Annotated in this window: 218 protein-coding genes, 7 tRNA genes, 2 rRNA genes, 3 pseudogenes and 2 other annotated features (1 of these 232 running past the window's edge); of the genes and pseudogenes, 127 read left to right on the plus strand and 103 right to left on the minus strand. The window is 50.7% G+C overall.

Annotated features, from left to right (window positions below; genetic code table 11):
- The first annotated feature begins 297 nt into the window (after positions 1–297).
- From BN3911_RS08790 to BN3911_RS08825, 8 genes are all read left to right on the plus strand, one after another.
- Positions 298–1,837, plus strand: a 16S ribosomal RNA gene (locus BN3911_RS08790).
- Between the two features lie 146 nt (positions 1,838–1,983).
- A tRNA-Ala gene (locus BN3911_RS08795) sits at positions 1,984–2,059 on the plus strand.
- A 124-nt stretch (positions 2,060–2,183) separates the two neighbouring features.
- Positions 2,184–2,260 (plus strand) — tRNA-Ile (locus tag BN3911_RS08800).
- Between the two features lie 309 nt (positions 2,261–2,569).
- Positions 2,570–5,406, plus strand: a 23S ribosomal RNA gene (locus tag BN3911_RS08805).
- Together the 16S and 23S rRNA genes with 6 tRNA genes alongside form the textbook arrangement of a ribosomal RNA operon.
- A gap of 127 nt (positions 5,407–5,533) precedes the next feature.
- A tRNA-Lys gene (locus tag BN3911_RS08810) sits at positions 5,534–5,609 on the plus strand.
- A gap of 28 nt (positions 5,610–5,637) precedes the next feature.
- Positions 5,638–5,712: transfer RNA gene (locus BN3911_RS08815), tRNA-Glu, on the plus strand.
- Positions 5,713–5,746: 34 nt separating this feature from the next.
- Positions 5,747–5,822, plus strand: a tRNA-Asn gene (locus BN3911_RS08820).
- 47 nt (positions 5,823–5,869) lie between these two features.
- Positions 5,870–5,946 (plus strand) — tRNA-Ile (locus tag BN3911_RS08825).
- Between the two features lie 97 nt (positions 5,947–6,043).
- Here BN3911_RS08825 and BN3911_RS08830 read toward each other — a convergent pair.
- The gene (locus BN3911_RS08830) at positions 6,044–7,174 is read right to left on the minus strand and encodes a hypothetical protein (RefSeq protein WP_066864397.1); all 1,131 of its coding nucleotides are present in this window, start codon (positions 7,172–7,174) and stop codon (positions 6,044–6,046) included.
- A gap of 187 nt (positions 7,175–7,361) precedes the next feature.
- On the opposite strand from BN3911_RS08830, the gene BN3911_RS08835 reads away from it, so the two are divergent.
- Both BN3911_RS08835 and BN3911_RS08840 read left to right on the plus strand, forming a co-directional pair.
- Complete coding sequence (locus BN3911_RS08835) at positions 7,362–7,718, plus strand: VOC family protein (protein WP_066864400.1); 357 nt, start codon at positions 7,362–7,364, stop codon at positions 7,716–7,718.
- A 103-nt stretch (positions 7,719–7,821) separates the two neighbouring features.
- Positions 7,822–8,301 (plus strand): GNAT family N-acetyltransferase, encoded by a 480-nt coding sequence (locus tag BN3911_RS08840; RefSeq protein ID WP_066864401.1) that lies wholly within the window; start codon positions 7,822–7,824, stop codon positions 8,299–8,301.
- Between the two features lie 161 nt (positions 8,302–8,462).
- Here the strand turns inward: BN3911_RS08840 and BN3911_RS17775 are convergent, their stop codons facing one another.
- Entirely contained in the window at positions 8,463–9,371 is a 909-nt protein-coding gene (locus BN3911_RS17775) for a DNA-3-methyladenine glycosylase I (protein ID WP_082942338.1), read from the minus strand.
- A 157-nt stretch (positions 9,372–9,528) separates the two neighbouring features.
- Here BN3911_RS17775 and BN3911_RS08850 point away from each other — a divergent pair, with 157 nt between their 5' ends.
- From BN3911_RS08850 to BN3911_RS08880, 7 genes are all read left to right on the plus strand, one after another.
- Positions 9,529–10,332 carry an ABC transporter ATP-binding protein gene (locus tag BN3911_RS08850; RefSeq protein ID WP_066864406.1) on the plus strand — a complete coding sequence of 268 codons (804 nt, stop codon included), beginning with the start codon at positions 9,529–9,531 and terminating at the stop codon, positions 10,330–10,332.
- Positions 10,333–10,344: 12 nt separating this feature from the next.
- A complete protein-coding gene (locus tag BN3911_RS08855; protein ID WP_066864409.1) occupies positions 10,345–11,148 on the plus strand; it encodes an ABC transporter permease in 804 nt (267 codons plus the stop codon).
- Between the two features lie 66 nt (positions 11,149–11,214).
- Positions 11,215–11,991, plus strand: a complete 777-nt coding sequence (locus BN3911_RS08860) for an ABC transporter permease (protein WP_066864415.1) — start codon at positions 11,215–11,217, stop codon at positions 11,989–11,991.
- A 63-nt stretch (positions 11,992–12,054) separates the two neighbouring features.
- The gene (locus BN3911_RS08865; RefSeq protein WP_066864417.1) at positions 12,055–12,810 is read left to right on the plus strand and encodes a class I SAM-dependent methyltransferase; all 756 of its coding nucleotides are present in this window, start codon (positions 12,055–12,057) and stop codon (positions 12,808–12,810) included.
- Between the two features lie 195 nt (positions 12,811–13,005).
- A complete protein-coding gene (locus tag BN3911_RS08870) occupies positions 13,006–13,446 on the plus strand; it encodes a LytTR family DNA-binding domain-containing protein (protein WP_066864420.1) in 441 nt (146 codons plus the stop codon).
- Positions 13,447–13,465: 19 nt separating this feature from the next.
- On the plus strand, positions 13,466–13,924 hold the full coding sequence (locus BN3911_RS08875) for a hypothetical protein (RefSeq protein ID WP_066864422.1): 459 nt from the start codon (positions 13,466–13,468) through the stop codon (positions 13,922–13,924).
- A gap of 67 nt (positions 13,925–13,991) precedes the next feature.
- On the plus strand, positions 13,992–14,480 hold the full coding sequence (locus BN3911_RS08880; RefSeq protein WP_066864425.1) for a SprT-like domain-containing protein: 489 nt from the start codon (positions 13,992–13,994) through the stop codon (positions 14,478–14,480).
- Between the two features lie 130 nt (positions 14,481–14,610).
- Here BN3911_RS08880 and BN3911_RS08885 read toward each other — a convergent pair whose 3' ends face one another.
- The 5 genes from BN3911_RS08885 to BN3911_RS08905 form a co-directional block, all read right to left on the minus strand.
- The gene (locus tag BN3911_RS08885; protein ID WP_147578569.1) at positions 14,611–15,690 is read right to left on the minus strand and encodes an ABC transporter permease; all 1,080 of its coding nucleotides are present in this window, start codon (positions 15,688–15,690) and stop codon (positions 14,611–14,613) included.
- Positions 15,691–15,836: 146 nt separating this feature from the next.
- The gene (locus BN3911_RS08890; protein ID WP_066864431.1) at positions 15,837–17,558 is read right to left on the minus strand and encodes an efflux RND transporter periplasmic adaptor subunit; all 1,722 of its coding nucleotides are present in this window, start codon (positions 17,556–17,558) and stop codon (positions 15,837–15,839) included.
- 161 nt (positions 17,559–17,719) lie between these two features.
- The gene (locus tag BN3911_RS08895) at positions 17,720–18,559 is read right to left on the minus strand and encodes a carbohydrate ABC transporter permease (protein WP_066864434.1); all 840 of its coding nucleotides are present in this window, start codon (positions 18,557–18,559) and stop codon (positions 17,720–17,722) included.
- 58 nt (positions 18,560–18,617) lie between these two features.
- A complete protein-coding gene (locus BN3911_RS08900) occupies positions 18,618–19,469 on the minus strand; it encodes a carbohydrate ABC transporter permease (RefSeq protein ID WP_066864436.1) in 852 nt (283 codons plus the stop codon).
- Position 19,470: 1 nt separating this feature from the next.
- Positions 19,471–21,900 (minus strand): ABC transporter substrate-binding protein, encoded by a 2,430-nt coding sequence (locus BN3911_RS08905; RefSeq protein ID WP_066864439.1) that lies wholly within the window; start codon positions 21,898–21,900, stop codon positions 19,471–19,473.
- A 200-nt stretch (positions 21,901–22,100) separates the two neighbouring features.
- Here BN3911_RS08905 and BN3911_RS08910 point away from each other — a divergent pair, with 200 nt between their 5' ends.
- Complete coding sequence (locus BN3911_RS08910; protein WP_066864441.1) at positions 22,101–22,787, plus strand: response regulator transcription factor; 687 nt, start codon at positions 22,101–22,103, stop codon at positions 22,785–22,787.
- Entirely contained in the window at positions 22,780–24,066 is a 1,287-nt protein-coding gene (locus BN3911_RS08915; protein ID WP_066864443.1) for a sensor histidine kinase, read from the plus strand. The genes BN3911_RS08910 and BN3911_RS08915 overlap by 8 nt, the downstream gene beginning before the upstream one ends.
- A gap of 108 nt (positions 24,067–24,174) precedes the next feature.
- On the opposite strand, the gene BN3911_RS08920 is transcribed toward BN3911_RS08915, so the two are convergent.
- The 8 genes from BN3911_RS08920 to BN3911_RS08955 all read right to left on the minus strand — a co-directional run bounded on the left by BN3911_RS08920 (position 24,175) and on the right by BN3911_RS08955 (position 29,616).
- Positions 24,175–24,585: a hypothetical protein gene (locus BN3911_RS08920; RefSeq protein ID WP_066864445.1), complete on the minus strand. Its 411-nt coding sequence runs from the start codon at positions 24,583–24,585 to the stop codon at positions 24,175–24,177.
- 68 nt (positions 24,586–24,653) lie between these two features.
- Positions 24,654–25,454 (minus strand): amidohydrolase family protein, encoded by an 801-nt coding sequence (locus BN3911_RS08925; protein ID WP_066864448.1) that lies wholly within the window; start codon positions 25,452–25,454, stop codon positions 24,654–24,656.
- A gap of 87 nt (positions 25,455–25,541) precedes the next feature.
- Positions 25,542–25,793: a 30S ribosomal protein S18 gene (rpsR, locus tag BN3911_RS08930; protein ID WP_066864455.1), complete on the minus strand. Its 252-nt coding sequence runs from the start codon at positions 25,791–25,793 to the stop codon at positions 25,542–25,544.
- Positions 25,794–25,840: 47 nt separating this feature from the next.
- The gene (locus BN3911_RS08935; RefSeq protein ID WP_066864457.1) at positions 25,841–26,311 is read right to left on the minus strand and encodes a single-stranded DNA-binding protein; all 471 of its coding nucleotides are present in this window, start codon (positions 26,309–26,311) and stop codon (positions 25,841–25,843) included.
- A 32-nt stretch (positions 26,312–26,343) separates the two neighbouring features.
- Positions 26,344–26,769, minus strand: a complete 426-nt coding sequence (gene rpsF / locus BN3911_RS08940; RefSeq protein ID WP_066864459.1) for a 30S ribosomal protein S6 — start codon at positions 26,767–26,769, stop codon at positions 26,344–26,346.
- A 156-nt stretch (positions 26,770–26,925) separates the two neighbouring features.
- Positions 26,926–27,570 carry a hypothetical protein gene (locus tag BN3911_RS08945; protein WP_066864462.1) on the minus strand — a complete coding sequence of 215 codons (645 nt, stop codon included), beginning with the start codon at positions 27,568–27,570 and terminating at the stop codon, positions 26,926–26,928.
- A gap of 37 nt (positions 27,571–27,607) precedes the next feature.
- A complete protein-coding gene (gene galU / locus BN3911_RS08950) occupies positions 27,608–28,483 on the minus strand; it encodes a UTP--glucose-1-phosphate uridylyltransferase GalU (protein WP_066864464.1) in 876 nt (291 codons plus the stop codon).
- A 62-nt stretch (positions 28,484–28,545) separates the two neighbouring features.
- Entirely contained in the window at positions 28,546–29,616 is a 1,071-nt protein-coding gene (locus tag BN3911_RS08955) for an RING finger protein (RefSeq protein ID WP_066864467.1), read from the minus strand.
- Positions 29,617–29,907: 291 nt separating this feature from the next.
- Between BN3911_RS08955 and prfB the strand changes: the two genes are divergently transcribed.
- From prfB to BN3911_RS17780, 6 genes and pseudogenes are all read left to right on the plus strand, one after another.
- Entirely contained in the window at positions 29,908–31,035 is a 1,128-nt protein-coding gene (gene prfB / locus BN3911_RS08965) for a peptide chain release factor 2 (protein WP_066864474.1), read from the plus strand.
- A 56-nt stretch (positions 31,036–31,091) separates the two neighbouring features.
- A complete protein-coding gene (locus BN3911_RS08970; RefSeq protein ID WP_066864476.1) occupies positions 31,092–31,604 on the plus strand; it encodes a GNAT family N-acetyltransferase in 513 nt (170 codons plus the stop codon).
- Between the two features lie 208 nt (positions 31,605–31,812).
- Positions 31,813–33,072 (plus strand): diaminobutyrate--2-oxoglutarate transaminase, encoded by a 1,260-nt coding sequence (gene ectB, locus BN3911_RS08975; RefSeq protein WP_066864477.1) that lies wholly within the window; start codon positions 31,813–31,815, stop codon positions 33,070–33,072.
- A 58-nt stretch (positions 33,073–33,130) separates the two neighbouring features.
- Positions 33,131–33,217 (plus strand) — tRNA-Leu (locus BN3911_RS08980).
- Between the two features lie 213 nt (positions 33,218–33,430).
- Positions 33,431–33,937: a hypothetical protein gene (locus BN3911_RS08985; RefSeq protein ID WP_066864479.1), complete on the plus strand. Its 507-nt coding sequence runs from the start codon at positions 33,431–33,433 to the stop codon at positions 33,935–33,937.
- Between the two features lie 192 nt (positions 33,938–34,129).
- Positions 34,130–34,378: pseudogene (locus BN3911_RS17780) on the plus strand (DUF6809 family protein); the annotation flags it as partial.
- Between the two features lie 156 nt (positions 34,379–34,534).
- Here the strand turns inward: BN3911_RS17780 and BN3911_RS08995 are convergent.
- Positions 34,535–36,040, minus strand: coding sequence for a catalase (locus tag BN3911_RS08995; protein ID WP_066864481.1), 1,506 nt, complete (start codon positions 36,038–36,040; stop codon positions 34,535–34,537).
- 361 nt (positions 36,041–36,401) lie between these two features.
- Here BN3911_RS08995 and BN3911_RS09000 point away from each other — a divergent pair, with 361 nt between their 5' ends.
- From BN3911_RS09000 to BN3911_RS09010, 3 genes are all read left to right on the plus strand, one after another.
- Complete coding sequence (locus tag BN3911_RS09000; protein WP_066867659.1) at positions 36,402–37,277, plus strand: D-psicose 3-epimerase; 876 nt, start codon at positions 36,402–36,404, stop codon at positions 37,275–37,277.
- A gap of 210 nt (positions 37,278–37,487) precedes the next feature.
- Positions 37,488–38,867 carry a glycoside hydrolase family protein gene (locus BN3911_RS09005; protein ID WP_066864483.1) on the plus strand — a complete coding sequence of 460 codons (1,380 nt, stop codon included), beginning with the start codon at positions 37,488–37,490 and terminating at the stop codon, positions 38,865–38,867.
- 27 nt (positions 38,868–38,894) lie between these two features.
- Positions 38,895–39,902 carry a LacI family DNA-binding transcriptional regulator gene (locus tag BN3911_RS09010; RefSeq protein ID WP_066864485.1) on the plus strand — a complete coding sequence of 336 codons (1,008 nt, stop codon included), beginning with the start codon at positions 38,895–38,897 and terminating at the stop codon, positions 39,900–39,902.
- 122 nt (positions 39,903–40,024) lie between these two features.
- Here BN3911_RS09010 and BN3911_RS09015 read toward each other — a convergent pair whose 3' ends face one another.
- Positions 40,025–40,483 (minus strand): Lrp/AsnC family transcriptional regulator, encoded by a 459-nt coding sequence (locus tag BN3911_RS09015; protein WP_066867662.1) that lies wholly within the window; start codon positions 40,481–40,483, stop codon positions 40,025–40,027.
- A gap of 140 nt (positions 40,484–40,623) precedes the next feature.
- Here BN3911_RS09015 and BN3911_RS09020 point away from each other — a divergent pair, with 140 nt between their 5' ends.
- The 10 genes from BN3911_RS09020 to BN3911_RS09065 all read left to right on the plus strand — a co-directional run bounded on the left by BN3911_RS09020 (position 40,624) and on the right by BN3911_RS09065 (position 49,698).
- Entirely contained in the window at positions 40,624–42,009 is a 1,386-nt protein-coding gene (locus tag BN3911_RS09020; protein ID WP_066867665.1) for an MATE family efflux transporter, read from the plus strand.
- Between the two features lie 156 nt (positions 42,010–42,165).
- Positions 42,166–42,684, plus strand: coding sequence for a GNAT family N-acetyltransferase (locus tag BN3911_RS09025; protein ID WP_066867668.1), 519 nt, complete (start codon positions 42,166–42,168; stop codon positions 42,682–42,684).
- Between the two features lie 174 nt (positions 42,685–42,858).
- Positions 42,859–44,016 (plus strand): DUF3089 domain-containing protein, encoded by a 1,158-nt coding sequence (locus tag BN3911_RS09030; RefSeq protein WP_082942212.1) that lies wholly within the window; start codon positions 42,859–42,861, stop codon positions 44,014–44,016.
- Between the two features lie 205 nt (positions 44,017–44,221).
- Positions 44,222–44,419 carry a helix-turn-helix transcriptional regulator gene (locus BN3911_RS09035; RefSeq protein WP_066864487.1) on the plus strand — a complete coding sequence of 66 codons (198 nt, stop codon included), beginning with the start codon at positions 44,222–44,224 and terminating at the stop codon, positions 44,417–44,419.
- Between the two features lie 34 nt (positions 44,420–44,453).
- Positions 44,454–44,909, plus strand: a complete 456-nt coding sequence (locus tag BN3911_RS09040) for a hypothetical protein (RefSeq protein WP_066864489.1) — start codon at positions 44,454–44,456, stop codon at positions 44,907–44,909.
- Positions 44,893–45,105 carry a hypothetical protein gene (locus BN3911_RS09045; protein ID WP_066864491.1) on the plus strand — a complete coding sequence of 71 codons (213 nt, stop codon included), beginning with the start codon at positions 44,893–44,895 and terminating at the stop codon, positions 45,103–45,105. Before BN3911_RS09040 ends, BN3911_RS09045 begins: the two co-directional genes overlap by 17 nt.
- Positions 45,106–45,175: 70 nt before the next feature.
- Positions 45,176–46,177, plus strand: a complete 1,002-nt coding sequence (asnA, locus tag BN3911_RS09050) for an aspartate--ammonia ligase (RefSeq protein ID WP_066864493.1) — start codon at positions 45,176–45,178, stop codon at positions 46,175–46,177.
- 16 nt (positions 46,178–46,193) lie between these two features.
- A complete protein-coding gene (locus tag BN3911_RS09055) occupies positions 46,194–46,904 on the plus strand; it encodes a SanA/YdcF family protein (protein ID WP_066864497.1) in 711 nt (236 codons plus the stop codon).
- 213 nt (positions 46,905–47,117) lie between these two features.
- Positions 47,118–48,728: a PASTA domain-containing protein gene (locus BN3911_RS09060; protein ID WP_066867674.1), complete on the plus strand. Its 1,611-nt coding sequence runs from the start codon at positions 47,118–47,120 to the stop codon at positions 48,726–48,728.
- A 19-nt stretch (positions 48,729–48,747) separates the two neighbouring features.
- Entirely contained in the window at positions 48,748–49,698 is a 951-nt protein-coding gene (locus BN3911_RS09065) for a helix-turn-helix transcriptional regulator (protein WP_066864501.1), read from the plus strand.
- 37 nt (positions 49,699–49,735) lie between these two features.
- Here BN3911_RS09065 and BN3911_RS09070 read toward each other — a convergent pair whose 3' ends face one another.
- From BN3911_RS09070 to BN3911_RS09080, 3 genes are all read right to left on the minus strand, one after another.
- Positions 49,736–50,098 (minus strand): metal-dependent transcriptional regulator, encoded by a 363-nt coding sequence (locus tag BN3911_RS09070; protein WP_066864510.1) that lies wholly within the window; start codon positions 50,096–50,098, stop codon positions 49,736–49,738.
- Positions 50,099–50,185: 87 nt separating this feature from the next.
- Positions 50,186–51,499: a redoxin family protein gene (locus tag BN3911_RS09075; RefSeq protein ID WP_066864512.1), complete on the minus strand. Its 1,314-nt coding sequence runs from the start codon at positions 51,497–51,499 to the stop codon at positions 50,186–50,188.
- Positions 51,500–51,603: 104 nt separating this feature from the next.
- Positions 51,604–52,017, minus strand: a complete 414-nt coding sequence (locus BN3911_RS09080) for an RrF2 family transcriptional regulator (protein ID WP_066864515.1) — start codon at positions 52,015–52,017, stop codon at positions 51,604–51,606.
- A 183-nt stretch (positions 52,018–52,200) separates the two neighbouring features.
- Here BN3911_RS09080 and BN3911_RS09090 point away from each other — a divergent pair, with 183 nt between their 5' ends.
- From BN3911_RS09090 to BN3911_RS09125, 8 genes are all read left to right on the plus strand, one after another.
- Complete coding sequence (locus tag BN3911_RS09090) at positions 52,201–52,581, plus strand: DUF3783 domain-containing protein (protein WP_066864520.1); 381 nt, start codon at positions 52,201–52,203, stop codon at positions 52,579–52,581.
- Positions 52,581–53,366 (plus strand): peroxide stress protein YaaA, encoded by a 786-nt coding sequence (gene yaaA / locus BN3911_RS09095; RefSeq protein WP_066864522.1) that lies wholly within the window; start codon positions 52,581–52,583, stop codon positions 53,364–53,366. Before BN3911_RS09090 ends, yaaA begins: the two co-directional genes overlap by 1 nt.
- 110 nt (positions 53,367–53,476) lie before the next feature.
- Positions 53,477–54,175 carry a transglycosylase domain-containing protein gene (locus BN3911_RS09100; RefSeq protein ID WP_066867677.1) on the plus strand — a complete coding sequence of 233 codons (699 nt, stop codon included), beginning with the start codon at positions 53,477–53,479 and terminating at the stop codon, positions 54,173–54,175.
- Between the two features lie 203 nt (positions 54,176–54,378).
- Positions 54,379–55,335 carry an AraC family transcriptional regulator gene (locus BN3911_RS09105; RefSeq protein WP_066867680.1) on the plus strand — a complete coding sequence of 319 codons (957 nt, stop codon included), beginning with the start codon at positions 54,379–54,381 and terminating at the stop codon, positions 55,333–55,335.
- A gap of 126 nt (positions 55,336–55,461) precedes the next feature.
- Complete coding sequence (gene rhaB / locus BN3911_RS09110; RefSeq protein WP_066864524.1) at positions 55,462–56,871, plus strand: rhamnulokinase; 1,410 nt, start codon at positions 55,462–55,464, stop codon at positions 56,869–56,871.
- A gap of 16 nt (positions 56,872–56,887) precedes the next feature.
- On the plus strand, positions 56,888–58,138 hold the full coding sequence (locus BN3911_RS09115; protein WP_066867683.1) for an L-rhamnose isomerase: 1,251 nt from the start codon (positions 56,888–56,890) through the stop codon (positions 58,136–58,138).
- A 20-nt stretch (positions 58,139–58,158) separates the two neighbouring features.
- Positions 58,159–58,983: a rhamnulose-1-phosphate aldolase gene (gene rhaD, locus BN3911_RS09120; RefSeq protein WP_066864526.1), complete on the plus strand. Its 825-nt coding sequence runs from the start codon at positions 58,159–58,161 to the stop codon at positions 58,981–58,983.
- 94 nt (positions 58,984–59,077) lie between these two features.
- Positions 59,078–59,959, plus strand: coding sequence for a serine hydrolase domain-containing protein (locus BN3911_RS09125; RefSeq protein WP_066864530.1), 882 nt, complete (start codon positions 59,078–59,080; stop codon positions 59,957–59,959).
- 138 nt (positions 59,960–60,097) lie between these two features.
- Here BN3911_RS09125 and BN3911_RS09130 read toward each other — a convergent pair whose 3' ends face one another.
- The gene (locus BN3911_RS09130; protein WP_066864533.1) at positions 60,098–60,475 is read right to left on the minus strand and encodes a hypothetical protein; all 378 of its coding nucleotides are present in this window, start codon (positions 60,473–60,475) and stop codon (positions 60,098–60,100) included.
- A gap of 245 nt (positions 60,476–60,720) precedes the next feature.
- Here BN3911_RS09130 and BN3911_RS09135 point away from each other — a divergent pair, with 245 nt between their 5' ends.
- Positions 60,721–61,626 carry a helix-turn-helix transcriptional regulator gene (locus BN3911_RS09135; RefSeq protein ID WP_242871105.1) on the plus strand — a complete coding sequence of 302 codons (906 nt, stop codon included), beginning with the start codon at positions 60,721–60,723 and terminating at the stop codon, positions 61,624–61,626.
- A 123-nt stretch (positions 61,627–61,749) separates the two neighbouring features.
- On the opposite strand, the gene asnB (BN3911_RS09140) is transcribed toward BN3911_RS09135, so the two are convergent.
- The 5 genes from asnB (BN3911_RS09140) to BN3911_RS09160 form a co-directional block, all read right to left on the minus strand.
- Positions 61,750–63,603 (minus strand): asparagine synthase (glutamine-hydrolyzing), encoded by a 1,854-nt coding sequence (gene asnB / locus BN3911_RS09140; RefSeq protein WP_066864536.1) that lies wholly within the window; start codon positions 63,601–63,603, stop codon positions 61,750–61,752.
- Between the two features lie 26 nt (positions 63,604–63,629).
- Entirely contained in the window at positions 63,630–64,346 is a 717-nt protein-coding gene (cuyB, locus tag BN3911_RS09145; RefSeq protein WP_066864537.1) for a cysteate racemase, read from the minus strand.
- Positions 64,346–65,581, minus strand: a complete 1,236-nt coding sequence (locus tag BN3911_RS09150; RefSeq protein WP_066864538.1) for a carboxylate--amine ligase — start codon at positions 65,579–65,581, stop codon at positions 64,346–64,348. The genes cuyB and BN3911_RS09150 overlap by 1 nt, the downstream gene beginning before the upstream one ends.
- A 77-nt stretch (positions 65,582–65,658) precedes the next feature.
- Positions 65,659–67,497 carry an asparagine synthase (glutamine-hydrolyzing) gene (gene asnB / locus BN3911_RS09155; RefSeq protein ID WP_066864539.1) on the minus strand — a complete coding sequence of 613 codons (1,839 nt, stop codon included), beginning with the start codon at positions 67,495–67,497 and terminating at the stop codon, positions 65,659–65,661.
- A 206-nt stretch (positions 67,498–67,703) separates the two neighbouring features.
- Positions 67,704–68,390 carry a helix-turn-helix domain-containing protein gene (locus BN3911_RS09160; protein ID WP_242871106.1) on the minus strand — a complete coding sequence of 229 codons (687 nt, stop codon included), beginning with the start codon at positions 68,388–68,390 and terminating at the stop codon, positions 67,704–67,706.
- Positions 68,391–68,614: 224 nt separating this feature from the next.
- Between BN3911_RS09160 and BN3911_RS09165 the strand changes: the two genes are divergently transcribed.
- The 3 genes from BN3911_RS09165 to leuB all read left to right on the plus strand — a co-directional run bounded on the left by BN3911_RS09165 (position 68,615) and on the right by leuB (position 72,581).
- Positions 68,615–69,313 carry a histidine phosphatase family protein gene (locus BN3911_RS09165; RefSeq protein ID WP_066864540.1) on the plus strand — a complete coding sequence of 233 codons (699 nt, stop codon included), beginning with the start codon at positions 68,615–68,617 and terminating at the stop codon, positions 69,311–69,313.
- A gap of 78 nt (positions 69,314–69,391) precedes the next feature.
- Positions 69,392–69,632: a binding site (T-box leader), on the plus strand.
- Positions 69,633–69,735: 103 nt separating this feature from the next.
- Positions 69,736–71,421 carry a 2-isopropylmalate synthase gene (gene leuA / locus BN3911_RS09170; RefSeq protein WP_066864543.1) on the plus strand — a complete coding sequence of 562 codons (1,686 nt, stop codon included), beginning with the start codon at positions 69,736–69,738 and terminating at the stop codon, positions 71,419–71,421.
- A gap of 74 nt (positions 71,422–71,495) precedes the next feature.
- Positions 71,496–72,581, plus strand: coding sequence for a 3-isopropylmalate dehydrogenase (gene leuB / locus BN3911_RS09175; protein WP_066864546.1), 1,086 nt, complete (start codon positions 71,496–71,498; stop codon positions 72,579–72,581).
- 122 nt (positions 72,582–72,703) lie between these two features.
- On the opposite strand, the gene BN3911_RS09180 is transcribed toward leuB, so the two are convergent.
- Complete coding sequence (locus tag BN3911_RS09180; protein WP_066864553.1) at positions 72,704–73,612, minus strand: acyltransferase domain-containing protein; 909 nt, start codon at positions 73,610–73,612, stop codon at positions 72,704–72,706.
- Between the two features lie 36 nt (positions 73,613–73,648).
- On the minus strand, positions 73,649–74,104 hold the full coding sequence (gene dtd / locus BN3911_RS09185; RefSeq protein WP_066864556.1) for a D-aminoacyl-tRNA deacylase: 456 nt from the start codon (positions 74,102–74,104) through the stop codon (positions 73,649–73,651).
- A 261-nt stretch (positions 74,105–74,365) separates the two neighbouring features.
- Between dtd and BN3911_RS09190 the strand changes: the two genes are divergently transcribed.
- The 5 genes from BN3911_RS09190 to BN3911_RS09210 all read left to right on the plus strand — a co-directional run bounded on the left by BN3911_RS09190 (position 74,366) and on the right by BN3911_RS09210 (position 79,599).
- Complete coding sequence (locus tag BN3911_RS09190) at positions 74,366–75,244, plus strand: aldose 1-epimerase family protein (RefSeq protein ID WP_066867691.1); 879 nt, start codon at positions 74,366–74,368, stop codon at positions 75,242–75,244.
- 140 nt (positions 75,245–75,384) lie between these two features.
- Positions 75,385–75,687: a nucleoside triphosphate pyrophosphohydrolase family protein gene (locus BN3911_RS09195; protein ID WP_066864559.1), complete on the plus strand. Its 303-nt coding sequence runs from the start codon at positions 75,385–75,387 to the stop codon at positions 75,685–75,687.
- 383 nt (positions 75,688–76,070) lie between these two features.
- Positions 76,071–76,436, plus strand: a complete 366-nt coding sequence (locus BN3911_RS09200) for a BlaI/MecI/CopY family transcriptional regulator (protein ID WP_066864563.1) — start codon at positions 76,071–76,073, stop codon at positions 76,434–76,436.
- Between the two features lies 1 nt (position 76,437).
- Complete coding sequence (locus tag BN3911_RS09205; RefSeq protein ID WP_066864566.1) at positions 76,438–78,093, plus strand: M56 family metallopeptidase; 1,656 nt, start codon at positions 76,438–76,440, stop codon at positions 78,091–78,093.
- A gap of 81 nt (positions 78,094–78,174) precedes the next feature.
- Positions 78,175–79,599 carry a hypothetical protein gene (locus BN3911_RS09210; RefSeq protein WP_066864569.1) on the plus strand — a complete coding sequence of 475 codons (1,425 nt, stop codon included), beginning with the start codon at positions 78,175–78,177 and terminating at the stop codon, positions 79,597–79,599.
- 122 nt (positions 79,600–79,721) lie between these two features.
- On the opposite strand, the gene BN3911_RS09215 is transcribed toward BN3911_RS09210, so the two are convergent.
- On the minus strand, positions 79,722–81,248 hold the full coding sequence (locus BN3911_RS09215) for a helix-turn-helix domain-containing protein (protein ID WP_066864571.1): 1,527 nt from the start codon (positions 81,246–81,248) through the stop codon (positions 79,722–79,724).
- A 17-nt stretch (positions 81,249–81,265) separates the two neighbouring features.
- Entirely contained in the window at positions 81,266–83,017 is a 1,752-nt protein-coding gene (locus BN3911_RS09220; protein WP_066864575.1) for a sensor histidine kinase, read from the minus strand.
- Between the two features lie 206 nt (positions 83,018–83,223).
- On the opposite strand from BN3911_RS09220, the gene BN3911_RS09225 reads away from it, so the two are divergent.
- From BN3911_RS09225 to BN3911_RS09260, 8 genes are all read left to right on the plus strand, one after another.
- Entirely contained in the window at positions 83,224–83,913 is a 690-nt protein-coding gene (locus BN3911_RS09225; RefSeq protein WP_187127718.1) for an HAD family hydrolase, read from the plus strand.
- Between the two features lie 25 nt (positions 83,914–83,938).
- Positions 83,939–85,441, plus strand: a complete 1,503-nt coding sequence (locus tag BN3911_RS09230; RefSeq protein ID WP_147578572.1) for a type 2 periplasmic-binding domain-containing protein — start codon at positions 83,939–83,941, stop codon at positions 85,439–85,441.
- A 522-nt stretch (positions 85,442–85,963) separates the two neighbouring features.
- Positions 85,964–86,917 (plus strand): ABC transporter permease, encoded by a 954-nt coding sequence (locus tag BN3911_RS09235; protein WP_066864589.1) that lies wholly within the window; start codon positions 85,964–85,966, stop codon positions 86,915–86,917.
- Between the two features lie 39 nt (positions 86,918–86,956).
- Positions 86,957–87,859, plus strand: a complete 903-nt coding sequence (locus BN3911_RS09240; protein ID WP_066864591.1) for a carbohydrate ABC transporter permease — start codon at positions 86,957–86,959, stop codon at positions 87,857–87,859.
- Positions 87,860–87,971: 112 nt separating this feature from the next.
- Positions 87,972–89,642: an extracellular solute-binding protein gene (locus tag BN3911_RS09245; protein ID WP_066864593.1), complete on the plus strand. Its 1,671-nt coding sequence runs from the start codon at positions 87,972–87,974 to the stop codon at positions 89,640–89,642.
- Positions 89,643–89,767: 125 nt separating this feature from the next.
- Entirely contained in the window at positions 89,768–90,844 is a 1,077-nt protein-coding gene (locus BN3911_RS09250; RefSeq protein ID WP_066867693.1) for a Gfo/Idh/MocA family protein, read from the plus strand.
- A 176-nt stretch (positions 90,845–91,020) separates the two neighbouring features.
- The gene (locus BN3911_RS09255; RefSeq protein ID WP_066864596.1) at positions 91,021–92,136 is read left to right on the plus strand and encodes a glycoside hydrolase family 172 protein; all 1,116 of its coding nucleotides are present in this window, start codon (positions 91,021–91,023) and stop codon (positions 92,134–92,136) included.
- 138 nt (positions 92,137–92,274) lie between these two features.
- Positions 92,275–93,198 (plus strand): DUF1848 domain-containing protein, encoded by a 924-nt coding sequence (locus BN3911_RS09260; RefSeq protein WP_066864599.1) that lies wholly within the window; start codon positions 92,275–92,277, stop codon positions 93,196–93,198.
- Between the two features lie 57 nt (positions 93,199–93,255).
- On the opposite strand, the gene BN3911_RS09265 is transcribed toward BN3911_RS09260, so the two are convergent.
- Positions 93,256–93,585, minus strand: coding sequence for a branched-chain amino acid transporter permease (locus BN3911_RS09265; protein ID WP_066864602.1), 330 nt, complete (start codon positions 93,583–93,585; stop codon positions 93,256–93,258).
- A complete protein-coding gene (locus tag BN3911_RS09270; protein ID WP_338086362.1) occupies positions 93,582–94,310 on the minus strand; it encodes an AzlC family ABC transporter permease in 729 nt (242 codons plus the stop codon). The genes BN3911_RS09265 and BN3911_RS09270 overlap by 4 nt, the downstream gene beginning before the upstream one ends.
- A 150-nt stretch (positions 94,311–94,460) precedes the next feature.
- Here BN3911_RS09270 and BN3911_RS09275 point away from each other — a divergent pair, with 150 nt between their 5' ends.
- On the plus strand, positions 94,461–94,970 hold the full coding sequence (locus tag BN3911_RS09275) for a flavin reductase family protein (protein ID WP_066864608.1): 510 nt from the start codon (positions 94,461–94,463) through the stop codon (positions 94,968–94,970).
- Positions 94,971–95,065: 95 nt separating this feature from the next.
- Here BN3911_RS09275 and BN3911_RS09280 read toward each other — a convergent pair whose 3' ends face one another.
- A complete protein-coding gene (locus tag BN3911_RS09280) occupies positions 95,066–95,623 on the minus strand; it encodes a phosphatase PAP2 family protein (RefSeq protein WP_066864611.1) in 558 nt (185 codons plus the stop codon).
- Between the two features lie 219 nt (positions 95,624–95,842).
- On the opposite strand from BN3911_RS09280, the gene BN3911_RS09285 reads away from it, so the two are divergent.
- On the plus strand, positions 95,843–98,479 hold the full coding sequence (locus tag BN3911_RS09285) for a calcium-translocating P-type ATPase, PMCA-type (protein WP_066867695.1): 2,637 nt from the start codon (positions 95,843–95,845) through the stop codon (positions 98,477–98,479).
- 223 nt (positions 98,480–98,702) lie between these two features.
- Here the strand turns inward: BN3911_RS09285 and BN3911_RS09290 are convergent, their stop codons facing one another.
- The 4 genes from BN3911_RS09290 to BN3911_RS09305 all read right to left on the minus strand — a co-directional run bounded on the left by BN3911_RS09290 (position 98,703) and on the right by BN3911_RS09305 (position 101,147).
- A complete protein-coding gene (locus BN3911_RS09290) occupies positions 98,703–99,554 on the minus strand; it encodes a deoxyribonuclease IV (protein ID WP_066864613.1) in 852 nt (283 codons plus the stop codon).
- A gap of 25 nt (positions 99,555–99,579) precedes the next feature.
- Positions 99,580–100,104 (minus strand): NUDIX hydrolase, encoded by a 525-nt coding sequence (locus tag BN3911_RS09295; protein ID WP_066864614.1) that lies wholly within the window; start codon positions 100,102–100,104, stop codon positions 99,580–99,582.
- Positions 100,105–100,180: 76 nt separating this feature from the next.
- The gene (locus tag BN3911_RS09300) at positions 100,181–100,618 is read right to left on the minus strand and encodes a GNAT family N-acetyltransferase (protein WP_066864616.1); all 438 of its coding nucleotides are present in this window, start codon (positions 100,616–100,618) and stop codon (positions 100,181–100,183) included.
- A gap of 1 nt (position 100,619) precedes the next feature.
- A complete protein-coding gene (locus BN3911_RS09305; RefSeq protein ID WP_082942218.1) occupies positions 100,620–101,147 on the minus strand; it encodes a TetR/AcrR family transcriptional regulator in 528 nt (175 codons plus the stop codon).
- A gap of 277 nt (positions 101,148–101,424) precedes the next feature.
- Between BN3911_RS09305 and BN3911_RS09310 the strand changes: the two genes are divergently transcribed.
- Positions 101,425–101,793, plus strand: coding sequence for a nuclear transport factor 2 family protein (locus BN3911_RS09310; protein ID WP_066864620.1), 369 nt, complete (start codon positions 101,425–101,427; stop codon positions 101,791–101,793).
- 66 nt (positions 101,794–101,859) lie between these two features.
- Positions 101,860–102,276 carry a hypothetical protein gene (locus BN3911_RS09315; protein ID WP_066864622.1) on the plus strand — a complete coding sequence of 139 codons (417 nt, stop codon included), beginning with the start codon at positions 101,860–101,862 and terminating at the stop codon, positions 102,274–102,276.
- A gap of 98 nt (positions 102,277–102,374) precedes the next feature.
- On the opposite strand, the gene BN3911_RS09320 is transcribed toward BN3911_RS09315, so the two are convergent.
- From BN3911_RS09320 to BN3911_RS09535, 45 genes and pseudogenes are all read right to left on the minus strand, one after another.
- Complete coding sequence (locus BN3911_RS09320) at positions 102,375–103,826, minus strand: hypothetical protein (protein WP_066864625.1); 1,452 nt, start codon at positions 103,824–103,826, stop codon at positions 102,375–102,377.
- Between the two features lie 11 nt (positions 103,827–103,837).
- Positions 103,838–106,624, minus strand: coding sequence for a DNA methyltransferase (locus tag BN3911_RS09325; RefSeq protein WP_066867697.1), 2,787 nt, complete (start codon positions 106,622–106,624; stop codon positions 103,838–103,840).
- A gap of 29 nt (positions 106,625–106,653) precedes the next feature.
- Positions 106,654–106,866 (minus strand): annotated as a pseudogene (locus BN3911_RS17875) (23S rRNA methyltransferase); the annotation flags it as partial.
- 303 nt (positions 106,867–107,169) lie between these two features.
- Positions 107,170–107,904 carry a 23S rRNA (adenine(2058)-N(6))-methyltransferase Erm(G) gene (erm(G), locus tag BN3911_RS09335; protein ID WP_014387027.1) on the minus strand — a complete coding sequence of 245 codons (735 nt, stop codon included), beginning with the start codon at positions 107,902–107,904 and terminating at the stop codon, positions 107,170–107,172.
- A gap of 21 nt (positions 107,905–107,925) precedes the next feature.
- A pseudogene (locus tag BN3911_RS09340) lies at positions 107,926–108,096 on the minus strand (MFS transporter); the annotation flags it as partial.
- A 433-nt stretch (positions 108,097–108,529) separates the two neighbouring features.
- Entirely contained in the window at positions 108,530–110,101 is a 1,572-nt protein-coding gene (locus tag BN3911_RS09345; RefSeq protein ID WP_014387031.1) for a recombinase family protein, read from the minus strand.
- Entirely contained in the window at positions 110,088–110,519 is a 432-nt protein-coding gene (locus BN3911_RS09350; protein WP_014387032.1) for a recombinase, read from the minus strand. The genes BN3911_RS09345 and BN3911_RS09350 overlap by 14 nt, the downstream gene beginning before the upstream one ends.
- Complete coding sequence (locus BN3911_RS09355; RefSeq protein ID WP_066864632.1) at positions 110,516–112,078, minus strand: recombinase family protein; 1,563 nt, start codon at positions 112,076–112,078, stop codon at positions 110,516–110,518. Before BN3911_RS09355 ends, BN3911_RS09350 begins: the two co-directional genes overlap by 4 nt.
- A gap of 60 nt (positions 112,079–112,138) precedes the next feature.
- Complete coding sequence (locus BN3911_RS17785; protein WP_341440912.1) at positions 112,139–112,540, minus strand: SHOCT domain-containing protein; 402 nt, start codon at positions 112,538–112,540, stop codon at positions 112,139–112,141.
- Positions 112,541–112,680: 140 nt separating this feature from the next.
- Positions 112,681–114,180, minus strand: a complete 1,500-nt coding sequence (locus BN3911_RS09365; protein WP_014387035.1) for an N-acetylmuramoyl-L-alanine amidase — start codon at positions 114,178–114,180, stop codon at positions 112,681–112,683.
- 2 nt (positions 114,181–114,182) lie between these two features.
- On the minus strand, positions 114,183–114,611 hold the full coding sequence (locus BN3911_RS09370) for a phage holin family protein (RefSeq protein ID WP_066867703.1): 429 nt from the start codon (positions 114,609–114,611) through the stop codon (positions 114,183–114,185).
- An 80-nt stretch (positions 114,612–114,691) separates the two neighbouring features.
- A complete protein-coding gene (locus tag BN3911_RS09375; protein WP_341441375.1) occupies positions 114,692–117,166 on the minus strand; it encodes a glycosyl hydrolase family 18 protein in 2,475 nt (824 codons plus the stop codon).
- Positions 117,163–117,747, minus strand: a complete 585-nt coding sequence (locus BN3911_RS09380) for a hypothetical protein (protein ID WP_066864638.1) — start codon at positions 117,745–117,747, stop codon at positions 117,163–117,165. Before BN3911_RS09380 ends, BN3911_RS09375 begins: the two co-directional genes overlap by 4 nt.
- On the minus strand, positions 117,740–117,937 hold the full coding sequence (locus tag BN3911_RS09385) for a hypothetical protein (protein WP_066864641.1): 198 nt from the start codon (positions 117,935–117,937) through the stop codon (positions 117,740–117,742). Before BN3911_RS09385 ends, BN3911_RS09380 begins: the two co-directional genes overlap by 8 nt.
- 15 nt (positions 117,938–117,952) lie before the next feature.
- The gene (locus tag BN3911_RS09390; RefSeq protein ID WP_066864643.1) at positions 117,953–120,478 is read right to left on the minus strand and encodes a phage tail spike protein; all 2,526 of its coding nucleotides are present in this window, start codon (positions 120,476–120,478) and stop codon (positions 117,953–117,955) included.
- Positions 120,479–120,484: 6 nt separating this feature from the next.
- Positions 120,485–121,261: a distal tail protein Dit gene (locus BN3911_RS09395; RefSeq protein WP_066864646.1), complete on the minus strand. Its 777-nt coding sequence runs from the start codon at positions 121,259–121,261 to the stop codon at positions 120,485–120,487.
- Between the two features lie 15 nt (positions 121,262–121,276).
- Positions 121,277–123,940 (minus strand): phage tail protein, encoded by a 2,664-nt coding sequence (locus BN3911_RS09400; RefSeq protein WP_066864649.1) that lies wholly within the window; start codon positions 123,938–123,940, stop codon positions 121,277–121,279.
- Between the two features lie 206 nt (positions 123,941–124,146).
- Positions 124,147–124,527 (minus strand): hypothetical protein, encoded by a 381-nt coding sequence (locus BN3911_RS09405; RefSeq protein WP_066864652.1) that lies wholly within the window; start codon positions 124,525–124,527, stop codon positions 124,147–124,149.
- Between the two features lie 14 nt (positions 124,528–124,541).
- Positions 124,542–125,156 (minus strand): major tail protein, encoded by a 615-nt coding sequence (locus BN3911_RS09410; protein WP_066864655.1) that lies wholly within the window; start codon positions 125,154–125,156, stop codon positions 124,542–124,544.
- A 102-nt stretch (positions 125,157–125,258) separates the two neighbouring features.
- Positions 125,259–125,594 (minus strand): hypothetical protein, encoded by a 336-nt coding sequence (locus BN3911_RS09415; protein ID WP_066864658.1) that lies wholly within the window; start codon positions 125,592–125,594, stop codon positions 125,259–125,261.
- On the minus strand, positions 125,591–126,022 hold the full coding sequence (locus BN3911_RS09420) for an HK97-gp10 family putative phage morphogenesis protein (protein WP_066864661.1): 432 nt from the start codon (positions 126,020–126,022) through the stop codon (positions 125,591–125,593). Before BN3911_RS09420 ends, BN3911_RS09415 begins: the two co-directional genes overlap by 4 nt.
- Positions 126,015–126,347 carry a phage head closure protein gene (locus BN3911_RS09425; RefSeq protein ID WP_066864664.1) on the minus strand — a complete coding sequence of 111 codons (333 nt, stop codon included), beginning with the start codon at positions 126,345–126,347 and terminating at the stop codon, positions 126,015–126,017. Before BN3911_RS09425 ends, BN3911_RS09420 begins: the two co-directional genes overlap by 8 nt.
- 2 nt (positions 126,348–126,349) lie before the next feature.
- Positions 126,350–126,661, minus strand: a complete 312-nt coding sequence (locus tag BN3911_RS09430; RefSeq protein ID WP_066864667.1) for a head-tail connector protein — start codon at positions 126,659–126,661, stop codon at positions 126,350–126,352.
- Positions 126,662–126,679: 18 nt separating this feature from the next.
- Positions 126,680–127,882, minus strand: coding sequence for a phage major capsid protein (locus BN3911_RS09435; protein ID WP_066864670.1), 1,203 nt, complete (start codon positions 127,880–127,882; stop codon positions 126,680–126,682).
- 14 nt (positions 127,883–127,896) lie between these two features.
- Positions 127,897–128,649, minus strand: coding sequence for a head maturation protease, ClpP-related (locus BN3911_RS09440; RefSeq protein WP_147578573.1), 753 nt, complete (start codon positions 128,647–128,649; stop codon positions 127,897–127,899).
- Positions 128,534–129,913 carry a phage portal protein gene (locus BN3911_RS09445; protein WP_009320807.1) on the minus strand — a complete coding sequence of 460 codons (1,380 nt, stop codon included), beginning with the start codon at positions 129,911–129,913 and terminating at the stop codon, positions 128,534–128,536. The genes BN3911_RS09440 and BN3911_RS09445 overlap by 116 nt, the downstream gene beginning before the upstream one ends.
- 19 nt (positions 129,914–129,932) lie before the next feature.
- Complete coding sequence (locus BN3911_RS09450) at positions 129,933–131,534, minus strand: terminase large subunit (protein ID WP_187127719.1); 1,602 nt, start codon at positions 131,532–131,534, stop codon at positions 129,933–129,935.
- A 96-nt stretch (positions 131,535–131,630) separates the two neighbouring features.
- On the minus strand, positions 131,631–132,185 hold the full coding sequence (locus BN3911_RS09455) for a P-loop nucleotide/nucleoside kinase family protein (RefSeq protein WP_009320805.1): 555 nt from the start codon (positions 132,183–132,185) through the stop codon (positions 131,631–131,633).
- Positions 132,186–132,257: 72 nt separating this feature from the next.
- The gene (locus BN3911_RS09460; RefSeq protein ID WP_009320804.1) at positions 132,258–132,467 is read right to left on the minus strand and encodes a hypothetical protein; all 210 of its coding nucleotides are present in this window, start codon (positions 132,465–132,467) and stop codon (positions 132,258–132,260) included.
- Complete coding sequence (locus tag BN3911_RS09465; RefSeq protein ID WP_066864676.1) at positions 132,457–132,933, minus strand: gamma-glutamylcyclotransferase family protein; 477 nt, start codon at positions 132,931–132,933, stop codon at positions 132,457–132,459. Before BN3911_RS09465 ends, BN3911_RS09460 begins: the two co-directional genes overlap by 11 nt.
- Positions 132,934–133,030: 97 nt before the next feature.
- On the minus strand, positions 133,031–133,981 hold the full coding sequence (locus BN3911_RS09470; protein ID WP_066864679.1) for an amidoligase family protein: 951 nt from the start codon (positions 133,979–133,981) through the stop codon (positions 133,031–133,033).
- A 129-nt stretch (positions 133,982–134,110) separates the two neighbouring features.
- Complete coding sequence (locus tag BN3911_RS09475) at positions 134,111–134,359, minus strand: DUF4314 domain-containing protein (RefSeq protein WP_066864681.1); 249 nt, start codon at positions 134,357–134,359, stop codon at positions 134,111–134,113.
- Positions 134,343–135,053 (minus strand): virulence protein, encoded by a 711-nt coding sequence (locus BN3911_RS09480; protein ID WP_066864684.1) that lies wholly within the window; start codon positions 135,051–135,053, stop codon positions 134,343–134,345. The genes BN3911_RS09475 and BN3911_RS09480 overlap by 17 nt, the downstream gene beginning before the upstream one ends.
- 99 nt (positions 135,054–135,152) lie before the next feature.
- Positions 135,153–137,075 (minus strand): DNA cytosine methyltransferase, encoded by a 1,923-nt coding sequence (locus tag BN3911_RS09485; protein WP_066864687.1) that lies wholly within the window; start codon positions 137,073–137,075, stop codon positions 135,153–135,155.
- Positions 137,068–138,327 carry a site-specific DNA-methyltransferase gene (locus BN3911_RS09490; protein WP_341440921.1) on the minus strand — a complete coding sequence of 420 codons (1,260 nt, stop codon included), beginning with the start codon at positions 138,325–138,327 and terminating at the stop codon, positions 137,068–137,070. Before BN3911_RS09490 ends, BN3911_RS09485 begins: the two co-directional genes overlap by 8 nt.
- Positions 138,324–139,109: an S-adenosylmethionine synthetase N-terminal domain-containing protein gene (locus tag BN3911_RS09495; protein WP_066864692.1), complete on the minus strand. Its 786-nt coding sequence runs from the start codon at positions 139,107–139,109 to the stop codon at positions 138,324–138,326. The genes BN3911_RS09490 and BN3911_RS09495 overlap by 4 nt, the downstream gene beginning before the upstream one ends.
- A gap of 4 nt (positions 139,110–139,113) precedes the next feature.
- Positions 139,114–139,662 (minus strand): P27 family phage terminase small subunit, encoded by a 549-nt coding sequence (locus tag BN3911_RS09500; protein WP_066864696.1) that lies wholly within the window; start codon positions 139,660–139,662, stop codon positions 139,114–139,116.
- A 140-nt stretch (positions 139,663–139,802) separates the two neighbouring features.
- Positions 139,803–140,150: an HNH endonuclease gene (locus BN3911_RS09505; protein WP_066864699.1), complete on the minus strand. Its 348-nt coding sequence runs from the start codon at positions 140,148–140,150 to the stop codon at positions 139,803–139,805.
- 121 nt (positions 140,151–140,271) lie between these two features.
- On the minus strand, positions 140,272–140,697 hold the full coding sequence (locus BN3911_RS09510) for a hypothetical protein (protein ID WP_066864701.1): 426 nt from the start codon (positions 140,695–140,697) through the stop codon (positions 140,272–140,274).
- Positions 140,698–140,751: 54 nt separating this feature from the next.
- Positions 140,752–142,110 (minus strand): DEAD/DEAH box helicase, encoded by a 1,359-nt coding sequence (locus BN3911_RS09515; protein WP_066864704.1) that lies wholly within the window; start codon positions 142,108–142,110, stop codon positions 140,752–140,754.
- Entirely contained in the window at positions 142,100–142,393 is a 294-nt protein-coding gene (locus BN3911_RS09520; RefSeq protein ID WP_066867708.1) for a VRR-NUC domain-containing protein, read from the minus strand. Before BN3911_RS09520 ends, BN3911_RS09515 begins: the two co-directional genes overlap by 11 nt.
- On the minus strand, positions 142,359–142,595 hold the full coding sequence (locus BN3911_RS16825; protein WP_074039131.1) for a YozE family protein: 237 nt from the start codon (positions 142,593–142,595) through the stop codon (positions 142,359–142,361). Before BN3911_RS16825 ends, BN3911_RS09520 begins: the two co-directional genes overlap by 35 nt.
- A gap of 122 nt (positions 142,596–142,717) precedes the next feature.
- The gene (locus tag BN3911_RS09525) at positions 142,718–144,955 is read right to left on the minus strand and encodes a phage/plasmid primase, P4 family (protein WP_187127720.1); all 2,238 of its coding nucleotides are present in this window, start codon (positions 144,953–144,955) and stop codon (positions 142,718–142,720) included.
- Complete coding sequence (locus BN3911_RS09530) at positions 144,946–145,365, minus strand: DUF7768 domain-containing protein (RefSeq protein WP_066864707.1); 420 nt, start codon at positions 145,363–145,365, stop codon at positions 144,946–144,948. Before BN3911_RS09530 ends, BN3911_RS09525 begins: the two co-directional genes overlap by 10 nt.
- Positions 145,352–145,594 (minus strand): hypothetical protein, encoded by a 243-nt coding sequence (locus tag BN3911_RS09535; protein WP_066864710.1) that lies wholly within the window; start codon positions 145,592–145,594, stop codon positions 145,352–145,354. Before BN3911_RS09535 ends, BN3911_RS09530 begins: the two co-directional genes overlap by 14 nt.
- A 296-nt stretch (positions 145,595–145,890) precedes the next feature.
- Between BN3911_RS09535 and BN3911_RS09540 the strand changes: the two genes are divergently transcribed.
- The 8 genes from BN3911_RS09540 (at position 145,891) to BN3911_RS09575 (ending at position 151,208) form a co-directional block, all read left to right on the plus strand.
- Positions 145,891–146,262 carry a DUF3796 domain-containing protein gene (locus BN3911_RS09540; protein ID WP_066864713.1) on the plus strand — a complete coding sequence of 124 codons (372 nt, stop codon included), beginning with the start codon at positions 145,891–145,893 and terminating at the stop codon, positions 146,260–146,262.
- Positions 146,249–146,446 carry a helix-turn-helix transcriptional regulator gene (locus BN3911_RS09545; protein ID WP_066864716.1) on the plus strand — a complete coding sequence of 66 codons (198 nt, stop codon included), beginning with the start codon at positions 146,249–146,251 and terminating at the stop codon, positions 146,444–146,446. Before BN3911_RS09540 ends, BN3911_RS09545 begins: the two co-directional genes overlap by 14 nt.
- Before the next feature lie 303 nt (positions 146,447–146,749).
- Positions 146,750–146,920, plus strand: a complete 171-nt coding sequence (locus tag BN3911_RS17385; protein ID WP_187127721.1) for a hypothetical protein — start codon at positions 146,750–146,752, stop codon at positions 146,918–146,920.
- Positions 146,886–147,215: a hypothetical protein gene (locus tag BN3911_RS09555; protein ID WP_066864724.1), complete on the plus strand. Its 330-nt coding sequence runs from the start codon at positions 146,886–146,888 to the stop codon at positions 147,213–147,215. Before BN3911_RS17385 ends, BN3911_RS09555 begins: the two co-directional genes overlap by 35 nt.
- Positions 147,208–148,368, plus strand: a complete 1,161-nt coding sequence (locus tag BN3911_RS09560; protein ID WP_066864727.1) for a DUF2800 domain-containing protein — start codon at positions 147,208–147,210, stop codon at positions 148,366–148,368. The genes BN3911_RS09555 and BN3911_RS09560 overlap by 8 nt, the downstream gene beginning before the upstream one ends.
- Positions 148,349–148,912: a DUF2815 family protein gene (locus tag BN3911_RS09565; RefSeq protein WP_009269281.1), complete on the plus strand. Its 564-nt coding sequence runs from the start codon at positions 148,349–148,351 to the stop codon at positions 148,910–148,912. The genes BN3911_RS09560 and BN3911_RS09565 overlap by 20 nt, the downstream gene beginning before the upstream one ends.
- Before the next feature lie 65 nt (positions 148,913–148,977).
- Entirely contained in the window at positions 148,978–149,157 is a 180-nt protein-coding gene (locus BN3911_RS09570; RefSeq protein WP_187127722.1) for a hypothetical protein, read from the plus strand.
- A gap of 68 nt (positions 149,158–149,225) precedes the next feature.
- On the plus strand, positions 149,226–151,208 hold the full coding sequence (locus BN3911_RS09575; RefSeq protein WP_341441376.1) for a DNA polymerase: 1,983 nt from the start codon (positions 149,226–149,228) through the stop codon (positions 151,206–151,208).
- A gap of 41 nt (positions 151,209–151,249) precedes the next feature.
- Here BN3911_RS09575 and BN3911_RS09580 read toward each other — a convergent pair whose 3' ends face one another.
- The 9 genes from BN3911_RS09580 to BN3911_RS09620 form a co-directional block, all read right to left on the minus strand.
- A complete protein-coding gene (locus BN3911_RS09580) occupies positions 151,250–151,855 on the minus strand; it encodes a sigma-70 RNA polymerase sigma factor region 4 domain-containing protein (RefSeq protein WP_066864736.1) in 606 nt (201 codons plus the stop codon).
- A gap of 467 nt (positions 151,856–152,322) precedes the next feature.
- Positions 152,323–152,808, minus strand: coding sequence for a hypothetical protein (locus tag BN3911_RS09585; protein WP_066864739.1), 486 nt, complete (start codon positions 152,806–152,808; stop codon positions 152,323–152,325).
- A 31-nt stretch (positions 152,809–152,839) separates the two neighbouring features.
- Positions 152,840–154,705 (minus strand): helix-turn-helix domain-containing protein, encoded by a 1,866-nt coding sequence (locus BN3911_RS09590; protein WP_082942219.1) that lies wholly within the window; start codon positions 154,703–154,705, stop codon positions 152,840–152,842.
- A gap of 12 nt (positions 154,706–154,717) precedes the next feature.
- A complete protein-coding gene (locus tag BN3911_RS09595; RefSeq protein WP_066864742.1) occupies positions 154,718–156,220 on the minus strand; it encodes a hypothetical protein in 1,503 nt (500 codons plus the stop codon).
- Complete coding sequence (locus tag BN3911_RS09600) at positions 156,217–157,290, minus strand: DNA cytosine methyltransferase (protein ID WP_066864745.1); 1,074 nt, start codon at positions 157,288–157,290, stop codon at positions 156,217–156,219. Before BN3911_RS09600 ends, BN3911_RS09595 begins: the two co-directional genes overlap by 4 nt.
- Positions 157,277–158,338 carry a DNA cytosine methyltransferase gene (locus BN3911_RS09605; protein ID WP_066864748.1) on the minus strand — a complete coding sequence of 354 codons (1,062 nt, stop codon included), beginning with the start codon at positions 158,336–158,338 and terminating at the stop codon, positions 157,277–157,279. Before BN3911_RS09605 ends, BN3911_RS09600 begins: the two co-directional genes overlap by 14 nt.
- 36 nt (positions 158,339–158,374) lie before the next feature.
- Positions 158,375–158,569: a helix-turn-helix domain-containing protein gene (locus BN3911_RS09610; RefSeq protein ID WP_066864751.1), complete on the minus strand. Its 195-nt coding sequence runs from the start codon at positions 158,567–158,569 to the stop codon at positions 158,375–158,377.
- 571 nt (positions 158,570–159,140) lie between these two features.
- A complete protein-coding gene (gene rlmD, locus BN3911_RS09615) occupies positions 159,141–160,508 on the minus strand; it encodes a 23S rRNA (uracil(1939)-C(5))-methyltransferase RlmD (RefSeq protein WP_066864754.1) in 1,368 nt (455 codons plus the stop codon).
- Positions 160,509–160,854: 346 nt separating this feature from the next.
- Positions 160,855–162,438 (minus strand): amidohydrolase, encoded by a 1,584-nt coding sequence (locus BN3911_RS09620; RefSeq protein ID WP_066867717.1) that lies wholly within the window; start codon positions 162,436–162,438, stop codon positions 160,855–160,857.
- A gap of 183 nt (positions 162,439–162,621) precedes the next feature.
- Between BN3911_RS09620 and recJ the strand changes: the two genes are divergently transcribed.
- The 23 genes from recJ to BN3911_RS09740 all read left to right on the plus strand — a co-directional run bounded on the left by recJ (position 162,622) and on the right by BN3911_RS09740 (position 189,603).
- Positions 162,622–164,670: a single-stranded-DNA-specific exonuclease RecJ gene (gene recJ / locus BN3911_RS09625; RefSeq protein WP_066867720.1), complete on the plus strand. Its 2,049-nt coding sequence runs from the start codon at positions 162,622–162,624 to the stop codon at positions 164,668–164,670.
- Between the two features lie 15 nt (positions 164,671–164,685).
- Positions 164,686–166,890, plus strand: a complete 2,205-nt coding sequence (locus tag BN3911_RS09630) for a RelA/SpoT family protein (RefSeq protein WP_066864757.1) — start codon at positions 164,686–164,688, stop codon at positions 166,888–166,890.
- Positions 166,891–166,932: 42 nt separating this feature from the next.
- Complete coding sequence (gene hemZ, locus BN3911_RS09635; RefSeq protein WP_066864760.1) at positions 166,933–168,405, plus strand: coproporphyrinogen dehydrogenase HemZ; 1,473 nt, start codon at positions 166,933–166,935, stop codon at positions 168,403–168,405.
- A complete protein-coding gene (locus tag BN3911_RS09640) occupies positions 168,377–169,321 on the plus strand; it encodes a uridine kinase family protein (protein ID WP_066864763.1) in 945 nt (314 codons plus the stop codon). The genes hemZ and BN3911_RS09640 overlap by 29 nt, the downstream gene beginning before the upstream one ends.
- Before the next feature lie 158 nt (positions 169,322–169,479).
- The gene (locus tag BN3911_RS09645) at positions 169,480–169,842 is read left to right on the plus strand and encodes a zinc ribbon domain-containing protein (RefSeq protein WP_066864765.1); all 363 of its coding nucleotides are present in this window, start codon (positions 169,480–169,482) and stop codon (positions 169,840–169,842) included.
- Positions 169,843–170,001: 159 nt separating this feature from the next.
- Complete coding sequence (locus tag BN3911_RS09650) at positions 170,002–172,056, plus strand: beta-galactosidase (RefSeq protein ID WP_066864768.1); 2,055 nt, start codon at positions 170,002–170,004, stop codon at positions 172,054–172,056.
- A gap of 318 nt (positions 172,057–172,374) precedes the next feature.
- Positions 172,375–174,150 carry a putative polysaccharide biosynthesis protein gene (locus tag BN3911_RS09660; protein WP_066867723.1) on the plus strand — a complete coding sequence of 592 codons (1,776 nt, stop codon included), beginning with the start codon at positions 172,375–172,377 and terminating at the stop codon, positions 174,148–174,150.
- A gap of 116 nt (positions 174,151–174,266) precedes the next feature.
- The gene (locus BN3911_RS09665) at positions 174,267–174,545 is read left to right on the plus strand and encodes an HU family DNA-binding protein (RefSeq protein ID WP_066864775.1); all 279 of its coding nucleotides are present in this window, start codon (positions 174,267–174,269) and stop codon (positions 174,543–174,545) included.
- 115 nt (positions 174,546–174,660) lie between these two features.
- Entirely contained in the window at positions 174,661–174,906 is a 246-nt protein-coding gene (locus BN3911_RS09670) for an RNA-binding S4 domain-containing protein (protein WP_066867726.1), read from the plus strand.
- A gap of 52 nt (positions 174,907–174,958) precedes the next feature.
- A complete protein-coding gene (locus BN3911_RS09675; protein ID WP_066864778.1) occupies positions 174,959–175,234 on the plus strand; it encodes a YabP/YqfC family sporulation protein in 276 nt (91 codons plus the stop codon).
- Entirely contained in the window at positions 175,231–175,671 is a 441-nt protein-coding gene (gene yabQ, locus BN3911_RS09680) for a spore cortex biosynthesis protein YabQ (protein ID WP_066864781.1), read from the plus strand. Before BN3911_RS09675 ends, yabQ begins: the two co-directional genes overlap by 4 nt.
- 68 nt (positions 175,672–175,739) lie before the next feature.
- A complete protein-coding gene (locus tag BN3911_RS09685; RefSeq protein ID WP_066864784.1) occupies positions 175,740–176,042 on the plus strand; it encodes an FtsB family cell division protein in 303 nt (100 codons plus the stop codon).
- A 45-nt stretch (positions 176,043–176,087) separates the two neighbouring features.
- On the plus strand, positions 176,088–176,585 hold the full coding sequence (locus BN3911_RS09690) for a S1 RNA-binding domain-containing protein (protein WP_066864787.1): 498 nt from the start codon (positions 176,088–176,090) through the stop codon (positions 176,583–176,585).
- Positions 176,586–176,730: 145 nt separating this feature from the next.
- Positions 176,731–177,570 carry a fumarate hydratase gene (locus tag BN3911_RS09695; protein ID WP_066867729.1) on the plus strand — a complete coding sequence of 280 codons (840 nt, stop codon included), beginning with the start codon at positions 176,731–176,733 and terminating at the stop codon, positions 177,568–177,570.
- Between the two features lie 160 nt (positions 177,571–177,730).
- Positions 177,731–178,258, plus strand: coding sequence for a ribosome hibernation-promoting factor, HPF/YfiA family (gene hpf, locus BN3911_RS09700; RefSeq protein WP_066864790.1), 528 nt, complete (start codon positions 177,731–177,733; stop codon positions 178,256–178,258).
- Between the two features lie 173 nt (positions 178,259–178,431).
- Positions 178,432–179,556, plus strand: a complete 1,125-nt coding sequence (locus BN3911_RS09705) for a THUMP domain-containing class I SAM-dependent RNA methyltransferase (protein WP_338086365.1) — start codon at positions 178,432–178,434, stop codon at positions 179,554–179,556.
- 19 nt (positions 179,557–179,575) lie between these two features.
- Entirely contained in the window at positions 179,576–180,175 is a 600-nt protein-coding gene (locus tag BN3911_RS09710) for a GNAT family N-acetyltransferase (RefSeq protein ID WP_066864793.1), read from the plus strand.
- Between the two features lie 136 nt (positions 180,176–180,311).
- Positions 180,312–181,862 carry a response regulator gene (locus tag BN3911_RS09715; protein ID WP_066864796.1) on the plus strand — a complete coding sequence of 517 codons (1,551 nt, stop codon included), beginning with the start codon at positions 180,312–180,314 and terminating at the stop codon, positions 181,860–181,862.
- A complete protein-coding gene (locus BN3911_RS09720; RefSeq protein WP_082942222.1) occupies positions 181,859–183,643 on the plus strand; it encodes a sensor histidine kinase in 1,785 nt (594 codons plus the stop codon). Before BN3911_RS09715 ends, BN3911_RS09720 begins: the two co-directional genes overlap by 4 nt.
- 131 nt (positions 183,644–183,774) lie before the next feature.
- Positions 183,775–185,553 (plus strand): extracellular solute-binding protein, encoded by a 1,779-nt coding sequence (locus BN3911_RS09725; RefSeq protein WP_066864802.1) that lies wholly within the window; start codon positions 183,775–183,777, stop codon positions 185,551–185,553.
- 58 nt (positions 185,554–185,611) lie between these two features.
- Positions 185,612–186,553, plus strand: a complete 942-nt coding sequence (locus BN3911_RS09730) for an ABC transporter permease (RefSeq protein WP_066864807.1) — start codon at positions 185,612–185,614, stop codon at positions 186,551–186,553.
- Between the two features lie 30 nt (positions 186,554–186,583).
- Positions 186,584–187,474 (plus strand): carbohydrate ABC transporter permease, encoded by an 891-nt coding sequence (locus BN3911_RS09735; protein ID WP_066864810.1) that lies wholly within the window; start codon positions 186,584–186,586, stop codon positions 187,472–187,474.
- A 32-nt stretch (positions 187,475–187,506) separates the two neighbouring features.
- Positions 187,507–189,603 (plus strand): ADP-ribosylglycohydrolase family protein, encoded by a 2,097-nt coding sequence (locus tag BN3911_RS09740; RefSeq protein WP_066864813.1) that lies wholly within the window; start codon positions 187,507–187,509, stop codon positions 189,601–189,603.
- Positions 189,604–189,729: 126 nt separating this feature from the next.
- On the opposite strand, the gene BN3911_RS09745 is transcribed toward BN3911_RS09740, so the two are convergent.
- The 3 genes from BN3911_RS09745 to BN3911_RS09755 form a co-directional block, all read right to left on the minus strand.
- Complete coding sequence (locus tag BN3911_RS09745) at positions 189,730–190,827, minus strand: hypothetical protein (protein WP_066864816.1); 1,098 nt, start codon at positions 190,825–190,827, stop codon at positions 189,730–189,732.
- A gap of 231 nt (positions 190,828–191,058) precedes the next feature.
- The gene (locus tag BN3911_RS09750) at positions 191,059–191,832 is read right to left on the minus strand and encodes a heparan-alpha-glucosaminide N-acetyltransferase (RefSeq protein ID WP_242871107.1); all 774 of its coding nucleotides are present in this window, start codon (positions 191,830–191,832) and stop codon (positions 191,059–191,061) included.
- A complete protein-coding gene (locus BN3911_RS09755; RefSeq protein ID WP_066867735.1) occupies positions 191,829–192,317 on the minus strand; it encodes a deoxycytidylate deaminase in 489 nt (162 codons plus the stop codon). Before BN3911_RS09755 ends, BN3911_RS09750 begins: the two co-directional genes overlap by 4 nt.
- Positions 192,318–192,649: 332 nt before the next feature.
- Here BN3911_RS09755 and BN3911_RS09760 point away from each other — a divergent pair, with 332 nt between their 5' ends.
- From BN3911_RS09760 to BN3911_RS09770, 3 genes are all read left to right on the plus strand, one after another.
- Positions 192,650–194,764 (plus strand): hypothetical protein, encoded by a 2,115-nt coding sequence (locus tag BN3911_RS09760; protein ID WP_066864821.1) that lies wholly within the window; start codon positions 192,650–192,652, stop codon positions 194,762–194,764.
- A 1-nt stretch (position 194,765) separates the two neighbouring features.
- Positions 194,766–195,626 (plus strand): 16S rRNA (adenine(1518)-N(6)/adenine(1519)-N(6))-dimethyltransferase RsmA, encoded by an 861-nt coding sequence (rsmA, locus tag BN3911_RS09765; RefSeq protein ID WP_066864823.1) that lies wholly within the window; start codon positions 194,766–194,768, stop codon positions 195,624–195,626.
- A gap of 88 nt (positions 195,627–195,714) precedes the next feature.
- Positions 195,715–195,900: a hypothetical protein gene (locus tag BN3911_RS09770; protein WP_066864826.1), complete on the plus strand. Its 186-nt coding sequence runs from the start codon at positions 195,715–195,717 to the stop codon at positions 195,898–195,900.
- Positions 195,901–196,304: 404 nt separating this feature from the next.
- Here the strand turns inward: BN3911_RS09770 and BN3911_RS09780 are convergent, their stop codons facing one another.
- The 5 genes from BN3911_RS09780 to BN3911_RS09800 all read right to left on the minus strand — a co-directional run bounded on the left by BN3911_RS09780 (position 196,305) and on the right by BN3911_RS09800 (position 201,065).
- Positions 196,305–196,853 carry a GNAT family N-acetyltransferase gene (locus BN3911_RS09780; protein WP_066864832.1) on the minus strand — a complete coding sequence of 183 codons (549 nt, stop codon included), beginning with the start codon at positions 196,851–196,853 and terminating at the stop codon, positions 196,305–196,307.
- A gap of 43 nt (positions 196,854–196,896) precedes the next feature.
- Positions 196,897–198,588, minus strand: a complete 1,692-nt coding sequence (gene argS / locus BN3911_RS09785; RefSeq protein ID WP_066864835.1) for an arginine--tRNA ligase — start codon at positions 198,586–198,588, stop codon at positions 196,897–196,899.
- 24 nt (positions 198,589–198,612) lie between these two features.
- Positions 198,613–199,062: a YwiB family protein gene (locus BN3911_RS09790; RefSeq protein WP_066864838.1), complete on the minus strand. Its 450-nt coding sequence runs from the start codon at positions 199,060–199,062 to the stop codon at positions 198,613–198,615.
- A 29-nt stretch (positions 199,063–199,091) separates the two neighbouring features.
- On the minus strand, positions 199,092–199,901 hold the full coding sequence (gene murI, locus BN3911_RS09795; protein ID WP_066864841.1) for a glutamate racemase: 810 nt from the start codon (positions 199,899–199,901) through the stop codon (positions 199,092–199,094).
- Between the two features lie 75 nt (positions 199,902–199,976).
- The gene (locus BN3911_RS09800) at positions 199,977–201,065 is read right to left on the minus strand and encodes a D-alanine--D-alanine ligase family protein (RefSeq protein ID WP_066864845.1); all 1,089 of its coding nucleotides are present in this window, start codon (positions 201,063–201,065) and stop codon (positions 199,977–199,979) included.
- 219 nt (positions 201,066–201,284) lie between these two features.
- Between BN3911_RS09800 and BN3911_RS09805 the strand changes: the two genes are divergently transcribed.
- From BN3911_RS09805 to BN3911_RS09870, 13 genes are all read left to right on the plus strand, one after another.
- Complete coding sequence (locus BN3911_RS09805; RefSeq protein WP_066864848.1) at positions 201,285–202,067, plus strand: DUF7674 family protein; 783 nt, start codon at positions 201,285–201,287, stop codon at positions 202,065–202,067.
- Between the two features lie 244 nt (positions 202,068–202,311).
- On the plus strand, positions 202,312–202,461 hold the full coding sequence (rpmG, locus tag BN3911_RS09810; RefSeq protein WP_066864851.1) for a 50S ribosomal protein L33: 150 nt from the start codon (positions 202,312–202,314) through the stop codon (positions 202,459–202,461).
- Between the two features lie 12 nt (positions 202,462–202,473).
- Positions 202,474–202,737 (plus strand): preprotein translocase subunit SecE, encoded by a 264-nt coding sequence (gene secE / locus BN3911_RS09815; RefSeq protein WP_066864854.1) that lies wholly within the window; start codon positions 202,474–202,476, stop codon positions 202,735–202,737.
- Positions 202,738–202,780: 43 nt separating this feature from the next.
- A complete protein-coding gene (gene nusG, locus BN3911_RS09820) occupies positions 202,781–203,305 on the plus strand; it encodes a transcription termination/antitermination protein NusG (protein ID WP_066864857.1) in 525 nt (174 codons plus the stop codon).
- 189 nt (positions 203,306–203,494) lie between these two features.
- Positions 203,495–203,920, plus strand: coding sequence for a 50S ribosomal protein L11 (gene rplK / locus BN3911_RS09825; RefSeq protein WP_066864860.1), 426 nt, complete (start codon positions 203,495–203,497; stop codon positions 203,918–203,920).
- Between the two features lie 56 nt (positions 203,921–203,976).
- A complete protein-coding gene (rplA, locus tag BN3911_RS09830; RefSeq protein WP_066864863.1) occupies positions 203,977–204,669 on the plus strand; it encodes a 50S ribosomal protein L1 in 693 nt (230 codons plus the stop codon).
- Positions 204,670–204,714: 45 nt separating this feature from the next.
- Positions 204,715–204,881: a sequence feature (ribosomal protein L10 leader region), on the plus strand.
- A 24-nt stretch (positions 204,882–204,905) separates the two neighbouring features.
- Positions 204,906–205,436 (plus strand): 50S ribosomal protein L10, encoded by a 531-nt coding sequence (rplJ, locus tag BN3911_RS09835; protein ID WP_066864866.1) that lies wholly within the window; start codon positions 204,906–204,908, stop codon positions 205,434–205,436.
- Positions 205,437–205,509: 73 nt separating this feature from the next.
- Positions 205,510–205,887 carry a 50S ribosomal protein L7/L12 gene (gene rplL / locus BN3911_RS09840; RefSeq protein ID WP_066864868.1) on the plus strand — a complete coding sequence of 126 codons (378 nt, stop codon included), beginning with the start codon at positions 205,510–205,512 and terminating at the stop codon, positions 205,885–205,887.
- 716 nt (positions 205,888–206,603) lie between these two features.
- Complete coding sequence (locus tag BN3911_RS09845) at positions 206,604–206,972, plus strand: hypothetical protein (RefSeq protein ID WP_066864871.1); 369 nt, start codon at positions 206,604–206,606, stop codon at positions 206,970–206,972.
- A 532-nt stretch (positions 206,973–207,504) separates the two neighbouring features.
- Positions 207,505–208,653, plus strand: coding sequence for a spermidine/putrescine ABC transporter ATP-binding protein (potA, locus tag BN3911_RS09855; RefSeq protein ID WP_066864877.1), 1,149 nt, complete (start codon positions 207,505–207,507; stop codon positions 208,651–208,653).
- Positions 208,643–209,467, plus strand: a complete 825-nt coding sequence (locus tag BN3911_RS09860; protein WP_066864879.1) for an ABC transporter permease — start codon at positions 208,643–208,645, stop codon at positions 209,465–209,467. The genes potA and BN3911_RS09860 overlap by 11 nt, the downstream gene beginning before the upstream one ends.
- A complete protein-coding gene (locus BN3911_RS09865) occupies positions 209,464–210,282 on the plus strand; it encodes an ABC transporter permease (protein ID WP_066864882.1) in 819 nt (272 codons plus the stop codon). The genes BN3911_RS09860 and BN3911_RS09865 overlap by 4 nt, the downstream gene beginning before the upstream one ends.
- Positions 210,279–211,463, plus strand: coding sequence for an ABC transporter substrate-binding protein (locus tag BN3911_RS09870; protein ID WP_066864885.1), 1,185 nt, complete (start codon positions 210,279–210,281; stop codon positions 211,461–211,463). Before BN3911_RS09865 ends, BN3911_RS09870 begins: the two co-directional genes overlap by 4 nt.
- Before the next feature lie 121 nt (positions 211,464–211,584).
- Here the strand turns inward: BN3911_RS09870 and BN3911_RS09875 are convergent, their stop codons facing one another.
- Positions 211,585–212,472 (minus strand): carbon-nitrogen hydrolase family protein, encoded by an 888-nt coding sequence (locus BN3911_RS09875; protein WP_066867739.1) that lies wholly within the window; start codon positions 212,470–212,472, stop codon positions 211,585–211,587.
- Positions 212,473–212,656: 184 nt separating this feature from the next.
- Positions 212,657–213,511 (minus strand): patatin-like phospholipase family protein, encoded by an 855-nt coding sequence (locus BN3911_RS09880; protein WP_066864888.1) that lies wholly within the window; start codon positions 213,509–213,511, stop codon positions 212,657–212,659.
- 323 nt (positions 213,512–213,834) lie between these two features.
- Between BN3911_RS09880 and trmB the strand changes: the two genes are divergently transcribed.
- The 3 genes from trmB (at position 213,835) to BN3911_RS09895 (ending at position 216,769) form a co-directional block, all read left to right on the plus strand.
- A complete protein-coding gene (gene trmB / locus BN3911_RS09885; protein ID WP_066864891.1) occupies positions 213,835–214,488 on the plus strand; it encodes a tRNA (guanosine(46)-N7)-methyltransferase TrmB in 654 nt (217 codons plus the stop codon).
- An 85-nt stretch (positions 214,489–214,573) separates the two neighbouring features.
- Positions 214,574–216,517, plus strand: coding sequence for a sensor domain-containing diguanylate cyclase (locus BN3911_RS09890; RefSeq protein ID WP_066864894.1), 1,944 nt, complete (start codon positions 214,574–214,576; stop codon positions 216,515–216,517).
- Between the two features lie 3 nt (positions 216,518–216,520).
- A complete protein-coding gene (locus BN3911_RS09895) occupies positions 216,521–216,769 on the plus strand; it encodes a hypothetical protein (protein WP_066864897.1) in 249 nt (82 codons plus the stop codon).
- Positions 216,770–217,094: 325 nt separating this feature from the next.
- Here BN3911_RS09895 and BN3911_RS09905 read toward each other — a convergent pair whose 3' ends face one another.
- Positions 217,095–218,231: a hypothetical protein gene (locus BN3911_RS09905; protein ID WP_066864902.1), complete on the minus strand. Its 1,137-nt coding sequence runs from the start codon at positions 218,229–218,231 to the stop codon at positions 217,095–217,097.
- 135 nt (positions 218,232–218,366) lie between these two features.
- Here BN3911_RS09905 and BN3911_RS09910 point away from each other — a divergent pair, with 135 nt between their 5' ends.
- The 8 genes from BN3911_RS09910 (at position 218,367) to BN3911_RS09950 (ending at position 226,961) form a co-directional block, all read left to right on the plus strand.
- On the plus strand, positions 218,367–218,591 hold the full coding sequence (locus BN3911_RS09910; RefSeq protein WP_066864905.1) for a YabP/YqfC family sporulation protein: 225 nt from the start codon (positions 218,367–218,369) through the stop codon (positions 218,589–218,591).
- 11 nt (positions 218,592–218,602) lie between these two features.
- Positions 218,603–219,805, plus strand: a complete 1,203-nt coding sequence (locus BN3911_RS09915) for a sporulation protein YqfD (RefSeq protein ID WP_066864907.1) — start codon at positions 218,603–218,605, stop codon at positions 219,803–219,805.
- Between the two features lie 114 nt (positions 219,806–219,919).
- Positions 219,920–220,876 (plus strand): PhoH family protein, encoded by a 957-nt coding sequence (locus BN3911_RS09920; protein WP_066864910.1) that lies wholly within the window; start codon positions 219,920–219,922, stop codon positions 220,874–220,876.
- Positions 220,877–220,963: 87 nt separating this feature from the next.
- Positions 220,964–221,464 carry an rRNA maturation RNase YbeY gene (gene ybeY / locus BN3911_RS09925; protein WP_066864913.1) on the plus strand — a complete coding sequence of 167 codons (501 nt, stop codon included), beginning with the start codon at positions 220,964–220,966 and terminating at the stop codon, positions 221,462–221,464.
- Positions 221,451–221,963 carry a diacylglycerol kinase family protein gene (locus BN3911_RS09930; protein WP_082942225.1) on the plus strand — a complete coding sequence of 171 codons (513 nt, stop codon included), beginning with the start codon at positions 221,451–221,453 and terminating at the stop codon, positions 221,961–221,963. Before ybeY ends, BN3911_RS09930 begins: the two co-directional genes overlap by 14 nt.
- A 201-nt stretch (positions 221,964–222,164) precedes the next feature.
- The gene (era, locus tag BN3911_RS09935) at positions 222,165–223,085 is read left to right on the plus strand and encodes a GTPase Era (protein WP_066864919.1); all 921 of its coding nucleotides are present in this window, start codon (positions 222,165–222,167) and stop codon (positions 223,083–223,085) included.
- A gap of 453 nt (positions 223,086–223,538) precedes the next feature.
- Complete coding sequence (gene recO, locus BN3911_RS09945; RefSeq protein WP_066864925.1) at positions 223,539–224,282, plus strand: DNA repair protein RecO; 744 nt, start codon at positions 223,539–223,541, stop codon at positions 224,280–224,282.
- Between the two features lie 327 nt (positions 224,283–224,609).
- On the plus strand, positions 224,610–226,961 hold the full coding sequence (locus tag BN3911_RS09950) for an endonuclease MutS2 (RefSeq protein WP_066864928.1): 2,352 nt from the start codon (positions 224,610–224,612) through the stop codon (positions 226,959–226,961).
- Between the two features lie 122 nt (positions 226,962–227,083).
- On the opposite strand, the gene BN3911_RS09955 is transcribed toward BN3911_RS09950, so the two are convergent.
- Entirely contained in the window at positions 227,084–227,926 is an 843-nt protein-coding gene (locus tag BN3911_RS09955; RefSeq protein ID WP_066864931.1) for a hypothetical protein, read from the minus strand.
- Between the two features lie 145 nt (positions 227,927–228,071).
- Between BN3911_RS09955 and BN3911_RS09960 the strand changes: the two genes are divergently transcribed.
- Entirely contained in the window at positions 228,072–228,803 is a 732-nt protein-coding gene (locus BN3911_RS09960) for a class I SAM-dependent methyltransferase (protein ID WP_066864934.1), read from the plus strand.
- A gap of 109 nt (positions 228,804–228,912) precedes the next feature.
- Positions 228,913–229,994, plus strand: the 5' portion of a protein-coding gene (gene htpG / locus BN3911_RS09965) for a molecular chaperone HtpG (protein WP_066864937.1). 811 nt of this gene lie beyond the right edge of the window; 1,082 of the gene's 1,893 nt are visible here — the first part of the coding sequence; the start codon lies at positions 228,913–228,915; its stop codon lies off the right edge, out of view.

Genomic DNA, 229,994 nt, shown 5'->3' on the forward strand with positions numbered 1-229,994 from the left:
AAAAAGTAGTTGACAAAAGGATAAGGATTTGATATTATAGTCAAGCGCTCGAGAGAGAGGGCGGAAGCGGAAGGGAGCTCGAGAGAGCTTGAAGCCGCATAGAAGCTGGATTTCGAGAGAGCAGAGGACCTTGAAAATTAAACAACGAGAAGAAAGATAGGACCCGTAATTCCTTGAGGGAACTCGAGGGAGAACAAAGGAAACAGAACCTAAAATCTGTGACAGACGTCAGAGACGTCAAATGAGCTACAAAAGCTCTAAAGATGATTTGAGACCCGAGAGGGTTTTAGATACCATATTTTAGAGAGTTTGATCCTGGCTCAGGACGAACGCTGGCGGCGTGCCTAACACATGCAAGTCGAACGGAGATAGACGCTGAAAGGGAGACAGCTTGCTGTAAGAATTTCTTGTTTATCTTAGTGGCGGACGGGTGAGTAACGCGTGAGTAACCTGCCTTTCAGAGGGGGATAACGTCTGGAAACGGACGCTAATACCGCATGAGACCACAGCTTCACATGGAGCGGCGGTCAAAGGAGCAATCCGCTGAAAGATGGACTCGCGTCCGATTAGATAGTTGGCGGGGTAACGGCCCACCAAGTCGACGATCGGTAGCCGGACTGAGAGGTTGAACGGCCACATTGGGACTGAGACACGGCCCAGACTCCTACGGGAGGCAGCAGTGAGGGATATTGGTCAATGGGGGAAACCCTGAACCAGCAACGCCGCGTGAGGGAAGACGGTTTTCGGATTGTAAACCTCTGTCCTCTGTGAAGATAGTGACGGTAGCAGAGGAGGAAGCTCCGGCTAACTACGTGCCAGCAGCCGCGGTAATACGTAGGGAGCGAGCGTTGTCCGGATTTACTGGGTGTAAAGGGTGCGTAGGCGGCTCTGCAAGTCAGAAGTGAAATCCATGGGCTTAACCCATGAACTGCTTTTGAAACTGTAGAGCTTGAGTGAAGTAGAGGTAGGCGGAATTCCCGGTGTAGCGGTGAAATGCGTAGAGATCGGGAGGAACACCAGTGGCGAAGGCGGCCTACTGGGCTTTAACTGACGCTGAGGCACGAAAGCATGGGTAGCAAACAGGATTAGATACCCTGGTAGTCCATGCCGTAAACGATGATTACTAGGTGTGGGGGGTCTGACCCCCTCCGTGCCGGAGTTAACACAATAAGTAATCCACCTGGGGAGTACGACCGCAAGGTTGAAACTCAAAGGAATTGACGGGGGCCCGCACAAGCAGTGGAGTATGTGGATTAATTCGAAGCAACGCGAAGAACCTTACCAGGTCTTGACATCCAACTAACGAAGCAGAGATGCATTAGGTGCCCTTCGGGGAAAGTTGAGACAGGTGGTGCATGGTTGTCGTCAGCTCGTGTCGTGAGATGTTGGGTTAAGTCCCGCAACGAGCGCAACCCTTACTGTTAGTTGCTACGCAAGAGCACTCTAGCAGGACTGCCGTTGACAAAACGGAGGAAGGTGGGGACGACGTCAAATCATCATGCCCCTTATGACCTGGGCCTCACACGTACTACAATGGCCATTAACAGAGGGAAGCAAGCCCGCGAGGTGGAGCAAAACCCTAAAAATGGTCTCAGTTCGGATCGTAGGCTGAAACCCGCCTGCGTGAAGTTGGAATTGCTAGTAATCGCGGATCAGCATGCCGCGGTGAATACGTTCCCGGGCCTTGTACACACCGCCCGTCACACCATGGGAGCCGGTAATACCCGAAGTCAGTAGTCTAACCGCAAGGGGGACGCTGCCGAAGGTAGGATTGGCGACTGGGGTGAAGTCGTAACAAGGTAGCCGTATCGGAAGGTGCGGCTGGATCACCTCCTTTCTATGGAGACCAAAAGGAGACGGAAGTCAGCCTTTTAACATCCAAGGTCAGGACGAGTCTTAGAAATCTAATCGTTGTTTAATTTTGAGGGTCCTGAAAGGGAACCTCAGGAGAGAAAGGGAACACTTCTTTTCTGAAAAGAATATGGGGGTGTAGCTCAGCTGGGAGAGCACCTGCTTTGCAAGCAGGGGGTCATCGGTTCGAACCCGTTCATCTCCACCAGACCTGCGGAAGGCAAGCTGCGATAGGGAGCAAGGTTGAGAAATTGGCATTGCGCCCGTATTGTTGACAAGTCGGAGGCAGGAAAAGGGCAGAGTGGTAGAAACCACCTCTCAAACCAAGAAATGGGCTTATAGCTCAGCCGGTTAGAGCGCACGCCTGATAAGCGTGAGGTCGGTGGTTCGAGTCCACTTAAGCCCACCAGCACCGAGAGGTGCGGGGATTAAGAAAAGAGAAGCAGTGTCGGAAGCTTATACGAAGTATAAGCCAAAAGGCAGAGAGTGACTCGGTTCTTAAGCCCAAGAAGAGTACCTTGAAAACTGAATAAAGCGAAGCAGATAAGAAATCGAGAATGTTATTTAGATTTAATTTGGTCGAAAGATCTGGTTAAAGGTAAATGACTACAATTTCAAAGAAGCGAAGAAGCAGGAAGGGAAGAGACGCCTTTTCTGCAAAGTTAAGTCTATTCAAAGAAATGCGAAAGATTTAGCTACTCAAAAGAAAGAATCACATGGTCAAGCTACAAAGAGCGCAAGGGGAATGCCTTGGCACTGGGAGCCGAAGAAGGACGCGACTAACTGCGAAAAGCTACGGGGAGCCGTAAGTAGGCATCGATCCGTAGATATCCGAATGGAGCAATCCGTCTGGAGTCATGTCCAGACATCATACACTGAATCCATAGGTGTATGAGGGGAACCGCCTGAACTGAAACATCTAAGTAGGGCGAGGAAGAGAAATCAACCGAGATTCCGCTAGTAGTGGCGAGCGAACGCGGAAGAGGCCAAACCGGGGGTAGTAATATCCCCGGGGTTAGGACAGCAACAAGTATCAGGGAATCTAGCAGAACGGCATGGGAAGGCCGACGAAACAGTGTGAGAGTCACGTATGCGAAAGAGGAACTGAGCTAGCTGAATCCAGAGTACCGCCGGACACGTGAAACCCGGTGGGAAGATGGGGGGACCACCCTCCAAGCCTAAATACTACCCAGTGACCGATAGTGTAAAGTACTGTGAAGGAAAGGTGAAAAGAACCCCGGGAGGGGAGTGAAAAAGAACCTGAAACCTTGTGCTTACAAGCACCGAGAGCCCGTCAATGGGTGATCGGGTACCTTTTGTAGAATGGTCCGGCGAGTGAATGCATCTGGCAAGGTTAAGGACTTAAGGTCCGGAGCCGAAGCGAGAGCGAGTCTGAATAGGGCGCATAAAGTCAGATGTATTCGACCCGAAACCGGGTGACCTACCCATGTCCAGGTTGAAGTGGAGGTAAAACTCCATGGAGGACCGAACCGACTCCCGTTGAAATGGTAGCGGATGAGGTGTGGGTAGCGGAGAAATTCCAATCGAACCCGGAGATAGCTGGTTCTCTCCGAAATAGTTTTAGGACTAGCCTCGTATTAGATTACCGGAGGTAAAGCACTGAATGGCCTAGGGCCCGAGAGGGTACCGAAGCCTATCAAACTCAGAATGCCGGATAATTGATGTACGGGAGTCAGACAGTGTGAGATAAGTTTCATTGTCGAAAGGGAAACAGCCCAGACCCACAGCTAAGGTCCCTAAGTACACTTAAGTGGAAAAGGATGTGGGGTTGCACAGACAACCAGGATGTTGGCTTAGAAGCAGCCACTCATTAAAAGAGTGCGTAATAGCTCACTGGTCGAGTGACCCTGCGCCGAAAATTTAACGGGGCTAAAGTGTATACCGAAGCTTGGGATTCATACGCAAGTATGGGTGGTAGGAGAGCGTCGTATGAGGGGTGAAGTCAGAGCGGAAGCGCTGGTGGACTTCATACGAGTGAGAATGCCGGAATGAGTAGCGAGAAATATGTGAGAATCATATTGGCCGAAAGTCTAAGGTTTTTGGAGGAAGGTTCGTCCGCTCCAAGTTAGCCGGGAGCTAAGGTGAGGCCGAGAGGCGTAGCCGATGCACATACGGTGGAAATTCCGTAGCCGCCAAAAGATTTAAGCAAGGGGACACCTTGAAAGAGCATAACCCGGGCGATGGTTGCCCCGGGCGAAAGGGACCGAAATCAAGTAGGGAAGTATGCTTAGACGAGGGCGAGAAAAGCCTTGTGTATATCTTAGGCGCCCGTACCGCAAACCGACACAGGTAGATAGGAAGAGGATTCTAAGGCCAACGGGAGAAGGGTAGTTAAGGAACTCGGCAAATTGATCCCGTAACTTCGGAAGAAGGGATGCCACAGCGATGTGGCCGCAGAGAATAGGCCCAGGCGACTGTTTATCAAAAACACAGGTTTCTGCTAAATCGAAAGATGAAGTATAGGAGCTGACACCTGCCCGGTGCTGGAAGGTTAAGAGGAGATGTGCAAGCATTGAATCGAAGCCCCAGTAAACGGCGGCCGTAACTATAACGGTCCTAAGGTAGCGAAATTCCTTGTCGGGTAAGTTCCGACCCGCACGAATGGTGTAACGATCTGGGCACTGTCTCAATTACCCGCCCGGCGAAATTGTAGTACCGGTGAAGATGCCGGTTACCCGCGACAAGACGGAAAGACCCCATGGAGCTTTACTGCAGCTTAATATTGGGTTTCGATAATTTATGTACAGGATAGGTGGGAGACTAGGAAGCACGGGCGCTAGCTTGTGTGGAGTCAACCTTGGGATACCACCCTTAGATTGTTGGAATTCTAACCTGCGGCCGTGAATCCGGCCGGGGGACATTGTTAGGTGGGCAGTTTGACTGGGGCGGTCGCCTCCAAAAGAGTAACGGAGGCGCTCAAAGGTCCGCTCAGCACGGATGGAAACCGTGCTTTAGAGTGTAAACGCATAAGCGGGCCTAACTGCGAGGATGACGGTCCGAGCAGTAACGAAAGTTGGAGTTAGTGATCCGGCGGTATGAGAGTGGAATTGCCGTCGCTCAACGGATAAAAGCTACCCTGGGGATAACAGGCTGATCTCCCCCAAGAGTTCACATCGACGGGGAGGTTTGGCACCTCGATGTCGGCTCATCACATCCTGGGGCTGTATTCGGTCCCAAGGGTTCGGCTGTTCGCCGATTAAAGTGGTACGCGAGCTGGGTTCAGAACGTCGTGAGACAGTTCGGTCCCTATCTGTCGTGGGCGCAGGATATTTGAGGAGAGCTGTCCTTAGTACGAGAGGACCGGGATGGACACATCTCTGGCGCACCAGTTGTCACGCCAGTGGCATAGCTGGGCAGCTATATGTGGAACGGATAAACGCTGAAAGCATCTAAGCGTGAAGCCGCCTCCAAGATTAGATATCCCATAGCGTAAGCTAGTAAGGCCCCTTGTAGACTACAAGGTTGATAGGCTGCGTGTGTAAGCATGGTAACATGTTCAGCTTGGCAGTACTAATAGGCCGAGGGCTTGACCATAGCTTTCTTTTAGGTCAGGCTTCTTTGAGACATTTTCTTCTGATTTTGTCTCCCCACTTCGATCTCTTTCTCGCTTCTTCCTTTATTCAGTTTTTAGGGTATTCTGTTTTACAGTTTCCCTTTGAATGCACCATTAGCTCAGTTGGTAGAGCACCTGACTCTTAATCAGGGTGTCCCGGGTTCGAGTCCCTGATGGTGCACCATACAAACTGGCTGCGAGCCAGTTTCTTTGGCCCGTTGGTCAAGCGGTTAAGACAGCGGCCTCTCACGCCGTTAACGTGGGTTCGATTCCCGCACGGGTCACCAAGAACTGCGGCAGTTTAGTAAACTGCCGAGATATTCCTCCTTAGCTCAGTCGGTAGAGCATGCGGCTGTTAACCGCAGGGTCGTTGGTTCGAGTCCAACAGGGGGAGCCAAAAATGAAGAGCCGCCGTTAAGTTATTTAGCGGCGGTTCTCTTTTATGGACCATTAGCTCAGTTGGTTAGAGCAACCGGCTCATAACCGGTCGGTCCGGGGTTCGAGTCCCTGATGGTCCACCAAACGAGATGCAGCCAACCTTTGAACTTATAACAGTTCAAAGGTTGGCTGCTTTTTTATTTGGGCCTAAAGTTTTAACGGATAATATATACCCTTAAATTAATTCCTTTCATTATTAATAAAATTTTCCATCGAATGATACACTTCTAAAGGATTCCCATTGTATTCGATTGCATAACAAGAAGGTAAATTTTCGCAGATTTCATGAAATGCCTGATTAGTCGCTTGTTCCAAATCACCTATTTCGTTAAATGGCAGCCAATTCACTTTATGATCAGAATCCTTGATGCATCCTGCTAATTTCTCTATCCCCTCCTCTCTTGATAAAGGCCGAATTGTATTGTACTGTTTATCGACAGAAAGTTTTGGAAATACGATATAGTCCAAAGGACACATATCTTTTGCTATTGAAGATTCACCAAATATATGTTTTAAGGCAGAAGGGACAATCTGTACTTTACCATTTATAACAAGTTCTGCATACAACATTTTTGACTGACTGATATTGGCTGTGTTTGCTAAATAATTTTTCAGGTTATCATTATGTTCGACCGTTTCAAGACCTAGGCGCAAACAATGGGGGTTTTTGCTGAGGAACAGTCTCTTTCCTTGTACAAAAACAAACGAGGAGTCATTGCCAATATATTTGCCCCCATAACTTAGAAGACTCGTGACAATCGTTGACTTTCCAGCTCCTTTTTGAGCGGGAAATAAGAAGCTCTTACCTTCGAAGACACAAGAAGAAGAGTGCAGCAATATTGTGTTTTGCATCAACCTTTGTGAATTTATTGGATCTTTTATAAGTTGACTCAGGTGTATCGTATCAACCTTGTCTGAGCTTCGTAAAAAATACACTTCTCTTCTTCTTTTATCAAAAATTGTGATACTATCTGATGGATTTTTCGCTACAACATAGAATAGATCATCGTTGTATAAAAAGCCTGACGTTCTATCATAAAATAAATCATTTTGCGGCCTAAAATGAAACATGGAAACTGTTTCGTCATAATGCTCCAGTTTAAGACTAATAATCCGAGTAAGAAGAAGCTCGCTACCCAAAAAATCTTTTGATTCCCATATATCCCAAATAGTATTGAAATACTGTTCTACTGCAAAGTATTCATTTTGATTGTCTGTAACAAATTTAACCGTATTGCATCCGTCTGTGGCATAAAGTGAAGAGGCAAAACTTTCTTTTCGAATTTTTCTTATTACGTCATTAAGTGTCATAAAAATCTCCTCTCCAATATTTTAATGATATGTATGGTATTATTCTTTTGCTGCAATGTTTCGTATTAATCCAACGTGAGAACTTATTTGTTGAAGGAAGCCGATTGTTGTAAATCAGTCGACTTCTTTTAACTTGTATGATAAAATAAGAACGGTGTTAAACTTGTGGACAAGGAGATATTTCAAAATGAAAATCGGCGAGGTTTCTCTTTCAACGAATGATGTAATTAGGCTAGCGAATTTCTACAAAATGCTTTTTAATATTGATAATGACAGTGAGGATGATATTCACCAGGTTATTTTAACAGAAGGAACCGGTTTCACTATTTATAATGATGGGAAGAGAAGAGAAAATAACTCTCAACATATTTGTCTTGCGTTTACAGTCACTGATGTGGATATGGAATTTGAGCGGCTAAAAAAGCTCGGTGTACAGATAGCAGAGTTTCCGACACTAAGACCATGGGGCGCAAAAAATATGTATTTTAACGATCCCGATGGAAATTCTATTGTGTTTCGAAGTTTTCCAATCGAACACAACTGATAAGTGCATGTACAATGGTTACTATCAATTATTTCTTATAGTCCCATTGCCTGGGACGCAGTGCATCTGTTTTATAGGCTTGTAATAAGGGAGAGAAGATTGAATGAATGTGGAATTGAAAGCCAGAACGGCTGATCATGTAAAGACTTACTGGGAGAGAACGAAGGATCCGGAAATCCGGGCCTTAATCCCTATAGCAGAACTTACCTTTGAAGAATCCCTGCGGCAGTACGAAGAATCTCTTTTCCCGGGGGCTTCCAGCTTTGGCCGCGTGATTTACGCAGATGGTTGCTATGTCGGCGATGTCTGGTGCTATGGAATTGATGAACGGGAAGAAAAAATGGCAATGTTCAGTTTTTTGATATTTGAAAAAAAACTATGGGGGAAAGGGATAGGCTCCCAAGCGGCCAAACTGTTTCTTCCAGAGGTCTTTTCCCGTTATCAGATCAATAAAATGGGAGCTTTTACCTATGCGGATAATCTGTCATCCATCGAGGCCTTGAAAAAAGCCGGGTTTCGAGAAGTGGAACGCTTTGAGGAAGAGGGAAGGATGTCTGTCTATTTGGAAGCACAAAGGGGATAAATTGTATTTTATCTTTCAAGTATTCTCAAGAAGATGGGCTTGCGGTCTGTAGAGAGCAGATGCAAGCCTTTTTTATTGCCAAGGAACCTGCCCCGATTTGCGGCGGGTTCCTTGGCAATAGCATTGGATGACGCGGATCGGAATCGGATCCCTTCATTTGCTTATTCGTCCACCATGATAAGCTCGGAATCAAAGTACTGTTCCTGAAACCATACTTGTTCCCAAATAGCTTCTTTGGAAAAAGTATACCTCTCCGGCGCGGCAATCCATTTGTCCTCGTTATCGTCTCTCCGATGGACAACTGCCAGGATTACGGCACGACAGCTTGGCACAGGCTGGTCTACTCCTAACAGGTATACATCCTGCGCTTCTCCATCCCCACCCAAGATACCGGGAACATAGCCGTAATTGACAGGATACACGATGTCGGGATGCGATGGGTGGACGGAACCGAGAGGACGGTCGACTGCAACCAACACAGTTGAACCTAGTATTTCAGCTGGTTTCACCGCTTGCCCTTCCCGGATTTTGAAGCAGGCGGCGTCATGATCGTTAATGATTCCTGCTGCCTGCAGATGCGAATATGTTGTTACCCGGCCAAGGAATTTGAAGCCCCTCTTTTTCAAGTCTGTACTGATCTGTTCTGAGAGCTCATTATAGGGCCTGTTCCGTTCTCCATCAGGATAGCGTTGGGGAACTCCATTCACAAAAGACCAAAGATATTTGCTAAAACTGCCTTCTGCTTCCTGAATCTTCAGGAAGCATTTCGCGTTATGGATGATCGCTTCTATTTTTTTCCGGGAACGAATGATTCCTGGATTCTCCAATAGTTCTGCGATTTTATCATCCCTATAGCAGGCGATCTTTTGGTAATCAAATTGATCGAAAGCAGCCTGCATAGCGGCACGCTTCCGCAGTATGGTCATCCAACTCAAACCACATTGCATGACTTCCAAACTTAGAAATTCAAATTGCTTTTGGTCGTCGCACAGAGGATTTCCCCACTCCTCATCATGATAGCGCTCTAAAAGTGGGTCTCCGTTTGCCCAGACACACCGATGCTGTTCCATAAGCTCCTCCTGTTTTTTTGATTTTAACATGATTTCACAAAAAAATCAAATTTTGTTTGACTTTTTTAAACTAGAAGGCTATAATAAATTTCCGTGCCGAATTTTGGCGCGAAGACAGCAATTTGAACGATACAGGAGAAGGGAGTGTGTTTTGAGTATGATCGAAGTGTCGCACCTGAGGAAAACCTTTCGTGTAGCAAAGCGGAACGCTGGTTTTTCGCAGGCCCTCAAAGCCTTGTTTCACAGGGAATACGAGGAAATACATGCTTTGGATGGAGTATCTTTTTCTATCGGAGAAGGAGAAATGGTAGGTTATATCGGTCCCAACGGCGCGGGAAAAAGCAGCACAATTAAGGTACTAAGCGGAATTTTGACACCGGACAGCGGAGAATGCCTGGTTGATGGACAAGTTCCCTGGAAAGACCGGGTTAACCATGTACGGCAGATTGGCGTGGTATTCGGGCAGAGATCGCAGCTTTGGTGGGATGTGCCTGTAATTGATTCTTTTGAGCTGCTAAAAGAAATCTATGCGGTTCCAGAAGATTTGTATCGCAAAAATCTTTCTGAACTGACAGAGCTTCTGAACTTGTCGGAGCTGCTTCGTACTCCTACACGGCAGCTTTCCCTGGGCCAGCGGATGCGGTGTGAAATGGCTGCATCCCTGCTTCACAGCCCGCGAATCCTGTTTTTGGACGAACCCACTATCGGCCTGGATGCTGTGTCCAAGCTGGCGGTGCGGGACTTCATCAAACAGCTGAACCGAGAACACAAAACCACGGTAATCCTGACTACCCACGACATGCAGGATATTGAAGCCCTAGCCAGCCGTGTACTTCTTATCGGCAAAGGGAGGATTTTGCTGGACGGTACGCTGGAGGATATCCGCTTGGCTTCCAGCGGAGACGGCGGAAAGAACATCGATGAGACGCTGGCTCAACTTTACAAGCAGTATGAAATTTAGGAGGGAGAGGGCATGAAAAAATATCTGAGTTTTTTCCGTCTGCGGTTCTCTATGGGACTTCAATACCGGGTAGCGGCTTTTGCCGGCCTGGTGACCCAGTTCGCCTGGGGCGGCATGCTGATCCTTGCTTACCGAGCCTTTTACCGGGCGGACCCCAATGCCTTCCCCATGACCTTTCAGGCGACTGCTACATATGTCTGGCTGCAGCAAGCCTTTTTGATGTTGTTTCAACCCTGGGGCTTTGAATATGATATTCTGGAAGCGATCAGCAGCGGGAGTGTGGCTTATGAACTCTGCAGGCCGGTAAGCGTTTACAATATGTGGTTTGCAAGAACTGTAGCCACTAGGGCTTCTGCCACGTTCCTGCGCTGTTGGCCTGTGCTGATTCTGGGCGCACTTCTGCCAGCGCCCTATGGAATCTCTGCGCCTTCCTGTGTACAGCAGCTCCTGTGGGCACTGCTGTCTGGCATTTTGGGAATGCTGGTTTCCTCGGCGATTTGTATGCTGGTATATTTCAGCACGTTCTATACTGTCAATTCCACAGGCGTACGGACCATATCTGCCTGTCTTACAGATTTTCTCCAGGGATCTGTCATCCCCTTGCCCTTCATGCCGGATGGGATCCGCCAGGTCTTGGAGCTTCTGCCCTTTGCCGCCACCTTGAATGCTCCCCTGCGGATCTATTCCGGAGATATTGCCGGAATTACACTGATACGCACGGTGGTTCTGCAGTTTTTTTGGCTTGGGGTGCTGGTGGCGGCAGGAAAGCTCTTGGAAAGAAACGCCATGAAAAAGACCGTGATTCAGGGCGGTTGACAGAGAACTCTTGTGCCCTGGCTTTGGAACAGGTCAAGCTTTAAAAAGGGAAGGAAGGTGCGTCTTGTGAGACTCTACAGAAAATATTTCTCCGTCTTTTTAAAAGGCGCTATGCAGTATAAGGTATCTTTTTTTCTTACCATGTTGGCACAGTTCTTTGTGTCCTTTGAAGTGTTTTTAGGCGTCTATTTTATGTTTCAGCGCTTTCATTCTGTGGAAGGCTTTACTTACAGTCAGGTATTGTTGTGCTACAGTGCAGTGCTGTTTCAATTCTATCTGGCGGAGTTTTTCTTTCGCGGCTTTGACCGTTTTGCCTCTATGTTGGGCAACGGTCAATTCGACCGTATTTTGGTTCGCCCCAGGAATACGGTATTTCAAGTGATTACAAGCCAGATGGATTTCACTCGTATGGGCAGGTTGCTGCAGGGATTTGTTCTGCTGCCCTATGCGATGGCTACTGCCGGGGTGGAGTGGAATTTTCTCCGGGTACTGACGCTTCTTTTCATGATCCTGGGGGGGACTCTGCTGTTTGCTGGAATCTTTGTCCTGGGAGCCACCCTTTCCTTTTTTACTACCGCCGGGCTGGAAGTGGTAAACGTCTTCACCGATGGCGTAAAGGAGCATGGCAAATATCCCTTGAGCATTTATGGAAAGCGTGTATTGGAGTTCTGTACTTTTGTGATCCCTTATGCTTTGGTGCAGTATTATCCGCTTTTGTATCTGCTGGGAAGAAGTACTGATCTACTCTATGTTTTCCTGCCGCTGATAGCCTCTGCTTTTTTAATTCCCTGCTGGCTGCTGTGGCGGTTTGGCGTTCGTCATTATAGATCTACAGGTTCTTGAGCAAGGGCATATAAGATTATTTCCCAACAAGGGAAGGAAAAACACGGAAAGGACTGCGGTAAAATGGATTTCAGAAAAACTTATGACCAAATTCCGGAAAAGTTCGATCAGTGGAGGCCCCGTTACTGTGATGAATTATTTGCCGCAGTAATTGAGTATACCAAACTGGAGGATGGAAAAGCAGCGCTGGAGATCGGTCCAGGAACCGGTCAGGCAACTGAGCCTTTTTTGAAGACCGGGTGTGAGTATTGGGCCATTGAACTGGGAGAAAATTTTACGAAATTCATGAAGGATAAATTCAGCTCTTACCCCCGTTTCCATATAATGAATGGTGATTTTGAGACATATGATTTTGGCGATCAGAAATTTGACCTGGTGTATTCGGCAGCGACGATTCAGTGGATTCCTGAAAAAATAGGATTTCCAAAAGTGTATGACCTGCTGAAAAGCGGAGGCGCCCTGGCGATGTTTATGACATTGTCAGATGAAAAATCAGGCAATGAAATTTTGTATGAAAAGATAGAGGAAGCGTATCGGCGCTATTTCCGTGTGGAAACAAAATACAACTGTAAGCTGGATTACGGCAATGCGGTCAATTATGGGTTTGTCGACTTTCATTATCTCGATTGGAAAAGGACAAGGATACTTACGGCAGACGAATATGTGGAATATTTGGTCAGCACTCAGGTGGAGCACATTACACTGCAGGAGCCTTACCGGTCACGGTTCCTGAATGCTGTTCGTGACGCGGTTCTTGATGCGGGTGGAAGGATTATGATCCATGATACGATAGCTCTGTATCTGACAAGAAAGCCATGAACACTGTGGAAGATCAGAATGAGAACAGACAGAATGGTAATTTGAATCGAGAAGTATTTGCGGGAGATCCGATGCATTTTGCATCGGGTCTCCCGCAGTTTAGTAGGGAAATTCTGCTTCTTGGTAAAAAACGGTTGTAAGTACCGGAATCGGAGGTTATACTGAGGCGGTAGCTACGGAAAGGAGGGGCGGAACATGAAGTTATTCGTAGAGGAAGGAGCGGAGTACCGGGAGATTGAGGTTATCATACGGTGTCAAAAGACAGATTCACAAGTGATGAAGTTGATCTCCGCCCTGCGGGTATTTGAGCGAAAGATCACCGGGTACAGAGATGGGCAGACATTTTTGCTGGAAGCGGAAAAGCTTCTCTATATAGAAACAGTGGATAAGAAGACTTTTCTTTATACTTCTGAAGGAGTCTATGAAACATCCCTGCGTCTGTATGAGCTGGAAGACCGTCTGGCTGCCTGTGATTTTTTTCGTGCGTCAAAATCCATGGTAATCAATTTTAACGAGATTAAATCTATGAGACCCGATTTTGGAGGAAGGATGCAGCTTGCTATGAGCAACGGCGAGACAGTTTTTGTCTCCCGTCAGTATGCCTGGTACATTAAAGAGAAATTGGGCCTGAAATGACAAGAAGGAGGTCATTACTGTGAAAAAAATATTGGAAGCCGCGGTGGAACTTAAAACTTGGGCGTGCTTATCTTTTACTGCCGCCGTACTGATCTATACCGTCTGCAGTCTGGCTTTCGGTGAGAGATCGATGGACCTCGTGATGGTGTTTGAGTTGTTGGGTCTTTCGGTAGGGGCGACGCTGCTGCAGTTCGTCTGTTTCTCCGGCAAGGTGATCAAAAAAATGCGTTATTCGGTCCGCATGCTGGTGTTTTCAATCCCTATGTTCGGAGTGGCTGGCCTCTGTGCTGTACTATTCCGTTGGTTCCCTATTCAAGACCCCTGGGCCTGGATCAGCTTTGCGGCTTTCTATCTTTTAGGCTTTATTGGAATTACGTTGGGGTTTGAAATATATTATTGGGCTACAGGTAGAAAATACAACGGCTTGCTGGGCCAGTATAAGGCAGGAAAAGAAAGGAATGAAGAGGGAAAAGTTTGAGATTGTCTGTCTTTTCCGTTATACTATATAGAGTGAAAATGAGAAAAGGCAGGGCGGAACAGATACAATGTCATATGAAACAGATTGTCTGATGGCAGAATTAGAAGAGAACCTGCGTGAATTGGGAATTCCTCTTTCACGAAATATCGTACCTCAGGTGCGCATCAATACACGGGCCAAGCGGCGGCTTGGATGCTGTTATTATCAGGACGGCGTTTACGCGGTAGAGGTATCGGCGGCCCTGCTGGAGCAGCCGGAGCGGCTACGTCAGACTCTGGTTCACGAGCTGCTGCATACTTGTCCTGGATGCAGAAATCATGGAAAACGGTGGAAAAGCCATGCGGCGCAGGTAAATGAAGCGTTTGGATACTCCATAGAAAGAACAGTCCAGCTGGAGGATGACGAAAGCGGCCCACTTCGAAAGGAAACGGTCAAGTATGTTCTGGAATGCCAGAGCTGCGGCATCCGGATCAGCCGAACCAGAATGTCAAAAGCAGTGAAATCTCCCTGGCAGTATCGATGTAAATGCGGAGGAAAGCTGAAACGCATCCAGTAATCCTTTTGTATGTTGAAAAGGACCGGAGACGTGGCAGGGACTGGAACCGAAGAAAACAATAGAAAGCAGCGGTATGGTCGGAATGACGATACCGCTGCTTTTGAAATTAGTAGAAATGGGATCTCATAGTTTACAGGCGCCTGATTCTATACCTCCGTTTGGCGGGGAGGGCAGTATCGGCGCACTCTTTATCCAGACAGCGGATCCAGAGCCTGAGACGAAGAGAGAGCGCCTGCTGCCATAGGTAGGCGCTGGGAACCAGCCATAGTAATTTGTTTTCAGCAAAGGTTGGAGTCCCTGTGAAGACGACGCTACAGAAAGCCAGCAGCAGAAAAAACACAGTGGTTCCCCAAAGCCCCCGATTTTGCTGCATGGAGAGGCGGGGCAGAGAGATGGGATAGAGGAAAACAGCTAGAAGGCCGAACCCTATAGCTTTTAGAGAGTTGAGAAAGAGCGGCAGCTCCGGCCCAAGCTTTTCCGAGGTGAGCAGCAGAACCAGCTCATCTCCTTTGCTTTTCCAAAGCCTGCTCCAAAATTCAAAATCTGACCACTTGGTGGGAATAAAGTCTTCGGGAAGCTGGAAAGAGAATTCGCAAAGCCAGAGCAAGAGAAACCAGGACAGCCCGCAGAGCAGGAGGCAGGCCAGAAAAGGAAGGGGGAATTCCAGGGCGGTGAAAGTTGTTTTCAAAAGGGAGAACAAAGCAGACAGCAGCAGAACTGCTGGGGCAAGCAGCGTTCCGGCATGGGCTAGTTCGCTCCAAAAGCGCAGGGAAGACCATTGGCCTGAAAGTCCATGGCGGTTTACAAATTCTGTCAAAAATTTGTGTGGAGCAGTTCCGGATGGTATGCTGAGACTGACCCGGGACATATCGGAATCCTCCGGCAAAGCCTGTAAAAGAAGTATTGGAGCGTCTCCTTCCAGGATGCCGCGTACCGTCAGGATCCTGTTCTGGTAGTTCAGCGTATTTCCAACGGCTTTTGAAGTTCCAAACAGCTCCTGTGCAGTAGTGCGGTCCAGGAGACAGCCCTCCGTATCTTCGGTGAGAAGCGGTGCGGAAGAGGAATAGAGAAGGAAAGAAGGGCCGCACAGCGTCAAAACAGCAGGATAAGCAGTCCGTCCCAAGCTAGGGTTTGACACTGGTTTCTCTGACTCCTGCCCCCAAACTGCAAAGGGGACAGGGTCGCTTTCCATCGCCTCTTTCCTCTGCATTTCAAGTGCTTCCTTTCCGGTGAAAGTACGCTCTTCCTGAATCAGCGTATACAAATTTGGGAGCTCTTGAATTTGCTGGGAGGCGGTGCTGGAGAGAAACAGACAAAGAAAGAAAAGGCCGGGTAAAAGGAGGCGGCGCAGCGCTTTCACGGCTGATTCAGACGCACCCGGTCGCCTGCCTCCAAGGGCTTGTTGGAATCTGCGATGAATTCTTGACCTGCGACGAGGCTTCCTCCGTCAATAGCTGCATAGCTTTCATTTTTTTCCAAAATTTCCACGTTCAGCCGGGCTGCGGTAAGCTCTGGCCCCAAAAATCCTGCATCTTCCTGGATAATCAGGAGGTAATAGCCCCCGTTTTCTTCCTGCAAAGCGCTGAGCGGAACACAGTAGGGATAGGGTTTGGAGGGCTGGACTGCTTCCATTTCCGCGGAGCTGCCCAGTTTCAGAGAATTTTCGGGCAGTTTTACTGTAATCTCCAGCAGTTCGGAATCCTTCTGGACCTTTTGAATGGATTCTACGGTCAGGCCGGTAAGTTCTTTTTGATCGCCGCCAGGTTTCAGCGTTACTGTGCTGCCTACAGAAATATATTTTTCCTGCTCCGCAGGAATTTGCGCTATAAAAGCAGTTCCCTGAGAGAGGTCGGAGATCAATACGGCAGTGCCGTCCGGTGTGGGATTTCCCACCTCAATATTCAGCTTGTCCACCACGCCATCGAAAGCGGAACGGACGACGCCTCCGTTTTCCAGCAATTTTTGAAGCTCTTCTATTTTTTCTGACAACTTTTGCCATTCCATCTCCATCTTTTCTGCAGAACTGTCGGCGGACGGGGATTTCTGGGCGTCTTCTATGGCTCTGGCGGCGGCCTTCAGAGCAGAATCCCTAGCGGAAACTGCTTGGTCAAAGTTTTGCTGGGCAATGGAGACGGCATCTAACAGTTCCTGCTCCTGAGAGCTGGATTCCTGCTCTGAAGCCGCCGCCAAATCATGATCGGCAGTCTGTTTTTCAGAACGAGCGGTTTCTGCTTTTTCAGCAGCGGTATTCAATGCCTGTTCATAGGATGCCCTGACAGAATTTTCAGCCTCGTCCGGATCGACTCCCGCTGTTTCAGCCTGCTGGCGTGCCTCCTGCACCTGCTGATCGACGGTCGTCTGCAGCGCATCCAGAGCGGAAAGGGCCTCTTCCAAGGCCTTTTCCCGTGCTTCACAGATAAGCTGAAGAGATTCCAAGTCCGCGTGAGGCGGAGGATTCTCCCGGTACTCTTCCAACCTGTTCTGTGCCTCAGTGAGAATTTTTTGCGCCTGCTCTACTGCTTTTCCAGTCTCGCTTTTCATGTCGTTATAATCCTGAAGGGCTCGGGCAAGCGCGGTACTGCGGCTGTCGGCTTCCGTCTTCTCCCTGCTTTTCTGATCCCGGATATCCAGGTTCAGTTTTTCCAATTCCAATTCTGTTTCCTCCAATTTTTGCTGAAGGTCTTCCAGGCTCAGGGAAAACAGCGGGTCATTTTCCGCTACCGCTTCGCCAGGCTTGACCGCTAGGGAAGCCACTCGTATTCCGGGAAAGGAGGTTACGGTCTTTGCTCCATTTGCAATTACCTGGCCGGAAGCAGTGATTTTATGATCGATTGACCTTTTTTGTGTTTCCTGCAGATCTACCCGGGCGATGGTCAGGCTGTCTGCGACCCGGGAGAGAACTGTGAAGAATATCATCAGGCTCAGGAAGCCTGCAAGGGCTCGCAGAGCCTTGGCCTGCAGTGTAAACGGCTTCTTACGGCGGCGTCCAATCAGGCTGTGTAAATCTATCTCAATCAGTCGGGCTGGGCTGCCGGGGTGTGGCCGCGGCAGTTGATTCTTACTGTGGAGTCGTTCCATGCAGATTGTTCCTTTCTGTGTTTCTGAATCCCTTTCTGCGGCATGCAAAGCTGTGCGCTACCTGCCAGATCTGAGTGTGCGAGATTATACGGAATCGCTAGAGGTGTTATACAGTCCTGCGTCCAATCTGGTACGATGCAGTGGGTGAAAGTTTCAGCCCCTCAGCCTTTTATTGCGGCTGCGGTGATCCCCTGCTCCAGATAATCCTGTCCGCTGAGAAAGACCAGAAGAGCGGGCAGCAGGGTCACTACCGATCCGGTAAATGCCACCCCTGCCTTTGCCAGGTCAATGTTGGGAAGATAGAGGGAGAGGGGCCAAAGCGTCTTGTCTTTTAAAAAAGCCAGGGGCTGTTCAATCAGATTCCAGTTTTCTAAAAATCCGAGTACCAGCGCAGATACGATCCCAGCAGAACCCAAAGGCAGACCGATGTTCAGGAAGATTTGAAAGGCACTCCCAGTATCCAGCTTGGCAGATTCTAAAATAGCCTCTGGAATGGAACGGAAAAAACGATACATTAAAAATACTGGAAAGGTGGAAAAAACAGCGGGCAGGATGACAGACCACTGCGTGTTGATGAGATGAATGCTGTCCAGCACCAAAAAGCTGGACAGCATGGTGACCTGGAAGGGCATCAGCATCAGGATGAGATAAAGGGTAAAAAGAGTTTTCCGAAAACGGAACTGAAACCGTGCGAATCCCCAAGCGGCCGGCGCACCTACCAAAAGCTGTCCGACAAGGATCAGGGCTGTAATGCGCACGGAGTTCCAAAACATGGCAAAAAACTCGGGAGAATCCAGCAGCAGCTCTACATAAGAGCGCAGACTGGGGGATTGGGGGACCAGCCGCCAAGCGACATAGCCTTTGCCCTGAGAGAGTATAGGGGACAAATACTGTGACAGCTCACCGGGATCCATCAGTGAACCTGTAAGAAGAAACAGCACAGGGCTGCAGACCAGAAAAGCAAGTGGAAGGAGCACAAACAGTGCCAGTTTCCAGCGCAAGGAAGCACCTCCTCTTTGAAGATTGGAGATATGGGGAGTCCTGAAATAGGACAGATATTCACTCTTCCCAGTTCCAGATTCGCTGCAGAAGCAGGATCAATCCCAGGATAACGGCAGCTACCAGAACCGCTCCTGCAGAGAGTTTATCGAAGGAGAGATCCCGAAACCAATTGTTAAACAGATGCTGGAGCAGGTACATACTCTCGTTTGGATAATCCCCTGCCACCAGATAGGCTTCGCGAAATACCTTGAAGGAATTGAGGAAGGAAAGGACGGAAATAGTGTAGAGGGACGGGAGCAGGGATGGAAAAGTAATCTTGCAGAAAATTTTCCATTCTCCGGCTCCGTCTACCTGGGCGGCCTCGTAAATCTGAGTGGGGATTCCCGAGAGCCCTGCCATCCACAGTACAATGTCATACCCTAGGTTTTTCCATAGGTAACTGCCGCAGAGCACCCAGAATGCGGCGGGGCTGTTCATCCAGTCTTCGGGGACTGCACCTAACCGGCAGAGCAAACTGTTCCAAAGCCCGCTGTTTTCAAACAGGACCCGCCAGACCAGCGCAACAGAGGCTACCGGGATGGCCATCGGAAAAAGAAAGGCAGTTTTCAAAATACCGCCCAGCCGGCCTAAACGCTGCAGAAACACAGCGAGTAGCAGAGAGATGGCGAGCAGAGAAGGGATACATACCCCCACAAATCGCAGGGTATTCCAACAGGCCAGCCGGAAAGCAGAATTGTGAAGGATAGACCAATAATTTTGAAAACCTGCCCACTCCTCGGAAACAGAACTGGATAGCGAACGCCGAAGAACATCGAGAAACGGCAGAAGAACAAAGAGGCATACCCCGGTCAAGCTGGGGAGGAGAAAGCACAGCCCAATATTTTCTCCTTTGATTCTGTTTTTTTTCATATCATTCAGAAAGATAAAGGGCTACCTTTTTCAGAATCTCTTGAACGGCATCGTTCAACTCCAGCTTTCCTTCCAGATAGGCTTGACCGGACTGCAGCACTGCATCGAGGATTATAGTATCCTGGGTCGCCGGAATTTCCAACCCTTCTACGGTTTCCCGCAGCGCGTCATATTCCTCCTCGGTAGGTTTGCGGAAGGTTAAATTTATGCTGTATGAACTGTCGGAGCTGATTACAGCAATGCCGCCCAAGGAACTGTCTTTGACTTGACAGAGCTGCTCAAAGGTTTTCTTGTTGACCGGCATACCCAGTCCCTGATCGATAGCCTGTACTTCAGAGGACAGGAGAAACTTCACAAAAGTTTTTGCCTCCTCCTGCTGAGAACTTTTGGCGTTGATACCAACTACGCCGGCGGGCAGAAAAACGTTGCCTGCCTGACCAGGCTGAGGAGCATATCCATAGTTTTGCATCTTATCGTTAACCGATACCAGGCTGGGAAGACCGCCGATGGAGGAGAAATTCTCCAAGGAGATCAGGCTGTTCCCTGACGTCAGCTCGGTACCCATGGCCATACCGTTTTTGCCGAAAGAGACACTGGCATATCCGAGCCCATCTTGAGGATCTCCGCCGTCTTCATCGGGAAGATTCGTGTCGAAAATACGTTTGGCCTGCTGAAGAAATTCGGAGAGGGCATCCTGTTTAAGTGTTCCGTCTGTCTGAAACCATGCGGGGGAATTGGCGGGATAGAGGGCTTTCAGGAGAGAAGCGGCGTCAGTAAGGCCTGTAACGCTTTTCTGGTCAGGATGTTCCTTCCTCAGCTTATCTACAGCATCTGCCAGGGAAGCGAGATCATGGACAGAGGAAAGCGACTCTTTATCCGCATCTAGAATGGGGAGGACAAAACGGGTGGGAACGGCATAATAGCCTTCATCGGTTTTGTAAGCGGACAAAATATTTTCAAAGAGGCCATCGGAATCCTCGACTTCCTTTACCAAGTCTCCGATCTCTGTGAGCAGGCCTTTTTGTAGGTAATTCTGCACAGGCATTCCATCCAAAAAGATGACGTCCGGGCCTTTTCCTGCCATGATGTTGGTATTTAGGGTGCGAAGGGCATCTGAAACGGTCATGGCGTCGCTTCCGCTTAGGGCCAGTTCCAGATTGATATAGATATCTGGATTTGCCTTCTGATACATGGCGATAGCTTGGCGCAGCTCTGTGGAGTCTGAGAACGCATAGGCTTTCAGTTCTTTTTCTGGAACTGCAGACATGTTAGGGTCATAGAGATAGTTCAGCAGTTTGTGGCTTTCGTCAGTTTCATTCCACCCCAAGAGGGTAAAAGAATCGTCAGAAAGCTTGAGAATCTTCTGTACGTGGAAAGTGGGGTCGGAAAGCGTGTTGAGGGCGCCGTTGATTACCTGCTCTATACTGCTGCCGCCCAGAATATGACGGTAGACCCCGTTTTGCGAGCAGAGGTAAATGGAATCGTCCTGCCTGTCGGAAAAAAGGAGAATGTCTCCGGTGAGAAAAACGTTTCCTGATGATGAGACATTTGTCTGTACAGTGGCTTCGGGGTTTCCTGTACTTTGTCTGGAACTGTTCAGAAAATCTTCCAAAACGCTGTCCCGTTCTTTTAAGGTCCAGTCAGTGAGATGGAATAGGTCTACTCCATCGTAGGAACGGACCAGGAGAGTGTCCGTGGTGAGGACAAAATCAATGTATTGATTATATGTGCCCGTGGCTTCCAGGGTGTGCAGGAAAGATCCGGTTTCCGGATCGATATGGTAGAGTACGCCGTTCTGATCCAGCCCAAGCAATGATCCGTCATGGAGAAAGGAAAACTTCTGGATGCTGTTTTCCGGGACGGCCGAGCTGCCTGATGCGACGCTGGTTTCAGCCGCAGAGGAGGCACTGTCTTCAGAGGAATCTTCAGGAGCGCCGGATTTATCATCCGAGCCACTCAGGAGTACGCCGTCTGTAAACGTCTCGTTTTCGGGCAGATTTAAGACTAGCTCCCTCTTTTTCCGCGACTTATCCATCAGCCAATACCGGGACTTTCCGGAGTCGTCAGAGGTGGTAAATACAGCGCTGCCGTCGGTCCCCCAAGCGGCTGGCGATGAAAATGTTTCAGGAGCTTCTGCCTCGAAAGCAACTTTTTCCCAGGTCTTACCATTGTCGGAAGAGTCGAAGATACCTTCCGAACTGGTAAGACGGAGTTTGTCGCCCGTTTGATCCAAGGAGAGGGGGATGTTCCCGTCACCTCCTGGAAGGCTGAATTCTTCTTCTACATAACGTCCCTTGGCTGATGAATTGGAAGGAATATCCGAGAGGCTGCTATCGCCGCCGGTGCTGCAGGCGACCGCAGACAGCAAGAGGGCAGAAGAGAGGAACAGGCTGATTAATTTTGTTCCATATCGTTTTAACTTTGGTCTCATACTCTAAGCGTCCTTTCTGTTTTGGAATTCTGCACGATAGGATACCACCCAAATCTCTAAACAGCCTCTAAATTTTAAAGGTTTTTTCGAGATTTCCATGATATACTTAGTTTCAGATCAAAAAAGCGGTGGAATACTGAGAGTACGGCTGGAAGTATGGAAATCGTCTGACGCTGAAGGAAAGCTGGTTTAGAGAAAAGATGCGTATTTTGTTGATTGAAGACGATAGAAGGTTATTAGAATCTTTGAAATTTCAACTGGAAAAGGAAGATTTTACTGTCGATGCCTGCACAACTGGAGACGATGGATTATATTTTGTGCTGCAGGGAGCCTATGACCTGGTGATCTTGGACAGAATGCTGCCCGGCATGGATGGGATATCCCTCCTCAGGCGGCTGCGCAGAGAGGGCGGAGCTGTACCGGTGATCTTATTGACTGCATTGGGAGAACTGGAACACAAAATCGAAGGGCTGGATGCAGGGGCGGATGATTATATTGTAAAGCCGTTTGCTTTTGAAGAATTGATGGCCCGGATTCGCAGTATTGGCCGCCGGCCGCAAAGCTGGGAGCAGCATGAGACCTATACTGTAGGAGATCTGCGCCTGGAACCAAGGGAAAAGCGGCTGGAAGGTCCGGGAGGCGTGTGCAGCCTTTCCAAACGGGAAGCCGATCTGCTGGAATTCTTTCTGAAGAATCCGGGTCAGACCCTTCCGAGAGAGACTTTGCTCCTCAGAGTATGGGGACCGGATGCCGAGGTTGAGGATGGGAACCTCGACAACTATATTCATTTTCTGCGTCGCCGGCTGCGTACTTTGGGCAGCACCCTGAAGCTGGTGACAGTACGGGGAACCGGATACCGCTTGGAAGAGGAGGATGAGAATGTTTGAGCGTCTCCACAGGCAAATGACCCTTTTCTGCGCGGCGGTTACCGGAATCATACTGGTGGTTATGACGCTGCTGTGCCTATTCCTTTCAGAAGCTTCTATCCGTCAAAACCATTATCAATCCTTTTTGAATGAGCTGAATTCGGTCATCTCCTATCTGGAAAACCAAACAGTCATTTCCAATCAATGGCTTGCGAAAACAGAGGATGACAACAGGCTGGTTCTGGATGTATATGATAACGGGGCTCCGTTGCTGTACAATTCCCTGGCGGCGATACAGCCCGAGCGGGAAAAACTGGTGGAGCAGGCGAAGAGACAGGCGGCAGAAGAATATGGGCTGGATATATCCTTGCCGGTTTCCAATTCCGTTCTCTCAAAGTATACAGAGTTTTCTATGAAGGGAGAGGAGGGCCGGAAATATTATGCGGCTGCAGCAGTGTTTCCCAAGAGCGGCGGCGCGCTCAGCGCTGTTTTAGTGTATTCTCTGACAGGGCAGGAATGGCAGGTTTTCCTGCAGCGACTGCTATTTCTCGGAGTGGATCTGCTGGGAATCGGAGGATTGATTCTGTTTTCCTGGATATTTACGGGAAAAATGCTTGGCCCTTTGGAGGAAAGCAGAAAAAAACAGGCTCAATTTGTGGCGGCAGCCTCCCATGAGCTCCGTTCTCCTTTAACAGTGATGCTATCCAACCTTTCGGCGCTGCAAAAGGCAGGTCCGAAAGATCGCGGAAGATTTGAAGAAAATATTAAGGCGGAGGGAAACCGCATGTCTCGCCTCATTGATGATATGCTGGCGCTTGCCAACGCAGACAGCCGATCCTGGCGCATCACAAAGGCCACGGAGGAAGTGGATACCCTGATCCTCGAACTTTATGAACATTACCAGGGGCCTGCCCGGGAGCGGGGGATCGCGCTGTCTGTACGCTTGCCGGAAAGGGTTCTGCCGGAGTGCGTTTGCGACGGCGGCCGCATCCAGCAGGCGCTCTCTGTGCTCCTGGAAAATGCTTTGAGCTATACCCCTCAGGGAGGATGCGTAGAACTTTCTGTCGAAGAGAAGTCCGGCAGATGCCTGATTTCTGTACAGGATAACGGACCTGGAGTTCCTGATGGGGAGAAGCTGCGAATCTTTGACCGTTTTTACCGCACTGATAAATCCCATCAAAATAAGGAGCATTTCGGACTGGGGCTTTGTGTGGCCCGTGAGATTGTTGATCTGCATAAGGGGAAACTTTGGGTGGAGGATACCCCTGGCGGAGGCGCTACATTTTGTATGCTGCTGTGAGCTTCCTGGCGTGTGATTCACGAATTTCTTAAATGAATTATGTAAACAAGCTGTGCGGGCAAACAAAAAAGAGCTAAAACCCACATGGAGTTTTCAGCTCTTTTCCGGTTATGCGTGATGAATTAGCCTTTTGAATTCTGCAGCCGAGGTATTAGAGCGGTAGATTGTGCCGGAACCTTCCGGATTGGGACCTGGATAGTAGAAATCTACATATTCGCCGTTGATATCTACTATAACGGTGAGCTTGCCGCCCTCCCAAGGGGTAATTTCCAAAAGATAGTCCGGATAGTAAGCGAACATGGAAAGCGATTTATCCAGAGGTTCAGCTTCCAAAATAACGCGGGAAAAAGCCTGGATGCGTTCCCGCTTTTCAGAGGTGCTGGCGTTAAGATGGAGCAGCTTCAGATGCTCTCCATAGCCGCGGGAAAGATCCATCTGCAGGGAATTCGGAGTACTGCTGCATCCGGATAACTGCAGAACCATGATGCAAAAAAGAAGAACGCAGAGCGATTTTTTCATAACTGGATTTCCTTATCTCATAATACGTCATGATATATGCTTTATTCTACCCAGTTTTTCGCTAAATGTCAAACAGAAATGCCGAACAGGGATTCGGCGTTCCGACAGGCGATCTGTTCCTTTTCCGCAGGTTTGAGCCCGGTGGCTTCCAGCAACGCTTTTTCTTCCGGAAAAGTGCTCCAGGGACAATCTGTGGCGAACAGCACTCGGTCCACGCCATGAAGGCGAATCAGTTCCTCCAGTTGTCCGGGCGTCAGAAAGTGTGAAGCAAAGGCGGTATCAAAATAAACATTGGATTTGCCGGCCAGATACTGTGCAGCTGCTTCCGGCATATCCATACCGCCCATGTGCGCGGCAATGATTGTGAGGTTTGGGAACAGATCCGCAATTTTTGCAAGCACATCGGGAGGGCAGTGTACCAAACTTGGGGAATAGGGATCCCGGCCCGTATGAAAAGCTATGGGCAAACCCAGTTTTTCCGCCTCCGCATAGATGGGCAGCGCAGCGTCGTCGCCGATGAAGAATTCCTGATAATCCGGATGAAGCTTGATACCATACAATCCCAATTCCTTGATACGGCGCATCTCTTCCAATGCATTTTCGGCGTACGGGAACACGCTTCCGAAGCATCGGATGGAATCATGCTGGCTTTCCGCTGCAAAGTTGTTAACGGAGGTCTGTTGTTTGGCAGTGGTAGCGATATGCAATGCCATCCCGCCGGAACACCCCCATTCTGCGAGAGCTGCAGCTGTCCCGCCGCGGGTACCGTCTGTAAAATAGGGGCATTTGCAGATGCCGGAAAGCCTGGGGAGCGCTTTTCCTGCCAACGTATCCGGGAAGAAATGAATATGGGTATCGAAGTATTTCATAAGACCGGAATCCTCCTGTTGAGAAAATTTAGCATAGAATGAGAAAGAGACTTTCCGCAGTAGCGGAAAGTCTCCCAATGAATCGAATCAGTCGCTCGTGTAGGGGAGCAGAGCCAGATGACGCGCACGTTTGATCGCAACGGTCAAAGCACGCTGATGATATGCACAAGTACCGGTCACACGGCGGGGGAGGATCTTTCCTCTCTCGGAGATGAAGCGGCGAAGCTTGGCGATATCTTTGTAATCAATATAGTCCGCTCTGTCAACACAGAAGCTGCACACCTTTTTGCGTCCCTTGCGTCCACCGCGGCGGACTTCTCTTTCGGGTCTATCAGCCATAGCCAAAAAGCCTCCTTAACAAAATTTTAGTCTGAAGAGTCAAAATTTTAGAAGGGGAGATCGTCGTCTCCCAGGATCTCTTCAAAATCCTCGTTGCTTCCGCTGGAATAGGCGGGGGCAGGCTCGCTGTAGGCGGCCGGCCTCTGCTGCACGGCGGGCGCGCTGTCATAAGAACCGGGCGCACTGCCGGAGGAATCCCGCTTGGAATCCGCGAAGCTCACATCGTTGGCCACGATTTCAAAGGCCTTGCGTTTGTTGCCCTGCTTGTCCTCATAATTGCGGGTCTGGATGGAACCAGTTACAGCCATCATCCGGCCCTTTGAAAAATACTTGCAGACAAATTCTGCGGTCTGACGCCAGGCGACCACATCGATAAAATCAGTCTGGCGTTCCGTGCCCGCTCTTGAATAGGAGCGGTCCACAGCCAGAGTAAATGTGGTGACGGCAATGTCATTGGGAGTATGTCTCAATTCCGGGTCGGCTACCAGCCTGCCCATGATAGCGGCAACATTCAGCATAAATCAGGCACTCTCTTTCGTAGTCAGCAGAATTATTCTGCGCTTTCCGCAGAAGCTGTCTCAGCAGCGGGAGCCTCTACAGCTTCCACGGCGATGGCTTCCACGTCGATATTGCTCTCTTCAGCCTTCTGAGGCTTCTGGGCTTTCTTGGGGTTTACATGACGGGGATCGCGCTTTACGATAATCGTGCGCAGGATACCGTCGGTAATCTGATACCTTCTGTCAAGCTCAGCGGTAAAATCCGGTGTGCTTTCGAAGTTGATCAGGGTGTAATAGCCCTCGTTCTGCTTCTGAATGGGATAAGCAAAGCGGCGCTTCCCCCAATCGTCAACACTCTGAACAGTACCGTGCTCTGCAATCAGAGCCTTGAATTTGTCTACGAGTTCCGTGTTTCCCTCCTCGCCGATTTTGGCGGTCGTGATGATGACGGTCTCGTAGAGGTTCTTTCCATCTGCCATTTGTATTGCACCTCCTTCTGGTCTTTTGGCCCCGCGCAGTTTTATATCGTCGCGGAGCAAGGATGAAAAATCGTTAGGATCTAACGAAAAGTCAACGGGAATTATTATAGCATAAATTGGATTTAAGTCAAGGAAAATCTGCAAATACGCGGTTTGTCATCCAGCGAAGCAGCCAGTGGCCAGCTCCATCAGGTGAACGCCCCGGCCGCCGCCCAACAGAATGCCCGCAGTGCAGCGGTTGCAGTAGGCCACTGTAAGAGGACAAGTATATTTTTCGACCTGTTCGGCCATCAGTTGTTTTTGGATATCCTCTGGCAGCCGGTACAGCGGCGTATCGGGCCAACGCTTCAGCAAGGCGATATTTTCCGGCTTTTCCGGTTGGAAATGTAAATTCCCGCAGTAGAAGGATCGCTCTCGATTTTCCGTCAGTTCCACAGCTCTCACGTTCAGCTTTTGCAGGACAGACCGCACCCCTTGGAAAATTTCCGGGTGTTCCCGGTCCCGCCAGCAGTCCTGGATGTTTACCGTAAGGCCTTTGTAATCCGGCCAGGGATAATCCTCCTGTCGATCCAGCCAGACAAAAAGGTTTTCCAAAATCAACTGGTTTTCCGGCTTTGCCTCCAGAGTTTCCCGGCAAGCCTGGCAGAAGTACAGGGCGGTATTCCCCGCAGGATAGGAAGTACTGTCTATCCTGCAGCAGCCGGCCACAGGCATTTTCTCCTTGAGATAAGCCCGAAGCCTTTTTGCAGCTTCGGGACTGGCTTTTGTGAAATTGCAGCTGGGAAAATAAATTTCACCCATGGGAACTTGCCTTTCTGTGAGATTGTGGGAAACGCTGTCAAAGCCGTGAGCAGAGTTCCTTGAGATAGACGCGGAAATCCTCGCCGATTTCGGGGTGTTTCAAAGCTACCTCTACGCTGGCCTGCATGATGCCTAGCTTGTTGCCCATGTCGTACCGCGTGCCGGTGAAGTCCACAGCGGTCATACCGTCCCGTCTGGCCAGTGTCTTCATGGCATCGGTAAGCTGGATTTCCCCTCCTGCGCCGGGAGGGGTTTTATCAAGGATATCAAATATCTCTGGAGGCAGCACACAGCGGCCTAAAATAGAATAAAGAGAAAGTTCTTCGCCTTTTTGGGGTTTTTCTATCATATCGGTGCAACGGAAATAATTCTCCCGAATGGCTTCAAGCTTCAGGGAGGAATATTTTGAGATTGCTTCAGGTGAGACCTCTTTCACGCCGACCACACCGTTGCCGAATTGTTCGTAGGCGCGGATAAGCTGGGCGCACGCCGGATCCTCACCGATGATAACATCGTCCCCATAGAGCACTGCAAAGGGTTCGTTCTCCACGAAATACCTGGCGCAGTTGATAGCGTGTCCCAGGCCTTTTGTCTCCTTCTGCCGCACATAGTAGATATTGGCAAGCTTTGAAATACCAATAATTTCTTGAAGGATTTCTTCCTTTTCCGGATTTCCGGCAAGCCGCTGTTCCAACTCGGGGGCCCGGTCAAAATGATCCTCCAGCAGCCCTTTGCCTCGGTTCGTAATGATTAAGATATCCTCGATGCCGGAGGCCGCGGCTTCTTCCACAATATACTGGATCGCAGGCTTATCTACAATGGGCAGCATTTCTTTGGGCATTGCCTTGGTGGCGGGCAGTACGCGGGTACCAAGTCCCGCGGCCGGGATTACGGCTTTTCTCACTTTTTGCATGGCTGTTTTCAGATCCTTTCTCGGGATTCTCGTCCTGGAAAAACGGGCGGAAAGGGGAAACGCTATAAAAACAGGGGGATATTCACGATAATCATATAGCAGACAAACATACAGATAGCGATGGAAACATTTACGCCGCCGCGTGCTTCCAGCAGCGCGCCTTCCGCTTCGCCGGTTTTTGCGGCTGCCACCTTGGTATCCCTGACAGTGCGGACACAATGCTTCATATACATTTTATTGCCGCGGAACCCCACCACGATCATCACAATCAGCATGCAGAACAAGCAGATCATGGGCAGAGTAATCTGCAGATACATAATGGGGTTTTGAGACATGATATCTGAAATGATGATCATTTGATCGTTAGTAGGGCTGAAGCCTTCGGCAAGATCCATCCCCGCTTTCTGCATCAACTCCATCAGCACAGGGGATGCAATGAAAATGGAAAAACACAGATAGGCAATATAAATACAGAACATCAAAGCCGTGACCAGAATGCCAAATTTATATTGTTTGCGGTAGAGCATCCAGGCGCCGGAAAACAGAAAAGCGGAAAAATTAAATTTGTTTTTGCCGCTTTGCTTCATGTAGCGGAATACGGGCATATAATACGCCGTGTTCTGTTTAATCAGCTTGGAGGCGTCGCCGAAGGTGACGTTTTCATCCAAAATTTCTGTAGGGCTCACACCGCCCATTGGATCCATGGGAAAGGGGAACGGGCCGCCGTACATATTTCCCTGGGGAACAGGCGGTACACCGTAGGGAGTGGAAGGGGGAGGAACAGTTCCCTGTTCCTGATTGGAGTTTTGATAGGTGTTGTTGTATCGTTGTGGTTCCCCCACAAGAGAAGAGCCGCAGCGATTACAAAACAAAGCGCTGTGACCGTTTAAAGTGCCGCAAATCGGGCATTCCCGGTCTTTGATCTCTGTACTGGGATCCGGGGCCACCGGCGGCGCAGGAGGTTCCCAGGCTTTTCCCGCTTTGTGGAGCTCCTCCTCGAAGATGCATTTTCCCTCTTTCTGGTAGCAGGCCCTGTGATACGGAGCGCCGCATTCCGGACAAACAACGATGTCGTCGTTCTGCTGGAAGGGTACGTCGCATACAGGGCACTTGATTCCAGTGTAGTCAAGCATAGAGGCAGCCATTCCTTTCTTTAAATAAAGAAAACTTGACCGCGGAATTCCCAACTTCAGCGCGGACAAGCCTGGGACAAAACAAAAATTCCCAGGAGTTATATGATTCCCTATTTTACCTTATTTTTTTAGAAAGCGCAATCGAAACCATTTTTATTTTCAGACTGTTAATATTTTATCCGATATTTCGGAAAAATAAGGGAAGACACGATGCCAAATAGGTTTACTTTTTTACCTGTTTCCAGTATAATGGCAAAAGAAAACCGCAAACGAGAGGTTAAGGATACAGATATGCTGCAATTTGAAGAGTTGAAACGAGAACTGGAAGGACAGGAAAAAGCACTGGACGGCCTGAAGGTTGCGCTGGGGCTTGAAAAGCTGCGGGAAGAAGTGGAGATGCTGGAGCATAAGGCCTCAGAGCCTGGCTTTTGGGATAATATGGCGGAAGCTCAGAGAATCACACAGAGAATGGCGGCCCTGAAGGGAAAGGATGAGACCTATCAGAAGCTGTGCGGTCGGGCGGACGACGCCTTGGCGCTGATCGAGATGGGCGATGAGGCGGAGGACTTGTCTTTGATTCCTGAGGTGAGGGCAGAATTGGATGCAATCGGCAGTGAGATTGAAACGATGAAGCTCTCCACGCTGCTTACCGGGGAATATGACTCCAACAATGCGATTCTCACCTTCCACGCGGGGTCCGGCGGCACAGAGGCGCAGGATTGGGCGGAAATGCTGTTCCGCATGTATAACCGCTGGGGGGAGCGCCACGGATTTAAGGTGAGCACCCTGGATTATCTGGACGGAGACGAGGCCGGTCTGAAGAGCGCTTCTATCCTGGTGGAAGGCGAGAATGCCTATGGCTTTTTGAAAAGTGAAGCGGGCGTTCACAGATTGGTACGGGTATCCCCCTTCGATGCGGCTGGCCGCCGGCACACCTCTTTTTCCTCTCTGGAGGTTATGCCAGAAATTGATGAGGATAACAGCGTAGAGATCAATCCCGATGACATCAGGATGGAGGTTTACCGCGCCAGCGGCGCAGGCGGCCAGAAGGTTAACAAGACATCCTCTGCCGTGCGCCTCATCCATATCCCCACCGGAATAGTTGTCTCCTGTCAGGTGGAGCGCAGCCAGTATCAGAACAGGGATGTAGCCATGAAGATGCTGATCTCGAAATTGGTGGAGATTAAGGAACGGGAAAACCTGGAAAAGATTTCCGACATCAAGGGTGAGCAGAAAGAAATCACTTGGGGCAGCCAAATCCGATCCTATGTGTTTATGCCTTATACCATGGTGAAGGATCATCGTACGGGATTTGAAACCGGCAATGTCAACGCCGTGATGGACGGCGAGTTGGATGGTTTCATCAACGCGTATCTGACCGCGCTGAGCCAGGGCACCTTGGGTGAGAATATTGAATAAAAAACTGCGCCGCAATTCTCCGCGGCGCAGTTTTTTCAGGAAAGGGACGCTGAATTATGAAACTGAAACTGGTTCCGATTCAAGAGGAAGAGAAGGAAATCCTTAGGAATCTGCTGGAAAAGTACCTGTATGAGTTTTCTCAATATGACGGGGGTACCGTGAATGCCCTGGGGCTTTACGGCTATTCCTATCTGGATAACTACTGGACGGAGGAAAACCGCTGGGCCTTTTTTCTGAAGGCGGACGGGAAGCTGGCCGGTTTTGCCATGGTCAACGATTATCCAGAATCGGGGGAAAAGACGGACTTCTGCATGTCGGAATTTTTCGTCATGTACCCATACCGGAAACATGGATTGGGAAAGGAGGCGGCCTTTGCGCTGTTTGACCGTTTTCCCGGAACCTGGCAGCTGAAGTACCATCCTAAAAACATCCCCTCCGTACATTTTTGGAACAGGGTGGTGGCAGAATATACCCATGGAGAGTTTCGATCGGTCCCAGGCAATTCACAGTTTCCTTACGGAGACGGTTCGCCCGGTCAAGTTCTTTATTTCACTGCGCGGAAAGGGTAAGAAAGTCGAAAAATCCCCTTTCCTATTTGAATTCTTTATGATAGAATATGTTTTAAGCCAAAATCTAACAATAAATCTATTGGCTGGTTGCCGCTGGCTTTCCAAAAATATTTCTGCTTGGAAAGCGAACAGCCCCATTTAGCAGGAGACAGTTGCTGAATGCGATCGCTGAATCATGCTGAAATGCATGGTAGAAAGGATGGTACAAATGAACACAAAAGCTTTTGAAACGTACGAATCTGAAGTCCGCTCTTACTGCCGCAATTTCCCTGCGGTGTTCACCACCGCCAAGGGGCCGTTTCTTTACGATGAGGACGGCAGGGAATATATCGATTTCTTCTGCGGCGCGGGAGGGCTTAACTACGGGCACAACAACGACTACATCAAGTCAAGGCTGCTCTCTTATCTGGAGAGCGACGGTGTTATGCATGCGCTGGATATGTATACAGTGCCCAAGCGTGAGTTCATTGAATTTTATGAAGAAAAGATCTTGAAGCCCAGAGGGCTCAATTATAAAATTCAGTTTGCAGGCCCTACCGGGACCAATGCGGTGGAAGCGGCCTTGAAACTCGCCCGAAAGGTGAAAAAGCGCACCAATATTTTTGCCATGATGGGCGCGTTCCACGGAATGACGCTGGGTTCGATCGCCATGACGACGGATGCTTCTTCCAGGGCCGGCGCAGGCGTACCCCTCACCAATGTGACCCATATTCCTGCTCCTTATATGTTTCCGGAACTAGACACCCTGAACTATATTGAAACGCTTTTGACGGATGACCATTCGGGCGTGGACAAGCCAGCTGCTATTGTGCTGGAAACCGTACAGGCGGACGGCGGCATCAATGTGTTTGATGTGGAATGGCTGAAGGGGATCCGTGCTATCTGTGATAAGCATGATATTTTGATGGTGGTCGACGATGTGCAGGTAGGCTGTGCGCGTACCGGTACCTTTTTCTCCTTTGAACGGGCGGGTATCGTACCTGATATTGTCACCCAGTCCAAATCCATCGGCGGTTATGGCATGCCGTTCGCACTGGTATTGATCCGGCCGGAGCTGGATCTTTGGGAACCCGGCGAGCATAACGGTACCTTCCGGGGCTATCAACTTTCCATGATTGCCGCCAAAGCAGGTTTGGAGGTTATGCTCAACGAACATGTGGAGGAGCGGGTACAGAAGCTTTCCGCCGTCATCGCGCAGGCCATGGAGGAAATCCAGGCGCTTTCTCCGGAGAAAATAAAAACCCGCGGCATGGGCTTTGTCTGGGGCGTGGATTTCTGGCGCTTTGACCATGACGGCGTCACTTCAAAAAAAGTACTGGACGAATGCTTCAAAAACGGCCTGATTGTGGAACGTGTAGGCCGTGGGAATACTGTGGTCAAGGTGATGCCCGAACTGCTCATAGAAGAGGAGACCCTCAAAAAGGGACTTGATATCCTCAAAAATTCCATTTCCAATGTGATTCGGTAAAAATAGAGTTGACTTTTTTGCCTGTACTGGGTATAATGATTCCGTTGCGCCAGAATATGCCGGTGTGATGGAATTGGCAGACGTAGTGGACTCAAAATCCACCGGTAGCGATACCGTGCCGGTTCGAGTCCGGCCACCGGCACCAGTTTGAATGTTCATAGCGACATTCGAAAAACAAGGATAGTCTTTATTGACTATCCTTGTTTTCTTTTAGAGGATATCAGGGCAGCCCTGACAAGCTGCCTTTTTGGGACAAACGGCGATGCTTGCCGATCTTGTTAATGTCCATACTTGCTGCTTGGGGCGAAATGTAGTATACTGCTGTAGAGTTGTGTTATACAAATCCAGGAGGTTTATAATGAAGAAATGGGAAGAGTTTATTTTCGAATTTTATGAGATGATAAGCGACGAAGAAAAGCTTGTCTATCAGCCCATCATTGAAACATTAATAAACTTGGATTATACGCCCCTGAAAAAAAGGACAAAAGGGTTTATCCTTTCGTTTAGCAACCTTGCTCACAACAGAGTATTGGCACGATTCGGCGTCCGAGAGGGCGGGGAAAAAGCTTTTTTTGGATTGCGTTTTTCATCGTGCGTGTATTACTCAGACAAATTTGCCAATGTTATACGAGAAAGAATTTTGGCACGCAATAACCGCCTTGCAAAATGCGGACAATGCGGATATTGTAAGGGCGGCAAGCACGTTTATACCTATACGTTTCCTGATGGGGAGATCAAAGCCGCATGCGGTGCGTTTGTACTGGAAATACCCGATGTAACGTTAACCGATGTCGACGAAATCAAAAGACTGATTCATGAACAGCATGAATACTTTATGAAGAATGCATTGTACCTTCCTAAATAATATTTTCAATAAGACACAAGCCGATAAATTAGCAGTATCTCGAAACAACACAACGATACAGTGCCTTTCGCCTCTGTCGTTATGAACATTCGTACCAAGTTGAAAGCTACATTTTGATTTTTCAAGATGTAGCTTTTTTCATGTTTTCAAGCGAAGAAATGACCTCCATGCTATACGTTTGAATTTGCGTATGGAAACGTATCACCGGAAGCCCAGTCTTTTGACAAGGATTCAAAGTATGGAAGGGCAATCGGGCTGGCGGCGGTCATAGAGCAGGAATTGATGGACAGGCTGGGTACGCAGGAGAAAGACCTGTTTCAAAAGTATGCCGACGTGCAAAATGAAGTAAACCAGCTTACCGCGGTTAGGAGCCTTGTTTATGGGTTCAAGGCGGGCTTGATTATGACCGCGGAGGCATTCATAGGAATGGAAGAATTGTGAGAGTCTAACCGGTTTCGGAAGTGGGAGATTCCCTGCGCGGACCGGCAGCACAGGACAGATGGACTCAGGCAGACAGTCATGATAAAGGGGGCGCCGCAGTAAAAACTGCGGCGCCCCCTTTATCAGTTTTTTTCAAAAAACCAGCAAATCCTGCGGTCAGTCGTGCAGCGTGGCTTCAATCAGGGTTTTGTGATCCCCTTCCGCCAGCTTTTTCACTTTTTCAAGATCAAGACCCATGGCCGCTGTAATGCGCTCCCCATAGGAGTGATCGGCCCAGTAGCAATGTACCGCATGACGGTACTTGATGTTTTCCGTGACTGGCTCGATGTTTCTGGCAGTGTTTTCAATCAGCAAGGCCCGTTTCTCTTCGGTCATGACACGCCACAGATCGCCTCCTGCACGGAAGCAGTTATCCGTAGGGTCTTCCTGCGGGTTATAAGCGTACATGGCGCCGGAGAGATCCAGCGGCGGTTCCATCACTTCGGGCTGAGCCGCCCATTCCCCCTGGCTGTTTGGAGAGTAAGCCGGAGCTCCGCCATAGTTGCCGTCAGTGCGCATGAAACCGTCTCTATGATAGTCATGAACCTCCACCTTGGGGCGGTTGACAGGAATCTGGTTGTAGTTGACCCCCAAACGGTAGCGCTGAGCATCGCCGTATACGAAGAGCCGACCTTGCAAGAATTTGTCGGGAGAAAAGCCGATGCCGGGCACCACGTGGGCAGGGGTGAAAGCGGCCTGCTCCACCTCGGCAAAGTAGTTTTCCGGATTCCGGTTGAGCTCGAGTACGCCTACCTCATGGAGCGGGTACTCACTGTGCCGCCAGATTTTGGTGATGTCAAAGGGGTTTTCATAATGCTTGAGGGCCTGCTCTTCGGTCATAATCTGAACGTACATTGTCCATCTGGGGTATTCTCCGCGCTCAATGGCCTCGTAAAGATCCCTGCCATGGCTCTCCCGGTCTTTGGCAATGAGGGCTTCTGCTTCTGCATCCGTCAGATTTTTAATTCCTTGCTGCGTTCTGAAGTGGAATTTGCACCACACCCGCTCATTTTTATCGTTGTAGAAGGAAAACGTGTGCTCCCCATAGAAATGCATGTGCCGGAAGGAGGCGGGAATCCCCCGGTCTGACATGACCACTGTGGTCTGGTGGAAGGTCTCCGGCAGCAGCGTCCAAAAGTCCCAATTGTTTTGGGCGGAGCGCATACCGGTTCGGGGATCCCGCTTGACGGCCCGGTTCAGGTCGGGAAAATTATGTACATCCCGAAGGAAGAAAGTCGGCGTGTTGTTGCCAACCAGATCCCAGTTTCCTTCTTCCGTATAAAATTTGACCGCAACACCGCGGATATCCCGTTCGGCATCCGCCGCACCACGCTCTCCAGCCACCGTGGAAAAACGGAGGAAAAGCTCTGTCTTGGCTCCAGGCTGAAGAACTTTAGCTTTCGTCCACTGGGAAATGTCATGAGTAACGGTCAGGCAGCCGTAGGCTCCCCAGCCTTTTGCGTGCATGCGTCGTTCCGGTATCACTTCCCGATCAAAATGGGCCAGTTTTTCCAGCAGCCAGACATCCTGCAGCATGACAGGGCCCCGCGGACCCGCCGTTAAGGAATGCTCATTTTCTGCTACTGGCGCGCCTGCTTCATTCGTCAGCTTTTTGTTTTCCATGATTCACACCTCTTTCTAAAAATAATATTTAATCTTATTTTTAAAATACCACAATTTTTATGGAAAATCAAGGAAAACTTTTTGAGAATTTGAACTATTGATGTATGGCGCATTGCATGGAAGCAATAGAGATTAAGCTTTTTGGAAATCTGGATATGACCGGCAGATTTGAACCCTGCAGGATTTAGCGGAGGATCGACAGGCGCTGGTGCGTTCTGACTTGTGTCCGGCCGTAAGGATGCAGAAAATTGTGATTGACAGAACGGATGGGGTGCGGTATCGTTTATCTGGAGAAGCCGCATCGTGTGCTGCGGCGCCCTGAGATTGTTTTTCCAAGAGAAAGCATATGGAGGATTTTGAAATGAAATATGGGATTTACAATGCTTATTGGACCAGGGAATGGTCCTCGGATTACAAGTACTATATCCAGAAAGTAAAGCAATTGGGCTTCGACATTCTGGAAATCTCCTGCGCCGCGCTGCAGAGCGACTATACGGAGGATAAGCAGCTGCTGGAGCTGAAAAAGTGCGCTGAAGAAAACGGTGTAATCCTCACTGCCGGTTACGGTCCAACCAAGGAACAGAATATCTGTTCTCCGGATCCGGAGGTGGTCAAACGGGCAATGCAGTTTTTTACCAACCTAATCCCGAAGCTTCATCTGATGGATATCAAAATTCTGGGCGGCGGACTGTACTCTTACTGGCCGCTGGACATGGCGCTGCCGATGGACAAGGAAGCCGATACGGAACGTGCCATACAGAACATGCGTGTTTTGGCCAAGGTTGCCGAGGAATACGATGTGACGCTGGGCATGGAGGTGCTCAACCGCTACGAGGGATATATGCTCAATACCTGCGAGGAAGCGCTGCGCTTTGTGGACGCTGTGGGAAGCACTCATGTCAAAGTCATGCTGGATACCTTCCACATGAACATTGAGGAGGATAACATGGCGGCGGCCATCCGTATGGCAGGAGATAAGCTGGGGCATTTGCACCTCGGCGAGCAGAACCGGCTTGTGCCCGGCATAGGGACCCTGCCGTGGGCGGAGATTGGTCAAGCGCTGCGCGACATCGATTACCAGGGCGCTGCAGTAATGGAACCTTTTGTGATGAGCGGTGGAACGATTGGAAAAGAGATCAAGGTCTGGCGGGATCTGGTGCCGGATGCCGATGAGGAGAGGCTGGACCGGGATGCCAAGGGCGCGCTCGAGTTTGTGCGCCATGTGTTTGAGCGGTGAGTTGAATCAGAAGAACTGTGAAACGGGGACTGCAGCAGCGCCGATGGCGCTGCTGCAGTCCTATATTTTGGCGGCTTCTGCTTGTTTAACAAAAAGCATTTGTTTCTTTTGTGAGATTTGACGCTTTACTTTTACCATTCGATCGAATAGACTAAAAGCAAACGATTGCGCAATCGTTTGCTTTTAGTCTATGAAATGAGGGAGAAACAGATGCAAAAGATTTATTATCAGCCGGAAAATGCATATTTTGGGGATTGTATGCCGTTTTATCACAACGGCAAGTTCTATGTGTTCCACCAAAGGGACAGCCGGGATCCTGTCCCTTTTGAACCCTTCGAATGGTCTCTGGCAGTGACAGAGGATTTTGTGCACTATGAAGACAAGGGAGTAGCTATCGCAAAAGGAGGGGAGGAGGATCCCGACCAATACATCTACGCCGGCAGCGTCTTCCAGGGAGAAGGCCGCTTTCACGCCCTGTATGCGGTATATAACCGCAATTACCCTAAGCAAGGGAAGCCTTCCCAGGCCTTGATGCGCGCAGTCAGCGACGACTTGCTGCATTGGGAAAAGTGCGGGGAGTTTTTCCTTCCCGCCCCGGAGGGCTATGATGGAAATGACTGGAGAGATCCCTATATCCTATGGGATGAGGGCAGCGAAGAATACATTATGATACTGGGGGCACGCAAGCTGGAGGGGAAAAAGGTACGCACCGGCTGCACAGTCTGGTATACCTCGAAGGATTTGGAGCATTGGGAATTCCAGGGGGATTTTTGGGCGCCGAATCTCTACAGTATGCACGAAATGCCCGATCTGTTCCGAATCGGCGACTGGTGGTATCTGTTGACCACAGAATACAGCGAAAAGAGCAAAACGGTTTACAGGATGAGCCGTTCCCTTCATGGCCCGTGGGCTGCGCCGAAAGATGATGCCTTTGATGGGAGGGCTTACTATGCCGCACGCAGTGCTGCCAGTGAACAGGGACGTTTTCTGTTCGGATGGGTCCCCACACGCGTAGGGGAAAGCGATATGGGAAACTGGCACTGGGGAGGCACTCTCGTCGTACTGGAGGTGTATCAGCGTCCGGACGGAACCCTGGGCACTAAGACGCCTGACACGGTCCGTCGCTTTTTTGGTGAGCCCCAGTCTACACAAATCGGCCGGATTTTCAATCAGGACGGTGTGGCTGAATTGGACGTGGCAGATGAAATCGGGGATACTTTCTGTTATGAAGCTCGAATCCGGTTCAGTGAGAACACTCACAGCTTTGGGGTACGGCTCTATGAGGATGACTATGATGGAGACGCCTACCGGTTCCACATAGCGGTCTCTGAAAATAGGATGCTGTTCGACAAGACCCCTAATCAAAACTGGTATCGGTGTCAGAATATAGGGCTGGACCGCCCGGTTTTCCTGGAACCTGGAAGGGAGTGCGTCCTGCAGCTGGTTGTGGATGGCACCATTGCCACCTGCTTCCTTGACGGGGTTGCACTGAACGTGCGCATGTATCAAAAACAGGGAAAAAAGATAGTGCTCTATGTTGACAGCGGTGAACTCACGATAGTATCATCTAACATAGCCAAAGTGAAATAATTCGCAGCTGCCAAAGGGGGCCTGAATATGGCTGTAAGCTTAAAGGATGTTGCAAATCTTGCAGGAGTGTCTGCAACTACGGTTTCCCATGTGATGAACCGGACACGGTACGTTAAACCGGAGACGGTTGAAAGGGTTCATCAGGCCTTGGAAGAATTGGGCTATGTGAATAATTCGGCTGCCCGACTGCTTCGTGCAGGCAGATCTTTCACCGTTGGGGTGATGGTCAACGGCTATGCCAATTCCTTTTTCCTGGAAATACTGGAAGGGATCGAATCCGTGTTGGAAACTGAAAATTACAGCATGATTATCGGCAATGCGGAGGGAAGCACGGCACAGGAATCCCGCATTCAGCGTGCTGTACGGGAATTTGCCTCCTGGCAGGTTGACGGGGTCATTGTCTTTGGACAATCCTACCGGGAAAACAGGCTGCTGTTTCAAAAGCTCAGCTGTCCCGTGGTATGTATCGAAACCTTTGGAGGAGAACAGGCGGATCATGTGATGATTGACGGACGGAAAGCCTGCAGTGAAGCCGTAAAGGCTATGCTTGCCTCCGGAGGAAAAGCCGTGGGATGTATCGGCGGCACCCCGTCGGCCGATACCAGCGCGGAACGGATTGAGGGGTACAAGACCGCCCTGATGGCTGCGGGGATAGAGCCGAGAGAAAATTGGATAGCAGACGGCGGTTCTACCTTAGAGGGCGGGTACACAGCAGCCTGCAGGCTGCTGGAAAGAGAAAAAATAGACAGTCTGCTGGTCTGCAATAATTTGATGACTTTGGGATGTGTCAAGGCTTTGTCGGAAAAAGGGAAGATTGCCGGAAAGGATATCCGTCTTGTTGGCTATGATGATGATGGATGGAGAGCCGTTTTTCATCCGGGGGTTTCTTCTATCCGTCCGCCTTTGAAAAAGATGGGGACAGAGGCGGCGCGGTGTCTGGTGGGAAGGATGCAGGATCCATCGCTTCCTATCAGGAAAATTATGCTGTCCAGCCAATTGATTCTGCGAGGCTCTGAAGGACTGCAGAATTATTAAAGGCCAGGAGAAAACAGAGACTGCTGCGAAGGTTTTTGCAGCAGTCTCTGTTCCATAATAGCGAATTCCACGTTTGGCCTCTTAGCAAGAAAGCGGTGAAAAGCGGAATTTCTGTCCGGGCCTTATAGCCGCAGCCCCTTGATATCCTTGATGCGGGAGAGGATGCTGTTACAGCTGCAGCTCACCACACCGGGCAGACGGTCAATCGTCTCCTGAATCAGCTTTTCCATTTCTTCTTGAGAAGACGCCACTGCATGGACATGGAGCTTGTCTCTCCCGGTGACGCGGTAGATCTGCGTGACGGTTTCATTCTGAAAGAGGAGTGTGGTCGCCTGTGCCAGCGCCTCCGGCAGGAATTCCATTTCAAAATAACAGGAAACCGCACCGCTGATTTTTTGCGGATTGACTATGGTTGTGTATTCTTCGATGATACCGCGTTTCTCCAATGCCTGCACCCTCATTTTGACAGCAACCCTGGAAATACCCACCTGTTCTCCTAGCTCAGAGTAGGAAATGCGGGCGTTCTTTATCAGCAGCTGCACGATTTTTTGATCCAGTTCGTCCAGTCCGTCCAGAAACATGAGAAAACCTCCGGCAGTTTTTTTCATTATAGAAAAGATTTGCTGAAAATGCAATTGGAAGATTGACATTTATAAAACTGATTGATAAAATTGTTTCGATATGTAATATGAAAATTTCGAAACGTAAGCGGGAGAAAGAAATGAATGGAGATCTGACGCACGGTCCTGTCATGAAGACCATGCTTCGTTTTGCGATTCCCATGATTGTGGGAAATTTGCTGCAGCAGTGCTATAACGTGGCGGACACCTTAATTGTCGGGCGTTTTTTGGGCGCGAATGCATTGGCGGCAGTGGGGTCTTCCTATACGCTGATGACCTTTCTGACCTCTATTTTGTTGGGCCTGTGTATGGGCAGCAGCGCTGTGTTTTCCATCCGTTTTGGCCAGAAAGACGAGAATGCGCTGAAAGAAGGGATTTTTGCATCCTTCCTGCTGATTCTGTTTTTTACCGTACTGTTAAATGTGGCTACGTTGGCAGGTATGGATGGTATGATTCTTTTTCTGCAGGTTCCCGAAGAAATATGTGGGTTGATGAAGGAATACCTGTCGGTTATTTTTTGCGGTATTGCGGCTACCTTTCTATACAACTATTTTGCGTCGCTTTTACGCGCCGTAGGAAATTCTCTGGCGCCTCTGCTGTTCCTGGCGGTTTCTGCCCTGCTGAATATTGCGCTGGATTTTTGGTTTGTGCTGGGTCTCGGCCGGGGTGTGGCAGGCGCGGCGGAAGCAACCGTCCTTTCTCAGTTTGTTTCCGGAATCGGAATTTCGGTATATACCTGGGTAAGCTTTCCCAACCTGCGGATTTCCAGGAAGCACTGCCGTATCCGCTGGAGATGCTTGAAAGAAATCGGAAGCTTTTCTTTTTTGACCTGTATCCAGCAATCTGTAATGAACCTGGGAATTTTGATGGTACAAGGGCTCGTAAACAGCTTTGGAACAACGGTGATGGCGGCCTTTGCAGCCGCTGTGAAGATAGACTCCTTTGCCTATATGCCAGTACAGGATTTCGGAAATGCATTTTCTACGTTTATTGCTCAAAATTATGGAGCCCGGCAGGAAAAGAGGATTCGTTCCGGGCTGAAAGGGGCTGTGCTGGCCGCTTTGGCATTCTGCACGGCGGTTTCTGTGCTTGTCTGTGTGTTTGCGCGTCCGCTGATGCAGCTTTTTGTCAGTGCGGAAGAGGGGGCGGTGATAGTTGAAGGAGTTCGCTATCTGCGGATCGAGGGGGCTTTCTATTGTGGAATCGGCTGCCTGTTTTTGCTGTATGGACTGTACAGGGCGCTGGCAAAGCCTGGAATGTCGGTAGTCCTTACGATGATTTCTTTGGGAACCCGTGTGGCGTTGGCCTATCTTCTTTCCTCGATTCCCTTTTTAGGAGTGACGGGAATCTGGTGGTCTGTGCCGATTGGCTGGGGACTGGCAGATATTACCGGATTGGTCTATTACAGAATAAAAAAGAAAAAATTGATTTGCTGGGCAGCCGCAGATTTGCTCGAAAAGGCGGTCGAGCCGAAAATTTCCTCATGAGGGTATTGCTTCTACCGGGATTTTACTGTCAGAAGAAGCGTCTTGCACTTTTGACCGGGCAGAGTTAAAATAAAAGCAGGAATGCGGGAGCTCCCCGGCAACAGGTTTTCATGGAGTTTTATCTTTTAAAATGGTGCTCTGATGGGGGGAGAGTACATGATGTTAGAAACCGATAGACTGGTTATACGTGAAATGACACAAGATGATTTTGGTGCACTGTGCAAAATCATGTGCGATGAAGAAGTAATGCGGGCCTCCTATGAAAGTGCATTTACAGAGGGAGAAGTTCAGAGCTGGTTAAACAGACACATTAAAAGATACGAGACGCTTGGTTTTGGGCTTTGGGCTGTTGTGTTAAAGGAAAATAATGAAATGATCGGCCAATGTGGCCTGACAATACAAAACTGGAAAAGCAAGAATGTGCTTGAAATAGGATATCTATTTCAAAAGGCTTATTGGCATAAAGGATATGCAACGGAGGCTGCAATGGCGTGCAAAGAATATGCATACACTGCTCTTGATGCGGACGCAGTGTATTCCATGATTCGGGAGACGAATAGTTCGTCACAAAATGTTGCGGTCAGAATTGGCATGAAGATAGTTGATAGGGATATAAAGAATTTTCGATGTGTGGATATGAATTTTTTGTTGTATGGCATAGAGAGAGGCGTATAAACGTTTTATAAGGCTTTATAAACACGCTTAGTTGTAAAAGGATTTCCGTTTGTAAAATCAATATGCGAATGCAGATGAGGAGGTCTTGTTTTCCGGTTTTGCCGGCAGAACGGAATTCCGAACGGGTCTTGCAGAGAATTGGGCAGAGAAGATTCTCGAACTTAAGAAAGGACAATGAACAGAATAGTGAGAAGCATTAAAAAAGGCGCTAGGTGTTGGGCTGGGATTTTTCTGTCGGCTCTTCTGATGTTTACTATGTATGCCTGTACAGGGAAAGCGCAGGAATTGGAAAGCTCTGTCAAAAACGAATCTTTTGCCTCCGAAAGCGTGAATTTGGGGGAGAGCGACAGCCCGGCAGTTTCCTCCGAAGAGGATAGGCTGCAGGAAAGGGGGATTTTGAGGGAAGAGCTCAGCAGAAAGAGATCGCGGTATGAAAGTCTGGAATATTGGGCCTGCCTGGAAAAGGATTCCTCTAAACCGGCTGATGTATTTCTTCTCAGTCCGACTGTCGATATGGGGACTGCCGGCAACTATAACTTGTCGCTGGAGGACGCTGGAATGAAGGAAAAGTTAAAGGGCGCCATGACCATGCAGCGTGGTATCTATGACGGTACGGCCCGTGTTTTCTCCCCCTATTACAGGGAGGCGGCTTTTTCTGTTTATTCACTGCCCAAGGAAGAGGCCGAACCCTATTTTGAGATTGCCTATGAAGATGTCAAAGAGGCGTTTCTCTATTACATGGAAAACTACAATGGCGGCAGGCCGTTTTTTTTAGCCGGTTTTTCCCAGGGATCCGATATGGTGCTCCGACTGCTCAAGGATGTCTTCCAGCAGGAGGAGTACAGGGAATTGTTGATCGCGGCTTATTGCCCGGGTTGGCGTGTGACAGAGAAGGATCTGGAAGAAGCGCCCTGGCTGAAAATGGCACAGGGTGAGACAGATCTTGGAGTGATCATATCCTACAATACCGAAGCTGTTGAAGTGGAGGATTCGCTGATGGTTCCTTTGGGGGAAAAGGCCCTTTCCATCAATCCTCTGAATTGGAAGACCGACGGTACCAGTGCCGGCCGGTCAGAAAATCTGGGCGCCTGTTTTATCAATTCCGAAGGCAGGATCACTTCGGAAATCCCGCAGCTTACAGGGGCTTATCTCGATCTCAGGCGGGGAACACTGAAAGTTCCGGATATCAAAGAGGCAGATTATTTGAATTCGTCTTTTCCAGAAGGTGTCTATCATCTGTATGACTATATGTTTTTTTACCGGAACCTACAGAAGAATGTGGGAGACCGGTATGCTGCATATCAGGAAAGTGCCAGTGCTGCTGTAGCCTGAATTGGCTGATAAATCGGGAGAATCCCCCTAGAACGGTTTTCGTACAGGCCGTTTCAGGGGGATTTTGTGCGTGTGGGCTGGCCGCTTCCATCCTGCGTCATTTCTCCATACGAGTGGCGCCCTATTTGGATGGTTCATAGTGTAAAGTCAAATATAATTGACATTTTAGATTATATATCATACAATATTAAGCAGAGGTGGTGAGATGGGTAAGAATCTAAAGTTGAAAGCGGCACGGGCGGCAATGGATATGACGCAGCAGGAGCTGGCTGATGCGGTAAGTGTAACCCGTCAGACAATCGTTGCCATCGAACGGGGAGATTATAATCCTACGGTCAGGCTCTGTATTGAAATCTGCAAGGTTCTTGGCAAAACCCTGGATGAACTGTTTTGGGATTCCTAAAAGCCGGATTGATTTGAGAAGGGAGTTTTAATAGATGAGGTGTCGAAATAATCTGGACGAGCGGCAGCTGCTGCAGAGAGGCAATGTGTTTCAGCATACCTTGATTCTGCTGGTGGTTTTGCTGATAGCTAATGCGTTCCTGAAAGAAGAAGGGATCGTCTGGGCGGAGGGAATGTGGGAAAACATATTGATTGTCTGGGCCGCAATCAGCCTCTGTTTCTGTGAATTCATCTTTTTGGAGATTTATCCCATGGGAAAAGGGCAGACCGCATTCTATGCAGTATTGGGGATTGCAGGAATGGCTATTTTGGGAATGAGCTTCTTTCATCTGGCAGCCGGTACAGAAAGCCTCACGGATGGGTATATGCTTACTTCCCAGGGGGGAATGGTTCTGGAAGCGGTATTCCTGATCGTGATATTTTTGGTGTCTGTTTTCCAAAAGCTGTATCACAGAAAGAGGAGGGAAGATGAAGATGAAGATGAAGAATAGGGAAAATGCCTTTCTAAAATACTGGCCATGGCTGCTTCCGGCCGGGGCCGTGATTGCGGCGGCCGGCCGGCTTTTGGGAACATTTGGAATGCTGCCGGATTTCTGGATGGGATTCTTGGAAGGTTCCGGCTGCCTGTTGGCGTTGTTGGGAGCTGCGATGCTGATTGTAAGCTTTGCAGAGAAACGAAAAAAATAGTCTTTCTTTCTTTCCGGTCCATTGCTATAATAAAGAGTAGAAATTAGTGTTCGGATGGGAGTAATGAAGCATGACCATTATACCGGAAGGATATCAGGCGGCTCTCAGCCTTTATGAAACGCAGAGGGCCATTGGGCTGATCAAAAACGTATTCCAGGTTAAACTGAGCGCTGCACTGCACTTGAAGCGGGTGACTGCGCCGCTGTTTGTGGATCCGGCAACAGGATTAAACGACGATCTCAACGGAGTGGAGCGCCCTGTAAGCTTTGACGTGCCGGCGGTTGGAAAGGACGCCCAGGTGGTCCACTCCCTGGCGAAATGGAAGCGGCTGGCGCTTCATGACTATGAGTTTTTTGTGGGTAACGGTCTGGTGACAGATATGAATGCCATTCGCCGGGACGAGGAGCTGGACAACCTGCATTCCATCTATGTGGACCAGTGGGACTGGGAAAAGGTGATCGACCGGAACATGCGCAGCGAACCCTATCTGCAGGAAACTGTGCGGCGGATCGTCAGCGCCATCTGTGGCACGCTGGATGAATTGAAATGGCAGTTCTCCAATTTGGAGACAGAGCTGTGCCGTGAAGTGACCTTTGTCACAGCACAGGAATTGGAGGATCGCTGGCCGGAGCTCACCCCGAAAGAACGGGAAAACGCTGTAGTCAGGGAGCACAAAACCGTGTTTATTGAGAAAATTGGCGGAAAGCTGAAAAGCGGCGCCCGCCATGACGGCAGGGCGCCGGATTATGATGACTGGTCACTCAACGGGGATCTGCTTTTTTGGCACGATGTGCTCGGCCTTGCAATGGAGATCAGCAGCATGGGAATACGCGTGGATGCGGAAACTCTGGACCGGCAGCTGGCGGAGGCAGGTTGTGAGGAGAGACGGAATCTGCCGTTCCACCGCATGCTGCTTGAAGGTGAGCTGCCGCTGACAATTGGCGGTGGAATCGGCCAGAGCAGGCTTTGCATGCTTCTGCTGGGAAAGGCCCACATAGGCGAAGTGCAGGCCTCCATGTGGGATAAAGAAACCCGGCGTATCTGCCGGGAAAACCAGATAGTCCTGTTGTGACAGGCCGGGGGAGTCTATGAGGCGGGAAGCGCGGGAAAATAAGAGGAAATTACTGATTAGGCGGCTCCTTTTCGGTCTGATTCTGCTTTTTGCGGCGGGGATCGGGGCTGTTTTTGGTGTGAATACCTATGTGCAGGCCTCCGTGCAGGACAGAATCCTTACCGAGGAACAAGCGGCAGAGCTGGAAGAAATAGACTGTGTTTTGGTACTGGGATGCGGCCTGGAAGCCGACGGTTCTCCCAGCCCTATGCTGCATGACAGGCTTCAGCAGGGGGTAGCTCTTTACCAAAAGGAAGCAGCCCCCAAGCTGTTGGTCAGCGGGGATCACGGCAGGGAAGAATATGATGAGGTCAATGCTATGAAACGGTTTGCTGAGGAACAAGGTGTTCCCTCAGAGGATGTATTCATGGATCATGCAGGTTTTTCTACCTATGAAAGCGTTTATCGGGCCCGGGATATCTTTCAGGTCAGGCGGATGGTCATTGTAACGCAGGAGTACCATTTATCGCGGGCACTGTACATTGCGAAGCGACTGGGGATAGAAGCCTGGGGTGTGCCTGCCGATCCCAGAACCTACAGCGGTCAGACCGCCAGAGACCTGCGTGAAATTTTGGCGCGGGATAAAGATTTCCTCACCTGCATTCTCAAGCCAAAGCCCACCTATCTGGGGAAAGCTATCCCGGTGAACGGCAATGGGAATTTGACCAATGATGGAAATTTGGAGTAAGTTTTCTTCTGTGTATAAGACGAATGCAAAGTGCTGGCAGTACTGGCAATATCATGAATATAAGGCGGTTGGGCAGGCGCTCTGAGGCATCTGCTGAACCATTTCTTGTTTTTTCCTTTTGGCTATGCTATAATAACCGCAGTTGCCTGCGATTTACAGTGGAAAACGGGAATGTTCCTGTTTTCTGCTGCGTTTGGCTTGGGTTGGGAGGACATGATGGAAAGCAAACTGTGTAGGAACTGTTTTGCCGAATACCATTCTGAAGAAAGCGGTAGCGTTTGCCCCGTGTGCGGATGGGACAATGCGAAGCCGCAGGTACCAGAAGGGCTGCGGTATCATACGGTTCTTGACGCCCGGTATGTCATTGGACGGGCAAAGTCAATGAACGGCGAGGGAATCACCTATGCGGCATTGGACCGTACGACAAAAAAGGTGGTGGAGATCCGGGAGTTTTTCCCCTTGTCCCTTGCTTCTCGAAATGCCGAGGATCAGACAATTCTGCCTGCCGGCGGAAAAGAGGCGGAGTTTAACAGCTGTCTGGATGATTTTGTGGAGCTTTCCAAAAATGTCAGCAGGCTGAGAGAATTGAGCGTGGTGAATTCTGTGCTCGATATCTTTGAGGAAAACTATACGGCCTACGCAGTTTACGAATACGTGCCTTCCGTTACGCTGCGGCGTTCTTTGGAAAATGTGGGGGGAACACTTTCCTGGAACGAGGTTAACCGGATGTTTATGCCGGTGCTTACAGCATTAGGGCTGATGAATTCCCTGGGCATCTCTCACCTGGGCGTTTCTCCCGACACCTTACGGGTTACCAAAGAGGGCGGGATGTTGATTACCGGATTTGCCGTGAATGCGGTCCGCAGAAGGGGAACTCTTTTGATAGAAGAATTGTACCCAGGCTGTGCTGCGGTGGAGCAGTACAGCAGTAAGGCGGTGTGCGGGGAGATGAGCGACGTCTATGCGCTGGCCGCCACCATGTTTTACGCGTTGACCGGTTCCCTGCCAAAGGAGGCGCCGGAACGTCTGAACGATCAGCGTCTGCTGATCTCTAAAGAGGTCCTGAAAAATCTGCCTCCCTTTGCCGTAACTGCAATTGCCAATGCGCTGCAGGTAAAACAGGAGACCAGGACCGCCAGTTTTGAGCGGTTTAAGGCAGAACTTTCTTCCGCTCCGAGCGTTGTTACAGAGATTGAACATACTGATGCGATCCGGCGTCTGCCGCCCATCGATATGGATTTGCCTCAAAATCGGGGGCTGCCGCCCGCGGTCTGGCTGATCGGTTCCTGTGTCATCACACTGGTAGCTCTTGTGATTGTAGCGTCAATTTGGCTGGGGGACAGGGGAATGTCTTTTAATGACATTCAAAGATTGTTCCAAAACAGCAGCGCGGCCAGTGAGGTTATCACTGTTCCCAGTATGGTAAACGAGAGTTATGCCGATTGGGAAAAAAAGATAGCGGACGGGGAATATGATTTTAAGCTGAAGGTCTCTACCCGGGAATTCAACGGGACGGTAGAGGAAGGAAATATTATCAGTCAAAGTCCCTTTGCTGGAGAAACCATTGCCGCAGGTGATACGGTGGTGGTTACCGTGAGTAAGGGCAGCGCTACCCGTACCCTGCCTGAGGTAAAGGGCACAAGCTTTGCCGACCTTTCAGAAATCCTGAGTAAAAATGGATTTGTTCCGGTAAAAGAGGATGAATTCAGCGACGATATCGAGCCCGGTTATGTCATTGGCTATAAAGATCGCAAAGAGGGGGATTCCCTTGACTACGGTTCTACGGTTACCGTGATTGTCAGTGCCGGACCGGAGGAGTCCTGACCGAAAGGAGGATGTACTCTTGGCAAGCGTCTCCGAAAAGAAACTGAAGCTGCTCTATCTGATGGAACTGTTCTACCGGCAGACGGACAGGGAGCACACCCTCACGCTGCCTGTGATACTCCAGAAATTGGCGGAGCATGGGATTTCTGCCGAAAGGAAAAGTATCTATGACGATATCGAGACCCTACGCAGCTTTGGGTTGGATATCCGAATGTGCAAAACGAAAAATTTTGAGTATTATCTGGCGAATCCTTTGCTGGGATCTCAGGAATTGAAGTTTTTGGTAGAAGCGCTGGAAAAAGATGGGGAGCTGCCAGAAGAGAAAAAGCGAAAGCTTTGCGGAAAGCTGTCTTATCTGTGTAGCGTGCATCAGGCTGGAATTTTGCAGGGGAGGATTGCTCAGGTACAGGAGAAGACAAAGGGTTCGGATAAAATTTCAGCTGAAGCTGCGGTGCAAACGGCGTTTGACAAGAAAAGGATCGTTTGTTTTCAATATGCCGATTTGGAGCTTGCGGAGGGGACATCGGAGCTCCGTGAAGTGCTGAGAAAAAGCGGAAAAATATTCCAGGTGGTTCCCCTGCAGCGTCTGGGAGAAGAAAGCTTCTTGGGAGCAGAGATAACTGGAGACAAAGTGAAGCAGTTTTACTTGAACAGAATACGGAATCCGGAGCTTTCTACAGAAGCGGTGGAGTCCGTTTTTCTGAAAGCGTTTATGGACAGACAGGAAGCGCTGTGTCTTGAGGTGGATAGAGAGGCTCTTTGTGTTTTGGCTGCTTGTTTTGGAAAACTGCAGAGCGTGGAAAGTGTTGGAAAGGGCTGTTTTCAGGTTGTCCTGAATACTTGGATCCAACCGGATGTCCTGCGTTTTCTTCTCTCGTTCGGTGAAGGCGTTAAGGTGATCTCCCCTAAAAAAACAGCAGAACAACTTAGAGAACGTGCGAAAGCGCTCGCAAAGCTATATAAAAATTAAAACAAAAAGTGGTTCCGCTTAGATGCGGAACCACTTTTTAACCTTTTACATGCTGTTTGATTGCCTGAAAACTTTCATCGCTGATCACGTGCTCAATACGGCAGGCATCCTCCGCCGCTGTTTTGGAGTCGACCCCAAGGGAAACCAGCCAGTTGGTAAACAAGGTGTGACGTTCATAAACCCTCTCGGCAATGGCCCTTCCCTTTTCCGTCAGGAAAATCAGGCCGTCGCCGTCTACCTGGATACAATCGTTTTCCCGGAGGTTTTTCATTGCGACGCTGACACTGGGCTTGCTGAATTCCAGTTCTTGCGCGATGTCGATTGAGCGTACCATGCCATTGCGCTGATTGAGGACGAGGATGGTTTCCAGATAATTTTCAGCGGATTCCTGTATTTTCAATCCCGCGCCTCCTCCATGTTGTATTGGAATACTTGTCAGTGATTTGTATCATTATACTCGATTTTTGGAGTGGATTCAAGTGAAAACTCAGGGCCGCCTTCCATCGATAGTCTGTTGAATAATGTTTTTCATAATATCCTTAGTCAGCTGTCCGCTGGCATAGCCGAAGAGATTGCCGTCCTTGTCTATCATAAAAGTGGTGGGAAATGCTCGAATGCCATAGGTCTGAAAAAGCTCTCCGCCGGGATCCATGACCACGGGATAATCATATCCATTTTCGCTGAGAAAGCTGGTGACCTCCTCTTCAGAACCTTCCTGTCCCAGTCCGGGGGCTGCAGCGCCCAGGATGATCACATCATTTTCGTTATACCCATACTCTTCATAGAGCTCCTGAATTTCCGGCATTTCTGCCCGGCAGGGAGGGCACCAAGTGGCCCAAAAATTGAGGAATACAGTTTTTCCTTTGTAATCAGAAAGGGTATGGGTTTCACCGAATTGGTCTGTCAGGGTGAAATCCGGCGCAGGTGTCGGCTCTTCTGCAGAAGTTTCCGGAGTAGACTCTTGAGAAACGTTGGAAGAGCTCTCTGGAGCGGATTCTGAAGATGATGCGGAGGAAGACCCCGTATCGTTGCCGGAACCGGCAGAAGCGCTCTCAGAAGAAGAGGGGGCAGTTCCAAAACCGGACAGGTATCCGGTGATATTGTTCATCCAGCCCGTCAGCATCATTAACCCCAGAAAGACCATCAGAACACCGCCGATTTTGACGGTGTATTTGACAACGCCCCTGTGTTTGCGGAAAAATTCCAAGAGAACCCCGGTAAAAAGCCCTACCGCAAGAAACGGCAGCACAAAGCCCAGTGTGTAGACGCCAATCAGCAGGAAGCCCTTCGCCGCGGCCGCAGAGGAAGCCATGAGGAGCACGCTGGCAAGCGCAGGACCTACGCAGGGGGTCCAGGCAAAGCTGAAAGTGAAGCCCAGCAGCAATGCCACAAGAGGACTCATAGCGAATTTGTCCAGATGGAATGGGAGGCGATGATCCTGGCCCAGCACTTTAGAAGAGCCAAACACGCCCAATTGGTATAGGCCAAACAGAATAACCAGAACGCCGCCTATACGGCTGAATAGCAGACGGTTATCTCCGAAAAACTGTCCGGCAGCGGTAAAACCAAGCCCCAGAAGCAGAAAGGCAAAACTGATGCCAAGCACGAAGAAGAGTGTGTTGAGCATCACTTTGCCGCGCTTATAACGGCTGGTACCGTCTGCCTCCACAGTTCTGGCTCCTCCTGAAAGGTAGCCGATATAAAGGGGAAGCAGGGGAAGTACGCAAGGAGAGAAAAAGCTGAGCAATCCCTGAAGAAATACGGTGACGGCTGAAATGCCGGTCTGAATATCAAATCCCATAGATTTTCCATACGCGCAGTCAGAGATAAATTGGGAAGGAGAAAATATCTGGACTCGCGTTTTCCTTTCTTTCGTTTAAACTTTTTGCTGATGAGAAAGACTGGTCAAGTCTTAAAAATCATTTTGTCGATATCGCTGAGGTGAATCTGTTCCAGGCGCTCCCGGCAGATACCGTCCAAATCCGCACAAAGACGGTCCATGATCCCCGCCATGCCCGAGGCCACCAGACAGTCCATATCGGTGTCGCCGCTGTGCCAGGAAGCAGTGACAAATTTGGCCTCTACGGCGTCCGCTACAGCCAAAAGGTTGAGCTCCTGCGGCGCTTTCAACATGCGGTAACCGCCTTCGGCGCCTTCCTTTGTGGATACAAATCCGGCTTTTTTCAGTTTTGTCATGATTTTTCGCACCCGTGCAGGATTGGTACAGATATTTTTCGCCAATGCTTCACTCGATAGCAACTGAGCCTTGTGATTTAAATAGACCAGAGCATGGACGGCAATGGTAAATTCACTTGTCATAAAAACCCCTTCTGTAATTTGTATTGTTTCAGTGTACTGTTACTATAAATGGTACAGTTAGATTTGTCAAGCTGAAATTTTAGAAAGCCGGCTTGCAGGGTGGAAAAGTTAATGGTAACATAGTAAAAACATTCGGCGTCATATGTGGTAAAGCCGAAAGACTGCAGGAGGAAAAAGAAAATCATGAGCGTGCCTACGATTTTGCTGTATGAGATTGATCCACAGAAGGAAAGCCGGCTGAAACTGTTGTGCCTGGCTTTGAAAATAAAAGTGAGACAGGTAAAAAAAGAGGAGTACCAGGAAACTCTTGCCGCTTTATGCGGAATGGAACCTCTTCTAGGCGGGTTGTACAGTGGTTCTGAATTGGGAGAGGAAATGCTTGTGATGGCCAATTTTCCGACGCGCCTGTTGGAGGCCTTTCTGCAGAAGTACCGCAGGAAAAAGTTGGCTCCGATAGCCTTGAAAGCGGTCCTGACGGAGACCAATCTCCGCTGGGATTCCCTGCAGCTGCATGAGGAACTTAAGCGGGAGCATGAGGAGATGCATGGAGTTGAAAAAGGGTGATGAGGCTTTTCATCTCACCGGCAAAGAAGATGCGGGCTGACGTGGATTTTCTGCAGGCGGAGCAGCTGCCGCAGTTGCTGTCGAAAGCCTGCGAACTTTTGGAATACTGCAGGGGACTGACCGTCCAGGAGCTTAAAAAGCTCCTTTGCTGCAATGACGGCATCGCTGCCCTGAATTATGAACGGTACCGGGATATGGTGTTGGAGCACGCCGTTACGCCGGCTTTGCTGGCATTTGATGGCATTCAGTATCAGTATATGGCGCCTCAACTTTTTACAGAGGAACAGTTCGGATATGTACGAAAACGTCTGTACATTCTTTCCGGATTTTATGGGATTTTGCGGCCCTTTGACGGAGTTCTCCCTTACCGGCTGGAGATGCAGGCGAAGATAAAGTTTAAGGGTTATAAAAGCCTGTATGAGTTTTGGGGAGCTGAGCCGGCCAAGAAGCTTATATCCGGAGAAGAGGTACTCGTCAACCTGGCATCGAAAGAATATGCCAGGACGGTGCTCCCTTACCTGCCGGAAGAAATCCGCTGTGTTACGCCGGTGTTTGGTGAGCTGGAGGAGGGCAGGGTGGTGGAAAAAGGCGTCTACGTGAAGATGGCCAGAGGAGAGATGGTGCGGTTCCTTGCAGAAAGGCAAGCAGAGAATCCGGAAGAAATGCAGGCCTTTCAGCGATTGGGATACCATTTCTGTCCGGAACGCTCGGACAGATCGTCCTATGTCTTTTTGAGACAGGCAGAAGGAAAAGGGGAAATGAGGCAAAGCCCGCGGAAAACCTGAAAGAAAATTGATATTGAATTGCAAGAGAGTCACAAGTTTTTCGTAAGAACCTTATGGTATGCTTTCTCCAGCAAAAGGAGAGTTTTATTGGAGAAAGGAAGGAACATTCCATGAAGTTGCTTCGTTGGATACGAAATTTGTTTGCAGCGCTGCTTGTGGTGGGGATATGTGCTGTGGCGGTACTGGTTTGGCAGGGCTATTCTATGTACAGCAAAGCTGTCTCTGAAACCCCTGTCTCCCGAATGGTGGAGGAAGTGCGGGAAAAAGAAAATTACACTCCGCTGGAGGACCTGCCTGCCATTTACCGGGATGCGGTGATTTCGGTGGAAGATCATCGGTTTTATGAGCATGGAGGCTTTGACTTTTTAGCGACGGGACGTGCTTTATGGAACGATATCAAAACGCTTTCTCTGGCGGAGGGAGGCAGTACAATCACGCAACAGCTGGCTAAAAATTTGTATTTTACACAGGAAAAGAAGTTTACCCGCAAGATCGCAGAGGTCTTTTTGGCTCTGGAACTTGAAAACAAGTATAGCAAGGAAGAGATTCTGGAGCTCTACCTTAACAGTATTTATTTCGGAAACGGCTGTTATACCGTAAGGGAAGCGAGCCTGTCTTATTTCGGCAAGGAGCCGTCGGAGATGACGGACTATGAAAGCACCCTTTTGGCGGGGATCCCTAATGCTCCTTCGGTTTACGACCTGACGGAAAACCCGGATCTCGCAATGCAACGCCAGCGCCAGGTAGTGGAGCAGATGGTCAAGTATGAATATCTCACCCAGCAGGAGGCTGAGACGATTTTGGCCTGATGCTGCAGTTTGCACCGTTTGGAAAGAAGCGGCGGCTTTTCATAACAGGAAAAACATGTTATACTTTTTTAAATGAGAAAGTGAAGTTTGAAAGATCATTCTTTCAAACGGTGTTTTGTGGCTTTCGAGATTTTTCAAATCCCGAAAGCCACAGTTCCACAGGAAAGGAATGCTTTCGCAAAGCGAAAGCCATGGTCATAAAGATGGAACAAAAGCTCATGGAGCGGCTTCGAATGGTCACAGAGGAGGAACGGGCCCTCCTTGCAGGCGGTGGGGTGGAGCGGGAGCGCTATGCCACCGGCAGCGGTTTTACAGTGGACAGGGAAAAGCTGCTGGAAAAGGGAAAGCTGATTACCATGCGGCCCCACACCAGGTTCACCAGGTTTCCGCGCCACTCTCACAATTATGTGGAGATCATGTATATGTGCAGCGGTCAGACGGTGCATTCGGTTGACGGCGCGCCTCCATTAACGCTTCGTCAGGGGGAGCTGTTGTTTCTCAACCAGCACGCTGTTCATTCGGTAGAAAGGGCAGATTTGGAGGATATCGGCGTCAATCTCATTGTGCTGCCCCAGTTTTTCGATTTGGCCTTTGAGATGATAGGAGCCGACAATATTTTGGGGAAATTTTTGATCGGCAGTCTTCGGCGCGGCGGGGAAGAGATCAGCTATCTGCATTTCCGGGTGGCAGACGCCCTGCCTGTGCAAAATTTAATGGAAAACTTGGTTTGGAGCCTGGTCAACGCCCAATCCAATTCCCGGCGGATCAACCAAACTACAATGGGCCTTCTGTTTCTCCAGCTTCTGAATTACACGGCGGACATCTCTCTGGAGAAAAACGCGTTTAGCGGAAATGGGATTGTGCTGGATGTGCTGCGGGAGATTGAGGAGAACTATCGTACAGCAGATCTGACGGCTTTTGCGCGGGACAGGAGGTTTTCTCTGCCGTATCTGAGCAATGCAGTACATGAGGCTACAGGAAGGACCTTCAAAGAGCTGCTTCGTGAAAAGCGTCTGACCAAGGCGGCTGAGCTGATGTGCAGCACAAGGCTTCCGGTGCAGGACATCATAACGGCAGTGGGCTATGAAAATACCAGCTATTTCTATAGGATTTTTCGGGAGCGGTACGGAATGACGCCAAGGGAGTACCGGCGCCGATGAATCCTGCAGAAGGTACGGCTGTCTGAAATCAGTCAATAAATAAGTAAGGACGTGTTTTTTATAAAATACCGTCCTTTCTTTTTTTGTTTTGATCCAGTATCATAGGAACAGAAAGGGGGCAATACCATGAGCGTCACATACTATCTGGCAGTGGATATCGGCGCGTCGTCGGGAAGGCATATCCTCGGTCATGTGGAGGACGGAAGGGTCATTTTAGAAGAGGTATACAGGTTTGAAAATAACCCAGAGGAGAAAAATGGCCATCTGTGCTGGGATCTTTCCCGGCTCTTCTCTCATGTACTGGAAGGGATGAGGGCATGCCGGACAGCTGGGAAGCTGCCTGTATCCATGGGAATTGACACCTGGGGCGTGGATTTTGTGCTGCTGGACCGGGAGGGAAAGCTGCTGGGAGACGCGGTGGCATACCGGGATGGCAGAACCAGCGGTATGGATGTAATTTCGGAGAAATGCGTCCCCTTTGAAGAACTCTATGAGAGAACTGGGATTCAAAAGCAGGTGTTCAACACCCTCTATCAGTTGACGGCACTGCAAAAGGAACAGCCGGATTTGCTGGAACGTGCCCATCGGCTGCTGATGGTTCCGGATTACCTGCACTACTGCCTAACCGGAAAAAAAGAGAACGAGTATACGGAAGCTACCACCTCCGCTCTTGTCAACGCCAAGGAAAAGACCTGGGATTGGGAATTGATTGACCGCTTCGGATTTCCACGGCGTCTGTTCGATGAGCTTCGGATGCCTGGTTACCTTTTGGGAGGACTGACGCCTCAGGTACAGGAAGCTGTAGGATTTGACTGTACGGTACGTTTGCCGGCAACCCATGATACAGGTTCGGCTTTTTTGGCGGTGCCTGCAAAGGACGAGGGCGGCGTCTACCTTTCCAGCGGCACCTGGAGCCTTCTGGGTTCGGAAAACAGGGAACCCATCACGACGGAGGCCAGTAGGAAAGCTAATTTTTCCAACGAGGGCGGTTATGAATATCGATTCCGATATCTCAAAAATATTATGGGCCTGTGGATGATCCAATCAATACGCAGAGAACTGAACAAGGAATATTCCTTTGCTCAATTGGAATCCTTAGCCCGGGAAGCCGACCAATTCAAAAGCCGGGTGGACGTAAACGATGAAAGCTTTCTGGCTCCCAAAAGCATGATGGAAGCAGTGCGTGCGTTTTGCCGAAAAACGGAGCAGCCTGTTCCGGAGACTGTGGGGGAAGTGGTACAGTGTATCTATGGGAGCTTAGCAGACTGCTATGCAGCCTCTATTCAGGAATTAGAGGCGCTTACACATCGAAGTTACACGGCGGTCAATATCGTGGGCGGGGGCAGTAAGGACAGCTATCTCAATGAATTGACGGCTAAGGCGTCTGGGCTTCCAGTATTCGCAGGGCCTACGGAGGGAACTGCACTGGGAAATCTGATGGTGCAGATGATCGCGGCAGGTGAATTTCCTTCGTTGGAAGCAGCCAGAAAAGCGGAAAGGAACAGCTTTCCTATTCAGGAATATCATGTGGAATAAAATAGGAGGACTTTTTATGGAAAATCGCTATGAAGGTGCAAAGCGGCGCTATGAGGAATTGGGTGTCGATGTGGAACAAGCCCTGGAAAAGCTTGTGAAGGTGCCGGTGAGCATCCACTGTTGGCAGGGGGATGATGTCACAGGATTTGAGAACAGCGGTGAAGCGCTTTCCGGAGGAATCCAGGCTACCGGAAATTATCCCGGGAAGGCCCGCAATTTTGAGGAACTGACAGCTGATTTTGAGAAAGCGTTAAGCCTGATCCCGGGAAAAAAGCGGATCAATCTGCATGCCAGCTATGCGGTGTTAGAACCCGGCGAACGGGCGGATCGAAATGCCCTGGAGCCCCGTCACTTTGAGAAATGGGTGGAATTTGCCAAAAGAAATAACATCGGTATCGACTTTAATCCCACCTTTTTCAGCCATCCCATGATTCGGGACAATCTCACACTCTCTTCTCCGGATGAAACTGTAAGAAGATTCTGGGTAGAGCACGGGATCTGCTGCCGGAGGATTTCTTCCTATATCGCCCAGCAGCTGGGGTCTCCGGTCCTCTGCAATGTATGGATTCCTGACGGATATAAGGACATTCCGGCGGACCGCCTGTCTCCCCGGCTGCGCCTGAAGAAAAGCTTGGATGAAATTTTTGCGGAAGAGCTTCCAGGGGTTATCGATTGTGTAGAGAGCAAGGTGTTCGGAATCGGGATGGAGGCCTATACCGTGGGTTCTGCAGAGTTCTACCTGAGCTATGCGGCGTCTCATCCCGGCGTTTACGATCTTTTAGACAATGGACACTACCATCCCACTGAGATGGTCAGCGATAAAATTCCAAGCCTGCTTGCCTTTTTTGATAAGGTTCCGCTGCATGTGACCCGGCCTGTCCGCTGGGACAGCGACCATGTGGTGCTGCTGGAAGACGAGCTCAAGGAGATAGCCAAAGAAATCGTGCGCAATGATGCGCTGGACCGCGTTCTGATTGGCCTGGACTTTTTTGACGCCTCTGTCAATAGAATTTCCGCCTGGATAGTGGGAACCCGCAACATGCAAAAAGCGTTGCTCTATGCTCTGCTGCAGCCTGCTGAAAAAATGAAGGAACTGCAGGACAAAGCGGAATTTACAGAGCTGATGATGCTTTCAGAAGAGTTGAAAACACTGCCGTTTGGCGATATCTGGGAGCACTACTGCGACACCCAGCACGTACCGGCGACCAAGGTATGGTTTGAAGAGGTAAGGCAGTACGAGATGGATGTGTTGAGCAGAAGAGGCTGAGAAAGGAAGAGAGCAGAAGAATGAAGGTCCAGGAAAATAAAACGGTTCGCGGTTATATCCGCATGTGTGCCGACGGCTGGAAGCAGGGCTGGCATGAACGCAACGGGGGAAACCTCACCTACCGTATGCGGCCCGAGGAGACAGAGGCCTGCCGTCCTTACTTCTATGTATCCAGCCAGTGGACGGACATGGGGGTGCAAGCAGAGAATCTCGGGGGAGAGTATTTCCTTACTACAGGGAGCGGAAAATATTTCCGCAATGTTGAAGATGATCCAGAACACAATATTGGCATTGTAGAGATCAATGAAGCGGGCTCTGCCTGGAGGATTGTTTGGGGACTAGAGGGCGGCGCAAAGCCAACCAGCGAATTTCCCAGCCATTTTTTGAATCACAGTGTCAGGAAAAACGCTACCGGCGGTGAATGCCGGGTTATTTATCACGCGCATACGCCGTATCTGATTGCCCTGACCTATCTTTTGCCTCTGGAAGCCAAGGCGTTTACAAGAGCCCTTTGGCAAAGTGCTACAGAGTGTCCGGTGGTGTTTCCCGGAGGCGTTGGGGTCGTGCCCTGGATGGTGCCGGGCGGGGCGGCTATTGCCCGGGCTACCAGCGAACTGATGAAGGAGTACGATGCGGCTGTATGGGCCCATCACGGACTGTTCTGTTCCGGTCCGGATTTTGACACAACCTTTGGGCTGATGCACACCATTGAAAAGGCGGCACAGATTTATCTTCTGGTGCTTTCCGGGGGCCAGGGAAAGTTGCTTCAGACCATCCGCGATGATGATCTTCGCGCTATTGCCCACGATTTTGGCGTTACACTGAATGAAAACTTTTTGAACTGAACAGAGAGGGGGACAATGTCCTCCTCTCTGCTTTTCTTTTTTTCGACAACATGCTATACTGATGCCAAATATAGTTGCGGAGGAGAGAGATTCCATGGATTTGAAAGAGTTTGATCGTTCCGCGCAGGAGCTGCGGCTGCTGAATCTTTTGGTATGGAAGGATGGTAAGGAAATTCTGCGGCGGGATTACGACGGCGAAATACGCCGGAACCAGTATTCTGCAAGTAAAAGCTTTACCAGCGCCGCGGTGGGCATCGCCCAGCGGGAGGGGCTGCTGAGCCTGGAGGAGAAGCTGGCAGATGTTTTTGCGGAGGAGATTCCAGATGAGCCTGATGAATTTCTGCAGGAGGCCAGAGTGCGGGATCTGCTGACGATGGCGCTGGGACAGAAATCTCCTGCGCTGATGGGGGAACAGCGGCCGTTTTTAAAGGAACGTGATTGGGTAAAATATTCCCTTGCGCAGCCTTTTATCAGGAAGCCTGGCTCCGAATTTCAGTATAACAATGTAGGTCCCTACCTGGCCGGAATATTGGTACAGAGACGTGCAGGCTGCGATTTAGTCAGCTATTTGACTCCCCGTTTGTTTGAGCCTTTGGGAATTGTGCGTCCCACCTGGGAGGCGGATCCGCTGGGCTATACCTTCGGCGCCGGGGGACTTTTTCTCTGTGTTTCAGAGCTGGCCCGTTTTGGCCAGCTTCTTCTGCAGCACGGGAATTGGAACGGCAGGCAGCTGCTGCCGGAGGAGTATGTCAGCGAGGCAACTCGGAAGCAGGCGGACAACGGAGGGGAGGGATACGGCTATCTCTTTTGGAGAGGAGCCAGGAACTCCTTCCGGGCCGACGGCAAGTATGGGCAGTTCGCTGTCGTTTTTCCTGATGACAACGCTGTAATTGCGACCAATGCTGAGTGCCGGGAGCAGGGAAAGCTGTTGGATTTTTTAATGGAAATTCAGCCGGAACTGCTTGCCTGCAGGTAACGCATTTTACCGCCGTCTGTTTAGCAAATGGCTTTAGAGCGGCGGATGACTCTGCCGAAAAAAATGGACCTGCTGCAGAGGAGAAAAACTCCTGAGGCAGCAGGCCCTTTCTTCAAATGGAACAGCGAATTTTGTTATTTATTTCAATAGATAGGAAATACCAAGAGCGGCAAACAGCAAAGCGGCGGCCAGCAGCATGGCGAGGGAAGCAGGATTAAATTCCAGTACACGATTCTGCCGAAATTTGGAGGGGCCCGTATTTTGAGATTCCTGCATGGCGACACTGGCATTCCAGTGAGCCTCCCCGGAGGCGTTAGCCCCGCCGGATGGAGTGAAAATGCCTGTGGTGGGAGAGCCCTTCTGCATGGCGAAAAGCCCCAGGACGAGAAGTACGATACCAATGTAGAAGCATAAGTCCTGAAATGAGGTGCCGAAGCGGCTGAACACAGCCGCGCAGAGGATACCGACACCACCCAGCACTGCGCCGAATATAAGGCCCTTCACTGCTTTTTTCATAGAACTCTCATTCCCTTCTGCATAAAATTGGCATAACTGCCAATTCCATTATAAGGGAAAGCGGATTGAAAAGTCAAATTCTACTGACGGTTAGAAAATACGAAAAGAATGGCTGTTTCCGTCAAGAAAATCTATCGCGAGGTGCGGTATGCTAACGGCAGAGAGAATATTGTGACCAGCCGAATGTAGAGACCGAGTCAGAGGCTCCAACGCAGCTGGATTTACTGTTGAAAGGGGGAAGGCAGGTGGAACATTGGGAAAAGGTGGAGGCGGTGCAGAGGATGCAGGATTATCTGCGTATACATGCTTCTGGGGAGCAATTTGACTGGGAAGGCTTTTGGAAGGCGGCCTGCTATTCCAGACGCCATGCAGGCAGGATTTTCCGGGAACTTACTGGTTATACGCCGGGCCAATACCTCCGGAGGGTCCAGCTGACCCAGAGTGCTGAAGAATTGGCTAAGGAATCCTCTACCATACTGGAAACCGCGCTGTCCACAGGCTTCGATTCCCATGAGGGATTCACCCGAGCTTTTTCACGAATGTTCGGCGTGGCCCCCAGAGAGTATCGGAGGGAGAAAATGGCGATTCCTTTTTTTACCCAGTATCCGGTTCGCAATTATTATCTCTATATCACTGGTAAGGAGAGAGAAAAAATGGAAAAAAGCATGACAACCTGCACGGTGATCCCGGTGGAGCGATGCGCCCGTAAGCTGATTTTTCAACGGTCCAGGAATGCGACGGATTACTGGACCTACTGCGAGGAACTCAATTGTGATTGGGAGGGGCTATTCAACAGTATACCCCAAAAATTCGACACGGCGGCGATCTTGGAATTACCGGATTTTCTGCATAAGGCGGGCTTTTCCAGGGTGGCGGCCGGTGTGGAAGTGCCGATGGACTACTGCGCCAGACTGCCGGAAAACTGTGAGCTGGCAGAGCTTCCGCCTTGTACATTGTTGTATTTTCAGAGCGAGCCCTTTGAGCGGGAGGAAGAGTTCTGCACAGCGATAGAAGCTGCTTTCCGGGCTGTGGAACGCTATGAACCGGGAAGGTATGGATTTGAATGGGCTCCCGACACCGCGCCCAGCTTCAACTTTGGGGCTTCAGCGGCAGAAGGGGCCAGGCTGGCTTATCCGGTCAGAAAGAAGTGAGTTCCACCATTCGGCTTTGTACCAAGTTTAAAACACCCCGGATGCAATTTTTTCGCCGCTTATGAATATGACAGGAGGCCGCTGCAGGATAAACTGCAGCGGTCTCCCTTTTTTCATTGAGCTTTAATTCTTAATAAAAAATTGGTCATACCAAATGATAAAGGTATAGAAGGACCAGATTTTCTGCATATTCAAAGCCTTGCCAGCCTTATGATCGTCCAACAGTTTCATCAGTTCTTTTGTGACGAAGAATTTTTCAGCGATATCGCTTTGAAAGGCGTCTTTTACCTTATTGTAGTATTTGTCCTCCCGCAGCCAGTCGGTCAGAGGTACGGGAAAGCCCAATTTCTTTTTGTTGGCGGTGCGTTCCGGAAGCTGTTTGATGGCGGCGCTGCGCAGCGCTTTTTTAGTGGTCTCTGTAGCGCAGTCCGCCCGGAAGCGGGTGGGGATGCGGACGGAAAGCTCCAGCATTTTCTTGTCCAGGAAGGGAACCCGCAGTTCCAAAGAATTTGCCATACTCATGCGGTCCGCTTTCAGCAGAATATCGTAGATCATCCAGGTGTGCATATCCACATACTGCAGCTGAGTGGGTTCATCCAGACCCGGTACCTCGTCAAAGTAACGTCTGCTGTATTCTTCCGGGAGAGAGGATGTGATTGTCCGCTTCAGATATTTCTGCCGTTCTGCACTCTGGAACACGTAGTTGGCCCGCATGAAACGTTGATAAGGCTCCATGGCGCCCCGCACAATAAAATGTTTTCCTTTGAATTCCGGCAGCCGTTTTGCTACTGCACCGGCCATTTTACGGACGGGACGAGGAATCTTTTTTGTGTACCGCTGGAAATGCCCGCCCTGCAGATACATAGGATATCCTCCGAACAATTCGTCCGCACCTTCTCCGGAAAGCACCACTTTTACATATTTACGGGCGTTCTGAGCCAGAAAATACAGGGGGATTTCCGAAGGGTTTGGCAGAGGTTCATCCATAAAATACTGGATTTCCGGCATGGCGTCAAAGAAATCATCGGCAGACACTTTATTGGAAATATTGGGAACCCCCACTACCTTGGAAAAATCCTGGGCATAGGGCAGTTCACTGTACTTTTCCTCTTCATAACCCACTGAAAAGGTTTTTACCTTCTTTGTGCCCTTGGAGATTTCCTTGACCACATAGCTGGAGTCCACTCCTGAGGAGAGGAAACACCCCACTTCTACATCACTGATTTGATGCATGGCCACGGATTCGGTAAATTCCTTGGCAATGGCGTCTTCCCAGTATTCCAGGGGTTTATCCTCTTCGATGCGGTACTGGATCCGATAATACCGCTCAACTTCCAATTTTCCATTTTGGTACACAAAACAGTGTGCGCCGGGCAGCTTATAAACGTTTTTAAAGATGGTGTTTTCATAGGGGATGTACTCATAGGACAAGTATTCCGGGATTTTTTCTTCATCCAGCTCCTTTTCAAAGCAGGGATGGGAGAGAAAACTCTTGATTTCAGAGCCGAACATGAACTGGTTTCCCTTTTTGTAGTAGTAGAAAGGTTTGATGCCGAAAATATCCCTGGCTCCAAATAACTTTTTCTCCTTTTTATCCCAGATAACAAAAGCGAACATTCCCCGCAGCTTTTGCAAAATTTCCTTTCCGTATTCCTCGTAGCCGTGAAGGATGGTTTCGGAATCGGATTTCGTAGTAAAGGTATGGCCTTTCTGCAGTAAATCCTCCCGCAGACTCTGGTAATTGTAAATCTCTCCATTGAACAGCAGGGCCTTTGAACCGTCCTCGTTGAGGATGGGCTGCCTGCCGCCTTCCAGGTCTATGATGGAGAGGCGGCGGAATCCAAGGGAAATGTCGTCGTCCACATAATAATGAGCATCGTCCGGACCGCGGTGTATAATGCGGTCGGCCATGGCATGGATAACTGTTTCATAGTCTGCAACCTCCGGAGTATTCCAGAAACCGACAAAGCCGCACATGGCTAATCTTCCTTTCCTGTAGAAAATTATGTAAACAAAACGGAGTATTCTGTTTTCAGAGGAGCGCCGCAGGCCTGTACGCAGCGCTTTGCCAGAACTTCCAAGGCGTCTAAATACCCGTGGCCTAACGGCGTGTTTTTCTTTATGAGGGAAAGCTCGGTACAGCCGAGAATCAGGCTGTCACAGCCTGAGAGCTGCAGTTCACGGGAGACGGCTTCAAACTTTTCCGGATCGGCGGGCCTGCCCGCCTTGATTTCATCATAAATCAGAGACATCACAAGGTTTTGGCCGTATGAACCAGGCACGGCGGACTCCAGTCCGCAGGCTTCCAAGGCGGTTTGGAACAGACCGGTGCTCACTGTGCCTGTAGTGGCCAGAATGCCTGCCTTTCTGCGTCCGGCAGCTTTCAGTTCCTGTGCGGTTTCCGTCAGCATATTGAGAAAGGGGATGGAGACGCTGCCGGCAAGTTCCCGGTAAAAATAGTGAGAGGTGACGCAGGGCGCACAAAGGCAGCCAGCTCCCAGCTGTTCCAGTGTTCGCGCAGTTTGCTGCATGGAAGGCAGGGGAGAGGGCTTTTCAGGGTCGAGAATATAAGAGGTCCGGTCCGGTACGCTGGGCCGGTCAAATACAATCACATCCAAATGTTCCTGGTCTGTCTTCGCGTCCGTCATTTCTATGATGAGCTGCAAAAGATAAGCGGTGGCCATGGGGCCTAACCCACCAATGATGCCTAAGCTTTTCATTAATCCCGTAATCCTTTATTTCCAAAATAGCGTTTGTATTTTTCGAAGTAGTGAAACTGGTTTTTGGCGTAGTTGATCAAGCGGCGGAGAGAACGGTCCTTATTGTAATAGTAGGAATGGCATACCTTGCCCTCTCGGATGAGGGCGCGGGCCTCTTTTTTGGCGCTTTCATTATGAACGTAGTCGAAAATAATCTTCGTGGGGATGATGGTCCACAGCACTTTATTTTTCGCTACGGTGCACGGCAGATCCTTGTGGTAAATCACATCATCCACCAACCATTTTGCAAGGTTGTATCCTGCCGCTGTTACAAAAAAGCTGCTGCGGCCCTGACGCAGATTCATTTCGAAAAGTTTGTAAGTGCCGTCCCTTTGGTCAAATTTCATATCAAAGTTGGCAAAACCCACATAGCCAATTCCATCGAGAAACCCTTTCATCATCTCATTGAGCTTTTCATCAAAGCCGTTGATAATGGCGGCATAGCTGCCGATCCCTTCAGGCGAATGCTCCTCCAGCAAGGCGTTCCCCAAGGCGATAAGCTTCACCTTTTTGTCCCTGCCGCAGTAGCAGTTCATCACCCTCATATTGCTGTCGTCTCCGGGAATGTACTCCTGCAGAATCAGGTGATCTTTGTAGCTGGAGGAATAGATGGCGTCTAGAATGGCGTCGAATTCTTCCCTGCTTTCCGCCACAAAAACTTTCTTTTTATGGGGAAACCGGCAGTTCCAGTAAGCCACGGAATTGGAAGGCTTGATGATGACCGGGAACTCGAAGGGGAGGGTGATCCCCCTGTAATTTTCATAGGAACAGGCAGTGGTTTTGGGAAACGAAAAACCGTGCTCCGTGCACACCTCGTAGAAGCTTTCCTTGATGGAAAGCCGCATCAGCAGCTTCTCGTCGATACACTCGAATTCATAGATACCGCGCAGCTTGTCCTGGTTGCGTACCAGCAGCTTGATGTAGTTGTCTCCGCAGGGAACCAGGAGCAGCTTTTTGCCGCTGCCTTTGTACCGGGTGGCAAAATCCAGCAAGGTTCTGACAAACACCTCGCCGTCCTCCAATTTTGGCTCCACCACCTCTACGGAGACGATTTTACTGGCAGTGCAGGGCCCCAGCACCCCCTTGCCAATGGCCACGGACTTCAGGCCGTATTCCTCGTGGAAGGAGCGAGCCATGCCGTAAACGTTGATATCGCTGCCCAGCAAAACGGGCTGAAAATCGATTTGATCCGCCATGTTTCAATCATGTCCTTTCTTGCGCCTGTCCATTTCACATAGGGATGCGGCGCTGATACTGTCAGAACGTGCGCTTTTTACGCGGCTTCTGGGAAAAATTGCTTGTACCAGATCAGGAAGGTGTATACGGTCCATACACGGCGGCTGTTGTCCGCCTTGCCGGCCCGGTGATCGTCCAATAGCTTTATCAGTTTTTCCGTGTGGAAGAATTTTTCTGCATTGCTGCCGGTGAACTCTTCTTTGACCATGTTATAGTATTTTTCTTCCTTCAGCCAAACACGGGTAGGTACGGGAAAGCCCAATTTCTTTTTGCCAGCCCACTTTTCGGGCATCCTGCGCAGAGCGGCCTTACGCATGGCGTATTTTGTGTTTTCCTCGTTTACGCGGTATTTTAATGGAATACGTCCGGCCAATGCCATAATTTCTTTATCCAGGAAAGGAACCCGCAGTTCCAGGGAATTTGCCATGCTCATTTTGTCTGCCTTGAGCAGAATATCGCCGACCATCCACATGTTCAGATCGACAAACTGCATTTTTGTCACTGCGTCTTTATCCTGTACCATGTCGTAATAAGGTTTTACCAAAGCGGCTGGAGATTGAGCATCTGTGGGGTGTTTCAGCAGAGATTTGCGTTCCTTTTCCGAGAACATATAAGCGTTGCCGATAAAACGTTCTTCCAGCCTTTTGCCCCGGCGTACAAGAAAATTCAGGCCCCGGTGAGCGGGAAGCAGAGAAGCTGCCTTGCCGACTAATTTGCGGATGGGGAAAGGAATCTTATCATACCAGGCACACTCCAGCGGCTCCCGGTAGATATTGTAGCCGCCGAAAATCTCATCGGCACCTTCGCCGGAGAGCACCACCTTCAGGTGTTGGGCAGCCGTATTGCACACAAAGTACAGGGCCACAGCGGCGGGATCCGCCAAAGGCTCGTCCATATGGTATTGGATTTTCGGGAAGGTGCTCCAGAACTCCTCAGGGGTGATAATCTTGCTGATGTTTTTAACCGGAATCTGTCTGGAGAGCTCTTCCGCATAGCTGATTTCGTTATATTTGGTACCGTTGTCGAAACCTACCGTGAAGGTCTTGTCCACATTGGCGGAACAGGCCACATAACTGGAATCTACGCCGGAGGAAAGGAAGGAACCAACCTCCACGTCGCTTATCTTATGCGCTTCCACACTGTCATCGAAGGTCTTTTCAATTTCATCCACCCAGTATTCCAGTGTTTTGTCTTCCTCCGCCCGGAATTCAGGAATCCAATACCGGGTCAGACTCATCTTACCGTCCTTATAGAGAAAGTAGTGGGCGGGGGGCATTTTATATACGTCCTTGAAAAAGGTTTCAAAGCCAGGAGAGTATTGGAAGGAGAGATAGCTTTCCAGGGCGCGCTCGTTGAGCTCTTTTTTAAAATGGGGATGGTGCAGAAAGCTCTTGATCTCTGAGCCAAACATCAGCGTGCTGCCCATCTTTGCGTAGTAGAGGGGCTTGATTCCAAAAAAGTCCCGGGCGCCGAACAGCTCATGGGAATTCCGGTCCCAAATGACGAAAGCAAACATCCCACGCAGCTTATTGAGTAAATCTGTACCGTATTCCTCATAACCGTGAAGAAGTACCTCGGAATCTGTAGCAGTTTTGAACACATGTCCTGCCGCAAGCAGGTCCCTTTTGATTTCCTGGAAATTATAAATCTCCCCGTTGAACAGCAGCACTTTGCTCTCGTCCTCATTGAGTATTGGCTGCCTGCCGCCTTCCAGGTCGATAATGGAAAGCCGGCGAAATCCCAGGGAGATCGAACCGTCCATATAATAGTCGGCATCGTCGGGGCCGCGATGCCGGATAGCGTCTGTCATGCTGTGAAGCACACTTTCGTCACGCTGAGTGTCACCACCGTTGATGAATCCCACAAATCCACACATACCATGTAACCTCCAAATCTGTATCCTGCACAGTAAAAAAGGGCGCGGACGTCCTGAAACCGCGCCCTGCAATCTGTCCTTGTTCCGGAACCTTACGACCGGCGGTCAATTCTGAAAAGCTCATTTCCAAACTCATTCGGACAGATGATCCTATTATACCACAAAAAGGTTGAAATTGACAGTGGTTCTTTAAACTCAGCCTATTTTTATGATTTGACGTCGGTTTCGAGCTTTTTGATCATGTCAAAAAGACTGGGGGCATACAGAGGATAATCGTTTGCAAGCAGTTCGGGGGTCAGATGAGGCAGTGAATCCCTGCTGACTCCTCTGCATTCTCCAATATCTTCCCCACTTAAAATGTAACGTTCTTTGGCTTCGGAGACGGCCATGGAGGATTCGATGGTGGCGCCGAAAAGACGGCGGTCCAGCTCGAACATACCCTGAGGGTTTTTAGGATTGGAGGAATAGAGAACGCGGAACGCCTTATAAACGGCGGAAAACAGGTAGTGAGAAACCACGTTGGTCAGGCTTTCACTCTTGATTTTTCTTAGGATAGCGAATACAATGTTGAGAGAATTCACAAGGATTCTGCGGTTGTATTCCAATTGGGTGCTGTCGTTTTTTTTGGCCCGGGCAGGGCTGTCGTCCGGAACTTCATTGAGAGTAAATTTTTTTCCGGTTCGGTGAGGAGTGCGCCCCAAAAGATAGTCACAGGAAACACCGTAATAGTCAGCCACCTTTACCACGAAATTCAGTCCGCATTCCCGAATTCCCTTTTCATAGTGGGAAAGCAGAGCTTGAGAAATGCCTAAATCTTCGGCTACCTTTTTTTGACTGAAGCCCTGTTCTTTTCTAAGCAGGGTAAGAATTCTTGGAAAATCATTGTTAATCAACGCCAAAACACCTCTTTCAAAAATAGAATGTGTGTTACCGGCTGGCAGAATCTTTGCCGACACGTACATCTGCCCTGGGTATGGGCAGTGTGATAATATTATACTGTTGACTTTACTACAAGTAGAAAACGATGTAAAGAGAAAAATTAGAAATACACAAAATATTCATATAAAATTTACCAATTCATCTGCTACCGCGCAGAAAACAAAGAAAGGAATTTCTCATGAAATCTTATGTGATCCATCTTATTCGAAACGCTCCCTGCGAGGGAAATTTGGAGGGGCGTTATATCGGCAGAACCGAGTCGCCGCTTGCCATGCAGTCCATTCAGGAGCTTGTCGGGCTGAAGAAAGAATTTATCTATCCCGAGGCACAGGGATTTTATGCCAGTCCCTCCACCCGCTGTGTGGATACGCTGAAAATTCTCTATCCTGAGGCGGATCCTGAAGTGATTCTGGAGATGGCGGAATGTGATTTCGGCGATTGGGAAGGGCGGACCGCACAGGAGCTGCAGCAGGATGAAAAATTCCGGGCCTGGATGGAGGAGGGAGGTCAAAATGCGCCCCCAAACGGGGAGAGCGGGGCGGTTTTTCTGCAAAGGGTATTGAGCGGATTTGAAATGTTGGTGCAGAATATGATGAGCAAGGGGGAGACCTCTGCGGTGCTGGTGACGCACGGCGGCGTCATTATGGGGATTCTTTCCGCCTACGGGCTGCCCCGTGCCAATTTTTACGACTGGATGTGTGAGAGCGGCTGCGGTTATTCCATGCGTATTACCCCGGGACTATGGATGCGTTCCCATGTGGCCGAGGTGTTTGAAACCCTGCCCCGGGGGGAGGAAGGCGAAAGCCCGGATCACTTGGTGGTGGATTTGGCACGCGAGGCTGCAGATAGAGCCTATGGAAAGAGAGAAGAAGAGTAAGCAGGTCGGGCTTGTTAAAAAAATGAAGCTTGACAAACGAAAAAAAACGGCCTATAATGCGTTACAAAGTTTATATCCAGAAAGACTTTGACGGGAATAAGACGCTGATTGGAGATCTAAAGAGAGCCTGTAAGCGGTGAAAGCAGGCGGTTTTCGCAGCGTGAATAGCTCATCCCTGAGTCGCCCCTCCGAGCATTTTGCCAGGAGAGGACGTGCGGCGGCGTTACACGCCCGGCTTTGTTAGAAGCGCAGAGGGTTTTCGGGTGACCGGAAACTGAAACGGGTGGTACCGCGGATTTGAAAAGAGTTCGCCCCGGACACGGGTTTTTCGTGTCCGGGGCTTTTCTGTTTTCGGAGATCATGGCCTTTCTGGAAATAAAAAGAAATTCTAAAGAGAATGGCTGAGAAAGGATGGAACTGTTATGAATCAGGGATATCAGAAATATAAGGCGTTTGAGCCTGTTGCTTTGCCGGACAGAACCTGGCCCGACAAGACGCTGACACAAGCCCCCATCTGGTGCAGCGTGGATTTGCGCGATGGAAATCAGGCTCTGGTAAATCCCATGAATCTGGAGCAGAAGCTTCAGTTTTTTCAGATGCTGTGCAAAATTGGATTCAAGGAGATTGAGATAGGCTTTCCCTCCGCCTCGGAGACGGAATATGAGATCCTCCGTACGTTGATCGAGGAAGACTTGATTCCGGACGACGTGACCATTCAGGTTCTGGTGCAGGCCAGGGAGCACCTGATCAGGAAGACCTTTGAGGCGATCCGCGGTGCGAAAAATGTGATCGTACACTTTTATAATTCCACTTCCACCCTTCAGCGCAAGGTGGTGTTTCGCACCGATATGCAGGGCGTCATCGACATTGCGGTGGAGGGGGCCCGGCTGATCAAAAAACTCACCGATGAAATGACTGCGGAAAATGAGATCAAGATTCGGTATGAATATTCTCCGGAGAGTTTTTCAGGCACTGAGATGGATAATGCGGTGCTGATCTGCGACCGGGTGCTGGAAGAATTGGGCGCCACGCCGGAGAACAAGGTGATTGTAAACCTGCCCAACACAGTGGAGTTGTCTACCCCCAACACCCATGCGGATCAGATTGAATATTTCTGCCGCCATTTCCGTCATCGTGACAGTGCGGTTATCAGCCTGCATCCTCACAATGACCGCGGCACGGCGACAGCCGCTACTGAGCTGGGGCTGCTGGCAGGAGCTGAGCGGGTGGAGGGCACCCTTTTCGGCAACGGGGAGCGTACAGGTAACGCCGATATCATGAACCTTGCCATGAATCTCTATTCCCAAGGAGTGGACCCAAAATTGAACTTTACCGATATGAACCACATCCGGGAAATCTATGAGGACTGCACTCAGATGAAGGTTCATCCCCGCCATCCCTATGCCGGCAAGCTGGTATTTACCGCATTTTCCGGCTCCCATCAGGACGCTATCAACAAGGGTGTCAACTATATGGCGGAACACGAATCAGCCTATTGGGAAGTACCCTACCTGCCCATTGATCCGGCCGATCTGGGGCGGCAGTACGAACCTATCATCCGCATCAACAGTCAGTCCGGCAAGGGCGGAGCAGCCTTTGTCATGCAGCAGACCTTTGGCTATCAGCTGCCGAAGGCTATGCATCCGGAATTCGGAGCGATGGTGAAAAAGACCTGCGACGAATGCGGCCGGGAAATCAGTCCCGGCGAAGTCTTCGATATCTTCAAGAGAGAGTATTTGGAAATCACAGAACCCTATCATCTGCTCACCTACAAGATTTTTGAAGAAGATGGCGGAGAAGGCAGAGTCGTTGTGGATTTTGAGGGAACTATCCGCCATGACCATTGCACAAAGGCGATTTCCGGCAAGGGCAACGGCCCAATCGATGCTTTTTTCAGCGCCCTGCATTCCGTAGGATTGGGTGACTATGAGTTTGTCTCCTACAGCGAGCATGCGGTCTCCGCAGGCGCGGATTCTAAGGCTGTTTCCTACATTCAGCTTCGTCACGATGGAAAGATCGTGTTTGGCGTAGGCATGGACAGCAATATTTCCATTGCCTCCATCAAGGGCATTATCTGTGCCATCAACCGGAACGAACGGAAGAATTAAAAGTTTGTTATCAAACTGCCGGATTATCCATGGTACAATTTTCAGGAAGTTCTGGAACAGGAAGGAGTTATTTTATGAAGGAATATCGCATCGCGGTGCTGGAAGGGGATGGAATCGGCCCCGAGATCGTGTCGGAGGCAGTTAAGGTTCTGGACAGGACAGCGCAGAGCTTTGGGTTTGCGGTTTCTTATGAGAGATCGTTGCTTGGCGGCGCTGCCATTGACGCCAAAAAAACGCCTCTGCCTCAGAAGACGGTGGAATGCTGCAAGACGGCGGATTCTGTGCTGCTGGGAGCAGTAGGAGGACCGAAATGGGATGCTCTGCCGGGAAATCAGCGCCCTGAAGCGGGGCTTTTAGGCATCCGCAAGGCGCTTGGCCTCTATGCAAACTTGCGGCCTGCGGTGATTTTTGGACCTTTAAAAGACGCTTCTCCCCTGAAATCGGAAGTGGTAGGGGAAGCGCTGGACATTATGGTGGTAAGGGAGCTGACCGGAGGCATCTATTTTGGCAAGCGGGGAACGTTGGAGGAAAACGGCGTCAAAGCTGCTTTTGATACTGAAAAATACAGTGTGACGGAGATCGAACGAATTGCACATACCGCCTTCGACCTGGCCAGGAAGCGGAACAGACGTTTATGCAGCGTAGATAAGGCGAACGTGCTGGATTCCTCACGTCTATGGAGGCAGACTGTCTGCCGGGTAGCAGAGGAATATGCTGATGTGGAGCTGAGCCATATGTATGTGGACAATTGCGCCATGCAGCTGGTGCGGAATCCTGCGCAGTTTGACGTGATCGTCACTTCCAACATGTTTGGGGACATCCTGTCGGATGAGGCCTCCATGATCAGCGGTTCCATTGGTATGCTGGCCTCCGCCAGCCTGGGCGGCAGCGGCTTCGGCCTCTATGAACCCATTCACGGCTCGGCGCCGGATATCGCCGGAATGGATGTGGCAAATCCCTTGGCTACCATTCTTTCCGTGGCGATGATGCTGCGCTACTCTCTGGGAGAGCCGGAAGCGGCACAGGCCATAGAGGATGCCGTGGCAAGGGCCTTAGTGACTGCGCGTACCCGGGATATCTATTCTCCGGACTGCGGCGCGGTACTCATCTCCTGTCATGAAATGGGGGATCTGGTGGCGTCGCTGGTCAGACCGGCGTGAGGTTCTTGCGGTCTCTGTGATGTCAAACGCCCTGAAGCACGGCTACTGCCTGAGCTTCAGGGCGTTTTTCTTTTCTGAAAAAGATATGATTTTCCGCTGCAGAGGCACTGAAATGTGAGATTTCAGCGATTACAAATCTTTTCTCCGTCAAAAATCAGCACGCCGAAGCCTTCCCCAGTCTTTTTGCCCTGCAACAGGTACTCCTTGAAGGCGCGCTGCATAGATGTTTTTTCCGGGAGCTGGGAGAGCGGTCTTTGGTAATCTCCGCCGAACACCCGCCAAATATCGTGGAATTCCTCTTCTGTGCGGGAGGAGATGACGTCGAAATCCTTTTGAAAACTGAGTATGTTGGAGGAAGGAGAGAGAATCTGCTGATAGTCAGGGTACAGAAGCCAGGAATCGCATACGCAGACCAGCGGGCCGCCGTTCAGCTCCTCTCTGAAAAATTCGTAGGCAAGACGGTAGGAGGCGAGACGTGCGGCTTCCTCAAAAGGCTCGCCGCTTGAAGGAATATGTACGCTCTTTACCGGGTCGCCGTGCTTGATGGCGTACCCGTTTTTTATATAAGGTTCTTCCCAGGCATAGGTAGTGTTTTCATATTCCAGCCTGCCCAGCTTGAAAATATCGCAGGTGTAGAAGATGGGGTACCAGAAGGAGACAAAGTTTCCCCAGACCCCCTGAACTTCACGGCATTCCAGCAATTTGTACTTCAGATCCTGAAAAGTATTCCAGAAGATCTCTTCACTGAGGCCGGCTTGCGCATAGGCCTCCCGGGTGGGAACAGCCGCCTCGATCAGAAACAGAAGCCAAACCGTGTAAGGGGAGACTGAGGCCCGCTCGCCGATATCCAGGATCAGCGGACTGGTGAGCGGCATGCTCAGCTCGTTCTCATAGAAAAATTCCACCGCGCCGTCCAGCGCCGCCTCCTGTCCACTGGCTGCAAGACTGTCTGCACAGCGAAGCAGTTCTGTTTTGGCCTCTTGGGGAAATCCGGTTTTCTCCATCATAAGTTCGAGAAAATCCCTGTTCATACAAATTCTCCATTCCGCCCGGATACGGGCAACCGATTATTTTCCGATCTTTTCCGTGTCGATGACCAGGTTGACAGGACCGTTGTTATTGACCAGGACGTCCATATGGGCGCCGAACTCGCCGGTCTGTACCGATTTGACGCCCAGCGCCCTTGCCTGCTCCACAAAGCGGAGATAGAGCTGCTCCGCCGCTGCGGGAGGGGCGGCCAGATCAAAGGAAGGCCTGCGGCCTTTTCTGCAATCTGTACCTAAGGTAAAATTGGATACCACCAGCAGCTCTCCGCCCACATCTGCAAGTGAAAGATTCATCTTATCGTTCTCATCGGTAAAGATGCGCAGGCCGAATACCTTTTCCGCCAGAAAGTCAGCCTGCTGACAGGCGTCTCCTTTCATCACTCCTAAAAACACAACGAGGCCGGGGCCGATTTTACGGGTTTCCTTCCCGTCAATGATGATTTCTGCGCAGTGAACGCGCTGAATGATTGCTCTCATATGAATAGTTCCTTTCACAGGTCTGCAATGTTCCGCGGCGTCCGGATATTGGAATCCGCACCTTTTTGCTAGACTGTTCATTCCAGTCGATTTTATCATAATCCATAAAAAAGGTAAACCGTTTTCTTATCTTTGCTTGCCAAGTTATCCGGACGCTTGCACGGTGTGAGCCTACCTGTTATAATGAGGCCAGAAAGTAAGGCGGCGGAGAGAATCTGCAGTCCCGAAAAAAGCCGCAAAATGGAGAAGGAGGACAAAGCTATGATCTACGAATTGAAAAAAGGCGGTCTTACGGCGAAGGTGGACAGCCTGGGTGCTCAGCTTATCTCGCTGCAGGCAGAAAACGGGTTTGAGCACATCTGGGTGGGGGATCCTAAGTATTGGCGCGGCCAGGCGCCGGTGCTGTTCCCCATTGTAGGTGCTTTGCGGGAAGGCAAAACGAAGATTGGCGGCGAGTGGTATGAAATGGGGCAGCACGGATTTGCCAGGAAGATGGAATTTGCACTTGCCGGGCAGACCTCGGAGAGTGTTTCACTGCGGCTCTCCTCTGATTTTGAGACAAGAAAGCAATACCCCTTTGAATTTTCTCTCACAGTGACCTATACTTTGACAGATCTGGGGATTGACACGGCTTTCACTGTAGAGAACAAAGGGGAAAAGGTAATGCCGTTTTCCGTCGGCGGGCATCCTGGATTTAATATTCCGGTGAACGAAAAAGCTGCGTTTGAGGATTATACCATTGTGTTTGACAAACCGGAGACACAAAATTGTCCGCTGATTGATACCTCCTGTGCGCTGATCGACGACAAAAACATAGGTTTCCGGATGAAGGGAGAGCGGGAGATCCCGCTGCGTCACGACCTGTTTTACGGCGATGCGCTGATCTTTGAAAATCTCAATTCCGAGAAAGTTCAGATCGTGAACAAGCATACCGGGAAGGGTGTGGAAATGACGTTCTCGGGATTTCCGCTGTTCGGCATCTGGTCTGCCAAAAATGACGGCCCCTATGTGTGCCTGGAACCCTGGACTGGTTGTGCTACCCTGAAGAGTGAGGGCGATGAATTTGACCAAAAGAAGAACACCACTTTTTTGCCTGCGGGAGCTGGGGCGGATTACGGCTTTTCGGTTAAAATTCTGTAAGGAAAACGGGCAGATGTGTTTGGAGGCGGTTCACGTCGGAAACAAACGGTGCTTCTGTAATGTTCCCGATGGAGTGAAGCGTGGCTAATACCAGTTTCTTCCAAACAGAACAAGCCGATTGGAGAGAGGCGTGAATAACGATGATAGACCTGAAGCAGCTGCAGCGGGAAGTATATCAAAATAAGGTAGAGAAAGGCTTCAATATTACAGACATCTGCAGGGAATTTTGTTATCTGCAGGGAGAGCTGGCAGAGGCCTTCGAAGCTTATGACCGGCGTGAGCCCGGTTTAGGCGAAGAACTTGCCGATGTGGCTATTTATCTGTTGGGACTGGCTGAAATCCTGCATGTGGATTTGGAAAGTGAAATTGTGCGCAAAATTGAAATTAACCGAAAGCGGAAATATGTTACGGAAAACGGCGTGCTGAAAAAGGCGGAGGGTTGACAGGGAGCATTCCAGCAGAGGCTTTCCTGGAAAGTGCCTGGGGAGTGACGGCCGTTTCAAAAATCGGGAGCGGAGCCATCTGATAAGAAATGGCCCGATTTTTGTTAAAGAAAGTTATGCCGGAAAAAAGGGTTAAAACCCCGGACTGAAGAAGTACTGTTCATGCACGATCAGGTATGACCGTGATGAAACTCTATTCTCTGAATATATTGTGAGTCGGCCTTTGCTGACGGATAAGCCGCCCGAATGAATCGGGCGGCTTATCTTTTGCCGGAAGGTAATAAAGGTGGTTGAACTTATTGTATAGATGGGTTGACAAATTCATTTTATTGCAGTAAAATGAGGATGCTGTTTTACTGCAATAAAATGAAGGGGCGAAAGCTATGACAGAAATGAAGCTGTTTGATTCAGAACGAAAAGTGATGGAATGCCTTTGGGACCAGGGGGATTTGAGCGCAAAAGAGCTTGCGGAGCAGCTGGAGCTATCTGTGGGTTGGAGCAAGCCCACCACCTATACGGTGATCCGCAAATGTGTGGCAAAGGGTGCGATTCTGCGCATCGAACCGGGATTCCTCTGCCGGGCCCTGGTCACCAGGGAAGCCGTGTGTGAACAGGAAACCGAGGAATTGATCCGCCGGAATTACGGCGGATCAGCGGACCGGCTTGTGGCATCGCTGCTGGGTAAAAGAAGGTTGTCTACCGAGGAGCTGGAGCGTGTGAAGGATTTGATCCGGAATTGGGAGGACTGACATGCTGTCTTTGTTGGAAATGAGCGTTGCCGGGGCGGTGATGATTTTGGCAGTGATGGCAGTACGGATTTTTGCTGTCAAATGGCTTCCCAAGGTGACGCTGCGCCTGCTGTGGATGGCAGTGCTGTGCAGGCTTCTTATGCCGCTGCGTGTGCCCTCTCCAACGAGTATTTACGCCGCGGCGGAACGCTTTGGCAGGATGGCTGGCAAACCGGGGCTGCTGCTGGAAGGCCGGGAGTCCGTTCAGGCAGCTGCACCCAATCCTGGGATTTCTCCTTTTATCCTCCTATGGGCGGCGGGAACTTTACTGTTAGCGTTCTATTTCGTGTATTGCCATATGCGCAGCCGCCGGGGATATCGGGAAGCGCTTCCACTGGAGCATCCTTTTGTCAAAGCGTGGTTGGAGCGCCACAGATTACGCAGGCCGGTACGGGTGCGGGTTTCCGACCAGATCGGTTCTCCGCTCACCTATGGCATTCTGTGGCCGGTCATTCTTTTGCCAAAGAATCTGGATTGGGAGGATACACGCGGGCTGGGCTTTATCCTGGCACATGAAACAGCGCATATCCGTTATTTCGACGCACTGGGGAAATGGCTGCTGGCTGCGGGGCTTTGTCTGCATTGGTTTAATCCCTTGGTCTGGGTGATGTATCTGCTGGCTAACCGGGATTTAGAGCTATCCTGTGACGAGGCTGTTGTACAGGAATACGGGAGAGATGCGCGGGCTTCTTATGCACTGACACTGGTGGGGTTGGAAGAGCATCGCACAGTTCTTGCACCGTTGGAGAGCAGCTTCAGCAGAAACGACCTTACGGGACGCGTTACCTCTATCCTGCGTTCTCATCAGATAACAGCGGTGAGTGTGGGGTGTGCACTGATACTGGTCGCTGTGGTGGCAGGAGCGTTTGCCACCAACCCCCCCGGAGAGAACGAAGATCCGGCGAGTCTTACAGGCCTGCAAAACGCCGGCACAGTGCAGGAAACCGATACCAGCGAAATGACTACAGCGGTAAGAGCGGTGGAGGGAGCTGCCTTCCTGCAGGATGGGGATGACATCAGTAATTGGCCTGAAAGCTCGCAGGAACAGTATGATTATGTGTTGGAAGCGCTCTTTCTGGATGGTTATGAAGAGCTCTCCATCGCTGAATTTAACCGAAAGGTCAATGCGGCGCTGAATGCGGAGCATTCAGGCCATTTGATGGAACTGTACGAAATTGTTTTAAATACCTTGAAGGAAAGTGATCCGAAAGCGGCTTTCCTGCGCAATACAGTGGGCGCTTCCATGCGGGAGTATTATGCCAGGTTGGAAGAGGTATATTCCGGCAGCCGGACGGATCCTGAATTCTGGGGAGAGGCGAAAGCTTACCGTAGGAATAAGGTGCTTGGAGAAAGGATGGAGTCCGGCGTCCTGGCACAGTACTGCTTTACTTACCGCATCTTGGATCAGGATTCTCTCACCGTGGGGGAGAGAGATAGATTCTTGCAGGCCGTAATGTCAGCTGCACAGAACACGTTGGAAGAACAGGTAGAGAAAAGCGGCGGAATCGAGGCTTTCCAGCAGGCACTGAAAACTGCAGCGCTGCAGGTATCCGATGGAAAAATTGAATTCACCGGCTGCCAGGTGGAGGGTGTGGAACTTCTGTATGATTCCGAATGAAACAGCGGACAGTAGGAAAGAGAGGCATTTCATGTTCAAAAGGACAGAGGATTTTCGGTTCAAAGAAAGAAGGGTTATTCCATGAAAAAGCACAGTACAATGCTTTCGTCTCTGATGGTGGTTTTGGTGCTGATCCTGACCGGCTGCAGAGGGCTTCCGGCCGACAGCAAACCGGCTTCTGTGTCGGCGTCTGGTAAAAGCGGTTGGAACAGGAATTGGAACGAAAAAGAAAGCAAGTATACCAAAGCTGACTACGAACTGGCCTTGTCCTTCCGGAAAGAGAAGTATGAAAATCAGAGCGTGGAACAGTTTAACCGCCAGGTTATGGATTGGGAGAATGAAGAAGCTTACCACGCAACGGAGGAGGCTTTTGAAAGGCTTTCAGCCAGCCTGCCTGAGGAAGATGAGAATGCAAATTTCATTTTTCGGACCTTGTTCACCTCTTGGCGGGAATGCGAAAAGAAGCACTATAACGCCTGTGCCCATAGCAGGGCGCCTTGGCACAGCGGCTGGATAAACTGGGAAGTTACCGGCGATATTTTTGGAGATCGGGTAGTGCTGGCAGGCGGGTATTCGGATTTCAGCTTCAATTACAGTATCCCTGAGGAGGATAAGCTGACCGTCGGGGAACGCGACGCCCTGCTTCAGGGCGTGGAAACCTCCATGGAAAAATTTTTGGCAAGTCAAGGAAAAGAAAAGCTGGCAAAAGAAGAAACCATGGAAAAAGCTTTGGAAAAGGAGCTGAAGCGACAGTTAGAATCGTTGGGCGGCGGTATCCGATGGGAGGGGGAGCTGAGCTTAAATTATTGGTGGAACCAATCCTGGGAGAACGCCGGTACCACAGCGATACAGGAGGGCGGCAGCATAGCCGTTAAGGAGGAATGGAGCACGAGCGGTGCCTACACCCCTGAACAGTATCAACTGGCGGTGAGAAACCTGAAATTTGACGGCTATGAATCGATGCCGGTTGCGGAGTTTAACCGCAAAATCCATACGGCGCTCACAGAGGCGGCGGAGGGTGCAGAGAAAAACCTGGAAGAGCTTTTGACAGCCTATGAAATGCTGCTTTCTTCCCTGCCGGAGAGCGATCCCAATTATTCTTTTTTTCATGAAACCATTCGGAATTCCCAAAATGAGTACGAGGCAAAATCGTGCGAGGTTTATACCGGCCGCATTACAGACCCGGAGGTATCGGATTCCTGCTATGAAGAAGTAAAGGAAGATGTATACGGAGATCAGGTAACTGTAGGGGCTGCGGAGGTGGAGTATTGTTTTACGTACCGCATTCTGAAGGAGAACGAACTCACTGTAGCTGAGAGGGATTCTTTCCTTCAGACAGTTCGTCAAAAAATGAGGGATCAGCTGAACGTGGTTTTGTCGGGCGGCGGGGAAAGTTTTGGTAGGGACAAGCTTCAAAAGGACTTCGAGGCGGTAGGAAAAACGGCGGGTTCTGAAAAAATCCAATTTACCGGCTGCACCGTACAATCCTGCGAAGTATATCGCTGAACAAAAGGCGGAATAAAGGAGATTCCATGGAATCAAAGCAGCCGCATGGCAGCGGAAGAATCCGTTTTGCCCTGCGGCTGCTGTCCTGCCTGAAGGATGGCGCACAGATGTGGACGAGCGCGCTATTTTTCCCGCAGGTTTTTGGGCGGCATCTGATAATACTGCTTGAAAGCCCTGGAAAAGGAATAGACGCTTTCATAACCCACCAGATTTGCAACATCCTTGATCTTGATAGAAGGATCCTCCTCCAAAAGCCGCTTTGCCTCGCGCATGCGGACACTGGTAATATATTCGGAAAAGCTCTGTTGGGTCTGCTCCTTGAAAAATTTGCTGAAATAGGTGTAGCTCATATTGACGGCACTGGCTACGTCATTCATGCTGATTTCCTGATTGTAATGGCCCTCGATATATTTGATGGCAGTTGAAATAACATACTGTGCCTTGTCAGTTTCTTTTTCGCTCTGCTGCTGCAGGCGATAGTGGATTTCCTTAAAGTAAAGCCGGATTTCATCCAGACTGGCAAAATCGCTGAAATGACGGGGCTCCTCCAAGTCCATATGGAAGGCAGCGGCTAAATCCTGTGCCTGGGTGAGATAATAGGTGTAGAAATTTCGGATGTCAGCCAGGGTGGCATGTGTATCGTGAAAAAACTCATATGTAAATATTTCATTCAGGAAGACATTGATCAATTCGAAATTCCGGCTTTGAAATGCACTTTGGATTCGCCTGATATATTTGGGGAAAAGCTCGGAAGAATAACGTGTGGAATCCTGACGGTCTGCGGCTTTGCTCATCCGTACGGAAAAGCGTTCCAGCAGCTGGTAGGAGAGGGTATGCCTGGCCTGATGGAGAAGTTCAGGATACTCCTCCAGAGAAAGCCCACGCTGGCTGACCGCACAGCGGCACTCCATTTTCCGCGACGCGGCAAAGGCGCAGAATTCCTCTAAATAGGAGCGCACGGCAGAATCCTCTGCAGCGGTATTGAATAACAGGACGTTTACCTGCCTTGTGTCATATAGATGGCAGGCCAGTAAGCCGGCATTTTTTTCTTTTTCCATGCGGAATTCCTGGAACAGCTGGACAAAGGAAACAGAATTGTCAGTTCGGAATGCTGCCGCATAAAAATAGGGGAAGGTCAGCTCTTCCGGGATATTCCCCGCTTCAGCCAAATTGCCCCGTTCCAGGGCGCTGCAGTATTTTTCCGTTCGGTAGTCAAGCGTCTGCTTTCTGCGCAGCGCCATATCCTCTTGAGAGTTTCTCTTCGTACGGATGTTCTCAAGGCATTTGATCAGGATTTCTTTCAGCTGCCGCAGCTTGACCGGTTTGAGCAGATAGTCCACCACACCGCTGAGCATGGCGCTGCGCATGTATTCATAATAGCTGTAGCCGCTGAGAACCACCAGCTGAACATCGGGATATTCTTTTGAAACTGCTTCGATCAGTTCCAGGCCGGATTGGTAGGGCATCTGTACGTCGGTAATCAGGATATCAACTTGCTTTTTCTGCATCATGCTATAGGCCTCGTATGCGGAATTGGCTGTGATTACCTCATCCAGGCCAAGCTGGCTTTCCTGATTCACCAGGTCGATTTTCAAACGCATTGCATTGCACAAAAGCGGATCGTCGTCTACGATAAGTGCGGTAAACAAGCTTTTCCCTCCTGACGTTAAAGTTTCAGAAATAAGAATACGCTGGTGTATCTTTCTTTCCGACTGTTCACACGCAGACCGCCGGTGTTATTGTAAAAGAGGTGAATCCGGTCATTGATGTTCTCCAAGCCGATCCCTTTTTTCTTTGTTTCATATTTGAGGGAATCTGCCCGGTAAGGCTCTTCAAACCTCTGGTTCATGGCATTGACCTGTTCTCGGCCGATGCCATGCCCGTTATCGCGGATACGCAGGATTAAAGTACCTTTTTGGCGGCGCGCCCCAATGACCACCATGCGCTGTGCCTCCGCTGGTTTTCCCTCAAATCCATGGACAAAGGAGTTCTCCACAATGGGCTGAAGCAGAAAACGCAGTACCTGTATCTCGAGAAGGATTGATGAAATATGGGTGCGGAAAATTACGGAATCCCCATAACGGCAGCGCTGTAAGTTTACATAATTTTCAACATAATCCACTTCATCCCGCAGGGAGATGAACATGCGGGTAGTGACGGTGTTATAACGGATCATCTGAGCAAAATCACAGAGATAATCGGCGATTTCGTATTCTCCGTTCAGTGTGAGCTTGCCCACAAACAGATCCAGAGTGTTGTAGATAAAATGAGGGTTGATCTGCAGAAGAAGAGCCTGAAGCTGCACATCCTTATAAGCGGTTTCCTTTTGGATGTTTTCCTGCATCAGCGAGTGTACCTTTTGCAGGGTAGCGTTGAATTGCATACCGATTTCCCCGATTTCATCCGGCTGGTCCACCTGTAGGGAACTTTGAAAGCCCGAGGCGGCAATGGTTTCCATATCAGAAGCATAGCTCTGCAGACGGGATGTAATGGAACGGATAAACGCATAGAAGATAAAGAGGAATACCATGGACAAAAGCCCTACCAGAAAAATAGTCAGGAAGGAATTTTGCAGAAGGACATCCTGTTCTGAAGAAGCAAGCGCCAGGCCAAAACGCAGGGGGAGCCTGCTTGGGGAGGAGCCGGTGAGATAAAGGGTGGAACGGTCTAGAAAGGGTTTCTCCTGAGAAACGGCCGGAAAGACAAAATCCTTTTGCAGGACGATGTTCGCCATATAGGGCCGGTTTTCCTCATCCAACAGGAAAAAAGCGGTGTTCGGCTCACGGGACTGCAGGTATCCGGAAAACAGAGTGGATGATTTAATCTGCACAATGGCGTAACCGACAGACTTACCGTAGGGAGAGGTAATGTTCTGAATATAATAAAATTTCTGTGAGAGATAATTGTCCAGTGAGTTTTGTGACAGGTTTTCCGGGGAGAAATACCATTTTCGGTCCTTTTCAGCTTCAATGAAATCCCATAACTCCGGTAGAGCAACGTCTGATTTATGAAAAATCAGATGGAAATCCTGAGGGATGGTATTGTTTCCAGTGACGATCCAAAGATGTTCGATAAAAGGAGAGATGGTGTTCTCAGCGCCCAACAGCAAAGGAAGGACCGTCTGGGTATACTCTTCGAAAGAAGAAGGGCCGGCAAAAGACCGGGATAAAAAGGAGATTAGGCTGCCGTTGGTGGTAAGGGATTGGGTAATGGTCTCTACCGAATCCAGTTTTTCGTTGACATCCTGTTCCATATTGCCCAAAATGTAATTTCCATTTTGAATAAGCTGCTCATTGAATTGTTTGGTAAAGGAGCTGAAATTATAGGTGAGAAGAATCACCAAAGGCAGTAGAATCAAAGCCAGAAACCCAAGAGTAATCTTATGGGAAATTTTCATGTTATGAAAACAGGATAACATAGGAGAAAACCTCCTTTTTTGTGGAATTTGAGAGGTAAGGCAGTTCAGCACTATTATATCACGCGGAAGAAAAATATCAAATGCAGGAAGTTCTTGCACAAATCAGAAAAACATGTCACAATAAAAAAAGTTGTAGCCGGCCGTTATCTCAGAAGAGATAAATAAGGCTATTTTTCATCGAAGCGATGAAAGTGAGGAGGAAAGCTTTGATAAAGGGTGTGTTTTTTGATCTGTTTTTTACCTTAATTCTTCCCCGCTATCCTGCCGACAGAAAAGAATGCGATGTGTTGGGAATGTCTGTGGAGGAATGGGAACGGTATGCAGAGGAGGAGAACCTTTACCGGGAGCGTGCCTTGGGCATGGTGAAGTCGGAATCCGAAATTCTGGAGCGCATCACGTCGCAGATACCGGTCCACATCACGCCGGAACAAAGGGCGGAGGTGCTGTCAAGGCGGGAGCGGAGAATGCGGTCAGCTTTTTTGGAAGTCCCGGAACTGGTGCTTGAGGTTTTGAATGAGCTTCGAAAAAGCCATATAAAAATCGGCCTGATCAGCAATTGTGATAGAATTGATATCAAATTCTGGGATCAATCAAGGCTGGCTGGATTTTTTGACGACGCAGTTTTTTCCTGTGAGGTGGGGCTGCTTAAACCGGACGAGAAAATTTACAGGCTGGCGCTAAACAGGCTGGGCCTGAGAGCTTCGGAATGTGTGTTCGTGGGGGATGGGGGCTCGGATGAATTGAAAGGCGCGAAAAAAGCCGGGATGAAAACGGTGTTTTCAGAAGCGCTGCTCCAAAAGACAAAAAGGGAACAAAGGGAATTGATGGCTTCTGCCGATGTCCATATCCAACAATTTGACCAGCTGCTAAGAATTGTTTCGCACAGCGTCCTGTGAGGAAGAAAGGAGGCCAATGCTTCTTATGAAATGGAAATATCTGCCCATTTGGAAGAAAAACAGGATTAGGCAGTATTGGGTTCTGGCCTTTCTGTTGTGCCTGCTGCTGAGTTTTTCCCTGCTTTTTGCCTCCCGGTATTACGGCGGAAGCGCAGCCCCTTTCGAATTGTTGGAAAACGACAGGGAAGACAAACTTACCTGGTATTTTGTGACCAAAAGCGGCAGCACCTTTGAAGAGGACCTTTCCCTGCTTCCCTCGGAAAAAGAATTGACCGAGCTTGCCGGAGTCCCAGTGCAGCGTGAGGTGTGCACGGCAGATAAATTCCTGAATCTGACGGCGGCAAACGCTCCGATGGATGTGCTGACTTCCTGCTATACAGACTCCAAACTCAAACGGTTTGAGACATCCGGCAGAGTCTGGAATTTGGAATTGTTGGCGGAGAAAAATTTACATGGCTTCAACTTTTCGGAGTCCTTTATTGAGTGGTGCGGGAATACGAAGAATGATGTTTACGCGTATCCACATACGAAAACTGTAACAGAGGAGGATAAGAGTCCCTCGTCCGGTGTGGCTATGCTGGTACAGAAGGAAAAAAAAGAAGAATATTTTTCTGCATCTACAACCTTTGGAACGAAAGAGGCGGTGGTGGATGCCCTCAAAGTAATTCGGAAAAATGAACCGGATATGGTTCCCTGTTATCTGGACCTGACGTCTCTGCAGCAGATGTTCGGCGCTAGAATTGAGGATGAGGATGGAACGTGGCAGGAAAAGTTTTTTGAACCTGAGACTCTGGAAGGACTGCAGTATCTCAACAGGCTCTATCGGGAAAGGATGCTTCCCCAGGAGCTTTTCACCCTGACGGAAGGCGCCTTGCTGTCTCAGCTTCGGGAGGGAAAGGTTTTTCTCGTTTCCACAAGGGATCTGTACTCTATCCTGCAATGCCTGCCGGAGGATGACCTGGTCTGGCAGAACTATGAGCCTGCAGGACCTATCCGTTCCGATTCCGGAAAAATATTTCAATTCAGAAGGAATTACGACGAGCAGTATGCTTCCACGATGTTTTTCCTGGACAGCTCTTATGAGTCTGTTCAAGCCAGGCTGTTGATTCGTTTCTGTGTGTGCAATATGGATTTTTCGCCGGTACAGCAGGAAGCTTTGGTACGGTCAGGCCTGAGCCAGTGGGTGAAGCATCTCCCAAGGCCTGAACTGGAGAAGGATGCTTTTCATACCTTTGCGGTTCCTACCATCCCTTATGAAATTTTATTTTCCCACTATGCAGATACAAGGTTGGCTACCATTTACGACCGCACGGAAAATTATCGGTCCGCTCAGATTATCAAGATGGTGCTCAGCAGTTCGCCGGAAGAAGTAAAACGTATCTATAGTGAGACTCTCCAGGAAATGAAGAATGGAGATTATGAGCTTTTGGAAAACTGGAAGGAGAACCGGTACCAGAAAGCCAAAGAGCTGGCGTCATCAAATCAACAGGAAGCTGTACCGAAAATCACGGATTCCGGAGAATCCTGACTAAGTACAGCAGAAAAGAGTGGGGAAGGGGCGGCTGATAAATTTGACGAAAACGTTATTGTGGTACTGGTTTGCAAGAAGTACCATGAGCTGCTGCGCCGGGAGAGCCGGTTTGTGAAGTGTATTGGGAAAAATTTTCTCCTGCAGCTTAAAAGGAAGAACCCCGGGGATTTCGAGCAGGGAAAAAAGCTCTTCCTGTTAAGCTTTTCAGGCAGTTCTGTGATAGTTCCGGTATAGATTTCGGGTAAAAAAGAGTGCAAAGCTCAGCTACAGCAAAATCAAAAAACACCGCTCGCCGTCGATCAAGACGGACGAGCGGTGTTTTTTTGGTTTATTGAGACAAGGCTGTAGGAATGAGGTGACGACAAATCAGCCAAAATATTTTTTAAAATATCCCGTTTCTAGGGATTGTGCAAAAAAAGAGGGCAAATAATGTTAACAAATCGTAAATTGAATCATTTTTTTATCCTGATTTGCCATCTATAATTACTTCCAGCAAAAGAGGAAAGGATGAGAAAATGCATGGCGGCTAAGATTGTTGGACAGAAACTCAGCGCCAAAGACAAATTCAGAAAGAATTGCAAGGGGATCCGCCGGAACTGGCAGCTTTATCTGCTTCTGGTACCTGCGGTAGTGCTCCTGTTTTGTTTCACCTATATCCCGATGTACGGTATCCAAATTGCCTTTAAGGATTTCGTTCCAAAGCTGGGAATTGAGGGTAGCAAATGGGTGGGATTTGAACATTTCCAAACCTTTTTCAATTCCTTCCAGGTAAAATCCCTGTTTACCAACACCATTACCCTGAGCCTTTACAGCCTGATCGCCGGATTCCCCTTTCCCATTATCCTTGCTTTGATGATGAACCAGATCCGGGTAAAGCGCTTTAAGCAGACGCTGCAGGTGGTTACCTATCTGCCTCATTTCATTTCCACGGTGGTCATGGTGGGCATTATGCTTATCGTGCTCTCGCCAAGCAGCGGATTATTCGGCAATATTGCGCGGATGTTCGGTGTAATTGATCCGCCGAACCTGATGGGGCAGGCCGGGGCTTTCCAGAGCATCTATGTGTGGAGCGATGTTTGGCAGCATGCCGGCTGGGACAGCATCATCTATATCGCGGCCCTGGCGGCGGTGGATCCCTCCCTCTACGAGGCCGCCACGGTGGACGGCGCCGGAAAATGGCAGAAAATTAAATACATAGATATTCCCTTCCTGCTGCCCACCGCTGTAATCCTGCTGATCATGCGCGCCGGCAACATCATGAATGTAGGGTTTGAAAAAGTCTATTTGATGCAGAATCCGCTCAATACCATGGTAAGCGAAATTATTGCCACTTATGTCTATAAAATCGGTATTATCAGCAACCAGTACAGTCTTTCTGCCGCAGTGGGACTTTTTAACAACGTGATCAATTTCATCCTGCTTCTGCTGGTCAACCAGGTTTCTAAAAAAATGGGCGATACCAGCCTGTTCTGAGAAAATGAACCGATATTTTTTGGATGGGAGAATCATGTCATGGCAAAACTGAAATCTATCAGACGGCAGGTTACCGGCAAAGACCTGGCCTTTAACATTGTGCTTTACGCAATCTGCATTATTATTCTGCTCATTGTGGTCTATCCGCTCTATTTTATCGTCATCGCCTCCTTCAGTAACCCTACCGAGGTTGCCAACGGTAAGGTATGGCTTTGGCCCAGCCAGTTCACGGTGGATGGATATAAGGAAATCCTGCGGCACGCAGAAATTTGGGTGGGTTATCGCAACACCATCTTCTACACAGTGGTCGGTACGGTGATCGGCCTGGCAGTGAACATTCCTGCTGCCTATGCCCTGTCCCGGCACGACCTGGTGGGCAGGAAGATAATTACCTTCTTCTTTATTTTTACTATGTTTTTCAACGGCGGCCTGATCCCTACTTATTTTACCATTCGGGATTTCGGCCTTTACAACAGCTTCTGGGTGATGGTGCTGCCCTTCTCCGTGGTGGTCTATCATATCATCATTGCCAGAACCTTCTTTGACAGCAGCCTTCCTCAGGGGCTTTTGGACGCAGCGCAGATTGACGGATGCAGTAACCTGAGATTTTTCTTCCAGATTGCCCTGCCGCTTTCCAAAGCGGTGCTTGCTGTAATCGCCCTGTATACGGCAGTGGCGCAGTGGAATGCCTACTTTAATGCCCTGGTGTATATCAAGGATGACGGGCTAAAGCCTCTGCAACTGATTATCCGGAACATCCTCATCACTAAACAGGCGATAGCTGGAACAGGCGACGGTCTGGCTGCCCAAGAGGCCAGAAGGCTTTCTGAACTGATGAAATATGCGGTCATTATCGTCACCACAGTTCCAATTATGTGCGTATACCCCTTTGTGCAGAAGTATTTTAGCAAGGGCGTTATGATTGGAGCCATTAAGGGCTGAGACCTGACTACTATTCCTGTGACACCGCGTTCTGGTTTGGATCCAGCCTTTGCCGGAACGCTGTCAATAGATCCTGACAAAAAGGAAATTTATGAAATGAGAGGAGAAAACTATGAACCATTTATGGAAAAAGGCCGGCGCTCTTCTGCTTACCGCGGGACTGCTGACCTCCATCCTCGCCGGCTGCGGCAACAACAATAACGGCAGCAGTGAGGCAAGCAAAGAAACGGAGAGTAAAGCAAACTCTTCCGCCTCGACTTCTTCCGGAGCGGAAGCCGGAAACGAAAACTTTAATGAGACCGGTTTCCCCATTGTCAACGAAAAGGTGACCCTTTCCTTTGTGTATGTGAAAAGCGCTAACATGCGCGACCTCAACGAGAACGCCATGTTCCAGAAGCTGGAGGAGACCACCAACGTACATATTGATTGGCAGTATGCCGGCGACGCTGACTGGCCGGAGCAGAAATCCCTTCTGCTGGCATCCGGGGATCTGCCCGACGTGTTCTTCGGCAGCAATACGCTGAAGGATATGGACATCATGACCAACCTGGATTACTTTGTCCCGCTGGAGGACTACATCGACAAATACTGCACTAACCTGCAGGCAGCCTATGAAGCGGAGCCCATCATGCGTAAGATGATCACCTCTCCCGATGGTCACATCTACACGCTTTCCAGAAAGCTGCCTCTGCGGCCGAAGGGCTGCGACGTACCTTTCATCAATCAGAAATGGCTGGATAACCTGGGCTTGGAAATGCCCACCACGGTAGATGAGTGGTACAATGTACTGAAAGCTTTCAAAGAGCAGGATGCAAACGGCAACGGCGATCCCAATGACGAAGTTCCCCTCACCGGATGCGGCATGTTCGACTGGATCCGCTATACCAATGCCTGGGGCATCACGGACAGTCTGGAAGAGAACCTGCTGGCCCTCGACCAGAAGACTAAGAAGCCCGTCTTTATTCCTGCCGACGAGCGCTACAAGGAGTGCATTGAGTTCTTCCACAAGCTGTATTCCGAGGGCATCATGGATCAGGAATTCTTTACCCAGGACGGTTCCATGGCAGATGCCAAACTGAAGAATGAAGAGGTTTCCCGAGTAGGAACCGGTATTGCCTGGGAAGTAAAGTCCCACACCAATCCCCACTCCGACGAATATGTGGTCATGCCTCCTTTGGCCGGCCCCAACGGCGACCGCTATATCCGCGGCAACGACGCTACCATTATTTATGGCCGCAATGAGTTCACAGTCACTACAGCCTGTGAGTATCCAGAAGTTGCCATGCGTTGGGCAGATGCCTATGCGGACGACGACATCTCTGTGCAGTCTTACTGGGGACCCTACGGCGAAGTATTGGATAAAGCCGACGACGGCACAATCACGTTCCTGGATCCTCCTGAAGGAAAGAACGGCGACGGGTGGTATTGGGAAGTCACCTGCCGCGACCATGGCCCGAAATATATTAGCCCCGAAACCGAAGCCAAGATTGTTCTGCCCGAGGGCAGCGGCGACGGCGCCAAGCTGGAGTGCGACGAAATTATCAAAGACTTTGTTGCCGAGCCCTATCCGCTGGTCAACTACACAGAAGAGCAGATGGACGAGATCTCTAAGCTCACAGTGGATATTTATAAGTACGTCGAGGAATCCTGGGCAAACTGGATTGTCAACGGCGGCATTGAGAACGATTGGGACGGTTACATTGCCCAGCTCAATCAGATGGGACTCGAGCGTCTGATGGAAATCTATCAGGAAGCTCTCGATTCTTACAACAGCGCCAGCTGACGAATTGCGCGTTCAACTACACTTGCTATAGATACGATTCGATGACGGAGCCCGGGAGTTTATTCCCGGGCTCCCGATTCCAATCGGAAGATTAGACAACAGTGATTCTGTGGGAGGAAAACAGTATGGAGAAAAAAATTTGGAGAGTAGGCAGTGTCGGCATCGGCGGAATTTCCAGGGGAGTCCATCTGCCCGGAATCGAAAAAAGTCCGGATCTTCAGCTCGTGGCAGTCTGCGATATCCGTCCGGAACGGATGGAATATGCCAGGGAGAAATACGGGATTGACGAGGCTCATTGCTTTGCCGATTATCATGATTTGATCAATTGCCCGGACGTGGACGTTATCGACATCTCCACCAGCAACAATGCCCATTTTGAGGTGGCCAAGGCAGCTATTGAGGCGGGAAAACCCTATGCAATTGAAAAGCCTGTTACCATGACGGCGGAGGAAGCGGATATCTTGGCCCGCATGACGGCCGAAAAGAATTTGAAAAATATGGTTTGTTTTTCCTATCGCTTCAAAGCGGCGGCCCGCTATATGAAGGATATCATCGCCCAGGGCTCTATCGGTCAGATTTACCACGTGTACATGCAATATCTACAGGCGGGCGGCGGCCCGGAGTGGGACCTGCCCCGGTCTTGGCGCTACATCAAGGAGCTTACAGGGACCGGCGCGCTGGGAGACCTGGGGTGTCATGCCCTGGATCTGGTCAGCTTTGTCACCGGGAAAGACTATGTGAAGGCGGTAGGGCATGCCGACACCTTTACAAAAATGAGAAAGTTGGAAGAGGGCGAAGGTCTTGGAGAGGTGGATGTGGATGATTTCTGCAACTACCTGATGGAAATGGACGGAAAGACTGCTGCCGATTTTGAGATTACCCGGTTTGCCTATGGCCGCGGCAACTACCAGCGTTTGGAAATCTACGGCAGTAAGGGCGCCGTGGTCTACACTTTGGATGCAAAAGCACCCGGCGTGGACGAAATTGAGGTGTGTATCGGGCCGGTAGTGGGCAGGGCAGGTTCCTTTACCACAATTCCCATCCCTGAAAAATACCGGGCTGACCAGATGCAGTCTTTTGCCGATATTCTCAATGATACAGGAGACGGCATGGCTGCCACGATTAAGGAAGGCTGTCATATCCAACATGCTCTGGAGAGCATTATCCGCTCGGCGGAGGAAGAAAAGTGGCTGCCAGTTTGACGGTAATGTATTGAAAAAGGAGTTTGAAGGAGGGTCGCCGTTCTTTTCATTCAGAGCGGTGACCCTCCCGTATTTCTTGGATGGAAACGGAGCGGCTGCATTGAAAAGAACGGCTTTCTGTGCTATCATGACAGAAAAGCACTGGAGAAAAAACGGTTGAGGGAGGATGACTCAGGATGATATTTGAAAACCCATTTGTTGCCGGATTTTCTGCCCTGCCAATGATTACGGGCGGGAAAAGCAGGGCGGTTAACGCGGAAAATCCCAGAGGAGAGAAGGGCCGGGGCGGTATGGCTTCCAGCGGGCTTGGCCCTTCCAGAAAGGGATCTCCCTGTCTTGGGGAGATCAAGCCGGGGGAGACCGCCACTTTGGCAGAGATTGACGGACCCGGCGTGATTCAGCACATTTGGATCACCGTTACCGACAAAACCAGTGATGCAGACTGTTTTGTCCTGCGCGACCTGGTACTGCGGATGTACTGGGACGGAGAAGAGAACCCCTCTGTGGAGAGTCCGCTGGGCGACTTTTTCTGCTGTGGCTTCGGGCGGGGATGCGTGGTAAATTCCATGCCAATCGTGGTCAACCCGGCCCGGGGATTCAACAGCTATTTTCCCATGCCCTTTGGGAAGAAGGCAAAAATAACGGTGGAAAACCAGCATAAGAACAGTGTGCCGGCTTTTTTCTATCAGATTGACTACTGTCTTTATGAGGCGCTTCCTGAAAACACAGGATATTTTCACGCCCAGTGGAGACGGCAGCGGCTTACGGAAAAGCAAAAGGATTATGTGGTGCTGGACGGTGTACAGGGCCGTGGACAGTACATTGGCACCTACTTAGCCCTGACAACCTTGGAGCGTTATTGGTGGGGCGAGGGGGAGATGAAGTTTTACCTGGACGGAGACTTGGAGTATCCCACTATCTGCGGTACCGGCACAGAGGATTATTTCGGCGGGGCCTGGAGCTTTGCCTCTCAGGAGGATGGGAAAACGGTGGAAAACACCTACTGCACGCCGTTTTTGGGGTATCCCTATTATTCTCACCATGACGATTCCGTCCATAACGATTACCACAATGACGACTGCCCGCCCATGCGTGGGTTTTACCGCTGGCATATTATGGACCCCATTCATTTCGAAGAGGATTTAAAAGTGACGCTGCAGCAGATCGGCGTCTGTCACAGGGGGTTGTTTGAGCGTCAGGACGATGTGGCTACCGTGGCCTATTGGTACCAGGCGGAGCCTCACGGGGCGTTTCCCCTTTTGCCTGACAGAGAATACCGCTGGCCCCGGTAAATGGACAGGGCCGCTTAGCGGGGTAGGTTTTTAAGGAAAAATGGGAAGGGCGGAGAGACCAGACGTCTCTCCGCCCTTCCCGCAGGAAACATATTTTGTATGCAGAAATTACGTGGCGCCAACAGGAGGTGTCCGCCTATGATACTCAGCGCCAGCAGAAGGACAGATCTGCCATCTCTCTATCCGGAATGGCTTTATAATCGGCTCAGAGAGGGCTGTGTGATTGTGCCCAATCCCTATCGTACAGGGCACGCTGTAAAACTGATGTTTTCGCCGGAAACGGTGGACTGTATTGTATTCTGGACAAAAAATCCCATACCCTTGGAACCGTACCTTTCCCGAATTGAGAGGCTTGGTTACCCAAATTACTATTTTTCCTATACCATTACAGCCTTCGGAGGAGAAGAGGAACCGAACCTTCTTCCTTTGGAGGAGAGGCTGGAATCGTTTCGACGGCTGAGCCGGCGGCTTGGCGCAGAACGTGTGGACTGGCGTTTCGATCCGGTCCTGATCAATGAAAAATATTCAGTCGAATGGACAGCGGAGCGTTTCGGCGTTCTTTGCAGGGAACTGAACGGTTTTACAAAGCGTTGCATTCTCAGTTTTGCCGACCCTTACCGGCATCTGAAAAATTCCGTTCCCCCAATGAAGGAGGAGGAAATCCAAGAGGCGGCAAAGGCGCTTGCTGCGGAGGCGTCCCGTTGGAATTTGCCGCTTGTCACCTGCGCGGAGGAGATGAATTTGACCGGGTATGGCATACATCCCGGAGCCTGCATCAGTCGTGAAAAATTGGAAGCTGTCACAGGCAATCAGCTGAAAGTGAAAAAAGATGCCGGACAACGTCCCGCCTGCGGCTGCGTAGAAAGCTATGAAATAGGCGCTTACAATACCTGTGTAAACGGCTGTTTTTACTGTTATGCAACCAGAAACCGTGATGCGGCAAGACGAGTTTATGCGGCTCACTCTCCCTTTTCTCCCGTTTTGGGCGGTATTCCGGGACAAAATTGGATTTTGAATGAAAAAAATCCGCCTTCCCTGCAAACAGGGCAGATCGCTTTTTGAGAGAATCTGCGGCAGGGATGGCGGAGGATCTTTTGAAAGAAGTCCAGCCTTTCTGTCTTACACGAAAACACACTGAATCAAAATCATATAGCAAATAGTTCCTGCGCCGACGCTTAAGAGAGTATTGCGTTTCCAAAGGTGCAGAAGCACCACCGCGGCGATGGAAATCAGTTCAGGGATCCCGCTGGGAAAGGCCAGCAGGTTGACGCTTTTTAGGCAATACACGATCAGCGTGGCAATGATGGCCGGAGGCAATACATTTCCAAGAAACACTACGATTCTGGGAACTGTCCTCTTTCGCCCAAACAGAACAAAGGGGACCAGCCGGGTGGCAAAGGTGCAGAGGGCGGCTATGGCGATTGTGGCAATGGACATACCGGTGCTCATGACCCAGCCCCCTCTTTTTTATGAGATTCGGGTTCTTCCATTTTATTCTGTACCAGGTTCCGGCAGGCCATCAGTACGGTAACGGTGACGATGAGCGATGGCAGGATGAAGTTGTCCGGACCCAATACCAGAAGAAAGAACGCCGAGATGCATAATCCGGTGACCGCAGGCAGATGAGATTTGAAGTCGAACCACTGTTCTATAAAAAGAACAACAAACAGCGCCGTCATGGAAAAATCGATTCCCGTGAAATCCAGAGGCAGGAACTGCCCCAGCAAAGCGCCCAGTACACCGCCTAAAATCCAGTAAATGTGATTGAAAAGGGCAATCAGGAACATTGCTTTTCCCTCTTCCACATCCTTCTCTGGCTTGACAGAGCAGAGCACGGAATAGGTTTCGTCTGTCAGGGAAAAAATCATGTAGATATATTTACGGCCCGTTTTTTTGAAACGGTCTAAAAAGGAAAGTCCGTAAAACATATGCCTGCTGTTGATAAGAAGCGTCATGGCGGCTGTCATGGGCAGGGAGGCTCCGCCGCTGAGCAGGGATACCAAAAGGAATTGCCCGGAACCGGCAAACACGGTGAGGCTGATCAAAAAGGCCCAGATAAAGTTGTAGCCGGCATGCTGAATCATCACGCCGAAGGCTGATCCCAAAAACAGATAACCGCACATCACAGGCAGGGATTTTTGAAATGCGTACTGTAGCGTTCTCTTTTTTGTCAAGATCCCATCTTCTTTCGCATTGTCTCAGCTTTTTTGACAAAAGGCCGGAGCTATTATAGCATGGAAGGCAGGAGTAAAGTCAAGAGCTGATAAACCGGTTGCAGCGTGGGATACTAAATGACAGCGGATTTGCAAAAGGAGGTTTTGGCGATGGATGAACAGGCATTTTACAAGGTGACTTATGGGCTTTATGTGGTGTCTGCAGAGGCGGACGGAGGACGGAGCGGCTGCATTGTTAACACACTTCAGCAGGTCACTGCGGAGCCCATACGGCTGGCGGTGACAATAAGCAAGGAAAATTATACCTGCGAACTGATCGAACAGGCGGGGCGTTTTGCAGCAGTGGCATTGGACCAGCGGGCAGACCTCCCGTTAATTGGCAGGTTTGGTTTCCGACAAGGACGGGATTTTGATAAATTTTCCGGACTTCCCATAGAACGGGATGAAAACGGCATGCCCTATTCCACAGCTGCGGCCTGTGCGCGTTACAGCTGCCGGGTGACGGAAACCGTAGATCTGGAAACTCACCTGATGTTTGTGGGGGAAGCCGAAGAGGCTGAGATTTTAAGCGAGGAGAATCCCTTGACTTACACATATTACCGAACGGTCATCAGGGGGAAAACACCAAAAAATGCGCCTTCCTATCAGCGAAAGGTATAACATCGATGAAAAAGAAACTCCGCAGTCCTGGAAAGAAACCGGACTGCGGAGTTTCTATTGTGAAAGGACAGATGGAGAAAAACAACAGAAAAGGGTCAGACGTCTGCCTTTTTGTTCAGCTTTGGCCGGACGGCGTGCCGGTAAACAAAGAGGGTCAGCAGGCCAAAAAGAATCCCCAGCGCCACACCTGCCAGCACATCGGTGGGGTAGTGTACAAATAAGAAAACGCGGGAAAGTGCAATCAGAAACGCCAGTACAAATGCAGAAACTCCCCATTTTTTGGAGAAGCCGAACAGCACTGTGGCGGCGGCAAAGGAGGAGGAACTGTGCCCGGAGGGAAAGGAGTAGGACCCCGGCGGCGGAATGAGCATGGCAACATATTCCGGAAATTGCTGGCAGGGCCGGGGACGGCACACAATATTCTTGATCAGCACCTCTCCGGTGAGAAAGGCGCCCAGCATGGCGCAGAGCATCAGCACTCCGCACAGCCGGTATTTTTTTGTAAACAGGAGCACCAGCGATAGAGCAATCCAAACGATTCCCGCTTCCCCCAGATAGGTAATGATGGGGAAGATGGCGTCGGTTATCTGAGTGTGAAAGTTTGCCTGGACAAACCCCATGACGGCAGCGTCAAAAGCATTCAGGCCTTCCATATTTTGCAACTCTCCTTATTTGACAGGATGAAGGCACGGCGGCTGACTGTCGCCACCGCACATGTGAATCCAAAAGAATACATTTTTATTATAGCATATGGCCGCGTAATTGCCAAACCTTTGGGACAAATCATAAACAGAGGTATCCGGCAGTATATATTTCTGAAGGCAGAACACTGCCCTCTCGAAAAATCAAGGCGGAAAGGCATGGTTTTCCAGATGGAGCTTCACAGCGTAAGCTGGCATGAAACAGCCGAAAAGATGGGGACGGATCCAGAGCGCGGACTCAGCCGCGCCGAAGTACAGAAGCGTCTCTCCCGATACGGAAGGAATGAAATCCGGGAGTCGAAGCGGCAGAACTTGCTTCTGCGTTTCTTGAGTCAATTCAAAGATTTTATGGTGCTGATTCTGCTGGCTTCCGCAGCAGTCTCCTTTGCTGTGTCGCGTATCCGGGGCGACAGCGAATATATCGATTCCATCATTATTCTGATTATTGTAGTCTGCAACGCTATGATCGGTATGGTACAGGAGGTGCGGGCGGACCGGGCGATCGACGCGTTGAAAAAGCTTTCTTCTCCCCATGCGCAGGTTCTGCGGAGCGGCAGAAAGCAGAGTGTGGAAAGCTGGGAGCTGGTCCCTGGAGATGTGGTCATCCTGAAAGCGGGCGATTTGGTACCTGCTGATATCAGGCTGGTAAAGAGCGTAGAGTTGAGAGCGGAAGAATCGGCTCTTACAGGGGAATCCGTGCCGACAGAAAAAGATGCTGGGACGATCTGTCCGGTGGATGCCACACTTGCAGAACGCAAAAATATGGTATTTGCCGGAACAGGCGTCGCCTCTGGGGCCGGTGTTGGGATCGTGACGGCAACCGGAATGGAAACCGGGATGGGACAGATCGCCACCATGCTGGAGAATGAGAAAGCGCCTCAGACTCCGCTGCAGCAAAAGCTCAAGCAGACTGGAAAGGTTTTGGGCGCAGGGGTGCTGGTGATCTGCGCAGTGATCTTTGGCCTTGGCTTAATTCAAAAAATTGAGCCGTTGGATATGTTTATGATCGCCATCAGCCTAGGTGTGGCGGCAATTCCGGAGGGACTTACCGCCGTCGTGACCATTGTGCTTGCCATGGGGATTAAGCGCATGGCACAAAAGAGAGCTATTGTCAGGCATATGCCGGCAGTGGAAACCCTTGGCAGCACGCAGGTGATCTGCTCCGACAAAACTGGAACTCTGACACAAAATAAGATGACGGTAGTAGCCTTTTCTGGAGCATATGGCGAGGAAAAGCTGGAGGGGGCAACCGCTCAGTTTTCTTTGGAGCTTGCTTCGCTCTGCAACAATTCTGAAGAGCATGAAGGGAAGATCAGCGGGGATCCCACGGAAACAGCCTTTCTGCGTGCCTGCAAAAGCAGAAAGACAGAATTGGAACAGGCGTTTCCAAGGGTGGGAGAAATCCCATTTTCCTCTTCACGGAAAATGATGACCACTGCCCACCGGTTTGGAGAGGGATACCGTATCGTTAGCAAAGGAGCGCCCGATGTGCTGATCGCCAGATGCTCTCAAATGCTCAAGGGAAACTCCATTGTTCCGCTGAGCGGGGCCATGAAAGCGCGTATTCTTTCCGATAACAGCAGGCTTGCGGAAAAAGCGCTGCGGGTGCTGGCGGTGGCCTATAAAGATACGCCAAAGCTTTCCCGGGAGGACCGGGAAACAGAGAGCGAATTGATCTTTTGCGGCCTGATCGGTATGGAGGATCCCCCGCGTTCCGGTGTGAAAGCGGCAGTGGCGGAATGTAAAAGAGCCGGAATACTGCCGGTGATGATCACCGGAGACCATGCCGCCACGGCGTTGGCCATAGGGAAGAGGCTGGGCTTTGCCAAAGAGAACAGCGGCGTTATAACTGGCAGCGAACTGGATCGGCTTTCTGAAGCGGAACTCAGCGGCAAAATCTTTGATTACCAAATTTTTGCCCGGGTCTCTCCAGAGCATAAAGTTAAAATTGTCAAGGCGTTTCAGCGCAGGGGCATGGTGGTGGCCATGACCGGGGATGGGGTAAACGACGCGCCTGCGCTGAAAGGCGCGGACATTGGCTGTGCGATGGGAAAAAATGGAACGGAAGTAGCAAAATCGGCCGCCGACATGGTGCTGACAGACGACAATTTTTCCACTATCGTCAGTGCTGTCCGGGAAGGCAGGGGGATTTACAAGAATATCCGGAAGACCATTCATTTTCTGCTTTCCTGCAACATAGGTGAGATTCTTGTGGTATTTGTGGCGTTTTTGCTGCGTGTACCCACACCGCTGTTGGCAATTCAGCTTTTGTGGGTCAACCTGGTTACAGATTCCCTGCCGGCGCTGGCTTTGGGAGCAGACCCCATTGAACGGGATATTATGCAGGAACCTCCACACAAAAAGAATGAAGGCATTTTTTCCGGCGGCATGGGCTTTTCTGTGGCAGTGGAAGGCTGCCTGGTGGGCGCGCTGGCTCTATTGGCCTATACCGTAGGACGAATCTGGTTTGACGTGGATCCGCAGGACCCAGTGGTGGGAAGGACCATGGCGTTTGCGGTGCTCAGCCTTTCCCAGCTGGTACATAGTTTCAATATGCGTTCGGAACACTCTGTTTTGAAGTTGGGGATTTTTTCTAATAAAAAGCTGGTGGCAGCCTGCGCTGTTTGCGCATTTCTCATGGTCAGCGTGATCCTGTTCCCGCCGCTGACTGCGATCTTCAGGACAACGGCGCTGACAGGGCTGCAGTGGCTGATTGTAGCGGGGCTTTCCCTGTTCCCGCTGCTGGCTGTAGAAGGGGAAAAACTTCTGCTGCACCCTGCCAAAAAAGAAAACAGGCATTTGCCGTAAAACCGGAAGACGCACTTGTACTGCTGGAGATGGAAAAGGAAGCGCCGGCTAATTAGCGTGGCCGGAATAGAAAAGAACTGAGGGACTGAAAAAGGATGGAAAGCCGGTATGGCAGGAACGCCCTGGAGCGCAGATCATTCTGCAGACTTCAGGGCGTTCCTGCATGGAACAAATTTTATCAAAGAATCCGTTCCTGTGGATCCTTTGATAATAAACTGGGTCATTATTCCGAGCAATTCTGTTGGTCCCTGTAAAGACTTTTCATCAATGCGATTTCCCGGGCATAGCCTTCCAGGTCATTGGGCGTTTCCAGGTAAAATGGCAGGCTGCGGAGAGAGGGATGGTTGATGATGCACCTCAGCGCGTCCAGACCAATCGTGCCTTCCCCCAGTTTTTGATGTCTGTCTTTATGGCTCCCTACCGGATTCATACTGTCGTTCAAATGAACAGCACGCAGCCGGGAAAGGCCGATGACCTGATCGAAGGTATCCAAAACTTCGTCCAGCCGGTGAACCAAATCGTACCCGCTGTCGGAGACATGGCAGGTGTCAAGACACACTCCCATTTTATCCGATAGTTCCACTCGGTCCAAAATAGCACGCAGCTCCTCAAAGTTCCTGCCGACCTCGGAGCCTTTGCCAGCCATGGTTTCCAGCAGGACGGTGGTGGACTGTGTGGGCTGCAGCAATTCATTGAGTTGGGCAGCAATCAGTTCAATTCCCTTTTCCGGCCCTTGCTTTACATGACTTCCTGGGTGAAAATTATACATGCTGCCCGGCAGGTATTCCAGCCTGCGCAGATCGTCCTGCATTGTTTGGCGGGCAAATTCCCGAATTCGTTCCTCTGCAGCGCAGGCGTTCAAAGTATAGGGGGCGTGGGCTAAAGCTGGGAAAAAACCATGTTCCTCTGCGAGGGCCAGATAGGCGGCTATGTCCTGTTGATCCAAGTCTTTAGCCTTTCCGCCCCGTGGGTTTCTGGTAAAAAATTGAAAGGTGTTGGCGCCGATTTTCACGGCCTCTTTTCCCATGGCCAGAAAGCCCTTGGCACAGGAAAGATGACATCCTATTTTCAGCATAAAATCCTTCTTTCTGTATTTTGCGTTATTCAGGGGATAAATAAGAATCTTGCGGAGGTATATTTTCTTGAAGGAGAGCTTCGATTACCACGGTGTCGCGTAGAATCCAGGGCCGGGCATTCGGGCAAAAAACTTTTGCATTTTGTTCCAGCGCTGTCTGCAGGGAAACCCACTCGGCCTGATATTCCTCTTCCGCTTCATAGGAATCCAGTTGTCTTTTTCCAGGGACAGGATCTGTGACACCGAAAAAGTAGTGGGAATCCATTTCCAAAATATCAGAGATGCTGCCTTTCCTTTTTTCATGCACAACGCCGCATTTTCGCAGGGAGGCAGGGAGAACGAGGTATCCCGTTTCCTCACGCACCTCCCGGAGAACTGCTTCTTCCAGGCTTTCACCGTGCTCTACGCCGCCTCCCGGGAATTTGTATTCGCCTGATTTGGTGGAAACGAACAGGTACAGGTTCCCCTTTTGCAGGATGGCCCGTGCAGCGGTTCTGTGAAAAACAGATCCATCCGGTTTATAATTCTTTGCATCAATAAACAATTCCATAGGTTCCCTACTTTCGATCGGGTTTCGCTTGAAGCTGCGGTATTTGATATGGACGGACGTCAGGCAAGCTGCTAAGTCAGACGTTCCAAAGCATTTGAATATGAGGGATGCCATCTTCTAAAAATTCTTCAGAAACCTGGCGGAATCCTAGCTTTTCATAGAAGCCTTTGGCATAGGTCTGTGCTTCAATCCGAATTTGCTCTGCCTGCAGCTGTTCCCTGGCAGCTTTCATGCCTTCTGAAAGGATTCTACGGCCCAGACCGGAGTTTCTTTTTCGGGTAAGCACTCTCCCAATGGATACCTCTTCAAAAGAAACGCCTTTGTCCAATACCCTCAGATAGGCCTGTATTCCCGCTTCATCTTTCAAATAGACATGAAGGGCACAGAAATCTTTGCCGTCGAGTTCCTGATAAGCGCATTGCTGCTCCACTACAAAGACCGCAACCCGGAGCTGAAGGATGTCATAAAGCTCCCCGGCGGAGAGCTCCTCAAACCGTTTTACGTACAAATCCATATCATTCATCCTTTTGCATAGATACCATATTCGTTTGTGCATCCGGACCTTGGCCATTGATAATCTGTTCCAGCAATTTGCCCACTTGTTCCGCAATTTCTTCAACTTCTGCATGGAGTTGACCGAGTACATAGGCTTCCAACACTCCCAGGACAGCCCTGCTCATGAAATTTAATAAGACTTCTGTATCTTTTCCGGGGGATGCATCCTCAAGCCTGCTGTTAAGCTGGTCTACGATAAAGCCGAGCATACGGTGCCGAAATAAAACGGTGCTTTCCGTGGTAAACAAAGCGGCAAAGAAAGCCTTGCGCTGTTGGAAATAGCGGAACCACAGAACAGTGCCTTCTGTGCAACCCATCTCCCTTTTCTTTTCACAGACAGCGGTGAGTTCTTCCAATTGCTTATCGACAATTGCGTTGAGCAGATCGAATTTGTCGGAATAATGTAGATAAAAGGTTTTTCGGCTGATATCTGCTTTTTGAGTGATCGCCTTTACTGTGATGGCGTCAAAACCAATGTCCAGAAGCATTTCACAGAAGGCGTTCTGTATGGCCTTTTGTGATTTCAGGATTCTGCGGTCTACTTTGAGTTCTATTTTTAAAGCCTCCTTTCTTCGGAAGATATGTTGTAGTACTACTCACTTTTGCATAAAGTGAGTAGTACTACAACATATCTTCCATCTGGTCATTGCCAATAGAAACAAAGTGCATTACTATTATACACGAGAGTAGTAATACTCACAAACAAAAAGTGAATCTGCGAAGGCAGGTTTCAAAAATAATAAATACGGATAGGAGAGGAAGAAAATGCCGGAACCAGAAGTAATCCGAGTTTTAAAGCGCCATGGAAATGCAATGGGCAGCATGGATCCTGATTTTATTGCAGCAGACTATGCAGAGGATGCAGTTGTGCTCTGCAACCTTGTGGACAAGCCTGCAGTAGGCAGGGCGGAGATTCGCGACATGATTGCTGAAATCCTGAAAATGAACGTCATCAATTTTTCAGAAGATCCAGACGCTCCGGAGGAGGACAAAGAGGTTGCGCAAGACATTGCCGCCGGTGAGTACGCGCTGCACATCTTTGAAAACAGAGGAGCGGGGATGAAAGGGATCGAAACCTACTGTGTCCGAAATGATAAGATTGTGTTTGAATCCGCTGTCATTACAATTCTGTAAAAAAACTGTCTGAGTAAAGAAGCGGAACAGGCCGATAACTTTGACAATACCGTTGCAAACGGCATCATGGCAAGAAATCAAGTCATTGACTTTGCCACAGAGCCACTGGCAGAGCTGATGAGCACAGAACCTTCCAAGCGGGCAGAAATCATTAAGGATATGAGTTTCCTGAACTCCACAAAAATCCAGAACAATGAAGCGGATGTTGAGAAAATTAAGAATATCCTGATGAAAATTTTCCGAGAGATTAAGGAAGATGTAACAGCACAACAGCCTACCGGAGCAATCGCTACAGCAGAAGCTGTAAAGGGCATTCGTGATTCGCTGCCAGACAAGCCACAATCTGAGCTGACCACCGATGATGTATCAGCCGCTATGGCTGCCTATGTTGGGAAAATGATTCCGATGGATGAATCTACATCTGCGCTGCTTCAGCAGCTTACAAAACAAATGTTGGAGCTGCCCACAGAGGACGAAAAATAAGCGTTTCGCTATGGCGAAACGAAGGCTTGATATATACCTCCCAAAACAAAAAAACGCTGCAACTTTCATCCTTTATAGAAATGAAAATTGCAGCATTTTTATTGTAGATTATTTTCAAAGTGTTTCATCATCTTAGAGAAATAATCCATTTTCCCATCAAGATGTGGATTTTCGTGTATGGATAACTCCTCATATATGGCGCCTATATTTTTGTGCAGTCCGTCCAGTTTTATTGAGTCAAGCAATCTGTTCAAAATTTGCTTTTCTTTTATTTTGTCATTATGATGAAGATAAAGCAGCATTTCTAACTCACGAATCGTCATAACAAAGCAAAGAGGATCTTTTTCAAATATTTCGCTCTTCGACAATTCAATAATAGCCGCATTAGAAAACTCATCATACAACAAAATAATTTTTATTACAGGAACATCCACCTTGCCATTAAGTTGCTCGTAACTACTATTCAGTTGTGCGTATGCTTCACTTATTGTGTGATCAAAAAAAGTCTTCACTGACTTCAAATTCGGAACCTGTTGCTTGACATCTAATTTGAGCAATGACGATTTCGATTCAACGAGTATTTGGAGTACACCGAAATCAAATAGAAAATCAGCCCCTTTTTTTGAACCGGTAGATAGCACTGACCACTCAGTGGGTTCACAATAATTCATAGCTAAATCTTTAATATAATCTTCAAATAGCAATCCAAACGCATTAACAAACTTCTGAGTCCCTTGCTTAAAGTAATAGTCTCTAACAAGCCAATAAAGCCCATTTCCAACCATCATTGAGACAAGATACATGCTTACAGCCAGATATACTCCATACCTTTGAGTTTTAATAAAAGGCTTTGAATATAATAGTTGTTTCCCTAATGAATCTTCTCGCAACTCTTTATAGTCGCAAGAATAATACCCAATAAACTTAGTGATATTTTCTGTGGTTAAAATAGTATTTTCTTTTCTACAGTATAGGCTTTCTGGAGCGGATAGCGGATCTGGGTGTTGACTGCAAAGCCAAAATATCATAAGAAGTATAGCAATATAATCATCTACTGAACAGCCAAACACCTCCTTTACGGCAGCATTGGTATCTATTTTACTTCTATGTTCAAAATTTTTTCCTGCTAACAGAATATAATAATCTCTATTAAACTTTTCATATATCCACCATAAATTTTGATATTGGAACTGCTCTGCGGTCATCCCTAAAACAACACGGAACACTCCATCGGCAGCATTTTTAATGCTTTCTGTTGCCGAATGCTCATTATCATATTCTCGATACAAATCAACAAGTTGTCCTACAGAAGATACTTTATCCGCATGACGATAATCATTGCTCTCCTTCACAGAAAGAAATGCAATATTAGGAATGTCCCACGCTGACAACTGTACAATCAGTTTTTGATTTCTTCCATAGCGTATAACAGGTCTCTCTACCTTCCTCATGTACTGATTTTTTTTGAACATCTCAATAGATATTTCTGAAAATTTGTAAATGAGTCCATCAGTATTTATCTTCTTAATTTCAGAAATAAAGTCTCGCATGGTATCCGTCCTTATCTGCTTACTAAATCCTGATACATCTTCATCAGTTCTGCCACACACATACTCTCGGTCATATCCTTGACAGAGAAACCGTAAGCCTGCATGACAACTTTGTCATTCTGCTGGTGGGCTTTTCGCAATTCTGGTGGCATGGCAACCTCATCATAGAGATCAGCAAGACTGCTGTCAGGATAAAGCGCACGGGCATCTAATATAGCTTGCGCAGTCTCCTCGATTTTAGCTTTCTGTTCATCCGTAGGTGTAGGCCATGGGAAATTATTGTAGACGATATCTTTTGAATAGCGGTAATCACTCTTGATTCTTCCACAGACAGTACGCACCCAAGCCATGTGAACATTTGACATTATAATACCAAAATGAAACAAAGTGGCTTCTGGAATGATTGTAGCAGAATCTGCGGGAATAAATGTATTATCCAAAAATCCCATGGGAATATATCTTCTGTTTTCTGAACTGTGACGAGGTACAATAATATAAGTTAGAGGATTTTTTAATTCTCTAAAAAGAGTAGGCGTATCCGCTAATTTTTGCCTATCTTCTGCACCATTTAATCTATCTTGTCTACATGCTTCCACACGTTCTAATACGAATGGCATTTTTCGCAATTCAGCAGGGCTTATTCCAACCAACCATAAACAATATCTTTTTTGATTGTTGATATATTCTTTGGCACCCATAAGGCGTTTAATATATTTTTTTGCTCCTGGTTCCTGTTTTATAAAATCGTCATAGTCTGAGCTCTCAATAATCAAATTGCCTCCATCAGCCGGACGATTTCCCGTTGTCATTTTAGGAACATTACAAATGGGTAGAGAACGACTTTCAATGAAAACATCCGGCGCATCAACAAGATATGCATTGATATTATCAACTATCTGAAAACGATCAGACGAATACAGCACCCTCTTTTGGGTGTTCAAATCTGTGCTAAATCCCACAATCACACAATGTACATGAGCTTTCAAACTTGCTTCACTGTCCCATATAAATGTTCTGTGAGCAAAATCGATATGTACATTAAAACGGTCATATAAAGGCTTCCATACCCCTGCAACCTGCTCTCCCTGCGTAATACTATTTGTCGAAACAAACGCAGTGCGTATATTGGTTCCCTGCATAAACTGCGCTGCCTTAAAGTACCAGCCGGAAACATAGTCAATCTTTCCAGCAGTTTTGTATGGCTTGCCCTTTTCATCAATATAAATCGAGAGGATGTCGTTTTTCTGTTCTTTACTCTGCAAAGAATATCCAACAAACGGCGGATTACCCATGATATAAGACAACTTATATTTTGGTACAGTATCTTCCCAATTTATTTGTAGAGCGTTTCCCTCAATAATATTTGTGTAGGATTTCAGAGGCAGAAATTCCAAGTGCATCAGAACAATTTCTTCTGTCTCTTTCATCATCTGACTTTCTGCAATCCAGAGTGCGGTTTTCGCAACTGTTACAGCAAAGTCATTGATTTCTATTCCGTAAAACTGCCCGATAGATACTTGAATAGGATTGTAAACCGCATCACCAAAAGAAATCTGTCCGTGAGATAAAATCCTCAGCACTTCGTTTTCCAGTCGGCGCAGGCTGATATAGGTTTCTGTCAAGAAATTTCCGCTACCACAGGCAGGGTCTAAGAAGGTCAGGGAAGCCAGCTGGTTCTGAAAATATTCCAGCTTTCGTTTTCTGGTTTGCTCTACTGCGATTTCGCAAATCTCACCAAGTTCCTTTTTCAAATCATCCAGGAACAGCGGGTCAATGACTTTGTGGATATTCTCGATAGAAGTATAGTGCATACCGCCACTGCGGCGTGTTTCCGGATTCAAAGTGCTTTCAAAAACAGCACCGAAAATAGTGGGACTGATTTCAGACCAGTTAAAATCCGTACTGGCCTTGTCCAGAAGCAACGCCCTGATTTCATCTGTAAACGGTGGGATCTCAATATCTTCATTTGCAAACAGGCCGCCATTCACATAAGGGAATGCAGCCAACTGCGGATTATCGTCTTTCAGATACGGGTCACGATTTTCGGGCGTGGTATCCAGCACCTTAAACAATTCAACCAGCGCTTTTCTCATGTGTCTGGTGCTATATTCTGCCAGATAGTCATGGAACATTCCATGATGCCCGAATATGCCCGCATCCTCCGCATATAAACAGAAAACAAGGCGAACACAAAGGATATTCAAACTTTTTAAAGAGTGTTCGCTGTCGGGATCTGCATACTGCTTATGGAACGCATCATAAAGCAAGCCAACCATTTCACCGGCGGCAATAGATACTTCCATTTCTCGCTTCAAATGTTCGCTACCCTCATCAACCAAAAATTGAAGGCGGTAATATTCTATTTCAAGATTTTTCAGTAAAATTTCTTCCGGCTCTCCACCAGGGCGTTCCATATCATAGACAAAAAACTTTTCAAAATTGCAAGTCACGACCCAACGTGGATGCTGCGACAGGGGCAGTTCTGTAATATAACGCTTCGCTTGCTGAAATGGGGTCAGCAGAGTGCCGTCCGACTGCTTAATTGGCTTTTTCAAATCTTTTCCTAAACCTTTTTGATCAATTAGCACCTTTGTGGACGGAATTGTTCCATCTATGAAACTGGTATGATCCAGATGCACTTGCTCCTCAAATGTGATAAATTGTTCAGGATGTTCCACACCATAGACATCACGAAGCAGAGAAAGCCAGAATGGTTGACTTTCTCCTTTTTCGTAACCTTTATCTTTCCAATATGCTGCAAATTTTCTTGCTGCTTCTTTCTGTTGTGTATCGTTCATTTTATACCTCCGCCCAGCATTTCCAAGAATCAAATCATCCCGAAGAACTTCAATGCCTCCGTAATTGCCTTTTCCTTTTCGGGAGGACAGACCGGCTGCTTGGCATCTTCGTTTTTAGGGAGATTGTAGTTAGCCCGTTCAATAATACCATGTTTTCTCTTGACTTGGGCGATATAGAGGTGGCTGACTTTCAGGCCGTTATGCTCCAGTACGTAGTCCTTGATCTCCTGATAGGTAGCCTTTTTCTCCGCTGCCGTCAAGTCCAACTCATCCATATTCAATTCAACCTCAATATGCTGCTTGGCATTAAGCCTTGGACAATAAACATACCGTCTCCACATGGCTTGAGAGGACAGAATGAATGTCATTTGAGTACGTCCGTTCTCGGAAACATATCCACTTCGCTTTTGGCACTATCGGTATACGGGAACATATCCAATCTCTCTCTGGAATGTATACCATACTTTTAAAAGGCAGAATAGCATTTTAACTTATGCTACCCTACCTATAACTAAACATTTACAGTTGCATGTGGCCTATTGTTTTTAGCCGTTAAATATTTTATAACTATTAAATAGCGATACAAATTGTTCGAAACTAATATTGTTTATATCATATATTCTCGCATGTTTTAAAGCTTTATTAAATTGATTTTTTGTAAACAGTTTTTCATACTCTTTGTTAACCCATTTCATTACAAAAGTTTCATATTTTTTTCTCTCTTTAAATGCCATTTTTGCTGGCTTTCTTTTTAATACAATTAATGCGCTATCCACTTTAGGTTTTGGATGGAAATAATACCTAGGAATTTTTGCTAATATAGAAATATCTACCTCTGCCATTAACAGCAATGCTAGTGATCTGTTTGTATCTAATAACCTTTTAGCAAAACCATATTCCACTATTAAATAACTTATTGTGGCTGAACTTTCAAAAACAATTTTTCGAATTATATTTGTGCTTATGTTGTAAGGTATGCTGCCAAATATTTTATATGGATTGTGGCTAGGAAATGTAAATTTCAGTATATCATCATTTACTATTTGATAGTTAGGATAATTTAAGAGCTTATTACGAGTTACCTCACATAATTTAGAATCAATTTCTATCGCCGTAACAAAATTACATCTCTTTACCAATTCAGCAGTAAAATGACCTTTCCCTGCACCTATTTCAAAGATGTTATCTTTTTCATCTAAACTTATGCAATTCATTATTTTTTCTATGTGATATTTTGAAGTAATAAAATTTTGACTATCTTTTATATTTACTTTGTTCATTATAACCTCTCCTTAAAGGTTATAGGGTAAAAAACCTACTAGTGAAGCCATAGACAAGACCATCGCAGATCCAGTTTTTTCTGTAAGGTAAAAAATAATCGCCATTTGCAGGATGGCACTAGTGATTAATGATACTGCTTGCCCTGCCCATATTGTATAAAACTTAAGTTTCCAATTGTTGTATTTTTCCATTTATATTATCTCCTGCATATTATTTTGCTTGAATTTCTATTTTGAATAGCATTCTAGGCAATAAAAAATGCAGGCCTAAATCCACAATGTGGCTTTTGGTCTGCATACATACAATTTGGAAACATTCATATTAAAGACATAGTTAAATAAAGGTATAGTTTAATAACCTATATCCTCACCGTAACTAATGAATGCTCAATATCGTATAAATAAGCACAACAAAAAAGCCTATCATCGGGGATAGATTCTGCTTTTTTTATTGCCAGCTTATCTTAAACGCATTGAGGCTGTCATAGTTTCGGTTCCTCCTAAATTCTTATTTTAGCAACCTATATTTTAGCACAATAAGGTGATATATTCAATATAAAAAATATAAAAGTAGGAAAAACCGCCAAAGGGCGATATTTTCCTTAATTGTGGTTAACTCAATAATCTATATCCTTCCTTCAATCGTCACACCTGATTTAAATTCAATAGTCATCTTTTCATCAAATACCGTAACTTTTTCAATTAGCCGCCTTACTAATTGCTCATCATACTCCTCTAACTCGCAGGATTGCTCATTCAAGAAATCAGTCATTTCTGCAATTCGTTGCCTTTTTCCTTCTCGCTCTGCATTCTCTACTAGTGCATTTTGCTTTAATTCCCGAAGTCGATAAATTTCATCAGCCACATCTTCATAATCATTTTTTGATTTTGCTTGTATAAGGAGCTGTTGTTGTAACTCTTCCAATTTTCTATCAATATCATCGGTGGTATTATCATTTTCTTCATTAAGGACGGTAGCTATGTTTTTCTGTAACGTTGAGAGGAAGGGCTCTTTTTTAGTCAAAAGTTCGTTAATAGCCTTAACCACTGCTGCCTGTAATGTTTCCTCGTTTATGGTAGGTGCCGTACATTCAGAGCCTTTTTCCTCTAAACGACTAACACATCTCCAAACAATAGACTTGTAACCTCGGTTATTCCAATGTACTCGTCGGTAAATATCACCGCATTGCCCACAGTAAACAATACTTGATAAAGCATACTTACTACTATAGACTCTCTTTTTACCGCCTTTACCTCCTCGGAGATTCGCTCTTCGAACCATCTCTTCTTGAACCTGCATAAAAAGCTCGCGTGGAATAATAGGCTCATGGCTGTTTTCTACATAATACTGGGGAACGATTCCGTTATTTTTAACTCGCTTTTTAGAAAGGAAATCAATTGTATATGTTTTTTGTAGAAGGGCGTCTCCGATATATTTTTCATTCTGCAGGATCTTCTTCAGTGTTTCCGGACGCCACTTCGTTTTCCCAGCCCCGGTAAGAATGCCGTCTGCTTCCAGGCCACGCCCGATCTGGAGCAGGCTTGCTCCTTCCAGGTACTCCCGGTAGATCCTCTTTACCACTTCCGCCTCCGCAGGCTCTATGATCAGGTTTCCTTCCTCATCCTTTGTGTAACCCAGGAAACGGCTGTGATTGACCCGGACCTCCCCGTTCTGGAAACGGTACTGCAATCCGAGTTTGATGTTCTGACTCAAAGACTGGCTTTCCTGCTGTGCCAAGCTTGCCATGATGGTAAGCAGTACCTCACCCTTGGAATCCATGGTGTTGATGTTCTCTTTTTCAAAGAAAACCGGGATGTTCTTCTCCTTCAGTTCCCGGATATATTTCAGACAATCCAGGGTGTTTCTGGCAAACCGGCTGATGGACTTGGTGATGATCATATCAATGTTTCCGTCCATGCAGTCCTGGATCATGCGGTTAAATTCCTCCCGCTTTTTCGTATTCGTTCCGGTGATCCCGTCATCGGCGTAAATCCCTGCCAGCTCCCATTCCGGATTCTTCTGGATAAATTGCGTATAATGCGCCACCTGCACCTCGTAGCTGGATGCCTGCTCCTCACTGTCCGTGGAAACCCGGCAGTAAGCGGCGACTTTCAGCTTTGGTCTCTGTTCTGCTGCGGCCGTATTTCCTACCCGCTTTCTGGCCGGGATCACAGTAATATTCCTACTTAGTTCCATCCCCATCCACCTCACTCTCAATCAAACTGTATGCATACGCCGCCTGTTCAAAGGGATCGTCAGAAACCTTTCTCACTGCAGGTATGGTAAAGTTGGTAGGGAAGAGGATGGCCTTCTTTCCTTCCAGTTCCCTCACCCGCCCCAGTGCTTTTGCTCGGCTCATGCGTATTTCTTCTGCCTTATCGAAGGTTTCTTTATCGATAATAGCCGGATAGTAATCATCTCCAAGATACTTCTTATTCCGGAGCATCCTTCCGGCGCTCCCGTGGTACAGATTTAATCCGACCTTCTCAGCGGCGGGCATAAGCGCCATGCCGGAAATATAGTTCTGAAAAAGCTCCCGCACCGTGGCAGCCTGTGTTTCATCAATGGCCGCCCGGCCGTTTTCAATCCGGTATCCATACGGAATGTGTCTCATGGTTCCACCAGCCTTTCTCTCAAGGACAGTCCGCATTTCAATTCAAAAACCACTTCTTTTCTGGACAGTACGGTAATCCGTTCCGCAAAAGAAAGAAAGGTCTTATCATCAAATTCCGTCAGCATAGTCCCTTTGGATACAAACCGGAGCAGCCGCTGCAGTTCTTCTATTTTGACCATATCTCCATTGACGGAGCGCATCAGCCCGTCCTTTTCCTGCCGCAAAGTGTCCTCTTCTGCCGCAAGCTCATTGCTTTCCTTATTAAAGAGAGCAGGCTCCAGATAGCCGCTTGCCATCAGGTTCGTCAGCACCTGTTTCTGGTCCCTGTTTTTCTCGATAGCTGTTTCCAGTTCCTCAATTTTAAGCAGCCGGGACTGATCATTCAGCCCCCGCAGGCTTTGCAAAAGAGGACGCAGCACCGTCTGCTGCCCGAAGACCAGCTTGTTCATCATGGTAACAAAAGCCAGTTGCAGGGCAGCATCTGTGATGTACTTCTGTGAACAGCTTTTCTTATCTTCCAAATGGGTAACACAGGTCCATGCGGCATATTGGCCGCTGGGTTTATAATGCAGCCGTCTTTTATATTTACCGCCGCATTCCCCGCAATAGATCCGGCCGGAAAAGCCGTACCGGTTCTGGTATCTCCCGGTATCATGACCATTCCCTTTTTCCCGTCCACGCTGTTTCAAAACCGCATTGGCACGTTCAAACTCTTCCCGGCTGATGATTGCCTCATGGTGGTTCTGCATGAGATACTGGTCAACTTCTCCCCGGTTCTGATGGCGGTTAAAGCTGTTATCTGTATAGGTCTTCTGGAACAGGACATCCCCGGTATATTTCTCATTCCCAATGATGCCGTTGATGGTACCCGGTGTCCAGCGCCCGCCCTTCTTGGTGACAACGCCCTGCTCATTCAGCCTTTTTGCAATCTCATGGGTGCTTTTCCCCGCAAGCGTATCCGCAAAGATCTGTTTCACAATCTCTGCCTGCTCCGGCACAATCATCATTTCCCCATCCACGTTGGCATAGCCGTATGGGGGATAGGAAATAATGAAGGTGCCATTCTGGAACCGCCGCCTGATACCCCACTTCTCATTCTCAGAAATAGACACAGACTCACTTTCTGCCAGGCCGCTTAGGATAGAAAGCATCAATTCGCTTTCCATGGAGCCCGTGTTTATATTTTCCTTTTCAAAATAAATGTAAATATTTAAGTCCAGCAGCTTCCGCACCAGTTCCAGACAGTCCGTGGTATTTCTGGCAAACCGGCTGATGGACTTGGTAATGACGAAGTCAATCATTCCTCTCTCGCAGGCGGCAACCATCGCCAGCAACCCATCCCGCTTTTCTTTTTTCGTGCCAGAGATGCCTTCGTCATAGTAAAGTCCGGCAAATTCCCAATTGTCATTGGATTTGATATAGTTCTCATAGTGGGCTTTCTGCGCTGCCAGGCTGACAAGCTGTTCCTCACTGGCTGTAGACACCCGGCAGTAGGCAGCCACTCTGATTTTCTTTTTCCCAAGGGATGCATTCTCCGCAATCTTTGTGATCCGTTTCATCCTCTCACCTCTCTTTCGGTACGGACATATTCGCTCTAAAGCCTACAAATAGCAAGTCATTCAGGGCATAATCCGGGCCAGATAAGGAGAGAAAGACTGGCGGTTTTTCGCCGTGATTTTGTCCAATTCTTCCTTGGTAATCAGACCTGCCTCCCGCAACTTTTCCAGTAGTTTCTGCGCCATGTAATAGTCAAATTCTGATTGCAACATCTCCTGTGTAAAAAGTGCCCCTGTTACAGGATGAATATTTTTCTCAGCTTCTTCACCTTTCTCTATACTTCTTTCCCGTCGCACTTTACCGCCTTTCGCAACGATTGACTCCCCTGTCTCCAGTTTCGTTACATTTTGGCAAACACTACCTTTCCTGATATCTCCCATATTCATTAAGCCATCCGCAGATTCTCCATTTGCCTTTTCTTTTTTCTGGTGCAAAACAATTATAGATTTCTGTTTCTCCATCATTGACCCTCCAATCAGCAAGGGCTTTCCCCTTCTAACTCTGAAAGGACAAATTTTCCGCTTTCCAGCGGATAAATAAAAAAATCCCGTGTATAATCAGCTTTCTTCAGCTAACCATACACGGGATTTTAACATTCTTAAAGTTATGAAATTTTTTCGGTATAATCAAGGGAAATCCATCCAGCTCCAGATTTCAAGCGTCCCCATCCAGTGTCTGAGCCTTTGCCTGTCTGCATCTCTACGATGGTAAACACGCCCTTACCGGTGAACTTCCCGGTTTTGGCATAGTTCGTCCCCGGTCCTTTACGGATATTCAGATCCGTGATGGACACCCGCACCAGATACGGGGAAAACGCTGCCGTGTCCGGTGTGTAGATGTTTACACCATTTACATCGAACACACGATATCCCGGATTCTCATCCGCGCAGTTCTTTGCGTTCTCCAAAACGCGGAAAGCCCCGATCTGCGATTTGGCATCTGCCCATGTCTTACGGACCCGGTACCAGATGTCGGCAGTCCCGGAAGCGCCGCCCGCCGTACCGCAGATATTCTTCAAGATGGTCAGGATTTTCTCCCCATACCCAGCGCCGGCCGCCCAGCCTTTTCCCTGGGGGTTTTCCTGCTGACCGAGCCACTCCACATATTCCGCGCTGCCCCTGGTGACGTACTTAAAACGCGGGTCAACGCAGTCATTCTTCAAAGCATCGGTGGACGCATACGCCTTTAAATGCTGGATTTGCGCCCGGATGCCGAGCTGCGGCGTGTCAAAGGAATTGCCCTTCAGCCCATTGCTCGTCACACCCATCCCGCAGAAGTTGTTCTGGTCCAGTGTGACCGCAGAGCCGGAGAAAGTAAAGTTCCCGGTCTCCAGGCAGGACTGCGCGAAGGCAATGTCGCCGCGCACACCCTCGGCCTGTCCCTCGGAAAGGTAGAGCGGAATCATGTCCAGGACGCTCTGCAGGACTTGCGGGTTCTTCCCCTGGATGTAGGTTTCCATCTGCTCTGCCGTGGCCACGGCGTTTCCCATGATCTTGGTATAGCCGCTGGTCTCTGCAGAGGAACCGCCGTCCATCGCCGCTTTAACCGCCTGACGGAAGGTGTCCATCGTGTAGCCCATGCCAAGCTGTGTCCAGAGATGCTCCGGGTCGCCGTGGTTAGAAGCGATGCCCCGGCTGTGTCCCTCCCGGTGGCTGATGATCACACCGTCTGCGGTCGGGTTCAGGCTGTACTGCCTGCACAGCATGGCAAACAGTTCCACAGCCGCTTCATAAGTGCGCTTCGCCACAGCCTTTGCCGTTGCGGTATCGGAGCAGGTAAAATTTGCCCCGCTTGTGTATTTGATACAGGCAGGCTCACACATCTCCACGCCGATATGGGTGTTGTTGCCGCTGCCCTTGCTGCCGGAGCCGCAGTGCCAGCCCCGGTGGTTCCAGGGGAGGGTCTGGTACACTGTGCCGTCATTGCCGTCAATAAAACCATGCACACAGGCATTGTCATAGGACGGGCTGTTCCAGCTGTTGATAAACACAGACGCCTTCGGCTGCGGGCAGCCCACGGAATGGAGCATCAGCCCCTTGACCGTGATTTTCCTCCCCGCCGTATAGCAGGGGTTTTTCGTTAAGATCGATTCCACCAGTTTCATAATCACTCATCCTCCTGATTGCTGTTTTCTGTTTCCGCCCGGTCATGGAGCTGTTCCAGGATTTCCTTCATCTTCTCCGGCACAGGGAGTCCCAGGTGCGCCGCGTTCTCCAGAAGGCTCACGCCCTCGTTGGAGAGGTAAAAGAAGACGACCGCCGTGCGAAGGACGCTGCCTGTGCCGATCACCTGTACATCCAGGATGTTGGCGATCCCCACCAGCAGGAAGATCAGCACCTTCCGGCAGATGCCCTTAAAGCCCACCTCGCTGGACAGCTTCTTGTCCGAGATGGCGCACATCACGCCCGTAACATAATCCACCGCCACAAATACCACCAGGGCGATGAGCAGCCCGTCGCATCCGCCCAGGAAATAGCCCAGCCACCCGCCGATGGCCGCAAAGATCACCTGCGCCGTGTTCCAAAGTTCCTTCATGTTGATACCTCCGTTTCTTGAAATGGTTTTGTGTATGAAAAAAGCGGCCGCCCCGCAGGGCAGTCGCCAGTTCCCGTAAGTTATTCTGTTTGCTTCGGCAGCCATTCCCACAGTCGCATATCCTCCTGCCCCAAAGACCACATACACATCCCCCGGAGCTTCCAGCGGTACGCCGCCTGGTTCGCCCAGTAGACCAGAGAATCCACGTCCTGGTAGTAGAGGATGGAGAAACCGTCCGCGTCTCCGAGGAACAGCCGGGAAATCCAGATGTTGATGTCCTTTGGTATGACCTTCGCCGTGTAGTTCCCGCCGCAGGAAATCTCTAAAAGGTCGGAATGGAAGAAGTCATAATCCAGGGAGATTTCCTCGCTCCGGGTGGAGGTTTCCTCCACATCAGAGGTCAGCGTGAACACCTGGAACTCCTCATCCCAGGTGCAGTTGGAACGGCTGATCCTTCCGTAGCTTTTAAAGCTGCCGTCCGGCATCTCCACATCAAACCGCTCATACGGCTCGTAGGTCCAGGCGTCTCCCAGACGCAGAAGTTCACAGACCGTGGTGTTGTCCGAGCGGTACCCGGCGTAGCCCCCGGAAAAGCCGCTGATCGTTGCCGTAAAGCGCAGGGTATAGGAGGAGCCGGAATACACCCGCACCCGGTTTCCACGGATACGCATCTCCACCGTGTACATGGAGGGGTTGTCCCTCAGATCTGCCGATGGAGTCCTTGCGATCTCCTGGCTGTAGCTGCCAAGGAGTGTGGAATCATTGTATAGTTCCACCGCCTGAGTATCATAGTTTAAGCAGCAGAACAGGCTGCCGCAGAACACACCCGCCTTGCCGCTGCCGTTTGCCGGGAAAGCCAGCCTGGCCCGCAGATGCAGTTCCGAAAAGCCGTCATACTGCCACGCAAGCTCCCCATGCCCTTCAAGCTGGGAGTAGACACGCTCCATCGAATATTCATCCGACCGCCATACCTCAAAGGAGCCGGAGCGCACCGTCCAGTAGTCCGTCTCCAGCACGCCGTAATCCTGGAAGTCCTCATACCAGATGAGCGCCGAGTCCGGCTTCCTTCGGAGCATCTCCAGCGTCAGCTTAAAGCCCTTATCGGGTACAGCCATATTGCCGTCCACATCCTTAAAGCTCCTGGGCGCAAGGGCAAAGGTGGCTTCTCCGGCGGAGGGCTCCTCAGAAAAATTGGAGCAGACACGGAAACCGTAAAACTGCACGCCTTTGACATCCACCGAGATCGTAATGGTATGCGTACCGGCAGAAAGCGTTACATTCTCCGCAAGGGACGTCCAGAATGTACTCCGCCAGTACGGCCACCACAGGCGGCTCTCCGTGAAATGTTTTCTGCTGCCGTCCAGGGCCACATAGATGCCGTTCTTATCCCAGAAGGGATAGCAGAGCCGCACCGCCACATCGTAAGTTCCCGCTGCGTTCACCGTAAAACTGTAGGTCACCGTGCCGTTATCGCCCAGGGTTGCGATGCCGTTTTCAATGGAGACAATTCCGGACGCGCTGGAGTAGCCGTCAGCGTCCCGGTCGATGAAAATAGTTCCGAACTCGATTTTCTGCTCCTTGCCGTAGGCAGTCAGGTAGCGTCTGCGGTTGTATGTGTCCGCAAGCTGAGGGTACTCGCGGGAAACTGCGTCCGCTCCTTCCATGTAATCGTAGACATGGGGAAAGGCGTAAGGCACCTTGTCATAATCATCCCAATAGGCCACGATAGGGAGAAAGGGCTGGGGCGGCGCGTCACCTGTGAAGTTGTACGCTCCCGTCATCCAGTACCTTGCGGCGTAGTAGGTGTTGGAAACGCCCCGGTAGGTCTCGCCCAGGTTCTCCGGCGTATCGTAAATCTGCCAGTTCCAGCCGTAGGCCGGCATTCCCAGGAAAATCTTATCCGGGTCCATGACCTCGGTGGCGTAATCGTAAATGCCCTCCAGCCAGCTTCTCGGAGAAACCGGCCCCGGCGCGGAGCCTGCCCAGGCCATGCCGTAGCTCATAATAGACGCCGTGTCACAGTAGGCATCGAGGTCACCGTAGACACACCAGTTCTCACCGCCCACCGAGCCGTTGACGCTGGTCATCCCCGGCAGGCAGATATTCATGTGCTTCGTGGCATCGTAATTCTTTACCGTATTGTAGATGTTCTGGAACATGGCGGTTGACGCGGCATGGGTGGAATAGCCGTCCCCGCGTTCCAGATCGATGTCGATGCCGTCACACCAGGGGTATTTCTCCATGATGCGGACGATCTCTGAGAGGAACATCTCCTGCGCCCCGTTTGTGTTGTCTCGCAGAGCGCGGAAGATGCTGTTCGCCCCGTCATTTGCCACCGTCAGCAGCCACTTGATATGTGGCCACTTGTTAATGTAGGTGAGCATATCCGAAATCGCCACACCGCTCTCGTAAATCTCCCCGGTGGCCCGTACCTTAAAGGAGAACAGTCCGATCTGGCTGATGCGGTCGCCATAGTCCCGGAGGGCTTCGTACATCCGGGCATTGCCCATGAACGTCCATACCATGATCTGCTTGCCTTTCAGTGTGTCCATCAGATCGGCTCACCTCCATCCTGCATTTCCTGCATCTCAAACAGCACCCTCGCCGTTTTCCCTTCCGGGAGCGTCACCTTATGCTTGGAATCCCAGGCGGCGCTGTACTGGTAAAAGCCCTCTTTTTTCTCCGGGCTGCCGTTCTTCGTACACTGCCGTGTGCTGGCAAGCAGAGCAAGGTCCGCTTCGGCGGGGACGGCGTTGGGGAAGGATACCTTCTGGCCGCCCACGCCCTGGCAGAGGGAAACCGCCCCCGCTTCCAGGTCGGACTTGGGGTACAAATGCACATCCAGCCCAGCGGAAGTCTCCCCAAGGTTAAAGAGGATGACCGTTTCCTCGCCCCGCACCACGCCGTTGAACCAGACAGGAGCTTTGATCACTCCATCCTCACGCAGCTTTTGGAGGAAGGGTTCGGTATGGGGCGTGTATCCCGTCAGCGCCGGACCTTCCTGGAGCATCAGGTCAGTAAAATAGATCGTGCCGGAGCAATCCGCGATGGTAGGCTTCACGGTGACGCTCACGACACGCATATCCTGTTTTCGGTTAATGACCTCCGCCAGCCGGATAAAAGCGATCTTACCCATCCAGCGTCCACTTCATCTCGCAGGGATGGCCTACCCATCCCGTCGCCACGGACCCCGCCTGCAGGAGGATGTCCGTGATAAAAAGCGTCCCGGTGCAGTTTGTCATGCACACCCGCACCGTGATGGACTTGACCCTGGAGGAGTAATTCTCCGGCGCGATCCTGGCAGAAGTTGAAGATAAATATGCCATGCCGTTCTCCTTCCATCAGTACAAATCAATGAACCGGCTTTCCGTGCTGCCGTCCTCATACTCGATCACCACTTCAATGCCCACCTGGGAATCCTCGCTTAACTTCTCCAGATTTTCCGAGCCGATCTGTGCCGACAGGGTGTAGCTGGAGCGGTTGGCGGGATAGACGGTCTGGGACAGGCTCTTGGTCATGCCGGCCACACCCTCTGCCTTGAAAGAAGCCGTGCCGGACGCGCCGTTTTCGCTGTCCGCTTCAAAGCCGGAGCTGACCCAATAGGCAAGCCCGTCATCGGCGCGGGAGTTCCGCAGCAGGTTAAAGGGGACCATCTCCCGGATGTCATTGTTGGATACCATGCTGGTGCCTTCCAGAGAATCCGCCGCGTTGTCCCATTCACTGGCGGAACTGCCCAGGTTCTTCAGCGTGGTGGAAAGCTCCAGCACCGTGTTCCACGGCTCCTGCAGGTTGTATTCCCGGCGGACAATTCTTGTGGTGACCGAAAGCCCCAACTCCTTATCCTCCACCCGGACGTAATCTCCCAGTTCCCAGGCTTCATGCTCGTAGCCCGTCAGCACGGATAAGTCCATCGCGTTTAACACATAGGAAATGGTGGGCTTTGCGTAATCCGCCAGCCGCATCTCGGTATATTCTTTCATCTGGTAGGGATTCGTGAAAGAGGAGCAGTCCAGGGTGGAGATTCTCACCTCGTCTGTGTAGGTGAAGTCCTCCACATAGGGCCTTCCGCCGTTGATGTCCGCGAAGGTCATCCCTTCCGCGCCCACGGCGTACAACCGGGTCACAAGCTCCCTGGTGTCCACCACTCGCTGGATGGATTTCATGTTCTTCTTGTAGGCAAACAGCGCGCCGCTGTCCTTGCCGTTGACCGTCAGCAGATGCACCAGCCGGTTCGGGCAGTCAAAGACCAGGTCGCCGCCGTGGAGGTCTGCGGTATTCCGAAGGATGGACAAAGCGTTCTTCTCCGTGCTGGTCCAGGTGCGCTGTGTCCGCACCGTCACCGTACCGACGCTCCATTCCGTCCCCTCCAGGGCGTATGCCATCGCCGTTTCCGGGTACTCCGCTTCAAAGGTACGTTCCTCCTTGCGGACAGAGAAGGTCAGGTCATAGAACTCCGCCTCCGCGTACACCTCTGTGACGGCACTGCCGTCCGTATCCCTGGTGTCGGTAACTGTCCGTACCTTATACACATCATCCACGATCTGGATCTTCTTCTCACTGTCGATATACCCCCGTTTGCCGTCCCGGTAGGGGATCTTAAAGGAAAGGGTGTCCTCGCCGTTGATCTCGCTGGTCACAATGATGTCATAGGCGTTTTCCAGCACCGCCTCCCATGCCCCATTACTGTCCAGCACCACCGGACGGGCATAGCCGATCTTCTCATAGGGCGCTTTCGGGATGTCATAGAGCCGGATATCGATGAGCTTCGGTGTCCGGGAGGTGTCTGTGGTAGTCAGCGTTACCCGGAACCGGATATACGCCCGGTTGGGGGACGCCAGTTTCCCGTCCGAAGGGACTGCCGCCCAATCGCTCCATTCCTCCAGGTCATCGCTGGTGGAAGTCTCCACCAGGGAAACCGCCGTGGCACCGGAGATGTACTCGCTGGTCACAGACACACGCCCGGTGCCGGAGAGATTGCAGTCTGCCGCCGCTGTGGTCAGTACACCTTCCGAAGGGTAACCGCCGCTTGATGCCCGGAGCGTGACCGCCCCCGGCTCCGTGATGCCATCCACATCCCCGGAAGTATCGCCGCCGTTGGCGCAGAGTGAGGAAAGGAAGTAGTTTTCCAGGTCCTCTGCGGTTAGTTGGGTGTCACAGTCCAAAAACCAATCGTCCAGCCCTCCGGCGTACCAATAGGAGTCGGCGTGCATCCCCAGAATCAAATCCGCCGTGCAGGAGCGGTTCAGTTCCCCGGTAAAGGAAAGCACCTCCGACGCCCACACCGTGCCGCTGCCCCGGTCGCCCACCACATACTGCGCCGTTTTGTTATCCGGCTCGATCAGGCAGGCGATAAAGTACCAGCCGCCGTTGACCAAGGAGAAGGGCGGGTCCACCGACTCGTCCAGGATCAAAGACCCGGTATCGTCATAGAGCATGATCCTCGGATTGCCCCGGATGAGGGACAGGTAGAAGATTGGCTGCCCCGGCCCGTACCGGGTGTTAAAAATCGGGCAGTAGGTATTCCCCACGGAATAGGTGGTGGGGTTCATCCAGCCGCCGCAGACAATCCTTGCCCCAAGGCTTGCGAAAATGCTGCCATCATTGGTCACCTTCAGATAGTTCTGCTCGGAGGATGGGTTCACAATGTTCATGCGGAAGTAATTCCCCAGACGGTTTGCGGAAAGGGATGCGCTGGTGCCGCTCCAGTTATTAATGTATGCCGCCCGCCCCATGCCGGAGGAATCCAAAAGGCAGTCGTTCTCATCCGGGTCCGATTCATTGAACCGCCACAGACCGTCCTTTGCCCATTCTTCCGGGAACTCGCCGGTAAAGTCCGTCTGTTTGTTCAGTATCGTTTTCAGTGCCATTGCCGCTCACCTCCATCTGCTCCTTGCCTGGATTTCCAGCCCCGTAAATACAGCGTTTGCCGCTGCCACAGAGACTGTGTTGTCGCCCACAGAAAGCGTGGGAAAATTCAGCTCCTCCAGATAGGGCAGCCCGTTTCGCACTGTAGTACCGTTTTCATCCTCCACATAGGCGGTCATGCGGTCGGTATCCACCACCAGCGTTTCGCCCGCCGCAAGGGTGGCGTTAACGATCTTTAATTCCTGCCCGTTGGTGGTAATGCTGATATAGTTTCCAGCCCCGGAGGTAATTTCTCCCTCAATGCGGTAGATGGGATTCGACTCCATGTTCCCGGTATGACGGGTTATGGTGTGACTGCCCGCCGCCGTGACAGAAAAGTTTTCATCCTCGATGGCATAGCCAAAGGGGTCAGGGCAGAAAAAGGTCAAATCAAAACTGCCGGAGGAGCGCAGGAGCCGTTCACACTCCACCGCCGCGTTCAGTCTTGCCATGAAGTACCGGTCTGGCACATCATCCAGGACGAGCTGCTTTAAGCCGCCCACCGGGTCGAGCCACGCAGCGATATCGTCCAGCGTGGAAACCAGGGCGGAAAAACTGTGCCTGGGGAAGATACTGCAGGAGACCACAATCTCCCGGTAGTCAAAATCCGCGCCGAAATCCGTCACACCGTACTTGCCGGGGACCGTTGTAGTAAAGTTCCGCAAATTTCCGCTGACCTGCCAGGAGGTCAGCCTTGCCTTTAGGCCCATGCTCTTGGATGTGATATCGTTATACGAAAAGCCCACAGGCCGCACCTCCTTTTATGCTGTGCTGAACCGACCCTGGGCGCGGGAGCCGGTCTGGATCAGGTTGTAAAGTTCCTGGGAAATCCTGCGGATATCATCCTCGCTGCGGACGATCATCTGCTGGATGGTGATCAGGGTTCCGAAGGAAGAACCGCCCGTTCCGCCCATGCCGCCGGCCACGGTGCCCACTGTCCCGGCTGTATCAAAGGCAAAGTTTGACGGGACTGCGGACTGCATATCCGCAGCCAGGCCGTTCATCACGCCCAGGATGCCGTTGTTCAGATCCTCTGCGGCGTTGACCGCTTCACCGGCGCTGTCCTCAATGCCGCCGGCAAGGCCCCTGCCCAGCATCTCGCCCACCCAGGCCATTTCCTTCGAGGGCGAGTTGATGCCAAAGAAGCTGCAGATCCCGTCCCAGATGCCGGAAATCCAGCCGGAGACTTTGTCCCAGATCCATCCGGCAAGGCTCTGGATACCCTGCCACAGCCCCTGCACGATGTTCTTGCCGATGTTGACGATCTGCCCCATAGACAAGGTAAAGGCATTCACAATCCCCGCAATGATCTGCGGCACCGCCTTTACGATCTCCACGATGATGGTAGGTAGGTTCTGGATCAGCGAAACAAATAGCTGCACGCCTGCCTGGATGATCTGCGGGATGCTGTTTAAGATGGCGTTTACCAGCGAGGAAATAATCTGCGGGATCGCCCCCACAATGGTGGTAATGATGGTCGGCAGGTTCTGGATCAGGGAAATCAGCAGGTTCACGCCTGCGTCAATGATCTGGGGGATACTGCCGAGGATTGCCGTCACCAGCCCGTCAATAATCTGCGGAATCGCCGCCACAATGGCCGTGATGATCTCCGGCAGCGCGGAAACCAGCGAGGTCAATAGCTGTATCCCGGCATTGATGATCTGTGGAATCGCCCCCACGATAAACTCCACAATCGCCGTAATGATGGCAGGCAGGGCCGCAATCAGGACCGGGATGGCATTAAGCAGCCCCTGCGCCAGTCCCAGAATCAGCTGCAGCGCCGCGTCCAGGATCATCGGCAGGTTTTCGATCAGGGTCTGCACAATCTGGGTAACCACAAGGACAATCTGCGGAATCAGGGTAGGAACCGCCGCCGCGATGCCCTGGGCCAGCGTGACAATGATCTGCGCCGCGCCCTCCATCACAGCCGGAAGGCTCTGGATAATGCCGGAAAGCAGCGAGGTCAGCATCTGCATCCCGGTGTTTACAAACTGCGGCAGCATGGAAACCGCCGTGTTCACCAGCCCCGTAATGGCCCCGGCGAAGGCTTCATCCGCACCATCCACGCCGTTTATCATGTCGGTAAAGGCGGAGATGACTTCCGAGATTGCTGGGAGAAATTCCGCCCGGAGGCTGTTCTTCACATTGGAGATGGTTTCCCCAAGCCCTGCCAGGGTCTCGTCAAGCTGCGCCTGTCCTTCTCTGGAAGCCACCAGCGCCTCATTGTTGCGGTAAAACGCGCTGCTCGCCTCGTCATAGGCCCCGGAGAGGGTCTCCATGATGAGACGGTTTCTTTCGCTTTCACTGGAACAGGCCGCCAGCTTCTCGTTGAAGGCGTCCTCGCTGATGCCCACCCAGTTTAAGGCGTCCGCCAGGGAGCCGGTGACCTCACCCACTTTAGCGGTCTCGTTGGCGGACTCGATCATGCCCTCGATGGGGAGGGCATCGCCAAAAGTGCCGTAAACGCCTGCGGCAATGTTTGTCCACTTGGTGATGTCCTGCTCGTTTTGGGCAAGCTGTGCCAAAAGCTGTGAGGCTTCCGTTGCCGTATCCGTATCGCCAAGGATCTTGTAAAACTCGTTGTAAGACTTCTGCGCCGCTTCGCCGCTGTAGCCGGCCGCTTCAAAAGCGGTGGTCAGCTTGCCCTGGGCTACCCGGTATTCCTCCGTGGCTTCGTCCAGGTTCCAGATGGCGCTGCCAAGCTCCTTGATGCCGTTTAGCGCCGCCTGGATACCGGAGGAGATGAGGTTGCCCATCGCCACCGTAGCAACCGAAAGGCCGGAGCCTAATTTATCCGCACCGTTGGAGGCGTCCTCCAGCGAATCACCGAAATCCTCCGCCACATCCCCGGCGTCCTTCATCCGCTCCCGGTTTTCCCGAAGCTCCCCGGAAAGCTGGGAGATGCGCCCCTCCAGTTCCTTTGCCTCGCTGGAGCCTTTACCGTACTGCAGCACGGCATTGGAATAGGCACGCTTCATCCCTGCAAGCGCATCCTCCTGCCGGGCGATCTCCTGGGAGAGGCGTTCCGTAGCGTCCGCTGCGTCTGTTTCCTCTTGGGAAAAGGCTTCAATGGCCCGCTCATTATCGGAAAGTTCCCGCTCCATGCTGTTTAAGGCGGCTTCTGCGTTATTGAGCTGGATCTGCCAGTTCTGCGTGCGGCGGTCGTTCTCCCCAAAGGAGTCTGCGGCATTCCGGAGGGCAGCCCGCAGGGTTTCCACCTTGTTTTTCTGTGCTTCGATTTCCTTATTCAGCACAGTGTTCCTTGCGGAAAGCGCCTGCACGGACTTATCGTTTTTGTCAAACTGCGAGGACACCAGCTTCATCTCGGAGCCAAGCACCTTGAAGGACTGGTTGATCTCGGACAAGGCCTTTTTAAATTCCTTCTCGCCCTCAATGCCGATTTTCAGACCGAAATTATCTGCCACGGGCTGCACCTCCTCTCCTTAAATTCCATAGGGAATCACATCGTCAATGGTCAGCATCTGCTTCGGCTTTGCGATTCCCATAAACTGCTTATGACACTCCCAGAGATCCATAAGCAAACCAAACGGCATGAGCCACACCTCATCCTGCGAGAGACTCAGATGGGCCATGCCGTAATACAAAAGCCGGGTAAACAACTCCTCGTCACTTACCCGGCCACCGTGTTTTTTCCCTCCGGCTCACTTTCCACGTTCCGCTTGGTACCACGGTACATTGCCTCCATGATGGCGTCCTTGTAGTCGGTCAGCTCCATCGGGGAGGTGAGAAGCTCCACCTCATCGGCGGTCAGTTCCGGCTTTTTATCCTCTGGGTGCTTCAGGTTGTGGACGAGGATGGGCTGGTTGCACAGAAGGGTGATGAGCCACACAATCTCGTCCAGCGCCATTTCAAAATTCTCTGCTTTCATCAGCTTCTCGCCCAGGTTTTCCAGGCCGCCGTAGCGTCCGGCGATCTGCTTTGTAGCACGGGTGGTCAGAAGCATCTCATATTCCACGCCGCCGATGGTGACCATCGCTGTTCTTTCATCCATGACTCAGATCCTCCTTAACCTTCGCCGTCCAGAGAGGCCGCAGTGGTTTCCGCATAGGACGGTTCGTAGACTTCCTGGTACCAGTTGGTGATAGTCGATGCGGACACGCCAGCGTCCCCCTCGGTGACCTCGGCTTTCCAGGGGTGCTTGCCCTGGCCGTCCACCTTGTTGCGGCGCATGACCGTCCCCTCGATGGTGGGCGTGGAGAACTCAATGCTCTCGCCCTTGGTAGTCAGGTTGGTAGCAGGGATGCCGAACTTCACCTTGTACAGCCAGAAGTATCGGTACTTGCCGTTTGCTTTCTTTGCACGAAAGCCAATGGCTACAGGAGCGCCGCCGTCCTCGCTGGCGGAGATGATGACGCCGTTCTGGTCGATCACCGCTCCCGTCAGGTCAGATGCGGCGGCTGCGCCGATATCATCCACGCCAAGGGTGAGGGTGCCGCTCTGGAACTCCTTCACCACCTCCGCAGCGCCATCGTCCGCATACAGCGTTGCCTCCGCAAGCTCCACGGAAAGCTCTGCGGTCATGGCTTTCGCAAGGGATGTAGGGGTGGCATAGGTCTCGTTGCCGTCCTCGTCCTCCGTGATTTTTGAATAGAAAAGTTTATCAAGGCCAATGGTAGCCATATCTCATTCCTCCAATCTACCGGCGAGCCGCCGGGAGCAATTCGCGCACCAGCTTTTGCGCTGATTTGACTTTATCGCCCGCGCCGTTACGCCGTTCATACTTTAAAGTCCGTATAGTTTCGCCACGTCAATGGCATAGTGGTGGTAGCCGGTATCATCCTCATGCCCGATATACCGTCTGTCCGTAATGGTAAAATCAGCGGCAAGCAGGGTCTTGGAAAGCTGCTTTTTCCGCTTCAGATAATTTCCCCTGGAGAACAGGGAGAGCCGTGCTTCCTGAGTCTCATATTCCGGCAGATTATCGGCATGAAGCTCGTAGGTATCCGCAAGCGGCGTGACCACCACGTACTCCTCCGGCGGCTCATCGGAGAACACGCCAGTCTCCACAGGCAGGCCGCAGTTTGTGACTGCTGCCTTGATTTCCGAAAGTAAACTCAAATATTCTCCACCTCCTCGCCCAGCTTTGCCTTCATGGCGCTGATACAGGCGTTTTTGGATGCCGATCGGGCGGGCTTCAGAAACGGCTTTGCAGGCTGGCCGCTTTTGCCGTATTCCAGGATGGTGGCGATTTTGGCGTTGCTGTCGCCGTCAGAACGGGGTTCGGAAAAGCCCACCTTTATGTCAAAATCCCCGTTCCTGTCCTGCAGGGCGGGAGAAGTGCCAAGGGAGCGTAAAAGCTCCCCAGTGCTTCTGGAGTCATACTTTGTCCCGCTGCCAATGACAGACTGCAAATTGGAGCGCACCTTGTCCTCCACGACCTCTGCGCCTGCCTCCAGCACTTTCGGGATGATCTCATCCGTCTTATCCGCCAGCCGGGATACCTTCATCAGAAAGTCCTCCGGCATTTTCCATGTTGCTTTAGCCACCCGCTTTCACCTCCGTCCCCAGTACCTCCAGATACATCCCTCTGCCTTTGACATCCTCTACAGAAGTGATCTCGAAGGTATGCCCGTCACAGAGGATTCGCATATCCGTTGTTATTTCCACACCTGGAATGACTCGGAATCGGAACAGATCGGTGGCCGTAGAGAAGGACGCCATGTTTGCCCATTTCTCACTGCCATGCCGACCTTCCCGGTATGCCCGCACCTCTGCCACGGTCACATCTGTTTCCGTCTTGAAGCCGTCCTCATCCTGAGTAAACTGTTTCTCTACGATGGAAATGAAGGTGTTCATCTTGCCAAAGCTCATGGTCACACCTTCCAATCCCGGTCAAGCCGCAGCAGAAGATTGACTGTGTTCCACACCTGCTGTGCCGCATTGGTGTTGTCTGCGAAGAAGCCGCCTGTGGAGCCATCCCTGGACTCATAGAAATGCGATGCCAGCATGATCACCGCCTGTTCGGTAGTGGCTGGCATCGTATTTTCTGAGTAGTAGCCCTCCGGGATATGCTGGTAGCTCTCCGCATAGGAAACAGCGGCAGTGATGTAGCCCTTCAGTAGCTCATCGTCCGCCGAATGCGCCAGGATGAGATTGGCTTTGACCTTAGAAAGAAGTGCATCCATCACCGCCGCCTCCTCTCATTAGCCCGCAGACTTCTGCGCCAGCACCTTGATGGCCTCCGGCAGGATCAGCTTGCCGTCCACACGCTGGGAGGCAAGGAAGCCAACCTGGCCGGTAGCGGCATACAGTTCGTTGAGACGCTTGAAGGAACGCCCCTGGCGGTCAGCGATCCAGTAATAGCTGAAATCACCGAAGGCGATGGTCTTGGCGTCTGCGGCAATGGCAGGCATATACGCAGAGGTACGTACCGGCTTGCCAAGCAGCAGATCAGGAGCGCCTGCGGTCAGGGAAGGCTGCCAGAGGTACTGACCCTGGTTGTCCTTCAGCTTGCGGATAGCCTTGATAGTGGAATCGTTCAGCACCCACACAGCGTTTCTGCGGTAAGGGGCTTTCAGGGAGTAGAACAGGTCGATCAGCTCATCGGCAGTGATCGCCGTAGCGGATGCAGCAGTCACACCGACTTCTGCACCTCCGGTCTCTGCCAGCACACCGAGGGGTTTGCCAGTACCGTCTCCGGTGAAGAAGGACTCCTCTTCCTTGGCACCGATACGGCGGGCAAACTCACGGGAGATGTAGCTCTCCAGGTCAAAGACGCTGTCGTTGAGCAGTTCCTCGGAAACCTTGATCATGGTGCCCAGCTTGTAAGCACCGATAGACACCTGCCCGAAGGAATCATCGCTCTCCAGGTATGCGCCCTCCTCATCGATCCAGGACGCAGTGCCCTTGGTGGCTACCACGGGGATCTTGCGGTCACCGCTGGAGGTCTGGATGATCTTCGCCAGCTGACGGAAGATGTTCTCTTCCTCCAGAGCTTCTACCAGAGTACGCTCATACTCGTCAGGAACCAGATACCCACCCTCGGAATCGGTGCCGATCTGCAGGGCGTTCATCACGGTGGGCATAGGAGTCTTAGAGCGCATCATGTTCCAAAAGTTCTGGAGGTACTCATCCGTGGCACGGCCGGTCTTGGCAGTTTCCTTGCCGTTCATGGGCTTGCCGGTGAGGGGCTTGTTTACCGGGCGGTTCAGCTCCGCATCCAGCGCCTCCTGACGCTCCAGACGGGCGATCTCCTTGCCCAGGTCGGTAATTTCCTGCTCCATGCGGGAGTAGGTGGCATCGTCCTCAGCGGACAGAGTGCCCTTGTCGGTACGATGGGAATCCAGGAATGCCTTGGTGGCCTCCCAGGCTTTGGCGCGCTTTTCGCGCAGTTCAAGAATAGTCATAGTCGTTATCCTCCTTAAAATTTCATCAAATTAAGCCGCTCGTAGAGACTATCCACGGAGCGGCCCTGGGGTTTGGGGTCTTCAGTTTTCTTCGGGTTGGTCTTGCACTTCGCTGCAATCTTATCCATGAGGGAATTGACCACAGCGGCTTTGGAATACAGCATGGACACCGCAGGCGGCTCCATATCCTCCGGCACTTCGGAGCGTTTCATGACTTCATCTGCAAAGCCAAGTTCTATTGCCTTGCTCGCGTCCATCCAGGTTTCGGCATCCATGAGATGAGAGAGACGTGCGCGGGAGAGACCGGTCTTGATCTCATAGGCATTGATGATGGAATCTTTCACGCTCCCAAGCATCTCGATGGCTTTCTGCATCTCTGCGGTATCGCCCATTGCCACGGTCATAGGGTTGTGGATCATCATCATGGATACCGGAGATACCAGTACGCGGGTACCAGCCATAGCGATCACGCTTGCCGCAGATGCCGCAATGCCATCAATCTTGACCGTGACATTGCCCTTGTAGTCCATCAGCATATTGTAGATTTGTGCCGCTGCCACGCAGTCGCCGCCGGGGCTGTTGATCCAGACGGTGATGTCGCCGGAGCCTGCCATCAGTTCTTCTTTGAAAAGCTGGGGCGTGATATCATCGTCAAACCAGCTTTCCTCGGCGATGGTGCCGTTCAGGAACAGCGTTCTCTCCACTGTTTCCGTCTGATTCTCCTGATTCGTCACCGTCCTGTTCTTCCACTTCCAGAACTTCTTCATCGGGGTTTTCCTCCTTTCCGTCATCGTTCGGTTGTGTATCTGCAAAAGCTCCGGCGTTGCCAAGCGGGAGCATATTGCCGTTGATAAGGTAAAGATCGCCGCCATCCTCGGCAGGGATGCGGTCCATATTCTCCAGTTCCCGGATGTCGTTGGCGCTCATCCAGCCGTTCTGCCTTGCCGTAGCATAGCCGTTCATGCGGCTGGCATAATCCCCTCGGAGCAGACCTTCCACATTGAACTTGGTAAAATACTGTTTCTTTTCCTCTGCGGAAAAGAGCGTCCGCTGGATGGACTGCTCCCAGCGCACCAGCCAGGGCTCCAGCGTGTATTTCACGAACTCCAGCGACTGCTGCTCAATATTGGAGAAGCTGGACTTTTCCAGGTCGCCAACCATATGGGGCGGTACTCGGAAAATACGGGCGATCTCGTTGATCTGGAACTTTCTCGTTTCCAAAAACTGCGCCTGTTCCGGGGAGATGCCAATGGGCGTATATTTCATACCTTCCTCTAAGACAGCGATCTTGTTGGCGTTGCCGCTGCCGCCGAAGGTGGACTGCCAGCTTTCCCGGACACGCTGTGGGTCTTTGATGGTTCCCGGATGCTCCAGCACCCCACCAGGAGCAGCACCGTTGGCAAAGAATTTTGCCCCATATTCTTCACAGGCAATGGCCATGCCGATGGCGTTTTTCGCCATAGCGATAGGGGAATAGCCCACCAGCCCATCAAATCCAAGCCCTGGGATATGCAGCACGTCCGAGGGCTTCAGCCGCACGACTGTGCCCTTGACTGTGGGCGCATCGTCCGTGCTGAACGTGTATTCGTAGTAGAGTTTGCCGTCCCTGTCACGGTCTACCGTCATCCTGTCCGGCATCAGCGGATAAAGGGCAATGACCTCACCTTTACCGTTGCGGATGATCTGGGCGTAGGCATTACCCCACAGCAATAGGTGGGTCATGAGCGTTTCCCGGAACACGAAAGAACTCATCTCCGGGTTCGGCTCATCGTGGAGAAGCAGATACAGCGGGTGGTCGATGGCCTTTTCCTTGCCGCCATCCTCTTTGTAGCGGTAGAGGTGGAGCGGCAGTCCCGCCACAGCCTCCGCCAGGATACGGACGCAGGAATAAACTGCTGTCATCTGCATGGCGGAGCGTTCATTGACACGCTTGCCCGCCGAGCTATTGCCAAAGAAAAAGCTGTAGGCGCTGCCCGTGGTGCGATTCTGGGGCTTATCCCGGGAACGGAAAAGCCCTGAAAAGATACCCATATGTGATCACCGTCCTTCCTCAAATAAACAAAAGGCCCCGGCTGTCATAAACCGAAGCTCCCGTATCATTGCCACAGCGGATCGCACGATCAAGCCCCATAATGGTGGCGATGGCTCCGTCGATCTTCTCTGTGGATTTTTCCTTGTCCGCCTTGATGTTGCCTGCCGGGTCGGTGCGGATGTAGATGTTGTCCATCATCCACCGCAGCACTGGGTGCCCGCCGTGGGCGATTTTCTCCTCCAGCACCAGCTTCATCAGTTCCTTGGTCGGTGGGGACATATCCTTAAAACCCTGACCGAAGGGAACGACTGTAAAGCCCATGCCCTCCAGGTTCTGCACCATCTGCACCGCGCCCCAGCGGTCAAAGGCGATCTCCCGAATATTGAACCGTTCACCCAGCTGTTCGATGAATTTCTCGATGTAGCCGTAGTGGACCACATTGCCTTCAGTAGTCTGCAAAAAGCCCTGACGTTCCCAAAGGTCATAGGGAACGTGGTCACGGCGGACACGCAGATCCATCTGTTCCTCCGGTATCCAGAAGTATGGAAGGATCACATATTTGTCATCTTCATCCTCCGGTGGGAACACCAGCACAAAAGCCGTGATATCCGTAGTAGAGGACAGGTCCAGACCGCCATAGCAGACGCGACCTTCCAGATCATTCTCGTTTACGGCAAAGGAGCATTTATCCCATTTATCCATCGGCATCCATCTGATAGCCTGCTTTACCCATTGATTGAGCCTGAGCTGCCGGAAAGCATTCTCCTCAGCGGGATTTTGTTTTGCGGACTCGCAGGCGGCTTTTACCTTATCGATGCCGACCGTAATACCGAGAGAGGGGTTTGCCTTTTTCCACACTTTTGGGTCCGTCCAATCATCAGACTCATCTGCGCCATAGATCACCGGATAGAAGGTCGGATCGATTTTGCGTCCGGCCAGAATATCCTGTGCCTTCTGGTGCGTTTCATAGCAGATAGACTTTGTATCCGTACCGGCAGTCGTGATAAGGAAATATAAAGGCTGCATACGCGCATCGCCAGAGCCCTTGGTCATAACATCAAAGAGCTTTCGGTTGGGCTGCGTGTGCAGCTCATCAAATACCACGCCGTGGATATTAAAGCCGTGTTTACTGTAGGCTTCTGCAGAAAGCACCTGATAGAAGCTGTTGGTAGGAGCGTAAACTATACGCTTGGTGGCCGTTAGGATTTTGACGCGCCGGTTAAGCGCCGGACACATCCTGACCATATCGGCTGCCACTTCAAAAACAATGGACGCCTGCTGACGATCCGCAGCGCAGCCGTAGACCTCTGCACGTTCCTCACCGTCGCCGCATGTGAGCAGGAGTGCCACCGCAGCGGCCAGCTCCGATTTGCCCTGTTTCTTCGGTATCTCGATGTACGCCGTATTGAACTGCCGATAGCCGTTGGGCTTCAGAACTCCAAACAGGTCTCGGATGATCTGCTCCTGCCAGTCGATCAGCTCAAAGGGCTTGCCTGCCCAGGTGCCCTTGGTATGGCTGAGAGACTCGATAAACATCACTGCAAAATCGGCAGCGTCCTTATCGTAGTGTGAGGTCTTCGCCATAAACCGGGTAGGCGTGTATTTCTTCAGTTTTCGCATAGGCACCACCTCCAAAATGGCATAAAAATAGCACCGGCTATTTCTAACCGATGCTTAAAAATACAGGTTGACAAACTGGAAATTGTATTACCAGTTTTAAAGCGATTCAAGAAGTAAGGTCGCTTTATTTGCAACTTTCTCTTTAATAGCAGAAACTGTATCTTCAACGGAAAGTTGTGTTGTATCTAAAATATTTTTCTCGTATGCTCCCAAATTATTAAATTGCTCCCACATGATTTCTACTAACTCAATATTAGTTTTTCTATCTAATTTTGAGCGTTCAATCGCCCGCTTCATGGTTTCTTCCTTATTAGCCCTCAAAACGATATAATGCACTTCATATCCCTCTCGTACAATGTTTAGCCACGGCTCTAAAAACCACGGACCGATAATACCGTCTACAATCACATCATATCCTCCACGGACATAACGCTTTGCGGCTTCTAAAAAAGCCTCAATCACAATTAGATTTTGCTCATTAGATTCCGGCAAATGTGGGGGGATTGCTCCTTTACTAAGATAATGGTAAAAATCATCCGTGTGCATATGCACAGATTTTTCCATAGTGGATTCTTTGGCAACAATAGCTGATGTTGTGGTTTTTCCTGTTCCTGGTGCGCCAGTAATTACAATAATTCTTCCGCTCTTCATTTATTTTTATCCCCTCAATTCCGATTTGTCCCCACCAAGATTACTTTATTATACAGCAAAATTGTGAATTTTTCAACGCTCCCGGCTTTCCATATGGCGGTGGATCGTCTCGATGATCTGCTCCTGCTCGGCAGTGTCCACGCCGATGGACCGGAGCGCCTGCCTGGTGCCGCAGTCCGGGCAGATGAGGGTCTTGTTGTCCTCCCTGGAAAGCGCCGGAGCGCCGTGGTAGGTCCTGCCGCAAAGCGGGCAGACCGCCGTCCTTATGATGTTATCCTTCATAGCCGCATACCTCCCTGCATTTATCGTAGGCATCGATCAGAATGTTCTTGTTGAAGTAAAAGGTGTCGTACCCCTCCAGGCAGGTCCTCATGTAAAAGTTGGAGGGGATTCCAATGGGCCTGTCCTCATGCATGACGTAGGCAAAAGCCGTCACCGTTCTGCGCTTACCTGTACGGATGCCCTTGTATTGGAGCTTGATGTCTTTCTTGTAGTAGAAATTGGGGAATCCCTCATAGCGGTCGAGGGCGGCTTCATCTGCAGCCGTCACCTCCCAGATCACCACAGGGACCGTGCCGCCAGTACATTCCTCAATCGTGAGGTAAGAGCCAGTCTTGCTTCCTTTGAACAGCAGCTCCCACCCCTTAAGGTTAGCCGTGCCGAGGATCGTGGCGTGAGGGCAGCGCATCCGCATCTGCGGTACATTGAGGTTGCTGCCGTAGGCGATGTAGTATCTTTTTTCTTTCATGTGTATCCATCCTTTCCTGGAGGACTTAGGTTACTTGTCCTTCTACCACCCTAAGACCGCCGAAGCGGTCAGGGGCAGGGCATTTAACCTAAATCCTTCAAGCGGCTGCTCTGCCGTGCCGGAAGGCTGTATCTCCTGAAAGGTTACGGGTCAGGAAATCTCTGGCCGTTGCGAACTCCTCGCCGATGAAGCCCAGGCGTAGGAGCCAGGTTCTCATGGCGTATTTGGGGTTCTCGCTCTGCTGGGGTTTGGGGCTTGCCGTCCGCACATCCTTCGCCATCTGGCTCAGCGCCAGGCAAAGCTGAATGTAGCTTTTGAGCTGTCCTGCGTGGATGCCGCCCCGGCGCTCTGCGGTCGGCTCATCAAACTGGAAGAGCCGGAACTCGACCGTCCCTTTGGTGAAGGTGGCGTGGAGGTTGAGCATATGGTAGCGGCTGTCGTTGTAGTGCTGGTTTCTGCCGTAGCTCGCGCCGTGGCTGGTGTACCAGATGTCCGCAAGCTGCGCCATCGTCTTGGGCTTTCTGCTGTTGACCTTGGCGAGGAAGTTGGGGTCTACCGTGCGGCAGTAGCGGCTCATGCGGCTGCGGTCAAGCTTCAGGGCTTCTGCGATCAGGCTTTCGTGGCTTGCCATAATGTTGGCGAGGTTCCGAAGGCTCTGCGGTGTGTGGCCCTGCGCTCCAATGTGGATGTGAACTCCGCATCCTCTGGAGGCGTCGCTTTTCGCTCCTGCGTGTCTGAGCTGTCTGCAAAGCTCCTGCAGGGTTTCGATGTCCCCGTAGGTCAGGATCGGGGTGACCAGTTCGCATTTCTGCTCGTCCGGCCCTGCGATGGAAACGTCCTTCTGGAATTTCCACTCGCGCCCCTGTGCGTCCCAGGCGCTCCAGGTGCTGTAGCCGTTGCGGCCTGCGGTATTCTCGTATCTGCCTGTGCCGAAGAAGTCGGCGGCAACCTTTGCTGCCTTCTGACGGGTGATGTTGTTCATCTCGACCTCGACCCCGATGGTCTGGTTTTTCATCTCTGCGATCTGCCTTGCTGTTTTCTCGTTCATGGTGAATCCTCCGTTTTCGTTTGGTGTGTTTTCCCTTTCGGTGTACACATATTCGCTCTAAAAGAGGATAATAGCAAGGCCATTTCCGATAATATACTACACAAAGATGACCGCAAGATATTGTGTAATTCACACCCGCTTACCACCATCAGATGTGTTCTTGACCTTTCGGCACAAATCCTCTCCAAACGCCACGGAAAGGCCGCTGCCGTTGTCCCACGCGACCATGATGGAGCCGATATCATCCACGCCCATCACAGTGCCCTGTGTGCCGATTGGCGGTGCCTGGGGATCGTCCATCCGCAGCAGCTCTACTCGGGTGCCGGACGGAAACTCCTTGCGGATACGCTCCACGATTTCTCTACTTGGAAACTTCATGGTCTACACCCCCGTTCTTGAATGCCGAGGAGCCGGAGAGGTTCTTCAGCAGGATCTTGCGTTCGACTTTGTATTCGCTGCCGATGAAGCCCAGGCGCAGGAGAAAGCAGCGGAAGGCGTACTTCTCATTGTCCACAGCTTTTTCCGTGACCGTCACGCGCTTGGCGTTTTTGCTCATCTCGCAGAGTGCGGAAATGAAATGGGTGTAGGCTTTGACCGCATCGGCGCCTGGTAGCTCGATAAACCAGGGAAATGCCACCCGGTCTTCCTGAATCTCGATTGGCAGAGCGTCCACACCGAGCGCCTTTTTGATAAGGCTGCCCTTGGCATCCAGCAGTTTGGTGAGGTTGCCTACTGCCACCTTGTCCAGCGGAATCTCCACTGTCAGCCCCACGTTTGCCTCCTGTGGCGCAGTGTCGGCGGCTTCGGATTCTTCCTCGAAGAACTGTTCCTCGCCGTCCTGTGCCTCGCATTCAAAGCCTGCGACGGTGATAGCTTCAAGTACCTGCTCGACCTCCTCGCTGTCGGCGCGGTCGTCAAACAGGAGCGTCCCTTCCTTGGTGACCGTGAAGTAGTCGATCTCATAATTGCAGGTGGGCATGAATTTGTATTCCGCCCTGGCACCTGTGGCATCCGAAATGACCTTGACCAGCTCCTTGCGTTTTGCGCCTGTCACATTGTATCTAATTTCCATGTGCGAAAACCTCCTTTGTTTTTGGTAGTCACATATTCGCTCTGAACCCCTGAAATAGCAAGCGATTTCCGCACATTTTGCTGTAGAATAGCTGCCGGATCATTCGCCGGATAACTGTGCATAGTACACGATGCCGGAAAGCACAAAACAGACGTTAGGCAGCGCCACGCCGTTGCCCCACATCTTGTATTCCGCAGAATCGGAGTGAGGGGCTTTCAGCCACTTGATGATCTGATTGCGGCTCTTCGGCTTGGAGGACGCTCCCATGACCTTTCGGTGTGTTTCAAATACTTCCGTCCAGGACTCTACTTCATCCTCGGTCGGATTGGCCGTGCCAAGGTCGGAACACCACCAGTCCGGGAATCCCTGCAGTCTGGCGCATTCGGTGGGCGTCAGTCTGCGAACGATGTACTCAGGCTCGGTTTCGTTCACCACAGGCGGGTCTTTATAGTCCCTTGCCATCAAGGTTGGTGACTGTTCTTCAAGCGCCTGGGTATAGGAGCCGGTGGTCATGCAGTAGGCCACTGCGCCCGGTCCTTTTGCCACTATCGTAGGCTCCAGTTCTTCCTCAATTCCAAGACTGAACTTAGCGTTCCGTCCCATGTTGTATGTGGTGCGGTCGATTCCGTAAGCCACCGCATGACGGTCGGTGGCATCCAGCGTAAAGGACACATCCTCATTCACGCCGCTGCCCTGGGGGCCGTTCTTATCCGCCCTGCCGATCATGGAACCCTGCAGGGCCACTACAGCCATGCCGCCCTGGTTGCAGGTAGGATTGCCACCGTTCGCATCCAGGCATCTGGAAGTTTCCGCTTCGTAGAATCCGCTCTTGGGATTCTCCGATTTCATGGCGTTGCTGTCCTTGGAGCAGATACCATAGACCTTCGGCACGAACAGTGTCTGGTCATTGTTGCAGCCCAGAGTGGCGGATTTATTATCCTGGATCAGCGCGCCCTTGCCGCCGCCCTCACAGCCGGAGCGGATCTTCAGCGTCTTAGGCGTCTCCACTACAAAGGGCTGGTTGTTCCCGCCCATACCATAAGTGGCATTGACCGTGGGCGCTGTCTCCAGAGGGCCGATGTATCTGGTGTCCTGGCTATGGTTCTCATAGACCGCCGCCGGCACCGTACCGGCACGGAGGGTGGGCGAGGTTTCCTCCCCATACCCGATGCCCCTGGCTTGTGCGGAATGCTCGGTACAGAAGCCGGCGGCACCCATCACGCAAGGCGGGTGCCCGTGGTTTTCCGCCCGGAGAGTTGCCGCGACATCCTCCGTCACATCTATGCGGCTGCCGCCCTGGTCGTTTAGGCAGACGCAGCCTGACGCTCCAGCGCCTTCCGCAAAAGCTCCGGCAACTCCTTGCCACGGGCGGAAGCCCTGCGGAGTATACCCAGACACGCCTTCGGACTCAAATAGTATTTTTCCGGCACTCCCGCCTGCAAAATCTGCGACAAGGTAGATGCGTTTTCTGCGCTGGGGGACTCCCCAGTACTGCGCATCAAATACCCGCCATGCGAGACTGAAATCGTCTGCCACGATCTCCCCGGCGTTTGCCCATCTCTCAGGTCGAGCAGGATCAATTTCGTATCCTTTGACCGAGCAGATCTCTTCGAGGACGGACTGGAAGTCCGCGCCCTTGTTGGAACTGAACGCGCCGGGGACGTTCTCCCAGACAATGTACCTTGGATATCTGCCATCAGTTGCACACCTCATTTCCTTTACGATCCGGACGGCTTCATAGAACAAGCTGGAACGGGAGCCGTCCAATCCTTCCCGCCGACCCGCAATGCTCATATCTTGGCAAGGCGAGCCGAAGGTGATGATATCCACCGGTTCAATCTTCCTGCCGTCCATCCGGGAGACATCGCCATAGTGCTTCATAAAAGGCAGCCGCTTTGTGGTCACCCGGATGGGGAACGGCTCGATCTCCGAAGCCCACACGGGGGTAATGCCGGAGAGCAGGCCGCCCAAGGGGAAACCGCCGGAGCCGTCAAAGAGGCTGCCGAGAGTCAATTTATTCATCTGGTACCTCCACCTCTTTTACAAGGTCGGAGTACATCATCTTTTCTCCGTTTCTCTCCACAAAAATATCCTCCGGCGGGATGCCGTTCTCCACGGCCCTGCGGAGGATGACCGATGCGTACTTCTCGTCCAGTTCCATCATGCAGCAGACACGGTTCATCTGCTCACAGGCCATCATGGTGGAGCCGCTGCCGCCGAAGGTGTCGATCACCACGGCATTCTCTTGGGTGGAATTCCCGATGGGATATCCCAGCAGGTCCAGCGGCTTGGAGGTCGGGTGGTTTGCATTGCGCTTCGGTTTGTCGTAGTTCCAGATGGTGGTCTGCTTGCGGTCGGAATACCACGGGTGCTTGCCATTCTGCAGGAAGCCATACAGCACAGGCTCATGCTGCCACTGGTAATCCGAGCGTCCCAGCACCAGGGAGTTCTTCACCCAGATACACACGCCAGCCAGATGGAACCCGGCGTCAATGAACGCCTTTCGGAAGTTCAAGCCCTCAGTGTCCGCATGGAACACATAAGCTGCGCCGCCTTTCTCCAGATGCTCCGCCATGCACTGAAAAGCGGAGAGGAGGAAGTTATAAAACTCCTCGTCTTTCATGGAATCGTTCTGGATGGTCAGACCACTGGAACTTTTGAAGGAAACGCCATAGGGCGGGTCCGTCACGATGAGATTGGCCTTCCTGCCGTCCATGAGCAGAGTCACATCCTCGGCGGAGGTGACATCCCCGCATACAAGGCGGTGCCGGCCCACCGTCCAGATATCACCCCGCTCCACAAAGGAGGCTTTCTCAAGCGCGGCGGTCAGGTCAAAATCATCATCCCTGGCTTCGCTGCCGGAATCATCCGCAAACAGGTCGGCCAGTTCCTTCTCGTCAAAGCCGGTCAGCAGGGGATCAAAGTCCATGCCCTGCAGAGACTCGATCTCCACCCGCAGAAGCTCCTCATCCCATCCGGCGTCCATCGCCATGCGGTTATCCGCAATGATATACGCTTTCTTCTGAGCTTCGGTGAGGTGGTCAGCAAAGACGCACGGCACTTCCTTGATGCCTTCCTCCTTTGCCGCCAGGATTCTGCCGTGGCCTGCAATCACGCCATAGTCACGATCGATGATGACGGGATTAATAAAACCGAACTCCCGGAGAGACGAGCGGAGCTTGGTGATCTGCTCCGGGGAGTGGGTGCGGGCATTGTTTACATAGGGTACCAGCTTAGTAATGGGTACAAGCTGCATCTCGGTCGTTGTCTTCATCGCACCAGCCCCCATTCCGCAAATTTCTCAAAACCGCCAAGGCTCTGGATGTATCTCCGGGCAGTCTCCACGATCTCTCTATAGAGAATGCCGTCCACCGTATCATCCCCGATGGCGCAGCACAGTTCCACGGGCTTTCCCGTTTCCTGCGCCTTCAGCCATGCGTAGATATTGACAGACACATCTGCTTTGGAGAGGTCTTTCCCGTGAAGGCCGCCGCCCGTCACGGAATCGGCCATGTCGCTGCCCAGCTTCCGGTTGGCTGCGCCGGAGTCCACATCCGTGCCGCCCGTCCAGTCGCCCAGGGGATTGACCTCGGCGGAGGGATATAACCTTTTTAGTTCTTCCGTAGGCGCATTGCTCTGGCAGAGGATCAGCCTTGCCTCATCAATGATGTACTTCCCATCCGAGGGATATGTGTGATACACATTTTTGGCAATCTCGCAGAGGGCTTTCTGCTCCTCCGTGACCGGCATTCCTTTGAAGATACCGTTGTCGCCGCAGCGGATTCCTTCTGCCTGGTTGTTGGCAAGGCGTCCGTCCTGCGGCACTTCCACATAATCCGGGTGCAAATTCCCGCCGATACGCTTCACAATGGCGTCCACCTCATCCTGCGAAATGTGTACGGAACTCTCCGCGATGATGTGACAGACACCGTGGCCGATGAGGACTTCCACAGCAATCCTGGGATTTTCTTCTTTCCTGTACGCCGCATCCACCAGTGCGCCGGCGATTCGGTCGGCCACCTTATCCGGGTGGCACGGATTTACTTTCTCAAACATGGCTTCACCCCTTCCTTGCACGGAGCAGACGCTCCATCAAATCGTCCTGGGGAGATATCTCCCCATAATCGGTGCTGCAGTTTTCCTTCACGATCTGGAAGATTTCGTTCCAGAGCCGCACCGCCTGGTTCATGTAGTTAATGCCGATGTTAATGAACGGGGATGGGATCGGCTTCTGGGTGGTAGGATGCTTGGAGAGGAAACCCATGCGGTTGGTCATCTCCTCGCACTGAATCCAGCGGGCGCTGCACATGGCGTACCGCTCCAATAGCTGGGGAGACACCTTCGCCGCACAGCCCACCTTCTTTAACCACTCCCAGGTTTCCGTGTATATCTCCTCCGCCTGGAGCGTGCTTCCGTCACGCTGCTCGGCGGAGAGGAACTCATGGGGCTTTGGCATATCAACACCCTCGACTTCGGGAATATCCAGCACTTCCAATCTGCGCCCGCCCGGATTGCCGTTCTCGGCTTTCTCCTTGACCGCGGACTTTTTTCTTCCCGCACCGGGTCTCGCGCCGCCGCGCCCGCCTGTGTTATTAGATTTTGTCGGCATTTTCTCACCCCTTTCCTTGAAAAAATGAGCAGCCGCAGCCGGCCGCCCTTAATTACCCTTTTGATTTCGCCTTTTTCGCGCACGAAGCCCCAGGCCGCTGTCCGCTCATGAAGGTCCCGGAGATTTTGACCGCCCCACGGTCACCGGTCGCCAAGCTCGTGATGCAGCTTTGTGTGGCAGGACTGGCAGAGAGACATCAGATTGTCATTCCGATGCGTCCCGCCCTGCGAGAGGGGGACAATGTGATGGACTTCCTCCACAGGAGTCAGCCGACCCTCCTTCAGGCACATCTCACACAAAGGGTGCGCCGCAGCGTAGCGGTCGCGGATTCGTTTCCAAGCCCTGCCGTACTTCTTGTTGTTGTCAGCAGGGCGGCCGTACTTGTTGTACCGTTTCCGGGCAATAGCTTCATGCTCCTCACAGTACTGCCCGTCCGTGAGGTTTGGACAGCCGGGGTAGGAGCATGGGCGTTTTGGTTTCTTTGGCACGCTGCACCTCGCTTTCCGGGCAAAAGGAAAGCCCTGCAGGATTGCTCCCGCAAGGCTCGTTCCTTGTCCTGTTTTTCTGATTCTAACTATATCACAGGGACAAGGTGTATTGCAGTGGCTTTTAGTGGCTTATTTCAGAAACGGCGTCCAACGCCCTGTGATGGAGACGGTACAGCCACCGAAGTTCATATCCCATGTCCACGGCGATCTGCTCCCAGGACTTAAAGCACAGATACCGCAGTTCCAGAAGGGTCTGGTACTCCGTGTTCTGGACAGCCTTGATCTTATGGACGATGTCTTTTTTCGTCTGCACCAGTTTGCAGATGTCCCCATTGATCTCCGCCTCCAGCTCAATGATGGAAAGGATGGCGTCCTCCATGCGGTGGAGGTTCCTCGTCTCACTTCCGGGCATATCCGAATAGGTCGCAGTTGCCCGTGTGGCGAGGTCATTCAGTGACGCCACCTGCTCCATCTTGCTCTGTATCCGCTGGTCAATGCGGAACGCCTGGGAAAGGTACTCCTTCATTTCCGTCTGCTGCTTGTTCATAGGCACTACCTCCGAAAAAGAAATTTCTTCCCTCGGATTTGCCTTGATTGACTCTCATTTTCTTAGGTTTGCCCGGACCGCATCGATCAGCGCCGACTGCGTCCTGTCCTTATACTGCAGGGCTTTCATAATGCGCTCATCAATGGTGCCGTCCGTGATGATGTGCTGTACAACCACGGTCCCCGCCGTCTGCCCCTGCCGGTAAAGCCGCGCCACCGTCTGCTGGTACAGTTCCAGGCTCCAGGTGATGCCAAACCAGCAGAGGGCGGAACCGCCGCTCTGGAGATTCAGCCCGTGGCCGGCAGAAGCGGGATGGATCAGCGCCACGGGGATTTCACCCCGGTTCCACTTTGCGATACTGGCGTCAGAATCCAGCCTTGCAAAGCCGATTTTCCGCATCCGCAGCCGATCCTCGATGCGGTCAAGGTCGTGCTGGTACCAGTAGGCCACCAGCAGGGGCTTTCCATTCATGCTCTCGATGATGTCCTCCAGGGCGTCCAGTTTCCGGTCGTGGATATATTCCACATCCCCGTCATCCGTATAGACCGCCCCATTTGCCATCTGGCAGAGTTTTCCGGACAGCACTCCGGCATTTGCCGCCGTCACCTCGCCCTTGTCAAGCTGTGCCGCCAGATCTTCGCACATCTCATCATAAATGGCTCGTTCCGACTCCTCCATGTACACCCGGTACTCGCTGTTTACAAGTTCCGGCATCTTGAGGTGGTCGGCGGCTTTCATGGAGATGGTAATATCGGAGATCTTGTCATAGATCCGTTTCTCTGCTCCCGGCAGAGGCTTATAGGAATACACCACCTGACCGTTCATCCGATCCGGCCGGAAATAGTCCTGGCGGTACTTGGTGATAAACCGCCCCAATCGCTGTCCCATATCCAGCACCTTAAACTCGGCGAACAGGTCCATCAGCCCGTTCCCGGACGGGGTACCCGTAAGGCCAATGACGCGCTTTGCCCTGGGGCGCACCTTCATCAGCGATTTGAACCGCTTGCTGTTCCAGTTTTTGAAGGACGAAAGCTCGTCCACCACGATGGCGTCAAATTCAAAGGGGACATTCTCCACCATCCATTGGACATTCTCCCGGTTGATGATGTAGATGTCTGCATCCCTGCGGAACGCCTCCAGCCGTTCCTTTTCGGTACCGACCGCCACGGAATAGCGGACATCCTTCAGATGATCCCACTTTTCGATCTCCTGGGGCCAGGTATTCCTCGCTACCCGCAGCGGCGCGATCACCAGGACGTGGGTAATCTCGAAGTAGTCGAACAGCAGGTCGTACAATGCCGTCAGCGTGATGGCTGTCTTGCCAAGGCCCATGTCAAGCAGAATGGCGGCAATCTCGTGCGTTTCGATATACTTAATGGCGTACTGCTGATAATCGTGCGGTTTAAACTCCACCGCTGTCACCTCCGATCTCAGAAAGGATGTGGGGAATCTCGCTCTCGTCGTCCAGAACGAATGCCAGGAATCCCAACCGCCGCAAAAGCCGTATCCTTGACTGCTGTAGCGGCCGTGGTTTCCTGCCAGGGGTCTTGACTTCCACGAAGCCGCATTTCCCATCCGGCAATAGGATAAGGCGGTCAGGAACCCCGGAAAATCCCGGCGACACAAACTTTGGCGCAATCCCGCCTTTTGCCCTGACCGCTTTAACCAGCTTCTGTTCGATGACTTTCTCTCTCATGGTTTTCGTATTCCTCCCAACACTCCACAAGGGCATCCATAACTTCTTGGCTTGCGCCGCGATGTTCAAGATACCCGACCAGCGTTTTTAAGCGCCGCCTTTTAGGGAATCCATTTCCTTCTGCTTTCATGCTCCTGGCAAGAAGCCCCTTGGCGGAATTGCCCTTTAAATGGTTCTTTATCATCCATGTGTAAAAAAGCATTTTTCAACCTCCGTTTTTCCTGTGTGACGGTCATGTACCTCTTCCCCCGATTCTCTCTTATATATTGTTTTTTTATCTCCTTAGAGCAACTCTGGTAGAGAGGTACATGACCTACACACCTGTTAATCCTCAAACTCCGATTTGAGTTTCAGCCCGTAAATGATCACGCCTGTACGGGTACGTTTTCTCACCACTCCCGTGGATTCCAGCGCGGAGTAGAAATCAGTCGTACTCCGGGTGTATTCGCCCATCTGCAGACAGTAGCTCCTGTAGGCGTTATAAAACTCCCCGGATTTTGCTTCAAAATCGTCCCCTACCTCACAGCAGTCATCCAGGAAATGGGCCAGCCAGTCATTGTTCTCCTTGTATTTCTGGATGGCGTCCTGCACTACCTTGGGCTGGACGATTTTGTAATCGCTGGCAATGACGCGCTTTGCGCCCTCGATGATCCACGAAAGCACAGCGCCGCCCGCCGTTTTGAACAGGAAGTCCGAATAGTTCTTGATGTCGGCCTTGCCCTCAATCTTGGCGTTGAAGGGGATTACGATGAGCCGGCGCCAGGTGCCCTGGTCAATCGCCCCGACCCTGGGCAGATGATTGGTATACAGCACCAGCGTATGGGTGGGGACATAGGAGAACGGCGCCTTGTACTTTTTCTCCGCATAGATCTCATCTGTGGAGCAGAGCTGCTTGACGTTGGAGGTGTTCAGGCGCATCCCTTCCTCAAGCTCGGCGGCAATGATCATCCTCTTGCCCTTGGCTTCCGCCAGTTCCGGTTTCACGTTGCGCTTGCAGCCCACGGTCAGGGTGTCTGCGGACATATTGCCGGAGTAGGTGCCAAGCACACGGGCGATGGTGTTCCAGAAGGTGGATTTGCCGTTCCTGCCCTCGCCATAGGCAATGACCAGCGCTTCAATGTAGACCTTGCCGATAGCGGCAAGCCCCACGATCTCCTGCACATAGCGGATCAGGTCGGTGTCCCCCTGGAAGAAGGTTTGGAGGGCATCCTCCCAGACATCCATGCCATCCCCGGACGGGTCCACCGCCGTCTGCTTCGTGATATAGTCCTGGGCATTGTGTTCCCGAACAGCCCCCGTCCTCAGATCGCAGGTGCCGGACGGCAGGTTCAGTAAAAACTCATCCGCATCCAAGACACGCTGTTCGATCTGGATCATCGGGCGGGCTTCCTTTAAGGCGGCCGAGATGTATTTCGTATCCCGGCGCTTGATGGCGTACTTCCGATAGGTTTCCGCCCGCTCATACTTTTCAAAGGAGCGCCGCTGGGCTTCGCTGAACGCCGCCATCGCTTTCTTGGCGCCCATCGCGGCAAGCATGGCCCACGCGCCGTTTTCCGACATTTCCTTCATGCACCGCTGTATCTCTGTTTCCGCTTCCTCAAGCTGTCTCGCGGTCAGCTCCTGGGCAATGCCCTGGGCGTTAGGCTGGGATTCCTCCCAGAACGAGCCGTTGAACACAATGTAATCCGTAGCCGGGGAGAAGCGGAGCCGATCCATGTACTCCCTTGACAGCACAATGGCCTGTCCCACATCCGAGAAATCCTCTGGCATGAGCAGGAAGTCCTGGTTATACTGCTCCGGCGGGATATATCCCTCCTGGGCGGCTACCTTCGCACCGAACTTCACAGCGCTGGCCCAGATGCCCGCAAGCTCCGCGTCATCCAGCGGCGGGCTGCATTTTTCCGCCTCCTTCAGGAACTGCTTGTGGGCTTCTTCTGTATTCCCCAGCCGCTTGATGATCCGGCCGGCGTAATGGGACATGGTCTTATTCCGGGAACCCTCCGGGATCTGCCCCTGCGCCGCGTCCCACTCCGCAAAACTGTCTGCCAGGAACTCATCAATGGTAATCTCGCCGTCATACACCTCGACCACCGCGTTCTTTACCCCAAACAGGAACCGGGCGCTGTCCTTGGCCCCGTCATCGAAATAAGGGTAATCGGCGATCAATCTGTCTTTCCATGAGCTGTAAATCTCTGAATTTGTTGTCTCCGTGCAGATAAAATACACATGGAACCGGGGCCTGGGGCCGCGTTTTCCTTTCTGCTTCATGTGGCTCCTGCTGTAGACAAAGATCATCCCCACGCCCGGAAAATCCATCGCCACATCAAAGGGCGTGAGCCAATCGTCAGGGTCATCTGAGTGGTCGTTGTCGCAGTCCATCGGCAGACAGTCCGCTTTCAGGAAATTGTCCACGCTGCGGTAGTTCTGCTTATATGCCGCGCACACATGGTCGAAGGCTGCAGCCTGCCGCATGGTGTCCGCATCCGTGACCGTCACGGGATTCGGATACACGCAGTTTGACCGGCTCCCCACCGTCACGGCGTCATAAATTGTCATCTGCATTCCGTTTCCTCCATATCCTCCGTAAAATAACGGATTGTCATATTTTTCTGCTTCGCCTTTCCAATCTCCCGGCGCATCCCGTCTGACACCTCGCCGCCGAACACCCAGAGCTGCTCACACTTGCCCAGCAGCACCAGATCCATAAAAATCGCCAGCTCCCGCTCCGTTTCCTCTGATAAGAACTGCGGGAACAGCAGGTGCGGCGCAATGGGGATCATGCCGGCGTCTGCTGCAAACCGGCTGTACCGCCTTGCTTTTTTGGTATTGCCCTCCGTATCCCCGGAGTACGGGGAGCAGATATACACCAACGGCCGGTATCTCGCCGCCTTTTCCTCCTGGGCAACTTTCGTGAGGGCTTCATAGGCAGTCGGGTCGTAGTAACCTTCACTGTTATATTTACTGACTCCCATAAGCGCCCCTCACTTTATACAGCTCAATTAGATCCGTGCGGCCAAGCTGCACCAGCCGCTCGTAGCTTTTCTGCCTGTCTGCGTCACACTGCGCCGTGGTCTTATAAAACGGGCAGTCCTTCCCGTGGAAGTCATTGTCACCCAGGCAGACGCACACGCCATCCTTATTGGCAAAGCAGTCCCTGTGCGCAGTACAGCGCGGCAGGCCTTTTGATTTCGCTGTTTTCATAGCTTTTTCCATCCTTTCTCTGAAAATTGAGCGGCTTACACCTCTCTAACTGTGAAAGGACAGAAACCCTCCGTTTCAGCGGTGGGTGTCTGTCCTTTTTCAAAATCCAAGGGCGGAAAGCCCATATTTCAAGAGAAAACAGCCAGACTGAGGGTAACTTGCCCTGCAAACACTTGATAGCCAGAATCTTCTAAAAATAATTTTTGCACCGTTATTCAATACCTTGACTATCGCCAATGTATATGGTATATTTATCTCATAAAGAGCGAAATACACCACATTTTGGAGGATAGTTTATGAAATCAAAACGCTATTTATATGGGCTTATGGGCTTGCTCTCTCTATTAGGTTTTATTGGCATTTTCACAGAAGCGAAGTCTTTTCTTGGCTTCTTTGCCTTTGCAGTTGATTTTGAATATTTCTTCATCAAATCAGATGAAATGTTGGAGGAATACATGAACAAGTCAGCTTCACGCGCATTTTATTGCGGAATGATTTCCGTGGCACTTGTTTCTTTTGTCTGTTTCTTTGCTGGGATGAAAGAAGAAAACGAAGTGCTGATAACAGGTCTTGCCTCTGGCTGGGCGGTGTCTGTCGCAATCTATGCTTTATCTACTGCTTACTATGGCTTCAAAGAAAAATGGGGGCTGGAAAATGATAAAGAATAGAATTAAGGAGTATCGGGCCAAATATGACATGAAGCAGGAAGATTTGGCAAAGTTAGTGGGTGTCCGTAGAGAAACCATAGGGAATTTAGAAAAAGGCAGATATAATCCATCACTGGTATTAGCGTGGAACATAGCAAAAGCATTCAATGTCTCAATCGAAGATATTTTTACTGTAGAGAATTAAACATCAGCCGCAACCGGCAGCACCACCGAGCAGGAAATCTTGAAAGAGGTTCCCTGCTCTTTTTATGCCCGGATGCCGGGAGAAAGGCAATCACGAACCGTCGTTCCACCATGCCCGCATCCTGCTGAAATGCGAACTGCCGCTGTCAGATTTTCCGCAAAAACACCGCTAAAAAATGCCGTCCTTGTCCTTTCAGAAGTGAGAGGCACAGGGACGGCAAATTTTTCTCCGCTGAAAAAATCCGGTTCTGTCCTTTCAGAGACAGAGGGGCAGGAAAGCCGCTCGGAAACGGAGGTGCTGCGGATGCAGGAAAACACGGAGACAACCAGAGACAGGCAGCTTGACGAGGAACTCGCCGATGTGCTGATTGCCATCAGCGTGATTGCGAAGCGTCTCGCCAGAAAGCTGCAGACGGCCAATCAGGAAGGAGGAACGCCGGATGGGGAAATTGAGCGACCTGGACTTACAGATTAAGGAGCTGCGCTCCTGCGGGGAGACCATCATCGAAATCGCCAACACGCTGGCGGGGATGTTTTCTTCCCAGGCGGCAGAGGATGCGCCGCCGAAGGAGAAGCCGAAAGCACTCACCCTTGAGGAGGTGCGCCACCGCATGACGGTGATCGCCCAGGCAGGGCACTCAGCAGAGGTGAAAGCCCTCATTACGAAGTACGGAGCGAGGAAGCTGTCGGACATCGACCCTTCTAAATTCGAAGGGCTTCTGAAGGAAGCGGACGCGCTCGGAAAGCCGGAGGCGGGGACCGATGGGTAAGCATTCCTTCCTTTCCGCCTCCGCAAGCCACAGGTGGATCAATTGCCCGCCGTCGGCGCGGCTCTGCGAGGAGTATGCGGACAGGCCCAGCGAATACGCCCAGGAGGGTACCGACTGCCATGAGCTGTGTGCTTATAAGGTGGAAAAAGCCCTTGGCCGCAGGGTGAAGGACCCTACGGAGAACCTGACCTACTACTCCCAGGAGATGGAGGACTGCGCCGACGGCTACTGTGCCTTCGTGATGGAGGAAGTGGCAAAGGCCAGGGAACGCTGCGCCGACCCGCTGGTGCTTGTGGAGCAGCGGCTCGACTATTCCCGCTATGTGGGGATCGAGGGCAGCTTCGGCACCGGGGACTGCGTCATTGTTTCGGACGGGCTTCTCCACATCATCGACTACAAGCACGGGCTTGGCGTCCTGGTGTCTGCGGAGAAGAACAGCCAGCTTTCCTGCTATGCGCTGGGCGCCCTCGACCTGTTCGATGGCATCTACGATATCGCGCAGGTCAGCCTTACCATCTACCAGCCCCGCCGGGAGAACGTCAGCACATACACCATGAGCCGGGAAGAACTTCTGGCCTGGGCTGAGACCGTGCTTGCCCCTGCCGCAAAGCTGGCATACGAGGGCAAGGGCGAGTTTAAAGCCGGGAATCACTGCCAGTTCTGCAAGGCAAAAGCTACCTGCCGCAAACGGGCGGAATATAACCTGGAACTGGCACGGTATGACTTCGAGATGCCCGCGCTCCTGGGAGATGATGAGGTCGCCGCTATTCTTACCAAAGCGGACGAGCTGGTCTCCTGGGCCGGGGACATCAAGGACTACGCCCTGCAGAAAGCCCTGTCCGGGACGAAGTTCACAGGATTCAAAGTGGTCGAGGGCCGCTCCAACCGGAAGTACACCGATGAAGCCGCAGTCGCCAAAGCGGTCGAGGATGCCGGTTACGAGCCTTATGAGAAGAAACTGCTGGGCATCACGGCCATGAGCCAGGCCCTTGGCCGGAAGAAGTTTGAAGAGCTGCTCGGCGGCCTTGTCTACAAGCCGCCCGGCAAACCCGTACTTGTGCCGGAGAGCGATAAGCGCCCGGCCATGAACACAGCCATTAACGATTTCAAAGAAAATGAGGAGGACAACAACTATGGCAAAGATCGTAAATAAGACGAAGGTAATCACCGGCCCCAGAACCCGCTGGAGCTATGCGAATGTCTGGGACCCCAAGAGCATCAACGGCGGCACGCCCAAGTACAGCGTCAGCCTGATCATCCCGAAGTCCGACAAGAAAACCGTGGAAGCCATCAAGGCGGCGATCCAGGCGGCCTATGAGGAGGGCGAGTCCAAACTGAAGGGCAACGGCAAGACCGTCCCCGCGCTCTCAGTCATCAAGACCCCGCTGCGTGACGGCGATGCGGAGCGCCCCGATGATCCAGTCTATGCGGATGCGTACTTCATCAACGCCAATTCCGCCACCGCCCCCGGCATCGTGGATGCGGACCTGAACCCCATCCTGGAGCGTTCCGAGGTGTACTCCGGCGTGTACGGCAGGGCCAGCATCAACCTGTATGCCTTTAACTCCAACGGAAACCGGGGCATCGCCTGCGGGCTGAACAACCTGCAGAAGATCTCCGATGGGGAGCCGCTGGGCGGCAAGAGCCGTGCCGAGGATGATTTCTCCACCGAGGACGATGACGATTATCTTTCCTGAGACAACACAGGGCGGCAGTCACCGCTGCCGCCCGCCCATTCAAAGAAAATGCGAGGTAAATGGATATGACAGAGTTTTATGAGTTCGCAAAACAGTTTGATGTGATCGTGATTTTCATTCTCCTGTACGGATTTGCCGTCGGCAGCATCGTGTACTGGATCACCGACTTCCTGCACTGGTGCTGGACAAAGTTCAAGAAGCACAGGGAGAAAAAACGCCAGGCGGCAAAACAGCCGGAGGAATAAGCAATGCGCACCGGGCGGCAGGAACAGCACTCCTGCCGCCTGTTTTTATGGAGGTAAAACACATGGCAATCCACACCCTATCAATCGACTTGGAGACCTTTTCCGATGTCGATCTGAAAAAATGCGGCGTGTATAAATACGCCGAGTCCCATGATTTTGAAATCCTGCTCTTCGGCGTGTCCGTGGATGGCGGCGAGGTCACCGTATATGATCTGGCGTCCGGCGACATCGTACCGGAGGAGATTATCAAAGCCCTCTCGGACGATTCCGTCATCAAGTGGGCGTACAATGCGTCCTTCGAGCGTATTTGCCTTTCTGTCTGGCTGCGCCGAAACTATCCGCAGTATTTTTCTTCCTACAGCATAGAGGACGATACCGTCCGGAATTACCTTGACCCGTCCTCCTGGCGCTGCTCCCTGGTATGGGGCGCGTACATGGGGCTGCCCCTCTCTCTGGAGGGGATCGGCAAAGTCCTGAAGCTGGAAAACCAGAAGATGGCAGAAGGCAAGGCGCTCATCCGCTATTTCTGCGTCCCCTGCAAGCCTACCAAGGCCAACGGCGGCAGGATGCGTAATCTTCCGGAGCATGACCCGGTGAAGTGGTCAACCTTCATCGCGTATAACAAGCGGGATGTGGAAACCGAGATGGCGATCCAGCAGAAGCTGTCGAAGTTCCCCGTGCCGGATTTCCTATGGGAGGAATATCATCTCGACCAGGAGATCAACGACCGGGGCATACAGCTTGACATGGTGCTGGTGGAACAGGCCATCGACATTGATGAGCGTTCCAGGGAAGAACTCTCCGCAAAGATGCGGCAGCTCACCGCCCTGGAAAACCCGAACTCCGTCCAGCAGATGAAGGAATGGCTCACAAAGCACGGCCTTGAGGTGGACTCCCTGGACAAGAAAGCCGTGAAGGAACTATTGAAAACTGCGCCGCCGGAGCTTGCCGAGGTGCTGGAACTGCGCCGGCAGCTTGCCAAGTCCTCTGTAAAGAAGTACCAGGCGATGCAGAACGCCGTATGTGCGGACGGCAGGGCGAGAGGGATGTTCCAGTTTTATGGCGCGAACCGCAGTGGCCGCTGGGCGGGCCGGCTGATCCAATTGCAGAACCTACCGCAGAACCACATGGCGCATCTGGAAGATGCGAGAAGCCTTGTCCGTTCCGGGGATTACGCCTTGCTCTCTGCACTGTATGACTCCGTGCCGGAAGTCCTGTCGGAACTCATCCGCACAGCGTTTGTGCCGAGGGACGGGTACAAATTCATCGTTTCTGACTTTTCCGCCATCGAAGCCAGAGTGCTTTCCTTTCTGGCCGGCGAGTCCTGGCGGCTGAAGGTCTTTGCGGAGAACGGCGACATCTACTGTGCCAGCGCCTCCGCCATGTTCCATGTCCCGGTGGAAAAGCACGGACAGAACGCACATCTGAGACAGAAAGGTAAAATCGCCGAACTCGCCCTCGGATATGGCGGATCGGTGGGCGCGCTCAAGTCGATGGGCGCGCTGGAAATGGGGCTTTCCGAGGAGGAACTCCAGCCCCTTGTGGATGCGTGGCGCACCTCCAATCCGAACATCGTGCAGCTTTGGTGGGATGTGGACAATGCGGTAAAAACCACCGTCCGCCAGCGGCTTGACACAGAGACGCACGGCATCCGGTTCCGTTACCGCAGCGGGATGCTGTTCATCATTCTGCCTTCCGGCCGCCAGCTCTGCTATGTGAAGCCGAAGATGGGGACAAATAAATTCGGCGGCGATTCCGTCACCTATGAGGGCATCGGCAGCACAAAGAAGTGGGAGCGCATCGAATCTTACGGCCCGAAATTCACGGAAAACGTCGTCCAGGCCATCTCCAGGGATATTCTCATGCATGCTATACGGACGCTGTCTCACTGCTTTATCGTCGGCCATGTCCACGATGAGCTGATCATTGAGTGTGGCATGGATGTCTCCCTAAACGCTGTCTGTAAACAGATGGGAAGGACGCCGCTGTGGATAGAGGGGCTAAATCTCCGGGCGGACGGCTATGAAACCATGTTTTACAAGAAGGACTGAAAAAGGCGGTGCCTATCGTAATGATAAGCACCGCTCACTTTTTAACGGTTGAAAATGTCTTTCACCAGCGGCTGCACCAGGCTGCGGATTTTTTTAATGTCATCCGACACCGTCCGTTGCTTGATGCCCAGCTCGTCCGCCATTTCCTGCTGGGTGGCTCCGTCATAGAGCAGACGGAAGATCCTGCCATACTTCGGCTTGATTTCTGTCAGCATGGAAATAAGGTCTTCCAAGATGGTCTCATAAATCACATCATCATCAAACGCCCCTTCTGCGGTCGGCTCTGTTCCCTCATCCATCAGTACGGAGAGCGAAGCTGGCTTATTCCGCTCACGGCTGGCCTCTGAGAAGTGCTTGCACTCCTCACAGCGGTTACTTTCCGGGCAGCGGATCAGCTTGCCGTTTTTGCCCTTTACCATACAGCGGCCATCCCGGTCTTCCCGTTTGATTTCCGCCCAGATCGGCGTCATATACGCCCGATACTCCTTCTCGGTTGCGTCCACCATCACTACACGATACTTGCGGTTACCGATGCGCCGCCAGGTGACTTCCTCCGGTTTGAAGCCAAAATCGCGGATGACCTCGTCCGTTACTGCCATAGGGATCTGATACTGCCTGTCCTGCTTTTTACTCTGATTTACTGTCATTTCGTGTCCTTTCACCGCTCATCGAGCGGTAGACACGAAGAAAGCCGGTGCATCTGATGACACACCGACTCCGGCAGCCTTGTGAGGGCATGGCGAGAAAACGGTGGACATCGGATTTTCCGAACCGGCTCACTAACGCCAGTTTCAGACTTCCGTATGTATCCACCGCTCTGCTTAACGCGCGTACTTCACAAAGCGGATTTGATTTATTTCAAAGGTGTTCCCTTTGATAATTCCATTTTAGCCGCTTCGTGCAGGACACGGAATTGTAAGCACATTTCCATGTTCGGCTCCTAAAACCCCTGAAAAAAGGCAAAAAATTAGAGCCATACATGACCGTTAAGGTCACATATGGCTCTGTCAGGCGCTTTTCATATTAATTTGAGCATGGTAATCGGATTTCCATATTATCGTATTTTCGCATCAAATTTTTTCAAATCCATAGGCTGATTCTCAAAAAGGCATGATCATCGTTTGCCTTTTTCAACCCAGCTATATTTTTCGTTTTTATATTGGCAGATAAACTCGTCTCTATCATTAAAATGATGCCCCATTAAATTCGGACGAATATAATCGCGGGCAGCAAGAATCAAGTCTTCATCAGCATTGTTATCTACCATCGCCATCATAGCGAGGGCATATCCAACATAAAGTCCGTCCAGATACCCCGTCTGATGGAGGTTGTCAATTAGCAATTTGTCAGGCAGACCGCTATATCCCTTGGGGATAAGCCCTTCTTCAAAAAGTTGCTCTGACCATAATGTCTCTACTTTCTGTTCCAATTCTGGATTATTGCGTAACCGCTTGATAGTATCCGGGAGGTCTTTCATCTGACTCTCCAGATAATCAAAAAACATATTGACTGACATCTTAACCAGTTCTTTTATCCTGTTGTTAGCCTCAGCTTTTGCTTCATCCACAACGCCATCACCAAGACGTACATTTTCACTCATAGGGTTTCCTCCTCATGTTATAATCCCGTATTTATAGCGGACTGGCTCCCTGTTCCTGCAGGAACGCCTGTATTTCCGGTATTTCTTTTGGATACATATTCTTCAGTACAAACCGATACCAATTGTGGTCATCGTTGTTTAAGAGCAGCTTATGCCCGGAGCGTTGAATCAAGTAGTCGCTCATTTCCCAGGGCAGATGGGCAGCAAGACACATCAGCACCACATTGTTGAGCGTTCCGATAGTATCGCCATTGATGATATGCCCGATGGTCTTTTCCGTGATCGTGGTGCGGCGGGCAAGTTCTGCCTGTGAAATGCCCCTCCACTTCAGCAGTTCTTTCCATGCTTTCGTGTAGTTGTTGGAAAGACCGTCCAGTACCCTGGCCTCCTCCATAACCGTATCACGGATCAATTTCTTCCTGCTTTCCGCATCAAGCTCACCATTTTCTCCCTTATACACAATATCGAAGTCAATAGGGGAGCTTTTATCACGGTTCAGGAAGCATTCCCTGTGGTAGCGTTCCTCGACCCGGCCACGGATGGAAAGATCAAATGCCAGACAGCATTCATCCACATGATACCGGGCATAGTCGGTCATCAAAGTCTCGCCTGCTTCATTCTGATACACATACCTTGGATGGTTCAGAACAAAGTGCGAATCGATATAAACATAATGGTCGGCGTCTTTCAGCTTGGGATTGATAATGCTCTGGATTGCTGCGTCCTGCGCCGGGATAGAATAGGTCTGGTTATGCTTGATCGAGCCTTTCTTATAGGCGTGGGGTTTTACATAATGCCCGTCTATGTAAATGAACGCTCCCGCCGCTTCCTCGTACCCGGCATCGATCATCCGCAGCTTTGCCGCTGTCCGGGAAACCATGAAAAAGGTCGCAAGTTCTTCAATGACGAAAGGCATCAACTCGCACAGTTCAAAAACACCCAGCTCGTCACGGTATTTCCGGATTGTAGCGGAAGCCTGCCGCTTAAACATAGCGAGAGGCATCTGGATGCGGGGAGCAAGGGCATTCGCCTGCCATTCCATCCACTTAGTGTCATCGTTGCTCGGTCCTTCTATGCCACCGACAACCTTACACTTTATTTGGCTTGCTTCCTCGTTGAATAACTGCTCCAATGCAAACGCTTTTTTATGAAGTTCCCAGTGGACACACTCATGAACGATGGTATTATTATATGCTCCGAGATTTCTCTGGAAAGCCACGGACGGGTCAACAACAATAGTTCCTGGGAAGACATGTTTTTCAATTTCTTCTGCCTTATCGTCATCATACAGTTTAGCGTCCGTTTCCCGAAAATAAATCTGTCCGAAAACGCTCAGATCCTCTGAGATACGGTGTGGGATTACTGTCAAATCCATCCGCTTTGCCAATTCGGTGGGGTTAACCCACATTGGCTGCAGAAGCGCCTCTTTGTAGTATTTCCGCAGGAACGCTTCGGCTTCTTTTTCCAGATTGTCTTTATAGATGATTGGCACGAGCGCATTGGACAGCGGGCGTTTCTGACGGTTACGGCTGTCATATACAAGAACATCATAAATATCCAGATCACTCAGTCCGCAGTCCAGATCCCCACGGCAACGGAGCATGAACCATTGATGCGTTGCTTCGGTCTCGTCATTATAGTACTGGTCTTCATCGTGGACAATCAGCGTGGTATCCATTACCACATCAAATTCTATGGCTGAGCCGGGGAGGTCAGATACATCGACAAACTGCAAATCTGTATCGTAAAGCTCAATTTCGCCGACATTCCGGACTCTGTTAAGGCGCAAATCAAGAACAGAAGGGTCAACAGAAGTCAGAAAATCCTCAATTGCCCTCCACATCTGATTGTCAAGGTTATTCTTAACATACTCCTTGAATGATCGGCTTTGTCTCACATGAACACCCTCCTACAATGCATTAAAAAACATCATGCTGTTTTGCACTTGTGGCCAGTTTATTTCCAATCCGACACCGACCCGATATGCTGCCGAGCGACCATTTTCTTTAACAAACCCCATCTTTTTCAAAAATGACAATTCTGCCTGAAATGGCTTTCTCGTGCCACCAGCACGGATAGTGCTTTTCTTTGCCAAGTGTAGTGTGTTCGTAAACTCGTCATCCAACCACGACAAATAGGCCCCGGAATCAAACTTGTAATTTCCGCGGCTATCCTTCGTTGCGAATGCGAATAAATCCGATTCGAATTTCTCCTCAGATAGTTTGTAGAAATAGTGAAGCATCGCACCATACTGCCCGTTCTGTAATACTGCCGCCCTCAAAATTTCCATAGGAACGCCTGCATAAGCGCTTGCAACTCTTTCACAGGCATCAACATACTTATAGCCCAAATCTGTTAAGGTCCCACCTGGAGCAAGAAAACCTATATGATACAGTCCAGAATCAATAACTTCCCGGTAGCTATGAGAATCTTTTCTGACCTTTGCGGCATATTCCTCCCAAATAGCATCCTCGTCAGCAGGATTTGCATTCAGTTTGTTCACCAGCTTAGACTTTATCGAATCACTCCGGCCAGAAAAGAGTCCCTGATAATGTCCATCGTCATCCAGGCGAATTCTTGTAGGCATATCATTTACCGTGAACGGACTGGTGCCCCGATAGATTGGCATAAGATCGTTCCAAAAATAATAATGAAACCAGACATACCTCCACGCCATATCGGAGACAGTATCCCCAGGGGTATTCGACAAATATTTATAAACATCCACAGAAGGATCAATTCTCTTCACTGCTTCGGAAAGTTTGATGGGGATACTGACCCCACTCAAATCCTCGCCCATTGCAGTAACGATTTTTACTGCCTGACAGAATCTGAAAAAGGCATCTGGGTGGCTCATTCCCTCACGCATATGAGCCCATAAGGTTGATACACTTCCTGTAGTAGAAGCGATCGTAGTAGAGCCGATACTCCGACAACTTGGTAGGGATATATCTCTAACGCAGTTCAATTTTCCTTGGAAGGGGCGAACGGCGGAGAGATTTGGCGCTGCATATGTATATATGCTGATCGGAATATCCGGTGCGGTCGCGTCGATAACTCTCTTAATGTGCGCGCCTGGTGTACTGTGGGATGAATACTTATCTGGAATCACCATAACGGATGCATCGTATCCTTTTTCCAGATAAGCAAAAGACTGTCCCAATGCGGTGAGTATGCCGTGAACGCCCTCGTTAGGCCGTTTATACTCAAATGCTATTTTTATATCGCTGTGAGTGGTATTCTCAGCAAGAATGACACCATCAGCAAGCGGCCACTGATGTCCGCCTTCGCGCATCGCATAAACCGACCACAGCCCACTTGTACCCATCGTCCCAAAGAATGCGTCCTGGTTAAGCATAATCATATCCGCTACTTCAGATGAAGCATATGCGGCTTCTGTATCATGGCTCATGGCGTTACCTCCTCACTGTTTTCAATATATTCCCGTATTTTCTTTAAAAATGGTTCAGCCATTTTAGGAGGAACCGCATTGCCGACTTGAATGCACTGTTCCTGCCTTGTTCCGAAGAAAATATGTGTGTCTGGAAAAGTCTGTATTCTAGCAGCTTCCCTTGCAGTAAGCGTTCTATTTAATATCGGATGAATTGGGAATGCGTTATGCCCCGGGACCATTGTCGTTGACGGCTTGTTTCTGTCCAGCCGTTTATAGACGTGGCTGTAATTTGACACTTTCCCCGTCTTTGAGTCTCTCCGTGTAGCTACCGCAAGTTCGGGAGGGAGATCATCAACATTCAGTTTGCATCCCTCTTTAACATACCCATACCTCGCGGCCACAATTGGCTTATGGGCCAAAGGAACATGGTTAGGTATCTGGTTTTCTTTTCCCATCAAATCCATGATTGCGCTACCAACTGTAGCGTACACCGGCATTTTTCCAGAACCGATTGGGAAATTCGTCTTCTCCGGCGGCTCATAATTCACTCCAATTCTGTTCCCAATCATAAACATACGATATCGTTCTTGCGGTACACCGTAATCAGCAGAACAGACGATTTCACACCAAATATTTTCATATCCGATTTCTCTAAATCGCTCTTCGATTTTTTTTACAAATAGACCTTTGTCAAGATTTGTAAATCCCTTTACATTCTCCATAAAGAAAAATTTCGGTTTTAGCATCTCCACAATTCTAATATACTCATACACAAGCGCATTCCGAGGATCGTTCTGCGGTTCATATCCCTGCGTATTGATAAATCTTCGTTTTCCGAAAACCGAAAAGCCCTGACAAGGCGGGCCGCCGACTACTAAATCGACATCACGCCCCTTTAGTATAGCCTCCAGTTTATCTCGTCCCAGGTGCTTGATATCCTCCAGAATTAAAGGAATATCGGGGAAATTATAACTGTGTGTTTCGGCGAACCGCGCATTTATCTCATTTGCCAGTAACACATTAAATCCACTGTTTTTTAGTGCCAGAGTCAAACCGCCGGCTCCTGAAAATAAATCAATTGCGTTCATCCTTTTCCTCCTCCGAGGCTTTTTCTAACTGCAAGAGCAAGAATTTAGCCAGTTTCTCGGAGAAGAGCGGGGGCACCGCGTTTCCCACTTGGTGTCCTTGCTGTCTTCGATTCCCTTCAAAAATCATTTCATCGGGGAATGTCTGAATCCTGGCTGCTTCACGGACAGTAAGGCTTCTGTTCAGTTCTGGGTGTATTGGAAACGCATCATTTCCTGGAACCATCGTTAGCGCAGGCCGTGACCGATTAAGCCTCTTGTATGTGTTGCCAAAATTTTTTCTGTACAGCTCTGGCGGTAATGAATCTTCTGGAAGACGCCCGCCTTCCGGAATCATCTTATACCTCGCTATTATTTTATCTGTATGTTTTAAAGCTACATGGTTGAATTCCGGCATATCCTTCAGACCAACCAAGTCCTTAATAACATCCCAGCACGGTACCCATCCTGGCAAGCCGTCATTAGGATTGTCCGAATGATCCGGTTCGGGAAATGCAACGGGAAGCCCCATGCGGTTTCCTATTATTATGACTCTCTCTCTAATTTGAGGTACCCCGTAGTCGGCCATGTTTATAAGTCTATAGTCTACATTATATCCTGCACCCTTTAATTCCTTGAGAACAGTTGCAAGATATGCTCCACCTTTCATAGTAAGGATACCTTTTACGTTTTCCATAACAATAAACTTTGGACGCAATTCACGGATGAGTCTTGCATACGTCAGTACCAGTTCATTGCGAGGATCGTGTTCGGCCCTCACTTCAGGATTGGAGGATACTCGCTTACCAATTGTTGAAAAGCCTTGACACGGGGGACCACCAATGACGATGTCTACATCGCTACCATCGAGATATTTCTTGACTTCGTCCGATGACAATTCCCTGATATCTTTATTGATGAAAGGAATGTTCGGGAAGTTCCTTTTATGCGTTTTTTCTACAAGGTTATCGTTATCAACACAAAGCCTGATGTCATACCCGGTCTTTTCAAATCCCATGTGAAGTCCGCCTGCTCCACAGAATAAATCTACTACTTTGAATTGTTTGCCCATGCTACCAACTCCTTGCTTGCTGTGGTATATCAAAAATCACTCCATTGCGCTTTTGCCGCTGTTTACCCAAGCGTCCAACTCTGAATATTTGAATTTCCATTGTTTTCCGATTTTATGGGCAGGGATGTTTTTTCCTTTTCGAATCCAATCCCTAACAGTTGCAGGCTTCACACTAAGATAGTTGGCAGCCTCATCAATGTTAATCCATTTTTCCTCAATTCTTTCGCTCATGGTTCCACCTCAACCAGCTTAAAATCGCTTAAAACTTACCGAATATTATCATATCACAAACCAGAAAAGTTTTCAAGTGTTTTTTGTAATTTGTATATGTTTGTATCTGTTTGTGTATTTAAACACACATTTGCAAGGACACTATTTTGAAAACAACAACACCTACATCTTAACGATGATTCTACTCTGTAACGATAAGAAAGTTATCGTTACAGAGTAGAACTGGAAAGCGTATCTGTTTCGGCTGAATGACCTTTCTGCCTATGCCGCCACAGTGCCGAAAATAGAAAAACCGCCCAGAAACGGCGGATTTACGGCATTTTTGAGGGTATGGAATTGTATCAATCTCGGTGTGGTTTTGTCCATTAAACTTATCAACTCCACATACCATTTATCCAACCTGTCAACTCAACACCCCCAATATCAAAATCAACCACTCAACTCTCCGCCATTTTTCACAGTAGACCAGTTCCCACTTACCCGTAAAATTAAAAAATCCGGGAACCAGAACCTGTCTTATGACAAGCCCCGACTCCCGGAAATTCCTTGTTTTCTACACTTTTTCGCTATCTTATTCTTTGACTTTTGACATCAATACTACGCACTCCACATGACTGGTACCGGGAAACATGTCTACTGGAGCGGCTTCTATAAGCGGGTAACCCAGTCTGGCAAACTGCTTCAAATCCCGTGCCAGGGTGGCGGGGTCGCAGGAAACGTATACAATGCGTTTTGGATCAAAGGAAACCACCGTATCGATCAAATCCGCTCCGCAACCCTTTCGGGGAGGGTCCAGGATGACCACATCGGGGAATTCTCCCCGCTCAGCCAGTAATTTTGCAGCCTGGGCGGCGTCTCTGCAAAGGAATTCTGCATTGTGTATCCCGTTGCTTTCCGCGTTCTTTTTTGCATTTTCAATTGCTTCCGGCACAATTTCCACCCCGATCAGCTTTTGAATGCGGTGCGCCATGGAAAGCCCGATTGTTCCGGTTCCGCAGTAAAGGTCCAGAAGTGTCTCGGCGCCGGTGAGGGCTGCGTATTCTGCCGCCTGCAGGTAAAGCCGTTCCGCCTGACCGCGGTTGACCTGATAAAAGGAGAGAGGGGAAATATGGAATTCCAGACCGCAAAGCTGATCCCGGATGGTACTTGAACCATAGACGGTGCGGCATTTCTTCCCCAACGCCACATTGGTGCGCTCCCTGTTGGAGTTTATCACCACGCTGGCAAGGGTTGGAAGCGCCTCTTTCAGCATTCTGGTAAGTTCTGCCTCATGGTGAAGCCCATTGCCATTGACCACCACGCATACCATAATTTCGCCGGTTATTTCCCCTTTGCGCAGGTACAGGCGGCGCATTGTACCGCTGTGGGAGGCCTCGTCGTAGACAGGATCCCCGTATTGTTCGGCCCAGCGGCGAAATACGTTCATAGCCAGCCGAAATTCCTCCGGCTGCAGTGCGCAGGCCTCGCAGTTTACAATCCTGTGGGAGTTAACAGCATAGAATCCCATCTGAAGAGCACCTGCTTTGCCCTGCCCGAGAGGGAGCAAAGCCTTGTTTCGGTAGCCGTCCCTGGAATCAGCCCCAAGAATAGGTTTGAGCTGGGGATCGGAAAGGCCCCCGATGCGCGTCAGGGCGTCCCGCACCCGCTCTTCCTTGATCCGCAGCTCTGCCGCGTAGCTGATATGGCGGTAGCAGCAGCCTCCGCACTGGGCAAAGACAGGGCAGTCAGGTTCGGTACGGTCCTGGGATGGGGTGATTAGCTTTTCCAACCGGCCGTAGGCAAAACGCTTTTCCGTTTTCACAATGCGTATCTCGGCAATATCGCCGGGAGCCGTTAAGGGAACAAAAACAGCGATTCCGTGGATTCTGCCAACGCCGAAACCTTCTGCTGTCATACCGGTTATATGAATTTGTAAGAGTTCGTTTTTGTGAAGTTCCATGTTGCTCTCCTGGGTCAGTTACCCTTTTTGATTTATTTCTTTCAGGTATTATACTATAGACAGTCTGTTATTTACAAGAAAACATCCGGAAAAAAGCAGGATTCAACTGGAATAACCTCCTGAAAATAGCTGTTGGAACTTGTGCAGATTATGCAAAAGGTAGATTCTCTGGAAAATCGTTGACAACGGGGAATTTTGCCGATATAATGTGCTTGTAAAAAAGATTACAAGCCTCGCGGCTGAAGCAAAGCCGCACTTTTCAATACAACTCCTCCCCAAAAGAAGGAAAAGGACCGGTTTACCGGTCCTTTTCCTTTTTCCAATTTTTTCATGGGAAAAGAATACTTTATTTCTGCCGGTATACGGCTGTCCCGTCTTTTATTGTGGCCAATACCCGAAGGCTGCGCAGCTCTTTCGGCGGGCAGCTCAGCGGGTTCTGATCCAAAACCACAAGATCAGCTCTCTTTCCGAGGGTGAGCGTTCCCTTTTCCTGCTCTTCAAAAATGGCAAAGGCAGCATTGGCGGTGACGGCTTTTAGTGCTTGAAAAGTGGAAATACATTCCACTTTTCCCAATTGCCTTCCTTCGCGGGTAATCCGGTTCACAGCACACCAGACAGTCTCCAGCATATTGGGGGAAATAACGGGGGTGTCCTGATGAAAATCGAACAGAACGCCGTGTTCTAATGCGGATTTTGCTGGGCTGATCTGTTCCGCCCTGGCAGGTCCGAAATTTTTTACATGGATATCGCCCCAGTAGTAAGTGTGTGCGGTGAAGAAGGAAGCGATCATGTGCAGCCGTTTCAAAGCTGGAAGCTGATCCGGACGCAGCAGCTGTGCGTGGATCATTACCGGACGGATTTCATTTTTATATTCCCGGTAAGCCTTTTCGTAGCAGGCTAGAAATTGAGCCGCCGCAGCGTCTCCGTTGCAGTGTACATGGATGGGCTCGTCTTCCCGCTGAGCCCGGTCCAGAAAGCGAAGCACTTCGGCGTCGCTATAGATGGGATAGCCGCAGTATCCCTTTTCTCCATTCAGATAGGGCTCCGTCACCCAGGCGGTCCTGCCTTGCGGAGAACCGTCCAAAAAGAGCTTATAACCTCCGATTTTCAGCCTGTTTTTATACTGCTTATGATAGGCTGGGTTCCGGGCAATCAAATCCGCATGGTCCCGAATGTCGATATAGGAGACGATATCTGCCCGCAGGCGGCCCTGTTCAGAGGCGGCCCGGAGAAGCTGCCATTCAAGGGTTTTGGTCAGTCCGTCATGAATTGTGGCAATTCCGTTTGAAAGATAGATATCTTCTGCCTTTTGCAGGTTTGTCAGGGCGGATTCCGGGTCTGAGGGAATACGGGAACCCAGAGTGGTGAAAGCAGTCTCTTCCAGGTATCCGTTTGGCTGATTCGACCCGGGAATCCTTCCAATTCTGCCGCCTTCTGGGTCAGCTGTATCTGCGGTGATATGCAGGGCCTGCAGGGCCAAACTGTTTAGCACGCCCATATGTCCGGAAGCATGGCCCATCATAAAGGGGCGGTCGGGACAGATCAAATCCAACTCGGCTGCAGTAGGATGACGCTTTTCGTCCAGAAAGTTCTGATCGTAACCGAAACCGATGATCCAGTCCTGCGCACGGAGTGCGGCGTTCCTACGGAAGGCCGCGACCCGCTCTCCAATATCCCGCAGGCTTTCAGCGCCGTTGAGCTGCACCAGGCCCATCGTCTGCGCCAGGGCAGTGATGTGACTGTGCCCGTCAATGAAAGCGGGCATCAGGGCGGCGCCGTGCAGGTCCACGAGGTCTGCACCGTCTGCCAAAGGCGCTACTTCAGAGCAGCTCCCACAGGCTGTGATTCTGCTGTCCTCCACCAGCAATGCCTCTGCCGTACGCTCCTGATCCATGGGTAAAATAGTTCCATTCTGATACAGTGTTTTCATTGTGTATCCTTTCTCCCTCACAGGGGAACCTTCGGTTTGTCTTTCCGTATTCATCATAGCGTGAACTGCCTGCGGAAACAAGCCGCATTTAGTACAGTGCGGCAAAATTCCCGGCACATATTGAATAATTTCCCAAACAATGATAAAATATGATTTCAAGTTCAGGTGGGGAGAGGTCATGTGGTGAATATTAAAAAATGGGAGGTTTCCCATCTCGACAAGGATAGGGCCGCACAGTTGGCTGAGCGATATGCCATCCCTTTTTTTCTTGCCATGATGATTGAAATCCGAGGTTTTGCGAAGCATATGGATGAAATTTTGGAGACGGAGATTGCCTTATCTGACCCTTTCCTGATGAAGGATATGGATAGGGCGGTGGAACGGATCCGGAATGCCATAGACAGCTTTGAAAGAATTGCTGTTTATGGGGACTACGATGCAGACGGCGTCACCTCCACCTCCATGCTATACACCTATCTTGAGGCTCGGGGAGCCGACGTGATGTATTATATTCCGCAGCGGGAAGGCGAAGGATATGGCATGAACCCTGCCGCCGTCAGGTCGCTTTATGAGGCGGGGGTGAAGCTGATCATCACGGTGGACAACGGCATTTCTTCCATAGCCGAAGCGGCTTTGGCCAGGGAGTTGGGAATGGACGTGGTGGTAACCGACCATCACCGTCCGCAGAAGCAGCTTCCGGAGGCCGCAGCTGTGGTAGATGCCTACCGGAAGGATGATCTCAGCCCTTTCAAGGATTTTTCCGGCGCAGGCGTAGTGCTGAAGCTGCTCATCGCACTGGAAGACGGAGACCAGGAAGCGGTTTTAGAGGAATTCTCCGATTTGGCGGCGTTGGGCACCGTAGGAGATGTGGTGCCCCTATTGGGAGAAAACAGGGCGATTGTAAAGGCGGGGCTGAAACTTTTGTCCCAGGGGGTGCGTCCTGGGGTTGAGGCATTGTTTGCCAATTGCTCCGGCAGCGCGAAGACGGCTACAGCCACATCGTTGGCATTTACGGCGATACCGCGGATCAACGCCACCGGCCGTATGGGCTCTCCAGAGCGTGCGGTACGGCTTCTGACGTGCGATTATGAGGAGGAAGCAGTCCTTTTGGCCGAGGAAATCTGCGCCGATAACGAGGAACGGCGGCGCGTGGAGGCGGAGATTGCAAAAGAAGCCATTGCGAAGGTGGAACAGGATTCAGCGCTGCTTTACTCCCGTGTTATCATCGTTTCCGGCAAAGATTGGCATCCCGGGGTGATCGGAATCGTGGCGTCCCGGGTGACGGAACGGTTTGGAAAGCCCTGTTTTGTCATTTCAGAGGACGGGGAAAGTGCAAAGGGAAGTGGCCGCAGTGTAGAGGGTTTTTCTCTGTTTGATGCGGTTTCCGCCTGTTCGGAACTGCTGGAAAAATTCGGCGGTCATCCAATGGCGGCCGGAATCAATCTTAAGGCGGAGAATATCCCACTTTTTCGGGAAAAGATAAATGAATACGCAAAAGAGGCCGTCGCGGAAATGCCGGCGCCGGTACTCCGGCTTGACTGTAAGCTGAATCCGGCTTCTCTATCGGTTCAGATGCCTGCTCAGCTTCAGCTTTTGGAACCTTTTGGCACGGGAAATCCCTGTCCGCTGTTCGGCCTTTACGGCATGGAGCTGGTCGAGATCGTCCCGGTGGGGGGCGGCAACCATCTGCGGCTGGTCTGCCGTCGCGGAGGAGCCTCTGTTACTTGTATGAAATTTGGCATGCGTGCAGAGGAATTTCCTTTTCTGCCGGGTTCGGTGCTGGATCTGGCCGTATCTCTCGAGCAGCGGGAATTTCGCGGGGAGTCTCAGCTGACGGTTTTAGTCAAAGACCTCAAGCTTTCTGCGCTGGATTCGGAGCTGTGCATCCACAGTTACCGTGTCTATGAAAAATACCGCCGGGGAGAGCATATGCAGCAGCAGGAAGCGCGGATATTGGCTCCAACCAGAGATGATCTGGCTATGCTGTACCGGATGCTGGTTGCCCGGAAAGAGACACCTTTTCCTATTCAGGCTTTATTAGGCACTCTGGATCTGAAAAGATTCAATCTGGGAAAGCTTTTACTGTGCCTTGAAGCGCTTGAGGAGAGGAAGCTGATCTCCAGCGAAACCGAGGGGGATCTCTGGACGGTCCATGTTTTGGAGACGGCGGGAAAGGTGGACGTTTTTGCGTCTGGTGTGTTCGAGACGATGCGCACATTGATACATCGGTAAAGGAGGCAGGCAGGAATGGCGGTAGCGGTACAGATCGGCACGTATGAGGAGCTGCAGAAAATTATAGCGGACAGCGATAAAGAATATGACCGGGAACGCATCGAACAGGCCTATCTGCTGGCTGCTGAGAAGCACAGGGAGCAGCGGCGCAGTTCCGGCGAGCCCTATATTATCCACCCCCTGTCGGTGGCGGCAATATTGGTGGGCCTTGGTATGGATTCTGAATCCGTCATGGCGGGGCTGCTGCACGACGTGGTGGAGGATACCGACTGCGCTCTGGACGAGATCGCGAAGAAGTTCGGGAGAGAGGTGGCTCAGCTGGTAGACGGCGTCACCAAGCTGGGAAAGATTCCTTTTTCTTCCAGAGAAGAGCAGCAGGCGGAAAACCTGCGAAAAATGCTCATGGCCATGGCGGAGGATATCCGGGTCATTATCATCAAATTTGCAGACCGCATGCATAATCTGACCACTTTGGAATATGTCTCCCCCCAGAAGCAGAGGGACAAGGCGCTGGAATGCCTGGAGGTATATGCCCCAATTGCGCATCGTCTGGGTATCCGGACGGTCAAGGAATTTATGGAGGATATTTCTCTGAAATATCTGGACCCGCTGGCCTATCATGAAATCGAGGAGGATCTGGAGGCGAGAGGGGAAAGCCGGAAGCAGTTTATCGCAACTACTAAGGCGTTGATCAAGGAGAGGGTGGAGCTCTCTATTCCCAATGTCTATATTGAAGGACGGGTGAAGAGCGTCTACGGTATCTACCGAAAGATGTTCATTCAAGGAAAGACATTTGAGGAAATCTATGATGTTTTTGCGGTGCGTATAATCGTAGACACAATTGAGGACTGTTATAATGTGCTGGGAATCGTACATGATATGTTCCAGCCTCTGCCTAATCGGTTTAAAGACTATATCTCGATGCCTAAGCCAAACATGTACCAATCCCTGCACACCACTGTCATCAATAAGGCGGGGGTTCCCTTTGAAGTGCAGATCAGAACCTGGGAGATGCACCATACGGCGGAATACGGTATCGCGGCGCATTGGAAATATAAGTTGGGCATGTCCGCCAAGGAAGCGGACAATAACATGCTGGACGACCGCTTGGCCTGGATTCGCCAAATGCTGGAAAATCAGGCGGAAAGCGAAGATGTGACGGATCTGGTTCATTCGATCAAGAGCGACCTTATCCCGGAGGAAGTCTTTGTGTTTACCCCCAAGGGGGACGTCATCAATCTGCCCATGGGTTCCACTGTGATCGATTTTGCCTATGCGATACACAGTGCGGTGGGCAATCGGATGATCGGCGCAAAGGTAGACAAACGTATCGTTCCGCTGGATTACAAGGTGAAGACTGGGGAAATTATCGAAATTCTCACCACCAAGGAGGCTGGAAAAGGGCCGAATCGGGATTGGCTTACACTGGTGCGTACCAGTGAAGCGCGCAATAAAATACGCGCCTGGTTTAAAAAAGAAAAACGGGATGAGAATATTGTAGAGGGCAAAGCAGAGCTGGAACGGGAGTTCCGCCGCAGCAATATCGTGCTTTCGCCTGAATTGATGGACTATATGCTGGAGAGCGTGGGAAAACGGCACAACTGCAGCACAGAGGAGGATTTTTACGCAGCCATAGGATACGGCGGAATCCAACTTTGGAAGGTCCTTCCAAGAGTGAAGGAGGAATATCTCCGCCTTGCTAAGAATGGCTCTGAGGAGGGGATAGAAGCTGCACAGCCTGCCGTACCGGAGCCCAAGACGCGGGTGGCGAGCGGGGTTTTGGTAGAGGGGGAAGACAACTGCCTGATCAAGTTTTCCCGCTGCTGTAATCCGCTGCCGGGAGACGACATTATCGGCTTTATTACCAGAGGCTTCGGTGTATCCATTCACAAGCGAAATTGTTCCAATGTGCCGAAGGATCTTTCCCTCTGTCCGGAGCCGGAGCGATGGGTAAACGCCCACTGGGCTGGGGAGATCAAGGATGATTTCAAATCCACCCTGCATATTGTGGCGGTGGACAGAGCCGGGTTGCTGGCCGATGTCACACAGCTGCTATCAAATATGCATATCTTCATTCATTCTTTGAACTCACGGCAGGAGCGCAACAGCCTCAATGCGTTTATCTCTGCTACAATTACCATCAACGGTTTGCCTCAGCTTCAGACGATTATCGAGAGGCTCTCCAAAATTCAGGGAGTGCTCTCCATCGACCGCACCTGAAGGAATAAACTCAGAAACTCGGTATAGAAAAGGATAAATTACATGCAGCTAATTCTCAGCGGACACTCCTACCGTTATGAATGTGAAAACCTGTGCCGGCTCTTTTTTCCCTACAGCCCGGTTAGGGTGGGAGAGGCGGAACCGGAGATACGGGCAGAAGAACCCTGTGCCTTTGCGGGCATAGAACGGAAGGGCGGACAATATCATTATACAGCCAAGGTGTCCGATGGAAAAAATACCGTGGAAAGCTCCTGTGAGCGGGAGGTTATGGAGGAATACTCCATGACAAATCTGCTCTATCGGGCTTTTGTAGAACTGACGGGTTACCAGCCGGCTTGGGGCATGCTGACAGGAATTCACCCTGTCAAGCTTCTCCGCCAGTATTGCGGGGAACTGGGGGAAGAACGTGGTACAGAGAAGTTTCGTACGCGCTGCCATGTCAGCGCGGGGAAGACGGAGTTGGCTCTGCGAACCCTTCGGGCCCAGAGCGCGGCTGTAGAGGCATTGGAAGAGAACGATTTCAATTTATATGTATCAATTCCCTTTTGTCCCACCCGTTGTGCGTACTGTTCCTTTGTGTCACAAAGTGTGGAACAGGCGAAAAAGCTGATCGCCCCCTACTTCGAACTGCTGCTGCTGGAAATTGAAAAAACAGCGGCGGTTACCCGCGCTTTGGGGCTTACTCTCTCTACCGTCTATATTGGCGGAGGAACGCCCACTACCCTTTCTGCGGCGCAGCTTGCCGTTCTCTGTGAGAAGATTCGGGAGCAGTTCGATTTTTCCCGCTGCGATGAATTTACAGTGGAGGCGGGCAGACCGGATACGATTACCAGGGAGAAGCTGGAAGCCTTGAAAGCCGGCGGTGTAACCCGCATCAGTATTAACCCGCAATCCCTTTCCGACCGGGTCCTGCAAAATATTGGCAGGAAGCACACGGCAAAGGATGTGACTGACGCTTTTGCGCTGGCGGATTCTCTTGCTTTCCGGGAAATCAATGCTGATTTGATCGTAGGACTTCCGGGGGATGATCTGTTGAGCTTCCAGAGAACGCTTCAGGGGGTGATTTCCTTAGGGGCCTCCAACATCACGGTGCACTCTCTGGCATTGAAGCGTTCCGCCCGGCTGGTATCGGAGGGCGGTGACCTTTCTCTCCACCGGAAGGGAGAAGAGACGGCGGCTATGATGGACTATTCGATCAGCCGCCTGACGAAAGAGGGTTACGAGCCCTATTATCTTTACAGGCAGACGCGTATGGCAGGAAACTTGGAAAATACCGGATGGGCCAAGCCCGGCAGTATCTGCCGGTACAACATTTACACCATGGATGAATCGAGTTCGGTGATAGCCTGTGGAGCGGGAGGCGTATCCAAACTGAAGGACCCCTACAGCGATAGATTGGAACGGATTTTCAATTTTAAATATCCCTATGAATACATCGCAAGAAACAGTGAAATCCTGCAGAGAAAGGACGGTGTGACAGCGCTTTATGAGCAATTTCGCCAGCGGATACATTAAATACATCAATCATTTGGAACAGATCAACGACGCGGCGGTATCAAATCCGGAGCGAATGATTCGGGAGGTGGAGGAATCCTATCACGAACATCTCTGTAACATTGCACGAAATGTGACGGAACACCACAAAAAGGTGAAAATCTGCATGCTGTCCGGACCCAGTAGCAGCGGGAAAACAACAACGGCTCATCTGCTCAAGGCATATTTGGCTGAGTTCGGCGTGAGGTCTGTTATTATCTCTTTAGACGATTTCTATCGCGGAACAGGCCTTGCCCCGGTACTTCCAAATGGGAAATATGACTATGAGTCCGTGGAGGCGCTGGACGAAAAAAAGATCAAAACCTGTCTTTCCAATGTGATCACCACGGGAAAATTCAGTGTGCCTAAATACAGTTTTCTGTTGGGCAGGCCGGAGGGCGAGGAGCGATGTTTTGAAATCGGAACGCATGATATTGTGATCGTAGAAGGAATACATGGATTAAATCCGATTTTCACAAAAGAGCTTCCTGAGGAAAGCTGCATCAAGCTTTATGTCAGCGTCAAGCAGCAGATTAAGGATGCCAACGGAGAGGTGATGGCGCCCCAGGACCTGCGGCTGGTCCGCAGGATCGTCAGGGACATCAAGTTTCGGAACACCACGCCGGAGCACACACTTTCCATGTGGCCGGAAGTGGTTTCGGGAGAGGATAAATATATCCGTCCCTATCGTATCAGTGCTGATTATACCGTAAACTCCATTCATATTTATGAACCTTGCGTGCTGCGTACGATAGCCATTCCGCTGCTGCGGGATATCGCAGCGGACAGCCCCCATTACCGAAAGGCCCGGGATTTGGAGTCTAGGCTGATGAGGTTTGAACCTGTCAGTCCCGAACTGGTACCAAGGAATTCCATGCTGCGGGAATTTCTTGGTTAAATGAGTTGTGACGAAGTAAGGGAACTTTAAGGGAATCGTAATATTTCTCCCGGGAAAATTGCTTTACATTCCGGGGCGGTGTGTTATAATGAAACCATAGGAAACGGCGGTAAGTTTCCGAAATTTCATGTGATCAGATAAAAGGAGGAATCACTGTCATGGGAATTCTTGATGATGTAGTCATAAACGCAAAGTCAGCTGCTGAGGCGGTCGGAAAAAAGGCGGGGCAGATTATGGATGTTTCCAAACTGCGCATCAACGCCGCTGAACTCAACTCTGAAATCAGCAAGCGCTATCAGGCTTTGGGTCAGTATGTGTATGAAAGCTGCAGGGAACAGCTTGCAGGAGATGGAGAAGTTGTTGGCAAGATGGCTGAAATCGATGAACTGGCTGCCCAGTATGCGGCTGTTTCAAAGGAATTGGGAGACAAGCAGAACAAAGTGACTTGCCCCGGCTGCGGACGGCAGTGTTCTTCTTCTGAGGCCTATTGCGGCACCTGCGGTGCAAAACTGGGAGAATAATCAGATCTGTCTGAAAGAAAAGGGTCCGGCAGTGCCTTTCCGCACTGCCGGATTTTCTTTTTAGGCGGGAGGGGTTCTTCTCTTGACAGAACGGCGGGAATATCTCTATAATGAACTCAATTTGACAGGAAGGCCGCAGGGCTGGAAAGGGGCAGGAGTATGGAAAAGGCAATTGATCTACAGGGATTGACGCTGGGTGTCTGTTATTACCCGGAGCATTGGCCGGAAACACTGTGGGAAAGTGATCTTGACAGGATGTTGGAGGCAGGAATCAAGGTCTGCAGAATAGCGGAGTTTGCTTGGAGCAAATTTGAGAGGACCGAGGGGATCTTTACCTTTGATTTTTTTGACCGTTTTCTGGATCTGGCGCAGAGCAAGGGAATGAAAGTGATTTTCTGTACGCCGACCGCGACGCCGCCGGCTTGGCTGACGGAGAAGTATCCGGAGGTCCTCAATGCTTTCCAGGACGGAACCTTAGTCCGGCACGGCATGCGGGGGCACTGCAACCACACTTCTCCAGTATTCTTGGAGCTGTGCGCCCGGCTGGTGGAGCAGCTGGCTTCTCACTATGGAAAGCATCCGGCGATCATAGGCTGGCAGATCGATAATGAGCTCAACTGCGAGACCAACATGTATTATGCCGAAAGCGATTCCAAGGCGTTTCGTGCATATCTCAAGGATAAATTCGGAACGTTGGAAGCTTTGAACGACGCTATGGGCACGGTGTTCTGGAATCAGGAGTACACCGACTGGGAGGAGGTTTTTGTGGCCAGGCCCACCTTGGCGGATTCTCCCAATCCCCATTTGCTGCTGGAACAGAAGCGCTTTGTCTCCAAAGTGACCATTGATTTCTGCAGGATGCAGGCCGACATTCTCCGGAGCCATTGCAAACCTGGAGATTTTATCACGACAAACGGGATGTTCGGCCATTTGGACAATGTGCAGATGACCGAAGAAGCACTGGACTTTTTTACGTATGACAGCTATCCTAATTTTGCCTATTCGCTGAACCAGTCTGTCAACGCCAATGCTGCTGCAGCTGGAAGGCTTCGCGACAGGACAAGCGGGCTGGCATTGTCCAAAGTGAGGTCTATTTCGCCCAATTTCGGCATTATGGAGCAGCAGTCCGGTGGAGGTGGCTGGCAGACCAGAATGCCTCAGCCTGCGCCCAGGCCCGGCCAAATGCGCCTTTGGGCGATGCAGTCTATTGCCCATGGCGCCGATTATATCAGCTTTTTCCGTTGGCGTACCTGCAGTGTGGGAACAGAAATCTATTGGAACGGTATTCTTGACTGGGATAATCGGGACACGCGCAGGCTGCAGGAACTCAGAGAAATTCATAAGGAGACGGAAAAGCTCTCTTCTGTAGTAGGAAGCCGTTATCAGGCCAAAATAGCCCTTGCTTATCACTATGCCACCGAGTGGGACGGGGAGGCGGATATTTTCCATGGACCGCTTGACGGCGTCTCCGTGATGAACTGGTTTGCCGCTTGCCAGACGGCCCATGCGCCGATGGACCTGCTATGTCTGAGGGATCAGCTTACCCTGGAACAGCTGCTTCCTTACGAACTGTTGATTTTGCCTCATATTTCTCTTCTTTCCGATATGGTCTGTGATGTATTGAAGGCTTATCTGGAGCAGGGAGGGAAAATCATCTTCGGTGCCCGTACAGGCTATAAGGACGAATATGGCCGCTGCCCGATGCGCCCGGCTCCGGGTGGGGCCGCATCGCTGATAGGAGGCACGGTGAAGGAGTATACGCTGGTACCGGAAGGCGGCGGAGGTACAGCTTCTTATGCGGGCAAATCTCTTCCGATGCCGCTTTTGAATGAAGTGTTGGGAGCTTCCGGCGGAGAGGTACTGGCCGTTTATGAAAGGGAGTATTATGCTGGGCAGCCTGCTATACTTTGCAGGCGTGTCGGGCAGGGAGAAGCGGTTTACGTGGGCTCGGCTTTCTCGGAAGAATTGGCAGCCGCGCTGCTGTGCCGTGTCGGCTTGGAGGAACCTTATGCTGCTGAACTGGAGCTGCCGCCGGAAGTGGAGTTGGCCGTACGGGTCAAGGGAGACAAAGTCTATCGTTTCCTGCTGAATTATACGGCAGAAAACAGTATCTTTACCTGTAAAAAGCCGCTCGCAGATGTGCTCAGTGGGTTGCAATACAGCGGAAGGGTAACTCTGCCTCCCTATGGTGTGATGGTATTGACTGATTTATAAAGAATGAAAGCCTGTTTCTCATCTGCAGAGAACAGGCTTTCTAAGTTTGCCGAAAAAGAGCACTCCGCCTAGCTGTTCAAAGATTGCAGGGGGAAATTGTTTTCTCAGAAAGCATCTTTCTACGAAAACTTGCGTCGAAAAATCAACGCGGGAGGGGGGAGCAATTCTGCTTTTCCTGGGGAAACCCTGACGGCGCCCTCCTTTTCTTCCCTCCGAAAACGTTGGATTTCAGGTTTATCGACAGGCTTGCTTTCAAAAAAAGGGACTGAACGGACATCCTGCTTCATAGATATCGGATAGCAGAGGGGGATGATCTGTTTGACAAAAGCGGAGAAGAAAAAGGAGAGAGGCGCAAGGCAGAGCTTTCTGCAAGGGGCGTTAATCCTGACAGCCGGCATGGCTGTTGTGAAAGTGATCGGGGCACTGTTCAAAATCCCGCTGAAGTATGCCATAGGGGAATATGGCATGGGGCTTTTCAATGTGGCTTATAATTTTTACGGTCCTATCTTCAGCCTGGCTACGGCAGGTTTCCCCATCGCCATTGCCAGAATGGTATCGGAAGACAGCACGTTGGGCCGCTGGAACGACGTACGGCAGGTCAAACGGGTTTCCCTGCCGGCTTTCCTTTTGGCTGGCCTGCTTGGCATGGTGCTGATAACCCTGGCAGCGCCTGATTATTGTGAAAAAATTGTTGGAAACCAAAATGCGCTTCTGCCCATGCTCGCTCTGGCCCCGGCAATTTTATTCGCCTGTGTTGGAGCGGTTTTCCGTGGGCATTATGAGGGGCTGCGCAACATGATTCCCACAGCAGTGTCGGAAATTGTAGAGGCGGTGGCTAAGCTTTTGATTGGACTCTCCGCCGCCTGCGCGGTGGTCTCCGCGTGTACGGAGGAGTATGCGGCCAATGGAACTGTCTTTGCAGTACATCCGGCTTCACCGGACGAAGCCGTTTTTCTTACCCTGGCCTTTGCCGCCGCCGCTGCCGTCTTGGGCGTGACCTGCGGGTCGATTTTTTCCCTGTTCTATCTGGCACTGCGTTATCGTTTCCGGGGTGACGGCATCACTGCCCGGATGTACCGGGAAGCGCCGCCGGCCAGAGGGAAAAGGGAAACGATGAAAAAACTTGTCGCCACCACGCTTCCCATTGCTGTGGGGTCTATTGCGATGAATGTGGCTGGGCTGATCGACGCTACATTTCTTCAGAACCGGATTGGCCACATTATGGAAACGGCGCCGCAGGCCCTGCTCGCCTGTTACAAGGGACAGATTCCAGAAATTTATTTGGATTCTCCATCCTCTGTCTCCACGTTTCTTTACGGATGTTACACGCTGGCGCTCACCATCTATCTGCTGGTTCCTGCTATTACACAGGCCTTTGGCGTCAGCGCTCTGCCCAGCGTGACGGAAGCGTGGACCCGGGGCAACAAAAAGGAAATCAAGTCCAGTATGGAATCTGTAATCCGGGTGACTGCACTTTTCTGTTTTCCTGCTGGGTTGGGGATCAGCGCCCTGGCGGAACCCATTGTACAGGTTTTATATGGAAAGGGGCAGTCCAGTTCCATCATAGCAGGCGCGTTGTTCCTGTTGGGGCTGGCGTCTTTGGCAGCCGCGCTGAGCACGCCGCTTTCCAGTATGCTTCAGGCGGTAGGAAGGATGGATCTTCCGGTAAAGCTGTTGTTTGCGGCTATGGGTATTAAGATTGCTGTAAATTTCTGGCTTTGCGGGATTCCGGAAATCAATATTGCAGGCGCCGGGGTCGGCACGCTCTGCTGTTATCTGTTTCTGGTAGTATCGCAGCTTTGGTGCCTACAAAAGGTAACGGGGGTCAAAATTTCTGCAGGGTTGTTGCTGAGACCGCTGGCTTCAGCCGGCGTCTGCGCATGCGGCGCATACTTTATCTATGAGCTTTTCAGCAGACAATTTGTCCTGAACAGTTTTGGGGAGGCTGCTGCTCTGGCTGCAGGAATAGCCGTAGGAGCAGTCGTTTATGTGATAAGTTTGGGCCTTTTGCATGCAGTTGACAGGAACGACGTATTGATGCTTCCGAAAGGACAAAAAATTGCAAAAATGCTTGAAAAACGTGGATGGATATGATATTATTGCAAATGTTATAGACTTTCCGGGGAAAGATAAGGAAAGTCATAGTGAATTCGCGGCCGGTATTGTAGAATTGGGAATGCCGCATAAAAATTTTTGGAGGTTTCTTTACGATGAACAAATCTGAATTGATCGCTGATGTCGCGACTAAAGCTGAAATTACTAAGAAGGATGCAGACGCTGCTGTTAATGCTGTGATTGAGGCTATTACGGAGTCTCTGAAGAAGGGTGATAAGGTTCAGCTCGTTGGTTTTGGTACCTTTGAGGTTCGTGAGCGCGGCGCCCGCACTGGCCGTGACCCCAGAACCAATCAGGAAATCAAGATTCCTGCCTCCAAGGCACCTGCTTTTAAAGCCGGCAAGGCTCTGAAGGATACAGTGAACGGAAAGTAATTTGTCAGCGTATGTTTTGCAGGTCCGGTGCAGTTTCCGGACCTGCATTTTTATATGGCTAGTACCAAAGCAGGTGTGGAAAACCTGTAAGCCGGAGAAAGGAAGCTGGTTTTTTATGCGTCTTGATAAATATCTGAAAGTGTCCCGGATTATTAAACGCAGGACTGTGGCCAATGAGGCCTGTGACGCCGGGCGCGTTTTTGTGAACGGAAAGCAGGCCAGAGCCTCTTATGACGTCAAAGAAGGGGACATTCTGGAACTCAAACTGGGTGAGCGTACCATAAAAGCGGAAATCCTTCAGGTTTCTGAAGTGGTCAAGAAGGAGCAGGCGGCGGATCTGTATCGTATGATAGAAGAATAATTTGAGTGGCGGCGGCATATCCATTTCTTGATAAAAGTAAAGGGGAATGCATATGCCGGAACTGCAAAGAACCATTAAAAAACATAGCCTTACCATAGACGGCAGGGAAAAATTGACGGCTACGGGAATTAAGCGGGTGGATTTTTTCAGCGACGAGCTGATCACCGCCCAGACCGACCTGGGACAATTGAATATCAAGGGAGAGGCCCTGCACATTGAAACATTGAATTCCGAGACAGGCGATATGCTGGTGTCTGGGAAGGTGGCAGCTGTTTCCTATACGGAAAGCAACCCGGCAATGTCCTTTTTCGGCAGGCTGTTTAAATGAGCGATTGGGCGCTGCGTTGTGTGTTTCTTTGCCTTGCTGTGGGAGCTGTTCTGGGAGGCTTGTTTCTGATTTTCAAGCTTCTCCGGATTCTGTTGGGGCTGGGAAAAGTGGGGACTGCGGTTCTGGATATGATTTTCTGCGCAGTCTGTTCGGCTGTGGTCTTTCTCTGCGCGCTTGCGGTTGATAAGGGGCGGCTGCGCTTCTTTCAGGCCGGGTTGCATTTGTTGGGAGCTTTTAGTGTGATTTTGGCGCTGGATCCCTTCGTTTCTGGAACGGCGGCGGGAATCCGAAAGGCAGCTGACCGGGCCCTTTTCTTTCTGAAAAAGCATCTAAAGCTGCCTTTTTTCAGAAAGAAGAAGAGAAAGCCAGGAAAGAAGCGGCAAGTGAAGCAAAAAAAGGCGGGGAAAACAAAAAAAGGTCTTGAAAAACTTATGTAGACTATTATATAATATAGTAACATAAGTGGACTGTTTCATTTGGCCATTGGATTATGGGGGTGGCTCCAATGCACGAGATAAAAATAGACCGTTATAAAGGGAGCTGGATCCTAAAATTTGCAGTGCTCTGTTTTGCCGCTTTTTTTCTTTTTTCATTGGTGAATCAGCAGATGCAGATTCATGACAAGCAGAATACTCTGGATGCACTGCAGTCACAGTTAAAAACACAGCAGATCAAAAACGAGGAACTGAAAAATTCGCTGGAAAAGGATGAGGATTTGGCGGACTATGCGGAAAAGGTCGCCCGCCGGGATCTCGATTATGCCAAGCCGGGCGAACGGGTCTTTGTGGATGTCGGTGGAAGCGACTGATCTGTTAATTTACGTTCGGCACAGCCGAGGAGGAAATTTCTTTTTATGCAGCTTGAGGTAGGAGAGATCTATGAGGGAAAGGTGACAGGGATCACCAAATTCGGCGCGTTTGTCAGCTTTGAGGGCGGTCAGACAGGAATGGTACATATTTCTGAGGTTGCGCCCACTTTTGTCAATGAAATTAAAGATTTTGTGACAGAGGGGCAGTCAGTGAAGGTAAAGGTGCTGGCGATAAGTCCTGAGGGAAAGATCAGCCTGTCTATGAAGAAGGCGCTTCCTGAAGACCAACAGCGCAGACCGGAGCGCCGTTCGGACGGCCCCCGGCGCGATAACCGTTCCCGCCCGCCCAGACAGCCTCGGCCTGCTCCGCAGCCGGGTCCTGCTCGTCCTGGGGATTTTGAGTGGCAGAGCAAGAAGAATGACAGCGGCAGTTTTGAGGATATGATGTCCCGCTTCAAGCAGACCAGTGATGAAAAAATTTCTGACCTGAAACGTGGTAACGACACCCGTCGTGGTTATTCACGTCGGGGACAGCAGAAATAAAGGAAGAGTTGATGAGAGCAACGGTCAGGCCCCGCTGATTTTGGGCCTGTCTCGGGGCTCTTTTTCTGTTTCCGAAGCTGAAGAGAAAAAGGAAAGCAGCTTTAGTTTTGCATTGGGCAATTTAAAGAAAAGAAAGGAAATACATATGAGGACAATTCAGGCCTGCCAAATTACAGAGGCAGTGAAAAATTTGTGTGTGGAGGCAAACCGCGAACTGCCGCCTGATTTGGAACGGCTTGTGCGCGAACAGGTGGGTCAGGAGACGGCGGAGACAGCGGGCGCTGTTCTGTGCGACCTCTGCAGAAATTTGGATGCGGCGCGTGACATGAAAATTCCGATATGTCAGGATACAGGCATGGCCGTTGTTTTTGCAGAAGTAGGCCAGGAAGTGTATATTGAGGGAAATTTTGAGGAAGCGGTCAACCTTGGCGTAAGCCGGGGATATGTGGAAGGACTGCTTCGCTGTTCTGTAGTGAGCGACCCCTTACGGCGAGTGAACAGCGGCGATAATACGCCCGCCGTGCTCCACACCCGCCTGGTACCGGGAGACAAAATCAGCCTTATCGTTGCTCCCAAAGGATTTGGAAGTGAAAATATGAGCAGTATCCGCATGCTGACTCCGGCGGCAACGGAGGAGGATTTGATAGCTTATGCGGTCGATACGGTCAGGACGGCAGGCGGGAATCCTTGTCCGCCCGTTGTATTGGGAGTTGGGATCGGCGGAGATTTTGAACTTTGTGCGTATCTTGCAAAAAAAGCCCTTTGCCGCAGCGTATTGGTGAGACATCCAGATCCGTTTTATGCGCGTCTGGAAGAAAAAATGCTGGAAGCCGTCAATCGTACGGGTGTCGGCCCACAGGGGTTTGGCGGAGATACGACGGCGCTCGCTGTGAATATAGAAACCTTTGCCACTCATATTGCAGGACTGCCGGTAGCTATCAATGTGGGTTGCCATGTCACGCGGCACAAAAGAACTATAATTTAAAACGTCTTATTGATTTATTTTAGGCATTGTGTTAAAATGTAGATACGGAGACGGAAGGTGTTCTTCCGGTAGTCCGGAAGAGCTGAAAGTTCCCGGAAATCTGACGAAAGGAAGTGTTTGCCCATATAAGCTTTAAGGCTTGGGCGGACGGGTGTAAACCATGAAGATTACTATTGTCGGAAGAAAAGTCAATTTGAGGGACAATTTTAAGGAGCTTGCGGAGAAGAAGCTTTCAAAATTTGATAGGATTTTCGATGAAGATGCGGAGGCGACCGTCACGGTTACTGTGGAACGGAATCGCCAGACGGTTGAAATAACAATCAAACAGCGTGGGATGATTTACAGGGCGGAAGAGACAACCCAGGAAATGAACGAAGCGTTGGATCATGTGGTGGCGGCTCTGGGAAAGCAGATTCGCAGGAATAAGACAAAACTGGAGCGCACGAAAAAGATGCAGCCTGTGGAGTTGACGGACACCTATTATGATGAGCCGGATGAAGAGTACCAGTTGGTCAGGACAAAGAGGTTTTTCGTCAAGGTGATGACGCCGGAGGAGGCTATTTTACAGATGAATTTGCTGGGACATGAGTTTTTTATGTTCCGGGATGATGTCAGCGGCGAGATCAATGTAGTATACCGGAGAAAAGATGGGGATTATGGCCTGCTGGTTCCAGATATAAAGGCGTAACGAAACGGGGCGGAGGAGATCCTTCACAAGGATCTCCTCCGTTTTTTCGTGCTTTTTTCCATCAGATGTGGTACACTGAAAAAACTGAGAAGAGAGAGTTTCAATTGCGGTATCAGCAATTGAAAGGTCGGGGCTAAAATGCTGTCTCAGTTTGAAAAAGAGAGGTGTTTGGTATGATGAAAGAAAATATGACGTTTTGTGCGCCCTGTCTGTTGGGTGTTGAAGGCTTGGTGGCTGAAGAGCTTCGCGATATGGGATGTGAAAATGTTCGGGCTGAAAACGGACGGGTCTTGTTCGAAGGGGATTATGCGACGCTTGTCCGTGCCAATCTCAATTCCCGGTATTCGGAGCGCATCCTGATTCTGTTGAAAAGCTTCCGGGCGACTACCTTTGAACAGCTGTTTGAAGGTGTGAAGTCTATCCCCTGGGAGAATTTTCTGCATCAGGAGGACGAGTTTCCCGTTTCCGGAAGCAGTCTTTCCAGCAAGCTTTACAGTGTTCCTGATTGCCAGGCAATCATAAAGAAAGCGGTAGTAGAGCGCCTGAAAACAAAATACCATGTCTCCTGGTTCCAAGAGACGGGGCCCCTGCACAGGATCCGCTTCCGGCTGCTGAAGGATGAAGCCAGCGTTATGCTGGATACCAGCGGCGAGGGGCTTCATAAGCGGGGATACCGGCGGAACTCAGCGGAAGCTCCCATCAAGGAGACGCTGGCAGCTTGCCTGGTCAAACTGGCGAGAGTGAGACCGGACGGCAATTTCATTGATCCCTTCTGTGGGTCCGGCACTCTGCTGATTGAAGCGGCAATGCTTGCCATGAACATGGCGCCCGGGGCTAACCGGGCATTTCAGGCGGAGCGTTGGTTGGATGCACAGCCAAAGGTATGGCAGGCTGAAAGAGAACGGGCTGTTTCTTTGGCAAAAACTGATGTGGCGTTTCGTGCTGTCGGATATGATATCGACCCGGCCGCTGTTTCGCTGTCTTTGGAGAACGCTAAAAAAGCGGGTGTCATTGCCCATGTTCGGGCAGAGGTTCGGGATGTCCGCCAGTTTTCGGAGGAGGGACCCTTCGGATGCGTTGTCTGCAATCCGCCTTATGGAGAGAGGCTGCTGGACCTGCGGGAGGCAGAAAAGCTCTACAAGGTCATGGGAGAACGGTTTGAACGCAGAAAAGGCTGGAGCTATAGCGTCATTACGCCGGATGAGGAGTTTGAGAACATGTTCGGCAGAAAGGCGGACAAACGCCGGAAACTTTATAACGGCATGATCAAATGCCAATACTACCAATATTTTAAGTGAGGAAGAAAAGATGGGGATCATGAAGCTTTTGCAGAGTCCGATGGAAACGGAACGGCTGCTGCTGCGGAAATGGCGGTTGTCCGATTTTGATGATTTTGTGCGGCTTGTTTCTGATCCTGAGGTTATGCTGGCCTCAGGCGCAAAGCCTGCCGCCAACCTGGAAGAGGCAGAGAGAGATTTCCACCGGGCAATGAGGGACAGCGGCTGTTATGCCATTGTCCTGAAGGAGACCATGCACGCAGTGGGGAAAATCAAATTTCAGAAGGATATTCGCCGTTATAAAGTCAATTCCCTTTCTGTCGGTTATGAGCTTTCCAAAGAATATTGGGGCAGAGGATTGATGCCAGAAGCTCTGCAGGCAATGATCCGCTGTGCCTTCGAAAAAAAGAAGCTGGATGTGCTGGCCATCAGCCATTTTACCGTGAACGAACGTTCCAGGAGGGTAATTGAAAAATGCGGGTTCCGGCATGAGGGGACAATCCTTCGTGCGTTTCAGCGTTTTGACGGACAGATTTTCGACGATGAGTCCTATTCCATCCTGAAGGAAGAATATTTCAACAGAAAAGAAAAGCAGCTTGGCAGCGGGCAATGGCCTGCACGCAGTACGCCGGCTGAATGAAAATAGGGGTTATAAACGAGCCTGCCGCCTGGGAAAACGACCCGGGCGGCAGGCTCGTTTTGTGATACCAGTGGCAGATATTGCTATTTTTTGTCGAATTTACGGGTGATATAATAAAAAAGAAGGGGGAAATACCATGCGTGTGTTTTTGGCGGATGATGAGGATTTGGAACTGTTCGGGATCGAGAAAATGCTTTCAGACATGCCGTTGGAGCTTGAAATATGCGGGACGGCGCGAAATGGAGAGGAAGGGCTCCGCCGGATTTTGGAACTCTGCCCCGATGTAGTGATTTCTGATGTAAAAATGCCGAAGCTGGACGGCGTCGCCATGACAAGGCGGCTGAGGGAACAGGGGTTTTCCGGAGAGATCGTTTTTATTTCGGGATATCAGGATTTTTCCTGTGCGCGGGAGGCGGTAAGCCTGGGGGCCAGGGAGTATCTGCTCAAGCCGGTGAACAGAATGGAGTTGGAACGGCTGCTTTCCCTGCTGGCCGGAGAGGAGCTTCCGGTCAAGTCCCCGGCTGAACGGGAATTTCTGCCGGGCGCGGACATGCAGCGGGAAGTTGTGAGGAGGCTGCTTTCAGGAGACTGGCAGGAGGAGGATGGGCTGTTAAAGAAAGCGGCGGGGGCGGGACTCTATTTGGAGTCCGGAGAATATGCGGTTATGGCTGCGGACTGCGGCAGGATACCAGAGCAAGGTCTGGAAATTGCAGAACACCTGCGCAGCCGCTATGGATGCTCCTCCGGCGTCTTGACGGAGGAGGGGATCTTGACGCTGATTTTCTGTTTTTCTTCCATCCTCAAAGAGGAGGCGGTAATGGCACACCTCATTGACTGTGGGGAGGAACTATTGCGGGAGTTGCAGCTGGCCTGTGAGGGGGAGTACTGCGTAGGCTTCAGCGAGTTGAGTTCTTCACCCTTGCAGATGGGAGCCCTGCTCCTACAGGCCAGCAGCGCCCTGCAGGAGTGCTTTCACATGGGATACGGAAAGGTATTCTTTTTTGAGGAAGCCGTTGCGGAAAAGGAGGAAAACGACCTGTCCATCTATGCAGATGAGGTGATTTCGGTGCTGGCTGCGGGGGACAGGGAAAAGGTGCGGGAATTTTCCGACCGGGTGTTCAATGCCTTTGGAAAGCGCCAGTCCCGGGAAAGCATTCTGGGTACCGCTATCGAGATCATCGCCTCTGCCGTAATGGCGGTCAGAAAGCGGGTGGCTCCGGCTGCAAGCGGGATTTCCACCCATGCGGAATACACCAGGCTGCTCCAGCTGAAGACCAAGGAGGAAATCAAAGCACATCTCGAGGGCGTTCTGAACACGCTGATGGATCTGGCTTTCGCTCAGAAGAGCAACTCCAGCAAGTCGGCCGCTGAGCAGATTAAGGAGATCGTGGACAGGGAATATCAAAAGGATCTGTCTGTGGAGGAGATCGCGGAACGCATCCATTTTTCCCCTTCCTATACCCGCAGGGTCTTTAAAAACAAGATGGGAGTCACTATTCTGGACTATCTACAGTCAGTGAGGATGGAGAAGGCCCGTGGGTACCTTCTGTCCCCCGAGTATAAGGTGTATGAGATTGGCAATTTAGTAGGATACGAAAATCCCTCCTATTTCAACCTGGTTTTTCGGAAGTATTACGGTGTAGCGCCCGGCGCCTTCCGGGAGCAGTATTGGGGGAGCAAAAAATGAAAGGAATACCTGCGTTCGATAGACTGAAGCTGCGGGGGAAGATGATCCTCATCTATTTTCTGGCGGTGTTCCTGCCTATTGCGTTGATCGGCGGAATGCTGATTCTCCGGACCCAAAGCATGGAAAGGGAGAAATTGGAACGCGATATATTCTCTCAGTTCCAACGGATTTCCCGGGAAATGGAAAATTTATTTGAATCTTACGAGCTTCTAGTTAACACGCTGGGTCAAGACCGGAATATTTCGGAGCTGCTGGCTGGATCCTATGACGCGCCGATTGACGCCCAGGAAATCTATCTCTCTGTCTATTCAAAATACCTGGAAACACTATACGTCTATCCGGATGTCAAGCAGCTGACCTATTACAGCGGCAATCCCACCTTGATTTCTGCGCCGCCATTTTTTGTGAATTTGGAGGAGTATCTGAAAGGCACATCGGAGGAGGAACGGATTGCGGGTATGGGAGCTACAGGACTTTGGAGCGGCGTCCGGAAGCTGAAACGGAACACAGAATACTGGAATCCCGTCAACAGAAAGAACGAGACGGGGGAGCCGGCGATTGCCTACAGCAAGTTTGTAGGAAGCGCTGCAAACGAATATGCCCGGAAGCATCTCCTGACTGTGACGGTTTCGGCGGAAGTGCTTTCCCATGTGCTTTCTACGGTGGATCCCCTCTATGGAGCGTCGCTTTACGACCTGAATGGGGATCCGGTTCTTTCTGCAGCAGGAAAAATGGAAAACGCTGCGGATCAGCCGGATAACGAATTGGTCCGGCTGGGAGAGGACTACCGGATACAGACAGTGCTCGGAAATGGATGGAGGCTTTCCTTCTCCTGCCCGGTCAGGGAAGCTTCTGCCGGGGCAAGACAGCTGCTTTTTCTCAGTGCGGCCTTTCTGGCTGTCACCGCCCTGCTTTCTCTTCTGCTGATTCTGTTGTTTACTCATTCTATCACCAGGCGAACCGGTGCGTTGGCAGAGAAGATGGAACGGCTTCTGGGCGGCGAAGCAGAAATAGGGCCGGCAGAGAGCGGGGCGGATGAGATCGCTCAGATCGACCGGCATTTCACTTCCCTGGCTGCACGGCTTCAGGAGATGATCCGGCAGAAATATGTTCTGGAGCTGGAAAAGACAAAAGCCCGCTTGGATTCACTTCAGGCACAGATCAACCCGCACTTTCTGTACAACGCTCTCTCCACTATTTCCTGGCTCACGCTGGACCACAGCCGGGAATCTGTTCGGAGAAGCGTGGAGCTGCTGGCGCGCTTTTATCGTATTAACCTGAGCCGGGGCAAGGAGATTATCACTCTTGGCCAGGAGATGGAGGGAGTGGAGGCTTATCTGGAACTGCAGCAGCTGCGGTATGCGGGACGCATCCAGGTGCACTGCCAGGTTCCCGCTGAGCTGGAGGAAGCTGCGGTGCTCAAGCTGACCTTGCAGCCTTTGGTGGAAAACTGTATCCAGCACGGCATGGCAGGGGAGAAGGAAAAGCTTACCGTTGTGATTTCCGCTGCTGTGAAAGGGGACAGACTCTGCCTCACAGTGGAAGATGACGGTCTGGGGATCAACAATGTGCGGCTGCAGGCCCTGCTGCAGAGCGTCGTTCCGGAAGGAGAGGGGAATGGTATCGGCTGCCGTAACATCGACCAGCGGATCAAGCTGCATTTCGGCTCGGAATTCGGGCTTTCCCTCTGGTCCGAGGAGGGAAAGGGCACCAGGGCTCAGGTGGAGATTCCTTTCTGTTTTGTATCAGATTTTCAAAGAGATGATCGGAATTTTGGATAGAATTCCGGAAGATATCTCCCGTATAATGGTGACAAATAAACCGGAGGGAGACGGGAGCAGCCCGGCAGGCTGGAAAGCGGTTTACGACGCTCATGGTCCCGTACCCCCGCGGAAAGGAAGATGGTAAAAGTATGAAACGATGGAAGAGGACAGCGGCCCTTCTTTTAGCGGCCTCGCTGGGCTGCGGACTGTTTGCAGGCTGTTCCGGCGCGCCTGCGTCCTCCGTCAGCCGGCAGGAGAACGGAAGCGAAGAAAGTGCTGCCGGCGAGAACAGTGCGGTCCAGCAGGGAACGCGGGAGGAAGACATCGAGTTCACCTATTTTGTACCGGACCCTCTGGCCAAAGCGCCTCCGCAGGAAGCCCCTGTGATAGAACAGGTTTATGAGGCTACTGGGGTGAGATTGAAATGGATTCTGCCGCCTGCAGAACCGGAGGAGCGCCTGAGGGTTATGCTGGCCAGCGATGACCTTCCCGACTTGATCGATTTTGGCAATGGAAACCTGACCGATAAAACTCTGATGAAGCAGTATAAGGACGCTGGAAAACTGCTGAAGCTCAATGAGCTGTTAGAAAAGAACGCTCCTGAAATTCTCGAGAAAAACTGGAAGGATCTCAAGGACAAGATCGCAGACGAAAACGGCGACTTTTATTACATGCCGGGCGGTTATCAGTTTGCAGATTCCCAAGTTTATCCCGAGGCCGGCATCAGTTTTAACGTACGTACCGAGTACTTTGAGGAAAACGGCTATGACAAGATGCCGAAAACTCTGGAGGAATACGAAGCTCTGCTGAATGAGGTGAAAGGAACAAGCCAGGAAATGGTCCCGCTTGCCCTTGCCATGGGTCCCCAGGGAATGCTGGATACCATCATCTCTACCGGTGCGGCGGCCTATGGACTTTCCTACAGTGACGGCCTTGTTCTGAAGGATGGGAAACTGCAGCACTTTACCCGGAATGACGACATGAAAGCCTATTTCCAATTTCTAAACAAGCTGAACACAGAGGGACTGCTGGATGTGGAGAGCTCTGTACTTTCCATGGAGATGCTCAAACAGAAATGCGTGGCTGGCAAAGTGTGGTCCTATATCGGTTCAGGCTGGGAGATCAATTCAGAGGTGATCGCTTACGAGGCGGCGAATGGTACAGATACGCAGATGGTCTACTTCTATCCTGCAGCAAACAGCGATGTGGAGCATACCGCCTACGCGCCCTATACGGTAAACCTCTACAATTCTGGCATGACATTGACCGTAGCCAACCGGGATCCCGACCGGTACCTGCGGTTCTACAATTACCTCAATTCGGAAGAGGGATGGCTGACCCAATTGGGTATTGTCAACTATGATTTCGATGGGGAGAACACCGTTGAGGAGACAGAGGGTTACGACTATATCGTACACAAGGATATCGAGTATCTTCCGGGCCGGCCCTTTGTCGAGGCCACTACCTGGATGGGGGAGATGTGGGCCTCTGACGAAAACTGGTGGTGGAATCACGGAATTAACAGCTTGTGGGCCTTTACCTACGGTGAAGTGAACCATCCGGACGGACAGTACGACTATGTGGGAAAAATGGACGTAGGCATGTGGTGGGATGAAAACACTACACGGGTCAATGGAGAAATGGGCCTGACCGGAGAAAATTATTTCGACAAGCACAGGGAAATGAGCGTAGATATTACAGAATTTGCCGGATTGGAGCTGGACCCTAAATCCCAGGAATATGTGGACTCTCTGAATCTCAAAACCCTTTATGAGAAATATCTTCCACGGGCTGTGATGGCGAAAACGGCAGAAGAATTTGAAACTGAATGGAATACTATGTCGGCAGAACTGGAAAAATCTGGACTCGACGGCGTAGAGACAGCCTATCAGGCGCTCTATGAGGAAAGAATGGAGACTTGGGACTGAGAAAAGTATGGGAAAGGGGGACAGACCGTTGTCCCCCGCCCCGAGAGGAGAATGTGTGATGGAGAAAAAGAAACCCTCTCCGGGGGGAAGGAGACAGGGCTTTGGCGCCAGAATAATCCGGCAGCGCAGGCTGCTTTTGATGATTCTCCCAGCTTTTGTATTTACGTTCCTGTTTGCCTATTTGCCTATCTGGGGCATGGCCACTGCCTTTTTTGACTACAACCCGGGCCTTGGATTCCAAGGCAGTGAATTTGTTGGGCTGCGCCATTTCTCTCGCTTTTTTTCAGACGGTAATTTTGGAAATATTCTGCGCAACACCCTGGCGATCAGTTTTCTGAACATCACATTTGGCACAGTGTTCCCCATCGGCTTCGCCGTGCTGCTTAACGAGATGGGAAACCTGCGGATGAAGAAGTTGGTACAGACCGTTTCCTATTTGCCGCATTTTGTGTCCTTTGTAGTGGTGGCGAATATTGCTTTGACATTCCTCTCTCCATCGGGGCAGGTCAACGGGTTGCTCTCTGCGCTGGGGATTATAAAGGAGCCCGTGATGTTTTTCACTCTTCCCAAGGCCTTCTGGTGGCTGGTGGCGGCCATCAACATTTGGAAGGAAATGGGCTGGTCGGCCATTATCTATATCTGCGCCATTTCTGGGATCGATCCCCAGCTTTATGAAGCAGCCATGGTGGACGGCGCAGGGCGGATCAAGCGGATTTTTGCCATCACGTTGCCCGGAATTGCCCCCACTATAGTGGTGCTGCTGATTATGGCGGTGCCGGACCTGCTCAACGCAGGCTTTGACGCCTCTTACCTTTTGGGGAACGCCATGGTGTCCGATTACAGCGAAGTGTTGGATACCTATGTGTATCGCCTGGGTATCCAGCAGGGGCAGTATTCCTACGCCACTGCCATTGGACTGATGCGTCAGGCAGTATCGCTGGTGCTGATTCTCTCAGCCAACGCCTTTTCCAGGAAGGTGAGCGAGTACAGTATTTTCTGAGGTAAAAGAGCAGAAAGGATGGGAGACTTCATGAAAAAAACAAGGGAGGATTTCGCGCTCAGTGCTGTGATAGCCGTTGTGATGACGGTGGTGGTGGTACTGACCCTGTATCCCTTTTTAAATATCCTGGCAATTTCGCTTAACGACGCCAGGGACGCGACAGCGGGAGGGATTTCACTGTGGCCGCGGAAGTTCAGCCTGGACAGTTACCGAACGGTATTCGGCTACGAAAATCTGTACCGGGCTTTGGGCGTCAGTGTATTGAGAACGGTGATAGGGTCGTTTCTAACCCTGGCGGTAACCTCTATGTGCGCCTATGCGCTGACCAAGAAAAATTTGGTGGGATACCGGTTTTTTTATCTTTTTTTCGTCACCTCCATGTTCATTTCCGGCGGCCTGATCCCAACCTTTCTGCTCTACCAGCAGTTGGGCATCTACAACACCTTCTGGGTCTATATTCTGCCGGGAGCCTTCAGCGCGTACTATATGATTCTGTTCAGAACCTATATCATCCAACTGCCCAAAGGATTGGAGGAGGCGGCTTTTTTGGATGGGGCCGGGGAATGGGCGGTCTATTTCCGGATTGTGCTGCCCATGTCTACCCCTATGCTGGCTACAGTGGGCCTCTTTGTCGCGGTGGCGCAGTGGAGCGCCTGGCAGGATACCCTGTACTACGTCACGAACCCCAATCTGGAAAGCCTGCAGTTCGTGCTGATGAAGGTACTGCGCCAGGCAGAGGCTACCGCCATTGCAAAGCAGGCGAAATCCACAATGATGCGCCAGATGCGTACGGTGAATATCACCCCCGATTCCATTAAAATGGCCATCACCATTGTGGCTACCCTGCCCATCCTGCTGGTCTATCCGTTCCTGCAAAAATATTTCGTCAAGGGAATGGTGCTAGGAGCGGTGAAGGAGTGACGACGGCTCGGAAAAGAAAGGAGATTTTATCAATGATTCCTGATAACTATATGGAAAAGCTCTATGCCGGCTGGCTTGGAAAGCTGATCGGCGTCCGGTTCGGTGCCCCTATTGAGGGTTGGAGTTACGAACAGATTGAAAAAACCTACGGCGAGGTGGAGGACTACCTGGTGGATTACCGGGAGTTTGCTGCCGATGACGACAGCAACGGACCTATGTTTTTCCTGCGGGCGCTGGAGGACTACGGTTTGAACGCCACGGCGGAGGAGATGGGGCTCACCTGGCTGAATTATGCGCCCTATGAGCATGGTTTTTACTGGTGGGGTGGTTATGGAAACTCCACGGAACATACGGCCTATCTAAACCTTCGAAGCGGAATACCTGCCCCGCGCTCCGGTTCCGTGGAGCAAAACGGTGCGGCTGTAGCGGAGCAGATCGGCGGCCAGATTTTTATTGACACCTGGGGTCTAGTAAACCCTGCTGCTCCGGAGCGGGCGGCTGATTATGCCCGGCGGGCGGCCAGCGTTTCTCATGGCGGAAACGGTGTGTACGGCGGTATGTTTGTGGCAGCCTGTATCAGTGCTGCATTCTGCGAAACGGAGATCGGGACTGTGCTTCGAAAGGGCCTGTCAGTGATCCCGGAAGACTGCGAGTACCGCAGGGTGGCGGAGGACCTTATCGCTTACCATCAGGCGCATCCGGAGAATTGGCGGGAGGCCTTCGCCTACGTGAAGGCAAATTATGGGTATGACAGGTATCCCGGCGCATGCCATATCATCCCCAATTCGGCTGTAATGGTACTCTCCATGCTGTACGGCCAGGGGGATTTTTCCAAGACGCTGTGTATCTGCAACATGTGCGGCTGGGATACGGATTGCAATGTCGGGAATGTGGGCTGTATTCTGGGAACGCTCTGCGGCCTGGAGGGAATTGAGAACCGCTGGAGAAAACCCCTGAACGACGCTTTTGTGTGCTCCAGCGTGATGGGCAGCCTGAACAGCATGGATGTTCCGAGCTGCGTCACCTATATTGCCTCTCTGGCTTACCGTATTGCAGGAGAAACGTACCCAGAGAGATGGCGCGCCCATTTAGAGGGAAATGCGGCCAGGTTTCATTTTGATCTGCCCGGCTCCACTCAAGGGTTCCGTGTGGCAATGGAGCAGGAACAGCCGGAGGAATCCCTGCTCAGCAACTGGGATGGGGCACTGAAAGCAGTGGTAAAACGGCTGCTCAGGCCGGGGTACGCCTTCCGCGTATTTCGGAAAACCCACTATCATCCGGAGGATTTCCATGACAGCCGCTATGACCCCTGTTTTTCTCCCCAGCTTTATCCTGGGCAGACCCTGAGTGTGAGGGTGAAAGCGGAGAGCGGCCCTTTGCTGAGTGCGGCTCTTTATGTGAGGAACCGGCAGGAGCTTCTCAAAGCCGAGCCGGAGGTGCTGAACGCGGGAGATTGGACGTTGCTGCGTTACCGCATTCCCGCCCTGCCCTGTGGATGCATAGAAGAGGCGGGCGTGCTGTTCACCGCGCTGGATGGCTGGAACGGCACCGCTGTGGTGCTTCTGGACGATATGGATTACAGCGGAGTACCGGACTACTCGGTGGATTTCAACAGAGAGTCTGTGGAAAATTGGAGTCCGTCCCACCGGGAAATCAGCCAATTTACCTACCTCAAGGGGATTTGGAGGCTGGAGGATGGCGTACTCAGCGGCAGTTGTGCCGACTTTGGGGAAACCTATACCGGCGGCCGGGAATGGACCGATTACCGCTTTACTGCTTCGCTGTGCCCCATACTCGGAGAGGCACACCGTATGAACTTCCGGGTGCAGGGTGCGGTTCGCTCCTATGCGTTGGAACTTTCGGAGAAAGGGCTGCTGCGGCTGTGCAAGAATCGAAACGGCTATGAGATTCTTGCGGAATGCAGTTTCCCCTGGGAAACTGGAAAATGGCATTCCCTCACAGCGGAGCTGCGCGGCGCGGAAATCCGGGTACTCAGCGAGGGAAAAGAACTGCTGCGGTACACGGATGGGGATGCCCCCTATCTCAGCGGCTGTATCGGCGCTTCTGTAGCCGGCGGCAGCCACTGCCACTACCGTGACTTTATAGTTGCTCCGGTGACAATAGAATGACGTCACTTCAAAAGTGTCCCCAGAAAAGCATTGCCGGAACATCGGCATGAGAGCGGCGGCTGGATAGAGGCAGGTGAAAAACAGGACCTTTCCCCGTAAGGGAGAAAGGTCCTGCCATTTTGCTGCCTATTCTTCTTTTTTGGACTTAAGAGCTTTGTCGATTGCCAGCTGTACAGCTTCCAGTTCTGCTGCGTCGTACTCTGGATTATTGGAACGCGCTATGCCTACATCCTGTTCCAGGCGCAGGAGTTTTTTCAGGCTGGTAGTCTCCAGTTTATCAACCCGATCCTGAATGTAGCGCTCCCGGTCATAAAGTTTTCCTCTATAAGTGAAGGCGGAGCCTGCAAAATCGGAATCAACTAAATATTCTTTGAACTTAAAGCGGCGTCGTATGGCATTAATAAGGACTCCAAAAGCAGCAAGGAGAGCAAAGCTCAACGCACCGCTCAATGCATTATAGAGCGGATTTTTAACAAAATATTCTGTTGTGGCCTGCTTTTCCGCTTCTTCCCATGTTATTGTGCGGCCAGACGTCCGCTGTCCTGATGCTTCTACAGGTTTATTAAGAGATGACGGGTCTGGCGAAGGGGAAGAGAGAGGGCGTTCTTTGTCCTGAAGCGGGTATGTTACAGTGGCGACAGTCTGATAGAGGAATTCTTCCTGCTCCTTTGTGATATTTCCTTCTAAAGAGTAAAGGGAAATGTATTGAAACATGTTGTCTCGGATTGTGAAAAGGCACAATTTTCCGAAATCACCCAAGGTGCCGTAGTCTATCCTCAGCCATATAAAACGGTGACGGTTGATCGCAAATCCGTCGCTGGAAGAATATCCGCTGTTTGCTCCGGTTGCGAAGGAAGATAAATATGCAGCGGTTGCCTGGAATCCCTCATCAGAAAGCCGGTCCAAGGAGTAGATGAGGCTTTCTTCTTCTTTGGAAGTTATCTCTATGAATAAGTTTTGTTCCAGATCGGCAGCGAAAAGATAACAGTCCGTTTCTGTCAGCCAATCATCCCCTGGGTCTCCCCCCAACTTTTCATAAGCAGGATCGTCGTGAGGGGTTTCCCTGGTGATCACTGTGTAGCTGGAAGGGATTTCTATTGTCAGATCCAATTCGGACAGGTTGACGAAATGGTTTTCAGGCGCAGAGGCGCTGCAAACCAGAGGAACGCCGGTAAAGACAAGGAATGCTATCAATACGGTCGCTAAAAGATGCTTCCTAATCATTTAAATCCCTTTCTCTTGGAATTCCAGTCCCAGCAGCTTATCTTCGGATGACACGCAGAGAAGTGCTGTGAACTATCCCAATTTCATCTTATAACATCTTAATTTGCTTTTTGGTTCCAAAGCAGTTTTTTGTTAGGGGAGGGAAGCCTTCTCGCTTTAAGTTTCCTTCAAAACAGTCGGATTTTGACTCTGACAGGCGTGAAAAAAAGTATGAATTTCAGCGCGCCGCAGTCAGACGGCACCCGGAACCCGTGCGTTGGGCAGCAGCCAAAACAGGGCCATCAATACCGGCTGGTGGGCCAGATAGATCACAAGGCTGTGCCTTCCAAGGAAGGCCAGGGGAGCAAACCCGGGATGGAGGCATTTTAACGCTTTTTCCTGGCGGGAGAGCAGGCTCCAGAGAAAATATCCGGTGACAAAGAGGAAAAACCAGGGAATCAGGGGGAAATAATCGCTGGAAGAAAAAGCTGGAGAGGGAAAGCCCAGTACGGCAAACAGTTCGGAACCATAGAGCCAATCCGGCAGTGTACACAGGCGCAGCCCCTCAAAGCCTAAGGATCCGTTCGGCACGTTGCGCAGCAGCAGGAAAAGGCCGAAGGAACAGAACAGCCCTGCCAGAGGAGGAACTCTTTTTAATAACTTGTGGAGGGGGATCATCAGCAGTGCAGAGAAACCCAGCAGGGTGAGCACCCCATACTGGATGAGCTCCGAAGGCATAAAAAACCAGGTGACCAGCGTGATGGCTGCGCCGCAGCCCACCAACATCAGGCTCCGCCGGAGAGGATGCCGGGAAAGCTGCCAGCATAGACCGGAGAGCAGGATAAAGGTCCAGCAGATACTCTGCTGCCACCAATATCCCGGCAGTGCGTTATACCAGGGCACAGAGTATCCCTTCACATTCACCAGGTCATACATGCCGTGATACAGTATCATGCTGATAAGACACAGGCCGCGTACGGTATCCAGCATTCCATAGGGACGCGTTCCTGGACGTATCCTGTTCAATAGCCAAGCACCCCCCGAAGGGATTCATCGTCTTCCACCCAATTGTTTACCTGGATGGTGCGGTAATGCTCCCGATCGTCCCGAACCACCACGAAAGCGATGCCTGCATTGATCACCATTCGCTTGCACATAGAACAGCAGATGGCATCCTTTACATATTCACCGGTTTCCACCTCTTTCCCCACCAGATAAAGGGTGCTTCCCAGCATATCGTTACGGGAAGCGCTGATGATGGCATTGGCTTCTGCGTGCACGCTGCGGCACAGCTCATACCGCTCTCCCCGCGGCACGCCCAGCCGGGTTCGCAGGCAGTAGCCCAGATCGGAACAGTTCTGCCGTCCCCGGGGCGCGCCTACATAACCGGTGGAGATCACCTCGTCGTTTTTCACTATGACAGCCCCGTAATGCTTACGCAGGCAGGTGCACCGCTGGGAAACCGTTTCAGCCAGATCCAAATAGTAATTGATCTTGTCGCGTCTTTGCAGTTTTTCCATAAACGACACTCCGTTTTTTTAAAGATGCCTCTATTATACGGCAGGCAGGGGATTTTGACAAGACGGGGCGAAAATGGTAAAATACTCACAAATCAGATAAATCCTCAATGACAACAGCAGGCTTTTGGCTTTTGGAAGGATCGGAGAATGGTTCTGAGCTTCTCCTGAAGCCCGGATGGTTTTTGTGAAGCTGGATGGGATCTATCCGCGCCGTGTAGGCTGACGGCCTCATAGTTACCTGCAGTGTAGTTTTAGTTTGTTTTTAAAATGATCCGGCGTGAAAAATTATTAAAATCATTGTAGAAAAGAAAAGGAGTTCAGGAATGAACGGAAGCCTGTGGGGCGCTGTGGCGGCGCTGCTGTATTTTGCACTGTTCCAGCTGTGCGGAATTTCCTGTGTCCTTGCCCTGGTTCCCCAGGAGGGAAGAGGCGTCCGTCTGCTGTTGGGCAGTGTGTGCGGCAGCGTACTGTTGCAGTGGTGTCCTGTGCTCTTCGCTTTTTTTCTGGAGTTTACCCTGCCAGCTCATTTCTGCGGCGCGGCGCTGGCCTGCCTTTTGGGCGTCGCCGGGTTTTGGCAGTACAAGCGGCATGGAGCAAGGTCTCCAGGCGGTGGTGAGAGTTTGCTTTCCCTGCTGCGCCGCAGAAAATTCCTGTGGGGTGTCCTGGCAGTATTGGGAGTTTACTGTTTTCTGGTTTGGAAATCCTTCCTTTTTGAGGGAGGGCGCGTTTACAGCAGTCAGGCCACCTACGGGGATATGAGCATGCACCTGAGTTTTCTCACCAGCCTGAAGGAGCAGGGAACCTTCCCGCCGGACTACTCGCTTCTGCCGGGGGCAAAGCTATCTTATCCTTTCCTTTCCGACAGCATTTCTTCCAGTCTCTATCTGCTGGGCGCGCCGCTGAAGTTTGCCTATGTATTGCCTATGTGTGCGGCTGGGGCCCAGGTGCTGTTTGGCTGCTGCCTGTTTTTCCTGCGGATGCTGGGGAACAGCAGCGGCAGGACGGCGCTTGCCCTTGTATTTTTCTTTTTCAACGGTGGCTTGGGTATCCTTTATTTTCTCGGTGGGGAACCGGAAAACTTCGTCAGGCTGTTTACTGCTTTTTACGAAACGCCCACAAATCTGGTTGGGGAAGAGATCCGCTGGGTCAATGTGATCGTGGACATGATGCTGCCCCAGCGCGCCACGCTGTTCGGCTGGGCCGTGTTGTTTCCTTTGCTGTTCCTGCTGTATCGGGCTGTGTTCGAGGGTGAGCGGCGGTATTTTCTCTATGCGGGAGTCCTGGCTGGGACTCTGCCCATGATTCACACCCATTCTTTTCTGGCCTTTGCAGTGGTCTGCGGCGGATGGCTGTTTTTCTCCCTCTTAAATGGCCTTGACTTGGGTCGAATAGCCGTACGGACTGGAAAGTGGTGTGTCGGCTTGGGACTGCTGGTGATGGGAGCTGTGAAGGCTCTGCTTCAGGCCAACGGTTTACGGGATGCTCCGCAGCTTCTCTGGACTGCCGGAGGCCTGTTGCTTCTCTTTTTCGCCTTTGTCTGTCTGCTGTTGTGGAGGGCCTGCCGCAGAGGTGGGGGCGGGCTGCTGCTGCACACTTGGGGAGCATTATTCCTTTCTGCCTGTGCGCTGGCGCTGCCCCAGCTGATCTTCTGGACGTTTGATCAAGCGAAGACAGGAGGGTTTGTGCGGGGGCGTTTTGGGTGGTGCATCGGGGAAGACGGCTATCTCCTGTTCTATCTGAAGAATATCGGTTTGGCAGGTATCCTGGCCTTGCTGGGGCTGCTGCAGGCAAAGCGGCGGGAGTTTATGAAATATGCGCCTGCGCTATTCCTTTGGCTGATGGCTGAGCTGGTGGTGTTTCAGCCCAATGAATATGACAATAACAAACTGCTCTATCCGGCTTTTGCTTTTCTCTGCTGTGCAGCTTCCAACTGTACCTTTACCCTGCTGGAAAAGCTGAAGGGAAAAGCTGCACGGAAGGGGGCGGCGGTTTCTCTGGCCGCGCTGTGTTCGGTTTCAGCGGTCTTAACCATGGGACGGGAGACGGTATCCCGTTATGAATTGTACGGCTCAGGGGCCGTGGAGCTGGCGGAATTTGTAGAGGAACAGATTCCGGCGGACGCTGTGGTGCTCACTGATCTGCGTCATAATAATGAGATTACCTGTCTGGCTGGCCGGAACATTGTGTGCGGTTCGCCTTCGTACCTATACTATCATGGTTTGAACTATCAGGAGAACGCTCTGGCAGTGCAGGCGATGTACGAGTCGCCTGCAGCTTCCCAGGGGTTGTTTAGCCGGTATCAGGTGGACTATATGCTGGTCAGCGACTATGAAAGGAATTCCTTCCAGGTGGACGAGCAGAGCTTGGAGGAAAAGTATCCCTGCGTTTACGACGACGGATGTAGAAAGCTTTATCAAGTGACAAAAAGGGAGACATGACATGGCTAAACTATCTGACCCATCCAAAATAAAAGAGGTGCTGACGCGTCACGGCTTTCAATTTTCCAAGGCGCTGGGGCAGAATTTTCTCATCAACGGCAGTGTGTGTCCCCGTATGGCGGAAGCCTGTGGAGCAGACCCCAATATGGGGGTCATTGAGGTGGGCCCCGGCATGGGCGTGCTTACCTGGGAACTTTCCCAGCGAGCGAAAAAGGTAGTGGCTATTGAGCTGGACAAAAGGCTTTTCCCTGTGTTGGAGGAAACTCTGGCGGATTGCAGCAATGTAGAACTGGTAGAGGGCGACGTGCTGAAGCTGGATCTGAACCGGCTGATTGAAGAACGGCTCGGCGGGGAACAGGTCTGCGTTTGCGCGAACTTACCCTACTACATCACTTCCCCTGTAATTATGGGATTGCTGGAAGGCGGCCTTCCCATAAGCAGCATCACGGTTATGGTGCAGAAGGAGGCGGCCAGGCGAATCTGTGCCAGGCCTGGAACCCGGGAATGCGGGGCGGTGAGCGTTTCGGTACATTACCACTGTGAACCCCATATACTCTTTGAAGTGAGCCGGGGCAGCTTCCTGCCGCCTCCTGCTGTGGATTCTGCCGTGATTCGCCTTGATTTGCGCAAGGAACCTCCGGTGCAGGTTCTGGATGAAGCTTTTTTCTTTTCTCTTGCTAAAGCTGCTTTCGCCCAACGCCGGAAAACAGCAGCAAATTCAATTTCCGCCTCACTGGGAATACAGAAGCATCGGGTGGAAGAGGCTTTAGAGGCTGTCGGAGTCGAAAAAAATATCCGTGCAGAAAGGCTGGCTTTGGAACAGTTTGCGGAGCTTGCAAATTTCCTCTGTCCGGGGGTATAATAAAGAAAACTGTTGGTTGGGCCGGCTTGCCGTTTGTCTGTAGGACCAGCTGGCGTCCACCTGTGGATCGAGAAAAGGGGAGAGTTCTATGACGGATGTGGAACGGAGATTCTGTAAGCTGCTGTTGTTGGCTGATATGGCTGCCATCCTTATCAGTATGGTGGCGGGGCCGCTGAGCCACACTTCGTTGGCTATCGGCGCCGCTGTCAGCGCCATTATCCTTTCGCTGGCGGTTATCGTTTACGGCATCTATTTTTGGCCCAGGCAGAGATAGAGAGTATAACGGAAGGAAAAAGCGGCTGTGGAGAAAGGCCGTTTTGAGCAGTTTCTGCAGGAAGCTTATCTTCTGCTCGGAGGTATCAGTAGGGTTCTGGCTTCTTGCTTCCAGTCAGAAAGTTTTTGCCCCGAGTGCGGTTTCCTGCTTCCGGGAATCGCATTGCTGCCCTCTTGTGGAAGAATTTGGTTTGAAGAAGTCCGGCTTGCTGTACAGGAGCTGGAATAGGGTGTTTTTAATTTGTTTTGTTGAGGGACTTTGTTCACAAAGGGGCTGTATGGAATTCCTAGAGGGGCGCTGACGTTTTGACAGCAGAAAGGGATTCCAGGGTAAAAGGGCCTATCAGTATTTTCATAATACAAGAGAAAGCCGTCCGCCAAAGTAGATCAGGCGGACGGCTTTCTTTATAGACGGGATATTTTGATTGGAAATTGCTTTTTGTTTTTTACCTCATAGAGGAAATGAAGCATTTCTCCGTTATAGAAGGTTTTTTTAAATTCCTTTACCTTTTTCATGCCCAGACCCTTGGCTACCTTCTGAGAAGCGATATTGTCGGCCTTGATGATGCTGCAGACTTTCGGTGCATGCAAAATCTGAAAGGCATATTCTTTGCAGGCTTCCGTGGCTTCTGAGGCAAAGCCCTGATGCCAGAAAGCATGCTTGAGCAGGTAACCAATCTCCAGAACTTCCTCGCCTGCAGCGTCTTGGCGGGTTAACCCGACCTGACCAATAAATTCCCCGGTCTCTCTGAGAATCATGGCCCACAGGCCGTAGCCGTCCTCCCGGTAACGGCGGAGCTGTCGATCCAGCCATTCCTGTACGTCTTCGGCGGTGAAATCGTGTTCATAGGCATACATCACAGCCCTGTCCTGCAGGAGTGAGGAAAGATCGGAGTAATCCTCCTGCCCCATTTCCCGAAGGAACAGCCGTTTGGTGGCTAAGATCTGTTTCATGAAATTCACCACATCTTTCTGAATCTCCGGGCTATTAAGAGAATCACATGGAGTCGGGTACGTTTACCTTGAACAGAGAAAGCGCGTTGCATATAACAGTGCGGGCGGCAAGGCAGAGATACAATCGGGCGGCCTGTAAGGGTTCGTCCACGCCTTTTACCCGGCAAGCATTATAGAATTTGTGGAACAGGGTGGCGAGAGAGACGGCATATTTTGGTATACGGGCAGGGTCAAAGCTTTTGGCCGCAGAAATAAGCTCGTCTGTATAGGAAGACAGATGACGTATCAGCTCAACCTCTTCCGGTGTGGAGAGAAGTTTCAATTCTTCAGGAGTACATTCTCTGGGTTCGATGCCGTCTGCCTTCAGATTTTTCAGAATACTGCAAATACGGGCGTGAGCGTACTGCACATAGTACACTGGGTTCTGGGCGTCCTGCTGAATTGCCAGGTCCAAGTCGAAGTCGATACGGGTGTTGGGTTCATAAGAGTTAAACAGGAAGCGCGCCGCGTCCACCGGCACCTCATCCAGCAGAGTAACCAGAGTGATGGCTTTTCCACTGCGTTTACTGGCTTTTACGATTTCGCCATCCCTCACCAGGCGCACCATCTGCATCAGCACCACGTTCAAACGGGAAGCGTCTACGCCCAAAGCGGTCAGTGCAGCTTTGAGGCGGGGCACATACCCGTGGTGGTCTGCTCCCAAGACGTCGATTGCCATATCGAAGTTCCGGGTGACCAGCTTATTGTAGTGATAGGCGATATCCGGTACGACATAGGTAGGCACGCCGTTGGAACGGACCACCACAAAGTCCTCGCTGCCGTATTCGCCGCCCTTAAACCACAGGGCGCCGTCTTTTTCATAGGTGGCGCCTTTTTCCTTCAGCAACGCCACGACCCGGTCCACGGAACCGTTTTCGTGCAGAGTGGATTCCTTGAACCAGTTGTCATATTCCACCCGGTAGCGCATCAGGTCATCATGCAGGCCTTGGATGTTCAAAGGCAAGGCATAGGAGACCAGAGCAGCGCGCCGCTCCTCAGAAGAAGCTTTTACATAACTGTCTCCATATTTTTCTGCAAAACTTCTTGCGTTTTCAATCACGTCCGGGCCGCGATAGCCGTCTTCCGGAAACTCCACAGCATCTTCGCCCTGGAAAATCTGCAGATAGCGTGCCTCCAGGGAAAGACCGTACTTGTTTACTTGGTTTCCCGCGTCGTTGACATAGAATTCACGCTCTACCTGATAACCGGCGGCGTCGAGAACTGCGGAGAGGGCGTCGCCCAAGACCCCGCCGCGGGCATTGCCAATGTGCATGGGACCCGTGGGATTGGCAGAAACATATTCCACCAGCACCCGCTTTCCCTGCCCGAAATTGCTGTGTCCGTACTGTTCGCCAGTACGGTGTATCTCCTGCAGTACCTCGCCATAAAAACGGTTGTCATAAGTGAAATTCAAAAAGCCGGGACCTGCAATCTCACAGGTCTTAAAATAGGTGCCGGAGAGGTCCAGCGCCGCCTTCACTGCCTGAGCAATCTTCAGAGGGGCGGTGCGGAAAACTCTGGCGCCAGCCATGGCGATGTTGCAGGACCAATCTCCGTGGGAACGGTCTGCCGGGATCTCCAGCATACAGGGAGGGAGCTCTGCCCTGGGCAGGCTGCCTTGCTCCATGGCTGTGTTCAGCGCGGCGCAAATGGCCTCTTTCAGGGCCTGGGTCGCGGTGGCTACCAGTTGAGACATAAATTTGTCATCCTTTCTCTTATCCTATTCCAAACAGATAAAATGTTCTGCAGGCCGGGGTTTTACTTCCACTTTAATCTCGTTGCTGCTGGAGAGGTTTGAGTCAATATCCAGAGTGTACTTTATATTGAGTGCGCCGCCCCGTTTTTTCAAGGTGGACTTCAGCTCGCTGGTGAAAACGCCCACAGTCAGCGCGCCGTATCCTGTATCATACAGGCAGAGGTGGCGCTTGCCCTTCTCCAGGATGAGACGGGTGGAGGAACCTGAGCGCATCATGGTAACCTTGCCATCTTCCACTTTCAGCACAGAGGTGTGAGATATTTTGGGATCCTCTTCATCATACTCCTTATAAGCAATAAACCGGGTAGAGCCCTTTTCGGTGTAGCTGCCGGTGGTGCTCAAGGTGATTTCTCCGGCTTCTTCGTCGTAAAACTGTTTGCCGGTGATTGAAATGTTGTAATCTTCCTTTAACATATGCGGGTTCCTTCTTTTTGAAAAGTCCACTAGAATTTTTCAATGTCGATGCGTTCCGTGTGCCCCTGTACGCTGTGGCCAAGGAAAAGCTCTGCCACTCCGGAAAAATTTTCCAGCGTATCCGTGATGAAATACCTGTTCTCCCGGCAGGCATCCACACTGAGCAAATCCATGCTGCGCAAGGTATCCGCCAGAGCCCGGGCGGCTTCCCGGCCGCTGTCGATGAGGACAACGCCGCGGCCCATGACGGAAGCGATGGTAGGGGAGATGATGGGGTAATGGGTACAGCCAAGAATCAGAGTATCCACGCCTGATTCCCGCATAGGAGCCAGGTACCGTTCCGCCACCAGACGGGTGATCTCTTCCTGCGGAGAAATGAAAGCGTTCTCCACCAGCGGCACAAAGAGGGGACAGGCCTGAGGGAAAACTTCGAATTTTTGATTGATCCGGAGCAGCATCTCACGATAGGAGCCGCTGGCAATGGTAGCGGCCGTGCCGATTACGCCGATTCTCCCATTTTTGGTTGCCTGCGCCGCAGCCTTTACGGTGGGACCGATCACATCGAAATAAGGAACGTCCAGCCCTTCTCCCACAGAGCGGGCTACAGAGCTGACCGTGCCGCAGGCTGCCAGGATGGCTTTGACGCCATGATCCAACAAAAAGGCCATATCCTGCCGGGCGTAGCGGAGAATAGTCTCCCGGCTTCGGTTGCCGTAAGGCACCCGCCCAGTGTCGCCGAAGTAGACAATGCTCTCTTCAGGCAGCACTTTTTCCAGTTCCTTGACAGCGGTAAGACCGCCTAAACCGGAATCAAAAACCCCAATGGGACGATTATCCATAACTGTCGCTTTATCCTTTCTTTAGGGCTGGAACAGCCATGCGCTAACCATGCATTCTGTCCCTGCTTCAGCCGTTCAGTCCAAACATTGCAGCTTTCCTGCTGCCTGCAGAGCAAACTCCACCAGGCGGTCCAGCAGTTCCCCATAGGTCAGACCCATGGACATCCAAAGTTTAGGATACATACTGATAGAGGTAAAACCGGGCAGGGTATTGATCTCGTTTAGAACGACCCGGTGATCTTCCGCTGTGACGAAAAAGTCAACCCGGGCAAGACCGGAACATCCAAGAAGCCGATAGACGCGCACAGCGGTCTCCCGGACCTTTTCCGCCGCTTCGTCAGGAATACGGGCGGGAATATACAACTGGCTGGTGCCATTGATATATTTATCGTCATAGTCGTAGAATTCTGCCGAAGCGCCGATCTCCCCCACGATGGATGCCGTCGCATCGCGATTGCCCAGTACGGCGCACTCCACTTCCTGGCCTTTGATGCCTTCCTCAACGATAATTTTTTTATCTTCCCTTGAAGCTTTCCGGATGGCCTCGTCCAGATCCTCGAACCGGTCTACCCGGCTGACGCCCACAGAGGAGCCTGCGTTGCAGGGCTTGACAAAGACGGGAAAATCCAGTCTGGCTTTGATTTTGTTCCTGATGGTATCGGGGGCGGCATCAAACCGGTCTGCATAGAACCACAGGTAATGGGCCTGCTCAACATTTGCCGCGGAGAGCAGGGTATGGGTAACCGCTTTATCCATACATATGGCGGAAGAGAATGTGTCGCAGCCTACATAGGGAATACCAGAAAGCTGGAACAGCCCTTGTATGGTGCCGTCTTCGCCATTTTTGCCGTGCAGAGCTGGGAAGACTGCGTCAAGCCGGAGCACTTGGGCGCCGTCTTGGTGCAGAACCAGAAGCCCGTGGACGGAACTGTCGGGGGATAGGAAAGCGGGTACATTTTGTTCGTCTTTCTCCCAACTTCCGTCAGCCAGGGCAGAGGGATCGCCTCTGTAAAGCAGCCAGCGGCCGTCTTTTGTGATACCCACCATATGGATATTGTATTTTTCCTTAGAGAGATTTTCAATAATTGAGGTAGCTGACATGAGGGAGACCTCATGTTCAGAGGAAACGCCGCCGAAAATTACAGCGAGCTCAAGTTTTGCCATTTAGGATCACATCCCTTTTTTGTTTTGGATCGGGCCAAAACCCTTTCGGGCAAATCTGAAATTGCATTATACTATAAAAGATGGAAATTATCAACCGTTTTCTTTTATTCAGAGGTTGTCAGAATCCTTGATAAGACTTGGAAAACAGAAAAAAAGTTGGACTTTTGCCCCCTTCCATGCTATACTGCCTAAAGTAACTTATTAGTGGAGTGATTGCAGTTGGATTTCAAGGCTTTTGATTTGATCCGTGACGGGCTGAACGAGGAGCTGACGCTCCAGGGGTTTCAGGCTCCCATCCCTTTGGAAGAGGAGGAGGGGCGTGCGGAGATGTTTGCCACCGACGAGGTGGCCTACAGCCTTTTTTATGACCGGAAAAGGCAGCGTTTTGAGCTGCGTTCTACCACACTGACCGCAGAGGGGAATCCGGGCGACTGGCGCAGTCTTTCTCTCTGGCTTTTCGACGAGAAGGATGGCACAAGGGCGGATGCAGAGAGCATTCTGAACGATTTTCTGGACGTGGTGCGCGGACCCAAACGTGTAGCGGTGGTCCAGCAGAAAAAAAAGCGGGGTAAGGATGACGAACGGACCATAGATCCGCTATTCTTCTGCAACCGCCTGGTGAATATTTTCCCTGAATTGCGGGAGGAAATGAACGAGGAGAGAATTGTCTACGGACAGATCCGTTTTGTCACCTTTTCCAAGGCGAAAATTGTGCCGAAGATCGAAGACCTGGTGGTAAAATACCCCAACAGCGAGCCGGCAGAAAAGCTGAGCTCCCTGTTTGATGATATGTACAAAAATGGAGATATGGATCTGCGCTCTATCTTGACTGCCGTCATTCTCAATCATATGAGCGACGAAGCCTTTTCTGCACTGCAGAGCAAATTTGGAGACGATCTGCAGAAAGCCTCGAAATATACAAGGAAACTCAAGGACAAAAAGATTAAGCCGGAGAAGAAAAAGAAGAAGGAAAAGAAGGTTGTGGCAAAGCTTCAAAACTAGCTTTTGGCGTCTCAGATACCGGTTGGAATGGAAAAGTTTTCGGAGGCCGGGGGTCAGGAACAGCTGGACTCAGACCTCCGATGGCATTCTACGGCTGCGGTTGAAGTTTTTCTTGACAATTCTGTGCCACATATGCTATAGTAAAAGTACCTCGGAGAAGAGGTTCTTTTTTTGTGCCCTTTTTTGAGGGAGGCTGAGGTGAAAAAACCTCAAATTTTTTCCGTGAAACGGGAGGTGCCGACAAATGAGAGTCAAGGTTGTTCTGGCCTGCACTGAGTGCAAGCAGCGAAACTACAACACAAAGAAAAACAAGAAGAACGATCCCGACAGGCTTGAGATGAATAAATACTGCAGGTTCTGCCGGAAACACACCCTGCACAGGGAAACTAAGTAAGGAGCGGAGAACATGGCTGAGAACGAAAAGAAGACGGAGAAGAAGTCCGGCGAAAAAAAGCCTAACGGTTTTCTGCGTTTCTTCAAGAAGATCGGGAAATTCTTCCGCGACTGCAAGGGCGAAGTAAAGAAGATCGTCTGGCCGACTCCGAAGGCTGTGTTCAGAAGCACCGGTGTTGTGCTTGTGACGATTGTCATCCTCGGCCTGTTTATCTATGCGCTCGACAGCGGCTTTATGGGTCTGTTGAGCTTGGTGATGGACGTTGCCAAGGCTTAACCGGCATCTGTCCGTGTGTTCGTAAAAAAGCGGAGGGTAACAGATGGCTGACGAAGCAAGATGGTATGTGGTTCATACCTATTCCGGGTATGAAAACAAGGTGGCCTCCAATCTGGAAAAAACAGTGGAGAACCGCCAGCTGCAGGATCTCATACAGGAAATCCGCGTGCCTACGGAGAAAGTGTTGGAAGTTGGCACCGATGGAAAGCGCAAGGAAGTGGAGCGCAAAACATTTCCCGGTTATGTCATCGTAAAGATGATTATGACGGACGAATCCTGGTATGCGGTTCGGAATATCCGGGGCTGCACGGGATTTGTAGGCCCTTCCTCCAAGCCCGTTCCTTTGACGGACGACGAGGTGGCAAGGCTGGGAATCGAAAAGCATGAGATTGAAGTGAGCTACAAGGTTGGCGATTCTGTCAACATTGTGGACGGGCCCCTGGAGGGTTTCATCGGAACAGTGGAAGAACTGGATGTGGAGAAAAACCGCATTCGCGTCGTTGTTTCGATGTTTGGGCGGGATACGCCGGTCGAACTGGAATTGGACCAGGCGGAGCCTGTGGGTTAAGGACGGACGCGCAGCGGCTGTCCGCGGAGGAAAGCTACCCCTGCACGGCGGCTTCTTCCGGAACTTGACAATATGGGTACAAGCGGACTTTCCGCTTTACACGAGGGGCATTGCCCCTGTGGGAGATACAGCTGAAATTTACTGCACGGCTGCATCGCGATCGACCACGAATTTTGGAGGTGCAAAAAAATGGCTCAGAAGGTTACGGGCTTTATTAAGCTCCAGATTCCTGCCGGAAAAGCGACTCCGGCACCGCCTGTCGGCCCCGCGCTCGGCCAGCATGGCGTAAACATTATGGCGTTTACCAAAGAATTCAACGAGCGTACCAAGAACGACGTGGGTCTTATCATCCCTGTCGTCATCACGGTCTATGCGGACCGCTCTTTCACGTTCATCACGAAGACCCCTCCTGCCGCTGTCCTCATCAAGAAGGCCTGCGGAATCGAGTCGGCTTCCGGAGAACCCAATAAGAAAAAGGTTGCGAAGATCACCCGCGAGCAAGTGCAGAAGATCGCCGAGCAGAAGATGCCCGACCTGAACGCTGCCACCATCGAGACTGCTATGAGCATGATCGCCGGTACAGCCCGCAGCATGGGTATCGAAGTAGTAGATTAATTCCCGGGTGGGAGGAAATCCTTTGATCCGATATTTACCACTGGAGGAAAGTGACAATGAAACACGGTAAAAAATATGTGGAAGGCGCAAAGCTGATCGACCGCTCCAAGCTCTATGATACTGAGGAAGCGCTCGACGTCTGCGTCAAAACAGGGACTGCCAAGTTCGATGAAACAGTCGAGCTTCATGTAAAGCTGGGCGTTGACGGCCGTCACGCTGACCAGCAAGTTCGCGGCGCCATCGTGCTCCCCAACGGGACGGGCAAGAATGTGCGTGTGCTGGCTATCTGTAAGGGTGACAATATCGAAGCCGCTCAGGCTGCCGGCGCCGATTATGTAGGCGCTGAGGAAATGGTACAGAAAATCCAGTCTGAAGGCTGGATGGATTTCGATGTGCTGATTACTACCCCCGATATGATGGGTATGGTGGGCCGTCTTGGTAAGCTGCTGGGCCCCCGCGGCCTGATGCCCAACCCCAAGGCCGGTACGGTAACTCCCGATATCGCCAGGGCTGTTCAGGAAGCCAAGGCCGGTAAGATTGAGTACCGTCTCGATAAGACTAACATTATCCATTGCCCCATCGGCAAGGTGTCTTTTGGCACCGAGAAACTGGCTGAGAACTTTAAGACCTTGATGGACGCCATCGTCAAAGCAAAGCCGGCTGCCGCGAAAGGTCAGTATGTTCGTTCCTGTGTGGTCAGCGCCACCATGGGCCCGGGCGTCAAGATTAACCCCTCGAAATTCATTTAATTGAATTCTCCAAAGAGTGTTGACAAGCTCAGCACTCTATGCTATAGTATATTGGCTGTCAAACCAGAGACAGCAGGTGCGGCTTACAGGCCGCTCAAACGGTATTGACCGGCCTGCCGAGGAAAGACAAGCAGAGGAAAAAGTTTTTTTCAGCTTGCTTGATTGCGCCTTTCCGCGGCTTCTGCCGGGAAAGGCGTTTTTTGTACGTTCTATCACTCATCCGGAGGTGAAATGAATTGCCCAGCGAGAAAATTCTCGAACAGAAAAAGCAGCAGGTTGCAGAGCTCACCGAAGCCTTCAAGAAGGCCAATGTCGGCGTGCTCGTCAATTACAGCGGCATCACTGTGGAAAAGGATACCAAGCTCAGAAAGCAGCTTCGTGAGGCGGGCTGCGAGTACAAGGTTGTGAAGAACACCTTGCTCTCTCTCGCGTTCAAGGAGGCCGGCATCGACGGTCTGGAGGAATTCCTGAACGGTACCACGGCTATCGCTTACAGCGAGAGTAGCTATGTGGACGCTCCGAAAATTCTTTCCGATTATGCAAAGGAGAACAACCAGTTCCAGGTGAAGGCGGGCTTTATCGACGGCGGCGCTGTCGACGCGGCCAGTATCGGCGAGTTGGCTCAGCTTCCCCCGAAGGAAGTCCTTTTGGCCCAGGTGCTCGGCGGCTTCAACGCCCCGATTCAGGGCTTTGCCAATGTGCTTAACGGCACCATTCGCGGCCTAGTGATTGCCCTCAATGCCATTGCTGAGAAACAGTCCGCTTAAAGTACAGGCGTCCCGCCGGATATGTTCCGGCAGAAAAATTGAATGATACTACTATTTTTGGAGGTACATTACCATGTCTGAAAAGGTTACCAATCTGATTGAAGAAGTCAAGGCCCTCACTGTTCTGGAGCTCTCCGAGCTCGTTAAGGCTCTCGAGGAAGAGTTCGGTGTATCCGCCGCTGCTCCCGCTGCCGTTGCTGTGGCTGCTCCCGCTGCTGCTGCTCCTGTTGAGGAAGAGAAGACCGAGTTTGACGTTGTCCTGAAGGCTCCTGGTGCCAACAAGATCAACGTGATCAAGATTGTTAAGGAAGCCACCGGCCTGGGCCTGAAGGAAGCTAAGGCTATCGTTGACGCCGCTCCTAAGGCTGTCAAGGAAGCTGCATCCAAGGATGAGGCTGAGGCTCTCAAGGCTAAGCTGGTCGAGGCTGGCGCAGAAGTGGAACTGAAGTAAGTTTTCTTACCAGTCAAATAAGCAGATGCTTTATAGTAATCTGTTGGAGTAAAAAACCGCGGAAAGGTGATTTTTCACCTGCTGCGGTTTTTTCTTCATGGAAAATAGACTGGAATCGTAAATAAGATACGTCCCTATGGCAGATCAAAGCTGCCAGATATAAGGGGAGCCCTTTGATACAAGATTACAAATCTCAAAAGAACAGTCTCAATGTAAGCGGCCTACACCATTTTTATATGAGAATGTAGTCCCAGCGGCTCAGTATCTGAAATGCATGAAAAGAAAGTCAAGACGCCTGATACTGTCGGCGTCTTGTTTTTTATGCGGATCAACTGCGTTTCTGTGTCGTTACAGAAATCTTTCTTTTCCTATACGTAGTGACAATGTTTTCAGGTGGATCATATTTCCTGGACTCCTATTGCTTGAATTTTTCTTTTTCTTTATTCTAAGTGGTCTGTCATGAACGACTCGGAATAAAAAGCGAGAGCAGGTGACAAATTTGTTATGTGGATTATAATCACGTAAGGTCTTCCGCGTTGTGCTATTCTACCGGAAAGTACTGCGAATTCTACTACATTTTGAAGAAGTTTATGAACAGTCTGTTAATAATGGAAATATACCTTGCAATACTGATAATAGCATGCTAAAATGTAACCAAATTGTAATAGTTGTAATCAAAGTGTAATTGATGACGAAGAAATAAGGGAAGTGCAAATATGAGCCGTACATTAAAAAACTTTCTGACATTCTTTTTGGTTTTGGTTCTCACAGTGGTAACGGTGACAGCGCTGAGTCTGGCGACCCAGGCAAAAACAGAGACTGCGGCGGCGGAGTATACGGAGAGGCTGGAAACTGTACAGAAAGAAGAGACTGCTAAATTGACTGCGGTAGTGCCGGAAAAGGAATCACTGAACTTTTGGGCCTGTGCAGGTTGTTTTCTCCTTTTGCTGTCTATTCCTGCGGGGGGCGGGATCCTTTATATCAGGGCCAGGAGAAAGGGCCGCTCACCGGAAAAGGATGCAGCCAGACGCTATAGCCCCCGTTCCGATATGACTTTTCGCACAACAGCAAGATCCAGAGTATAAGGGTTTTCGTCCTTTCATATTTTACCTGAGGGAACGTTGCAGATTTATTTCTGTAACGTTCCTTTGTTTTATGAATGCAGACGCTGTTTTTTCAGAATCTGCAATCTCTTTTCGGGTTTTGGAAGACTGTATGTGTCAAAGGAAAATTCTGCATTTTTCAGAGAAGTCCTGGCTGCCGGGAGAACAGCTTTCAGGAATACAAGAGAAAATTTTGGAAAACGATTGACAAAATACTATTTTTTTCTTATATTTATCTCATTGCGTTTGCATCTGAAAAAGAAGGTCCGCTCCGGGAGGTAACAGTGGACCCGTATAAAAGCGGCCCTGCTTCTTTGCCGCGGTTTTCATCCTATACGCCGGGCGCGCCCGTATCTGCGGGTGCCCTTTTTCTGTGTAGGGGAAAAAATTCGTTCTCATCCTTTGCGGGAGGCAATCATTCATGAGCAGGGCCGGGTTATGTGTGAATAACATAAGACACGCAACTAAATTTTGGCGCGGTCCGCCGCGCCGCCGCAAAGGGGATGCATCAGAATTGGAAAACACCATTATTTCTCTCAAGGACATCGCTGTCTCGTTTGATGGAGAGCAGGTGCTCAAAAGCTTCAATCTCGACATCCGGGATGGAGAATTTGTCACGCTGCTGGGCCCTTCCGGGTGCGGGAAGACCACCGTGCTGCGGACAATTGGAGGCTTCATCACACCGGATTCCGGCGAGGTCTTTTTTAATGGGAAGAAAATCAACGATCTGCCGCCGCATAAGCGGGCGGTGAACACCATCTTCCAGAAGTATGCGCTGTTCCCGCATCTGAACGTGTACGACAACATTGCGTTCGGCATGCGTTTGAAGGGAAAGAGCGAAAAGGAAGTAAAGCAGACCGTACACGAGATGTTGGCTATGGTAAACCTTACTGGGTATTCCCACCGGGGAATCGGCCAGCTTTCCGGCGGACAGCAGCAGCGTGTGGCCATTGCCAGGGCCCTGGCCAATGAGCCCAAAGTTCTTCTGCTGGACGAGCCTCTGGGTGCGTTGGATTTAAAGCTGCGCAAAGATATGCAGGTTGAGCTGAAAAAAATTCAGCAGCAGACAGGTATTACCTTCCTGTTTGTTACCCATGACCAGGAAGAAGCTCTCTCCATGTCGGATACCGTAGTTGTAATGGACGGCGGCGTGATCCAGCAGATCGGCACGCCTACTGATATCTATAACGAACCGAAAAATGCTTTTGTAGCGGACTTTATCGGGGAATCGAACATTCTGGATGGCCTGATGCTGGAAGATTACACGGTAAAGTTTGCAGGGCATAAATTCAAATGCCTGGACAGCGATTTTGGTAAAAATAAGCCGGTGGACGTGGTAATACGCCCGGAGGATATTGACGTGGTAGAGCCGGATTCCACCCATATCACGGGCGATGTGACAAATGTCACCTTCAAGGGAGTGCACTATGAAATCATTGTGGATGTGGCCGGCTTCAAATGGATGATCCAGTCCACGGACTGCCGGGAGGTGGGGGAGCGTATCGGCCTTTCCCTGGGACCGGATGACATTCACGTGATGGAAAAATCGGAATACTCCGGTACCTTTGGCGACTACAGCACCTTCAGCGATGAGATGGAGGAGGACATCAACGCTTCGGAAGAGGCCTCTGAGGAAGAGGAGGGGGCGGCAGATGAAATCTAACTCCAAAGCGCTCTCCGCGCCCTACACGATCTGGATGACAGTGTTTATTGTGCTGCCCATGCTGCTGGTGGGCTATTTTGCCCTCACTGACAGGGCTGGGAATTTTACTTTGGAGAACCTGCTGAGCGTGGGGCAGTATTCCAATGTGTTTCTGCGTTCTATTTGGCTGGGGGCCCTGGCTACGCTGATCTCCCTGCTGCTGGGTTATCCGCTGGCCTATATCATTTCCAAAATGAGCGTGAAGCGTCAGAGTATGATGGTGATGCTGGTCATGCTGCCCATGTGGATGAATTTTTTGCTTCGTACTTACGCATGGATGTCCCTGCTGGAGGACAACGGCCTAATCAATGCTGCCTTAGCCGCAGTGGGCCTGCCCCGGGTGCATATGATCAACACTGCGGGCGCCGTGGTGCTGGGCATGGTATACAACTACATCCCTTATATGATCCTTCCCCTCTACTCCGTACTGACCAAAATCGACCAGAATGTCATTGAGGCTGCACAGGATTTGGGAGCTAATGACCGCAAGGTATTTCTAAAAGTAGTGCTGCCAATGAGTATGCCCGGTGTGATCTCCGGCGTGACCATGGTGTTTGTGCCCGCCGTGAGTACTTTCATCATCTCTAAGATGCTGGGCGGGGGAGGAAATCTTTTGATCGGCGACCTGATCGACATGCAGTTCCTGGGCAGCGCTTACAATCCCAACCTGGGTTCTGCCATTTCTCTGGTGCTAATGGTGATCATTTTGATCTGTATGGGGATCATGAACCAGTTCGATGATGGAGAAAATGTAGGGGGAGGCGTGATGATATGAAAAAAGCAGGCTCCCGTATTTACACCTTTCTGATTTTTCTCTTTTTATACGCGCCGATTCTGGTGCTCATCGTATTTTCTTTCAATGATACGGAGACGGCCAGCCGCACTGTGTGGAGCGGCTTCTCCCTTAAATGGTATCAGAAGCTGTTCCAGGACAGACTGATTTTGGAGGCGCTGCGCAACACCCTGATTATAGCTATAGCGGCGGCGGTAGCCTCTACCGTACTGGGCACCATGGCGGCCATAGGCATCAATTCCATGAAAAAGCTGCCCAGGCGCATTATGATGAATGTTACAAATTTTCCTATGGTAAACCCTGAAATTGTAACCGGCGTTTCTTTGATGCTGCTGTTTGTGTTCGCAGTGGGATTATTCGGCGGCAGATCCCTGGGAATGGGTTCGTTAATTGCCGCACACATCACTTTCTGTCTGCCCTATGTGATTCTTTCGGTACTACCGAAGCTCAGGCAGATGGATCCGAATCTTTATGAGGCGGCGCAGGATTTGGGATGTCCGCCGGTAAAGTCTTTTTTCCGTGTGGTGCTTCCGGAGATCATGCCCGGCATTGTCACTGGGATGATCATGGCGTTCACCCTGTCGATAGATGATTTTGTTATCAGCTATTTTACCAGCGGCACCACCCAGACGCTGCCCATCTATATCTATTCTATGACGCGTAAACGCATCAGCCCGGAGATCAATGCCCTTTCCACAGTGCTGTTTGCTGTGGTAATGGTGCTGCTTATTGTAGTGAACACCCGACAGGCCAGGGAAAAGCGCACCGTCGACCAGGGAGAGGAGGAGGCAGCATGAAGAGACTGTTTTCCTGCCTGACGGTTTTCCTTCTTGCCGCGTTTTGCGGCATAGCGGCTTTGGGCGCGGAGGAGGAGAAAGCTCCCAGCCGGGGTGTGACAATCAATGTATATAACTGGGGGGAATACATTGCCAATGGTACGGATGAATCCATGGATGTAAATGCGGAGTTTACCCGCCGTACAGGCATTCAAGTGAATTATACCACCTTTGACAGCAACGAGTCCCTTTATTCCAAGCTGGCCGGGGGCGGTGCGGATTATGATATTATTATTCCCTCTGACTACATGATTTCCAAGCTCATTGATCAGGGCATGCTGGCAGAGCTGGACTTTTCCAATATCCCCAATTTTCAGTATATCGATGAGGAATTCCGAAACCCGGATTACGACCCGGAAAACAAATTTTCCGTTCCCTATACCTGGGGGGTGGTAGGACTTTTTTACAATACGGATTATATTGAAGAGGAAATCACCAGTTGGTCTGCTCTGTGGGATGACCGGTACGCAGGGAAAATGCTGATGTTTGATAATCCCAGGGATTCCTTTGCTATCGCCCAATTCCGTCTGGGACAGTCCCTGAACACAACTGATCCTGAGGATTGGAAAGCGGCTGCAGAACTGCTCAAACAGCAGAAACCATTGGTACAGGCCTACGTCATGGATCAAATCTTCGACAAGATGGAGAGCGGCGAGGCATGGCTGGGACCCTACTATTCCGGTGATGCGGCCATCCTGGTGGAAAATAATGACAATATCAAGTTTGTGGTTCCCGAGGAGGGTACCAACTATTTTGTAGACGGCATCTGTATTCCTGCAACCTCCAACCGCAAAGAGGAAGCGGAGGAATACATTGATTTTCTCTGTGATCCGGAAATCGCAGGAGCGAATATGGACTATATCGGGTATTCCACACCGGAGACTGCAGCTAAGGAGTATATGGATGAGGAGATGGTGAACAGCCCTATTCATTACCCTGATGTGGAAACCCTTGCACGGACCCAAGTGTTTATCAACCTGCCGGACGATACCAGCAAGCTGGTGGATAAATTATGGGCGGAAGTGAAAATGGGCGGACCCGGCGAGTCAGCGGTCCTGGTGGCTATCATATTGGGCTTTCTAGCCGTCTATGTGGCGATTGTTATCTATAAGCGCCGGAAGTTCAAACGAGAAATGTCGTAACGTAAGCAAGGAGAGAAGCGAAATCCTTCTAAAAAAGATCCGGGCCGCAAGAAATTGCGGCCCGGATCTTTTCACTGGGCAGAAGCAGCATCCTTCATCCGGTAACGCTCTAAGAGGTCTCCTATCTGCGGGAGTCTTCCCGCAGATAGGGTTCCTCAACGGCTTCTGAAATCAGAAGCCGATACTTTTGGGGATGCCGGTAAGCGTTTCCATGGATTTCATGACTGCGATAGGCGCGCAGCTTTTTCATAGGGAAAATGGCCAGATAAACTCCCTCTTCCTCACCGGCTTCTACAACCAGTGTGTCCCGAGGACCAATGCAGCCGGATGAGGTTTTGCCGTAAGCGATACCGTCGAAAGCGGAGGAATGGCCGTTGCAGTCCGGTTGTCCTATGGCGTAATTTGCGGTGGCGATCCCTACCATGTTTTCAAAGGCCCGGCTTCTCAGTTGGGAAAGCCGGTTTGGCTCCATGGGACAGGCATTGGGCACTAAGATGACCTCAGCACCCTTGAGCATCAGAATTCTGGCGCTTTCTGGGAATTCCCGGTCATAACAGATCATGGCGCCCAATTTTACATTGCCAGTGGCTGTGTTCAGATCTGCCACATAAAAATCATTGCCAGGGGTCAGGTTCCGCTCAGCTTCAAAATCACAGGTGTGGACTTTAGAGTAGGTCAGTACCACTTTTCCGTGCCGGTCAAAGACAGTGAGCGTGTTTCTGGGCAAAGGGTCGTATTCCTCCAGATAGGTGATTCCCACGGCCATGTCCAGCTCAGCTGCCAGAGCTCGGAAAGCCTGTACAAAAGGGCTGCCATAGGATACGGCGCCCTGTTTCAGTTTCTCCACATCGGGATTGACGGAATAACCGTTGTTCCACATTTCTGGAAAGAGAGCGAGGTCCGCACCCATTTGTTTCGCCTGTCTGCAGAAGGCGAGCCCCTTTTTCAGGTTTTCCTCCTGGTTCTTTTCCGCAGTCATCTGCAGCAGTGCAACTCGAAAAAAGTTCATTTGTTCTTTCCTTTCCAGACAGTTCATTTGTTTTGAAAACGCTTTTTGAAATTGACATAGATCATGCCGAAAACCGGGCAGAGGCAAAACAGGGCAAGGCCCAGTCGGAAGTGATAAGCCTTTTTCCCGCAGCAGGCATACGCCTAACACAATGAATAGCGGGAGCGGGACAGAAAAGACGGCATCAGGTTTCCAGGTAGGCAATCAATTCTTCTAACTGCCGGCGGCAGGTTGCCTGCCCTTCCTCATATAGGGCCTGGAGTTTCTTGGTATCCTTTTCTGTGTGGGAAACTGTTACGGGTTTGGGTGGACGGATTACAAACAATTTTCCCTGGGCCTCCAGACGGTCAATTTCGTCCAGTTCTTTGGCATACATGCGTGGAACGTCCACCAGACAGCGTACTAAGTTGGGGTATTTCCCATAATAGCGGGCATACATGCGGGCCATGGGGCGGGATACCTGGGGTTTACGGAAACCATGTTCCCGGGTAGTGACCACCACAATTTTATCGTAGCCCTCCTCAATCGCTTTTTGATAAGGGATCGCTACAGAAATACCGCCGTCCAGGCAGGGGACCCCTTCCACCAGCACCATAGGAGAAAGCAGGGGCATGCTGGCGCTGGCCCGTATGGCTGCATAGATATCGGAACTTGTTTCCTTTTCACTGTACACTGGTTTTCCGGTGAGACAGCTGGTGGAGACTGCCGTATATCTGCAGGGAGATTGGTGAAAGGCTTTCCGATCCAGCGGCAGCAGAGTGTCGCTGACCTCATTAAATAGAAAATCAAAATTAAAGATACTTTTATGGAATATCAGGTTACGCACACCCAAATAACGCTTGTCGTTGACGAAATCCAAATTGATCTTGGCGGTCCGGCCAATCTGTCGGGAAACAAAGTTTACACCTGTGAGGGCGCCCGCTGATACGCCGAACAATCCATCGTACTCAATGCCCTGCTCCATCATCACATCCGTAACACCTGCAGAAAACATGCATCGAAGGGAGCCTCCCTCCAAAACAATTGCGCTTTTTCCCATCCCAAGAACCGCCTTTCTCAACTGAAATATGCGTGCTTTCATGAAACTATTTTACTACGGATTGCTTCCGGGTTCAAGCTATGCCCGAGAAAGAAAAGCTGGACTGAGCGGATGAAAAGGAGATTGTGTGAAAACTGGGGTGATGATTGAGCAGTTTCGAAAAAGACTTCAACTATCCGCGATTTTGTGATACACTGAAAAAACCGATACCAGTCTTGCCGTGAAAGCGGTATCAAAAAAGGAAATAAGAATGAAAGGAAATCGCAGGTTTTGAAAAAGGTCACGGAATCCTTGACGGGCCTGCGTTTCAATAGAGTTTTAATATGAGAATTCGGAAAAAAACGTGGGCCAGACCAGAATTGAGTGCTTGTTCCTATTTCATAGCTGAACCACAGGCGCACAGGGGAAATTGGATGACGTGTTTCGGAAATAAACGGCCTATCTATTTGGATCTGGGCTGCGGAAAATGTGTTTTCCTGGCTGAAGCGGCCCGTCAAAACCGGGAAGTAAACTGGATCGGCATAGATATCAGCTGTGACATTCTGGGAGTGGGGCGCAGGAATATTGCCGCTGCCTATGGTGATGAAGAACCGGACAACATAGCGCTTTGTTCCTATAACATTGAACGTTTGCAGGATGTTTTTTCGGCCGGGGAAGGAATCAGGAGAATTTACGTAAATTTCTGCAATCCTTGGCCCTGTGCACGGGCACATAAACGAAGGCTCACTCACACCCGCCAGCTGGAAACATACAAGACGCTGTTAGATCCGGATGGGGAAATATGGTTCAAGACGGATAACAATGATCTTTACCTTGCTACCAAGCGGTATTTCGCTGAAGCAGGTCTGGAAATCTTTTTTGATTCCCAGGATCTTCTGGCAGAGCGGGATCCGGAAAATCTGACTACAGAACACGAGCAGATGTTTTCTGCGCAAGGGATCAAGATAAAGGCGCTGCGCGCCAGGCTAAAACCGTAGTATCCGCTGGTTAGGCTTTCCTGAGTTTCAGGCAGCCAAGCGATGATCAGGCAGTACAGCCCAAATGATAGGAGCTGCAAATTCCATGAAAAAAAACATTTTGCTTCGCACGAATATTCTTGTCTGCCTTATTATCGTTGCAGGTTTTCTGGTGACAGCTGTTCTCAGCTATCAGGCGAATTACAGTGCCTCCATTGAAAACATCGAACAGGTATCCAGACTGACGTCAGAAGGGGTCTATTACCAGATGAGCAGTACGTTCACAAAGCCTGTGAACGTCTCGCTTACCATGGCGAATGACAGTCTTCTGAAGGATTATCTCTCTCGGGAAGAAGGGCATTTGGAGGAGGCCGGCTATATTGATATTCTGCGAGAATACCTCAAGGGGTATCAGGCAAAATATGGTTATGACTCTGTTTTTCTGGTTTCTGCTGCCACCGGACGGTACTATAATTTCAATGGGTTAGACCGTGTTTTGGTTAAGGGAGATCCGGAGAATGCCTGGTATTATGACGGCCTGCTGAATTCTAAAGAAGAATATAGTATGAACGTGGATAATGACGAGGTAGCAGGGGCGGAAAACGAGATCACGGTATTTGTCAACTGTAAGATCAAGGACAGTTCCGGAAATCTGTTGGGCGCTGTGGGAGTTGGCGTACGCATTGATTCCCTTCAGGGAATGTTGCAGCAGTATCAGGATGATTTTGGCGTCAATGCGTACTTGATTAACAATGCCGGGACCATTGAAATCTCTACGGAATATACAGGATTTGAGGAAAGAAACCTTTTCGAAATAGATAACTATGGGGAAGAGGCGTGCCGGACGATCCTTTCCTGGAAGGAGGCCGGAATAGCCAACAGTTTCTGGAATACAGACGAAACAGGCGCCAAGCGAGACTACGTGGTTGCCAGATACTTGCCGGAACTGCAATGGCATCTGGTGGTAGAGCGGGATACCAGTTTCCTGATGAGAGATCTCAACCGGCAGCTGATTTATACAGTTTTGGTAATTCTTCTTATCATCGGCGTGATTCTTTATGTGATCACTCATGTAATGCGGTCGTTTAACAGGCAGATTGTTTCGCTGACGCAGTCGGTAGAGCAAGAGAGAAGAACCATGTTTGAACGCGCCACGGAAGAACTCTATGAAAACATCTATGAACTGGATATCACACATAACAGGCCTGCAAACCGGAGCACAGAGCAGTATTTTGAAAGTTTAGGCGCACCTCCCGGTACTCCTTTTGACAAGGCGCTGCATATCATTGCAGACAAACAGATTAAAAAGGAGTTCCGAGCAGGCTATGTTGCCATGTTTTCTCCAGAAAACGTGCAAAAAGCCTATCAGGAAGGCAGAGACACTCTGAAATATGAGTTTATGATCAGCCAAAATGGGCAAGACTATTATTGGATGCGGATTACAGCCCGGCTGATCATCTGGGAAAATGATCAATCGTTGCACATGTTGACATACCGGCAGAATATCGATACGGAAAAGAAAAAGGAATACCGGATGCAGGAACTGGCACAGACCGACGAAATGACAGGCCTGCTTACTAAAACGGCCACACAGCATCAAATAGAGTCATGTCTACAGCAGAATTCAAACAGGCAATACGCTTTCTTTATCTTTGATATCGATCATTTTAAACAGGCAAATGATTGTTTCGGCCATGCGTTTGGCGACGGGGTTATCCGGGAATTTACCAAAACGCTGAGGCTTCATTTCCGGGAGGCAGACCTGTTGGGTCGATTGGGCGGAGATGAATTTGCGGTTTTTCTGCCAGTGAAGGAAGAAGTTTGGGCGGAGAATAAGGCCAGAGAACTGGTCGATGCGTTGAACCGTCTCTACATAGAGGGGGAGAAGAGCTGGCAGATGAGTACAAGTATCGGCGTTGCGTTTGCGCCGAAAGATGGAACAGATTTCAAAACACTGTACCAGCACGCAGATGCTGCGCTCTATCAAACGAAGGAGCGGGGACGTTTCGGATATACCCTCTATGAGAAGGAGAAAGGAGGCAGTATATAGCGCATGAAGCTGGAGAAAGAGAAATCTCTGCTGGATGAGCTGGCCGAAAAAACCGGCTGTGATTATCTGTCTGATTTGCCTGGATACGTGGGGTCTTCCAGTTTTCACAATGGCATAGGAGTTCTGCGGGATTGGCCTCTTTCGGAATGGGAAGAAGCGGCAGAATACCTTACCGGCAGAAGGCCGGAATTTCGAAATGAGCAAGAGGCCAGAGAATACCTGCTTCGAGCAAACAGAATAGGAAATAGCTGAAAGAAGGAACCTGCTATCAAGCAGGTTCCTTCTTTCAGTCAAGGTGGCGGTTTCAAGCACTCTGTTTCTTCAGAGCTTGAAATCATCTGCCGTATATTGTCCGGCGCGCAGAGGCGGGGAGGCTTTTGGCTCGCGCATAAGAGGATCATAACTGTATTTTTTACAGATCCCGTCGCTCATTTTGCAGCGCAGAGCGCAAACAGGAACTGTTTCTGTTCCGATGTTATTTTCGCAATAGCTGCAGTCCGGCTGAATATTTGCCCCGAACAGCGGCTTTTTCTTTTTCCTGAACATCTCTGTCTCTCCGATCTGTCTTTGTTGTCCTTTATTTTATCACAGTCTGTCTAGTTTCGCAATCACGTCCCAAAAGCAGCAGGAAGGCGGAACACAGGAGCAGCAAAGAAAGGGCGCCTGCTACAGTGGCGCTCAGGCCGCCGGAAATGGCAACAGGGCTGCCGGAAAGTACTGCTGTGTTTACAGCTGACGGAAAAACCCGGGATAAGAGAGAATAAATACCTGCCGCCAAAAAGCCGTGAAGAAAGCGAAAAAGGAAAAACTTGCATTTGGAAACCGGGAATTCTTCAAAGAAGGAGAAGACTTGAAGATGGACGCAGAGACCGGCAAAGGCAAGCCCAAATGCATAGAACAGAGGAGAAACCTGGAATTTTGCAGCGTCTCCTACGCCGCCGGTCACTTCAATGAAAAAAGAGAGCGCTGCAGCTGCTTCCGGTTGGGAAAAAGGACCTGGTCCCGAAAGTAGCTTGACGAAAAACTGGTATAGGCCGCTGCCGTGGAGGATAGCGGTGAAACCTGAAAACAGCACCACACAGGCGCTCATTTTTAAAATGCCCGAACAGGCGTCTACCGCAGAACGGATGACGGCGCCTCCGGGAACAGCAGGTACCGGCACGAACTTTTCTTCTGGAAACTTTGCGAACAATCCGGTGAAAACTCCTAGAAGAATCCCCGCGGCAGTCACTGATAGGAATAGAAGCCAGCCGGCTGAAAAGCTTCCAAGCACTGTGCCGCCCAGAAAGGTAACAACAAAAGCGATTCCGGGATTTACGCAGAACAGCATCATACGCCCTGCCTGTTCCCGGGTTATACTTCCCTGCTTCCAGAGCAGGGATACGCCGCGGGCTCCTGCCGGATAGCCGCCTAGAAAACTCATGAGAAGGGAAGCGGTGCAGACTTTGGGAAGTCGGAATACATACCGGGAAAGAAATCCAAGCACTCTGCTGAGCGCGATTCCGGCGCCAGAGGTTACGGCAAAGCTGGTTAAAGCCATAAAGGGGAAGAGGGAGGGAACCAGTACGGTCAGGCAATAGATTACGCTGGATAGGGTGGCTTCCTGTACCTCTTTCGGAAATGCCAGTAATGCCGCTCCCAAAGCGAGAAATGCGGCTCCGCAAAATTTGGCCGACAACCCCTCAAATGAAAAAAATCGTTTTATGGCCTCCATACGGCGTCCTCTCTTTTCTGCTAATCAGTGTGGCACGGTTGCCCATATGGATAAATATGAGGGTATGCTGTTATTAATTCTGCAAAAAAAACATAATATTCTTCAGCCGACAGGGTGGCGGAAGGGGGAAATATCGTGGAAAACAGGGGGACAGGTGGAGCGCTCATCGCGCTGACGGGAAACCGCAGGGCGGTAGTGGACGGTTGTGACGGCATTGTGGACTATGATGAAGAGAAGGTAATAGTCAGGACAGGTAGGCTGACAGTACGTTTTGAAGGGCGTTCCCTACGCCTCAAGCGCCTGACAGAGAATTCTGCTGTAATTGAAGGTTTCATTATTCGGGTAGAATATCAGTATTAGGAGGAGTTGCCATGTTGGAAAAGATTTTTCATTGGCTGACAGGCTGCGTTCGGTTTCAGGTTACCGGCGACGCAGCCCGTTTTTTCAATATAGCGGCTAAAAGTGGGTTGGGCCTCTGGGGGTTTCAGAAAGAAGGAACAGATTCGGCCGCCTGGATCAGGGCTGGAGAGTATAAAAAACTGCGTGGGGTAAAAAGGCGATGCGGTGCAGGACTTCATATCCTTCACAGGCAGGGCCTTCCTTTTCAGATAAATCGGGTCTGGAAAAGAAAGGGATTGATTCTGGGTGGAGCCGGCGGAATTCTCCTGTATATGTTTCTTTCTACTTTCGTCTGGAACGTTTCTGTAACTGGGGAAGAATTGCTGACGGAAGCGGAGCTCCTCAGAGCTGGTCAGACTAATGGGATATATGTGGGAGCCGGGCGAGATTCCTTTCGTCCCAAAGAGGCGGCCTACGGTATTATGGGCGAGGTGAAGGGAATCAGCTGGGCCACTGTGAACACAGATGGATGCTTTGTGGAAATTTCAGTAAAGGAAGGTGAGAAAAAACCGGAAATAACGGACGATACGAAGCTTTCCAACATTGTGGCGGCACGGGAAGGAAAGGTGGTGGCTTTGGAAGCGCATCATGGCAGGCCGGAGGTTTCTTTGGGAGATACCGTAGAGGCGGGACAGCTGCTGATTTCCGGCGTATACACCCAGGAGGTAGATCCTTACGGGCCGCAGCCGGAACATCCTCTGGTCACCTACGGGGCGGCCCGGGGCAGTGTGAAGGCGGAAACCTATAGGGAGTTCACGGTACAGGTTTCCGGAGTGAAACGGATCAAACAGCCGAGCGGGGAAAAGAAAGTGAATCTGTCCCTGGAACTCTTCGGACTGCAACTCCCGCTGGGATTCAATACGATTCCAGAGGAAGAATACCACACATATACGGAGGAAAATGCACTTACTGCGCTGGACGTGCGCTTACCTGTAGCGGTGAAACGGCAGGTCTATGAATCTCTCATCGAAAAAGAGCGCAGACTCACTGAAGAAGAAATGAAGGATGCTGCTTTGCTGAAATTGAGAGAAGCGCAGAAAGCAGCCGTAGCGCAGGGGGGAAGAGTGATAAAGGAGGATTTGCAATATACGTTTGCCGATGGAATGTGCATTTTGACTGCAAAATGTCGTTGTGAAGAGGAAATAGGAGAGCAAAAGACGATTTTGGTTAATTGATTTAATTTTAATAAATATTATTATGCATTTTTCATAGGATTTTTGCTTGAAGTATAGATTTGTCCTATGCTATAATAAGAACAAATTAGAGGAGAATCGAGGATTTAAGGAAAAATTTTGGAACAGAACATTAATTTTGACAGAATGGAGCAGGCTGCCGAACTGTTTGGCAGCTTTGATGAAAATATCCGGCTGATTGAAAAGGAATATCATGTGACGCTTCTGTTCCGGGATTCGGAACTGAAGATCACAGGGGACGAGGAGAATGTGGCCCGTGCCGTACGTACGATACGCAGTCTGCTCACACTTCTCGGCAGTGGAGAAACGTTGACGGAACAGAACGTGCGATACTGCATGCGTATGGTGGAAGAGGACAGCGAAGAAAGGGTGCAGAAGCTGGCAGGGGACTGTATCTGTATCACCAGCAAGGGAAAGCCCATCAAGCCGAAAACAGTGGGACAGCGCACTTACTGCGACGATATCCGGAACAATACCATCACCATAGGGGTAGGGCCCGCAGGTACCGGCAAAACATATCTGGCGGTAGCCATGGCGGTAACCGCTTTTCGGGCTCAGGAAGTCAACCGTATTATCCTGACGCGTCCTGCTGTGGAAGCGGGAGAAAAACTGGGTTTCTTGCCCGGCGATCTTCAGCAGAAGGTGGATCCGTATTTACGCCCGCTGTATGACGCGCTGTTTGATATGCTCGGGGCGGAAACCTATCAGCGCTTTGTAGAACGGGGAAACATCGAGGTGGCGCCGCTTGCTTATATGCGCGGCAGGACTCTGGATGACAGCTTCATTATATTGGATGAAGCCCAGAATACTACTACAGAGCAGATGAAGATGTTTTTGACCCGGCTTGGCTTTAATTCCAAAATGGTTATAACCGGAGATGTCACTCAGATCGATTTGCCGGACGGCAAGCGCTCCGGTCTGAAGGAGGCTGTGCGGATCCTTCGAAACGTGGATGATATTGCCATCTTCCGGTTTACGGAAAAGGATGTGGTTCGTCACAGACTGGTTCAGGATATTATCCGGGCTTATGAGCGGGCAGAGCGCACGAAATAGAAGGAACGGGGCTGAGGAAGACTGTTTAAGCTGTAGGGAAAAGAGTTTTTGCAGTCTGATGAACAATATAGAAAGGAATGAAAAAGAATGGAGAAGATCAGAGTCATTATTTCAAACCGGCAGAAGGCAGTGAAAATACCGACGGGTGTCCGTATGCTGATCAGGCGGTGCTGCCATGCGGTACTTCAGTTAGAGGACTTTCAGGATTCTGCTGAAATCAGCGTTTCCTTTGTGGATAACGATCAGATTCGAGAGATGAACCAGCAATACAGAGATAAGGATTCAGAGACTGACGTGCTCTCCTTTCCAATGGGAGAAAACGGGAACTACGACATCAACCATGAAACCGGAGCCAAGATTTTAGGAGATATTGTGATATCTGTACCTAAGGCAATGGAACAGGCCAGAACCTATGGGCATAGTCTAGAACGGGAAATCGGTTATCTGACGGCGCATTCCATGCTGCATCTGTTGGGTTATGACCATGAAAACGGCGGACTTGCCCGGGTAAGGATGCGGGAAAAAGAGGAGACAGTGATGCGGCAGCTGGGACTTCCCTCCAGCAGCAGTTATTATGATGCCGACTGATCCTAAAAAGCGGACGATTGCCCGTAGCTTTGCCGACGCGTTTCGCGGCGTAGGGGACTGTATCAGGACAGAACGGAATATGCGCATCCATTTGACCATGTGTGTTTATGTTCTGTTTTTCGCCTCAAGAATAGAATTGACCAGGGGAGAGATGGCTTGCCTGCTTTTGGCGATTGGTTCTGTGGTGACGGCGGAGACGTTGAATACTTCCGTAGAAAAACTTTGTGATTTTACCCAGAAGCATACCAATCATCTGATCCGTGTGATTAAAGATATGGCGGCGGGAGCTGTGCTGATCTGTGCTGTATTTGCAGCGTTGGTTGGGATTGTGGTGTTGTTTCGTCCAGAGCTGTGGGAAGCTTTTTGGGCCATCTGTACCGACCCGGTATCCCTGGTGCTTTTTCTGCTTTCGCTGGCTGTTGCGGCGGTGTTTGTTTTCTTGGGTCCCGTGAAGTTGATGGAACAGGCAGAGCGTTGGTTTGGCGGCAGAAGACAATGAGTTTTTTCTCGACAGATCAAAGCAGTTGATGAGAAAGAGAGATAGGCGGGGAGTATCCCCGCCTTCCGTTTCCCTGGAAAAAACCGTGCAGGGACTTCCGCAAAATGCGCAATTGGTTTTGCAGGAAGGGATTGTGAAGAATACCTGCTTAGAAGCCGGAGTAAAATCCGGCTGGAAAAAGAAAGGATGGAATCCTGCTCTATGGAATATCAGAATCTCCCGCAGGAACGTTCGGCGTTTCTGGCGATTGTGGGCAAGCCTAATGTAGGCAAGTCTTCCGTGCTCAACCGGCTGATTGGCCAGAAAATCGCTATTGTATCGAAAAAACCGCAGACCACCCGTACCCGTATTATGGGAGTGCTTACGGAAGAGGAATACCAACTGGTATTTTTGGATACTCCCGGTCTGATCAAACCGAAGAACCCGTTGGGGGATTATATGGTGAAGTCAGTTACTCAGTCGATAAATGGCGTGGACGCTTGCCTGTTGGTTACGGAGGCTGGCGGAAAAGTATCAAAGGCAGATGAAGATTTGATACGGCGCTTTCATTCTTCTCACATCCCTGCTGTGCTGGCAATCAATAAGATCGATCTGCTTGCTGATAAAAGTGAACTTATGGCACAGATTGCGGAATTTTCCGCCCTTTACGATTTTGCGGCGGTTGTGCCGGTATCGGCGAAAGATGGCAGCGGCATGGGCGAACTGTTGGAGGAATTGAAAAAGATGGCGGAACCCGGCGGCCATTTTTTTCCAGAGGACACCCTTACCGATCAGCCGGAAAGGGTGATCGCCTCTGAGATTGTCAGGGAAAAACTGCTGCGGCTGCTGGATAAAGAGATTCCTCATGGGACCGCTGCCGTTACGGAGCGAATGAAGGAAAGGGATGGAATTTTGGATTTGGATGTGACCATCTTCTGTGAACGCAGCAACCATAAAGGGATTATTATTGGCAAGGGCGGCGCCATGCTGAAAAAAATTGGCATAGCGGCCAGGGAAGATTTGGAACGGTTCTTCGGCTGCAAAGTGAACCTTCAGCTTTGGGTGAAAGTGAAGGAGGATTGGCGTCAGCGTCGGGAAACCTTGCAAAGTCTGGGTTTTTCGGAGAAGGATTTCGAGTTATAGAGAGCTCTGCCAAAATAGGCCGGCAGGTTCCGTTGTGTAAAGACAGTTGGATTTTTCTATGCAAAAACACAGGGATCCGGAAATGTCTGTCGCTTCATGTCGAACAGACAATTATTTTCCTGTCATAGACGTAAGCAGTCTGCAAATACTTTTCTTTAAGAGCAGTTTACAGAAGAAGCGGCGGATTGAGGAAGAAAAGACTGCCTCTTTTCCGCAGCAGGGATGACGCCGTTTGTAATAAGCTGCTCCGAGGGCTTTTTGAGCACTAAACTCTCAAAATCTTGGCCGCACGGGCAAAACTGTGTGGGAAAGGAGCCGCGCACGTGTTTGTGGACGAAAAAACAGCCTGGCAGCATTTCTGCTCCACAGGCAAGATAGAGGACTACATCCGGTATTCGCAGATCAGGAGCCGGACGGAAATGAGAAATTCCGTTCCGGTCCAGGAGGACCAAGGTGCAGGTAAAAACGCAGGGCCTGATTATCAGGGAACAGACAATCGGCGAGAGCGACCGGTTGGTAACGGTTTTAACGCGTGATGAGGGCGTGGTGCGCGCATTTGCGAGGCGTGCGAAGAATCTGAAAGACAGCAAGAATTCCGCTACCGGTCTGCTCTGCTATTCCCGCCTTAACCTATACAAGGGGCGGGAAAAATACATAATTAACGATGCCTTTCCCATCGAGGTGTTTTTCGGTTTGCGGAAGGATATCGTCAGGCTTTCGCTGGCACAGTATTTCTGTGAGCTGGCTTTTGAGCTGGTGCCGGAAGGGGTAGAGTCTGCAGAGTATCTGCGGCTGGTTCTGAACGGCCTTCATTTCCTCTGTGAGGGGACAAAGCCTGAGGCGCTGCTCAAGCCTATCGTAGAGCTGCGCATGCTGTCTATTGCAGGTTATATGCCCGATCTGGTATGTTGTGCTGAGTGCGGGGTCTATGAGGCGGACCGCATGTTTTTTAAGGTGAACCGGGGAACCATTTACTGTGAGAAATGTTATCTTCCCAAGGGCGATCCCTTTGCCGTGTTGTCCCGGGCCGCCCTCACGGCGATGCGGCATATCATTTATTCGGATTTTGAAAAGGTTTTTTCCTTTTCCATCACACCGGGTGCACAGAAGGAATTGGTCACGGCTGCAGAAGCCTACGCGGTGCATATCCTGCAAAAACGTCCCAAAACATTGGATTTTTATAACAGCCTGCTCTGAGATTCCAGATACAAACAATTCTATGATTGGTTGCAGGAGAAAACAGTTTTGGAGACGGTCAGGGAACATGAACCGCATCTTAAACGCACTGTCTCCGGCGCGGGGAATTTGTGCTTTATTTACGGAGAAAAAGGAAAGGGAGCATTCTGTCCAATCCCTGCCTTTGACTTTTCAAGGAGGAGTGCGTCCGGGCTTTGGGGCGGCGTGTAGGGCTCTGCTTCTTTTTGTGTTGGGGTCAAGCGGGCCCTTCTGGCAGCGCTGGTGCTATGTGTGACACAGGGACTCTGCGGTATTTGCAGTCCTGAGAAAGGAAGATACAGAAAGACAATGGATAAGAATTACCGAGCTTTGGAACTCGACAAAATATTGGAGATGCTGGCTCAGGAGACAACCTGTGCCGATGCGGCAGAGAAGGCCGCGCTGATTGCGCCTGTGCATACGGCTACTCAGGCGCAGCAGCTGCTGGAGGAGACGGATGCCGCCTATGTTCTTACAGCTAAATTTGGGGCTCCATCTTTCTATGGAATGAAAAATGTAACCAATGCCCTGCGCCGTGCCCAGGCAGGCGGCGGACTGGGGCTGAGAGAACTTTTGGATGTGGCGGAAACACTGCGGGCAATCCGTTCGCTTACCCAATGGCACAGCAAGAACGAGGGTATGAAAAACGCTCTTTCCGGCCGTTTTGAGATTTTGGCGCCGAACAAATATCTGGAGGACAAGATCTTCACTTGCATTGTGAATGAAGAAGAGGTCGCCGATGCAGCGTCCCCAGCCTTGGCTTCTATCCGCAGAAAAATTCGAAATGCTTCTAACAGGGTGCGGGAACAGCTGGACAAGCTGATTCATTCCGCTTCCCATCAAAAGCATCTGCAGGAAAGCATTGTCACACAGCGCGGCGGGCGGTATGTGGTACCGGTAAAGGCGGAGTTTCGGGGAGAGATTCCCGGACTGGTGCATGATTCCTCCGCCAGCGGCGCCACCGTTTTCATCGAACCGATGAGCGTTGTGGAGGCCAATAACGAAATCCGGGTACTCAGGTCGGACGAGCAGGAGGAAATTCAGCGTATCCTGTTGGAACTCTCCGCAGAGGCAGGCTCTTTCGCTGATTCCACCATTGAGAGCTACCAATATGCCGTGGAGTTGAACCTGATTTTTGCAAAGGCGCATCTGGCATACCGGATGAAAGCGACAATACCACAGATCAATGAACAGGGAAGGGTTACCCTCATCGGCGCCCGGCATCCGCTGATCGATAAAAACAAGGTGGTGCCCACCGATATTACCTTGGGCAAGGATTTTGACAGCCTGATCATCACGGGACCTAACACTGGCGGCAAGACCGTGGCACTGAAAACGATCGGCCTTTTGAACTTGATGGCTATGTGCGGTCTGATGATTCCAGCCAAGGAGGGAAGCGAGGTCTCTGTGTTTCGTCATATCCTGGCAGATATCGGCGACGAGCAGAGCATTGAGCAGTCTCTCTCCACCTTTTCTTCCCATATGACTAACATCATCCGTATTTTGGCTGCAGCGGACGGCAGCAGTTTGGTTTTACTGGATGAGCTGGGGGCAGGGACAGATCCCATTGAAGGCGCGGCATTGGCAGAGGCGGTGATCGAAGAGCTGCGAAGGAAGGGAGCGCGTCTGGCATGCACTACCCATTATGCGGAACTCAAGGCATATGCTCTGCAGACAAAAGGTGTGGAAAACGGCAGCTGCGAATTCGATGTGGCAACGCTTCGCCCCACATACCGCCTGTTAATCGGCGTTCCGGGAAAATCCAACGCTTTTGCCATTTCTAAGCGGCTTGGCCTGGAAGAACGGATTGTGGACCGGGCCGGGGAATTGGTTTCCCAGGAGGGCAGTGTGTTTGAGCAGGTAGTCGGCACCTTGGAAGAGAGCCGCCGGAAAATGGAGGATGAACTTACTCTGCTGCGTGAGAAAAGCGGAGAAGCATACCGGAAGGCCGAGGAAGCGGATCATCTCAGGGAGGAAGCGGAACGCCAGGCCCGGCAGGAGATAGAGCGTGCCCGGCAGGAGGCTGCACAGATAGTTCAAAAAACCCGTCAACAGGCAGACGCCCTATTAAATGAGCTGGAGGAATTGCGCCGGCAGAAAAATAAGGAACTGTCAGCTGAGCAGAAAGCCAGACTGCGTTCTGGTATGAGAAATTTGGAAAAGGCTTCCGACCCTGTGAGGGAGCGCAGAAATGATTCCTATCAGCTTCCGCGGGAATTAGTGCCTGGAGACAATGTGCTGATCTTTGATATCGATAAGAGCGCCACAGTGCTGGAACCGCCGAAAGACGGTGTGGCGTTGGTGCAGGCCGGTATCATTAAGACTAGGGTACCTCTTGCAAACCTGAGGCTGCTGGGAGAAAAACAAAAGCAGAAGCAGAAGGGACGGACCGTGACAAAAACCAATGTTTCCGCCGAGGTTTCTACTGATTTGGATCTTAGGGGCCAGAACGTGGAGGAAGGGCTGATGGAGGTGGACGCTTTTCTGGACCGGGCCGCCCGAATGAATTTGTCCCGGGTGACCATCATCCATGGCAAGGGTACCGGTGTACTGCGGGCCGCAGTTCAGCAACATCTGCGCAAATGCGGCCAGGTGAAGAGCTTTCGGCTGGGCACTTATGGCGAGGGAGAGAGCGGCGTGACCATCGTGGAACTGAAATAACGGGTTTTCCCCTGTGCGGCTGAATGAAAGTTGACCTCTTTATTTCGAAATTGTAAAGAAAAATGGACCGCCCTTGAAATGAGGGCGGTCTTGTATTACAATAATAATATTCGGGATTTTGCTCAGGGAAAAGTAGGAGACTGGACCCAATTTTCCAGCTCTGGCAAGAGACAAGGCAGCGGGAGAAGGGCTGCTTCCCGCAGGGAGCGGTCCCGCATGAGAAAACGGATAAACCGGCTTCCCAGAAAATAGCCCACATCAGAGTGTCCCTGATAGTTATTCCAGTCTCCAAAAAAATCTTGGGCGCTTTCGTTTTTCAGTATCCGGCGGTAAAATTCCCGTTTCAGGCAGGATTCTTGCTGCAGGCACCAATTCAGCCAGCCATTTTGATCTTGGTGGAATGTGAGGGGGTTGCCGCAGACCTCCTGCTCAAAAGCCATTGCGACGCCCTCCGAATAGAGCTGCCATAGCCAGCGTTCCTGCGGCAGGTTCTGACTTGGGACAGAACGCAGGCTTAATTGCCAGAGATGGCCCAGCTCATGATAGAGCAAGCCCTTCATGGCATTCTCATCGCACCAGCCAAGCTCTATGATTTTTTCAACACCCAGCAGGACGGCCGGTTTTTCGGCCAGTGTGGTGGCATAGCCGGCTGAATCGCACAATCCCAGATAGAAAAGGACGATGGCATCTGGCATGTCAGGGAAAAGTCGTGCGAGGTTGACTTCAAGCCCGCGGACAGCAAGAAGAAAAGATTCATGAGCTTGTGTAAGCTTTTCTTGCTGTTGAAGGGCTGCCTGTACAACGGGAAGCCCTATCTGAAGAAAATCAAAACTGGAGACATCCTGTTCTATTTTATCAGGAAGTTCCTCTGCTATGTTGGCGGCATACTCCCGCCAGAGGGAGAGGGAAAACCGGCCTTCGGGAAACCTGGTGAGAATTTCTGGATAGGTATCGAGAAACAGCATGTCAAACGCACACCCTTTCTGTTAAAATACTGCTTGCATTCAGGATAGCACTTTTTCTGCTGCAGTACAACCAGCTGGAAAAGAGATACTCGGCAGGAAGCAGTAAAAGGATTTCTCTGGGGTTTAAAAGGAAAGAAGATTGGTTATGAAAGAAAACAAATATGATGATCCTGTGTTTTTTGAAAAATATAGTCAGATGAGCCGTTCCCAGGAGGGACTCGCTGGGGCGGGAGAATGGGAAACGCTGCGCTCCATGCTGCCGGATTTTGCAGGAAAACATGTTCTGGATTTGGGCTGCGGTTATGGCTGGCACTGTATTTATGCAGCTGAAAGCGGGGCCGCTTCTGTATTGGGAGTAGATATTTCAGAAAGAATGCTGCAGGTTGCACGGCGGAAGACACAGCTTCCTCAGGTAACTTACCGGTGCAGCCCCATTGAGGATCTGGATTTCCCACCTGGGAGCTTCGATGTGGTGTTGAGCTCCCTCGCTTTTCACTACCTTGCCTCTTTTGATAAGGTGGTAAAACAGGTGAAAGCCTGGCTCTCTCCCGGCGGGGATTTTCTGTTTTCCGTGGAGCATCCGGTATTTACTGCATTTGGCACACAGGACTGGTATCGGGATGAAAACGGAGAAATTCTGCATTTCCCAGTGGATCGCTATTTTTATGAAGGAGAACGCCATGCCTGCTTTTTAGGCGAAGAAGTAGTTAAATATCACCGGACGCTGACTACCTATCTGGACACGCTGCTGACAAACAACTTTGAACTGCTGCGTGTAGCAGAGCCTCAGCCTCCGGAGCGGTTGATGGATGTGCCCGGTATGAAGGACGAACTGCGCCGTCCGATGATGCTGTTGGTCTCTGCACGAAAGAGGTAGTCCAGCCTTATCCCGGCGGGTCAAGTTCTGCCGGTTATCAAATAAATGTCCCTGTTCCGTGAATCCGCCATTGTTTTCGGAGGCAGGAGAAGAAAGGAAGTATTATTTTATGGCGCTCAAACAATTCAAAGCGGAATCAAAACGACTGCTGGACCTGATGATCAATTCCATTTATACCCATAAGGAGATTTTCCTGAGGGAGTTGATTTCCAATGCCAGCGATGCCATTGACAAGCTCTATTATCAGACTCTCGAAATGGGCGATACCGGACTGGACCGCAGTGATTTTGCCATTGAAGTGGCAGTGGACCGCGAAGCCCGCACGCTTACAATTACAGATAACGGTATTGGCATGTCCAAGGAAGAACTGGACAACAACCTGGGTGTCATCGCCAAAAGCGGATCTCTTCAGTTTAAAAATGAAAAGGAACAGAAGGAAGATATCGACATCATCGGCCAGTTTGGCGTAGGCTTCTATTCGGCATTTATGGTGGCGGACGATGTCAAAGTGGAGAGCAGAGCCTATGGCAGTGAAGAGTCCTGGTGCTGGGAATCAAAGGGACTGGACGGCTATCAGATCAGTCCCAGCGGAAAAGAAAGCCGCGGAACTGTGATTACGCTTCATCTGAAAGAGGATACAGAGGATGAACAGTACGGTGAGTTCCTGGAGCAGTACCGCATTACCTCCCTGGTCAAAAAATATTCCGATTACATCCGCTATCCCATCCGGATGGAGCTGCAGAAAAGCAGGCTGAAGGAGGGAACCGGTAAAGACGGCAAGGATCCGGAATATGAAAGTTATTTTGAGGTGGAAACCCTCAATAGCATGACGCCGATCTGGAAAAAATCCAGATCAGAGGTGTCCGACGAGGAATTGAATGCCTTTTATAAGGAAAAGTTTTATGATTGGCAGGATCCCGTCAAGGTAATCCGGACATCTACAGAAGGCGCCGCCACCTACAGTGCGCTGCTGTTCATTCCTAAGACCGCCCCAATGGATTACTATACCCGGGAGTATGAAAAGGGCCTGCAGCTCTATGCCAGCGGCGTGATGATCATGGAAAAATGTGCCGACCTGCTGCCGGATTGTTTCAGCTTCGTCAAGGGTTTGGTGGATTCCCAGGATCTTTCTCTGAATATTTCCCGGGAAATGCTGCAGCACGACCGGCAACTGAAGCTCATTGCGGGCAG

Origin of the sequence: Neglectibacter timonensis (assembly GCF_900048895.1) — a bacterium.
In the GTDB taxonomy this organism is placed as follows: Bacteria; Bacillota; Clostridia; order Oscillospirales; family Acutalibacteraceae; genus Acutalibacter; species Acutalibacter timonensis.

Coding starts and splice junctions, on each gene's coding strand:
- BN3911_RS08830 (WP_066864397.1), bottom strand. CDS start 7,174: ATGACACTTAATGACGTAATAAGAAAAATTCGAAAAGAAAGTTTTGCC.
- BN3911_RS08835 (WP_066864400.1), top strand. CDS start 7,362: ATGAAAATCGGCGAGGTTTCTCTTTCAACGAATGATGTAATTAGGCTA.
- BN3911_RS08840 (WP_066864401.1), top strand. CDS start 7,822: ATGAATGTGGAATTGAAAGCCAGAACGGCTGATCATGTAAAGACTTAC.
- BN3911_RS17775 (WP_082942338.1), bottom strand. CDS start 9,371: ATGGAACAGCATCGGTGTGTCTGGGCAAACGGAGACCCACTTTTAGAG.
- BN3911_RS08850 (WP_066864406.1), top strand. CDS start 9,529: ATGATCGAAGTGTCGCACCTGAGGAAAACCTTTCGTGTAGCAAAGCGG.
- BN3911_RS08855 (WP_066864409.1), top strand. CDS start 10,345: ATGAAAAAATATCTGAGTTTTTTCCGTCTGCGGTTCTCTATGGGACTT.
- BN3911_RS08865 (WP_066864417.1), top strand. CDS start 12,055: ATGGATTTCAGAAAAACTTATGACCAAATTCCGGAAAAGTTCGATCAG.
- BN3911_RS08870 (WP_066864420.1), top strand. CDS start 13,006: ATGAAGTTATTCGTAGAGGAAGGAGCGGAGTACCGGGAGATTGAGGTT.
- BN3911_RS08880 (WP_066864425.1), top strand. CDS start 13,992: ATGTCATATGAAACAGATTGTCTGATGGCAGAATTAGAAGAGAACCTG.
- BN3911_RS08885 (WP_147578569.1), bottom strand. CDS start 15,690: ATGCAGAGGAAAGAGGCGATGGAAAGCGACCCTGTCCCCTTTGCAGTT.
- BN3911_RS08890 (WP_066864431.1), bottom strand. CDS start 17,558: ATGGAACGACTCCACAGTAAGAATCAACTGCCGCGGCCACACCCCGGC.
- BN3911_RS08900 (WP_066864436.1), bottom strand. CDS start 19,469: ATGAAAAAAAACAGAATCAAAGGAGAAAATATTGGGCTGTGCTTTCTC.
- BN3911_RS08905 (WP_066864439.1), bottom strand. CDS start 21,900: ATGAGACCAAAGTTAAAACGATATGGAACAAAATTAATCAGCCTGTTC.
- BN3911_RS08910 (WP_066864441.1), top strand. CDS start 22,101: ATGCGTATTTTGTTGATTGAAGACGATAGAAGGTTATTAGAATCTTTG.
- BN3911_RS08915 (WP_066864443.1), top strand. CDS start 22,780: ATGTTTGAGCGTCTCCACAGGCAAATGACCCTTTTCTGCGCGGCGGTT.
- BN3911_RS08920 (WP_066864445.1), bottom strand. CDS start 24,585: ATGAAAAAATCGCTCTGCGTTCTTCTTTTTTGCATCATGGTTCTGCAG.
- BN3911_RS08925 (WP_066864448.1), bottom strand. CDS start 25,454: ATGAAATACTTCGATACCCATATTCATTTCTTCCCGGATACGTTGGCA.
- rpsR (WP_066864455.1), bottom strand. CDS start 25,793: ATGGCTGATAGACCCGAAAGAGAAGTCCGCCGCGGTGGACGCAAGGGA.
- BN3911_RS08935 (WP_066864457.1), bottom strand. CDS start 26,311: ATGCTGAATGTTGCCGCTATCATGGGCAGGCTGGTAGCCGACCCGGAA.
- rpsF (WP_066864459.1), bottom strand. CDS start 26,769: ATGGCAGATGGAAAGAACCTCTACGAGACCGTCATCATCACGACCGCC.
- BN3911_RS08945 (WP_066864462.1), bottom strand. CDS start 27,570: ATGGGTGAAATTTATTTTCCCAGCTGCAATTTCACAAAAGCCAGTCCC.
- galU (WP_066864464.1), bottom strand. CDS start 28,483: ATGCAAAAAGTGAGAAAAGCCGTAATCCCGGCCGCGGGACTTGGTACC.
- BN3911_RS08955 (WP_066864467.1), bottom strand. CDS start 29,616: ATGCTTGACTACACTGGAATCAAGTGCCCTGTATGCGACGTACCCTTC.
- prfB (WP_066864474.1), top strand. CDS start 29,908: ATGCTGCAATTTGAAGAGTTGAAACGAGAACTGGAAGGACAGGAAAAA.
- BN3911_RS08970 (WP_066864476.1), top strand. CDS start 31,092: ATGAAACTGAAACTGGTTCCGATTCAAGAGGAAGAGAAGGAAATCCTT.
- ectB (WP_066864477.1), top strand. CDS start 31,813: ATGAACACAAAAGCTTTTGAAACGTACGAATCTGAAGTCCGCTCTTAC.
- BN3911_RS08985 (WP_066864479.1), top strand. CDS start 33,431: ATGAAGAAATGGGAAGAGTTTATTTTCGAATTTTATGAGATGATAAGC.
- BN3911_RS08995 (WP_066864481.1), bottom strand. CDS start 36,040: ATGGAAAACAAAAAGCTGACGAATGAAGCAGGCGCGCCAGTAGCAGAA.
- BN3911_RS09000 (WP_066867659.1), top strand. CDS start 36,402: ATGAAATATGGGATTTACAATGCTTATTGGACCAGGGAATGGTCCTCG.
- BN3911_RS09005 (WP_066864483.1), top strand. CDS start 37,488: ATGCAAAAGATTTATTATCAGCCGGAAAATGCATATTTTGGGGATTGT.
- BN3911_RS09010 (WP_066864485.1), top strand. CDS start 38,895: ATGGCTGTAAGCTTAAAGGATGTTGCAAATCTTGCAGGAGTGTCTGCA.
- BN3911_RS09015 (WP_066867662.1), bottom strand. CDS start 40,483: ATGTTTCTGGACGGACTGGACGAACTGGATCAAAAAATCGTGCAGCTG.
- BN3911_RS09020 (WP_066867665.1), top strand. CDS start 40,624: ATGAATGGAGATCTGACGCACGGTCCTGTCATGAAGACCATGCTTCGT.
- BN3911_RS09025 (WP_066867668.1), top strand. CDS start 42,166: ATGATGTTAGAAACCGATAGACTGGTTATACGTGAAATGACACAAGAT.
- BN3911_RS09030 (WP_082942212.1), top strand. CDS start 42,859: ATGAACAGAATAGTGAGAAGCATTAAAAAAGGCGCTAGGTGTTGGGCT.
- BN3911_RS09035 (WP_066864487.1), top strand. CDS start 44,222: ATGGGTAAGAATCTAAAGTTGAAAGCGGCACGGGCGGCAATGGATATG.
- BN3911_RS09040 (WP_066864489.1), top strand. CDS start 44,454: ATGAGGTGTCGAAATAATCTGGACGAGCGGCAGCTGCTGCAGAGAGGC.
- BN3911_RS09045 (WP_066864491.1), top strand. CDS start 44,893: ATGAAGATGAAGAATAGGGAAAATGCCTTTCTAAAATACTGGCCATGG.
- asnA (WP_066864493.1), top strand. CDS start 45,176: ATGACCATTATACCGGAAGGATATCAGGCGGCTCTCAGCCTTTATGAA.
- BN3911_RS09055 (WP_066864497.1), top strand. CDS start 46,194: ATGAGGCGGGAAGCGCGGGAAAATAAGAGGAAATTACTGATTAGGCGG.
- BN3911_RS09060 (WP_066867674.1), top strand. CDS start 47,118: ATGATGGAAAGCAAACTGTGTAGGAACTGTTTTGCCGAATACCATTCT.
- BN3911_RS09075 (WP_066864512.1), bottom strand. CDS start 51,499: ATGGGATTTGATATTCAGACCGGCATTTCAGCCGTCACCGTATTTCTT.
- BN3911_RS09080 (WP_066864515.1), bottom strand. CDS start 52,017: ATGACAAGTGAATTTACCATTGCCGTCCATGCTCTGGTCTATTTAAAT.
- BN3911_RS09090 (WP_066864520.1), top strand. CDS start 52,201: ATGAGCGTGCCTACGATTTTGCTGTATGAGATTGATCCACAGAAGGAA.
- yaaA (WP_066864522.1), top strand. CDS start 52,581: ATGAGGCTTTTCATCTCACCGGCAAAGAAGATGCGGGCTGACGTGGAT.
- BN3911_RS09100 (WP_066867677.1), top strand. CDS start 53,477: ATGAAGTTGCTTCGTTGGATACGAAATTTGTTTGCAGCGCTGCTTGTG.
- BN3911_RS09105 (WP_066867680.1), top strand. CDS start 54,379: ATGGAACAAAAGCTCATGGAGCGGCTTCGAATGGTCACAGAGGAGGAA.
- rhaB (WP_066864524.1), top strand. CDS start 55,462: ATGAGCGTCACATACTATCTGGCAGTGGATATCGGCGCGTCGTCGGGA.
- BN3911_RS09115 (WP_066867683.1), top strand. CDS start 56,888: ATGGAAAATCGCTATGAAGGTGCAAAGCGGCGCTATGAGGAATTGGGT.
- rhaD (WP_066864526.1), top strand. CDS start 58,159: ATGAAGGTCCAGGAAAATAAAACGGTTCGCGGTTATATCCGCATGTGT.
- BN3911_RS09125 (WP_066864530.1), top strand. CDS start 59,078: ATGGATTTGAAAGAGTTTGATCGTTCCGCGCAGGAGCTGCGGCTGCTG.
- BN3911_RS09130 (WP_066864533.1), bottom strand. CDS start 60,475: ATGAAAAAAGCAGTGAAGGGCCTTATATTCGGCGCAGTGCTGGGTGGT.
- asnB (WP_066864536.1), bottom strand. CDS start 63,603: ATGTGCGGCTTTGTCGGTTTCTGGAATACTCCGGAGGTTGCAGACTAT.
- cuyB (WP_066864537.1), bottom strand. CDS start 64,346: ATGAAAAGCTTAGGCATCATTGGTGGGTTAGGCCCCATGGCCACCGCT.
- BN3911_RS09150 (WP_066864538.1), bottom strand. CDS start 65,581: ATGGCGGATCAAATCGATTTTCAGCCCGTTTTGCTGGGCAGCGATATC.
- asnB (WP_066864539.1), bottom strand. CDS start 67,497: ATGTGTGGATTTGTGGGATTCATCAACGGTGGTGACACTCAGCGTGAC.
- BN3911_RS09165 (WP_066864540.1), top strand. CDS start 68,615: ATGAAATCTTATGTGATCCATCTTATTCGAAACGCTCCCTGCGAGGGA.
- leuA (WP_066864543.1), top strand. CDS start 69,736: ATGAATCAGGGATATCAGAAATATAAGGCGTTTGAGCCTGTTGCTTTG.
- leuB (WP_066864546.1), top strand. CDS start 71,496: ATGAAGGAATATCGCATCGCGGTGCTGGAAGGGGATGGAATCGGCCCC.
- BN3911_RS09180 (WP_066864553.1), bottom strand. CDS start 73,612: ATGAACAGGGATTTTCTCGAACTTATGATGGAGAAAACCGGATTTCCC.
- dtd (WP_066864556.1), bottom strand. CDS start 74,104: ATGAGAGCAATCATTCAGCGCGTTCACTGCGCAGAAATCATCATTGAC.
- BN3911_RS09190 (WP_066867691.1), top strand. CDS start 74,366: ATGATCTACGAATTGAAAAAAGGCGGTCTTACGGCGAAGGTGGACAGC.
- BN3911_RS09195 (WP_066864559.1), top strand. CDS start 75,385: ATGATAGACCTGAAGCAGCTGCAGCGGGAAGTATATCAAAATAAGGTA.
- BN3911_RS09200 (WP_066864563.1), top strand. CDS start 76,071: ATGACAGAAATGAAGCTGTTTGATTCAGAACGAAAAGTGATGGAATGC.
- BN3911_RS09205 (WP_066864566.1), top strand. CDS start 76,438: ATGCTGTCTTTGTTGGAAATGAGCGTTGCCGGGGCGGTGATGATTTTG.
- BN3911_RS09210 (WP_066864569.1), top strand. CDS start 78,175: ATGAAAAAGCACAGTACAATGCTTTCGTCTCTGATGGTGGTTTTGGTG.
- BN3911_RS09220 (WP_066864575.1), bottom strand. CDS start 83,017: ATGTTATCCTGTTTTCATAACATGAAAATTTCCCATAAGATTACTCTT.
- BN3911_RS09230 (WP_147578572.1), top strand. CDS start 83,939: ATGAAATGGAAATATCTGCCCATTTGGAAGAAAAACAGGATTAGGCAG.
- BN3911_RS09235 (WP_066864589.1), top strand. CDS start 85,964: ATGGCGGCTAAGATTGTTGGACAGAAACTCAGCGCCAAAGACAAATTC.
- BN3911_RS09240 (WP_066864591.1), top strand. CDS start 86,957: ATGGCAAAACTGAAATCTATCAGACGGCAGGTTACCGGCAAAGACCTG.
- BN3911_RS09245 (WP_066864593.1), top strand. CDS start 87,972: ATGAACCATTTATGGAAAAAGGCCGGCGCTCTTCTGCTTACCGCGGGA.
- BN3911_RS09250 (WP_066867693.1), top strand. CDS start 89,768: ATGGAGAAAAAAATTTGGAGAGTAGGCAGTGTCGGCATCGGCGGAATT.
- BN3911_RS09255 (WP_066864596.1), top strand. CDS start 91,021: ATGATATTTGAAAACCCATTTGTTGCCGGATTTTCTGCCCTGCCAATG.
- BN3911_RS09260 (WP_066864599.1), top strand. CDS start 92,275: ATGATACTCAGCGCCAGCAGAAGGACAGATCTGCCATCTCTCTATCCG.
- BN3911_RS09265 (WP_066864602.1), bottom strand. CDS start 93,585: ATGAGCACCGGTATGTCCATTGCCACAATCGCCATAGCCGCCCTCTGC.
- BN3911_RS09275 (WP_066864608.1), top strand. CDS start 94,461: ATGGATGAACAGGCATTTTACAAGGTGACTTATGGGCTTTATGTGGTG.
- BN3911_RS09280 (WP_066864611.1), bottom strand. CDS start 95,623: ATGGAAGGCCTGAATGCTTTTGACGCTGCCGTCATGGGGTTTGTCCAG.
- BN3911_RS09285 (WP_066867695.1), top strand. CDS start 95,843: ATGGAGCTTCACAGCGTAAGCTGGCATGAAACAGCCGAAAAGATGGGG.
- BN3911_RS09290 (WP_066864613.1), bottom strand. CDS start 99,554: ATGCTGAAAATAGGATGTCATCTTTCCTGTGCCAAGGGCTTTCTGGCC.
- BN3911_RS09295 (WP_066864614.1), bottom strand. CDS start 100,104: ATGGAATTGTTTATTGATGCAAAGAATTATAAACCGGATGGATCTGTT.
- BN3911_RS09300 (WP_066864616.1), bottom strand. CDS start 100,618: ATGGATTTGTACGTAAAACGGTTTGAGGAGCTCTCCGCCGGGGAGCTT.
- BN3911_RS09305 (WP_082942218.1), bottom strand. CDS start 101,147: ATGCTTCTGGACATTGGTTTTGACGCCATCACAGTAAAGGCGATCACT.
- BN3911_RS09310 (WP_066864620.1), top strand. CDS start 101,425: ATGCCGGAACCAGAAGTAATCCGAGTTTTAAAGCGCCATGGAAATGCA.
- BN3911_RS09315 (WP_066864622.1), top strand. CDS start 101,860: ATGGCAAGAAATCAAGTCATTGACTTTGCCACAGAGCCACTGGCAGAG.
- BN3911_RS09320 (WP_066864625.1), bottom strand. CDS start 103,826: ATGCGAGACTTTATTTCTGAAATTAAGAAGATAAATACTGATGGACTC.
- BN3911_RS09325 (WP_066867697.1), bottom strand. CDS start 106,624: ATGAACGATACACAACAGAAAGAAGCAGCAAGAAAATTTGCAGCATAT.
- BN3911_RS09345 (WP_014387031.1), bottom strand. CDS start 110,101: ATGGAACTAAGTAGGAATATTACTGTGATCCCGGCCAGAAAGCGGGTA.
- BN3911_RS09350 (WP_014387032.1), bottom strand. CDS start 110,519: ATGAGACACATTCCGTATGGATACCGGATTGAAAACGGCCGGGCGGCC.
- BN3911_RS09355 (WP_066864632.1), bottom strand. CDS start 112,078: ATGAAACGGATCACAAAGATTGCGGAGAATGCATCCCTTGGGAAAAAG.
- BN3911_RS17785 (WP_341440912.1), bottom strand. CDS start 112,540: ATGATGGAGAAACAGAAATCTATAATTGTTTTGCACCAGAAAAAAGAA.
- BN3911_RS09365 (WP_014387035.1), bottom strand. CDS start 114,180: ATGAAACTGGTGGAATCGATCTTAACGAAAAACCCCTGCTATACGGCG.
- BN3911_RS09370 (WP_066867703.1), bottom strand. CDS start 114,611: ATGAAGGAACTTTGGAACACGGCGCAGGTGATCTTTGCGGCCATCGGC.
- BN3911_RS09380 (WP_066864638.1), bottom strand. CDS start 117,747: ATGGGTAAGATCGCTTTTATCCGGCTGGCGGAGGTCATTAACCGAAAA.
- BN3911_RS09385 (WP_066864641.1), bottom strand. CDS start 117,937: ATGGCATATTTATCTTCAACTTCTGCCAGGATCGCGCCGGAGAATTAC.
- BN3911_RS09390 (WP_066864643.1), bottom strand. CDS start 120,478: ATGGCACTGAAAACGATACTGAACAAACAGACGGACTTTACCGGCGAG.
- BN3911_RS09405 (WP_066864652.1), bottom strand. CDS start 124,527: ATGGATGAAAGAACAGCGATGGTCACCATCGGCGGCGTGGAATATGAG.
- BN3911_RS09410 (WP_066864655.1), bottom strand. CDS start 125,156: ATGGCTACCATTGGCCTTGATAAACTTTTCTATTCAAAAATCACGGAG.
- BN3911_RS09425 (WP_066864664.1), bottom strand. CDS start 126,347: ATGAGCTTTGGCAAGATGAACACCTTCATTTCCATCGTAGAGAAACAG.
- BN3911_RS09430 (WP_066864667.1), bottom strand. CDS start 126,661: ATGGATGCACTTCTTTCTAAGGTCAAAGCCAATCTCATCCTGGCGCAT.
- BN3911_RS09435 (WP_066864670.1), bottom strand. CDS start 127,882: ATGACTATTCTTGAACTGCGCGAAAAGCGCGCCAAAGCCTGGGAGGCC.
- BN3911_RS09440 (WP_147578573.1), bottom strand. CDS start 128,649: ATGAAGAAGTTCTGGAAGTGGAAGAACAGGACGGTGACGAATCAGGAG.
- BN3911_RS09445 (WP_009320807.1), bottom strand. CDS start 129,913: ATGGGTATCTTTTCAGGGCTTTTCCGTTCCCGGGATAAGCCCCAGAAT.
- BN3911_RS09450 (WP_187127719.1), bottom strand. CDS start 131,534: ATGCGAAAACTGAAGAAATACACGCCTACCCGGTTTATGGCGAAGACC.
- BN3911_RS09455 (WP_009320805.1), bottom strand. CDS start 132,185: ATGAAGAGCGGAAGAATTATTGTAATTACTGGCGCACCAGGAACAGGA.
- BN3911_RS09460 (WP_009320804.1), bottom strand. CDS start 132,467: ATGAAGGATAACATCATAAGGACGGCGGTCTGCCCGCTTTGCGGCAGG.
- BN3911_RS09465 (WP_066864676.1), bottom strand. CDS start 132,933: ATGAAAGAAAAAAGATACTACATCGCCTACGGCAGCAACCTCAATGTA.
- BN3911_RS09470 (WP_066864679.1), bottom strand. CDS start 133,981: ATGAACGAGAAAACAGCAAGGCAGATCGCAGAGATGAAAAACCAGACC.
- BN3911_RS09475 (WP_066864681.1), bottom strand. CDS start 134,359: ATGAAGTTTCCAAGTAGAGAAATCGTGGAGCGTATCCGCAAGGAGTTT.
- BN3911_RS09480 (WP_066864684.1), bottom strand. CDS start 135,053: ATGGAAATTAGATACAATGTGACAGGCGCAAAACGCAAGGAGCTGGTC.
- BN3911_RS09485 (WP_066864687.1), bottom strand. CDS start 137,075: ATGAATAAATTGACTCTCGGCAGCCTCTTTGACGGCTCCGGCGGTTTC.
- BN3911_RS09490 (WP_341440921.1), bottom strand. CDS start 138,327: ATGAAGACAACGACCGAGATGCAGCTTGTACCCATTACTAAGCTGGTA.
- BN3911_RS09495 (WP_066864692.1), bottom strand. CDS start 139,109: ATGTTTGAGAAAGTAAATCCGTGCCACCCGGATAAGGTGGCCGACCGA.
- BN3911_RS09500 (WP_066864696.1), bottom strand. CDS start 139,662: ATGCCGACAAAATCTAATAACACAGGCGGGCGCGGCGGCGCGAGACCC.
- BN3911_RS09510 (WP_066864701.1), bottom strand. CDS start 140,697: ATGAACAAGCAGCAGACGGAAATGAAGGAGTACCTTTCCCAGGCGTTC.
- BN3911_RS09520 (WP_066867708.1), bottom strand. CDS start 142,393: ATGAGAGAGAAAGTCATCGAACAGAAGCTGGTTAAAGCGGTCAGGGCA.
- BN3911_RS16825 (WP_074039131.1), bottom strand. CDS start 142,595: ATGCTTTTTTACACATGGATGATAAAGAACCATTTAAAGGGCAATTCC.
- BN3911_RS09525 (WP_187127720.1), bottom strand. CDS start 144,955: ATGCAGATGACAATTTATGACGCCGTGACGGTGGGGAGCCGGTCAAAC.
- BN3911_RS09530 (WP_066864707.1), bottom strand. CDS start 145,365: ATGGGAGTCAGTAAATATAACAGTGAAGGTTACTACGACCCGACTGCC.
- BN3911_RS09535 (WP_066864710.1), bottom strand. CDS start 145,594: ATGAAAACAGCGAAATCAAAAGGCCTGCCGCGCTGTACTGCGCACAGG.
- BN3911_RS09540 (WP_066864713.1), top strand. CDS start 145,891: ATGAAATCAAAACGCTATTTATATGGGCTTATGGGCTTGCTCTCTCTA.
- BN3911_RS09545 (WP_066864716.1), top strand. CDS start 146,249: ATGATAAAGAATAGAATTAAGGAGTATCGGGCCAAATATGACATGAAG.
- BN3911_RS17385 (WP_187127721.1), top strand. CDS start 146,750: ATGCAGGAAAACACGGAGACAACCAGAGACAGGCAGCTTGACGAGGAA.
- BN3911_RS09555 (WP_066864724.1), top strand. CDS start 146,886: ATGGGGAAATTGAGCGACCTGGACTTACAGATTAAGGAGCTGCGCTCC.
- BN3911_RS09560 (WP_066864727.1), top strand. CDS start 147,208: ATGGGTAAGCATTCCTTCCTTTCCGCCTCCGCAAGCCACAGGTGGATC.
- BN3911_RS09565 (WP_009269281.1), top strand. CDS start 148,349: ATGGCAAAGATCGTAAATAAGACGAAGGTAATCACCGGCCCCAGAACC.
- BN3911_RS09570 (WP_187127722.1), top strand. CDS start 148,978: ATGACAGAGTTTTATGAGTTCGCAAAACAGTTTGATGTGATCGTGATT.
- BN3911_RS09580 (WP_066864736.1), bottom strand. CDS start 151,855: ATGACAGTAAATCAGAGTAAAAAGCAGGACAGGCAGTATCAGATCCCT.
- BN3911_RS09585 (WP_066864739.1), bottom strand. CDS start 152,808: ATGAGTGAAAATGTACGTCTTGGTGATGGCGTTGTGGATGAAGCAAAA.
- BN3911_RS09595 (WP_066864742.1), bottom strand. CDS start 156,220: ATGAGCCATGATACAGAAGCCGCATATGCTTCATCTGAAGTAGCGGAT.
- BN3911_RS09600 (WP_066864745.1), bottom strand. CDS start 157,290: ATGAACGCAATTGATTTATTTTCAGGAGCCGGCGGTTTGACTCTGGCA.
- BN3911_RS09605 (WP_066864748.1), bottom strand. CDS start 158,338: ATGGGCAAACAATTCAAAGTAGTAGATTTATTCTGTGGAGCAGGCGGA.
- BN3911_RS09610 (WP_066864751.1), bottom strand. CDS start 158,569: ATGAGCGAAAGAATTGAGGAAAAATGGATTAACATTGATGAGGCTGCC.
- rlmD (WP_066864754.1), bottom strand. CDS start 160,508: ATGGAACTTCACAAAAACGAACTCTTACAAATTCATATAACCGGTATG.
- BN3911_RS09620 (WP_066867717.1), bottom strand. CDS start 162,438: ATGAAAACACTGTATCAGAATGGAACTATTTTACCCATGGATCAGGAG.
- BN3911_RS09630 (WP_066864757.1), top strand. CDS start 164,686: ATGGCGGTAGCGGTACAGATCGGCACGTATGAGGAGCTGCAGAAAATT.
- hemZ (WP_066864760.1), top strand. CDS start 166,933: ATGCAGCTAATTCTCAGCGGACACTCCTACCGTTATGAATGTGAAAAC.
- BN3911_RS09640 (WP_066864763.1), top strand. CDS start 168,377: ATGAGCAATTTCGCCAGCGGATACATTAAATACATCAATCATTTGGAA.
- BN3911_RS09645 (WP_066864765.1), top strand. CDS start 169,480: ATGGGAATTCTTGATGATGTAGTCATAAACGCAAAGTCAGCTGCTGAG.
- BN3911_RS09650 (WP_066864768.1), top strand. CDS start 170,002: ATGGAAAAGGCAATTGATCTACAGGGATTGACGCTGGGTGTCTGTTAT.
- BN3911_RS09665 (WP_066864775.1), top strand. CDS start 174,267: ATGAACAAATCTGAATTGATCGCTGATGTCGCGACTAAAGCTGAAATT.
- BN3911_RS09670 (WP_066867726.1), top strand. CDS start 174,661: ATGCGTCTTGATAAATATCTGAAAGTGTCCCGGATTATTAAACGCAGG.
- BN3911_RS09675 (WP_066864778.1), top strand. CDS start 174,959: ATGCCGGAACTGCAAAGAACCATTAAAAAACATAGCCTTACCATAGAC.
- yabQ (WP_066864781.1), top strand. CDS start 175,231: ATGAGCGATTGGGCGCTGCGTTGTGTGTTTCTTTGCCTTGCTGTGGGA.
- BN3911_RS09685 (WP_066864784.1), top strand. CDS start 175,740: ATGCACGAGATAAAAATAGACCGTTATAAAGGGAGCTGGATCCTAAAA.
- BN3911_RS09690 (WP_066864787.1), top strand. CDS start 176,088: ATGCAGCTTGAGGTAGGAGAGATCTATGAGGGAAAGGTGACAGGGATC.
- BN3911_RS09695 (WP_066867729.1), top strand. CDS start 176,731: ATGAGGACAATTCAGGCCTGCCAAATTACAGAGGCAGTGAAAAATTTG.
- hpf (WP_066864790.1), top strand. CDS start 177,731: ATGAAGATTACTATTGTCGGAAGAAAAGTCAATTTGAGGGACAATTTT.
- BN3911_RS09705 (WP_338086365.1), top strand. CDS start 178,432: ATGATGAAAGAAAATATGACGTTTTGTGCGCCCTGTCTGTTGGGTGTT.
- BN3911_RS09710 (WP_066864793.1), top strand. CDS start 179,576: ATGAAGCTTTTGCAGAGTCCGATGGAAACGGAACGGCTGCTGCTGCGG.
- BN3911_RS09715 (WP_066864796.1), top strand. CDS start 180,312: ATGCGTGTGTTTTTGGCGGATGATGAGGATTTGGAACTGTTCGGGATC.
- BN3911_RS09720 (WP_082942222.1), top strand. CDS start 181,859: ATGAAAGGAATACCTGCGTTCGATAGACTGAAGCTGCGGGGGAAGATG.
- BN3911_RS09725 (WP_066864802.1), top strand. CDS start 183,775: ATGAAACGATGGAAGAGGACAGCGGCCCTTCTTTTAGCGGCCTCGCTG.
- BN3911_RS09730 (WP_066864807.1), top strand. CDS start 185,612: ATGGAGAAAAAGAAACCCTCTCCGGGGGGAAGGAGACAGGGCTTTGGC.
- BN3911_RS09735 (WP_066864810.1), top strand. CDS start 186,584: ATGAAAAAAACAAGGGAGGATTTCGCGCTCAGTGCTGTGATAGCCGTT.
- BN3911_RS09740 (WP_066864813.1), top strand. CDS start 187,507: ATGATTCCTGATAACTATATGGAAAAGCTCTATGCCGGCTGGCTTGGA.
- BN3911_RS09745 (WP_066864816.1), bottom strand. CDS start 190,827: ATGATTAGGAAGCATCTTTTAGCGACCGTATTGATAGCATTCCTTGTC.
- BN3911_RS09760 (WP_066864821.1), top strand. CDS start 192,650: ATGAACGGAAGCCTGTGGGGCGCTGTGGCGGCGCTGCTGTATTTTGCA.
- rsmA (WP_066864823.1), top strand. CDS start 194,766: ATGGCTAAACTATCTGACCCATCCAAAATAAAAGAGGTGCTGACGCGT.
- BN3911_RS09770 (WP_066864826.1), top strand. CDS start 195,715: ATGACGGATGTGGAACGGAGATTCTGTAAGCTGCTGTTGTTGGCTGAT.
- BN3911_RS09780 (WP_066864832.1), bottom strand. CDS start 196,853: ATGAAACAGATCTTAGCCACCAAACGGCTGTTCCTTCGGGAAATGGGG.
- argS (WP_066864835.1), bottom strand. CDS start 198,588: ATGTCTCAACTGGTAGCCACCGCGACCCAGGCCCTGAAAGAGGCCATT.
- BN3911_RS09790 (WP_066864838.1), bottom strand. CDS start 199,062: ATGTTAAAGGAAGATTACAACATTTCAATCACCGGCAAACAGTTTTAC.
- murI (WP_066864841.1), bottom strand. CDS start 199,901: ATGGATAATCGTCCCATTGGGGTTTTTGATTCCGGTTTAGGCGGTCTT.
- BN3911_RS09800 (WP_066864845.1), bottom strand. CDS start 201,065: ATGGCAAAACTTGAGCTCGCTGTAATTTTCGGCGGCGTTTCCTCTGAA.
- rpmG (WP_066864851.1), top strand. CDS start 202,312: ATGAGAGTCAAGGTTGTTCTGGCCTGCACTGAGTGCAAGCAGCGAAAC.
- secE (WP_066864854.1), top strand. CDS start 202,474: ATGGCTGAGAACGAAAAGAAGACGGAGAAGAAGTCCGGCGAAAAAAAG.
- nusG (WP_066864857.1), top strand. CDS start 202,781: ATGGCTGACGAAGCAAGATGGTATGTGGTTCATACCTATTCCGGGTAT.
- rplK (WP_066864860.1), top strand. CDS start 203,495: ATGGCTCAGAAGGTTACGGGCTTTATTAAGCTCCAGATTCCTGCCGGA.
- rplA (WP_066864863.1), top strand. CDS start 203,977: ATGAAACACGGTAAAAAATATGTGGAAGGCGCAAAGCTGATCGACCGC.
- rplL (WP_066864868.1), top strand. CDS start 205,510: ATGTCTGAAAAGGTTACCAATCTGATTGAAGAAGTCAAGGCCCTCACT.
- BN3911_RS09845 (WP_066864871.1), top strand. CDS start 206,604: ATGAGCCGTACATTAAAAAACTTTCTGACATTCTTTTTGGTTTTGGTT.
- BN3911_RS09860 (WP_066864879.1), top strand. CDS start 208,643: ATGAAATCTAACTCCAAAGCGCTCTCCGCGCCCTACACGATCTGGATG.
- BN3911_RS09865 (WP_066864882.1), top strand. CDS start 209,464: ATGAAAAAAGCAGGCTCCCGTATTTACACCTTTCTGATTTTTCTCTTT.
- BN3911_RS09870 (WP_066864885.1), top strand. CDS start 210,279: ATGAAGAGACTGTTTTCCTGCCTGACGGTTTTCCTTCTTGCCGCGTTT.
- BN3911_RS09875 (WP_066867739.1), bottom strand. CDS start 212,472: ATGAACTTTTTTCGAGTTGCACTGCTGCAGATGACTGCGGAAAAGAAC.
- BN3911_RS09880 (WP_066864888.1), bottom strand. CDS start 213,511: ATGGGAAAAAGCGCAATTGTTTTGGAGGGAGGCTCCCTTCGATGCATG.
- trmB (WP_066864891.1), top strand. CDS start 213,835: ATGAGAATTCGGAAAAAAACGTGGGCCAGACCAGAATTGAGTGCTTGT.
- BN3911_RS09890 (WP_066864894.1), top strand. CDS start 214,574: ATGAAAAAAAACATTTTGCTTCGCACGAATATTCTTGTCTGCCTTATT.
- BN3911_RS09895 (WP_066864897.1), top strand. CDS start 216,521: ATGAAGCTGGAGAAAGAGAAATCTCTGCTGGATGAGCTGGCCGAAAAA.
- BN3911_RS09905 (WP_066864902.1), bottom strand. CDS start 218,231: ATGGAGGCCATAAAACGATTTTTTTCATTTGAGGGGTTGTCGGCCAAA.
- BN3911_RS09915 (WP_066864907.1), top strand. CDS start 218,603: ATGTTGGAAAAGATTTTTCATTGGCTGACAGGCTGCGTTCGGTTTCAG.
- ybeY (WP_066864913.1), top strand. CDS start 220,964: ATGGAGAAGATCAGAGTCATTATTTCAAACCGGCAGAAGGCAGTGAAA.
- BN3911_RS09930 (WP_082942225.1), top strand. CDS start 221,451: ATGATGCCGACTGATCCTAAAAAGCGGACGATTGCCCGTAGCTTTGCC.
- era (WP_066864919.1), top strand. CDS start 222,165: ATGGAATATCAGAATCTCCCGCAGGAACGTTCGGCGTTTCTGGCGATT.
- BN3911_RS09950 (WP_066864928.1), top strand. CDS start 224,610: ATGGATAAGAATTACCGAGCTTTGGAACTCGACAAAATATTGGAGATG.
- BN3911_RS09955 (WP_066864931.1), bottom strand. CDS start 227,926: ATGCTGTTTCTCGATACCTATCCAGAAATTCTCACCAGGTTTCCCGAA.
- BN3911_RS09960 (WP_066864934.1), top strand. CDS start 228,072: ATGAAAGAAAACAAATATGATGATCCTGTGTTTTTTGAAAAATATAGT.